Genomic DNA, 230,686 nt, shown 5'->3' on the forward strand with positions numbered 1-230,686 from the left:
TTTTTCATTAAGCTGCGAGATAAAGCAGTTATTGATTGGCAGTAAATGGCTAATGACGCGATGGATCTCGCTGTAGAACTCTTGGTTATCGATATTTGAGTTCGCCAAGTCTGCGATCTCAAACAGTGACTTTTGTAGACGTTCAGCGCGGCGCCTTTCATAGACTTCTTGCTTTAGTTTGTTATACGCGATGCTTAACTCTTTGGTGCGGGTGTTTATTGCTTGCTCTAACTGCTCTTGATTTTGCAGCTTTTGAATCACTCCAGAAATATGGTGGCTAATGAAGTTCATTAGCTCAATCTGTATCTCATTATAGAGGGTGTCACGGCTATAACTTTGAAAGACTAATACACCTATGGTGCTATCGACGCTTCTAATCGGAGTGCCTACCCATTGATGGAAATGGCTGCCCCGCGGCGTGATGGCTTTTGACTCGACAAGTTGGCGGTAGGTTTCATCATCACAGATCAATGTTTGATCTGTTTTGAGCACGTAGCCAGTTAGTCCACTGGACAAAGTGTCGGATAACTCTTCGTTGGGATAGCAGTCTCTAGGGTGTACGTCTTTCTCATCTTGAAAGAAAGGGATTTCAATCTTGCCTGTGGTCGAGTTGAGTGTGGCGATGAAAAAGTTATCTGCAGGGATCAGTTTTTTGATCGACTTATGCAGTGATAAATAGAATTCTTCAGGAGTGGTAACTCTTGCTGCAAAGTTAGAGATCTCTAGTAGCGCATTTTGAGTTATCTCTGCACGCTTGTATTTCAGCGCCAACTTTTTTAAACGAGTAATCCTTTTATTCAATCTCAATGTCACTTTTGACTGAGATGTTTCTTCCCTAAACATGTTGTTCCGCCAATCGCCACTTTAAATTTGGTTATGATTTGAGCTGATACATATTGATAACACGAAATAGAGGCATATCCAAGTCATTATTTTGACGCTTTTCTGGAAGCTTTGGTAGAAAACCGTACAAATTACTCAATTCTTGAGCAAACGAGCGGGAAATGGATAAAAAAAGCAAAACAAGTGTAGACGGCAGGGCGTTTTGAACCTACTATATGCCCCGCTAACAAGGCAAGGCACCCATAGCTCAGCTGGATAGAGCGCACCCCTCCGGAGGGTGAGGCCGAGGGTTCGAATCCTTCTGGGTGCACCAGAATGGAAACGGCGTCTTTGTTAGTAGGAAATATCAGTGGTGATTGTAGCTCAGTTGGTAGAGTCCCGGATTGTGATTCCGGTTGTCGTGGGTTCGAACCCCATCAGTCACCCCATTTTCCTCACAGAGTTTGATTCTCTTTAAACATCTAAGACTCGGTGATTAGCGCAGCCCGGTAGCGCATCTGGTTTGGGACCAGAGGGTCAGAGGTTCGAATCCTCTATCACCGACCATATATATAAATAGTGAGTTTACTCGGTATTTAGCAAGTTAAGTAAGATAAAAGATTTTCGGTGATTAGCGCAGCCCGGTAGCGCATCTGGTTTGGGACCAGAGGGTCAGAGGTTCGAATCCTCTATCACCGACCATTTTTACAAAAAAGCCTCTCGAGAAATCGAGAGGCTTTTTTGTTTTTTAAAAGGCCAAGAAAGGTACTAGATCCTAGGGCGCTTCGCTGTGAGGGCGGGCTAAAGCCCTGCTAGGAAGAGCAGAAGCAAAATAACGCTACCTTTGTCGTTTCTTCGCTTTCCATCTTAGCTTTCCCCGCTTTTCTCCTCTTTGCACTTCCTAGGACCTGCTTTTTCTAGCGCCTAGGGCCTTCTTTGCTTTTCCTATCCTAAAAATAAAAAAGGCCTCTGAGAGGCCTTTGTTTGTTTCAGCTTTAACTAATTCGTCTTAACTATCGACATTATTCAATTGCGGTAGGCGGGGAGATAAAGCCCATATACGCATTGGTCTTTAATGGTATGAAACGTTTTAGCTGTGCTTCTTCCTCTATGCCAGTAGCTATGATCTCGATATCTAAACCTTTGGCGACATTAATCAACGCTCGGCATAGCTCGCTGCTGTGAGCATCTTCATCGTAGTAAGCGAAGGATTGATCAAGCTTCACATAGCTCGGGCGTATGTTCTGCAAGTAGGCCATTGAGCCAAATTGGCGGCCAAAGTGGTCAATACCGAAGTGGGCACCGTTATCACGAATGATGGCACATATGGCCTGACAGGCTTCAGGGTTACTGTAAACAGCGGCTTCGGGAATATCAAAACAGATCCGCTCTCGTAGTGTTGAAGAACGTAGGAACTTATCGAGCCATTGATGGAACTCGATATCGCCAATACTCTGGAAAGTTAAGTTAATGGCGACAGGTTCGAAGTTTCTATCTAATAGTTTCTTATTATGAATAGTCTTAATTAGGCATTTATCTAGCAGGCTTCCTAAAGAGAGCAGTTCGACATAGGGCATGAACTGACCCGCATGCACCATCTTGCCGTCGATCTCCAACTGGCAATATAGCTCTCGCTGTAAAACAGACTCAGTTTGATTGAGCAAAATGGGTTGCCACTTAAACTTGAATTGACCGTCGGTAATTGCATGGCTTAGATGCTCGCGCCACTGCTCTCGAGTGAATAGCTGCTTCTCACTGGTCTCAAACCAATGGAAAACTTTATTCTCTTGCAGAGACTTCTGCAGGGCATTATCGGCTTGTGCCAAAATATCAGTGACTGTCATCTGACCGATACGCTCGGCAATACCAATCGCAAAGTGTTCGTTTGGCTTACAGCCTGCCTTGGAGATCTCTTGATTAATGGTACGGATCAGGGTTTGCAGGTATTTACTGGTCTGCTCATGCTCAGAACTGGTGATCAAGAAAGCAAATTCATATGCGGCAATACGGGCAATAACAGAGGTGGTTACACCATCTAAATGCTGCTTCATTTTATCCGATAGCAACTTGATGGTTTCATCGCGGACTTGGTAGCCATACTTGCTGTGTACTTCTTCTAGCCAGTCAAATTTTGCCATCATGAGTGCGCCACTCTTGGGCTCACTTAGCCAACTGTTTAACCGTCCCATCATGTATTGGCGGTTTGGTAGGCCAGAGACTTGGTCGACAAGGTTTTTCTTTCTCAGCTCGCCAACTTCTTCATCGAGTGAATTAAAGATCTGCTTGAGTTGATCGGACATGCTGTTGAAAGCCTGTACCACAGATTTTAACTCAATGGTCTTGGGCACTGTCATGTCGGGACCAAATTTGCGATTGGCGATCTCTGTGGCATGTTCTGCAATATCGTGCAGTGGTTTTAAAATCCAAGTTAAACCGACTCGGGCAAAAATAATGGCAATCAGAAATAGGATTGAAAAGACTATGATGGCATTGGTCATGGTACGCCAGAGTTCGTGATAGCCGAAACCTGGGTGAGCGGTGATCTCAAGGCGAGCGAGTTGGATCCAGCCTGAGGTGATGGTGCTCTCGCGTTTAATAGTTTTGAATAGCCCTAAGTCGATAAACCACTGGGGAACCCCTTCGATTTTCATCGGGTTTTCCCACACCTGTTGTTTGCCATCAACTAACCAGGTGAGTTTGACTTGCTGGTAGTAGCCACCCTCAAAAATCACATTGATCAGGGTTTCTGCACCTACAATATCACCCGCTTCTAAATCGGGGACCAACATAATACCGAGTGAGTGGCTGGTATTGTTGAGATCGGATTCCATTTGTTTAGTTAGGAAGCTTTGAGTTTCGGTAAATTGTACATAACCTAAACTCGCAACAACCAACAAGAACAGTACAAACAGTAGTGTGTATATCTGTCGAAACAGTGTCATCTTCTAACTACTCCAGTTTTATCTTGGGTTGGTTAAGGCGCTCAACACCCAAGCGATGTTGCAGGTCATTCCATTTAGCAAGTTTTGATGAAGAACCCGCTAGAACACCTCGTCCTTTTTCTTTGTTTAGCCATAACTGTCGACCATTAAAGCTGTAGACAGGCAACAGATCTTTTCTCTGTGTTGCAGGCTTAATTTGCTTATCAAGGTTATCTAAAACAAGAGGGATAGAAGAGGGTGTCTCATAGTAGGCGAGTACCATGTGATATTGATTTACGCTGGTAGCTTTAACCATGGTTATGCGTAATTTATCTTCAGACACACCGAGCTGAAGTAGGGTAAAGTATTTGGCGATTGAGAAATCCTCACAGTCACCACCACTGACCCCAATAAACTCCATGGGCGTTGCCCAATAATTCTTATTTCCCCAAAGCTTTATATCATCGACAAAATGGAAGAGGTTGAAAAAGTTATTCACCATCAATATTTTATCGTTATCTTGTAAGCCTTTAGCTTCATCTAAAATCTTAAACCAGGCTCTAATTCTTTTGCCTGCACGCTCGCCATATTGCGATTCAATCGTTTGGGTAATATGCTCAGCATCTAACTCTTGAACAGGTCCAGCATAAAGACTAGAGACAGACAGAGCCAATACCGTCAATTTTAATTGGCAGACTTTTCGTAATTTTTTTAATTGATAAAGCCTGCCAACCATGGTGCTCCAGAACGATTTCTATTTAACTTCTTCGTCTACCGTGTAGATGTGCCACTTCATATCCGCAGTGGTGTCGTCGCCAGTGAGTTCAGCGATGACTCGACGGTTTATCTTATGTGCTGATGCGGTATGAGTCGGATCGATAGGACGATCGAAGCTATAACCTACTGCACTGAGTCTACCTGAATCAATACCAAAACGTTCAGCAAGTAGAGAGCTGACTGCATTGGCACGATTTTGAGACAGGACTTGGTTATGTTGGTGTGATCCCGTTTTACTACAGTGGCCCTCAATAACCGCTTGGGTATTAGGGAACTTCTGCATAAAGCTTGCGATCACTTCTACCTGCGGATAATACTGAGGATCGATATAGTAAGAGTCATTAGCAAACAGGATCTTGAGCTCCTGACGCTCATTAATTGGCTTGATTTTACCGCAACCATAGTTATCGATAGTTGCTCCAAGCGCAGTTTCGTTACAGCGCTCTCTTGCTACAATCACACCATCATGATCGATATCGCTTAGATCGTTAACCTGTACCGTTGGCTCATCCATGGTGGCAATATCACGCATTGAGCAGCCACCTAAAATCGCGAGACTTAATAGAACTAGTATGATTTTCATTGTGGGACTCCTCCTTCGTAATCTCTCTCTCCATTCCAGACATCGGGTCTAGTCACGCGCAGTGAATCGAGCAGTTGCCCGGTGGCATTTAATACGCGGTATTGAGCGATAATTTCATCATACTCAGACTCTAAATAATCTTTTCTGGCTTCAAAAAGCTCATTTTCAGTATCGAGTAGATCCAGTAGGGTACGCTGACCTAAATTGAACTGCTGGCTATAGGCAACTTGGGTATCTTTAGCTGCAACAACATGGTCGCGAATGTACATTTTTTGCGGAGTGAGAAGCTCGTAGGCGTTCCAAGCTAAGTTGACGCCTTCAACAACCTGTCTGTGGGCACGTTGACGGATCTCTTTAGCTTCGCCAACTTTATAGGCGGCTTCTTTTTCACGAGCCAGATCGCGACCACCGGCAAATAGGTTGTACTTTAAGCGCACCATAGCAACTAGATCATTATTATGGCCACCAACATTATTACTCGCCAAAGCGGAATAACCATCTTCACCATCGAGGTTATTATTCCAGTTACCATCTAGCTCTAAGGTAACCTTTGGATAATAATTGGATTGCGCCGAGTCTTTCTCATTCTCGGCGGCGTAGATGTCGCTCGCGGCTGATTTAAGAATCGGATGGTTATCTTGGGCCATCATGACGCTACTGCTGAGATCGGCTGGAAGCATGTCTGCGTCAGGCACTGGCACTATCATGTCTTCTGGTTGTTGCTCAACGATGCGAACAAATTGAGATTTGGCATCGTAGAAGTTATTGCGTGCGGAGATTACATTGGCGTTAGCACGCGCTAAACGACCGGTAATTTGCGAAAGATCGGCAGTAGAGCCTAGGCCTGAGTCGGTACGCTGCTTAATTTGCTCGTAGATATCTTTATGACTTTGAAGATTCTTCTCTGCCAAGGTGAGAACCTGTTCACTGCGAATATAATTGATGTAAACTTTTGCAACATCTAGCGCCATATCTTCGGCGGCGGCAAATAATGCCCACTGTTCGGCGCTGGCTTCGAAGCTGTATCTGTCGACTTCGCTGCTAGTGTGGAAACCATCGAAAAGCATCTGTTTGATACTAAAACCCGCCTCACCACGTTCTAGTTCTATCACGCCATCATCATCAACGTCGCCTTGGCCAACACCATTAGGAGCACGTCGACGAGTCGATGGGCTGTTAGTCTGCTCCCAACCATAGCCAGCACTGATATCAACCGTTGGCATATAGCCCGCTACCGCTTGATTTACCTGCTCTTCACGAGCCTTAAAGCGGTTAAATGCAATCCGGATTTCGGGATTTGTATCCAGTGTGTGTGCTACAGCTTGCTCTAGCGTTTGGCTAGAAACTGTAGCTGGTATCATCAGCGCGCTAACGGCAAGTGCTAATGCACTGCGCTTTAGCTGCCGTACTGTGCTGCTATCCATGTATAACCCCTCCTGGTTGTTTTTTATATCGGGTTTAGCGCTCTCTAAGCGCCGTATCTTTAGCCCGCAATATCGGATTAAGTATGTACTCTAAAACGGACCTTTGCCCAGTAATCACATCCACCGAGGTAAGCATCCCCGGGATGATAGGCATTTGAGTTCCATCGTCTTTTGTTAGACTAGAAAACTCGGTTCTCACCTTTACTATGTAGAAGCTGTTGCCTTCTTCGTCTTGAGTTGTATCGGCACTAATGTGCTCAACCACGCCATTCAAGCCACCATAGCGAGTAAAGTCATAGGCTGTGACTTTTACTACGGCGGGTAATCCTGGGTGCAAGAAGGCGATATCTTTAGGGATAATCTTCGTCTCAATTAATAGCTTGTCTTCTGACGGTACGATTTCAATTATGTCGACACCAGGTTGAACTACGCCACCAAGAGTATTGATATGGATAGTTTTTACCGTGCCGTTCACAGGGGATACTATTTCAGCCTTACTGACCTTATCTTGAGCTCCGACTTGAGCTTCGTTCATGCGTGATAATTTAGTCTGCATTTCGTTAAGTTGAGCGCGGCTGTCTGCGGCATAAATCAATACCGACTCTCGGCGTTTTAGAATGGCCTCATCCATGGTGGACTTCACCTTTGGCCTGAGTAGGCGAAGTGAGGCCAGCTCTCCTTGAATATCGTTTACCACTCGTTGCAATTTGAGTAGCTCAACTTCGGGAACAATGCCTTTTTCTGCCAGTGGACGAGTCAATTCAAGCTCTCGAGATACTAGTTGGAAGCTCGTCGTTAGCGTTCTAATTTTGGAAGCGAGCTCTTGGATCTCTTGGTTACGCTGCTGGATCTGTCTTGCCTGGATCTCGAGTTGATTACTTAAGTTATCTAATCGACCGGTATATTCTTCACGTTGGCGATTCGTGAGTTTAGGGTCGCCCTCTTCGAGAGCTGCAGGAAATATTAATGGCTGAGGAGATATCTTGACTTGCTCGCGCCAGTCGTTAGTGATCCCTGAGATGGTAATGCTATTGAGCTCAGCTTGTAAGCGAACGACATTGGCGACTAGGCTGTTGACCTCTTGCTCTTGTTGAGCAAAGTCAGACTGAAAACGAGTTGCATCGATGCGAACTAGAGGTTGGCCTTTAGTCACAATCAAGCCTTCTTGGACGTACATCTCTTGTAAAATACCGCCATCTAAACTTTGAATAACTTGCACTTGTGATGAGGGGATGACCTTGCCCATTCCAGTGGTTACTTGGTCAAGCTCAGCAAAATACGCCCAAACTAAAAATGTCACTGCTAAGGCGGCAAGTGCCCAGATAATGAGTCTATGGCTGGTTGGGGCATCGGTCATCATTGCGCCGTAGACGTCATCGACCATCTCTAATTCATGCGTGGTTAAGTGTTTACTCATTTCTTAGCTGCTCCCGCTAATAAACCATCATTCAGCTTCTTGAGTACTTCAGCTTTCGGGCCATCGGCAACAATATGACCACGATCGAGGACGATGATACGATCGACAAGATTGAGTAAGTGCATCTTATGGGTGATGAGCAGCAGGGTTCGGTCTTTACTAACATTGTGCATAGCATGGATAAATTGCTTTTCTGCGCGCGCATCGAGACTCGCTGTCGGCTCATCCATTAACAATACAGGTGGATCATTCAAGGTTGCACGGGCAAGGGCAATGGTTTGTCGTTGGCCGCGGGAAAGCTCGCGGCCACCTTCGCCAACCTGCTGATCTAACCCTTCGGTTTCTAAATTGGTAAATAAGTTCACACCGGATAGTTGCACCGCACGGATCAGTTGATGCTCGGTAACTTGGCGAGTACCAAACAAAATATTGTCGCGTACCGTACCGTGAAACAGGGTGATATCTTGCGGCAGATAACCGAAGTTTCGCCTTAAATCACTTGGGTGGATCTGAGCCGAGTCGATACCATCGTAGGTTAAACTTCCTTTGGTGGGCTGAAATAGGCCAACCAAAAGTTTTGCTAGGGTGCTCTTACCTGAGCCATTGCGACCGATTATGGCTACTCGCTCACCGGGAGCGATGTTTAGTGACAGAGGGTGCAGTACGGGGCGCTCGGATCCTGGATAGTTAAAGCCAATATGATGGGCGGTGATCTGGCCTAATAAGCGTTGACGGCTAACGAGATGGCCCTTGTTTTCAAACTCATCTTCTTGAGTCATGAGCTCATCAAGCTGACGCAGGGCACTGGCAGTTTGGTTGCCACGTGTCATTAGGCCTGCAAGTTGCGCCATGGGGGAAATCGCGCGGCTAGAAAGAATAACCGCCGCAATGATGCCGCCCATGGATATTTCATTTTCTGATACGCGATAGACACCTAAAATCACCACAAAAATCACAGAGGTTTGCACCACAAACGTCGCCACATTGGTCACTGACGTGGTTATTTTTTTGCACTTCAGTTGCCAGTTAGCTGTATGACCAATCATCTGCTGCCAGCTTTTCTGGACAACGCCTTCAGCACCACTGGATTTTATTGATTCAATAGAGGCTAATGACTCAATCAAGTGGCCGTGTTTAAGGCCTGAGAATTTATTACTCTCGTCAATTGCAGCCTTAAGTTTTGGCTGCATGATTAGGGTGTAGCCGATAATAATAATGCTACCTAAGAAAGGTATAAGCGCGAGATCGCCAGCGACAAGATAGATAATCGTTAAGAAGAAGAGTGCAAACGGCAGATCAACTAAAGTTGTTATTGTCGCGGAGGTGAGGATATCGCGAATGCTGTCGAATTCACCGAGTTGCTTCGCCATGCCACCTACGCTAGGAGAACGTTTTTCTAGTGGAATGCCGATGGCCTTAGCGAAAAGTCGAGATGAGACAATGATGTCGACCTTCTTGCCTGCCACATCGATAAGGTAGCTTCGAAGCTGGCGCATTATTAAGTCGAAAATGTACGCAATGCCAGCACCAATTGCTAGCACCCATAGAGAGTCAAATGCTAGATTTGGTACGACTTTATCGTATACGTTCATGATAAAGAGTGGAGAAACCAAGGCAAACAAGTTCACCAGCACAGAAGCTATTAGGGCGTCGCGGTAGATGGGAGCCGAATCTTTAATGGTTTGCAGTAACCAGTGGGCTTTGCTTTCGTGAAGATGAACATCTAAGCCCATATCACCTCGGTATTCCTGTTTAACTAAGAACAGGTAGCCCACGTAGAGCGCTTCGAGCTCTTCTATCGAAAGGGTTTCTTCGCCGCCAGTTTCTGGTAGCTGGATTACCGCGCGATCTTTTTCTATGTCGAGCTCGCGCAGAATGCAGGCTTTTTTATCCTTTAAAAGTAAAATACAGGGGAGCAGAATCGGGGATATTTCGTTTAATCCCTTGCGTGACAACTTAGCCGCCAGTCCAGCACGACTAGCTGCTTGAGGTAGAAGCTCCGGAGTTAATACATGTCCCTGCATAGGCAAGCCTGCCGCCAGCGAGTCGCTGGAACATGGGCTACCGAAATGCTCGGTGAGTAACACTAAACTGTCTAGCAGAGGATCGACCATCACCCGTTGAGAGGCTGAAATCGTCCACTGCTCAGCATTCTTAGAATCTGAAGCAGACACTTTTGGGACTTATCCTTAAGATTTTATTATTATTTATTTAGTATCGATCATAGTGACCTGTTTTGCCACAGGTCATTATGTAGTCTCTTTTAGTTATGGCAGCATAGCAAACCCATTCAGATTTAATTGGTCATCCAATGGTTCAGGGGTATTCACTGCCTGAGTCACAGGAGCTCCTGATGATGTACTGACAATAAGTGGTCCCTCTCCGTTAGTACCCAATAAGCCGGATATAATGTCGGCTTCATTGCTACCGAATTGACCGATTAGATCGACACCATCGAGTACAATATGTTGGTCAAAACTGCCATTACCGTCTGTATCAATATTAATACTTGTTGAGCCATTTTCATCGGTAAAACTCAGATGTTGAGCTAGCTCATGAACTGTATCCCCTTGCAAAATATCGCTTAAATCTAGCTTATCTTCTGCCAAGTTAAAGTCGGTAATATGGTCTGTGGTGTCAGTGCCGTCCACTGAGTCGACAGTCCACTTGAAGGTGTCTTCCCCTAGACCACCAATCATGGTGTCGTTATCTAAGCCACCAATTAGGGTATCGTTACCACCTTGGCCAAACAGGATATCGTTACCTTCACCGCCCTCTAACGTATCGGCGCCGTCTTCGGCATTATTTGCGCCAAATAGGTGCGTATTATTAGATATGAAATCATGTATATCTTGTACCGTAACGTCAGTTGCTTGTTGGCTGGTTTCTTGTGCAACGAAGGCTTGTAGCGCGCTATAGCCTTGGCCATCGATACCATCAAATGAAACCAAGTCGCCAAAGATGATATCGTTACCTTCGCCAGCATTAACCGCGTCATCACCTTGAATAAGCTGTTGCTCTGAGCCTAGGATGACGCTGGCTAAATTGCCTACGCTAACTTTTGCCTTAACGACACCATCTGTGTCATAAGGGAGGATGTCATCCACATCGATGCTGGTTTTAATACCCACAGCTTCGACGTCAGAGATACCGGCTAACAGATCAAATGCGGCTTTAGGATTTCCCTCTTCATTGTGTTTACCGTCGGTGATGAAATACGTGAGGTTATTGCCAGCATTATTAGCCACTAAGCTGCTATTAAACCAGTCTACTGCTGCATCAAATGCATCAATATAATCGGTTTGCCCGCCACTTTTGATGTCGTTCCAGGCATCATTATCGCCCTCTATTAGGGCTTCAATATCCAGATCTTGAATGTTGACAGAGATACTTGTGATCGCCGATGTACTAAAGTCGATGACTGCAATATTAACCGTCCCCGAGTGTATGCCGGAGGTAGCAGCTTGTAGTGACTTAAAGACTTCAATTAATTGACTCTTTGCCGTATTAACTGTGTTACTCCCCATGCTGCCTGATGAGTCGAGGATAAAGGCGAAATTATAGTTCTCACCTTGAACGATCTGAATGCCTGTGGTGTCGCTGACAATGACATCATGGTCGTCAGTGCCTTGAAGGGTGTTATCGCCATCTGTTCCGCCCACAAAACCATAGTCTCGGGTCGGTATGACATCGAAATAGACTGTCGCGGTATCGGTTAAACCATCTTCATCTTGTACCGTATATTCGTAGCTAGCTGAACCGCTATAGCCAGTATCAGGGGTGAATACCACGTTACCGTCTACATCTAGCTCTACAGTGCCATTTTGGGCGTTACCAACGCTGATGATTGAGAGTAAATCACCATCAGGATCAGTATCGTTTGCAAGAATCGTGTCGGCAGTGAAGGTGAATGGAGTATCTTCAAGTACCACTACACCGTTAGCTATAATCTGATCTCCAAGCGGTGTGTAATCGCCAATTTGTTGATTGTCTTGATCGAACACCCCGAGCTCAATATTAAGCTCATAAGCTCCGCCTTGATCCCAGTAAATGACTTCAATTGAGTGAGCGCCGGGGTCAGTGATATCAAAATAGATGTGGCCGTCATCACCTGGGACACGAGTACTGGATGATTGGTTTCGAGATACTTCAGCGACGACGACACCATCGATGAGTACTGAATAACCATCATCGGCAGTGACTCTTAAGCCATAGGTTCCAGCATCTAATTGTACCGAACCTTGCATATGCAAGATGGCGTCAGAGCTGTTTCCAGGATCATTACTTAAACTTGCAGCATCATCACCTAGGAAGCTTTGTAGGCTTGTGCCTGTTCCTAGGTTGCCACCACCTTTGGCGTAGTTTAATGTCGTTGCGAAGAATGTTGCATCGGCTTCATTGTTATTAATGAAGTTTCTCACTTGTGAAACAGAGGATAGGTTTCCTCCATCAGTACTGTCGTTGTAGCTGTAATAATGGCTGTTTAATCCAGCACCAAAGTAATCATCGGTCGCAATTGGAGGTTCATTTACGTTAGTTAGCTCTATAGCCACAGTTGCTGTATCGGTTAATCCCGTAGAGTCCGTCACAATCACATCTAGAGAGAATGAACCTAAATCTGCATCGTCGATGTCTTGATTTAGGGTTATGTCACCAGAATTGGCATCGATAGTGAATACACCATTGGTAAGTGACCCCCCCTTAAAGCTATAGGTTAGGTTATCGTTTTTATCAGGATCGTCGGCAATGACAGTGCCAACAAGCGTGCCATTATTTGAATCTTCAGGTTTAAAGCCAAAGTCATAGGCATCTGTATTAGCTGCATCTCCTTTCACATCAGTGCCAGAGCGGAATTCTGGGGCTGAATCAACGGGAGTGACGTTGATAGTCAGTGTTGCTTCTGCTCCGGTATTAGTGGTGTAAGTGATAACAGGGACTTCACCGTTCCAGTGCTTATTCGGTGTGAAAGTATACTCACCGTCACTATCTAGGGTCAGCTTACCACCTTTGATATTTATAACGTTCTTACCTGCACTATGCTGTCCAGATTGGCCTGCAATTTTAAAGCTGGCTACTGTAAGTGAAGAGTCAATATAAGAATCATTGCTGAGAACATTGCCAAACGTCGCTATACCTTCTTCTGTTACTTTAAAGTCATTAATTGCAGTGGTTGTAGTATCAGGAGTGCCATTAAGATCGAGTGTTGCCGGGTCAGACACACTGCCGTCATTATCGATAACCTTATAATTAAAGCTTTCATCGACAGCACCTATTGCCGGGGTATAACTAATAGAGTCAACGACGAAACCATTATTATTATCGGTATAACTAAGCACTACGTATTGGAATGCAGTGTCTGTAGAAATGTTTAGTGTTTGAAGGGCACCACTATTTGAGTCGGAGGAGAAGACTCCACTAGCAACAAGGTTACCGTTTTCATCATATACAGACCATGCTAAGTCGCCTTGATTTGCATTTAATTCATTGACTCCAAACTGCATAGAGGTTGAACTTGTTTCTAACGATACAAGCAAAGATTCACTACCACCAATATCATCTTTACCATTTCCTGACACGCCAATTCCTGGCTTGGCTTGCCCGCCACTGGCACGAATGTTAATAAGGCCTTGAGCTGTAGAGTCGAGTGCTCCTAGATTTAAATTATCACCATTAAATAAGCGGTTATCGGTAAAGCCATAAAGATCAAAGACCTCTAAGATAGCATCGGCACCTTCAGACGCTTGGGCTGATGTATCTAAAGTCGACTCATAACTATAACTACCGTCAGAGTTTACGGTTAACTTGCCATATAAACCGTCAACAGTCGCACTGCCATTGACGAAGTCAACCCAAGAACCGTCTGCTCCCTGTATTTGATAAACAGTGGCAGGGTCGTTAGAGGTTTCGTCTACAATGATGTCATTATCAAGTAGGTCAACAGTCCCATGAGTCACGACATTAAGGCCAATTTCAAAGGTGCTGGAATCATCGTTCGCAACTGGAGATGTATCGTTAATATCTATCGTGAATGTTGAAAGAGTACCGTCAGCATTAGTGATGCTAAAGCTATCTTGATCCGATTCATTGTCACCATGGTCTCTAACTGGAGCGGTATAAACATAGCTACCATTAACAAGAGAAACAGAACCACCGAGAGCAGTGGTCCCTTCAAAACTTATGCCGTCTGGTAAGGTTAACACGTTACCAATAGTGCCTTCAGTTACTTGCCCTAAAGCTGTTTCTGTATCATGTCTAACAATCGCAAGATCTTGACTTGACTCAGATTGATTTCCAGCTTCGTCTGTTTGAGTGGCTGCTACCTTAATAACCTCGCCATCAGTTGGTGCTGTTTCAGTCCAACTAATAGTACCGTTAAGCGGATCGTAACTGAAGCCATCTACAGCAACACCATTAGTGTCTATGGCAATAATATCAATTCCATTTAGCGCCAAACTTAGGGTTAGCGTAGTAACGGACATTCCATTACTAATGGTTAGCTGCACAGTTCCATTAGATGAAAAGTCTGTTTTATCTATCTGTACTTGAACTTGCACATCGTTATCACCAATCTCTGACTCAGATAGCACCTCATTATCCGGATTATTATCGTCAATAATTTTAACGGTCGGGGCGTTAGGTGCAGCGGTATCTACGTCATAATCTTCAGTATCGGTCGCGGTGGCGCTGTTACCTGCTAAGTCGGTGCTGGTGACGCTGGCATCGATAGTTTGATCTGCGTCAGCGGCTAAGTCGCTGCCTTCAACCAAGATACTGAATTGACCTTGTGCATTAACAGAGCCCTTATACTCAACATTGTTGATAGTAAGGGTAACAATGTCGCCATCATTAAATTCACCAGTAACCACACCCGCAATGGCGATTTGCTCACCAGACTCTTGTGCATTGATGATGTCATCTGGGGTGATGTTCTCATCAAGGGTAATGGTCAAGTTGACCGGGGCGGTGGTATCTACGTCATAATCTTCAGTATCGGTTGCGGTGGCGCTGTTACCTGCTAAGTCGGTGCTGGTGACGCTGGCATCGATAGTTTGATCTGCGTCAGCGGCTAAGTCGCTGCCTTCAACCAAGATACTGAATTGACCTTGTGCATTAACAGAGCCCTTATACTCAACATTGTTGATAGTAAGGGTAACAATGTCGCCATCATTAAATTCACCAGTAACCACACCCGCAATGGCGATTTGCTCACCTGACTCTTGTGCGTTGATGATGTCATCTGGGGTGATGTTCTCATCAAGGGTAATGGCCAAGTTGACCGGGGCGGTGGTATCTACGTCATAATCTTCAGTATCGGTTGCGGTGGCGCTGTTACCTGCTAAGTCGGTGCTGGTGACGCTGGCATCGATAGTTTGATCTGCGTCAGCGGCTAAGTCGCTGCCTTCAACCAAGATACTGAATTGACCTTGTGCATTAACAGAGCCCTTATACTCAACATTGTTGATAGTAAGGGTAACAATGTCGCCATCATTAAATTCACCAGTAACCACACCCGCAATGGCGATTTGCTCACCTGACTCTTGTGCGTTGATGATGTCATCTGGGGTGATGTTCTCATCAAGGGTAATGGCCAAGTTGACCGGGGCGGTGGTATCTACGTCATAATCTTCAGTATCGGTTGCGGTGGCGCTGTTACCTGCTAAGTCGGTGCTGGTGACGCTGGCATCGATAGTTTGATCTGCGTCAGCGGCTAAGTCGCTGCCTTCAACCAAGATACTGAATTGACCTTGTGCATTAACAGAGCCCTTATACTCAACATTGTTGATAGTAAGGGTAACAATGTCGCCATCATTAAATTCACCAGTAACCACACCCGCAATGGCGATTTGCTCACCTGACTCTTGTGCGTTGATGATGTCATCTGGGGTGATGTTCTCATCAAGGGTAATGGTCAAGTTGACCGGGGCAGTGGTATCTACGTCATAATCTTCAGTATCGGTTGCGGTGGCGCTGTTACCTGCTAAGTCGGTGCTGGTGACGCTGGCATCGATAGTTTGATCTGCGTCAGCGGCTAAGTCGCTGCCTTCAACCAAGATACTGAATTGACCTTGTGCATTAACAGAGCCCTTATACTCAACATTGTTGATAGTAAGGGTAACAATGTCGCCATCATTAAATTCACCAGTAACCACACCCGCAATGGCGATTTGCTCACCTGACTCTTGTGCATTGATGATGTCATCTGGGGTGATGTTCTCATCAAGGGTAATGGTCAAGTTGACTGGGGCGGTGGTATCTACGTCATAATCTTCAGTATCGGTTGCGGTGGCGCTGTTACCTGCTAAGTCGGTGCTGGTGACGCTGGCATCGATAGTTTGATCTGCGTCAGCGGCTAAGTCGCTGCCTTCAACCAAGATACTGAATTGACCTTGTGCATTAACAGAGCCCTTATACTCAACATTGTTGATAGTAAGGGTAACAATGTCGCCATCATTAAATTCACCAGTAACCACACCCGCAATGGCGATTTGCTCACCAGACTCTTGTGCATTGATGATGTCATCTGGGGTGATGTTCTCATCAAGGGTAATGGTCAAGTTGACCGGGGCGGTGGTATCTACGTCATAATCTTCAGTATCGGTTGCGGTGGCGCTGTTACCTGCTAAGTCGGTGCTGGTGACGCTGGCATCGATAGTTTGATCTGCGTCAGCGGCTAAGTCGCTGCCTTCAACCAAGATACTGAATTGACCTTGTGCATTAACAGAGCCCTTATACTCAACATTGTTGATAGTAAGGGTAACAATGTCGCCATCATTAAATTCACCAGTAACCACACCCGCAATGGCGATTTGCTCACCTGACTCTTGTGCGTTGATGATGTCATCTGGGGTGATGTTCTCATCAAGGGTAATGGCCAAGTTGACCGGGGCGGTGGTATCTACGTCATAATCTTCAGTATCGGTTGCGGTGGCGCTGTTACCTGCTAAGTCGGTGCTGGTGACGCTGGCATCGATAGTTTGATCTGCGTCAGCGGCTAAGTCGCTGCCTTCAACCAAGATACTGAATTGACCTTGTGCATTAACAGAGCCCTTATACTCAACATTGTTGATAGTAAGGGTAACAATGTCGCCATCATTAAATTCACCAGTAACCACACCCGCAATGGCGATTTGCTCACCTGACTCTTGTGCGTTGATGATGTCATCTGGGGTGATGTTCTCATCAAGGGTAATGGTCAAGTTGACTGGGGCGGTGGTATCTACGTCATAATCTTCAGTATCGGTTGCGGTGGCGCTGTTACCTGCTAAGTCGGTGCTGGTGACGCTGGCATCGATAGTTTGATCTGCGTCAGCGGCTAAGTCGCTGCCTTCAACCAAGATACTGAATTGACCTTGTGCATTAACAGAGCCCTTATACTCAACATTGTTGATAGTAAGGGTAACAATGTCGCCATCATTAAATTCACCAGTAACCACACCCGCAATGGCGATTTGCTCACCTGACTCTTGTGCGTTGATGATGTCATCTGGGGTGATGTTCTCATCAAGGGTAATGGCCAAGTTGACCGGGGCGGTGGTATCTACGTCATAATCTTCAGTATCGGTTGCGGTGGCGCTGTTACCTGCTAAGTCGGTGCTGGTGACGCTGGCATCGATAGTTTGATCTGCGTCAGCGGCTAAGTCGCTGCCTTCAACCAAGATACTGAATTGACCTTGTGCATTAACAGAGCCCTTATACTCAACATTGTTGATAGTAAGGGTAACAATGTCGCCATCATTAAATTCACCAGTAACCACACCCGCAATGGCGATTTGCTCACCTGACTCTTGTGCGTTGATGATGTCATCTGGGGTGATGTTCTCATCAAGGGTAATGGTCAAGTTGACTGGGGCGGTGGTATCTACGTCATAATCTTCAGTATCGGTAGCGGTGGCGCTGTTACCTGCTAAGTCGGTGCTGGTGACGCTGGCATCGATAGTTTGATCTGCGTCAGCGGCTAAGTCGCTGCCTTCAACCAAGATACTGAATTGACCTTGTGCATTAACAGAGCCCTTATACTCAACATTGTTAATAGTAAGGGTAACAATGTCGCCATCATTAAATTCACCAGTAACCACACCCGCAATGGCGATTTGCTCACCTGACTCTTGTGCGTTGATGATGTCATCTGGGGTGATGTTCTCATCAAGGGTAATGGTCAAGTTGACTGGGGCGGTGGTATCTACGTCATAATCTTCAGTATCGGTAGCGGTGGCGCTGTTACCTGCTAAGTCGGTGCTGGTGACGCTGGCATCGATAGTTTGATCTGCGTCAGCGGCTAAGTCGCTGCCTTCAACCAAGATACTGAATTGACCTTGTGCATTAACAGAGCCCTTATACTCAACATTGTTAATAGTAAGGGTAACAATGTCGCCATCATTAAATTCACCAGTAACCACACCCGCAATGGCGATTTGCTCACCTGACTCTTGTGCGTTGATGATGTCATCTGGGGTGATGTTCTCATCAAGGGTAATGGTCAAGTTGACTGGGGCGGTGGTATCTACGTCATAATCTTCAGTATCGGTAGCGGTGGCGCTGTTACCTGCTAAGTCGGTGCTGGTGACGCTGGCATCGATAGTTTGATCTGCGTCAGCGGCTAAGTCGCTGCCTTCAACCAAGATACTGAATTGACCTTGTGCATTAACAGAGCCCTTATACTCAACATTGTTGATAGTAAGGGTAACAATGTCGCCATCATTAAATTCACCAGTAACCACACCCGCAATGGCGATTTGCTCACCTGACTCTTGTGCGTTGATGATGTCATCTGGGGTGATGTTCTCATCAAGGGTAATGGCCAAGTTGACCGGGGCGGTGGTATCTACGTCATAATCTTCAGTATCGGTTGCGGTGGCGCTGTTACCTGCTAAGTCGGTGCTGGTGACGCTGGCATCGATAGTTTGATCTGCGTCAGCGGCTAAGTCGCTGCCTTCAACCAAGATACTGAATTGACCTTGTGCATTAACAGAGCCCTTATACTCAACATTGTTGATAGTAAGGGTAACAATGTCGCCATCATTAAATTCACCAGTAACCACACCCGCAATGGCGATTTGCTCACCTGACTCTTGTGCGTTGATGATGTCATCTGGGGTGATGTTCTCATCAAGGGTAATGGTCAAGTTGACTGGGGCGGTGGTATCTACGTCATAATCTTCAGTATCGGTTGCGGTGGCGCTGTTACCTGCTAAGTCGGTGCTGGTGACGCTGGCATCGATAGTTTGATCTGCGTCAGCGGCTAAGTCGCTGCCTTCAACCAAGATACTGAATTGACCTTGTGCATTAACAGAGCCCTTATACTCAACATTGTTGATAGTAAGGGTAACAATGTCGCCATCATTAAATTCACCAGTAACCACACCCGCAATGGCGATTTGCTCACCTGACTCTTGTGCATTGATGATGTCATCTGGGGTGATGTTCTCATCAAGGGTAATGGTCAAGTTGACTGGGGCGGTGGTATCTACGTCATAATCTTCAGTATCGGTTGCGGTGGCGCTGTTACCTGCTAAGTCGGTGCTGGTGACGCTGGCATCGATAGTTTGATCTGCGTCAGCGGCTAAGTCGCTGCCTTCAACCAAGATACTGAATTGACCTTGTGCATTAACAGAGCCCTTATACTCAACATTGTTGATAGTAAGGGTAACAATGTCGCCATCATTAAATTCACCAGTAACCACACCCGCAATGGCGATTTGCTCACCTGACTCTTGTGCGTTGATGATGTCATCTGGGGTGATGTTCTCATCAAGGGTAATGGTCAAGTTGACTGGGGCGGTGGTATCTACGTCATAATCTTCAGTATCGGTAGCGGTGGCGCTGTTACCTGCTAAGTCGGTGCTGGTGACGCTGGCATCGATAGTTTGATCTGCGTCAGCGGCTAAGTCGCTGCCTTCAACCAAGATACTGAATTGACCTTGTGCATTAACAGAGCCCTTATACTCAACATTGTTAATAGTAAGGGTAACAATGTCGCCATCATTAAATTCACCAGTAACCACACCCGCAATGGCGATTTGCTCACCTGACTCTTGTGCGTTGATGATGTCATCTGGGGTGATGTTCTCATCAAGGGTAATGGTCAAGTTGACTGGGGCGGTGGTATCTACGTCATAATCTTCAGTATCGGTAGCGGTGGCGCTGTTACCTGCTAAGTCGGTGCTGGTGACGCTGGCATCGATAGTTTGATCTGCGTCAGCGGCTAAGTCGCTGCCTTCAACCAAGATACTGAATTGACCTTGTGCATTAACAGAGCCCTTATACTCAACATTGTTGATAGTAAGGGTAACAATGTCGCCATCATTAAATTCACCAGTAACCACACCCGCAATGGCGATTTGCTCACCTGACTCTTGTGCGTTGATGATGTCATCTGGGGTGATGTTCTCATCAAGGGTAATGGCCAAGTTGACCGGGGCAGTGGTATCTACGTCATAATCTTCAGTATCGGTTGCGGTGGCGCTGTTACCTGCTAAGTCGGTGCTGGTGACGCTGGCATCGATAGTTTGATCTGCGTCAGCGGCTAAGTCGCTGCCTTCAACCAAGATACTGAATTGACCTTGTGCATTAACAGAGCCCTTATACTCAACATTGTTGATAGTAAGGGTAACAATGTCGCCATCATTAAATTCACCAGTAACCACACCCGCAATGGCGATTTGCTCACCTGACTCTTGTGCATTGATGATGTCATCTGGGGTGATGTTCTCATCAAGGGTAATGGTCAAGTTGACTGGGGCGGTGGTATCTACGTCATAATCTTCAGTATCGGTTGCGGTGGCGCTGTTACCTGCTAAGTCGGTGCTGGTGACGCTGGCATCGATAGTTTGATCTGCGTCAGCGGCTAAGTCGCTGCCTTCAACCAAGATACTGAATTGACCTTGTGCATTAACAGAGCCCTTATACTCAACATTGTTGATAGTAAGGGTAACAATGTCGCCATCATTAAATTCACCAGTAACCACACCCGCAATGGCGATTTGCTCACCTGACTCTTGTGCGTTGATGATGTCATCTGGGGTGATGTTCTCATCAAGGGTAATGGCCAAGTTGACCGGGGCAGTGGTATCTACGTCATAATCTTCAGTATCGGTTGCGGTGGCGCTGTTACCTGCTAAGTCGGTGCTGGTGACGCTGGCATCGATAGTTTGATCTGCGTCAGCGGCTAAGTCGCTGCCTTCAACCAAGATACTGAATTGACCTTGTGCATTAACAGAGCCCTTATACTCAACATTGTTGATAGTAAGGGTAACAATGTCGCCATCATTAAATTCACCAGTAACCACACCCGCAATGGCGATTTGCTCACCTGACTCTTGTGCATTGATGATGTCATCTGGGGTGATGTTCTCATCAAGGGTAATGGTCAAGTTGACTGGGGCGGTGGTATCTACGTCATAATCTTCAGTATCGGTTGCGGTGGCGCTGTTACCTGCTAAGTCGGTGCTGGTGACGCTGGCATCGATAGTTTGATCTGCGTCAGCGGCTAAGTCGCTGCCTTCAACCAAGATACTGAATTGACCTTGTGCATTAACAGAGCCCTTATACTCAACATTGTTGATAGTAAGGGTAACAATGTCGCCATCATTAAATTCACCAGTAACCACACCCGCAATGGCGATTTGCTCACCTGACTCTTGTGCGTTGATGATGTCATCTGGGGTGATGTTCTCATCAAGGGTAATGGCCAAGTTGACCGGGGCGGTGGTATCTACGTCATAATCTTCAGTATCGGTTGCGGTGGCGCTGTTACCTGCTAAGTCGGTGCTGGTGACGCTGGCATCGATAGTTTGATCTGCGTCAGCGGCTAAGTCGCTGCCTTCAACCAAGATACTGAATTGACCTTGTGCATTAACAGAGCCCTTATACTCAACATTGTTGATAGTAAGGGTAACAATGTCGCCATCATTAAATTCACCAGTAACCACACCCGCAATGGCGATTTGCTCACCAGACTCTTGTGCGTTGATGATGTCATCTGGGGTGATGTTCTCATCAAGGGTAATGGTCAAGTTGACCGGGGCTGTCGTATCAACTGTTGCAGTATCACTGTCTTGGTTAGAGGCATTGCCTGCCGCATCTGTTTGGCTGGCGGTAACTGTTATTGTCTCACCATCAGCGGGCTTGGTTTCTAACAGATAGATAACGCCATTATCGTAGATGTAATCATGGGCAGGGCTACCGTCGGTGAATTGCAATTCACCATTCACAAGCTTAAGTTCAATGGTTTCTATACTGTCACCATTTGCGATACTAATGGTAACTAGGCCACCAGATTCGAACTCATCGCCATCAATGGTTATTGAAACCTCTACTCCATCATGTCCCCAGAGTTCAGCTTTAGAAAGTAACTCATCGTTGTTTACATCACTTTCAATGGTAACTATTGGTGCATCAACCACTGAAAAATCGACACTATAGCTTTCACTGTCCGTAGCTGTGTTACTGTTACCTGCGCTATCCGTTACTGTGATAGAGGCCGTGATATTTGTGCTATCAGCTACTGTTAATAGGCTGGCATCTATACTCGTGGCGAATCCAAGGACTCCGTCGCCTAGATCAATGACTAAAGCTGTAGTAAGAACGGTTCCATCTAAGCTTAATGTGACAGTGTCTCCAATTTGGACATCACCGTCTACTGTTCCACTTAGGGTTACAGAGTCAGCGGCTTCTTCACTATTAATGATATTGTCGTCGCCGATAATAATGGCTGATAGATCAATATTTACTGTAGGTAGGGTGATATCAACTGTTGCTGTATCACTATGTTCGCTGGATGTGTTACCTACAGCGTCAGCTTGAGTAGCTGTAACTGTGATAGATTCGTCATGATTTGGTCTGTATTCTGAAAAAGAAATAGTACCATTCTCATATTCAAAACCAATTGCTGGGCTGCCGTCGAGGAATTGCAATTCACCGTTAACTAACTGTAGTTCAATGCTTTCAGTGCTATCCCCGTTCTCAATTGTAATAGCAACAATACCGCCAACTTCAAATTTTCCGCCATCAATTTCTATCGATATCTTAATTTCGCCACGATCATGCCAGTCTGTTTGTGTGAGTTCAGCTCTAGAAAGAAGTTCATCATTATTAATATCGTTCAGAATAGTAACTATAGGTGCAGTTATAGTTGAAGTATCAACACTGTAGCTTTCACTGTCACTTGCAGTGCTGCTATTTCCTGCTGCATCAGTGGCGTTAACAGTGGCTGTAATCGTCGTTGTTTCACCATTTACTAAAATACTCGCATCGACAGCAGTATTAAATCCAAGTTCGCCATCGCCTAGATCAATGACTGTCGTGGTAATGATGGTATTGCCATCTAAGGTGAGAGTTATTGTGTCACCAACTTGGGCATTACCACCTACAGTCCCACTTAGGGTGACTGTACCACTGGCTTCATCACTATTTATAACGTTATCTGAGCCGATGACTATTTGATCGAGGTCGATACTCGCTTCTGCAAGAGTGTCAATAACTGCAGAGTCTGAACCGGGGGCGGAGGTGTTCCCGGCTTGATCTGTAACTGTGGCTGTGACAACGATTTCATTCCCTTCCCCTGGGGAAGGAAGAGTCAGATCTACCGAATTTGCATCAATATTATCTTGGGTGAGAGTAATATCGACACCATTAACAGTTAGTGTGTCTCCGGCAATAGCGCCTGTTGTGGTTAAGCCGATAGTGATATCTATAGTTGATGCTTCACCAAGTTCATCAAAGTTGATAAATGCATCATTATTTGCATCTGTAACTATCGTTACTTGCGGTGATCCGTCAATGGCTGGCGTTACTTCCAGCGTTAACGTTGCACTTTCACCCGTATTAGTTGTGTAGGTGATAACCGGGACTTCGCCATTCCAGTTATCATTTGGCGTGAATGTATAGCTACCATCAGTGTTGATAACCAGTTCGCCACCTTCGACTTTAACTATGCTTCCCGCAGGGTATTGTTGATCTTCGACCTCAAAAGAGCTGACTGTTAGCTCATCATCTAGATCTGAGTCATTATCTAGAACGTTGCCACTTGCTACAGAATCTTCATCAATCGTCTGAGTGTCATCTTGGACGATACTCATCAGATCGTAGTCTTCAGTCGTTGATGCCTCGCCACGCTCGCCATTATGACCAAAGCCATGAACAACAGCTTCAACCACAGTGTCAGCGTCTAGTAATAGTTCAGAGCCTTCCACAGTAATAGAGAAACTACCATCTTCGTTCATCAGAGTTTGGTAGTCAGTGCCGTTTATGCTGATGACTACAATGCCTATGGTTATTGCGGCATCGGCGTTAACTGTACCTGTAATGGTGACGTTTTGCTCGCCCTCATCAGTCGTAATGACGTTGTCACCGGTAATAGGGTCTAGATCGATACTGACATCCGCATTTGCTGGACTATCGTTATCGAAAATACGTAATGTACCTTGTGAGTCAGCTAGTTGTGCATTGGTTGGATCTGACAAATTGATAAGAGCAAACTCAGGGTTTGGGCTCTCTACAATAAGATCATCGACAATTGGCACGGTAATGAATGCTGTGGTTTGTCCTGGAAGGAAGGTAACAGTGCCTGAGACTTCGATAAAGTCTTCACCAAAGAATGCCGATAGCTCTTCACTAGAATAATTTACGGTAATAGTTTCGTCACTTGGCTCGCTCAAGCTTAGGGTAAATACCGCGTTTTCCATGCCTTCGACTGCGATAGCGTAGTCTATGTTAATCAGTGGCAGATCGCTGCCTGCGGCGTCATTATCAAAAATCGCGAACTCTAATAGCTCGTCATATACGTTCTCACCAGTGACTGTCGCTCTAAAGTACTCGGTTGGTTCAATTTGAGCGTCATCAAAAATAGGGACGCGGATCATCACGCTGTTATCGCCTGCCGATAATTCAAAGCCAAACACTGGGCGAGGAATGCTACCGCTATAGTCGATAGAGGTGACCGTCATTGCCTGCCAAGTTAAGCCACCATCATTTGAGTACTGAATTGGAACCGTATAATCATCGGCATATTCGGCAATCGGAACTCCTAATTGCTCGCTAAGAAGTTCACTGGTGAAAGTGATTTCTAATAGGGAGTCTTGTTCAAATACGAGTTCACTGTTTAGTGTGAATTGGTTAAAGCCATCAGCTTCAGAAACATCAGGAATATCAGCAGATAAATGCGACTTGAACTGATCTTGAGTCGATGAGGTCACTTCTCTAAATGCGGTCCAATCTTCAACGCGATAATCGAGCGTTAGGCCTTCGAGATCATATTGGTCTACACCGTCATTCAAGATAATGCTGTAGTTACCGTCTCCTAAATCCACTAAGGTTCCGATCTCTTCAAAGTCGGCACTCAAGCGCACATTTTTTACGATTAGGTTTTCGGTAATAACCTGGTGAGCGGTTGCGCCCTCAAGTAAGTCTTCTGCTGAAAAAGTAATACTTCCATCTAATTCGTTATAGTTATACGTGACTAGGCCGCCAGGTACTTCAAGCACGTCAACGGTTCGTTCGTCCGCTGCGTCAGGGGCTCGGTCACCAGCTAGCTCTTCAATGGTATCGGCTACGTGACCCATGGCTAAGCTTTCGAAAACGTTTTGCTCATCGGGAGAACGTTCTGAATCACGAGTAAACTCAATGCCAAGTTGTGCCAGCGCTTGAGATAACATCTCTTTACCAGCGGTGGCAATATTGAGCGGCTCGCCAGTCGTTGGATCGATGTAATTGCTTAGTGCTTCATGGATTGCAGTTGAGATATTGATGTTTGAACCATAGCTAGCATCAAGATTAACTAAGCTATTGGTTTGTAATATGCCGTCATCTGTACCATCACTAAGGTCGTTATCCAGCGCCTGTAGAAAAATAGCCATATTTTCTACGTAATTGAGGTTGCTATCGGCGAGTGAGGTGCCTGCTATATCTTGTAAAAATAAGATGGAGCCTTGAATCGCATCGGCACTAAAGTTCGCTATGGTGACATTACCTATGGTGAAGGTAATAGTATCGCCTTCACGGTAGCTAAATGAGCCATCTGAGCCTGAATCTCCAGTCAGTCCAGTGAGGCCTGATGATGTCGTGTAGGCTACGCCATTGACAAAGTTATCGGTGAGCTGGGCCGTTTGAATAGAGCTGTCTATATCTGTATTTGATTCAGGGTTATTTAGCGATAGGTTGGCAACTAACGGTGATGTAGTCTGTCCAGATGTATCGTGGCCAGCATTGGCTACGGTTTCCGCACCTCCACGAGCAATTGAAACGTGGCTTGAGCCACCTTCATTGCCTGCTTGGTTACCAGCTGCTGTATCTGGGCCGTCGGTAGGGTCTTCTCCAGAGGCTATTAACGCTTGGATTTCTTCGATTTCACTTAGGGCCTCATCTTCAGCTGATAGAGGCTCACTATTCGAGTCTGGTGTATTCGTTGAAGGGGCTGATGAGAGAGAGCTGCCATCATCCAATAAGATTTCGACATAGCTATCTTCCGCTATCGATATATTGGTTCCTGCAGGAATTGATTCACCTTCACTAAGCTGCTTAAGACTGCCGTTAATATTAGCGGTCACCATGCCATTTAGGTTTTGAATATGTCCAGCTTGTGTTGTGATGATCGATTTCATTGCCATGCTCCCTGCAAAAGACAAACCGTTGCAAATGCGAAATTAAAGTTACCCAATATTGCGTAATGTTATCGAAATGGTAAGTTCTGGTCAATTTATTGACACTTTATCTGTGTTTTTTTAAAAGAATAAAAATTGAGATGCTAGTAAAGGGGGGGAATAAATATGACAAAGACCACTAGATATAGTGGCCTTTGTTTAAGTACTTACTAATTAATAGCTGTGTTCGTACTTTTGACTGATATTAGGGTAGATTTAACCCATCATCAATTTGATCATAGGGCGGGATAAAAGGGCTCGTATTTGGATCGACAATTAACGCTTCATCAGTAATAAGCTCGGCAATGATAATGCTCGCATCTGCTGAGCCATAAATACTCGATAGATCGATACCGTCGAGAACGATCATCACGCTATCTGTGCCAACTCCAAGCCCATCGGCATCAACAGTGATAGTGGTGTTGCCTCCGCTGAAGCTAAAGAATAAGAAGTCTTCTAGGTTTCCACTCTCTTCACCGATTAACAGGTCCGATAGATCTAGAACATCAATATCAGGATTAAAGTTAAATACTGTATCAGTGCTGTTATCTGCGGTGTCAGACTCCCATACAAAGAAGTCTCGTTCACCGTCATCACTGCCGTTTAACTCACCTCCATCTAGGCTGTCGTTGCCTTGCCCACCAGATAAGTAATCCCTACCAACGCCTCCGTCTAGTAGGTCATCTCCTATACCACCTATGACAAAGTCGTTATCTTCACCGCCTTGGATATTATCATCACCAGAGCCGCCAATAAGTTCGTCATTACCCGATAGGCCTATTAAAATATCATTATCTTCTCTACCGAAAATGCGATCATCTAGATTCGCCCCCGTTAAGGAATCGGTATTGGTACTACCAAAAATAAGGTTGTTGATGTTATCTGTGCCTACAACCGTTATTGAGTCATCAGCTATTTGCTCATGGGTAAAGACGGCTTCGACAAATCTAGCCTGGAAATTACCGCCATTATTATCTAGGTATGTTATGCGCCAGATGTCATTTGCTACGACAGGGTTTGCAATAATGTAATCGGCTAAAGAGGTAGTGGTTGGGTCACCGTTACCGTCGAGTAGGTAGATGGCCGAGTAGTCGACTTCAGCCTTCATTAGGCCTGAGTCGGCATCATAGCTCCAGGTGATAATGCCATCTCCATCATTGTCGGGAATGACCTCGAAGATGGCACTGCCAATTGTTAGTCTCGCTGAGACCTCCATTTCTCGGGCAGCACCGGCATTGGTATTAGCACCTCGTTCGTTAATAGGAACCGGAACCGTTACAGGAGTTTGTTGAAAATCGGTAAATAAGAGTAATGAACCACTGGCTGGATCCGAATTGAGAGCATTAGCAAACAATTCTGTTATTACTAAATCTGCATCCTGAGGATTACCTGAGGTCAGAGGGCTCGAACCATCACCAATTTGCACAGTTTGATCTGCTAGCCCATTTGCAGGGACAGAATGAATGATGAACTCTCCATCGACAGAATCTATGCCAGAGTTGACTTGGAATGTGAAAGCAAGATCGACTTGATAGTCAACATCACCATTATCGCCAGGCACGTATAGCAAGGTTTCTAATTCTGAGGCACTTAGTATTGGCGGGGAATTAAAATCAATCAGTGACAGTGTGTTATCACCATCGGCCATATAATAAATGTTACCCAATTCTACGTCAGGGTCTAACCCTTGGGTTAACAGGGTTATTGCTAAGTTCGATATGGAGATTGAGTCATTGAAGTCGATATCAGTCGGCATAGCGATGAATAGAGGGTAGCCGCTTAAATAAGGATCCGTTATCTCATTGAGAGAAGCTGGAACCCATATTTCTTTTTCAAATTCACCTTCAATGCCATCGTTGACGCCGCTAATGGTGATTGTGACTTCTTCAGTGTCATAAGCCCCGTATGTGTCGGTAACAGTAACGTCAAAACTTAAGCTAATTGATTCCGTCGCTGCGAGAAACTGTATTAGGTCATTGGCAACACTGAAATCCCAGCTATCTTGATCTGCAGAAAAGCCATCCACAATTTGATCTATTTGATCTTGGGTTAGCACCAAGCTTAAATCACCACCGCTCCAAGCAATGTCTCCCTTGTAATCTGAGCTGACTAATGCAGTATCGCCAGTGTCTACGTCTGTAAAGCTGAGTGCTCCGCTATCACTGATTAACTGGTTAACGACATTAAGGTCCTCGGTTACTGCTCCGGATGTATCTGCCGTCAGCTCAGGAATATCGTTAGTGCCCTCTAAAGTAATGGTCACGTTTTGGTCGGCATAGGCGCCGTAGTTATCTGTCACGCGCACTGTGTAATTGAGAACAACAACTTGGCCTTCAAACAGACTGTCGGCTAAATCATTATCAAGGGCGTAGGTCCATAAGCCGTTACTATCAACAGAGAACTGCCCGTATTCGGTGTTTGGTGTACCTTGTACGCTCCAAGTTTCACCGTCATTGATGTCAACATCGTCGGCGTTGAACTGTCCAGAAACGCTATCGATACCCGCAACGGGAGTGTTACCTTCATCATTGATATCAACCACACCAGCTTCTTTCACTATGCCGGCGTCAGCGCCTTCTTCAAAAGACAGCACTGGAATATCGTTGGTCCCAGTGATGGTAATGGTCACGTCTTGGTCTGCATAGGCGCCGTAGTTATCGGTCACGCGCACCGTGTAATTGAGAACAACAACTTGGCCTTCAAACAGATTGTCGGCTAAATCATTATCAAGGGCGTAGGTCCATAAGCCGTTACTATCAACAGAGAACTGTCCATATTCGGTGTTTGGTGTACCTTGTACGCTCCAAGTTTCACCGTCATTGATGTCAACATCGTCGGCGTTGAACTGTCCTGAAACGCTATCGATACCCGCAACGGGAGTGTTACCTTCATCATTGATATCAACCACACCAGCTTCTTTCACTATGCCAGCGTCAGCGCCTTCTTCAAAAGACAGCACTGGAATATCGTTGGTACCAGTGATGGTAATGTTCACGTCTTGGTCTGCATAGGCGCCGTAGTTATCGGTCACGCGCACGGTGTAATTGAGAACCACAACTTGGCCTTCAAACAAGCTGTCGGCTAAATCATTATCAAGGGCGTAGGTCCATAAGCCGTTACTATCAACAGAGAACTGCCCATATTCGGTGTTTGGCGTACCTTGTACGCTCCAAGTTTCACCGTCATTGATGTCAACATCGTCGGCGTTGAACTGTCCTGAAACGCTATCGATGCCCGCAACGGGAGTGTTACCTTCATCATTGATATCAACCACACCAGCTTCTTTCACTATGCCGGCGTCAGCGCCTTCTTCAAATGACAGCACTGGAATATCGTTGGTCCCAGTGATGGTAATGTTCACGTCTTGGTCTGCATAGGCGCCGTAGTTATCGGTCACGCGCACGGTGTAATTGAGGATCACAACTTGGCCTTCAAACAAGCTGTCGGCTAAATCATTATCAAGGGCGTAGGTCCATAAGCCGTTACTATCAACAGAGAACTGCCCATATTCGGTGTTTGGCGTACCTTGTACACTCCAAGTTTCACCGTCATTGATGTCAACATCGTCGGCGTTGAACTGTCCTGAAACGCTATCGATGCCCGCAACGGAAGTGTTACCTTCATCATTGATATCAACCACACCAGCTTCTTTCACTATGCCGGCGTCAGCGCCTTCTTCAAATGACAGCACTGGAATATCGTTGGTCCCAGTGATGGTAATGGTCACGTCTTGGTCTGCATAGGCGCCGTAGTTATCTGTCACGCGCACGGTGTAATTGAGGATCACAACTTGGCCTTCAAACAAGCTGTCGGCTAAATCATTATCAAGGGCGTAGGTCCATAAGCCATTACTATCGACTGAGAACTGCCCGTATTCGGTGTTTGGCGTACCTTGTACACTCCAAGTTTCACCGTCATTGATGTCAACATCGTCTGCGTTGAACTGTCCTGAAACACTATCGATACCCGCAACCGGAGTGTTACCTTCATCATTGATATCAACTACACCAGCTTCTTTTACTATGCCGGCGTCAGCACCTTCCTCAAAAGACAGCACTGGAATATCGTTGGTCCCAGTGATGGTAATGGTCACGTCTTGGTCTGCATAGGCGCCGTAGTTATCGGTCACGCGCACGGTGTAATTGAGGATCACAACTTGGCCTTCAAACAAGCTGTCGGCTAAATCATTATCAAGGGCGTAGGTCCATAAGCCGTTACTATCAACAGAGAACTGCCCATATTCGGTGTTTGGTGTACCTTGTACGCTCCAAGTTTCACCGTCATTGATGTCAACATCGTCGGCGTTGAGCTGTCCTGAAACGCTATCGATGCCCGCAACGGCAGTGTTACCTTCATCATTGATATCAACCACACCGGCTTCTTTCACTATGCCAGCGTCAGCGCCTTCTTCAAATGAAAGCACGGGAATATCGTTGGTACCAGTGATGGTAATGTTCACGTCTTGGTCTGCATAGGCGCCGTAGTTATCGGTCACGCGCACGCTGTAGTTGAGGACTACAACTTGGCCTTCAAACAGACTGTTGGCTAAATCATTATCAAGGGCGTAGGTCCATAAGCCGTTACTATCAACTGAGAACTGCCCGTATTCGGTGTTTGGTGTACCTTGTACACTCCAAGTTTCACCGTCATTGATGTCAACATCGTCGGCGTTGAACTGTCCAGAAACGCTATCGATGCCCGCAACGGGAGTGTTACCTTCATCATTGATATCAACCACCCCTGCTTCTTTCACTATGCCAGTGTCTGCACCTTGGGCAAAAGACAGCACTGGAATATCGTTGGTACCAGTGATGGTTACAGTGAACATTTGAGTATCAGATAAGCCGAACTCATCAGTCACTGTTATGTTAAAGATTTCAGTTTCTGTATCGCCATAACCGAGACTGTTAGCGAATTCGTTATCCAAAGTGAATGACCACGCACCTGTAGACTCGTTGAGGGTAAAGATACCGTATGGAGTAACTGGGTCATCATTGAGTTGCCAAGTAAGTACGGCACCATTATCGACGTCATCGGCGGTTAGTGTACCGCTAGCTTGTGGAATACCATCTGTTGCTATATTGCCACCGACTAAAACACCTGCTTCGGTAACATTACCCAATGCATCTTCAAATGAACTAGTGATCTCTGGAGCATCATTTTCACCTGATATGGTGATAGTTAGCGCCTGTGTGACTGAATCACCATCACTATCCGTCAGTAGATAGTTAAATGATTCGATTAGCTGTTCACCGAGAGCGAGTGATTGAATCTCCGGTAATTGGTTATTTAATTGGTAGTGATAACTACCGTCAGCAGCAATGATTAATGAACCATAAATACCCGATATAGCAGTACTCTCAGCAACGTCATTGCTACTATTCTGGCTGTTAATTATTTGGGTTACTGCAGCTAAGTCGGCACCTAGAGTATCGTTTTGTAGTACATTCCCGCCTACACCATCAAGGTTGCTTTGACTGATCACATTGATGTCATCTAAGCCGCTGGGCGCGTCATCAACAATATTTGCGGTGACGACAGAGGTTGTGCTAACTCCCTGATTATCAGTTAGCTGTAATACAAATATTTCTGCGATCGTATCAGAGTTCGAATGATCTAGCGTTGAAGATAGGGTATAGCTATAGGTTAATATTGAGTCTATAGAGTCATAGGCGCTAATGAGTAAAACGCCATTTGGAGTCGTGATGACCACAGGGCCAACAAAGTTGCCCTGTTCAAATACGACGACTCCATTAATGCTAAGGTCTTGGATCCCAGCCTGAACATTAACAGATACGTTTTCAGCCTGGGATAATTGTGCTGCTTGAGGTTCCGAACCTTGCTCTAGATGTTTCTCAAATAGGGTGACAGCACGTGCAGAGACCTTAGGTAACGCAAACTCCGTTAAAAACACGGGTAATTCATCTATCCGTGGGAGTTCAATCTGTTCAAATCCTGCGGTGTCATGGCCTGCATTGGCAAGGGTTTCGTCACCTGTACGGCCAACGGCAACATAGCCACCACCTTCATTTCCAGCTTGAGCCGTTTCACCTGCCGCTGTATCGGGTAGGTTTTCGGTTGGATCTTCACCACTAAGGATCTGAGCCTGTAAGGCTGCTATTTCAGGAACCACGACTTCAGGATCGACTGCCGCTGCTAATGCTTCGCTCGACTGAGCATCATTGTCAGTAACGATAGGGTTAATGGCTAAGTCATCTTGTGTGGCGGCGGTGCCATCACTGTATTGCAAGGTGAAAGTGGTACCAGCAGAAACGGTAAAAGTCGCATTTTGTTTTAAGGTGTCACCAAGGCGAAGTTTTACATCATCTCCTTGGTTGTTTTTGGTATTGATATCGCCGGACAGCTCAACAATTGTGGCATCCTGCTTAAGCGTATAGGTATCCATCATTAAAGTGCTCTAACTCGCTCATCCATGAGTTAAGTAAAGGGGTAGCACTACTTCGTTAGTCATTATTTTTAGGTATGTGCAGTATGAATTTTGAATAGCTCTGAGCTGTTGTCAAATCGAGGGAAGTCAAGTTGATAGTGGTGATTTAATTAGTACTTTAGTTGTATCTTGTGAATATATATATTATCAGGTGCTTAGAATACTTTTAAATGATAGAGCTGTTTCGCTAAATAAAAAAAGGCCGCCAAAAAGACGACCTTTAGTTTAAAAAAGTATAAGTGCTAACCGAGTTTAGCCGCATTACGTCTGGATTGTAACGCTCTGTTAAGCTCACCCAAGTGCTCTTGGGCATCAGCGAGAGCATGCAAACTATTCTTGTCATCTTGTAGATAACAGGCCTTTTGCCACCAGATTTTAGCTTGGTGATAATCATGATTTTGCTGATACAGCTTAGCTAAGCATGTTTGATAGTCGACGTTATTTTCAAATTGAGTTTCTAAGGCAAGCAACTGCTTTTTAGCTTCAACATCTGCTGGTGTTAGCACTTCGGCTACAGCCTTAAAAATGGATGGCGAGGCAGAGGTTTTTACTTGCTTAAGTAACATCTTCACCGCTTCATCTTTTCGTTCAAAACGGCTCAATCCAATGGCATAGAGTGCAATATATTCAGCTTGTTTTCTTTCAGCTCGAGAGAGCCAGTGCCAGCACTTTTCTAGCTCTTGCTCGTTAGCTTTAGCGGCTTGAGTTAATAGCGCCAGATTGGTTTTTAACGACAAGGCTTGGAGTGCGTCATCGGCCAGGATTTGTTTTTTACTCACGATAGGTAGTAGTAACTTCAGCGCCTGCCAATCTTGTTGTGCCTGATAAAGCTCTATAGCTAGCTTGAGCACAGGTAACTTACTCTTACTGGTCGGATTAAGCTTATCTAACTCTTCTCTCGCGGCGATTAAGTCACCTTGTTGCAATAAATAACGAGTACGAGTGGTACCTACCGCTTTAGCGGCTAGCGGTTCTAGTTGCGCCTTAGCGAGATATTCATCACGGGCTTGGTGGTTATCTTGATGGTGCGCGGCTCGAGCTGCGGCGAGTAAGTTAAGCGCTGGGATCTCACCTTTCTCTGCACCTTTTGCCATGGCTTTTTCGGCAGCAAGCCAGTCTTCTTCCGCTAACGCTAGTGCGCCAAGAAGGGTGTGTTTTCTTGCTGCTTTTTTGCGCCATCTTTCAGGAAGGTAGCGGCTACTGAGTACCATGTTTAATAGCCAAACAACAACGAACTCAACTAACTGCAATAAGCTGTAAAAGATGATGAGTGCAATGACGGCAAAAAAGATACTAGTTTCAACCTGATAGTCGCCAATCGCTAGATAAAGGTAGCCTTTGCTGCCCACAAGAAAAGGACTGATGCACAGTCCTAATAAGATAATGACAAGATAGACGAGCGCTCTGACCATTACTGCGCCTCCTCTGTCATCAAGTTGCCGTAAGTGACTAACTGATTAAGTAAATTAGATGCTTCGAAGCGTTCAATACTGGTCGTTTGGATCTTCAGTGTCTCTAAAGCATCTAAGGTGGCAAGCGTATCAATGGTTAGTTGATCTTTCAGATCGAAGTATTGAAAAATCCATTTTCTCGCTAGCTTAATTGAGTTGCGGTAATTAACCTGATCTTGACGATACAATGCAAGCTGGGCTTGCAGCAGTTTATTGCGAGTATTCTCGACTAAATACCACTGTTGGTCGGGCTCAAGTAGGGGCGCTGCATCCGTGGTGCGTTTTCTAACAATAACGAAATCATCAATCAGTGCTTGCCAAGATTTTGCTAGATTTGATTGCCAATCATCGAGTGAGTTGCTGACTTCAGTATCGGCGAGCTCATCGGCTGAGAAGTGAGTCTCTGCTCGGTTTAAAGGTAGCTTTTCTAAACCATCAATGATGCTATCCAAGGTCAACACGGTACCTGATATATCTGTGTTTTTAACTGTAGCTACAGCGGCGATATCTTTTGATAGGGCCTTTCGTAGTGGCATCAAAGAGGGATCGCGCATCGACTTAATACGCTCATCGGCCGCTCTTAATAGGCTGGTCGCAGTACTTGGATCTTTCTCTAGCCAGAGTTTCTGTCCCGCCAGTCTTACTAAGTACTTAGCTTCTTCTGCGCGCCAGTGATTAGGGTTACGCTGGGCAATAATAGAAACACGCTCTTCAAGCTGTGTTTGCTGATCGAGTGTCTGAGCCAGAGTTAAGTCGACGCTAGACTTAAATTGGTTTTGCTGCTGCTCTAGAGAGGCAATACGCTGATTTGGTTCAACGAGAACCGTTTGTAGTTTTTGCTCTAGGGTTTGCTGTAGCTCAGCAGTCTCGGCTTGCTGTGCCTGCAGTTGTTGATAGAAGTAGTATCCGCCAGCCGTTGCTGCAAAAGTCAGTAACAGTAATAAGAATAGGGTAAAGATAATCCCCCAAGGCGCAGGCTTGCTTTGAGTAAGCTGTGTTTGCACAGTACTTCCATTAGAGCTAGTGCTTTCATTGGAGTGAGTGCTTTCATTAGGCAGACTTTGGGATTCTGACTGAGTGTCGATAACGGGCTGCGCCACAGTTTGCTCAGTTGTTGGCTCTGAAGCGCTGGCGTCAGTGTTCTTGGTTTCCATTAAACAGTCCTTGAAAGCTATGCAGCAGTAAAAGCGAGTATGAACTTACGTTAGCGGCGAACTAGTTTAAAGATAACGCTGCTAACATGGCATTGGTGTTAGCGGCTGTCGCATTGCTGACATGCAAAAGATTATAAGCCTTTGCCTTTTCATATACTCGGGGGCTAGGGACTATAATATGACAAGTTTGCAGCCAAGCAAATAGCTCTTTTGGTACTGTTTTAATGAGGTTATCGAGTATTTCGCCACTGGTAATGATAATAGTGTCTATACCAAAGCTTCGCCATTGCTGACAAAGGTTAGCGCTATCAAGCGCTGGGCAGCCGCGCTTATAGACTTCCCAATAGCTGAGCTGAGCATTTCGCTTGATTAGCTCTGTGGCTAGATCTTCCCGACCACCTTGACCTCTAACGATAATAATCTGTTTGCCAGTGACATCGGCTAATGAGGTCAGGGTAAGCAAGCCTTCAGTTTGTTGGCAATCTTCTGGTGCTCTTTGGGCATCAATACCGAGCTGTTTCAACGCGGCATGGGTGGCATCGCCAACGGCGAAGTATTGCGCTGAACTCGGCCATTGGTTATCGATTGCTTGGGAGGCAAAAGCAACGGCATTGGTGCTGATGAAAATGATAATGTCGGCTAGCTTAAGCTGCTTATCGATTTGATTAGCATCAAGATTAGAAGTGGGCTGAACGTTGAGTAGGGGCGTGATGAAGTAAGAGACGTTGCGCTGAGTCAACGCCTCTTTCATCAACTGATTGCGCCCTTCAGGGCGCGTCAGTAAGATTTTCATTGAGTGTTACGCGTTCGCGTAAACAGCGTCAAGAATCGTTTTAGCACCTTTGCTTAGCAGTTCTTCTGCTAGTGCAACGCCTAGCTTCTCTGCATCGGCAGTGCTGCCTGACGATGAAGCCGTGATGATTTGGCTACCATCTGGGTTACCTACTAAACCGCGTAGGCTTAATGTGTCACCGTCGATTTCAGCGTAAGCACCAATAGGTACCTGACAACCACCTTCAAGGCGAGTATTCATTGCACGCTCAGCGGTAACACGCATACGAGTTTCAGCGTGCTCAAGCGGTGCAAGCAGGGCTTTAACACGAGCGTCATCAGTACGACACTCAATACCTACAGCGCCTTGGCCGTTTGCTGGTAGTGATTGCTCTGCTGAGATGAAGCTTGCGATTCTTTCTTCTAGCTTAAGGCGTTTAAGACCTGCGGCAGCAAGGATAATTGCGTCATAGTTGCCAGCATCTAGTTTTGCTAGACGAGTCCCGACGTTACCACGCAGATCTTTGATAACTAGATCTGGACGCGCAGCGCGAATTTGGCACTGACGACGTAGGCTAGATGTACCGACTACTGCGCCTTGTGGCAAATCTTCAATTGTCTTATAGGTATTTGATACGAAAGCATCGCGCGGATCTTCACGCTCACAAATCACTTCAAGACCTAGACCTTCTGGGAAGTCTACTGGTACGTCTTTCATCGAGTGAACAGCGATATCTGCCAGGCCTTCTAACATGGCCACTTCGAGTTCTTTAACGAATAAGCCTTTACCGCCCACTTTAGCAAGTGGCGTGTCTAAGATGATGTCACCTTTAGTGCTCATTGGTAGCAATTCTACAGTGAGACCTTCATGGATTTTTTCCAGTTCAGCTTTCACAAATTCGGCTTGCCACATGGCAAGAGGGCTCTTACGTGTTGCGATACGGATCAGATTTTGAGACATGCTCGATATTCCATCTTAGAACTTATTTGCTTCAATGCTAACACTGCCCGATTACAGATGTAACGCTCTGCTTTTGATTCTTTGAAGTTCACCCTGTTCTAAATCACTAAAAAGTGTGATCTTGATCGCATTTACTTGCTGCTGATCGGTTTGCCATATACATTAGGGGGGAGTTATATATTTCTAAGGTTGAATAAATTGTTAGAAGATATTGATAAGCTTCAACATGCAGCCCAGCGATTAGACATTATCAGATATGCTAGAGCGATAGCCTTACTGTCGCCATTAAAGCGGCATCTTCTTCGGCTTATCCCTGCTTTCTTGCATTATCATGCCCCAAAACTACCTGGTTATAATGGCCCTCTTACCCCGAGTGGGATAGTGGATTATCACACCGACTCTGAAACCCTCGATGCCTGCGAAACCCTTGAAATAGATCTGTCTACGGAAGTCGTTAGCGATACCCCTTCAATTGAGGGGATTTACAGCATGGGCAGTACTTCCAGTTTTGGTCAAAATCCCCAGAGCGATATTGATGTTTGGGTGGTGCATAGCGAGCAACTGAGTAAGGATCAATGTGAGTTACTCGCCAATAAAGCCGTCTTACTGACCCAATGGTTTGCTCAATTTGATTTTGAGGTGAACTTCTATCTGGTTCATCCTGAACAGTTTATTCGCGATCAAGGCGAGCATGCCGATCGATATAATTGTATGGGACAAGAGCACAGTGGTAGCGCTCAGCATTGGTTATTACTCGAAGAGTTTTATCGCAGCCAGTTTCGCTTAGCAGGCAAACCGATAGGATGGTGGCCCAGTGCGGGCAAATCTTCCAACTTATTATCCTTAGGCGACGCTAATGCTTTGCCTGCGAGTGAGTATTTTGGCGCCTCGCTTTGGCAGCTCTATAAGGGCGTCGACAAGCCTCATAAGGCGCTGCTTAAGGTACTTCTTCTGGAAGCTTATGCCAGTGAATATCCCCATACACGTCTTGTGAGTGAGCGGATCTGGCAGCGCACCTTAGAAGGCGACTTCTCATCCAGCAATGACGCCTATTACCTGCTCTATGAATCGATAGAGACTTATCTTTTAGGGCGTGGCGAAGGGCGCAGGCTTGAGATTGCCCGCCGCTGTTTCTATCTAAAGTGTGGTGTAAAGCTGAGTCAGAGCGATCAAGCTGTCGACTGGCGATATTACAAGATGAAAAAGCTGGTGAATCATTGGAATTGGTCTGAAAGCTTACTGAAAACCTTAGACAACTGCGAAGATTGGCATTGTGGCCAGTTGCAATGGTTTAACGAGCAGCTCAATGAGTTGATGTTGGGTAGCTACCGAACTTTGCTGCAGTTTGCCTCGACTCATAGACTCAGTGAAAGTTTGCGGATCTCAGAGTTAGGCTTATTAACCCGCAAGCTGCATACCTACTTTAGTGAAGATGCTCACCAGATCATGCGGCTCAACTCGCTCTGGAGTCGCTCCATTTTAGAGCCGTACCTGTCGGTGATCTACAGTCAGCAAGATGAGCAATATTATCTGTACCGTTGCTCTCCTGAACCGAGAAACTTCCTCGAGCACAGTGCGGTGTTTCACTCTAAGAGTAAGGCCAAGCTCCTAGTGTGGGCTAGCCTCAATGGCGTTGCTAATGATAAAACTCGTTGGTATGAAGTGCGTCAGAGTAAGCGAAAGTGTATCTATTTAACTCATGCGGCGAATCGGCTCGATGGGCTTGTGGTACATGAGTCGACTAAGGTGTCTAAGATGGCACTTTATCAGCCTTGGCATTTTCGTAAGCTAGTATTTTTGCTTAATTTTAATAGCGATCCAACCGAGAGCTGGTCGGGGCAAGATATCATGGTCGACTATATGAACAGCAATGTGTTCTCTATCGGTCGGCGCCATCAGAATATGGTGGACTCTATCGATGTGATTAGCCTCAATAGTTGGGGAGAGTGGCATTGTCATCATTTTGAGGGCGAGAAGAGCATTTTGGATGCGCTGTCGTTTGTGACTCCCGGTATGAAGCGAGCCATTGCTGATGTCTCGGTGGAGGTGATTAGCTGCTCAAGCAAGCTGCGTTCGCAAACTGAGCACACGGTGCAAGATCTGTTATCTCGAGCGGTGCGCCTTAGTCGTCAGGCGCAAAGTTCAGCGACTTTTGGCTATGCCTTGCAGGTAGGTAAGCTGCGTTATGGGCTCTTCTTCAATAATCGAGGCATGCATTACGAGAATTTAAGTGATGCTAAATCTTTTTATCAGCAATTGTCGCAACGAAAACTACTCGAATTACCTCGTCCTAGCTTGGGTGATGAGCCCTTTGCTAAACTTCCCGCAGTGATCCAAGACTATGCCGCTAAGGGGGCGGTTCAGTATTTTCTGCGGCAGAGGAAGCAAGGTTTAGATGTGTTTATCTTAGATGAGATGAATGAGCTGAATCATTATGTGCAAGAGGGAACGGATGTAAATGCGCTAGTTAATCAGCTGAGTCATTACCATACATTTGAAGATCCACTGCTGACTAAAGATAACTTTAATTTGCCGCAATTTTTTAAACTCGATCGGGTAAAAGGCGTGTTAACTGCGGTACCGTTTGGTGTGACCTTAGAGGCCTCGGAAGTCGATTTTTAAACAGATGAGCTTCAAGTTTGAAAGACTGATGGTTTGCATAAAGCTGAATGAGGAGTTACCTCCCCATCCTAGCGGCAGCATAAGATTAAAGATCTAACTTTAAGCCGCTTTGTTTGTAGATAGACTCGACTAAGAATGGCATAAATTCATGACCATTTCGTTCATCCATCCACTTGCCGTCAACATAGGAAAAATGGAATCCACCAAATTGGGTTGCCAACCAAATTTCATGCAGCGGCTCTTGTTTATTGATGACGATCTTGGATGCGCCATCAAATTCTAACTGCAGCACATTGCCTGAACCATCAACATCGACATCTGCATCTTGTTCATCAATAAGCACTTCTATCGCGTTATCAATTGTTTGAAATATGTCATCAACCAATTGATGAAATTCGAAATCTGTCATCGCCATGCTAATTATTCCTCAGATTGAGTTAATGCATTCATATTACCAATCGCAACAGCGATTACCAATCACATTAATTTTGTGGTTAATCATATGCTAAATAATCTTACTCGAGTGATATGTGATGGAAAGGTCTATATTTCAATTGGTTATTTGTTCTGTTGGTGTGCATACCTAGTACAGCAAACATCAGGATTAGTTGATTTATTTTAGGTTAGCGCTGAGATCCAGCGTCTAGTAGTGATTTATGACAATTAACTGGGGCGACTTTGGCGCTATTGATGCAAGAAAGGCCTGATATAAATGCGTTATAGGCTTGACGCACAGCGGGCTTGTCTGCAAACATCAGGATTAAGAATTTTCGCCGATAGCAAGCCGTAGTGTTATTGCTCCAAGGGTTACCGATGTTGAAAAAAATGAGACTGTTTTTGCTAGTAGGGCTTGGTAGCCTAGTACTTTTAGGTTGTGGGCAAAAAAGTGCGTTATTTAGAGCGCCGCCGCAAGACGTTAATCAGCAGGCAGCTGACAAGCAGGTGTCTGACGCTAAGCATGAGCAAAGCGAACAGAACAAAAAGGACTAAAGACGTTGGATCATTTTTTATATCAGGCAGATGAACTCTACGCGGAGCAGTGTCAAGTTGCTGAGCTTGCAAAGCAGCACGGAACACCGCTTTATATCTATTCTCGTGCGACACTAGAGCGCCATTGGCGTGCATTTGATAATGCGGTGAGCGAGCATCCACATCTTATCTGCTATGCGGTGAAGGCTAACTCAAACATTGCAGTGCTAAACGTACTGGCACGTTTAGGCAGTGGCTTCGATATTGTCTCGGGCGGTGAGCTGTCTCGTGTGATTGAAGCCGGCGGCGATCCTACTAAAGTGGTTTTCTCTGGCGTGGGCAAAACTGTCAGTGAGATGGAGATGGCACTTAACCTAGGCATCTATTGCTTTAATGTTGAGTCGGCAGCTGAGCTTGAGCAGCTTAACCTTGTGGCCTTGCGCCTAGGTAAAGTGGCGCCGGTATCGCTACGCATAAACCCTGATGTAGACGCGGGTACTCATCCCTATATTTCGACTGGCCTGAAAGAGAATAAATTTGGTATCGCGATGGAAGAGGCGGAAGCTATCTTTGCTCGTGCTAACGAATTGCCGGGTCTTGCGGTAAAAGGCGTCGATTGTCATATTGGTTCTCAATTAACTGAGATTAAGCCTTTCTTAGATGCCATGGATCGCATGTTGGCGCTAATCGATCGTTTAGCAGAGCAAGGCATCGAGATTAAGCATTTCGATGTGGGCGGTGGACTCGGAGTGACTTACGATGACGAGCAACCACCTCAACCAGATGTATACGCAGCAGCGCTACTTGAGCGTCTTGGCGATCGCGATCTCAAGTTGATCTTTGAACCTGGCAGAGCGATTGCGGCGAATGCCGGGATTTTCGTCACCCAAGTGCTATATCTGAAAGAAAACAGCGATAAGCGTTTTGCTTTAGTCGACGGCGCAATGAATGACTTGATCCGTCCATCACTTTACAGCGCTTGGCAGAAGATCGTTCCGGTTATTGAACGTGCGGGTGAAAGCCACAGTTATGACGTTGTCGGCCCAGTTTGCGAAACGGGAGACTTCTTAGGTAAAGACCGTCAGCTTAACGTTCAGGAGGGCGACTACCTTGCGGTGCGTTCATCGGGCGCCTATGGCTTTACCATGGCGTCTAATTATAATTCACGTCCACGTGCTGCAGAGCTGATGGTGGATGGTGATAAAGCCTATGTCATTCGAGAGCGAGAAAAAGTCGCTCAATTATGGCAAGGCGAGCAGATCCTGCCGTAAACTAGAATAATACTAAGCCGCGGACGCAAGGCGTGCGCGGCAGATACTTTTTTAAGGATGTCCATCTTGATCCAATTCACTAAGATGCATGGGCTAGGCAATGACTTTATGGTCGTCGATGGGGTGACACAGAATGTGTTTTTCTCTCCCGATCAAATTAAGCGCTTGGCCGATCGGAATTTTGGCGTGGGCTTCGATCAGTTACTGCTGGTTGAGCCTCCCTACGATCCCGATTTAGATTTTCATTATCGCATCTTTAATGCTGACGGCAGTGAGGTTGAGCAGTGTGGCAATGGCGCACGCTGTTTCGCACGTTTTGTGCGTAATAAAGGCTTAACCCATAAGCATAAAATTCGCGTCAGCACCTCTTCGGGCAAGATAACCTTACGCCTTGAGCGTGATGGCAAGGTGACCGTTAATATGGGGATCCCAGCTCTAGAGCCAGGTAAGATCCCATTTACCGCTAAGAAGGTAGAGAAAACCTATTTGTTGATGGCATCCAGTGGCACCTATCTATGTGGCGCTGTTTCTATGGGCAATCCTCATTGCGTGATAGAGGTAGAAGATGTAGCCGCGACTGATGTCGATACTATTGGCGGCGAGCTGACTAACCACGAGCGTTTTCCGAAGGGCGTGAATGTCGGCTTTATGCAGGTGCTAAATTCTGGCCATATTAAGCTCAGAGTCTACGAGCGCGGCGCGGCAGAAACCTTAGCCTGTGGTACAGGAGCCTGTGCTGCAGTCGTTGTTGGGATCTTGCAGGGTAAACTGGATAGAAATGTGCAGGTAGACTTGCCAGGTGGCAGCCTAATGATCAACTGGGACGGTGAGGGTAAGCCGCTATGGATGACTGGGCCTGCTGAGCATGTTTATGATGGGCAGATTGCGCAATGATAGATAGCTCTAAGTCAAACCTACCCTTTGATGAGATTCTGATCCGTGAATACCTGCTGGATAACCCTGACTTCTTTAGTCGTTATCCAGAGCTATTGCTCGCGATGCGCATCCCCCACGCCGAGCGTGGTGCGGTGTCGTTGGTCGAGCGTCAGCAAGAGATGCTGCGTCAACGAGTGAATCAGCTGGAAGAAGAGATCACGGCACTTTTAGCTATGGCATCTCGCAATGAACAGATCTTCATGTTTAACAGTGCATTATCTATGGAACTGCTAAAATGTGAAGATATGGGCGAATTGCGGCAGGTGTTGTCTAATAGCTTAAAACAACAATTTCAGTTTAGTCATGTCAGGCTCATTACAGTACATGATATCGACAGTGAACTGTCGCAGATCTGGAGTAAGCGTCTCGACTCGGGCTACTATTTTGGTCGCCTAACCAATGAAGAGTCGAAGCGCCTGTTTGGCAGTGAAGTGGGCTCGGTAGCACTATCTCGCTTATCGAAAGAGTGTGGTCAGGTGATTTTTGCTATCGCTAGCCAAGATCCCATGCACTTTCATCCAGAGATGGACTACCTTCTTTTGTCACAACTCAAGCAGCTGCTCGATCATCAACTGACAAAAATCTAATAGCGAGGCTCTATGGCTGACGAAGCGTTATCGAGTAATGTGCGTTGGTTGACTGATTTTGAGCGCTACCTGCGCACCGAGCGTCAAGTCTCTGCTTATACGGTGCGTAATTATCTATTCGAGTTGAAACGCGTCGAGAAACTATTTAGCGAAACGGACTCTTGGCTGTCTCTGCAGCATGAGTCTTTGCAAGCTATGCTGGCCAAATTACACCGCAAAGGCCTCAGCCCGCGCTCACTGTCGCTGACACTTTCCTCCTTAAAACAGTTCTATGAGTTTTTGCTTAGAGAGCAACAGATTAAGGTTAATCCAGCTATTAGTCTGACTGCGCCTAAGCAGGGCAAGCCCCTGCCTAAGAATATGGATGTTGACTCTGTATCGCATCTGCTAGATCTCGATGGCGATGACCCTCTAAGTCTGCGTGATAAAGCGATTATGGAGCTGTTTTACTCTTCAGGACTGCGACTTGCAGAGCTTGCGGCGCTGAATGTCGGCGATATTCAATTCTCTCAAGCACAGGTCAAAGTCTTAGGTAAAGGCAGTAAAGAGCGAATAGTGCCTATCGGAAAATTAGCGTTAACGGCGATAAATCAATGGTTGGATATCAAACGCGATATTGCTTGTGAAGATGACGCCTTGTTTGTTACCGCCAAAGGTAAACGCTTAGCACACAGAAGTATTCAGGCGCGTCTTGCAAAATGGGGTCAAGAGCAGGCTATAGGCATAAAGGTACACCCGCATAAGCTACGTCACTCCTTTGCGACCCATATGCTCGAGTCCAGTGCCGATCTTCGCGCGGTGCAAGAGCTTTTGGGCCATGCCAATCTGTCTACCACTCAGGTATATACCAGCCTAGACTTCCAACATCTTGCCAAAGTCTATGACAATGCACATCCGCGAGCGAAGAAGCGAGGCGATAAAGCATGAAGATCTATATTCGACCACAAGCTTTTGAGGCCATTAGTTTCGACTTGGACGATACCTTATATGATAATCGGCCCATCATTCGAAGAGCAGAAGCCGAGATGCAGCAGTTTTTGCATCACGCTTATCCGAAATCGACAAAATGGCAATTCGATGACTGGCGTAAGCTAAAGCTTTCCTTGTTTAGACTGTATCCAGAGTTGCGTCATGACACCAGCTTAGCAAGACTGGTAATGCTGGAGCATGGCCTTAAAAAATTGGGTTATGACGAGAAATTAGCAAAGGCAGGTGCTAATGCAGGCCTTGAACACTTTGTGAAACATCGTAGTCATTTTAAGGTCTCCGATGAGGTGGTTGAGTTATTAACTCAGCTTAAACAGAAATATCGCTTAATCGGCATCACCAATGGCAACGTTGATCATCAAGGTATTGGCTTAGCCGAAGTATTTGAGTTTGTGCTGCACCCGGGACAAGGTTACAAGCAAAAGCCATCGAGCGATATGTTTGCGCTAGCGGCTAAGAAACTGGATTTGCCTCTAAGCAATATTCTTCATGTGGGCGACAGTGGCAAGAGTGACGTCGACGGGGCAAGACGAGCGGGTTGCCAATCTGTGTGGCTTAATCCGGGCTTTAGCGTGACAGAGAAGTCGAGCGCTAACGGACAACTACCCCATATTGAAATCGATTCGTTGCAGCAGTTAAGGCTGTTTATCTAATTCGTTGAGTCCATCGAATGTTGAACGCTTGTTATTTCCCTCTGTCTTGATATGCTCAGCTCTCTTAAAAGTTAAGAAGAACAGAGTTTTATAAGATAGGGATTATCATGAAAAAACTAATTATTGTGTTATCAGCTTTAATGCTCACCAGTGCTTGCTCAATTAAGCAGCGTGTTGATCCGGTTCATGTGAACAATAATGCTGAAGTTTGTATCCAGAAGAACCCTGATGTGAGGGATGGTTTTTTGCAGGAGATGGAGAAGATTCTTGCAGAGAAACAGATTAAATATCGTATTGTTGAACAGTTAGATGCTAGTCAACAATGTGAGTGGACAGCGACTTACACTGCAAACTGGCGCTGGGATCTAGCGTTATATATGGTTTACGCCGAGATTAAAGTCTTCCATGAAGGTCGTTTAGATGGTGAAGCTATCTATGATGCTCGAAGCGGTGGAGCAAATATGAATAAATTTATTGATGCGGAGCCTAAAATTCGTGAGCTAATCGAACAGCTTATACAGCAAAAGCAAGCATCAGTGCGCTGGTCGCCATTGCAGCAAACTGCAATTTAGTAACAAGGCTCACCTCGGTGAGCCTTTCTGTTCTAGCTGGTTTACTGGGGGCTTAGATTTACGCTGTTAGCGCGAGTGCCTTTGGGAACAAGATATTGTTCTCAAGGTAGATATGCTGTTTCAAGTCGGCTTCAAACTCCGCCAAACTGGCGTAACAAACGCGCCATGTGGTGCAGGCATGTGCAGGCGGCACTAAGCCATTTGTTAGCTCGCGGATCTTTTCAAAGATCTGTAATGCATCATCATGCTCATATTGCATGGCATTTATCGGGTTACCGATATGGCCGAAGCAATTTTGCATCTCAACTTGGTTGTGCAGCCCTAAAATTGCTGGGAACAGTATCCGTTCCTCTTTCATTAGATGCGGCATCAAGTCATCGACCAATGCGCGGATCCAACCTGCCAATGGTTTTATTTCATTGTGGTTTTCACCATGAGCTCGCACCATCTTTTCACTATATTCGATGAGTAGCGGCGCCTTTTCACGCACAAAGGTGTGGTGAGTCGATTCAATATAGTTGAGTAGATCGGGTAAAGGCAGTTGCTCTAAACCTTGTTGCTTATCGCCTTCAGTCTCAAATGCCATTAACGCCTCAAGCAGTGCTGCTTCATCGGCATCGAAACGTTTAATCGCCCGCTCTAATGTAATTCCACCGCCACAACAAAAGTCGATACCGTATTGGCTAAACAGGTGGGCAGTACGGAAATCGTTAGCGACTAATTCACCGACACGAGAGGCAAGCAGGCTTTCTTTGGATTGAGACACTTTTGATTGAGACATTGGCAACTCCAAGCTAGCGTAAATTAAATGCTATATTTTACATGCATATTATTTGCATCTTTGATTGTATTCAATGATTACTTGAGTAAAATACTCAGTTAATCACACTTTGAGGTGCAATTTAGCTCGATCTAGGTAGAGGTCTAAAGCCTAGCTTTGTTGGAATAGATGTGGCCTTATCGATGTTTTGGAACTTTTTTATACAGAAAACAGATTAAGATTTGCAAACGCATAGTGTTTTAATTTTGATTAATTTAAACTAGCCAGCATCAAAGTCATACGAGTGCGCAATAAAGTCAGTCATGTACGTTATTAAAAATAAAGGTAATGCTGCGGCCTAATGTCGAGCTTATCGTGTTTTTTCCGAGCAATATTTATCACCTCTCCTGCTAAGTTGGGGCGGATGTTATTGATCGCGATTTTAACGATGCAATCTGTGGTAGCTATGGCCGATGATTGCACTTTAGCCCATGACGACTGTGGTAGTGAAATTGCGTATGTGCTTGAGTATGACGCCGAGTCCGTTATTAGTGGATCACAGTGCGACGAGTCGATTACTGCAAGCCATGCTGAAGATGATTGTACTGAGTGCAGTAATAACTGCTGCTCATGTTGTATGACCTTGATGCACCCTGTCACCGCGCTAAAATCGATGACAGCAAGCCCTAATAGCCATACTTTTACTTTTAGTTCTACCTCTGTTGAATCCCCTTATTTCGCTTTCCTGCGCCCCCCTAAAGCCCTAATCGTTTAATCAAAAAGTTACTTTATTAGCAAGTTTTGCCTATGGCACTTGCTTAGGATCTGTCGTACTTATTTTGCAACTTTGCATCGAACAGATCTGAGATTTTTGTATTAAATCGAGGCTTATTCTCTGATGTTTTATAATACTTATTGCACGAAATCTGCCACAAAAATCGGCATACTTTGTGTTTGGCGAGGGCTCTATTGCACCTTGGCGCTCATCGCTCTGTTATGGGCGGGCTCACTTGCCGCGGCTACTGCTAACACTGCACCGGCTAATACCTTGTCGTTAACCACGGTTATTGAACGGGTACAACTGCAACACCCTTCACTGAAGGTTTTTCAGTTTAGACAACAAGCGCTCGATGGTGCGGCGCACACCCAAGCGCTAACTCCTGGTTATGAGATTGGATTTGATCTCGATAACGTTGCGGGCTCTGGTGAATTCCAAGGTATCGACAGTGCTGAGTTTAGTGTGTCTTTATCGTCGGTGATTGAACTGGGTGACAAACTTGATGCTCGCACTGGTGTTGTCAATGAGCAGCGTGCCGTACTGGATGCTGAGCAGAAAATTACCGCGTTAAATTTACTTGCAGAAGCAACGCGTCGCTATATCGATGTGTTAGCGGCGCAATCGCAACTGCAATTAGCGGTCGATGCATTACAGCTTGCCGAGGAAACCCAAGTAGTAGTGGCTAAGCGAGCAAAGGCTGGCGTGACGCCAGACGCCGAAGTTAAGCGCGCCCAAGCTGCGGTATTTAATGCCCGTCTCGTGGCAGAAACCCAATTACACCAGCTCGATTACGCCAAGCTTGCGCTAAGCATGATGTGGGGCGAGTCTCAGATTAGCTTTGATTCACTCGAAGGGGGCTTATTTGCCTTTACCGACGATGTGGCACTCGAGCCGTTATTTGAGAAAGTAAAATACAGCCCTGCTATCACAGCCTATTTGACTCAGGCACAACTTAAAGAGGCCGAGCTGCGTTTTGCCAAAACTCAGTCAAGTAGCGATATCAGTTGGTCTGTAGGCGTTAAACAACTACAGCAAACCAACGATATGGCATTGTCTGCGGGCTTTAGTATGCCGCTGTTTAATGGCGAACGTAATACTGGCACCGTGCTTTCGGCTCAGGCCGCAAAAGAGCAAGTACTTGTCAACCGAGAAGTGGCTCTTTTAGAGCTATATGGTCAACTGTACCGGGCTTATGCTAGCCGTAAACAAGCCATAGTGACGGTAAATCGACTACAGGCTAGTGTGATCCCGACCTTAACCTCAGCCCTTGAAGATACCAAGCAAGCTTACGAGCAGGGGCTTTACAGCTATCTTGATTACTTAACCGCCCGAGAGGAGCTGTTATTTGCACGCCGTGCGCTAATTGATGCTGCGGCCTCTGCACTGCGTTATGGCGTGGATATTGAGCAGCTTATTGCTGAGCCATTACCTGCTTCTCAACATACCTTCTTCAATGATTTTTCAAATGCAGCCAACTCTTCTGCGACTGCTGATTTCTCAAAGTCAGCTAATTTTTCTGACGCTGCAAAAGGACATACAAAATGAATCCTAGCTTATTAAATAAATTCTCCTTAGTTCACCTTGCTGTAGTAGCGGCGGTTGCATTGATGATTAGCGCCTCGGTTAACGCATCACCAGAGCACAGTCACGAAGATGCGCATCAAGTTGAGCAAGCAGCACATTCAGATAAGCACTCGGATGCGGCTCATAAGGATGAGCACATAGATGAACACGGTCATGCTGACTCTCATGACGGCGGGCATAAGAATGAGCATGAAGATGAACACGGTCATGATGACTCTCATAACGGCGGGCATAAGGAAGGTCATAACGACGTGCACGAAGATGAACACGGTCATGCTGGCTCTCATAACGATGGGCATAACGACGAGCATGGCGATGAGCATGCTGATGGTCACGTCGATGAGCATGGTGATGAACACGGTCATGACGAACATGAAGAGGGTAAGATTCATATCAGTGCCGAGCAAATCGTGGCGTCAGGCATAGTGACTCAGCAAGCCCAAGCAGGTGATATCAAGCAAACACTGACGGTATATGGCCGTACAGTGGTACCAGAGGCGGCAAGCAGTGAAGTGCGTGCCCGCTTTGCAGGCTTAATTACAGGCGTTAATTTTGCGGTTGGCGATCGCGTTGAAGCTGGCCAAGTTGTTGCTGAAGTGGAGTCAAATTCCAGCTTAAAGCGCTATGTCATCAAGGCGCCAATCTCAGGCTTGGTAGTGGGGCGTAGTGCTAATACTGGTGAAATGGCAGCTGACAATGTGCTACTACGCATTATGGATGACAGTAAGCTTTGGGCGCAGTATCAAATCTTTCCGGGTCAATTAAGCAAAGTCGCCGTGGGTCAAGCAGTAACCATAGGCTCTGAGCAACGACAAACCGCCTCAAGCATTAAGCATCTTCTCAATGCGCCAAACGGCGAGACCTATAAGTTAGCCCGTGCACCACTCGATAATACATCTGGTCAATGGGCGGTAGGCGCTTTGCTGTCTGGCAAGCTGACATTGAGCCAGCAAGCAGTGGATTTGGTGATAGATAACCGCGCGCTACAGGAGTCTGAAGGCCAACAAGTGGTGTTTATCCGTAATGGTGAAGGCTTTGAAAAGCGCGCAGTGACTCTTGGCCGCAGCGATAGCGAAATGAGCCAAGTGTTGTCGGGTCTTGAGGCGGGTGAAGAGTACGCAGTTGAAAATAGCTTTTTGCTGAAAGCCGACCTTGAGAAATCAAGCGCTGCACACGTTCACTAAAGGAGACGTCAATGATTGAATCAGTATTGCGTCTTGCGATAAATAGACGCTGGATGATGATGTTCCTTGCCATGCTGCTGGTTGCAGTGGGGCTATGGAGTTATCAGAAGTTACCTATCGATGCGGTGCCAGATATTACCAACGTACAGGTGCAAATTAGCACCCGCGCCGAGGGATATTCTCCGCAAGAAACCGAGCAAAGAATTACGTACCCGATTGAAAATGCCTTGATGGGGATCCCGCACCTAGCGAATACCCGCTCGTTGTCGCGTTATGGATTATCACAGGTCACAGTGGTGTTTGATGAAGGCACAGACTTATATTTTGCACGTAATCTTATCAGCGAGCGCTTAAACGGTATTAAAGGCAAGTTACCCGCCGAGATTGAGCCTGAGATGGGGCCTATATCAACCGGGCTTGGTGAGATCTACATGTACACCATCGAAGCGCTGCCTGATGCGAAGCAAGCCGATGGAAGTGATTTTGATGCGACTGCGCTAAGAGAGATCCAAGATTGGATCATTAAACCTCAGCTAGCTCAAGTGCCAGGTGTTACTGAAATTAACACCATCGGAGGGTACGACAAGGAGTACCACATTACGCCACTGCCAGCCAATATGCTGCAATACGGCGTGTCATTTGTGGATATTAAGCTGGCACTACAAAGCAGCAATAGTAATCGTGGAGCGGGCTATATCGAGCGAGACGGCCAGCAACTTACGGTGCGCTCTGCTGCCCAGCTTAAGACCATTAGCGACATTGAAAACGTTGTCGTTAAGCATATCGATAGCGCGCCAATCTTAATCGCCGATGTGGCTCAGGTGGCAATTGGTAAGGCACTACGTACTGGCGCCGCGACTCGTGATGGCAAAGAAACGGTACTAGGCAGTGCCATGATGCTGGTGGGTGAAAACTCACGTCAGGTGTCACTCGCCGTAGCCGCCAAGCTTGAAGATGTTAAAGCATCGCTACCCGATGGTATTAAGGTTGAAGCTGTGTACGATCGCACCACCTTGGTAGACAAAGCGGTATACACGGTGCAGAAGAACCTAGTTGAAGGCGCGCTGCTAGTCATAGTGGTGCTGTTTATTTTACTGGGTAACGCTAGAGCGGCATTGATCACCGCTGCGGTAATTCCGCTGGCGATGTTAGCAACCATGACTGGTATGGTGCAGGCCGGTGTTTCGGCTAACCTAATGAGTCTTGGCGCATTAGATTTTGGTTTGATAGTCGATGGCGCGGTAATTATTGTTGAAAATGCCATTCGCAGGCTTGGTCAGGCTCAAGTACAAAATGGCGGTCATGTGCTACCACGTAAGCAGCGCTTGCAACTAGTGTTTGAGGCCACCAATGAGGTGATCCGCCCGAGTTTGTTTGGCGTGTTGATTATTACCGTTGTGTACATTCCGCTGTTTAGCCTTACAGGCGTTGAAGGCAAGATGTTCCACCCCATGGCGGCAACGGTTGTGATGGCTCTGCTAGCGGCGTTAGTGTTGTCGTTAACTTTGGTTCCCGCTGCGGTTGCCCTGTTTATGACAGGCAAAATTAGCGATAAAGAAAGCCGAGTGATTACCGCGACTAAGTCACTGTACAAGCCGTTATTAATCGGTGCGATGAAGTTACGTTGGTTGGTACTTAGTGCGGCAGTAGCCTTGGTTGGCTTCTCTATTTGGCTGGCAACGACTCTTGGATCTGAGTTTATTCCTCAGCTCAATGAAGAGGATATCTTGTTGCAAGCTATCCGTATTCCGGGTACAGGGCTAGAGCAATCGGTGGACATGCAGGTCTTACTAGAAGATCGCATCAAACACTTCCCACAGGTGTTAAATGTATTTTCTAAGATAGGTACCCCAGAGGTGGCGAACGATCCTATGCCACCGAATATTGCCGACACCTTCATTATGCTTAAGCCGCGAAATGAATGGCCTAATCCTAAGATGAGCCATGACGCGCTTGCGGCCGATATCGTTGCTGCGGTTTCTGGCCAGCCGGGTAATAACTTTGAGTTAACCCAACCTATTGAGATGCGTTTTAATGAATTGATCTCGGGGGTGCGTGCAGACTTAGGTATTAAGGTCGTGGGTGATGACTTAGATCAGTTATTAGCTTCGGCCAATGCTATTCGTGAAGTGCTAGAGAAAATTGATGGCGCAGCCGATCTACAAGTTGAGCAAGTAACTGGTTTACCTATGCTATCTATTCAGCCAGATCGTATGGCTTTAGCCCGTTACGGTTTAACGGTTAGCGAACTACAGGACTTTGTGGCAACGGCTATAGGCGGCGAAGAGGCAGGGCTTATCTTTGAAGGCGATCGTCGCTTCAAGATGGTTGTACGTTTACCTGAAGCTATCCGTAAAGATGTCGAACACTTACAAGAGCTGCCAATTGTGCTGCCATCAGGTGAATATGTGCCTTTGTCTGAGGTGGCGAGGCTAGATATTGCACCATCACCAAACCAGATCAGTCGTGAAAACGGTAAACGTCGCATTGTGGTGACTGCCAACGTGCGCGGCCGCGACTTGGGTACCTTTGTTAGTGAAGTTAAACAGCAAGTTGCTGAGCAAGTTGATATTCCTGCAGGCTATTGGCTGGAGTATGGCGGCACCTTTGAGCAACTTGAATCCGCGAGTCAGCGTTTATCTATTGTGGTTCCGTTAACGCTAGCGCTCATTTTAGGCTTGTTGGTGATGGCCTTTAGTTCGGTAAAGGATGCGCTAATTATCTTTACCGGAATACCTCTAGCACTAACTGGCGGGGTGATTTCACTATGGATGCGGGATATGCCGTTGTCGATTTCGGCAGGTGTCGGCTTTATTGCGCTTTCTGGTGTGGCAGTGCTGAATGGCTTAGTGCTACTGAGCTTTATCCGTCAGTTATACCAAGAGAAAGGTGAGCTGATGGCAGCGATTATCGATGGCGCTTTGATTCGACTACGTCCGGTATTGATGACAGCGTTAGTGGCAGGGCTTGGTTTTGTGCCAATGGCGCTTAATATCGGCACTGGCGCAGAGGTGCAGCGCCCAATTGCGACAGTAGTGATTGGCGGTATTATCTCATCGACGATATTAACCCTGTTTGTCTTGCCTATTTTGTATCGTATGGCGCATCAGCGCGATGAGAACAGAAAGAGTAAGCAGGCTAATGTTGAGAGTGCAGCTACTACATAAAAGGCTGTAGGCGGCTCCATTGCTTAACTATCGTTTAACATAGTTGGATAAACAAAAGCCCTGCATTTGCAGGGCTTTTTCTATTTTATAAAAGCAGAATCTAAGTCTAAAGCTAATTCTGGAGCAGAGCCTTAGATTTAGCGCTAAAAGCTTATTTGCTTTGCGTCATGATCCAGTGGCTTAGCAAACGTACGCCATGGCCTGTACCGCCAGCTGGGGTAACGCCTACATCTTTAGCTGCAAGAGCACTGCCTGCAATATCAAGGTGCGCCCACTTAGTGTCGCCAGTGAACTGCTGTAGGAAAACGGCGGCTGTTGTCGCCCCAGGGCCACCGAAGCCTGCGTTTTTCAAATCGGCAATTGGGCTTTTAAGCAAATCTTCATAGGCAAGCGGTAAGCGCCATAGCTTTTCATCCACGGCTTGACCAGAGAAGGTCAGCTCATCGACTAAAGTGTCGTCTTCACTAAACACTGCCGTGTAGCGTTTACCTAATGCACGTACCTTAGAGCCTGTTAGCGTGGCAACATCAACCATGACTTGTGGCTGATAGAATTCGCGGGCATACCACATGCCATCGGCTAAGATCAGGCGGCCTTCAGCGTCGGTATTGAGCACTTCAACACTTAAGCCTTCGGCTGTCATCAGTACATCACCTGGAGCCAGTGCGGTTTCAGATACCATGTTCGCAGCCATTGGCATTACAGCCACTAAGTTTACATCGGCTTTTTGTAGTGCCATGGCCTTTACTGCACCAAGTACTGCGGCAGCACCTGCCATATCCGACTTCATACGTGAGATAGAGTCGCCAGATGCTTTAATGTTGTAGCCGCCAGAATCGAAGGTAATGCCTTTACCGACTAAAGCGATAGGCGCATCATCATTGCCTTCCCAGTGGGCGACTATAAGGCGAGAGCCTTCTTTGGAGCCACGGCCAACTGCGTGCAATGCGCCCATGCCTAACTTGGCTATTTTCTTTGGCTCAAGCACGGTAATTTTAACGCCCAGTTTTTTCAGTTCTTTTGCTGCATTAGCAAAATCGACTGGGGTCATCTCGGTCGGTGTTTCAGAGGTTAAGTCACGGGCGAGAAATACCCCTTGCTCAATGGCTGCTAGCTGAGTGTATAGCCTGTCAGCTGCTTTTGAGTCACTCACGTGTACCCTGTAGTTCTTCTCAGCGGGCTTTTTCTCTGAAAAGTACTTATCAAACTTGTAAGCGCGCAGGTTGATGCCATGTGCAAGCTCTGCAGCAAAGCTAGCGTTGCTGCTGGCATCACTAATGCCATCGGTTAGCAGTTGAATATTCTTTACTTCAATGCCGTTGAAATGAGCGGTGATTTCAGCGCCAAGCTTATTCACTTCACCAGGGGTTAGCTTTTCTTTATCACCAACGCCAATAACCACTAGGCGTTTAGCGTCTATGCCTGTAGGCATTAAAATTTCAACTAGCTGTTTTTTCTCGCCAGTAAACTCTTGTAGTGCTAATGCACTGCTAATTTGTTGCTTTGATTGTTTGTCTAACTTGCTTAAGGCGCTTGATGTTTCTTCGCCAGCTTGAAAGACCACTAAAGTGTCGATGTTGTTAGATTGATTTTCGACAAAATCAAACGTTTCCGCTTGCGCCGAATAGCTGGTTAACAGGCCTAGGCTTAATGCACTGCTTAGTAGGGTTTTCTTTGTTAGCATACTGTCCTCTATCGGGATTTAGTTCTGCGATCAGGTTTTGCCAAACATGTCGCAGCTTCTTTTTGTTGTATATGTCGTTATTGTTTTTTAGCCGCACTGTATAGGGTTATTCACAGTGGGCTGTGCAATTTATCACTTTTTGAATTAACAACTAAGCTAAAACTTGTTAGGAATTGTCACATGTTTTTCGAGTCTACAAGGTGAAAATTAGCCGAAGCTGAAAATAGCCATGCTGCTGAGAATTGTTTCGATTATTTTTACTAATTGATTGTAATGAGAATGGGGGAAGTAAGGGCGGGGTACATATGAGGGTACATATAAAGCAAAACGGGCTTTCCATTGCTGGAAAGCCCGTTTTAATACAACACGTTAAGACGTTAGTCTTAGTTCATGCCGTATTTCTTTAATTTCTTGCGTAGTGTACCACGGTTGATACCTAGCATGTTGGCAGCGCGAGTTTGGTTGCCACGAGTGTGTTGCATGATGATATCTAGCAGAGGTGCTTCAACTTCGCTTAACACCATTTCATATACTTCTTCAGCTTCTTGCCCGTCCATCTGAGCGAAAAAGTTAGTGACAGCACGCTTTACCGCATCACGTAGTAGTTGTGGCTTGATTGCACCACTTGCGGTTTCGATTTTGCCAACAGTAAGTGGGTGAACTTCAGTGTGAGTAGTCTGATCAAACATTCGTATTCTGCTCTTTATTAATATGCAACAAATTCATCAAAATAGCGTTCCACCATGGAACATTGTTCTTCAACGGTTTCGAGTCGATTAAACTCGGCTCTAAAAGGCCGTTGATTTTCTTGGTCTAAGTACCAGCCAACATGCTTTCTTGCGAAGCGGATGCCCTTATAATCACCATACAAGTTGTACAGTAGTTTCAGGTGTTCAAGCATAACTTGACGCTTTTCATCCATCTCTACGGGCGCTAGCTTATTACCTGTATCCAGGTAATGTTGGATTTCCCTAAATATCCAAGGTCGTCCTTGAGCTCCTCGTCCAATCATCAGGGCATCCACACCAGTATAATCCAGCACAAAACGTGCTTTCTCTGGGGTTAAAATGTCTCCATTGGCGACAACGGGTATCGAGATCTGTTTTTTAATCGCTTTAATTGTGTCGTACTCGGCGTTGCCTTTGTACATGCACTGCCTAGTTCGGCCGTGAACGGCCAATGAGGCAATACCGCAATCTTCTGCGATCTGGGCGATATGAACACCATTCCTGTGCTCTGGAGCCCATCCCGTTCGAATTTTTAGCGTCACAGGAACATCAACCGCTGCTACCACGGCACGTAGAATCGCTTCTACTTGAACTGGGTCTTGCAACAAAGCCGATCCTGCGAGCTTCTTATTCACTTTTTTTGCTGGACAGCCCATATTGATATCAATGATCTGTGCCCCTTGTTGTACGTTCACAACAGCGGCATTAGCCATTAACTCTGGATCTGCTCCGGCAATCTGAACCGAACGTATTCCGTCTTCACCTGCGTGTGTCATACGCAAGCGGCTTTTATCGGTATCCCAAACATCAGGATTCGATGAAAGCATCTCCGACACGGCTAAGGCTGCGCCATAACGTAAGCAGAGATTTCTAAAGGGTTGGTCAGTGACACCTGCCATTGGCGCCACGATCAACTGATTTTTCAGGCGATAGGGTCCAATCTGCATTTATCAAAACACCTTGCTCGTCAAAGGGGCGCTATAGTACGCCTTTTTCAAGCCTGTGAAAAGGTCAATAAATGACCTGAGGGCAACTTTTTTGCTTGACTTTTGCCTAGCGAGAAGTCAGTCGCGGCGCGGAAAGCGCCGCGGGTTACTGCTATTTGCGTATACCTGTCAAGCGGCTCCAGTCGTCTTTGTGAGCAGGCTCGTCCATATTGAACCACTCGCTATAGAAGGCTGAGATTTCTTCAGCTTGCTCTTGTAGCAAGCCAGAAAGTGCTAATAGTCCACCAGGTTTAACTTTTTCAGCAATTAGAGGGGCAAGTTCACGCAATGGGCCTGCTAAGATGTTGGCGACTAGAATATCTGCCAGCAGATCTGCTGGTTGATCTTCAGGAAGATATAGCGCCAGCTTATCTTCAACACCGTTACGCTCAGCATTGGCTTTTGAGGCTTCAATCGCTTGATAATCGATATCGATACCGGTTACGCGCTCTGCGCCAAGCTTCAGTGCTGCTACGGCTAAAATGCCTGAGCCACAACCAAAGTCGATCACATCTTTGTTGCTGTAATCTAAGCCGTCTAACCACTCTAAACAAAGTGCGGTAGTTGGGTGAGTACCGGTACCAAAAGCTAAGCCTGGATCTAAGATGACGTTAACTGCGGTTGGGTCTGGGATTTCACGCCAACTTGGGCAGATCCAAAGACGATCGCCAAACTTGATTGGGTGGAAGTTATCCATCCATTCACGTTCCCAGTCCTTGTCTTCAACCTGCTCAACCTTATGACTGAAGTTATCGCCAAGACAAGGAAGTAGTTTTAAACGCTCAACCACAGGAGTAAGGTCGAAGTTGGCTTCAAACAGTGCGACTATCACTGTGTGGCTCCACAATGGGGTTTCGCCCAATGTCGGTTCGTAAATTGGGTTGTCTTTACCGTCTTCGAAGGTAATAGAGAGTGACCCTTCTTCCATTAGTTGATCGCTTATAGCGTCAGCATTAGGACCGTCAGTGTCAATTCTAAGTTGGATCCAAGGCATGAGAATTCTCGTTATCTAGATATATGGGGCTATTGTAAACCATGGCAGGTTTGAGTGTGAACGTTAGATCTGAAATCAACGAATTAATCTTCAATTGCAGGTGGTTATTGTGGCTTTAGCCTTAGTTATCGCTTCTTAGTTAACATGATTGTTCTGTTTTAAATGTACCTCCAAGATGTTGAATTATATTGGTTAAGTGGTATTACCAGTGTTCTTCTGTGTGTGTATTATTTGTGATCTTGATCTAATAGCTGGATTAAAAAGGGTGAGTTCCTTCACGAAAAAAATCTCTGTATCAATTTGCTGACAAAGTTCTTGTTAGAGTGTAAATCCCACTATTAGGCATAAGATAAACAAGACAAGAATAATGTTAGCATCCTACGTAAACGGTACTGGACACCCTGCATCGGCAAAAGCAGATAAAATACAAAGCATTACAGGAGTAATGATGGGCTGTTTCTTATTGGCTCACCTACACTTTGAATCGAGTATTTTGCTTGGAAAAGACGCTTTCTATACGGTCGTGCAATTTTTAGAGGGCGGTATGTTTAGCTCTACTGGGCATGGCTTTCCGATTGTGACTAAAGTCTTCTCGGTGTTTATGTTAGCGGTTGTGATGCTACATGCGGCAGTTGCCCTACGTCGTTTCCCTGCGCAGCTTGGCCAATGGCGTGCCTTAAGGCGTCATATGGCGGTTATCAATCACAAAGACAGCCAAGCTTGGTTTTGGCAGTTGGTCACCGGCTTCGTGCTGTTTTTCTTAGTGCCTGTTCACTTGTTTACCATGATAGCTAATCCTGAAATTGGTCCTAACTTATCGGCTGAGCGTGTTTATCACCAAAACGCTTGGTTGTTGTACGCTCTATTACTACCAGCCGTGGTAATCCACGCCATGATAGGCCTATATCGCGTCGCTGTTAAATGGGGATTCACCGAAAAGCGTACGGGTTTACGTAAGCTTGCCAAGGTATTGATCATTTATCTGATAGTTATCGGACTACTGAGCCTTGGATCTTATATGTTAATTGGTAGTGAGCTTACTCTGCCTGTTGAGGCGTATCGACCAAGTTAAGCCTTGGCTTGAGTATAAGAATTGCAAGCGAAATAACTTAATTAATATTCACTAAACTAATCGCGTATTTGTTGATCTATCTCACGGTTAAATGCCTGTTACTGGGTGACATTGTAACTAAACAGTAACAAGTTAGGCATTAACCAAAGATAGGGCAGCGAATGAATAAAATAACAGATCGCGGTAATTGGAGTGGTTGGTTGGATCTGAGCCAGAGTATCTCTGGCGCAGTATTGGCAATATTTTTATGGACACACCTAATATTGGTCTCCTCTATCTTGCTGGGGGAAGAGGCAATGACTTGGGTTGCCAAGACCATGGAGCTGAGTTTCTTGAGTGCCGATGGTCATGGTTACCCTTGGGTCGTGTCGATTATTGCGCTGTTAATTGCTGCAATAGTGTTGATACATGTATTGGTGGCCATCCATAAGTTGCCGCTTAGTTTACGTCAGCAGAAGGCGTTAAAGCTGCAGCTTATCTCGATTAATCACGGTGATACAAGATTATGGGTATGGCAGGCGGCCACTGGGGTGGTGATCTTATTATTACTGCCCGTACATTTGTGGTTAATAGGAGCTGCGCCTGAAACCATTGGCCCCCATGGCAGTGCCGACAGAATTTGGCAGCAGGGAGTATGGTTGCTGTATCTGCCATTGTTACTCTGCGTTGAGCTCCATGCCGCGATTGGTGTATACCGTCTAGCGGTGAAATGGGGCGCGGTGAGAGAGCTTAATACCCGCAAAAGACTTAAAAAAATAAAGACTATCATCAGCGTGGTTTTCATTGTTATAGGCTTGGCGTCCTTATTGGCGTTCCTCCCCTATGCCAATGGGTAGCTGCTGGTGAGAACAAGAACATAAACTGACTCTGCACCCTACGTTAAGGAGCACGTGTGAAACTGATATATACCGATTCGTTAGTGATCGGCGCTGGACTTGCTGGATTACGAGTGGCTATCGCGTCTAAAGAGCGTGGGCTAGATACTGTTGTATTATCATTGATCCCAGCGAAACGCTCGCATTCAGCGGCAGCGCAGGGGGGCATGCAAGCAAGTTTGGGCAATACCGTTAAAGGTATGGGAGATGACGAAGATGTGCATTTCCAAGATACCGTAAAAGGATCTGACTGGGGATGCGATCAAGATGTGGCACGTATGTTTGCCCACTGTGCCCCTAAAGCCGTGCGAGAATTGGCAAACTGGGGTGTACCTTGGACGCGCATAACCAAAGGTCCGCGTCAGGTGGTGGTTAATGCTGAAAAGGTGACCATTGAAGAAGCAGAAGAGGCGCATGGTTTAATTAACGCCCGTGACTTTGGGGGCACCAAAAAATGGCGCACTTGTTACACCGCTGACGGCACAGGCCACTCGCTACTTTATGCGGTAGATAACAAGGCTATTTCAATGGACATTCCAGTCCATGAGCGTATGGAGGCGTTATCGCTTATTCATGATGGCAAGCGTTGTCATGGTGTGGTTGCTCGCTGCCTAATTACTGGCGAGCTAATCGCTTACGTTGCAAAGTCGACCACGATTGCAACTGGTGGCTATGGTCGTATTTATGAAGTATCGACTAACGCCATTATTTGTGAAGGTGTAGGCCAGGCGCTAGCACTTGAAACCGGTGTTGCCAAGCTAGGTAACATGGAAGCGGTGCAGTTCCATCCTACGGCTATTGTGCCTGTCGGTATTTTGACTACTGAAGGTTGTCGTGGTGACGGCGGTTTATTGCGTGATAAAGATGGCCATCGCTTTATGCCAGATTACGAGCCAGAGAAGAAAGAGCTGGCATCACGTGACGTAGTATCGCGCCGCATGACAGAACACATGCGCAAAGGTAAGGGCGTAGACAGTCCTTATGGGCCGCACTTATGGCTGGATATTACTTTGCTTGGTCGTAAACACGTAGAAACCAACCTACGTGAAGTAAAAGAGATCTGTGAGAACTTTCTTGGCATCGACCCAGCTAAAGACTGGATCCCAGTAAGACCGACTCAGCACTATTCTATGGGCGGTATTCGTACCGACGCTACGGGCCAAAGCCCACAGCTAAAAGGTTTATTCAGTGTCGGCGAAGCGGCTTGTTGGGATATGCATGGCTTTAACCGCTTAGGTGGTAACTCACTCGCTGAGACAGTAGTTGGCGGTATGATTATCGGTAAGTATGTCGCCGATTTTTGTGAACAAAACACCCTTGAAATCGATACCAGCTTAGTTGAGTCCTTTGTAGGTAAACTACAAAGCGAGATTGACGAGCTTATTGATGGTGAAGGCACCGAAAATCCATTTGAGCTTAAGCAGCAGATGCAGCAGATCATGATGGATTACGTGGGGATTTTCCGTAATGGTCCTGAGCTTGAAAAAGCGGTTAGCGAGCTACAAGACTTACTTAAGCGTGCAAATGCATTAGGACTTAAGTGCAAGAAGCGGCATGCTAACCCTGAGCTTGTTGAAGCACTGCGTGTGAAGCGTATGCTTAAAGTGGCACTGACGGTTGCAGCTGGCGCTGCAGCACGTACAGAGAGCCGCGGGGCGCACGCTCGTGAAGACTTCCCACAGCGTAACGACAAAGACTGGCTAAACCGCACATTATCAAGCTGGCCGGATGCTAATAGCCTGTCACCTCAACTTGAGTATGAACAGCTAGATGTGATGAAGATGGAGTTGCCACCAGGTTACCGTGGTTACGGTATCGATAATGCCATTGCGCATCCAGATACCGAAAAACGTGAGCAAGAAATTGCAGAGATTATTAGTCAGCTTGGTCCTGATGCAGACAGGCATCAACAACAAGCAGCAGTCATGCCGTTTGACGTACCTGACTCATTAAAACCAAAGAACGAACGTTTGAGTGACACATTAGCGCACTCGAGCACAGGAGAGATCGCTAAATGAGCCAACAAATGGCTAAGGGCCGTACCTTAACTTTCAGTATTTTTAGATTTGACCCACAAGTGCCGGGTGATAAACCTAAAATGGTTGAGTACCAGATCGAAGAAGCCCCCGGTATGACGGTCTTTATTGCACTCAATCAGTTGCGTGAGTTACAAGATCCATCGTTGCAGTTCGATTTCGTTTGTCGTGCAGGTATTTGCGGTAGCTGCGCCATGGTGATTAACGGTATGCCAACTTTGGCCTGCCGTACGCTAACCAGTAAATTTACTGATGGTAAAATCAAGTTAATGCCACTACCTGGCTTTGAGCTGATTGGCGATTTATCGGTAAATACTGGTAAGTTTATGCGTGAAATCGCTGAACGCTTGAAGCTGTGGTTACACCCAAAAGTGGGTGATGATGATATTCATCGTCTTGAGGCGCCAATGTCACCTGAGGAGGCGGCTAAACTTTATGAGTTAGAGCGCTGCGTCGAGTGTGGTGTATGTGTTTCAGCTTGTGCCACCAAGCAGATGCGTGACACCTTTGTGGGGGCCGTAGGCCTAATGAAGATTGCCCGTTTTGAGTTAGATAGTCGTGACGCGCGTAATGCTGAAGACTTCTACCACGTGATAGGTAATCAAGACGGCGTATTTGGCTGTATGACGCTGCTAGGCTGCCAAGATAACTGCCCTAAAGATTTACCGCATATGCAGCAGATTGCTTATTTACGCCGTAAGATGGCGGTAACGCTAGTCTGAGTTGCAACGCATTAGTTAAAGTGACGATTTAAAGAGCCTGCATTGCGCAGGCTTTTTTGTGGGTGACGTTTAGTCTCTGTTTATCTACAATTTGATTTAAATAAATGCATATTTATAAATGGAATATTGATAATGCAGCTTAACGATCTGAAACTGTTTATCAGGGTTGCGGACTGCGGTAGTTTGACTGCGGCTGCGGTTGAATTAGACATTTCAACTGCGGTGGCGAGCGCAGGCCTGAAGCGGCTAGAAAAAGAGTTAGCTACGACCTTATTCATTCGCAGCACTCGCAGCCTAAGGTTAACCGATGCCGGCGAGCGCTATCTTATCCACTGCCGTCGAGCCTTAGCCGACCTAGAGCTAGGCCATAGAGCGATAGAAAGCAGTCAGGCGAGTATTTCAGGGCTGCTTAGCTTAGCGGTTCCTTCAGATATTGGCCGTAACGTTTTACTCCCTTGGTTAGATGAGTTCCTCGTTGAATATTCAGAGCTTAAGCTGCGCCTACATATTGGCGATAATCTGTCGGATTTTTATCATGACAAGATAGATGTGGCATTGCGCTCAGGTGTTCCTAAAGACTCTTCGCTGGTGGCCTTTAAAATCTGTCATTCACGCCGGGTGCTTTGTGCTTCGCCTGACTATATTCGACAGTTTGGTGAACCGAGCGCTTTAGATCAATTACCGCAACATAATTGCTTATTCTTTATGCTGGATGAGCGCACTCATGATCAGTGGGTCTTCAATAAAGATGGTCTGCAACATAAGGTGAGAGTGACGGCTAATCGTACCTGCAATGATGCCGATATAGCTCGGCGTTGGGCGGTTGCAGGTCAAGGGGTGGTATTTAAGTCTTGGTTAGATCTGACCGACGATATCGAGTCTGGGCGATTAGTGCCTTTACTCAATGAATATCAAGGTGAAGAGGCCGACTTATATTTAGTTTGCCCAGGGCGGGAGCATGTGACGCCTGTGATCCTGTTGCTGCGAGATATGTTACGTGAGCGCTGTAAACAACGTTTAGCGCGGGTGAGTCACTTGATGGAGTGATCAAATAGCAGACACAAAAAAACCGCACGAGTGCGGTTTTTTTATCAATGACGCCTAAGTTAGCTCTTAGCGCGCTTCATCGCAGTGAAGAACTCATCGTTTGTCTTGGTCATTGCCAACTTGTCGATAAGGAATTCCATACCTGTCACTTCATCCATCGGATTAAGGATCTTACGTAGGATCCACATCTTCTGTAGTTCATCCGGTGTAGTCAGCTTCTCTTCACGACGGGTACCAGAGCGGTTAAAGTCGATTGCAGGGAACACTCGCTTCTCAGCGGCTTTACGAGAAAGGTGTAGTTCTTGGTTACCAGTACCTTTAAATTCTTCGTAAATCACTTCGTCCATCTTAGAGCCTGTATCAACAAGCGCAGTAGCGATAATGGTTAAGCTACCACCATGTTCGATGTTACGAGCTGCACCGAAGAAACGCTTTGGACGGTGTAGTGCGTTAGCGTCAACACCACCTGTAAGCACCTTGCCAGATGAAGGAATAACAGTGTTGTATGCACGAGCAAGACGAGTAATAGAATCAAGTAAGATTACGACGTCTTTCTTATGCTCTACTAAACGTTTAGCCTTTTCAATTACCATTTCTGCAACTTGTACGTGACGGCTTGCTGGCTCGTCGAAAGTTGAAGCAATAACTTCACCTTTTACCATACGTTGCATCTCGGTAACTTCTTCAGGACGTTCGTCGATAAGTAGTACCATCAACACCACTTCTGGATTGTTGTAGGTGATACTTTGCGCCATAGTTTGAAGCAATAAGGTTTTACCCGCTTTTGGTGGCGCAACGATAAGACCACGTTGACCTTTACCAATTGGTGAGCATAAATCCAGAATACGTGAAGTGATGTCTTCAGTTGAACCATTACCACGTTCCATACGCATACGTTCTTCTGCATGTAGAGGTGTTAAGTTTTCAAATAGGATCTTGTTGCGAGAGTTTTCAGGCTTGTCGAAGTTAACTTCGGTCACTTTTAGAAGGGCAAAATAACGCTCGCCTTCTTTTGGTGGTCGGATTTTACCGAAAATCGTGTCACCAGTGCGCATGTTAAAGCGTCGAATTTGGCTAGGTGAAACGTAGATATCATCTGGGCCCGCTAAGTATGAACCATCAGAGCTACGAAGGAAGCCGAAGCCATCTTGTAAGATCTCTAAAACGCCACCACCGAAAATATCTTCACCGCTTTTAGCGTGGGCCTTAAGGATAGAGAAAATAATGTCTTGCTTACGAGCACGAGCCATATTTTCTAGCTTCATGTCTTGAGCAAGCTGGACTAAATCTGAAATCGAGGTGTCTTTTAATTCTGATAAATTCATCGTGGTGGGTCTTGTTTTGTACGTGGCAATGCCATCTACGATCAAAGGTTTTGTAGCTTATTGAATATCGATCGGATAGCGAGAAGTGGGTTAATTAGAATGTTTCTGGTTATTAAAGTAGCACTAACCGGGCGGGGCGTCTAGAAGTTTAGCTTAACCCGACACATTTTCTTATTGAAGCTGTGTCGGGAGTCACTTATATACCGTCGGATCTGCGATTAAACGGTAATTTGGTGATTAAAGCTGAGCGTCGATAAACTCTTTAAGCTGAGTCTTTGATAGTGCGCCAACTTTAGTCGCAGCAAGCTCACCGGCTTTAAAAAGCAATAGAGTCGGGATGCCACGAACGCCGTATTTAGCTGGTGATACGTTGTTTTGGTCAACATTAAGCTTAGCGATTTTGATCTTACCTTCGTACTCTTCAGCTACGTCGTCTAAGATTGGGGCAATCATCTTACATGGACCACACCACTCAGCCCAGAAATCAACAAGAACTGGCAGTTCTGAGTTAATTACGTCATTTTCAAAGCTGTCATCGCTTAGGTATACAATCTTGTCGCTCATGTTGTTCTCCAGTTTGGTTGCCATTGCTGGTTTGTTAATGGCTTAACCTGTATATTGGGTCGGTAAAATAACTTTTCAAGCTAAAAGTTATGCAAATATTAATGTCGGCATTCTTTAGTACAAAAAACGATTTAGACAAGACGCTGATTTACAGGCATAGTTAGCCTACGTCAACGACGTTTAACGCCTAGATGCGTTTAAAATTGTCCTAAGAGAACGGTAAATACACGCTTAGATTTCATCGCATCAGCTAAAATAGAGGGAATAATGATTCCGTCACAGATGCTAAAAATATCGTGCTAAACGTTTCTCAGAGTGTGCATCAATTTTCCGTGATAAAATTCTATCGCTATTTCAAACGATCGAGTTTTTTATTGCAACCTTTTACAGGTAAGCCTGCGCTATGAGCGAAACACATTTATCTACACAAAAGTTTGCTGACTTCCCTTTACATAAAGAAGTACATCAAGCACTTAACGAAGCTGGATTCGAGTTTTGCACCCCAATCCAAGCTTTGTCGTTACCGATTTTATTAGAAAAAAAAGATATAGCGGGTCAGGCACAAACAGGTACGGGTAAAACTCTGGCCTTTCTAGTCGCCACTTTTAACCACCTTCTGTCTACGCCAATCCCAGCCGAACGCCAACTAAATCAACCTCGCGCAATTATTATGGCGCCGACTCGAGAGTTGGCGATTCAAATTGCTAAAGATGCGAATCTACTGGCTAAGCATACTGGTCTTAAAGTCGGTATCGTTTACGGCGGTGAAGGCTACGAAGTTCAACGCAAAGTATTAGATAAAGGCGTTGATATATTGATTGGTACCACAGGCCGCATTATTGATTATGTGCGTCAAGGTGTGATCAATGTTAGTTGTATTCAAGCAGTGGTACTTGATGAAGCGGATCGCATGTTCGATTTAGGCTTTATTAAGGACATCCGTTTCTTGTTTAGACGTATGCCTGATGCTAAATCACGCTTGAATATGCTGTTCTCTGCAACGCTTTCAATGAAAGTGCAAGAACTTGCTTATGACCACATGAATGAGCCTGAAAAAGTTGAGATCGCGCCAAACGAGAAAACATCAAAGAATATTAAAGAGGAAATCTTCTATCCATCGATGGAGGAGAAGATGCCTTTGCTATTGTCTTTGCTTGAAGAAGACTGGCCAGAAAAAGCCATCGTGTTTTCTAATACCAAACACAGCTGTGAGAAAGTATGGTCATGGCTTGAAGGTGATGGCCATCGCGCAGGCCTGCTAACGGGTGATGTGCCGCAGAAGAAACGTTTACGTATTCTTGAGCAATTTACTAAAGGCGACATCGATATCTTAGTTGCGACCGACGTTGCGGCGCGTGGCTTACATATCTCTGATGTGTCACATGTTTATAACTATGACCTGCCAGATGATTGTGAGGACTACGTGCACCGTATCGGTCGTACTGGTCGTGCGGGTCAAAAAGGGGTATCAGTCAGCTTTGCTTGTGAAGAGTACGCGTTGAACCTGCCTGCTATCGAGTCGTATATTCAGCACTCAATTCCAGTGACATCTTATGACAGCGATGCACTACTTGATGATATTCCACCACCGGTGAGAATTCATCGTAAGCCTAGTACCCATACGCGAAATACTCGTGATCGTAGTTCTGGTCGTCCACAGGGTGGGCAGCGCAATGGACCTCGACGTCATGACAAAACGCGTAGACATTCGTAGGCGATAAAGCTTAATGAAACCACCTCTTTATGCTGCCATTACGTTAGGCTCAAATAGTTTTAATATGCTGGTCGCGAAAACCGTTGCTCAGCAGCCTAAAGTTATTGCCAAGTACAAACGTAAGGTCCGCTTAGCCGAAGGGATCCAGGCCGATGGTTCCCTGAGTGAAGAGGTGCTATTACGTGGTTTAGATTGTCTAACCATGTTCGCAGAGATGCTCCGCAAAGAAGGTATTTCTGCTAATAATGTAGCTGTGATTGCCACGGCTACATTGAGAAATATTTCTAACTCTGATGACTTTTGTCGGCGAGCCTTCCCCATTCTAGGTCACCCTATCGAGATTATTTCTGGCATGCGAGAGGCCGAGCTTATCTATCTGGGTATGGTCGCGACCACTGCAGGTGAGGGGCGTCGCCTTGTCATCGATATTGGTGGAGCTAGCACCGAGTTTATTATTGGCGATGGTACAAAGGTATTACTGAAGACCAGTTTACCTATGGGCTGTGTCACTTTTAATGAATCTTTTTTTAGTAATTTCCCATTCCAACAATTAGATTTTGATGACGCTAAAGCCAAGGTAAAAGCAGTACTTGGTGAGCAACTTTCAGAGCTTAAATCATTAGGTTGGCACTGTGTTGTTGGCGCATCGGGAAGTGTTCAGTCGGTAGTCGAACTCCTCAATCATCGTAACCTTTCAGCGGTTGTTACCTTAGATGTTTTACTGGATTTAAAGCAGGAAATTTTAGCGCAAAATAGTGTGTCTATGCAGGCTATCCCTGGTTTAAATCATGAAAGAGCTCCCACATTTACAGCTGGTATTTCAATTCTGCTGGCCCTGTTTGAATTACTTGAAATAGAAAAACTTCACCTTTCAGGTGGCGCATTACGTGAAGGGGTTTTACAAACCTTAGCCTGTAATATTTAGATCCATTTCTTGTTCTCACTATTTTTAGTTACCCTCCTCAGAAAATAAGTCGTACAACTTCGCTTCTTTATTCTAAATGTATTGGTATTTTACCCTTAGCTACAAGTTTGCTGTCCAACAGTGATAATCATTCTACGACTCTGTATTAGCCAAACTGTTTATAGAATACATTGCATGTGTTCAGTCTAAGCTGGAGCCTCACGCCCAAACCTAGTTAATCTTTTTGAAGTTTCTCCCACATATCAATATGGCTTGATTAAAACGAATTAAGTCTAAATCTAACAACAGAGTGAATAAGTCAGCTTGTTGAGTACTCATGTCGACTTAATAAGTGTAGAGAGTAGGTAGCCCCCCCCATTAGAGCCGATTGAATGTGATTTATTGGATAATGATCATTAATAAGTTTTACACGCTGCAATTGTTAATTTTGTTAACAATTCCGACAGCTTATTCTTGTGTTATCTAGGCTTTATGCTTTGTGAAACCCTAAAACCCCTTATTTGCCTGATGCTTTTTGAATAAAGTACATTGTATAAAGTATTCGTTTAATGTTACGATTTTGTTGCGCTTGGTTGTTTTGACAAGAAAATCACGAATAACACTTTTGGCTAGGCGCTACTCAGGAATGTTTAAGGGAGAATAAATTATGTCTGGAAGTAACGCATTAAAGCGATATAGACCTCAAAAGACTTTGGCGGCTCTAGCAGTCGGTTCGGTTCTATTTTTATCCGCACCTGCAGCGATGGCTGCCGATGGTTTAGGTGTGATGCAAGGTCATATTACTACTGAGTCTGGTTCGAACCTCAGTAATGCAAAAGTGATCATCAAGCATGAGTCAAAAGGAATTGTGAGAGAAACGACAACTGGTGCCAATGGTAGCTTCTCTCTCAAAGGGCTACCAATTGGTAAATATACCGTGTCCATTTCTAAAGATGGTTACTATAAAGTCAGCGAGCAGCACATTGCAGTTACTATAGGTAATGCATTGACTTTCGATGTTGCTCTCGATTTAGAAGATTCTGGTGTAGAGCGAATTGCAGTTAGTGGTGCAAGAATTAGCCGTGTAGATACCTCTAGTACTACAACGTCACAAGTTATCTCTATGAGTGAACTTAACCAATTACCAGTTGAGTTAGATTCAACTGCAATTGCCTTGCTAACCCCTGGCTCTGTAGCTGGTGATGATGGTTTTGGTGGCGTTGCTATTGGCGGCTCATCAGTTGCTGAAAACGGTTATTACCTAAACGGATTGAATATTACTGATTTGCGTAAAGGCATGGGAGACATCGATCTTCCTTGGGAAGCTATTGCACAAACTGAAGTACAAACGGGTGGTGTGTCTGCAGAATATGGCCGCTTTATCGGTGGTGTTGTAAGTTTAGTGTCTAAGTCGGGTGATAATGAGTGGAAGTTTGGGGCAAAAGCTGAAATTGCTCCGGATTCATTAGCTGAGCCGACGTTACGAATGAAAGATGACGGCACTATTGAAGAAGCTAAAGAAGGCTATTGGCAAGAAACTGAATATAATATTTGGGCTTCAGGAGCATTGATTGAAGACAAACTATTCTTCTATGGCTTGTGGAATCCATTTGAAGAAGATGTCACTGCATATGATGAGAATCAGATAAGTGATAAAGAGTGGAAAACTAACCGTTGGTTCACCAAAGTGGATTGGTTTATCCACGAAGATCATTCTATCGGTGTAATGGCCTTTAGTAATGAAGGTGATTATGAAAAGACAGAATTCCAACGAGCAGATGATGGTGGCCGTGGTGATGAAATTGGTCTAACGGAAACAACCTATGGCGGAATTGGTTGGAACGCTCTATATACAGGTTATCTAACAGACGATATCACTTTATCTGCAATGTATGGTGAGATCACTCAATCTACTAAAGATAACTCAGGTACGTTAGATCAATCTACCTACTGGGATCTTCGTTCTGGAACTTGGGAGCGTTTAGGTGATTGGGTCGGCTATGGCTCTTCAGAAACAGAAGACAAGCGAATTACTTACCGTATCGATTTAGACTGGGTAATTGGCGATCATACATTACGAGCTGGCTATGACTATGAGCGTCTAGAAATTGCTGATATTTATACACCTCATGGTGAGGGCTGGTATGAGTATTTTGCTGCGGGCGCAGATAATGCCTACGGTCTGGCAGAAGGTACTGAATATGCGGATTTACGTATTTGGGGCAAAAATAGTGAGACTGAAAACGTTCATACTGCATTATATGTCTCAGATACTTGGGCTGTGACAGATACTGTAACTATTAATGCAGGTGTTCGATATAGCGAGTTTAGCAACACAACGGGCTCTGGTGACAAGTATGTCGATCTTGACGGTCAGTTCGCACCTCGCTTAGGTGCAACATGGGATGTATTAGGTGATGGGGCTAGTAAACTATATGCTTCTTATGGTCGTTATTTCCAGCCAGTGTCTCCAAATACAAATCTACGTATGGCGTCAGCTGCTTATGATTCCCATATTGTTAGTCACCTTGACGGTGTTAATGCAGATGGCTCTCCAATATTAGGAGATGAAATTAGCCGTCGAGTTGTTGCTGACGGATCAGTACCTGATGCTGATCAGCTGTTTAACAATAAAGCAGGTTCAATGTATTCCGATGAATTTGCAATTGGTTATCAGCAGCAGGTAAGTGATGATTGGGCTGTTGGTATTCGTGGTGTTTATCGCGATCTTAAGCAATCGATTGAAGATGTATCGTTTAACTACGGTATGAACCAATGGATTTTAGATAACTATGATGCAAATACGTGGCATGCCGGGAATGGTGAAACAAGTGCTGAAGATTACTTTGTTGGTGGCTGGTTCCCAACCCTAACGAATCCAGGGATAGGAACAGAGATCTATTATGATGTTGATGGTGACGGAGTTAAAGAAACTGTCAATGTTAATGCGGATCAGATGGGATTCCCGGAAGCTGAACGTACTTATAAGGCAATTGAGCTGAACTTCAGCGGTAATGTAACAGAAGACTTTACACTAAATGGTTCTTATACCTGGTCCAAGAGTGAAGGTAATACTGAAGGTTTAGTTCGTTCGGATAACGAGCAGGCCGATCCAGGTTGGACTACGTCATTCGATTATCCTGAACTAATGGATAACGGTGATGGATACTTACCAAATGATCGTCGTCATAACTTTAAACTATACGGTGTTTATAACATTACTGATGATTTCAGTGTTGGTTTTAACTCATACCTACAATCAGGTCGACCAATTAACGCCTTTGGAATACATCCAGAAGATCAAGGCTACTGCGTGCAGGCTGTAGCAATCGATGGAACTTGTTATGGTCGAGATTGGTATGGAGCTTCATCCTTCTATGCTGACGGCGAAGCAGCACCACGTGGCAGCATGGGGCGTACTGACTGGATATATAACATTGATCTAAACATGTCATACACTATGGACTTTAATGAAGCTGGTCGCCTGAACTTCAAGTTGAATGTATATAATCTATTCAACTTCGATGGAGTTAAAGGTGTTGATGAGCAGTACGAGTTTGATAGTGGTGCGAAGAACCTTCGTTATGGCTACCCAGATAGTTTCCAGACTCCACGTTATGTTAGAGCATCTGTTCGTTATGACTTCTAATTTATAAGTTAGTCGCAAATACAAAAAGGCCGCAAATGCGGCTTTTTTTATTTTCATGTCTTGTCCTGAAATGTGTTTACACATTTAGGACTTTATAATGACTACACCAATACCAGCCCGCGTTAAGCGAACACAGCGAGATTATTCGTTAGGCTTTAAATTACAAGTTGTAGCTGCCGTAGAAAAAGGCGATATGACTTATAAACAAGCTCAAACAACCTATGGCATCCAAGGTCGCTCCACGGTACTTACTTGGCTTAGAAAGCACGGTAAGATGGACTGGACTCAACCAGTGAGAATGACTATGCCAAAAACAACTAAAGCTAAAGAAACCCCAGCTCAAAAGATTAAGCGCCTTGAAAAAGAGCTGGAAGATGAGCACTTACGTAATCTATTACTCAATGAAGCCGTTGATATTATTGATGCAGAATATGGAGCTGGCCTTAGAAAAAAGTACTTAGCCAGGGAGCGAGAAGTCTTCAAAAACAGAAAGTAACGAGCTTAAATCGCGCTTGTAAGCTTCTGGGTATAACAAGACAAGCTATCTATCAAAGAGAACGAAGAGCGAATTGTAGAGCAATGGAGTTAGCCCCTGTAAGAGCGATGATACTAGATATCCGTCGGTTTATGCCTCGGATTGGTGGCAAGAAACTCTACTTTTTACTTAAACCTAAGTTCATCGAGAAAGGGATTAAACTTGGGCGCGATAACTTCTTTAGTTACTTGAAAAGTGAAGGCTTGTTAGTCAAACCTAAGCGTAATTATACCAAGACGACTAACAGTAAACATTGGATGAAGAAACATCCAAATTTACTGAAAGAGTTAGTGCCAACAGCACCTGAAGAGGTGTTTGTTAGTGATATAACATATGTGCAATCAGAGCAAGGCATACATTATCTATCATTGGTAACTGACGCGTTCAGTCGTAAAATAATGGGATATGAATTAAGTAATGAAATGAAAGCTACAGACGTAGTCAAAGCGTTAGAAATGACGATAAGTAATCGGCAGTATCAACATCGAGCAGTGCATCACTCAGACAGAGGGTTACAGTATTGCTCTGCCGTTTATCAGTTAGCGTTGCAAAGAAGTGACATCCGCGCATCAATGACCGATGGATATGACTGCTACCAAAACGCACTAGCAGAACGTATAAATGGGATATTAAAGCAAGAGTTTCTATTATCTCCTTGCTGCAACCTTAATGAGTTAAAGCAACTCGTTGAGGAGTCAATTTTTATATACAATGAGCTGAGACCGCACTTAAGCTTGGGTATGAAAACACCTAATCAAGTGCATAAAAAAGACCAGCAGCAGAAGCTACTGGTCTAGTAAAAACCGTCAACCTATTTCAGGACGGGACATCATCCATTAATTACCGACAGTGAAAGCTGGGATCCTTTCTTTACATGCACCAGTGTTCTATAACTAAGAAAAGTGTTTTTTTATGCTTAGAAATATTTAGACACCTTTTATGCGTATTGCATTTTTAGTTAATAAATTGAGTACCAGTAATATTTATCTATGAAATAGCTTTTTTGAATATGAGTCTACACGCCACGCTCTCAGCGATTTATTAACAGCCTCCCTGAACCAACCCCATCTAAATCACGAGTGTTCAACTTGTCTTGTTGAATAAATACTCTTTTTATTGAAATAAAGTCAAAGCTGTCGCGGAAATGATATATTGCATACAAAATAAAGTGTGTGATACATATGTTGCCGCTTTGTTTTGTTGTTGTGGTTTGTTTGGTTTTGAATACGCCTCTTTAAGCAATAGCACTAATAAAAATTATATTCTTGGGAGATGGAAGATGAAGTTTAATAAAGTTGCTAAATTTATTAGCTTGGCGTGTGGTGGTGTAATGGCCCTCTCTGCGCCAGTCTATGCCGCGGAAACAGAGGAAGATAGTGTAGAGCGTATTGAGGTTACCGGTTCGCGTCTAAAGCGTGTTGATATGGAAGGTGCAACACCTGTAACAACGATTACTGCTGAAGATATGGCTGTCGCTGGTTTCTCTACAGTAGGTGATGCGTTACGTTCATCGACATTGAACTCATTCGGTTCATATGGTGGCACGGCAAACAATAGCTGGTCTTCACAAGCAACAATTCAGCTTAAAGGCGCAAGTGCGAGTGACACCTTAGTTTTGCTAGACGGTCAGCGTATGGCTAAATCACCTGTTCTTGGTGGTGCTGCAGCAAACATTAATACAATCCCAACGTCAGCTATTGAGCGTATCGAAATTCTATCTGATGGGGCATCAGCTATTTATGGTACTGATGCGGTAGCGGGTGTTGTAAACGTTATTTTGAAGAAAAGCTTCGAAGGTATCGAATTTAAAGCGCGTGCAGAAGAAACTGAAGCTGAAGGCGGTGATAACCACTCTTTCTCATTCACCGGTGGTTTAAATTCAGAAAATGGTAATCTTGTATTTACCATGGAGCACTACAAGAAAGATAAAATCTTGATGAGTGATCGCCCCTACACAGCTGCGCACGTGAGAGATGGCGAAGATCCAACTGATTTCCGTAGCTGGGTAGGCTTAAGTCAGACTGGTCGTACATTAGATATGGGACCAAATGGTGGTTGGGCATATCAAGCACCTTTTTCTAATACTGATCGTACATGTGCTGATGTTTATGGAGATAACTTCATAGGACCATTGTCTGACAGCAAGTATGCTGGTGAGACAGCATGTGCATACAACTATACCAATGCTGCTGCACTCGATGTTGATCGTGAAAGAACCAACACCTTGATCAACTATGGCTACGATATTACTGACGATATTAAGCTTACTGCTCGTGCTTACTGGGCTGCAAATAAAACCATTGACCAATCAGCACCCGTGCCTGGTTATATCTATTTTCCAGATGCAATGCCAGCTTATACAACAGCTGAAGGTTTAGATTTAGTTGCAACACCAGAAGATGCACGCATGCTATATCGTTATGATACAGCGGGTAACCGTGTGCGCGAAAACCATGACAACATGTATGACATTTTGATTGGTTTAGAAGGCACTACCGAATACGTAGATTGGGATTTTGCGGCAACTTATAACCGCTACGATAACTTCGTATGGGGTACCGGTTACGAATTAAAAGGAGCGTCAACAGATCTAGTCGGAGCATGGGATGATGCGACCAATTCGTTTGTCGGTTGGGATCCGCGTGATCCAAATTCTGTAGCGCCAAGTGGCGGTATGGCTAACTTCGATATGCGTCAAACAGCCTCTTATGCTGAGTTGAGTGGTGGTGCTGGTTTTGATCTGTTTGAACTGGATTCTGGTACTGCAGCAATGTACGTTGGTGCATCATACCGTGAAGAGTCGTTAGACTCTAAAGTAGATGCATTATCTGAAGCCGGTTTGATAAAAGGTGCAAGTGGTGGTTCTGGTGGTGAAGGCGAACGTGATATTAAAGCAATTTTTGCTGAGATGACCATTCCTCTACTTGATAACCTAGAGCTAAACTTAGCTGCACGTTACGATGATTACTCTGACTTTGGTGATACGTTTAACCCTCAGGTTTCTATCCGATATAACCTGTTTGAACCATTATTGCTTCGTGCATCTTGGGGAACTGGTTTTAAAGCACCAAGCTTATCGCAGTTAAACCAGACACCAAGTGAAGGTTGGAACGACATAACGAACTATATGCAATGTTATGAGGAAACGGGTGTTGTTGATGGTTGTACGATTGAAAATAGCATTCCAGTTTATGTTGATAAGAATGAAAACTTAGGTCCTGAAGAGTCTGAAAGCTATAACCTAGGTATGGTTTGGGATATCACAGATAACATCAACATGACTGTTGACTACTGGGTGCTTGATACTGACAACCTAATAGGTCAGATTGGCAATGATGAGCTAGTCTATACGCAAGCTAAACTCTGGGAAGCGGCCGACGCAATGGGCGTTGCACGTCCAGATATTTCAGTGGTTTACCCAGGGACTAGCATCTCTCAGAACAGTTCAGGTAAGCTAACAGAGATGGACAATGTGCTGCAAAACTTTGGTACTGCTGAGCGTGAAGGTATTGATACCAATATTGCTGCAACATTCGAAACTGGAGTGGGAGAGTTTAAACTTGGTCTCGCTTGGTCTCACTATATTAAGTATACCGATAGTGCGCCAATCGGTGGTGAACTAGTGGTATCTCGTAACTGGGCGGGTTCATCAGGAACACCTGATGATCGTGTAAGCTTTAGCACTAATTACATTTTTGCCGATGACCATAGCTTGTTCTATAAAGCTGATTACATTGATGGTCAAACAACGTATGACATCAATGATGATGGTTCAAAGTATGAGATAGATTCATTGATATATCATACTATTACATACTCATACATGATGCCTTGGAACAACTCTATCAGTATCGGTGTAAACAACCTAACTGATGAAGAGCCTGCATTTGAGCAAAATGGTGATTACAGTTCGAGCTTATATGACATTATGGGTCGCAGCTACTGGGTTTCATTCTCTCAAAGTTTCTAAGCTATGATTGATAAGTTTTAGTTGACCTACGAAAAAAGGCACTCAATGAGTGCCTTTTCTTTTTATATGACAGCTGACTACTTTAAAATGCCTAGTAAATCAGCTTCTAAAGACACTTCGGGTTTTTCAACAATACGTCCTATCTCTTTACCATCTTGCTCAACAATAAAGGTTGGGATACGACTGAACTCGTAATTAGCGGCTAAACCTTGTGGATCTTGTTTTTCTCTATCAACGCCTATATAAGTCACTTTAATGTTTGGATTATTAATTTCTTCGATAATACGAATGAACCTTGGGGTTTCGCGGTGACAGTCTGAGCACCATGTACCTATGATGACTATGACCTCTGTCGGCGTATCTATTTTTTGAAGCTGGCTAATCACAGACGCATCAGCGCTATAATTTGTATACTCATCGGTAAACCAGTCAAATTCATTAAGCTCTTGATGTGTTACTGCACCAGTTAAAATCACTTCTTGTTTCTCCTCAGAGCAAGTTGCTAGAAAGCCATCTTGTTTATCTTCAAATGCGCAGCCGCTACTCGCCATACTTTGACTACTGAAAAATAACAATGTGGTTGCGAGTAATGCTTTAACGTTGTTGTGCATGATAATACCTCAGCCAAGAAGAATAGGTTTTAGTTTATTCAAACACGTCCTAACAAATGGTTGAAGCTAACAATCGCCGCATTGTTATAGGGATCACTCTAAATCCAATAAATGCATCTTTAATGTAGGATTTAATGCTAAAGCCTTAAGAGTAAGTTAAGCCAGGCTGATTTAAAGCTTAATATAAAGGAAAGCCTATGACATGTACTCTACTTGTTGGGGGAGCGTAAGTTGAGCCTAGTGGAGAGAAGTGCCTCCTTCTATATAGCAGAGTTACGGGCTTACATTAATAACGTTATGCGCAGTAGTCTTGTAAGACATTTGACTATATAGCTATGTTTCTCATAGAGGACTAGCGACATATACTGATATAGAACTATGTGACTTGCTGTAAATAGGTAGTAGCATTGATATGTCGCTCTATTGCGATCTACTTTGAAGTGAAAAATGTGGAAGCTGTAGAAAATGAAGAGAGGCACTTAATCGAATGAATGATAATTTGAAAATTGTTTAGAATTCTTTGTGCATCTGCAAAATACTGTACTAGACTCATTATCCCAGCGCACAAATAGTGACCGCAAACGACGGTTTTGTGGATAACTCTGGGGGTATTTAGTGGGTATGGTGTGCTTATTTTATCTTTTTGAAAAAACGTCGTTTTTCTTTCAAAAAGCGCTTGCGCTCAGATCAAAACCCCCTATAATGCGCATCCACTGACACGGCACAGCAGGCCAATGGCTCTTAGCAAAAGCTAGGTAGCAAGGGACTTGCAGCGGTGTTAGAGAGATTAACTTCTACGGAAATTAACCTCAGGTGATAATCGCTTTAAGAGCTTCGGGTTTTGACTTCTGGTTAAGAAATCATCGCTTGAAAAACTTCTTAAAATAAGCGCTTGACGCCGACACTGGAGAGTGTAGAATACGCCTCCTCAAGCCAACGACCTAGCGTCTTAGGCTGCTAACTGAGAGATTCGTTCTCAATAGGATTAGCACCGCTCTTTAACAATATGACAAGCAAATCTGTGTGGACACTCACAGAGATTAAGTTATTCGAAATTGTCTCTCACGAGGCAATCAAAAATTGACTTAATGAATGAGTGTTCATAGCAATATGTAATACAGAATTCGTTGAGCCGCTGATTTAGCCTTACTTGTAAGGTGGAAGAAGCAAAAAAACTTTAATTGAAGAGTTTGATCATGGCTCAGATTGAACGCTGGCGGCAGGCCTAACACATGCAAGTCGAGCGGTAACACAAGGGAGCTTGCTCCTGAGGTGACGAGCGGCGGACGGGTGAGTAATGCCTAGGTATCTGCCCAGTCGAGGGGGATAACAGTTGGAAACGACTGCTAATACCGCATACGCCCTACGGGGGAAAGGAGGGGACCTTCGGGCCTTCCGCGATTGGATGAACCTAGGTGGGATTAGCTAGTTGGTGAGGTAATGGCTCACCAAGGCGACGATCCCTAGCTGGTCTGAGAGGATGATCAGCCACACTGGAACTGAGACACGGTCCAGACTCCTACGGGAGGCAGCAGTGGGGAATATTGCACAATGGGCGAAAGCCTGATGCAGCCATGCCGCGTGTGTGAAGAAGGCCTTCGGGTTGTAAAGCACTTTCAGCGAGGAGGAAAGCTCAAGCGTTAATAGCGTTTGGGTGTGACGTTACTCGCAGAAGAAGCACCGGCTAACTTCGTGCCAGCAGCCGCGGTAATACGAGGGGTGCAAGCGTTAATCGGAATTACTGGGCGTAAAGCGTACGCAGGCGGTTTGTTAAGCAAGATGTGAAAGCCCCGGGCTCAACCTGGGAACTGCATTTTGAACTGGCAAACTAGAGTCTTGTAGAGGGGGGTAGAATTTCAGGTGTAGCGGTGAAATGCGTAGAGATCTGAAGGAATACCGGTGGCGAAGGCGGCCTCCTGGACAAAGACTGACGCTCAGGTACGAAAGCGTGGGGAGCAAACAGGATTAGATACCCTGGTAGTCCACGCCGTAAACGATGTCTACTCGGAGTTTGGTGTCTTGAACACTGGGCTCTCAAGCTAACGCATTAAGTAGACCGCCTGGGGAGTACGGCCGCAAGGTTAAAACTCAAATGAATTGACGGGGGCCCGCACAAGCGGTGGAGCATGTGGTTTAATTCGATGCAACGCGAAGAACCTTACCTACTCTTGACATCCAGAGAATTCGCTAGAGATAGCTTAGTGCCTTCGGGAACTCTGAGACAGGTGCTGCATGGCTGTCGTCAGCTCGTGTTGTGAAATGTTGGGTTAAGTCCCGCAACGAGCGCAACCCTTATCCTTATTTGCCAGCACGTAATGGTGGGAACTTTAGGGAGACTGCCGGTGATAAACCGGAGGAAGGTGGGGACGACGTCAAGTCATCATGGCCCTTACGAGTAGGGCTACACACGTGCTACAATGGTCGGTACAGAGGGTTGCGAAGCCGCGAGGTGGAGCTAATCTCACAAAGCCGGTCGTAGTCCGGATCGGAGTCTGCAACTCGACTCCGTGAAGTCGGAATCGCTAGTAATCGTAGATCAGAATGCTACGGTGAATACGTTCCCGGGCCTTGTACACACCGCCCGTCACACCATGGGAGTGGGCTGCACCAGAAGTAGATAGCTTAACCTTCGGGAGGGCGTTTACCACGGTGTGGTTCATGACTGGGGTGAAGTCGTAACAAGGTAGCCCTAGGGGAACCTGGGGCTGGATCACCTCCTTACCTATACGACTAACTTAATAGTTGTTGAGTGTTCACACAGATTGCTTGTTTGTCTCTACTTTGTAGGGATGAGCGACGAAATATCCTACTTCACGTAGTTGATATCGTTCTTTAAAAATTTGGAAAGCTGATAGTAATAATCGAAAGATTATTGCGAAATTAAAAAATTGAGTTCTATAAACACTTAACATTAAGTGTCTTAGCTCGTTGTTTAACATTAACTTGTTGGATGATGAGATAAAAATTCTAATTTTGGCGAAAGTAGAAACCATTAGTTACGATACGGCTGTTGTGAGCTTACCCGCTCAGAACAACGGATATATCTCATAGAGACTTATTTGGGTTGTATGGTTAAGTGACTAAGCGTATATGGTGGATGCCTTGGCAGTCAGAGGCGATGAAGGACGTAGTAACTTGCGAAAAGCGTTGGCGAGCTAGTAACAAGCATTTGAGCTAACGATGTCCGAATGGGGAAACCCACATGCATAAGCATGTATCACTACATGAATACATAGTGTAGTGAGGCGAACCCGGGGAACTGAAACATCTAAGTACCCGGAGGAAAAGAAATCAACCGAGATTCCCCTAGTAGCGGCGAGCGAACGGGGATTAGCCCTTAAGCGTAGAGGGTGTTAGTGGAATGTGTTGGAAAGCACAGCGGCACAGGGTGATAGCCCCGTACATGAAAACTAACTTTACGTGAAAACGAGTAGGACGGGACACGTGACATCCTGTTTGAACATGGGGGGACCATCCTCCAAGGCTAAATACTCCTGACTGACCGATAGTGAACCAGTACCGTGAGGGAAAGGCGAAAAGAACCCCTGTGAGGGGAGTGAAATAGAACCTGAAACCGTATACGTACAAGCAGTGGGAGCGGTTCTTGAGACCGTGACTGCGTACCTTTTGTATAATGGGTCAGCGACTTACATTTTGTAGCAAGGTTAAGCGAATAGCGGAGCCGTAGGGAAACCGAGTGTTAACTGCGCGTTTAGTTGCAAGGTGTAGACCCGAAACCGAGTGATCTAGCCATGGGCAGGTTGAAGATTGAGTAACATCAATTGGAGGACCGAACACACGTATGTTGAAAAATGCGGTGATGACTTGTGGCTGGGGGTGAAAGGCCAATCAAACTCGGAGATATCTGGTTCTCCTCGAAAGCTATTTAGGTAGCGCCTCGTACGAATACCATTGGGGGTAGAGCACTGTTAAGGCTAGGGGGTCATCCCGACTTACCAACCCTTTGCAAACTCCGAATACCAATGAGTACTATACGGGAGACACACGGCGGGTGCTAACGTCCGTCGTGAAAAGGGAAACAACCCAGACCATCAGCTAAGGTCCCAAAGTTATTGCTAAGTGGGAAACGATGTGGGAAGGCTTAGACAGCTAGGATGTTGGCTTAGAAGCAGCCATCATTTAAAGAAAGCGTAATAGCTCACTAGTCGAGTCGGCCTGCGCGGAAGATTTAACGGGGCTAAGCAATACACCGAAGCTATGGGTACTAGTGTTTACACTGGTGCGGTAGAGGAGCGTTCTGTAAGCCGTTGAAGGTGAAGGGGTAACCCACACTGGAGGTATCAGAAGTGCGAATGCTGACATGAGTAACGATAAAGGGGGTGAAAAACCCCCTCGCCGAAAGACCAAGGGTTCCTGTCCAACGTTAATCGGGGCAGGGTGAGTCGACCCCTAAGGCGAGGCCGAAAGGCGTAGTCGATGGGAAACGGGTTAATATTCCCGTACTTCTGCTAACTGCGATGGAGAGACGGAGAAGGCTAGGCTAGCGCGGCGTTGGTTGTCCGCGTTTAAGGTTGTAGGCTGTACACTTAGGCAAATCCGGGTGTACTTAAGGCTGAGAGCTGATGACGAGGTCCTAAGGGACTGAAGTAGTTGATGCCATGCTTCCAGGAAAATCTTCTAAGCTTCAGGTTAGCAGGAATCGTACCCCAAACCGACACAGGTGGTCGGGTAGAGAATACTAAGGCGCTTGAGAGAACTCGGCTGAAGGAACTAGGCAAAATGGTACCGTAACTTCGGGAGAAGGTACGCTCCTAGCGGTGATGAGACTTGCTCTCTAAGCTGCCGGGAGTCGCAGATACCAGGTGGCTGCAACTGTTTATCAAAAACACAGTACTGTGCAAACTCGCAAGAGGAAGTATACGGTATGACGCCTGCCCGGTGCCGGAAGGTTAATTGATTGGGTTATCTTCGGAGAAGCTCATGATCGAAGCCCCGGTAAACGGCGGCCGTAACTATAACGGTCCTAAGGTAGCGAAATTCCTTGTCGGGTAAGTTCCGACCTGCACGAATGGCGTAATGATGGCCACGCTGTCTCCAGCCGAGACTCAGTGAAGTTGAAATTGCGGTGAAGATGCCGTATACCCGCGGCTAGACGGAAAGACCCCGTGAACCTTTACTATAGCTTGGCACTGAACATTGAACCTACATGTGTAGGATAGGTGGGAGACTTTGAAGCTTCGTCGCTAGATGGAGTGGAGTCAATCTTGAAATACCACCCTTGTAGTTTTGATGTTCTAACCGCGGCCCCTGAATCGGGGTTCGGGACAGTGCCTGGTGGGTAGTTTGACTGGGGCGGTCTCCTCCCAAAGAGTAACGGAGGAGCACGAAGGTTGGCTAAGTACGGTCGGACATCGTACGGTTAGTGCAATGGCATAAGCCAGCTTAACTGCGAGACATACACGTCGAGCAGGTACGAAAGTAGGTCATAGTGATCCGGTGGTTCTGTATGGAAGGGCCATCGCTCAACGGATAAAAGGTACTCCGGGGATAACAGGCTGATACCGCCCAAGAGTTCATATCGACGGCGGTGTTTGGCACCTCGATGTCGGCTCATCACATCCTGGGGCTGAAGTCGGTCCCAAGGGTATGGCTGTTCGCCATTTAAAGTGGTACGCGAGCTGGGTTCAGAACGTCGTGAGACAGTTCGGTCCCTATCTGCCGTGGGCGTTGGATGATTGAAGGAAGCTGCTCCTAGTACGAGAGGACCGGAGTGGACGAACCGCTGGTGTTCGGGTTGTTATGCCAATAGCATTGCCCGGTAGCTACGTTCGGAATCGATAACCGCTGAAAGCATCTAAGCGGGAAGCGAGTCCTAAGATGAGTCATCCCTAGGAATTTAATTCCTCTAAAGAGCCGTTCGAGACTAGGACGTTGATAGGCAAGGTGTGTAAGCGTTGTGAGGCGTTGAGCTAACTTGTACTAATGACTCGTGAGGCTTAACCATACAACCCTGATGGGTTTTATGAGTTAACTATGTTTCTTATAGAAACCAGAATTAGAAAACACTTAATGTAGTGTGAACCCAATTTATTAAGACTTGCATAGCGAGTCCAGCTTTCTAAATTTACCAAATTTGTCTGGAAACCATAGAGTTGTGGCACCACCTGAATCCATTCCGAACTCAGAAGTGAAACGCAATATCGCCGATGGTAGTGTGGGGTCTCCCCATGTGAGAGTAGGTCATTTCCAGGCGCTAAATTAAGTAGAGAAGCCACCTTGTTAAGGTGGCTTTTTTGCGTTTGGAGCTTTTTAAAATAGCACTATATTGCTTATAACTGCTTCTTATCCTTTAAGGTGGCTCATCCACTTAAGTAGGCATAAATGCCTACTCCCGACGTCATCCCGCCGCTAAGCGGGTTCTCCAGCTTCGTAACAAGTTACTCGCGCTGCAAAGCCCTTGAATGCGTTGCATCCAGAGCAGGACTTCTTCGCCCCCATGTGAGAGTAGGTCATTTCCAGGCACCTATTTATTCTCGAAAGAGAAGCGATAAAGCCCGTTGCTAACGCAACGGGCTTTTTTCGTTTTTGTCTGGGCTCATTATTGTAAGAATTGACCACTCGCACATGGGGAAATAGAAAGCCCGGGCGTAGTGAGGCTCAATACCCATGTGGAGTAGGGCAAATATCGCGCTAGCGATGTGCTAATGGCCTAAAATAGTTCCGGACATTTTCTGCATTCACCATATATGGACCCATCCGGTTTGCAAGGTATTTAATATCGACTTTGAGAAGAGTTCATTGCACCCATATATTCGGCCTGTTATTGAGGTACTCCTCTGGCCCTGATGGATATTTGCTTCTACTTTCCTTATCATCCTTACGGCTTCTTTAGAGCCTGTGGCGAAGCAAGGTTTTAAGCAGAACAGTCTGACTGTCTCATCATCAAATCAATTATCTTGGCAACTTGGTGGTTAGCAAAACTTATGATTATCTCGTTAAGTTGACGCGTTAATGATTAATTTATACTGTGATACGGTATTCATCTTCTCTTGCTGCTATAACCCACGCTATTCGTGCAAGCTTATTAGCTACGGCAACACAAGCTCTGTTAAAGCCACGCCTTTCTGCAAGTGCGCTAGCCCAGCAACTAAATCTGTCAGTTTTATTAGAACTATGCTGTAAGACAGTTCTTGCCCCGTGGATAAATAGCGTTCTCAAATAAGCGTTTCCTCGCTTACTAATACCAAGCAAATTATTTTTCCCGCCACTACTATGCTGTTTGGGTACTAGACCGCACCATGCTGAAAAATGTCTCCCATTGGTAAAATCTTTACCTTGCCCAACAGCTGCATAAAATGCTGTGGCAGTCACAGGGCCAATGCCTGGTACGCTTTCTAAGCGCTGGCATACTTGGTTACTTTTCACCTCTTGTTGAACTTGGGCATCACAGTTTTTAAGTCGCTTCTCAATGTCATTAAACTCTTCATATAGTTGATAAAAAACACTTCGGCCTTTGACTGTTAATTCGTTATCGGCATTTTCTAGAATATCTGGTAGCTTTGTCCTAAAAGACGCTTTTCCTTTTGTGATGACAATGCCGTACTCAGCGAGCATACCTCTCACTTGATTTATCAGTGCAGTAGATTGTTTGTTTAGTCTTTCTCTCATTCGATGCAGCATCTGAATATCTTGCTGCTCTACTGGCTTAGGCTCTACAAAGCGCATGTTGGGGCGTTGTGCTGCTTCAGCTATCGCAAGTGCATCGTTATAGTCATTCTTATTTCCTTGTCTGTAGGGAACGACATACTGGGGTGCTATTAACTTAACTTGATGGCCAACTTTCTCGAACTCCCTAGCCCAATAGTTTGCACCGCCACAGGCTTCCATCACAACAAGGCAAGGTTCTATTTGAGCAAGAAAAAGCACTAACTCTTTGCGCTTAATTATCTTCTTTTTGACAAGCTTTCCGGCTTTATTAACGCCAACAAAATGAAAAACGGACTTTGCGATATCAAGACCAATTGTAGTAATGTTCATAGTGGACCCGTCCTCTTTCTGATGAGTTTAAGCAACTACATCGTGGCCCATTGTGAGGCCGATTAAAAGTGGATGGGTCCATTCCATTATCCATGTGGTTCAGCGCGAAGCTTTAGCGTAGCTGGCCATGACAGGCGCCATTTTTATTTCACTTTTGTAAAAGTGAAAACAAAGCAGTGGTCTCGAAAGAGATGCGAGAAAGGCCGTTGATAGTGCAGCGGGCTTGCGGGGGGGGGGGGGGGACCAAATTGCTTCAGGCTATTAACGGAGATTTCTATATCTATATAGGGGGGCGCTAAAAAATATCCCAGAGCATTTGAGTGGAAATCAGTATTTGGAAGGTAAGGAGTTTTAGCTTTGGTGACTATAGAGCAAAAAGAGCCACTTTTGTGGCTCATAGATGTTTGTAGGAATAAAATTTAGCTGAGAATTTTTTCTAAGATGGCTTTATTAGCTTCCGGAAATTCAAAGTCAGTTAGTTTTTCGATTTCGACCCATTGTACTGGCTGTCCTTCTAAGCCCTCAGCCTCGCCAGTAAAATGTGTTACCCAGTGGATATCTAAGAAGACTTGTTTGTCACCATAATCATGGTGAATTTCCATCAGAGGCTCGGTGCTAACAACATCTAAGTTAACTTCTTCCTTTAGCTCTCGTATAAGGGCTTGTGAGGTGGTTTCTTGTTTTTCGACCTTACCACCCGGGAATTCCCATTTTCCGCCTTGGTGAAGATGTTCTGGGCGTTTCGCTAACAAAATTCGTTTATGTGGGTCTTGGATCACTCCGACAGCAACATGAATTTGTTTGCTCATCGGTTTTTATCATCTTCGAATGGATTGTTGTCTAGGAAAAAGTCGGCATCATCGTAGCCTAATTGATCTAATAACTCTGGAGCGAATTCAGGTTTAACTGGAATTGCATTTTTCTCAGACGCCCAGTCACCAAGGTCAATAAGCTTACAGCGTTCACTGCAAAAAGGTTTGAACTCAGCTTCAGCATTCCAAGTAACAGGTGTTTGGCAGGTTGGGCATTTTACGGTTAAAGACATAGAGAACCTTGTCAGTTAAGAGGCTGACGCTTGATAGTGTATTAGTAGATTTTAAAGTGTTAGGCGCAGGTTGCCAACTCGAATTCGATAGTTTGATCTGAGTGTTTTTGTTGGTCAAACTTTACAAAGTGAATAGCGTAGCGGTTCCTATTGCCACTAATGGTTGGGTAACAACCTTGCTCTGCGGCGAGCTTGACCCGTATTAGAGATAAAGGCTGCTTACTACAGCCTTGGTAAAAGCCACCACAAGCCTGCTGCAATTGGTACTCAGTTGTCTGCCTTGTTAAGTCCAGTAGCAAAATTACAGGTGAAAGTATACTTGCAAAGTGGCTTACCCAATCTTGATATTCACATTGACGGTCTTCCCAAGGTTTTGCTAGCCAGTAATGTAGTTGCGGTAAGTCAAAGTTACAACTTGCGCCTGGCATATTGAATCTTTGCCGAAGTGCAGACAAGAAGCGATCTTTTTGTAGTTCATGGCCTGGTCGTTGGGAGGCTTGTAATATCTCTCTGCAAGTACTTAACTTTGATATATATCGTTCAACTTGCTCATCATTAATAGAAGGTAGTGATTGCCATTTCGATAAGGCAAACAGTTGTCTATCTAAGTCTTTGAGGATTTCACCACGGTAATCGCAGCGTTCGGTTAGCTCGCATAAAGAGAATAAGGGGTAAAAACAGCGATGTTGGTGATCTTGATCTAGGTTGGCCTGCAGCTGCTGCGCTAAATATTCTAGGCGCAGGTAGCTACGAGTTTTTTCGTTCAAAGGCTGTTCATAGATCAATTCAGTCATGGCGTTATTCAAGAATTACTGGCTAATTTTAAATAAAAGTTATGTAGTGCGAGTACCTTGCACTTTAACGCCGATATCTCTCCTTGATTGTCTATGACATCATCAGCTTTTGACAGTTTCTCGGCTCTAGAAGCCTGACTGCCTATTATATTTTTTACTTGTTCTGCAGTAACCGCATCTCTGCTTATGGTTCTTTGTTGCTGCAGTTTAGGTGAAATATCCACCACAAGTGTTCGATCTACTAACCTATCTAACCCGTTCTCAAATAGCAAGGGCACGACCATAATTACGTAATCTGTTTGAGCATCTTTGCATTGTTGCAGCATAGATTCTCTGATCATTGGGTGTAATAGGTTATTTAACCAGACTCGTTCAGAATCATCAGAAAAAATTTTATCTCTAAGCTTTGAGCGATCTAGGTTGCCGTCTGCTAAAAGTGTGTCAGCACCGAAGTGCTCAACAATTTTAATAAGTCCTGTAGAACCCTTTGCTACAACATCACGGGCGATGATATCGGCATCGACGAGCGAAATGCCGAGTTCAGCAAAGAGATTGGCGACGGTAGTTTTGCCACTTCCTATACCGCCTGTTAGCCCAACTATAAAATCAGCCATAGTTTTTACCTCATAGCCATTATAAAGTGGACAGATACCAGTTGGTAATGCTCTCGCCCCAGATCATGGCTATCCAGCCTGCAGCAGCGATGTAAGGTCCAAATGGAATTGGGTTGCCATGGTTTAATTTCTTGAACACAATAAGTGCTATACCCACTACTGCGCCTACGAGCGATGAAAGTAAGATAACAAGAGGCAGTACTTGCCAGCCGAACCAGGCGCCAAATACGGCTAGTAACTTAAAGTCGCCATAGCCCATACCATCCTTGCCAGTAAGCAGTTTAAACAGCCAGAACACGCACCATAAACTTAGGTAACCGGCTGCGGCGCCAATTAAGGCATCGGATGTTGTTGCAAAGGTGCCGCCTAAGTTAATGATCAGCCCCAGCCATAACAGGGGCAAGGTAATTTGGTCGGGTAATAGCATCTCGTCTAGATCTATGCCTGTTAAGGCGATAAGACAAAAAGTCAGTAAAGCGGTTAGAGCAAACTCTAAAGTTGGGCCAAAATGCCAGGCTAAGAAAGCGACTAAGCCGGCAGTGATAAACTCGACAATAGGGTAGCGAGCCGAAATCGGGTTACTACATGCTGCGCACTTGCCTCTTAGCATCAACCAGCCAAGCATTGGCAGGTTATGAATAGCCTTGATATTGGTTTTACATTTAGGGCAGGCAGAACCGGGAACGACTAGGTTGTATTTTATAGGAAACGCATCAATTGGCGCTTCAAGTTGCTGTTTATTACTATCGAACACCTGCTTTTTGTATTCACTCAGGTAGTGATTACACTCTTGCTGCCATTCACGTTTCATCATCACCGGCATACGGTGGATCACCACGTTTAAAAAGCTACCGATAACAGCAGCAAACACAAAGCTTAACGCGATAAAAAGCCAAGGATTCTGGCTAAAAACAGAAATTAGTTCAGTCATTATTTTTCTTAAATTTGAATTTTATACTGGAATTAACCGCCTACAACTTTACCCATCTGGAAGATGGGTAAGTACATGGCGACAATTAGACCACCAACCACGGTGCCGATAACCACCATCATAATCGGTTCTATCAGACTTGATAAGCCATCTACGGCATCATCCACCTGCATCTCATAAATGTTTGCCACTTTATTGAGCATATTATCGAGTGAGCCCGACTCTTCGCCGATCATCACCATCTGGATCAGCATATCGGGAAACAGTCCCGTGGTGCGCATGGCTACATTCATCTGCATTCCCGACATCACTTCGGTGCGGATTTTAAATATGGCCTTACGATACACTGCGTTACCCGATGCGCCCGCTGCGGACTCTAGGCCATCGATTAAGGGAACACCAGCGGCAAAGGTAGTTGCTAATGTGCGAGCGAAGCGGGCCATGGCACCTTTATGCAGAATGGGGCCAATGGCGGGGATTTTTAAAACAAAGGTGTCAACCTGATCTCTAAAGTGTTGCGAGCCTAGATGCGCTTTCTTAAAGGCAAAGATAGCTAGACCAATAGCAAGTACAAAAAAATACCAAGAGTGTTCAAGCCCCCTTGAAATTTTCAATACGAATTGGGTAAAAGGTGGAAGCTCAGCGCCAAAGCCTTTAAAAATCTCTTCAAACTGCGGCACGACGAACAGTAATAAAAGAGAGGTAACCAAGATAGCAACGATAACAACGGCTGCTGGGTAGAACATCGCCTTCTTAATTTTCGACTTTAGAGCTTCTGATTTTTCTCTATAGGTCGCTATACGATCAAATACGGTATCGAGGGATCCTGAGTGTTCGCCTGCTGCAACAAGATCCACATAGAGATCATCGAAATATTGTCTGTGAGGTCTGAGCGCATCAGATAATGGAATACCAGATTGAATCTCGGCAAGAATAGTTGCTAACAGTTCTCGCATCTTGGCTTTTTCATGACCACGGCCAAGCAGCTCTATTGTGGTGACTAGAGGCACGCCTGCCGCAAGCATGGTCGCTATCTGACGAGTGACCATGGCTATATCCATGGGTTTAATTTTGGCGTCCCCTAGTTTAAACAGGGGAGCAGATTGTTTTTTTACTGACTTAGGGTTTACCCCTTGGCTCTTTAATTGAGCGCGTATTTCTGCGCTAGAGACGCCCCTGAGTTCACCAGAAGTTTTTGTGCCATCTCGATTGGTGCCTTTCCACTCGAAGGTGAGGACTTTTGATTGGTTTTTCGTTTTCTTGGCGCGAGTCTTTTTAGGTTTAATTGTTGCCGTCGCCATAACGTATCCTTTTGATATTTAGGTGCAGTAGTTAAAGTTGGGGATATTAAAAGCTAGTGACGCGGTTTATTTCTGCAATACTGGTGACGCCTTGGATGACTTTTAGCAGGCCTGAATCTCGTAAGTCGCGCATGCCTTGAAGTTTGGCTTGCTTAAGGATTTGCAGTGAATTACCGCCTTCCATAATAGTGCGAGCAATTTCATCCGACATCTTCATTACCTCATAGATACCGACTCGGCCTTTATAACCGCCGGAGCATAGGTCACAACCCACGGGTTTGTGGGGGATAATGCCTGCATCGACTTGTTGCTGGTTAAAGCCGAGCTTTAATAACTCTTCTGCTGGGATCGCTTCAGGCGCTTTACAGGTTGGGCAGAGGCGCCTCGATAGCCGCTGAGCGATAATCAGGTTGACCGAGCTAGCGATGTTGTAACCGGGGACGCCCATGTTGATTAAGCGGGTGAGTGTTTCTGCAGCGGAGTTAGTATGCAAAGTCGAAAGAACCAAGTGCCCGGTTTGCGCCGCTTTAATGGCAATTTCAGCAGTTTCCAAATCTCGAATTTCACCGACCATGACCACATCGGGGTCTTGTCGCAGGAATGAACGTAGCGCTGATGCGAAGGTTAGACCTGCCTTAAGATTGATATGAACCTGGTTGACCCCTTCGAGATTAATCTCAACCGGATCTTCGGCGGTAGAGATATTACGCTCTTCGGTGTTAAGAATATTAAGGCCAGTATAAAGCGATACCGTTTTACCCGAGCCTGTAGGGCCTGTTACCAAGATCATCCCTTGCGGTTTTTGCAGCATCTCTTCATACAGTAATCTTTGGTCATCTTCATAGCCGAGTTTTTCGATGCCAAGCTGAGCGGATGATGAGTCCAAGATACGCATTACAATCTTCTCGCCCCAGATGGTAGGCAAGGTGCTGACACGAAAGTCGATAGATTTGGTGCGCGATAGCTTCATCTTGATACGACCATCTTGCGGCACTCGGCGTTCGGCAATATCAAGTTTTGACATCACCTTTAAGCGGGCAGAGATGCGACCGGAAAGATTTACTGGTGGCTCGGAGACCTCATGTAAAATACCGTCGATGCGAAAACGGATGCGGTAACGCTTTTCATAGGGCTCAAAATGCAGATCTGATGCGCCTTTGCGAATGGCATCGGTGAGGATTTTATTGATATAGATAACGATCGGCGCGTCGTCTTTACCACTGTTTTCTTCCTCATCACGTTTGTCTGTATCTGTAACTTCTATACCTGCCAAGGCTTCTTCGTCTATCGCACTTAAGTCTAGGCCGCTAATATCGTCTTCGAGAATAGAGTCTATAGCTTTACTGAGCTTATCGTCCTCGACTAGAATCGCTTCTGCATGCAAACCGGCACTAAACTGAAAGTCTTCTAAAGCTGCTATGTTTGTAGGGTCGGATGTGGCGATATAGAGACGATTACCGCGCTTAAAAAGTGGCAAGCATTTGTGCTTCTCTATCAGTTTCTTATTGAGGAATTCTTCGGGGATGGAGCCTATCTCGAACTCGTTTAAGTCTAATAGCGGTGTGCCGTATTCTTCGTAGCATAACTCTGCGATTTCACGAGCGCTAATCAAGTTATCCTTTACTAAAGTAGCCACAAGCCCCTGACGGAGCTTGCGACTTTTAGACACGGCTTCACTTAGCTGCTTTTCATTAAGCAAACCTTTGCGAATAAAGAGGGTCGATAACCCTAAGTGAAGGCCGGTTGTTGGCATTGAATATTAGTATACAGCTACTGAATGTAACCTTTTATACTGATGGTGCTACATATAGACCCGCTGCTTTTTCACAAAGCTCTAAATCATCAGCAGTTGCACCAGTTGCTTTGGTCATTACATAAGACACTGACCCCGTAGCAGCAAATGTCGCAGTCAAAATACACTTAGCTTCTGTCCACACTAGAACTGTTTCTGCATCTTGCGCTACATCAGCTGCAAGAGTGGTGAACTTTGCATTAGCATTTACTTCAGCCTTAATTTCATCACAACCGATACCAGTTTGAATACAAGTTGGGATTTTTTGGGCGAAGGTTGAAACGCCTTTCATCGCGCCGCTACCTTGGGCTGAGGTCACATAATCTTTATACGCAGGCAATGCTACTGCTGCTAAGATACCGATAATCGCAACTACGATCATCAATTCAATTAGGGTGAAGCCCTTAGCGTTATTCATGTTTGATTTCATCATGCTTTTCATGTCTATCTCCATTAGAAAGCTGTTATATCAGTAAGCTAGTGCTTCAACCTTGCTTGATGCTCCTGCGCTAGCACGTCGCAATTTCCTATGCTAATGGTCACGACTAGGGAGGAATACTATTACTTAAGAGTATCTACCATAGTGATTTAGTGACGCTTAGCGCGACTTAAGGTATCCGTGTCTATCTTAAAAATAAAAAGTAAATTTAAAGGTCTGCTGTCGTTATTGTTAACTAAATTGCTAACTAACTTTGCTAACTAATATGGTTAGCTAAATTAGCCTACTCATGTTTGATTAATAAATATTCTAATCAATATCGTTAAAACCAAATTTAAAGTTAAAGCCAGAGTTAAATTAAAAGCTATATCAATAACGAGTTAACCAAGCTGGCAATCTCGCCTAAGTGCAAGTTAGTATAAAGTTAACGAAAATGGAATAGTAGTTTGCCATAAAGTGGTCGTTTAATTGCTAATTTTTCTAAAAAATAAGTAATTGTGGGTAGTTTGGTTATAGTGGTTATTTGGCTGTGCTGTAAATATTGACACTTATTGTTGAGGTGTCATTTTTTTGGTGGTGAGTTTTTGCTCTAATATTTTATTGATTGGGCTCTAATGTCAGCAAAAAAAAGGCTAAGCATTTCGCTTAGCCTTTCTTGTTTTAGCCTTTGTCTCGTCCTGAGATAAGTCCCGTCCTGAGATAAGTTGACACTTTGGACTCTTATTTGGGCTAGACAAATGATGCTAATATGGCTTATGTGTTACTTAAGTCTTAACGATAGATCCAGTGCGCGCACATGCTTAGTTAATGCACCTACTGAAATATAATCGACACCTGTTTTTGCGAAGTTGGCGATAGTATCTAAGGTTACGTCGCCAGAGACTTCAAGTTTCACACCTTGTCCTCTCGCCTTATAGCTGTTGTTGAGCTCAACGGCTTCTATCATCATGGTGACATCGAAATTATCTAACATAACAATATCAGACTGCGCGTCGAGGGCCTGCTTTAGCTCATCAATACTCTCAACTTCTACTTCTACTGGTTTGTCTGCATTGAGTTCTCTGGCTGCTTGAATCGCTTTAGCTATGCTGCCGCAGGCCATGATGTGATTTTCTTTGATCAGAAATGCATCGAATAAACCTATGCGATGGTTTTGTCCACCACCACAAGTGACCGCATACTTCTGTGCGGTGCGCAGGCCTGGAATCGTTTTACGGGTATCGAGCAGGCGGGTATGTGTGCCGGCAAGTTTATCCACGTAATGTTTGGTCAGCGTTGCAACACCAGATAGAGTCTGGATGAAGTTCATAGCCGTGCGCTCACCCGTTAGGATGGCTCTTGCTGGCCCTTCTAGCTCACAAAGGAGTTGGTTGGGCAGCACTAAGTCGCCATCATCAACATGCCAATGCAGTGCGACTTCACCACCTAGCTGGTTAAACACTTGTTCAGCCCAGGCTTTTCCACAAAATACACCTTCTTCTCGAGTGATTAAGCTGGCTTGTGCAGTTTTATCCGCTGGAATAAGTAGTGCTGTGATGTCTGTGTCGGCTCTTTGGGCAGAAGTGAGTTTAGAATTGGGATCTTGGTGACCTAAATCTTCATCTAATGCGGCTTTGACTGAGAGACGAATATCATTTTCAAGCATGGTGGCTATCCTTACTGACTTATAACTTATCTATAACTGGGTTATAACTGTTGTATACATGGGGCACGCTTTAATAGAGGTTTTAATCTTAACATAAGTCTTTAGGGGGGGAGCTAGCATTATCATTGCTTATACTCTGTAAATCGCCGTATTTAGAGGGTGATAAATCTCAAAAGCGCGACTATATTCATAGGGTTAAAACTGTTAAAGTGAATAATAATATTTGCTTTAGGATCATTGTTTTGTCGCTGACTTTAGTCGATGGTTGGGTGGCGCAGGCGAGATGCTGCCAGTCACCACATTTTAATGCTAGGCCGCTTCATGAAGTGAGCTTGCTGGTGATCCACAATATTAGCCTGCCAGCAGGCTGTTTCGGTCAGCCTTATATTGATCAGTTATTTCAAGGTTGCCTCGATATTGAAGCCGATACTAGCTTTAAAGATTTACAAGGCTTAGAAGTGTCGGCGCACTTTCTAATAAGGCGCGACGGTGAGTTGGTGCAGTATGTCTCTTGTGATGATAGAGCTTGGCATGCCGGGGTATCTGAGTTTGAGGGCCGTAGCAATTGTAATGACTTTGCCCTTGGTATTGAGCTTGAAGGCACTGATGCTCTCGCTTATTCGGAGGAGCAGTATCTAAGGCTTATTGAGTTAACTAGGAGCCTAATGGTTCATTATCCAGATATAACACTTGCAAGAATTACTGGGCATAGTGATATCGCACCGGGACGCAAAACCGATCCGGGTAATGGCTTTGATTGGCAGCGTTATAAAGCTGCATTGTAAATAGAATGCGAGTTCGGCGGGAGCTAGGGTCGAAATGAGCAGATTAACCATTTAAAGGTGAAAATTATGGCTTTGTTTGCGTTATTAGTCGCAATTTTAGTTGAGAGATTACGACTTTTGCCTAATTCTTGGCAGTTTGATGCCTTGTTATCAAAATATAACAGGTCGCTTATCAGTGAACAGCAGCCATCATTTTTGATAATGACATTAGCGATTCTACTGCCCGCAGTTCTTGTCTATATCTTGTCTTGGCTAGTGTCTGGCGTGTTATGGGGAGCTGTCAGTGTGGCGCTATGGGTGTCGATTGCCGTGCTTTGCTTTAGCCATAATGTACAAAGAACGGCCTTCAAGCGTTATATACAAGCGGCTTGCCGTGGTGACTCACAAGCCTGCTTTAATTATGCCAATGAGTTGGATTCTAGCCTCTGTTTAGAGTCAGTTAATGAGAAGGAACTGGGCGAAAAAGTAGGCCAAAGTGTCGCGTGGATCAATTATCGCTATTACGGTGCGATTGCACTTTATCTTATTATCCTAGGGCCTGTAGGCACAGTGCTTTATTGCACGGTACGTTTTTATAGTGAACAGAGCCGTAAGCATGATTCTGCTCTGCCTTTAGTTGATAACCTACTATTCGTACTTGATTGGATCCCAAGTCGAGTATTTTCATTTGGTTACGTGTTAAGTGGCCATTTCAGACAAGCCATTTCAGCCTGGTTGTCACATGCATTGAATCCTCAATCTTCGGCTCGTGACACGATTACTCAAGTCGCAGTTGCAGCAGAAACATTGCCCGAGTCATCATCGGCACCCATTTGTTTACAGTCGACTATCGCACTGCTGCAGTTGAGCAAGCGTAATTTTATCCTACTGATTACCGTACTTTCGTTGATGACAATATTTGGAGTGGTGAGTTAGTAGGCAGTCAGTCTGTTTTTGAAATAAAATAAAGGCTGTTTTTTAGCCCGTTACACAAGCGTGATTAGACCAAAAACCGTACGGAACATTCACAATGAATGCATCGTACGGTTTCTTTTATCATTATTCATTTACCCAAAAATCTCTCCATGTTTAATTGCTTATAATAATTATTATCAATGCGCAGCTTATTAAAAATTGGCACATTGGTCAGACCCCATTTTGGTGAAAATCAGCTATGCTCACACATCGCGCATAGATTTGATGTAGATCACTAACTGGACATCCAAAGTGTGATTTGATAAAGTGCGCTCAGTCAATTAAATTGGTAAGACCAATTTACAATAGGAGCTGAGGCCCACATGGCTTATAGCAAAATAAACCAGCCAAAAATATCCGATGTCATTATGGGACAGTTGGAGCAGATGATTCTGGAAGGCAGTATTCAACCAGGACAAAAGCTACCACCTGAACGTGAACTGGCATTGCAATTTGAAGTTTCGCGCCCTTCTTTACGTGAAGCGATTCAAAAATTAGAAGCAAAGGGCTTGTTGATGCGTCGTCAAGGCGGCGGAACCTATGTAAAAGAGCAACTCTGGCAAAGTCTTGCCGACCCAATTGTTGAACTCATGCATTCAGATTCAGAAAGTCAGTACGACTTACTGGAGTTTCGTCATGCCACTGAAGGCATGATGGCGTATTTTGCAGCGCTTCGTGGTAACGACGCCGATATGCAAAATATTAAGCGTACGATTCTGGAAGTTGAGTCAGCTAATTTAATTGAAGATCAAGCTAATGCGATTGTGCGTTTTTACCGCGCAGTTGCCGAAGCGTCACACAATGTGGCTATGCTTCACCTTGTATTAAGTTTATCTCCAGTGCTGCATAAAAACGTGGCACAAAACTTAGAGCTTTTAAGCCGACGCGAAGAAGCCTCTACAACGGCTAATGATCACAGACGAGCGCTGCTTGCTGCAATTATTCGCCGCGACCCAGAAGCTGCACGCGAAGCCTCCAATGAACACTTAAGTTACATTGAAGAGGTGATGCTGTCAGTAAGGGAAGAAGACAGCCGATTGCAGCGTAGCCTGCGTCGTTTAAAGAGTGGTGTATAGGCTAACCCTTAAACGAGTTACCCCTGTTGCCAAACAATATTTCAAAATTTAAATACACTAATCACTGCAGTAGTGACTTAGGTATTACGTATAGGAAAGGACTGCAACATGTCTGAACATATGCTAAATGACATCGATCCACTAGAAACTAATGAGTGGTTGTCTGCTCTAGAATCAGTTGTACGCGAAGAAGGCGTTGAGCGCGCTCAATACCTACTTGAGCAAGTACTTGATAAGGCTCGTCTAGACGGTGTCGATATGGCAACGGGGATTACGACCAACTATATCAACACCATTCCTACGAGCCAAGAGCCAGCATATCCTGGTAATACAACTATTGAGCGCCGTATTCGTTCAATTATTCGTTGGAACGCAATCATGATCGTCCTACGTGCATCTAAGAAAGACTTAGATCTCGGTGGTCATATGGCGTCTTACCAATCTGCTGCATCATTTTATGAAATGTGTTTTAACCATTTCTTCCGTGCACCAAACGAAGTAGATGGTGGTGATTTAGTTTACTATCAGGGTCATATATCTCCAGGTATCTACTCGCGCGCATTTCTTGAAGGTCGTTTAACTGCCGATCAGTTAGATAACTTCCGTCAAGAAGTTGATGGTAAAGGTATTCCTTCATACCCACATCCAAAGTTAATGCCTGAGTTCTGGCAGTTCCCGACTGTATCTATGGGTCTAGGCCCAATGTCTGCTATTTACCAAGCCCGTTTCCTTAAGTACCTAGATGGCCGTGGTCTAAAAGATACCTCTGCACAGCGAGTATACGCCTTCTTAGGTGACGGTGAGATGGATGAGCCAGAATCTCGCGGTGCTATCTCTTTCGCATCACGTGAAAAGCTAGATAACCTATGTTTCTTGATTAACTGTAACCTACAGCGTCTTGATGGCCCAGTTATGGGTAACGGTAAGATCATTCAAGAGCTTGAAGGTCTATTTAGAGGCGCTGGCTGGAACGTAGTTAAAGTGATCTGGGGCAATAACTGGGATGCACTGATTGCCAAAGATACTACTGGTAAGCTGCTACAGCTTATGAACGAAACCATTGACGGTGACTACCAGACATTTAAGTCCAAAGATGGCGCTTATGTACGTGAGCACTTCTTTGGTAAGTACCCAGAAACAGCTGCACTTGTATCTGATATGACAGATGCAGAGATCTTCGCGCTTAAGCGCGGTGGTCATGAGCCTTCTAAATTGTTTGCAGCATTTAAAAATGCGCAAGAAACTAAAGGCAAGCCAACAGTTATCTTAGCTAAAACTGTAAAAGGTTATGGCATGGGCGATGCTGCTGAAGGCAAGAACATCGCTCACGGCGTGAAGAAGATGGATATGACCCATGTACTTCAGTTGCGTAACCGTCTTGGTCTTGGCGACTTGCTTAGCGATGAAAAAGTGTCAGAGTTGCCTTACCTAACGCTTGAAGAAGGTTCTGAAGAGTACAAGTATTTGCACGCTCGTCGTGATGCGCTACATGGTTATACACCACAGCGTCTACCTAACTTTACTCAGCCACTTGAACTACCAGTTGTTGAAGAGTTCAGTTCTTTGCTTGTTGAGCAAAAGCGTGAAATCTCAACCACTATGGCATTTGTTCGTACCCTGAACATCCTGCTTAAGAACAAAGGCATTGGTAAGAACATCGTTCCTATTATTGCTGACGAAGCACGTACTTTCGGTATGGAAGGTCTGTTCCGTCAAATTGGTATTTACAACCCGCATGGTCAGGAATACACGCCTGAAGATCGCAGTGTTGTGTCGTACTATAAAGAAGCGACTTCTGGTCAAGTATTGCAGGAAGGTATCAACGAGTTAGGTGCTATGTCTTCATGGGTTGCTGCGGCAACGTCATACAGCACTAACGATCTACCTATGATCCCGTTCTACATCTACTACTCTATGTTTGGTTTCCAACGTGTTGGCGACATGGCATGGATGGCGGGTGATCAGCAAGCACGTGGTTTCCTATTAGGTGCTACTGCTGGTCGTACAACGCTAAACGGTGAAGGTCTGCAGCACGAAGATGGCCACAGCCATGTTCAAGCTAACACGATTCCAAACTGTATCTCTTACGACCCAACATTCGCGTACGAGCTAGCGGTTATCATGCAAGACGGTATCCGTCGTATGTATGGCGAGCAAGAGAACGTGTTCTATTACTTGACGCTAATGAATGAAAACTACGCAATGCCTGCAATGCCAGAAGGCAGCGAAGAAGGTATCCGTAAGGGTATTTATAAGCTTGAGTCGTACAAAGGTAGCAACAAGGTTCAGTTAATGAGCTCTGGTACTATCATGAACGAAGTGCGTAAAGCTGCGCAAATTCTAAGTGAAGAGTACGACGTTGCATCAGATGTTTACTCTGTGACTTCATTCAACGAGCTAACTCGTGAAGGTCAAGATGTTGAGCGTTTCAACATGCTGCACCCAGAAGCAGAGCAAAAGACTGCGTACATTACTCAAGTAATGGGCACTGAACCTGCAATTGCTGCAACCGATTACATGAAGAACTATGCTGAACAAGTTCGTGCATTTATGCCTTCTGAATCATTCAAAGTGCTAGGTACAGACGGTTTTGGTCGTTCAGACAGCCGTGAAAATCTACGTCGTCACTTTGAAGTAAATGCTGGTTACGTTGTAGTAGCTGCACTAAACGAACTCGCAAAACGTGGCGATATTGAAAAGTCAGTGGTTGCAGCAGCAATTACTAAATTCAACATCGACGCTGACAAGACAAACCCGCTATACGCGTAAGAGGCAATACAAAATGACAATCGAAATTAATGTACCAGATATCGGTGCGGATGAGGTTGAAGTAACAGAGATCCTTGTTAGCGTAGGCGACAAGGTTGAAGAAGAGCAATCGCTTATCTCTGTTGAAGGCGATAAAGCTGCGATGGAAGTTCCGGCTTCTGCAGCGGGTATTGTTAAAGAAATTAAAGTAGTAGTAGGTGATAAAGTGTCTACCGATTCATTGATTATGATCTTTGAATCTGAAGGCGCAGCGTCTGCTCCAGCAGCTGTCGAGGCTGCACCTGTTGCGGCTCCTGCTGCACCAGCTGCGGCAGCTGCGGCAGAGCTAAAAGAAGTTCACGTCCCAGATATTGGTGACGACGAAGTTGAAGTGACTGAAATTTTAGTGACTGTTGGCGACAGCATCACTGAAGAGCAATCGCTAATGAGCGTTGAAGGTGACAAAGCTTCTATGGAAGTACCTGCACCATTCGCTGGTGTGCTGAAAGAGATAAAAGTGAACCTTGGTGACAAGGTTTCTACAGGTAGCCTAGTGATGGTATTTGAAGTAGCTGGTTCTGCAGCGGCTCAAGCACCTGCTGCGGCAGCCGTTGCTGCTCAAGTAGCATCTGCGCCATCAGTGCAAGATGTCAACGTACCAGATATTGGCGGTGATGAAGTTGAAGTGACTGAAATCATGGTTAAAGTTGGCGACACTGTTACCGAAGAGCAATCACTTATCAGCGTTGAAGGTGATAAGGCTGCGATGGAAGTGCCTGCACCGTTTGCTGGTAAAGTGTTAGACATTAAAGTGGCTCAAGGCGATAAAGTATCGACAGGCTCTTTGATTATGACTTTTGAAGTTGCAGGTAGCGCACCTGTTGCTGCACCTGCACAAGTTGCAGCGCCAACAGTTGCTCCTACTGCGAGCCAAGCACCAGCAGCGAAAGAAGATTTTGTAGAGAATCATGCATACGCTCATGCTTCACCGGTTATCCGCCGTATGGCACGTGAACTAGGCGTTAACCTAGCTAACGTTAAGGGTACAGGTCGTAAGAACCGTATCATTAAAGAAGATGTTCAAAACTACATCAAAGCGGTGATTAAGCAAGTTGAGTCAGGCGCAGTTAAAACAGCCGCTGCTGGTGGCGAGCTAAACCTACTTGCATGGCCAAAAGTGGACTTCAGCAAGTTTGGTGAAACAGAAGTTAAACCGTTATCACGTATTCAGAAGATTTCTGGTGCTAATCTACACCGTAACTGGGTGAAGATCCCGCATGTTACCCAGTGGGATGACGCAGATATCACTGAACTAGAAGCTTTCCGTAAGGCGCAAAATGCTGCCGAAGCGAAGAAAGACTCTGGCATGAAGATTACGCCGCTTGTGTTCATCATGAAGGCTGTTGCTAAAGCGCTAGAAGCGTTCCCAACCTTTAACTCTTCACTGTCAGAAGACGGCGAAAGCTTAATTTTGAAGAAGTACGTTAACGTAGGTATTGCAGTAGATACACCAAACGGTTTAGTTGTTCCTGTGTTTAAAGACGTGAACAAGAAAGGCATTCATGAGCTTTCTGATGAGCTGAAAGAGATCTCTAAGAAAGCCCGTGGTGGTAAGTTAACTGCTGCAGATATGCAAGGCGGTTGCTTCACTATCTCTAGCTTAGGTGGCATCGGCGGTACGGCATTTACGCCAATCGTTAACGCACCAGAAGTGGCTATTCTTGGTGTGTCTAAGTCAGACATGAAGCCTGTTTGGAATGGTAAAGAGTTTGAGCCGCGCTTAATGTTGCCGCTATCACTGTCTTATGATCATCGAGTGATTGATGGTGCCGATGGTGCGCGCTTTATCACGTACTTGAATAACTGCTTGTCAGACATTCGTACCTTAGTGCTATAAACAAATAGGCTGCTTGATTCAAGCAGCCTATTTTCTAGGTCGCTTATCTGAGTCGCTGACCTAATTCGCTGAATTGGCACTATTAGTAATCATCAGTAAGATTAAGCGTTTCTAGGATTGTGATCAGCATCAAACAAAGGTTAAAATGCGGCCACCTTACAAGATTTGGCCACAGTTTATCGTTGAGTCGGTATTTATCGTTAAGTCGGTGCCACCAACGACATAAAAAGAATAGAGGAAAACATGAGTAACGAAATTAAAACTCAGGTAGTTGTACTAGGCGCTGGCCCTGCTGGCTACTCCGCTGCATTCCGTGCTGCAGATTTAGGTCTAGAGACTGTTATCGTTGAACGTTTCAGCACATTAGGCGGCGTATGTCTTAACGTCGGTTGTATCCCTTCTAAAGCTTTGCTTCATGTTTCTAAAGTGATCGAAGAAGCTAAAGCGGTTTCGAACCACGGTGTTGTTTTTGGTGAGCCACAGATTGATCTTGATAAGCTACGTGAATACAAGCAATCGGTAATTGGCCAGTTAACTAACGGTTTAGGCGGCATGTCTAAGATGCGTAAAGTTAACGTAGTTAACGGTCTTGGTAAGTTCACAGGCCCTAACACGCTAGAAGTACAAGGTGAAGATGGCGTTAAAGTTGTTCATTTTGAACAAGCGATTATTGCTGCGGGTTCGCGCCCAATTCAATTGCCATTTATTCCTCATGAAGATCCACGTGTATGGGATTCAACTGATGCGCTAGAGCTTAAAGAAGTTCCAGGCAAGCTACTTGTTATGGGCGGCGGCATCATCGGCCTAGAAATGGGTACTGTGTACTCTTCACTAGGTAGTGAGATTGACGTAGTTGAGATGTTCGACCAAGTTATCCCTGCTGCTGACAAAGACGTTGTTCGCGTTTACACCAAGAAGATCAAGAAGAAGTTCAACTTGATGCTTGAAACCAAGGTGACAGCCGTTGAAGCCAAAGAAGATGGCATCTACGTGACGATGGAAGGCAAGAAAGCACCTGCTGAGCCTGTTCGTTATGACGCAGTATTGGTTGCTATCGGCCGTGTTCCAAACGGTAAAGGTCTAGACGCAGAGAAAGCAGGCGTTAATGTTGATGAGCGTGGCTTTATCAATGTTGATAAGCAGATGCGTACTAACGTACCAAACATCTACGCTATCGGTGACATCGTTGGTCAACCAATGTTGGCACACAAAGGTGTGCATGAAGGTCACGTTGCTGCAGAAGTGATTTCTGGTCTTAAGCATTACTTCGACCCTAAAGTTATCCCATCAATTGCGTACACAGACCCAGAAGTCGCTTGGGTTGGTCTAACTGAGAAAGAAGCTAAAGAGCAAGGTGTTGCTTACGAAACTGCGACTTTCCCATGGGCTGCAAGTGGCCGTGCAATTGCATCAGATTGTGCTGACGGCATGACTAAGCTTATTTTCGACAAAGAGACTCACCGTGTAATTGGTGGTGCTATTGTTGGTGTTAATGGTGGCGAGCTTCTAGGTGAAATTGGCCTAGCAATTGAAATGGGTTGTGATGCTGAAGATTTAGCGTTAACTATCCATGCTCACCCAACTCTACATGAGTCTGTAGGCCTAGCGGCTGAGATTTATGAAGGTTCAATTACTGATTTGCCAAACCCAAAGGCAAAGAAGAAAAAGTAAGCATTTACTAATGTTTTAAAAGAGCGCTCATTTGAGCGCTTTTTTTATATCTAATAACTCAGAATAGTCGGTTTTAAGTGAACAATAGGTGAATCCATGTTGACTAAGTGCTACATTCTGGTTAATTCGAAAAGCCTCTAAGCAGATGAGAATAATAATCAAAAAAATTTGGCTTAGCTTCATTCTATTATCGTTAACTTGCGCTGTGCCAGCCTTGGCCAGCGGCGTAGTTCAGCGGGTGTTTACAGCAAGCGATGGTCTGATTAATGGCACAGTGTTTGATATAGGTTTCGATGAACATGGTTTTACCTGGTTAGCGACGGGGGAGGGCTTATATCGAGTCAGCAGCAATAAAGTTCGTCGCATCGACAAGGTTGGCTTAAACTCCAAAATCAACGATAGCCTACTTTACCTCTCGGTTCCTCTTAGCAAACAGCACATCCTCGTCAGCGGCAAGTACCAAGCCTATCTTTATGATATTTACGCTAATCGATTTGTCGGCTTTGGCAGTCCTGAATTATTTCCAGAGTACCGTGGTAGCGGCATCGTATCGCAAATACAAGATAGCAACGGTGATCGAATCCTTTTGACCTATGACGGTGAGCTGCTTAGATTTAACTATCAAAGCATGTCACTTAAGCGAATTAAGTTCCTGCCCAATAACCCCGATCACCCTTGGTGGAGAATGTTGTCTCTGTCTGAGAATCGCCTGCTTGTCGGTCAAGAAAAGCATTTAGAGGTTCGTGATCTTAATGGTGTGAGATTAGACGTTTTACCCTGGAAAAAAGAGTGGGGCATGATAAAAAATGTCATCAAGCATTCTAATGGGCGCGTCTGGATCAGTTCGAGTAAGGGGCTATTTGAACTTGACCAACAAAATCTGTCGATACATAAAGTAAAGCAACTCGAGCACTATATCACCAATATAGCCGAAGATAAGCAAGGCTATCTCTGGCTCTCGACTCGAGCAGGATTATTACGATGGTTCCCGGATGCCAAAAAAGGCATGCTCTACGGTAACGAATTAAAACAAAAGTCCAACATAGACTACACCTATGACATTGCTGTCGATAAGACTGGGTTGATTTGGGTCGGCGGTAGCGGTGATGGGGTCGCAATCTTAGCGACCGAAGCAGATTTTATTATTGATAAATATACCAAACTGTCTCCTTACAAGCTTAAAGATGAGGTGATTTGGACCATCTATGCTGGCGCTAACCATATTTGGCTCGGAACCGATGCTGGCTTGATGCTAGTCGATAAGCATACTCAGAAATCCTACGTTATTAACCCCCAAGGGGTGAATCTAAATGACAGCATCTTTAAAATTGATCCGTTAGACAAAGATCATCTGTTGTTGTCGACGACCAATGGTTTATCTGTGGTGAATAGAAATACTTTCCATAGCCAAAGCTTTGCGACTTGGTCTGGAGGCCGCAGTTCACTTGAATATAAAATGGTTTACAACACTTACTTTGATACCGTCATTGAAGGGCGGATCTGGTTTGCAACGAGCAGCGGACTCTTTTATTGGGAAAAGGGATTTCTCGAGCCCAAACTAATCCGCTTAGGTAGTGCTCTCAATAGTAATCTAGCGCTTGAAATAGCTTCGGTTACTCGAGACAGTGATCAGCGATTATGGCTAGGTGGCTCTCGTATTTTTGGCTACTTAGACTCTCAGGATACCTTCCATCCAGTATTCGAACCCTTAAGCTTTGCATCACACGGTGAGTCGAATATTCGATTTATTAAAGAGGTTAACCCTGGGGAGCTTTGGCTTGGTTTGGAGACGCAAGGGTTACTTTCATTCGATGTTCATTCTGGTGCGATTAAAAGTGTGACCGATGGTTGGGACGTTCGTTGTGATGCGGTCTACTTTATCGATAATATTGGTCATTACCGTGTCGTTGGGTGTCCTCGCTCGTTGTTGAGGGAGAATATGCTTGATGGTGAGCTCATAGTGATTTCACCACGGGATGGCTGGTTAAGTGATGAGTTAAATGAAGGGGCTTATTTTGTCTCTGAAGAGGGCCTATATTTAGGTACCCCAGATGGAGCCATGTTAGTCGATGTCGATTTATTAGAAAATAGAATCTCAGATGATTCCATGATGCTTGAATCGATAGAGATCTACTTTGAAGATCGCACTGAACTGAATTTGATGCCGAAAAATGACTATCATATTTTACCCGGCGCCCAGCTAATCAGTTTTCAATTAGCTCGCCATGACTACCTCAACCAGACACCTATGCAGATTAAGTATCGTTTACGTAGAGGCGGGCTAGATGATCAGGCAAACTATATTTTTCTCGATGGAAAATCTCAACTCAATATCTCCGGTTTAGCGTCCGGCTCCTATGTGCTGGATATTCTTAGCATGAACAATGAAGTTTGGTCTGAGAAGCCATTCTCATACCGTTTTTACGTCGAGAAGTATTGGTGGCAGACTTCTTGGTTTAAAGGCGGTATTTTGCTTTGTCTATTGCTAACAGGACTGGGCATTATTTTTTACCGACAGCGCCAAGTCATGGCATTTAAAGGGGTTAATTCGGCGCTAATCGACAGTGAGAATCGGCTCAAGCAAGCACTAAAAGGCAGTAACTCAGAGCTATGGGAGTGGCAGCGTGAGAGCGACCTATTTCGTCTAGAAAATACGGGCGGAGTATTAGCTGCTGGACAGTCACAAGTATACTTTAGGTTAGATCAGTTCCCCATCCACAAAGAAGATGTCGGCGAAGTCATGGCTGCATGGGAAGATATGTTGCAGGAGCGCACCGACCGATTTGAAGTCGAGTATCGATACTGGCGCACCAATGGCACTATGGGCTGGGTTCGTGTGTCGGGCCGACCAGTTGAAAGGAGTGATGTTTCTGGGTCTATCGAGCGGATTGCTGGGATTTATAGTGATATCACCGAGCAGCGAAAACTAAAAGATGATGTTTATCTGTTAGCACAAGCATTTGAAAATACATCAGAAGCCGTGCTTATTTTTGATAGCGACGAGACGATTCAAGTGAGTAATAAGGCCGCTCAGAATATTATTGGATTAGATTCTGAAAGCTTGATTGGCTTGTCTTTTTCACAGGTTCTACAGGGGGAAGAGAAAAGTGCCAGTATAGCTAACCTACTGCAGCAGGGATTGAGCTGGGCTGGAGAGTGTTTTGTTGATGCGGGTGGTTGCCAAAGGTGTGCGGTTTGGCTGAATGTCTCCTCTATTTTGAATTCAAGCGGTAATGCTAGCCGTTATGTGGTGGTTTTTTCCGATATAACTGAGCGTAAACGTACGGAGGCTGAACTGCGCCGCTTAGCCAATTTCGATATATTAACGGGCTTACCTAACCGCTCCTTGTTCTCTAGCAAACTCGCTCAGTCGGTGTATCAAGCAGAAAAAGAGGGCGGGAACTTAGCCCTGCTCTTTTTGGATTTAGACAGGTTCAAACATGTGAACGACTCATATGGCCATAGTATGGGAGATGCTCTGTTAGTCGAAGCTTCTAATCGTTTACAGTCTCTGGTTGCTGATGAAAATGTCTTGTGCCGTTTTGGTGGTGATGAGTTTGTTATTTTGCTGCGTGATACTCCTACAATTGATACCGTGAATTATTTATGTGAGCAGTTACTGGCGAGTATAGAGAAGCCTTTTGTGCTCTACGGGCGGGAGTTCTTTATCTCAACTAGTATCGGTGTGAGTCTATGGCCGGAAGATGCGAAACAGCCAGAGGTGTTGATTAAAAATGCCGACTTAGCCATGTATCACGCTAAGGAAGAGGGCAAGGGCCATTTCAAATATTATTCCGAAGAGCGCAATGCTGAAGCGCTTTATCATTTAGCATTAGAAGCCGATCTACGTAAGGCGATAGAGCGAAACGAGCTCGAGTTACACTTTCAACCTCAAATAGATATTTTGCAAAATGATAAACTCGTCGGTGTAGAAGCGCTATTGCGCTGGAACCATCCTAAAGAGGGTTTTATTCGCACTGATATCTTTATTAAGGTGGCGGAGGCGTGTGGTCTGATTGTTGAAATCGATCGCTGGGTCATGGGTGAGGCTTGTCGACGTGGTGCGATTTGGTCTCAGAAATTAGCAGAACCGATTAAGGTTTCGGTCAACATCTCTGCACTGCACTTTCGCCTCCCAGACTTTATTAGCGGTGTTCAGCAGATCATGGCTGAGACGGAGATGCCACACTCAGCACTCTCATTAGAGATCACTGAAGGGGTGTTGATGAAAGAGCTTGAGGTGGCCAAGCAACATCTGAAAGCGCTTAAAGAACTAGGGATAGATGTGGCGATCGATGATTTCGGTACCGGTTACTCGTCACTGGCTTATTTAAGACATTTTGAGGTCAACACCCTTAAAATTGATCGCTCTTTCCTTATCGATATCGCAACCAATAAGGCCGATCAAGCGATAGCGAGCAGTATCATCGAGCTGGCAAGAAACTTGAAGTTAGATGTTGTTGCCGAGGGGGTAGAAACCCATGAGCAGCTTGAGCATGTTTTCAGTCGAGGTTGCTATGTTATCCAAGGGTACTACTTTGCCAAACCTATGCCACTGGCAGAGATTGAAACTTATATGGGCTTAAATCAGAACTTAAATAACAGCTTAACCTTAGAGGCTTAGCCTCAAAGTAGACTATTGACCGCGCTATTTCTTGCGCATCGTCACTAAATAAAATACGTTAAGACATTAGTAGAAGAGTTAAATAAGTCATTATGATTAATAGAATTATTATTCTTTGTCTAGCACTGGCTAGTTCGCAAGTTTCGTTCGCAGAAGAGCGGCCTAAAATCGGCTTAGTCTTGAGTGGTGGCGGTGCCAAAGGTGCGGCCCATATCGGCGTGCTTAAGGTGCTGGAAGAGAAAAACATCCCCATCGACTATATTGCTGGAACCAGTATCGGTGCCTATGTGGGCGGCATGTACGCATTAGGCTATAGTGCGGCAGAGATTGAAGCCATCATGATGAAGACCGATTGGAGTAAAGGTTATTCAGACACCATCCCTAGGGAGTCATTAAGCTACCGAGACAAAGAGACCCGCGATCAGTTTAATATTCCGATAAATATTGGCTATAGCGACGAGCAAGTTAAAACGCCAGCTGGCTTGTTACGCGGGCAAACTATGTCGCAGCTGCTACGTAGTTCAACGGATTTGGTGCATCAGTTCGGTGATTTTGATGATCTTTCTATTCCATATCGAGCTGTAGCAACAGACTTAGTGACCAGTGAACCTGTGGTGCTGAGTTCAGGTAGTGTGGTTGCTGCAATGCAGGCCTCAGCGTCAGTGCCTGGCGCCCTGCAACCGGCAGTTATCGATGGCAAGTTGCTGGTGGACGGCGGGATTGCCAACAATATGCCTGTCGATGTAGTTAAGGCGATGGGGGCCGACATTGTTATCGCGGTCGATATCGGTTCCCCCTTGGTGAGTAAAGATGAGCTTAATAGCACTATAGCGGTGTTGAATCAATTATCTACAATTCTTACCAATGCTAGCTCCGAGAGGCAGAAAGCCCTACTCAGTGATCATGATATCTTGATCCGTCCTAACATTGGCGAGTTAAGCACCACAGATTTTAGCATTATGCCTATCGCGTTGCCGCTAGGAGAAATTGCGGCACGAGAGCAGAGCGATAAACTTGAGCAATACAGTGATGGTAGCGAAGATTACAAACAGTATTTGGCTCACAAAAGAAATAAGAGTAAGCAATGGCTAGCAGAGATAGATAGGCCGTTGATCAAAGTGATTTACAACAATGACTCAAAGGTTAGTGAGAAATTATTAGCGGACAATCTTGATCTGGATGTTGGTGACCATGTCACAGTCGAAGACTTAGAGGCTGGCCTAGATAGAATTTATGCATTGGATAAGTTTGAACGTGTCGATGCAGAGTTTACCGATACCGATGAGGGACGAGTATTAACCGTTACTACCAAGGCTAAGTCCTGGGGGCCGAATTACTTTCAGCTGGGCTTTAGTTGGGAAGATGATTTTAGCCTAGACTCTGTCATCTCTCTCGATATGGCTTATACCATGACTGAGCTTACCGAGAATGGGGGAGAGTGGCGTAATGAGTTGTCACTCGGTTTTGATAAACTATTAGCATCTGAGTTTTATCAGCCGTTAGCAAAAGATCAGTCCTATTTCAGCCGTGCTAGGGTCGAGTATGAACTTAAAGATTGGAGCTTCTTTGAAAATAATAACCGGGTGTTAGAGCTGAAACAAACGGCATACCGTACCGAAGTCGGTATCGGTGCTAACTACACCCAAAACGGCATGGTCGAAATCGGTATGCTGGGGGAAAGAGGCGATCTTGAGAACGATGTTTGGGGATTGGGCAAGGTGGATTACACCGGTTATGGAGGCTACTTCAAGTTTGCCTATGATGACCTAAATAGCATCAACTTCCCGACTTCGGGTAATCGATTTACCTTTAATGTGTATATGAGAAAAGAGAGTTATGATTTAGATGGTGTCGGAGATACTTCTGATTTCTCAATGCAGTATGAAGCCGATTGGCGCGGAGCCGTTGGTGTGGGTAATCATGCCTTTGTGGGTATAGCCTCGCTGGCAACCGTTGATAAAGACGGCGCGTTTACCGTTAACGTCTCTGAGCTTGGTGGATTCTTAAATCTTTCTGGTTATCATAAAAATGCGCTTTATGGTTCCCATAAAATATTTGGTGCCTTTGTCTATCAGTATGACTTAGGTCGTGATGTACTGGGAATGACCGAATATCCGCTCTATTTAGGCACCAGTATTGAGGCGGGTAATGTGTGGAATCAAAAAGACAATGTGTCACTCGATGACTTAATCTATGCGGGAAGCTTGTACTTAGGTATTGATACCAGCGTTGGCCCCGCAGCGTTTGGTTTTGGTGCATCCGACGATGGTGAGAAAACCGTATTCCTGTTTATTGGTAAGAACTGGTAGAGCTTAGGTGAGTGCGGTTATGTAATGCTGATGCTTTGACCAAAGAGCCGATTAGACAAAAGCCCATCGATTGATGGGCTTTTTGCTTTTATGGTCGTAAGTACATTAAATACTCAGGTAAATCTTCTAGGCTATTGAGTTGCTTATGGGCTACGACCCACTTACTAAGGTCGGCTTGTTGTGGGTCAGGGATCGCAGCTGTTTGCATGTTAGCTGCACGGGCGGCGATTAATCCATTAAATGAATCTTCAATGGCTAAACAATAGATAGGATCAATATTAAGCGCCTGAGCACAATTTAAATAGACTTCGGGGTGGGGTTTTCCATAGGTTAAATGCTCAGCCGATTTGATTGCTTGAAAATATGTGGCTATCTCTAACTTGTTTAAAACGGCATTAATAATATCGCTCGAAGAGGAGGTGGCTAGACCGACTTTTAGCCCTCGTTCTCTACAAGCATTAAGCGCTGATAATACGCCCTTCATCGGTTCACCGTTGGCTGCAATATGGCTAACAACCTGATCGACAATGGCTTGAGCCGTTTGTTGGTTATCATAGTTTTTCCACGGAAAGCGCGCATACCAATAATCAACAACCTGATCGATTCTGAGTCCCGTAGTTAGAAGCATATCTTGCATAGATATGTTTAAACCTAACTCGCTCAGCACCCTATACTCGGCTATTTGCCAAACTGGCTCCGAGTCGATCAATACGCCGTCCATGTCGAAAATAACGGCTTTTAGCTCTGGTGTACTCATAAGTATCCAATTATGTTCATTATAACTTTGGTGAATATTAGCGGTTTATATGGTCGTTTTTACGAATAATACGACAATGATAGTACTAAAACTTACCGGATTTTACCTTATTAGTAATCGATATACTCCAGATTTAAACCTGGGTAAATCTATGATTTATATAATTTAGATCAAGTTTTTACACTATGGTCTAGTTTTCTTTTTAAGCGATTAGATTTACTGTATAACTCGAGATGTCGATTGGGTGTTGTTTTACTTTTGCTGAAGTGTGATCGGATTCATACTTTTGTAAAGCTGTAGTATAATAGCGCTCGAATGAAGGGTCGAGCCTGCCGAGCTGTCAGTTTCAATTTGAAGACGAGCAGTTTCGCTGTTATATCAATCTTAGATTGGTATTGAACGCCAAACAAAGAGGAATATTGCCGTGCTAGAAGCATATCGTAAACACGTCGCAGAACGTGCTTCAGAGGGCGTAGTCCCTAAGCCATTAGATGCCCAACAAGTGGCACAGCTAGTCGAGTTGGTAAAGAATCCACCTGCAGGTGAAGAAGCGTTTATTCTTGATCTGCTTGAAAACCGTATCCCACCAGGTGTTGATGAAGCCGCGTACGTTAAAGCAGGCTTTTTAGATGCAGTAGCCAAAGGCGAAGTATCATCTTCTATCTTATCGTCAGAGCGCGCTATCGAGCTGCTTGGCACTATGCAGGGTGGCTACAACATTGAGCCATTGATTGCTCAACTAGATAACGACGCACAAGCGCCACTTGCAGTAAAAGCATTGTCTCATACACTGCTTATGTTCGATGCGTATCATGACGTTGTTGAAAAAATGCAAGCGGGTAACGAGTTCGCTAAACAAGTAGTTCACTCTTGGGCTGATGCCGAGTGGTTCCTATCTCGTCCAAAACTTGCAGAGAAAATCTCGCTAACCGTATTTAAAGTATCGGGTGAGACTAACACTGATGACCTGTCTCCAGCACCAGATGCATGGTCACGTCCAGATATTCCATTGCACGCACTTGCCATGCTTAAGAATGCCCGTGAAGGTATTGTTCCTGATGAAGCTGGCGAAGTCGGTCCAATCAAAGAGATTGAGTCGCTAAAAACCAAAGGTTTCCCACTGGTTTACGTCGGTGACGTTGTCGGTACCGGTTCTTCACGTAAGTCTGCAACTAACTCTGTTTTATGGTTCATGGGCGATGATATCCCGAATGTACCAAACAAGCGTGCGGGTGGTTTCTGTTTGGGTGGCAAAATCGCACCCATCTTCTTTAATACTATGGAAGATGCGGGCGCACTACCAATTGAACTAGATGTTAGCAAGATGGAGATGGGCGATGTTATCGACATCTATCCATATCAAGGCATCGTTAAGCGTCATGATACTGATGAAGTTATTTCACAGTTCTCATTGAAGACTGCAGTGCTAATGGATGAGGTGCGCGCTGGTGGTCGTATTCCACTTATCATCGGTCGTGGTCTAACAGATCGCGCGCGTGAAACGCTAAACCTTGAAGCATCAACTGAGTTTGTTCGCCCACAAGATGTGGCTGACACGGGTAAGGGTTATACCCTTGCACAAAAGATGGTCGGTAAGGCATGTGGCGTGACGGGTATTCGTCCAGGCCAATATTGTGAACCTAAGATGACCTCTGTGGGTTCACAAGATACTACAGGCCCAATGACTCGTGATGAGCTAAAAGATTTAGCGTGTCTTGGTTTCAGTGCAGACTTAACCATGCAGTCTTTCTGTCACACGGCGGCTTATCCAAAGCCTGTTGACGTAAACACTCACCATACGCTGCCTGATTTCATCATGAACCGTGGCGGTGTTGCTCTGCGTCCTGGTGATGGTGTTATTCACTCTTGGTTAAACCGTATGTTACTACCTGATACCGTCGGTACCGGTGGTGATTCACATACGCGTTTCCCAATTGGTATTTCATTCCCCGCAGGTTCTGGTCTTGTGGCATTCGCTGCTGCAACGGGCGTGATGCCACTGGATATGCCTGAATCAATTTTGGTGCGCTTTAAAGGTGAAATGCAACCGGGTATCACGTTACGTGACTTGGTACATGCAATCCCACTTAAAGCGATAGAGATGGGTCTGTTAACGGTTGAGAAAAAAGGCAAGATCAATGCTTTCTCTGGCCGTGTACTAGAAATTGAAGGTCTGGAGCAGCTTAAAGTTGAGCAGGCATTCGAGCTTTCAGATGCATCTGCTGAGCGCAGTGCGGCAGGTTGTACGATTAAGCTAGACAAAGAGCCAATCATCGAATACCTAAACTCAAACATCGTCATGCTTAAGTGGATGATTAGCGAGGGTTATGGTGATCGTCGTACTATCGAGCGCCGTATCACAGCAATGCAAGAGTGGTTAGCGAATCCTGAGCTTATGGAAGCGGATGGCGATGCAGAATACGCAGAAGTTATCGAGATCGATCTAGCTGATATCAAAGAACCCATTCTTTGTGCGCCGAACGATCCTGATGATGCGATTCTACTTTCATCTGTGGTTAATACTAAGATTGACGAAGTTTTCGTTGGTTCTTGTATGACTAACATTGGTCACTTCCGTGCAACGGGTAAGATGCTAGATAAATTTGCATCGACATTACCGACACGCTTGTGGATTGCGCCACCGACTAAGATGGATCGCGATCAACTAACAGAAGAAGGCTACTACGCTATCTTCGGCCGTGTGGGTGCACGTATCGAGATCCCAGGTTGTTCACTGTGTATGGGTAACCAGGCACGTGTTGCAGAAGGTGCAACGGTAGTATCGACTTCTACTCGTAACTTCCCGAACCGTCTAGGTACAGGTGCTAACGTATACTTGGCATCGGCAGAGCTTGCGGCGGTTGCAGCACTTCTAGGTCGTTTACCATCGCCTGATGAGTATCAGACATACGCTAAAGAGTTAGATGCAACTGCAGCTGACACTTATCGCTACCTAAACTTCGATCAGATTGCCTCGTATACGGCAAAAGCCGACGAAGTGATCTTCCAATCGGCGGTTTAAGCCAGATTGATATACTGAAGTTGATGCTCTGAAATTGGAGCATTAAAAAGGCCAGCTAAATTAGCTGGCCTTTTTGTTAATTCATTTTTAAGCTCCGCTAGAACCTAGAACCTAGAACCTAGAACCTAGAACCTAGAACCTAAGCTAGAAGCATGCTTGCTTCTTGTTACTTTCCTCGCAGCGTAGCGTCCTAGCTTTAAGAGTGCTTACTATGCAGAACTTCTAGCAGCTTATCTTCCAGTTCGAAGCGTGTTTCCATTGCATGGCCTAGAGATGATAAATCTTTATCCAAGTGGAATAACACCTGCTCATCTTCGGCTTCAGTATATTTGTCATTGAAGTCTAAGGCGGTATCTGTGGTCTCACTGATCTGCGGTACCAGTTTCTGAGCGAGTTCTTGGCTTGTGCTGCCATTCTTTTCGCAGGCAGTTACCACTTGGTTATAGATCTCAAAATGACCTTCAGATACATAATCCATTAATTGATCGCAAAACTGTTTTACTGAGTCAAAGGCGGGGAGCGACTTGTCAGTTTCCTCATACGGCGGAATCCCGGCAATCTGGCAATAGTTAATAAGTAGGTTGCGCCGATTATTTAACCATTGATCTATAAGAGTATTTGAGCCGCCCCATTTTTGTTCGGCTTTCTCTAACTGTCTTAGCATGATCTTCCCCGTTAAGAATCCATCTCTGTACTTCTAATGTAGGGGAAAAATGTAGTTTTGATCAACCATTTTTGGCCGATTTATGAGGAAATACTAAATAGACATACCAGAGAAAGAATTGTGAACAAACTGCTATAAAATAAAATGCCCAGCGATAGAAAGCTATCGCTGGGCGAGTAAAGTTTGTAGCGGGCTCGATGCGACGAGCTTCTTGATTGTTCTTGCTAGCGCAGACTTTTTATACCAAAGCTAACAACGAGGTGCAACTTTTTTCTGTCATATTGCGAACCATACAGCTTAGGTTAAGCTAGGTTGTGAAGCTATTTCACGTTTTTAGTGAAAGCTGTGAACTGTGCTCAGGAGCCTGGAATTCTTGTAGTGAAACAAGCCAATAATGTTAACTATCTCCGAGTTGGCGGAATTAGTCGCGTTACTTGTCACATTATTTTACCTATGGAGGTTACTTTATTAACGTAAATGCTAAACTACTGCCCCAAGCGGATATCACTATAAGTTTAGGAATCAAGCCAAATGGCAGAATTAAAGAATGATCGTTATTTACGTGCGTTATTAAAACAGCCTGTCGATAGAACTCCTGTCTGGATGATGCGTCAAGCTGGCCGTTATCTTCCAGAATATAAAGCAACCCGCGCAGAAGCTGGCGACTTCATGTCTCTTTGTAAGAACCAAGACTTAGCTTGTGAAGTGACTCTTCAACCTCTACGTCGCTACGATTTAGATGCAGCAATCCTGTTCTCTGATATTTTAACTGTTCCTGATGCGATGGGCTTAGGTCTGTACTTTGAAGCTGGTGAAGGTCCACGTTTCGAACGTCCAACCGATACCATCGATTCAATTAAAAAGCTTTGCATTCCAGATCCAGAAGATGAACTTGGTTATGTAATGCGTGCAGTAAGCACTATTCGTCGTGAACTTAAAGGTGAAGTGCCACTAATCGGTTTCTCAGGTTCACCTTGGACACTCGCGACTTACATGGTTGAAGGTGGTTCAAGCAAGGCATTCGAAAAGATTAAGAAGATGGCTTACGAAGAGCCAGCTACTCTGCACATGCTGCTAGATAAGCTAGCTGACTCTGTCACTTTGTACCTAAATGCTCAAGTTGCAAACGGTGCTCAGTCACTAATGATTTTCGATTCATGGGGTGGTGCACTTTCTCACCACGCATACCGTGAATTCTCACTACGTTACATGCAAAAAATCGTTGATGGCCTAACTCGCCATGCAGACGGTCGCCAAGTACCAGTGACTCTGTTCACTAAAGGTGGCGGACTATGGCTTGAGTCTATGGCTGAAACAGGTTGTGATGCACTAGGTCTAGACTGGACTGTTGATATCGGTGACGCACGTCGCCGTGTAGGTCATAAAGTTGCTCTACAAGGTAACATGGACCCATCGGTACTTTACGGTACACCAGAGCGTATTCACCAAGAAGTGGATCAAATCCTTGCTTCTTATGGAGAAGGCACTGGCCATGTATTTAACTTGGGTCATGGTATTCACCAGCACGTTGATCCAGAGCGCGCTGGCTCGTTTATCAACTCAGTTCATGAGTTATCGCCTCAGTATCACAAGTAATCGAATCGCTTATATAGCGAAATGATTTACCATCGATTGGTATAAATAAGGGCTCAGTTTACTGGGCCTTTATTGTTTCCGCCTTTAATTTTATTTCCAGTCTAGCACTCAGCATTAAGGGCTGGCTGATGTTTCATACCAATCAGTATAAGAAGTTGATCTACTCAGAGCGTTTTTTGGCAAACTAATTCAAGGCGAATAACTGAAAGAATGGTTGCTCCCTTGTAAAGTTGTTCAACGCAGAAGTAGGCAGCCAAAAACGCTCCAGAATGGCGAGTTTTAGCTGCTCTGATAATGCGTTAACGAGCTTAACCGTAGAATAACTATGCTCTGCACTCGTTGCCTTGTCTCAGTGCCGCTAAACTCTCGCTGAGCGACCAAATCTTTATACTGATTGGTATCATTTTAAGCAAAATTGTTCGTCTACTTGATGATTATTTTCAATAAAAGATGAGATTCAATATCGATTATGAGTTTGTTGATGTTTTTATCAACGACCGTTACACATACAGGTGTTAACTGCGGTGGAAATGGGGTAATTTGCTCACACAAACCAAGTCGTAGCCAGAGTGACTGGCGGGTTTTGAATTAGAGAAGTTGTCCTCAGATGCAAATTGGCAAGAAAGCTGTCTTAGTGATATTTGGGATCTGTATCCCCCTCCTAGCCGTAGCCTGCTTAGCAGGAATGACCTGGTTACATAGCGAAGTTGACGCTATACGTAGTTATGTCATAGAGAAAGAACTAGAGAGCATCCAGTCTCAAGTAAACCGAGACCTCGAACGTTTTCAGCTTCAGCTTGATAATTTTTCAATCAATTATCAAATAGAAACTCCCACCGATTTATTACCAGAGGCCGCATTATTTGGCAGTACTCATGTGCTGCAACTTAAGGATGGTCAACTCGAGCCAATTGATAAACAACAGCCGATAATTCCGCAGCTGCCCATGGAGCTGCTTGCAAGTGAGCAGGCACAGGCTGGGGTATATTTTGACAAGGTCCAAGCCTTAGGTTATCTCATTAGTATTTCAGCTAAGGATGCCGAATCTGAACGCTTAGTGAGCATTAGTCGACTCACTGATGATTATCTCGCGACGTTAGGTTTTGTCGATTTTGCCACTCAGATAAAAATTGAAGCTGGAAGCGCCAAGCCTGGATTAGTTTTGGCGGACAATACTGTCATTGCGCAATTAGCTATTCCAGCGCTTGTTCATCAACAACCAGTACACCTCTCTATTGCCTTCTCTAATCAATTCTTCTCACGTATGGCATGGCAGTACAGCTTACTGACGTTAGGGGGATTAAGCTTAGTCATAGCTTTACAGTTAATGCTATTTATCTGGCTCAGGAATGCGGTGTTTAAGCCTTTGAATTACCTCTCTGAGCAGGTGGGGGGCTTAGGTCTTGACTTAAAAGGCCGTGCTTACATTAACGGAGCGGGTATTCACGGAACAGGCAAAAACGAGTTTGGCCAAGTCACTGAGAGTATTAACCAGTTACTCGATAGTCTCTATCGACAAGAGAGTCAGTCTCAAGTCACTTTGGAGTTTATTGCTGAAGCGGTGATCTTGACTGACATTCATTGTGAAGTGAGTTATATCAACCCCTATGCCGAACGTCTGTTGCAGCTGAGTAATGCACAGGCACAAGGTAAGAGGATTCATGAATTATTACCTGGTAATCAAAGCTTAAGTGATAAAGTTAACGCCTTTATGCAAAGCCCATCGCTTAGTATTGATTCTATATTCTTACGTCTGAATTGCGACTCTCCCAAGTTATTGAGTGCCAGCTTAGCTCACTTTTCTAATCATTCTGGAGAGATCATTGGGGCTGTGCTGGTATTAAAAGACACGACTCAAGAAGCCTTGCTAAAGCGTCAATTGCAGCGCCAGAGTTATTTAGACCCAGTTACCGGTCTACTAAACCGGACAACGTTTGAAGAGCGATTTATGGGGTATGCTCAATCGTCCCAATCCTTAGCGGTAGTCTATCTAGATCTAGAGCAGTTCAAACTCATCAATGACTCCAGTGGCCACGCTATAGGCAACAAGATGCTTAAAAAAGTGGCCAGAGTGATTGAGTCTTGCTTATCGGATAATATGCTATTGGGGCGCATAGGGGGCGATGAGTTTGGTTTGATCGTTAGAGATAGCTCAGCCCTAGCCGTAGCCAAGTTAATTAAGAAGATCATTGCCGGTGTGGGTTGCCAAACCGTAACGCATAACGACACCTGCTATCGTGTTGGTGTAAGCGTTGGGGTAGCATTGTCACGCGTTAATAAAGACACAGATCTGCTCGGGCTACTCAAGGATGCAGATATCGCCTGTCTTGCTGCCAAGCGCAAGGGCTGTAATCAGGTGCACTTCTATGATGGTCGCGATATCGATTTAAGTTATCAACGTAACGCGCCTAAGTGGGCTGTTAGAATCGTGCAGGCGATTGAGCACAATGAGCTTATTCTCTACTATCAAAAGATAAAGTGTCTTTCATCCCATAGCCATAGGCAGCGCCTTGAGATATTGCTAAGGATCCAAGAGCCTGGTGGTCGAATTTTGCCTCCTGCACAATTTATTGCTGCGGCGGAGAGTTTCAAACTTATTGTCGATGTAGATAAAGAGGTCATTAGAAAGACCTTTCTGTGGTTGTCATTAAATGAGGGACTGTGGGATGACCATTGCCTATCGATTAATTTATCGGGTAGCAGTCTTGGCGCTGAAGGTATGGTCGACTTTATCTTGAGTCAACAAAAGCGCTTTGGCGTACCCAGTAGTTGTATCTGCTTTGAGATCACCGAAACCAGTGCCATTCAAAATCGTAGTCGTGCGATGAAGATGCTATTAGACTTGCGAAAGCGTGGCTTTGCGTTTGCACTGGATGATTTTGGTAGCGGTTTTGCCTCCTACGGCTACCTTAAAGAGATGCCTGTCGATTACGTTAAGATTGATGGCTGCTTCGTTAAAAACTTAGCCAGCAATGCCAAAGATTACGCTATCGTAAAGTCGGTTAACGATGTCTGCCGTGTAATGGGCATTGAGACTGTGGCTGAATTTGTCGAAAACCAAGAGATCATAGATAAGCTCGAGGTGATTGGTATTAACTATGCTCAGGGTTACGGTATTGGCAGACCACAGCCTTTAGACTCCTATCAAGGAATCTTAGCTCCAGAGAAACAGATGGCCTAACTCTCGTCGCTCTAGTGGCTCTCATGAGGAGGCATTTGCGATCTTGATTGTGATGTGTGAGCTTTAGAGGCTAAACATAGTAACGATCTAAGGTAGTTAGGCCATTTATGCAAAGCTTTAAAGATAAAGTCATTATCATTACCGGCGCATCCGAAGGAATAGGGCGCGCCTTAGCACTGGCACTTGCGCCGCATGGATGCAAGTTAGTGATCAGCGCTCGTAACCTTGAGCGACTGAATTCTTTAGCAAAAGAGTTGGCTGAACTTGGTACTGCTCCTTTGGTTCATGTTGCCGATGTCTCTAAGCAAACTGAGTGTGCAGGCTTAATTTTGGCCTGTGTGAGCCATTTTGGAAAGTTAGATATCTTAGTCAACAACGCGGGCATGACCATGTGGTCGCGTTTCGATAAACTTGAAGACTTAAGTGTTTTATCGCAGATCATGCAAGTGAACTATCTTGGTCCTGCCTATCTCACTCATGCCGCTATTCCCTACCTTAAACAAACCCAAGGTCAAATCGTTGCAGTTGCCTCGCTAACGGGCATGACTGGCGTACCGACTCGCTCTGGCTATGCAGCTTCTAAGCACGCTGTCATTGGCTTGTTTGACTCGCTGCGTATTGAACTGAGTAATGACAATGTCGCGGTAACCGTGATTTGTCCCGACTTTGTGGTAACTCAGACTCATAAGCGTGCATTAGATGCCCAAGGTAAGCCTCTAGGGGAGACGCCCATGCAGGAAAATAAAATTATGACGGCAGAAGCATGCGCTCAGATGATGCTGCCCGCTATCGCAAACAGAAAGCGCTTACTCATTACTTCATTTAGAGGGCGGATAGGCCGTTTCTTTAAAATTATCGCCCCGGAGCTGATTGATAAAATAGCACGAAGGGCGATTGCGTCAGGGCGTTAACCTATACTGATTGGCATAAGTGCTCGGACAGTCTACTTATTAAGATGCTTTACGATAGTTTCAGCTGCTTCGGCTTTGGTGGCTTTTTCTGCCGAGGGCTCAATATGCGCTGTGGCATTATGGCCAGTCATGTCTTCGGCGATGTGTAACCAGTCTGGGTGCCAGTAAAAAGATGAACCAGCTAGTGTGTCCCAGTTATGCACGCCTGATGCTTCACCTTGATAGATAAGATCGCTTACTGAATATTTCATAGTTAATCCCTGATATAAAGTTTAAATATTTGAAATTTGTTAGCGCATATCACTCACTTCTATATGTATGAGCTCAATTGCTGGTATGCCTAGGATGCGCTTTCAAATCACGTTTTTTTGCTACTTAGATCACAAAAACATTGATTGATGTTAGCAGAGGCTAATGTGATAGGCGTGGTGCTGAGCATAGGATAATGGTTTTTAGGGCCAGAATATGAAAAGGTGAATACAAAAAAGCCCTGAGTTAACAGGGCTTAAATTTGTATTGGCTTATAAGAGATTAGCCTTCGCCGTTTTCGCGAGCAATTGCACGGTAGGGGATGTCGGTGCGGCTAAGTCGTAACCGTAGTTATCCCAGTGCTTTATGCTATTTAGCCATCCCTATTCTCACGAGCAATCGCTCTGTAACCGATGTCGGTTCAGTTAAGTTATTACTGTCGCCATCCCAGTTGTACTGGCCTATGAGGCAATATATCGCTGACATAAAAAAGCCCTGAATTAACAGGGCTTTTAAGCTAGAACTAAGTTTGTTTAGCCTTCGCCGTTTTCGCGAGCAATTGCGCGGTATGCGGTATGCGATATCGGTTCGGTTAAGTTATAACAGCCGTCATCCCAATTGCTTTTAGTGGATTAGTCTTCGTTATTCTCACGAGCTATAGCACGGTAAGCAATGTCTGTTCTAAAGTACACGTCATCCCAGTGAATTGCATCAACTAGGTTATAAGCCGCTTGCTGCGCTTCAGTCACTGTATTGCCCAGTGCGGTAGCACATAACACGCGGCCGCCATTAGTCACAACGTGACCATCTTGCATGCTAGTGCCAGCATGGAATACTTTAGCGTCGTTGTTACCAAGAGATAGACCGTCAATCACATCGTGTTTGCGGTATGCATCTGGGTATCCGCCAGCGGCAAGTACCACACCTACGGCTGCGCGAGAATCAAATTCAGCTGTGACTTGATCCAGTTCACCACGAGTCGATGCTAGGCAAAGCTCAACCAGATCAGATTTAAGACGCATCATAATTGGCTGAGTTTCTGGGTCGCCAAAGCGGCAGTTGTACTCAAGTACTTTAGCGCTGCCATCCGGTGAAATCATCAAGCCTGCATATAAGAAGCCTGTGTATACATTGCCTTCTGCAGCCATGCCATCAACTGTTGGGCGAATAACATGCTCAATAGTCCAGTCATGAACGGCTTGAGTAACAACAGGCGCTGGCGAGTATGCGCCCATGCCGCCAGTGTTTGGACCATGATCGCCATTATCACGGGCTTTATGGTCTTGGCTGGTGGCCATTGCAAGAATGTTCTTACCATCGACCATTACGATAAAGCTGGCTTCTTCACCTTTAAGGAACTCTTCGATAACCACGCGAGAACCCGCCTCACCAAACTTGTTACCAGCCAGCATATCTTCAATAGCTGCATTGGCTTCAGTTAGGTCTGCTGCGATGATAACGCCTTTACCAGCGGCAAGGCCATCGGCCTTGATCACGATAGGGAAACCAGTCAGGCCAGTCACTTGTTTAACGTAAGCTTTGGCTGGCTTTATCTCGGTAAAGTTTGAGTAAGCCGCAGTTGGAATGTTATGACGTGCTAGGAAGTCTTTAGTAAAGGCTTTAGACGATTCTAGCTGCGCTGCACCTTTAGTTGGGCCAAAGATAGGCAGGCCGGCTTCATTAAAGGCGTCAACTACACCCAATGCTAGTGGTACTTCAGGGCCAACAATGGTGATAGCGACTTTTTGCTCTTCGGCAAATGCCACTAACGCCGAAATCTCTTCAACGTTAATCGCCACGTTTTCAAGCTTTGGCTCTAATGCTGTACCAGCGTTACCTGGGGCAACAAATACAGTTTCAACTTGCGCCGATTGCGCGGCCTTCCATGCCAATGCATGTTCGCGACCGCCGCCACCTATAATCAATACTTTCATATCTTTACCTTTTATAGCTGCGCCTTTCTTCCTATCTCTGCATCAAGCATGCTCACGTATTGGCATACGTTGCGCGTGCTTTCTTTGACCTAGAAAGAATAGCTTGCTCTAAACGTTAAATATCAATTTTGTTAATGCGCGAATAAAGTCCTTTATTGCTTAATTCGCGCAAACCAATTAATGACGGAAGTGACGCATACCGGTAAATACCATTGCCATGCCGTGCTCATCAGCTGCTGCGATGATCTCTTCATCGCGGATAGAGCCGCCAGGCTGGATGATACAGCTAATGCCTGCTTCTGCTGCAGCATCGATACCATCACGGAATGGGAAGAACGCATCTGATGCCATTACTGAGTTTTGTACTTCTAGGCCTTCGTCTGCGGCTTTAATACCTGCAACCTTAGCGCTGTAAACTCGGCTCATTTGGCCTGCACCTACACCGATTGTCATGCTGTTCTTGGCGTAAACAATGGCGTTTGATTTAACAAACTTAGCCACTTTCCAGCAGAACATTAGATCTTTCATCTCTTCAGCCGTTGGTTGGCGCTTAGAAACAACCTTAACGTCATCAAGACCAACCATGCCTTGGTCGCGATCTTGTAGTAATAGGCCGCCGTTTACACGCTTGTAATCTAGGCTGGTGGTTTTTGCTGCCCACTCACCACACTCAAGCAAGCGTACGTTTGCTTTAGCAGCAATAACGTCACGGGCTGCTTGGCTAACTTTAGGGGCTATGATCACCTCAACAAACTGGCGCTCAACAATCGCGCTAGCAGTTGCTGCATCTAGCTCGCCGTTAAAGGCGATGATGCCACCGAAAGCCGACGTTGGGTCAGTTTGGAATGCACGGTTATAAGCTTCAAGTAGGTTTTCACCAATAGCCACACCACATGGATTAGCATGCTTAACAATCACACAAGCTGGCTCGTCGAACTCTTTTACGCACTCAAGTGCAGAGTCGGTATCGGCGATGTTATTGTATGACAGTGCCTTACCTTGCAGTTGAACGGCGGTGGCAACAGAGGCTTCATCAAGATTTGTATCAACATAGAAAGCGGCTGTTTGGTGGCTATTTTCGCCATAGCGCAAGTCTTGCTTCTTAACTAGCTGAGTGTTGTAAGTGCGTGGGAACTTAGAATCTTCATGGCACTCGTCATTGCTGTGTGCAGGTACTTTAGTGCCGAAGTAGTTAGCAATCATGCCATCGTATGCGGCAGTGTGCTCAAACGCTGCAATCGCTAGATCAAAGCGAGTCTCAAGGGTAGTGCTAGCTTCGTTTGATTGCATTTCTGCAATAACGCGGCCGTAATCTTTCGCGTTAACGATGATAGTAGTGTCTTTATGGTTTTTAGCGGTAGATCGCACCATAGTAGGGCCGCCGATATCGATGTTCTCGATAGCGTCAGCAAGCGTGCAACCTTCTTGAGCAACGGTAGCAGCAAACGGATACAAGTTAACTGCAACCAAGTCGATAGGCTTGATGTTGTTTTGTTCCATTACGATTTCGTCGATACCGCGACGCGCTAAAATACCGCCATGCACTTTAGGGTGCAGGGTTTTAACGCGGCCATCCATGATCTCTGGGTGACCAGTATAATCTGATACTTCAATGACAGGCACGCCATTATCAGCCAGCAGGCGTGCGGTGCCACCAGTAGAAAGTAGCTCAACACCTTGAGCATGCAGCGCTTGTGCAAACTCTAGGATTCCGGTTTTATCTGAAACGCTTAACAGCGCGCGACGAATAGGTCTGGCATTATTCATTGTAGGTACAGGGTCCAGTAGTTATTTTTAAGGATCTTTCGGAAAACAGAACAGTATTGCTCGCTCTATAGCGGCCTACACTGCTTTCCAAAAGTCCCTCAAGTTACTCTCCCGTCACGGCGCGCGTATTTTACCGTAATTTTGAGGTTGGCGGTGTTTTTTTCTGCGCGATTTCACAATACGTTCAGCAGAACAAGCTTTCTTGTTTATTTAAGCGCAGAATAACTCTTGACCTTGGATACAACTCCAAGGTTTATACTCTCGTTATTACAGTAATAAAACCTGTTGGTTTATTGTTTTATCACTGGCTAATATTTGAGTTTGAAACTGAATATTTGATTGATTTGGAGCTAGGCATGTATCGAATTGGTGAGCTTGCACTGCAGTGTGAGGTTAAAGCTGACACTCTAAGGTTTTACGAAAAGCACGGCTTGTTGTCGCCGTCATCACGCACCGATTCAGGGTATCGCATTTATACCGAAGCGGATGCCGAGCGCTTGCGCTTTATTTTGCGCGCCAAGGCGGTGGGCTTTACTTTAGCGGAAATCACCGAACTTCTGTCTATCGAACTCGATAAGTCCAATTGGGCTTGCGCCGATGTAAAAGGCATGGTCGATGATAAATTGGCGAATGTTGAAGCTAAAATCGCCGAGCTAAACCATTTTCAATTATCTCTGCAGCGCTTGTCGCAAGCTTGCTGTGGCGGCCCTGAAAGTGCGGAGCATTGCTCGATTCTTGAAGCGTTGGAATCGAATACTGACAATATCCGCTGTGAAAATGACAAGCATGGTCACGATAAAAAGCTGTTCACTAAAGGCTGCACGACTAAATCAAATGCTAAACCGACAAACAAATCGAAAGTTAAATCGAATACTTAAAAATACACGTGAGAAGTCGTTATGTTATTAGAAAACTTTATTGAGCTGTTTCTAGAGTCAGCCCCTTGGCTTTTACTAGGCCTAGTATTAGCAGGCATGTTGAAAATGTTCGTGCCCATGGCTTGGATGCAAAAGCAGCTGGGTGGCCACGGCTTTAAAACCACGGTTAAGGCTGCGGTACTAGGTGCGCCATTACCACTGTGTTCTTGCGGCGTGATCCCTGCTGCGGTGGGTTTACGTCGCAGCGGTGCATCGAAAGCGGCAACCACCTCATTCTTGGTGTCTACCCCAGAAACCGGTGTCGACTCGGTAACTGTCTCATATGTGTTACTCGGTCCATTTATGGCGATAGTGAGACCAATAGCCGCAGTTGTCAGTGCGATTGTGGCAGGTCTGTTAGTTGGGCGAGATGACGATGACGGAAAACCTGTTGCTAGTGAGCAAGCTAAACAAGCTGACTTAAAATCTGAACCTATCGCATCTTGCTGCAGCAGTAAAAAGGCTGACGCAAAGGTTGAGCCTAAGGCTGAAAAGTCATCGTGTTGCTCAAGCAAAAAGGCTGCTGAAGTCAGCATGAAGCCTGCTGCTGAAGTCAGCATGAAGCCTGCTGCTGACTCGAGTGTGATGGTGATGAATACGGCAGAGGCTGTAAAGCCTGCATCTTCTAGCTGCTGTTCGAGTAAGCAAGCACCCGTTATTGCGCCAGTGGCTGTAGAGAAGTCATCGTGCTGTAGCAGTAAAAAAATCGAGTCTTCAAAAAACAGCCATGCTGATGCTGAAGCTGAAAGTTGCTGCGAGTCTACTAGAGATGTAGCTACAGAGCTAAAAGGTACCTCTGTGATTAGTCGCATAGGTAAAGGCCTGCACTACGCGGCGACCGATCTTGTGCGTGATACTACCGTTTGGTTGTTGATCGGCCTGTTCTTCGCTGCATTGGTACAAACCTACGTGCCAGCTGATTTTATGGCGAAGTGGGGCGACGGCATTCTCGCTATGCTAGTCATGGTGTTGATCTCTGTGCCTATGTATATCTGCGCCACGGCATCAACGCCAATAGCGGCAGGCTTACTATTAGCGGGTGTATCACCGGGCGCCGTATTAGTGTTTATGTTGGCAGGCCCTGCGACTAACATCGCAACCTTAGGTGTGGTAACCAAAGAGCTAGGTAAGCGTGCGCTTTATGGCTACTTAGGTGGCGTATTAGGTGTGGCACTCGTATCGGGCGTATTAGTTAACTATCTTGTCGATACTTTTGGTTTTGTGGTGATGCCACAAATTGGTGAGCAGCATGAGCTCTTGCCAGCAGGCATCGTTTACACATCTGGTGTGGTGCTTGCGATATTAATGGCTAAAGTCTTCTTAGATAAGTTACCTAAAAATTGGTGGCGTCGAGACTGTTGCTCATAAACAACCTTTGCAGGGAATTGTTTGGTAAGGTAAAGGCACTCATTGGAGTGCCTTTTTGTTTTTAGGGCTAAAATGAGATGAGTAAACGCGATGGAGCTAATCGGTAATAGCCAGCTATATTGTTAAGCACATCGCTAACTACGCCAACAAAAGGAGTTGTCATGATCAAAATTCTAGTCACATTATTTCTCGTTCTAGCAATGAGTGCCTGTTCAGAACCCTCTCATCTAGGCAGTGACGGTAACTACGTCGCAGGTGTGCATTACCGTGAATTAGCGACCCCGATCCCAGCTAGTGGTGATGATATCTCGGTGACAGAGTTTTTCTGGTATGGCTGCCCACATTGTGAGCTGTTTGAAAAGCCACTACACAAATGGCAGCAAACCATGGCTGATGGAGTCGTGCTTGTGCAGTCACCTGCAGTATGGAATGAGGCGATGAAGCTGCATGCCAAGGTATTCTTTATCGTGCAGCAGATGCCAGACAAGCAAAAGATCCATGCGGCTCTGTTTAATGAGATTGTTGGACTGCGTGAGATAACCGATCTGGATGAGCAGCAGGCTAAGCTTAGTGATTTTTTAGCGGGCTATGGCCTAAGCGAGCAAGCGTTTAACGACAAGCTTAATTCGGCCGATATTATTTCCAAGCTTAAGCAGGCGATGCTACTCATGTCGTCGGCAGGGATCCAAGGCACGCCAACCATCTTAGTTAATGGTCGCTATATTATTCTCAATGAGTCGGCAAACTCAGCAGAACAAGTGATGGATATTGCCAGTTACTTGGTTGAGCTTGAAAGGCAAAATTTGTTAGCCATGTAGACTCACATAACATTGGTTGTAAGCGTCATGCCTAGTGAAAAAGCCGTAGTGATATTCGATGGTGCTTGCAACCTGTGTGATGGCGCTGTGTGTGTTATTACAAGGCATGATCCAAATAGCGTATTTGAGCTGGTAGCGTTGCAATCTATGCAAGGGCGAGCACTTCTGAGCCAATTTAAATTAACGGATGTGGCAATGGACAGCGTGATCTTGATAAAGCAGGGGCAGTACTATCTGCGCAGTGACGCGATAATTGAAATTGCAAAATCACTGAGCGGCGCACCACGCCTAGTAAAGTACGTCGCTTTCTTTCCAAGGGTTTTGCGTAACGCTACTTATAATTTTATTGCCAAACATCGTTATCGTCTATTTGGGCAAAAAGCGATTTGTCAGCTGCCTAAAAAGTAATTGCCTCAAGCTATCTCATAAAAAGCTTTGCTTAAGCCTCTCCTCTTAATCGCTTCTACACGATTACACGTACTAGCCCAGATTCTTACCCCGTCTCTTATATTACACCATCTGTACTGCAAACTTAGCGTGATGACTTGTTGAAAATAATCGCACGAGACTGCACCAAAATGGGACAAAACCGCTTTATCGATAAATCAGAGCTAAATTGCAGTAACGGCAAATTCAGCTCTTTTTAGGCGTAAAACAATAATGCCGCATGCTTTGTAGGGTTTTGGTTGTGCCATATTGTCTAAAACTAAACTTAAAGCGTAGGGAATTGGTGTTGCGTTACGCTGGAGTTAATTCCTTTTATAGCCGCTTTATCCTTTGCTGTAGGTACTTTCATGCTCTTTTTGAGTAATGATTTGCCTCTAGTTGATTCATCTATTTAACATCTTAAACTTGTTGCTTGTGAGACATAATGTCTTTTTTGTGTTGGTCATAAAGTCCATTGCTGTGACTTTGCGGAGTTTTGGGGTTTTACTCTAAGCTTGACCGCTGCGCTTGTACTTATTGGTTTTTAATTCTTTTATTGTGGTGCTTTCATTGTGTTTGTTCTGTTGTGGTTTTTGTGTGATATTGATCGTGTGTTATAAATTGTTCGTATAGCTGACTTTGGGGATAATCACTTCGCGTTCATGAGTCAGTGTTTGGGGCAGAGCGGTGAGGCATAAATGCTTATCTCTTAATCAATTAACTCAATCCAGAACTTTATTAACGAAAACCAAAACTACAGCGCCGAGATGAGAAAGTCGGCTCTAAGTAGAAAATACTAATTGTGTGAGGGTTATATGGACAGACGACAGTTTTTTAAACTGTGTGCCTGCGGAGCGACCACATCGGCAATATCAGCGTTGGGATTAATGCCCGGCACTGCGATGGCTGCGCCTCGTGAGTATAAGTTGTTGAAAGCAAAAGAAACCCGCAATAACTGCTGTTATTGCTCTGTGGGTTGTGGCTTGTTGATGTACAGCTATGGCAGCAACGGTAAAAACGCTGAAAAAGCGATTTTCCACATTGAAGGCGACGCTGACCATCCGGTTAACCGCGGCGCATTATGCCCTAAAGGTGCGGGCCTAGTGGACTATGTAAATAGCCCTAACCGTAACCATTTCCCTGAAGTGCGTGAGCCAGGCTCTAACGAGTGGAAACGTATCAGCTGGAATGAGGCATTTAGCCGTATCGCGCGCTTGATGAAAGATGACCGCGATGAAAACTTCATTGAAAAAAATAGTGATGGCACCACAGTAAACCGTTGGTTGAGTACCGGCATGATGACTTCATCTGCACAGCCAAACGAAGGTGGTTTTATTACTCACAAGTTTGCTCGTTCTCTTGGCCTAGTGGCCATCGATACTATTGCGCGTAACTGACACTCCCCAACGGTAGCAAGTCTTGCTCCAACATTTGGGCGCGGTGCCATGACCAACCACTGGATCGATATTAAGAACGCAAGTGTCGTGGTGATCATGGGCGGTAATGCCGCTGAAGCACATCCTGTCGGTTTCGGTTGGGTAACGGAAGCTATGGAACACAATAACGCCAAATTGGTGGTTGTGGATCCACGCTTTAACCGCAGTGCAGCATTAGCTGACTGCTATGCACCACTTCGTAGTGGTACTGATATCGCATTCCTTTTAGGTCTAAGTCGATACCTCATTGAGACTAAACAAGTTAACTACGAGTATGTTAAAGCGTATACCAACGCAAGTTACATCATTCGTGAAGATTTCGAATTCAATGAAGGCCTATTTAGTGGTTTTGATGAGAAGAGTCGTACTTACGACAAGGATTCTTGGTACTACGAATTAGATGAAGATGGTTATGCCAAAGTCGATGAAACTTATGAGCACCCACGTTGTGTGTGGAACTTATTAAAGAATCACGTTGACCGTTACGACTTTGAAACCGTAAGCAATATTACCGGTACACCAGTTGAAGATTATGAAAAAGTTTGTGCGTTAATTGGTAGCACACACGTTCATGATAAAGCGGCGACCTTTATGTATGCATTGGGCTGGACCCACCACACTAAAGGCGCACAGAACATTCGTTCTATGGCATTAGTGCAGTTGCTACTGGGTAATATCGGCGTATTGGGTGGTGGTGTTAACGCACTGCGTGGTCACTCAAACGTACAGGGCGCAACCGACATGGGTCTGTTATGTCAGAACCTGCCTGGTTACTTAAAGCTACCAAATGACAACGATACCGATTTAGCGACATACCTAGATAACTATACGCCTAAGCCGTTGCGTCCAGGCCAAACTAACTATTGGTCTAATTATCCTAAGTTCTTTATCTCACAGATGAAGAGTTTCTGGGGCGAGAACGCGACAGCGGCGAATAACTTTGGTTATGACTGGTTACCTAAGTGGGATTTACAGTACGACTACACCAAGCACATCGACATGATGTACAAGGGCCAAGTTAACGGTTACTTCGTGCAAGGGGTTAACGCAATTAACTCTATGCCAAACCGTAACAAGACCTTAGCGGCGTTATGTAAGCTCAAATACTTGGTCGTAATGGATCCGCTAGCGACAGAGACTTCTGTATTCTGGCAAAAAGCCGGTGAGTTTAACGACGTGCAGCCAAGCGAAATTCAAACGCAAGTTTTCCGCTTACCTACGACGTTATTTGCTGAAGAGGAAGGCTGTATCGTTAACTCGGGTCGCTGGATGCAGTGGCACTGGAAGGGCGCTAATCCACCTGGTGAGTCAAAGCCTGATGCTGAAATTTTATCTGGCATCTTAATGAAGCTGCGTGAGCTGTATAAAGCGGAAGGCGGCGTGCTACCAGAGCCGATTGAAGCGGTTAACTGGGCAGGCTATCACAATCCACACTTCCCACACGGCGAAGAAGTGGCAAAAGAGCTTAACGGTATCGATCTTAAAACCGGTAAGCAGCTTGATAGCTTTAGTCAGTTAAAAGACGACGGTAGTACCTCATGTGGTTGCTGGATCTACTCAGGTTCCTGGACCGAAGCCGGCAACATGATGGCGCGTCGTGATAACTCTGATACGTCAGGCAAAGGTATCACCCCAGGTTGGGCATTCTCGTGGCCACAAAACCGCCGCGTACTATACAACCGCGCATCCTGTGATGTTAACGGTAAGCCTTGGGATCCAAAGCGCATGATCGTTGAGTGGAACCACGGCAAGTGGCACGGCATCGACGTGGGTGACTTCAATATGACGTTACCGCCAAAAGAGTCGGCGCATCCGTTCATTATGCAGCCTGAAGGTGTGGGTCGTTTCTTCTCACTTAAGATGCTAGCTGAAGGGCCATTCCCTGAGCATTACGAGCCAATGGAGACGCCAATCGGCACTAACCCATTGCACCCGAAGGTGATCAGTAACCCTGCGGTACGTTTGCTAGAGGGTGTTGAAGAGACATTGGGTTCACATACGGAATTTCCATATGTGTGTACCACTTACTCCTTAACCGAACACTTTAACTTCTGGACGATTCACTGTCGTTTAGCGGCGATTTCGATGCCTGAAACTTTCGTTGAGTTAGACGAAATTCTCGCAGCGAAGAAAGGCATTGCTAATGGCGATTGGGTCAAGGTGAGCTCTAAGCGCGGTAGCTTGATGACCAAAGCTTTGGTGACTAAGCGTCTGCAGCCACTTAAGGTGCATGGCCAGATGGTGCATACCGTTGGCCTGCCGCGTCATGGTGGCTATAACGGTCTAACTCGTAGAAGTTCTAGTTGTAACGTACTGACCACAGAAGTGGGCGATGCAAATACACAGGTGCCTGAATTTAAAGCATTCCTTGTGGATATTGCTAAGGCTGAGGGAGTTTAATCATGTCTGCTCAAGATATCATTTTAAGCTCTGGCACATCAGAGCTCACTCCTGCAGCGCAGGTACGCCGTAAGTTAAGTAAGGTGGCCAAGTTATTCGACGCCACTAAGTGTAACGGCTGTAAGGCTTGCCAGGTGTCTTGTTCTGAATGGAACGATCTGCGTGCGCCAGTGGGGAGCTTCCAAGGTTCTTACCAGAACCCAATGGACCTGTCTTCAGAGTGTTGGACACTGATGAAGTATCAGGAAGTGGAAGAGAACAATAAACTAAATTGGCGTTTCGCCCACAGCGCATGTATGCACTGTGACGATCCTGCCTGTTTAACCGCTTGTTCGACCAAAGGCGCCATCGTGCAACGCGCAAACGGCGTGGTGGATTTTGATTCTGATAAGTGTACTGGTTGTGGCTACTGCGTTTCGGCTTGTCCGTTCGATGTACCAAGACTCGACCCTATCGATCAAAAGGCTTACAAGTGCACCATGTGTTCAGACCGTATCCAAGTGGGCCAAGAGCCTGCCTGTGTGAAGTCTTGTATTACTGGCGCACTGAAGTACGGCACCCGTGAAGACATGCTGTTTATTGCAGACTTACGGATTAAAGAGCTGCGTAAGCGCGGCTATGTTAATGCCGGTCTATACAACCCAGAAGGTGTGGGCGGTACAGGCATGATTATGATTTTGCATGACATTAATCAGCCACAAAACTACGGCCTACCAGCCGATCCGAAAACGAGTGTGCCAATTAAGTTATGGCAAGACGTGGTTAAGCCATTGGGTGCTGCAGGTATCATCGCAACAGTTGCTGTTGCGTGTCTACACCGCATCACTGTGGGGCGTAACCTTGTTGAAGAGGACGAACCTGCACAGTTCGACCACACTCACTCAGATAAGTCAGATAAGGAGTAACGCTCATGCATAAGCAGAATATGATTTTGCGCCATAAGTTGTTCGACCGCATCTGTCACTGGTTTGTGGTTGCAACGGGTTTGGTGACATTCCTAACCGGCTTTGCTTTCTTCTTCCCATCATTTCAATGGTTGGGGTCGATTGCAGGTACGCCGCAAATGGCGCGCTTTGTTCACCCTATTGCCGGCTTGATGATGTGTCTGCCGTTAATGGTGATGTTGGTGCGTTATTACCACCATAACAAGTGGGAAAAGAATGACCTGACATGGATGTTAGCTATCAAGGACGTGATGTTCGAGAACGAGGACAAAATCCCCGCCATCGGCCATTACAACCCGGGTCAAAAAGTGCTGTTCCGCACCTTCGTGGTGACCTCAATCGCATTGACGATTACTGGCATCATGATGTGGCAGCCTTACTTTGCCCCTTATTTTGAAGCAAGCGCCATTCAGTGGGCCATTTTGATCCACGCAATCTGTGCTGTGATCATGTTGATCTTCGTGATTGTGCACTTTTGGATGGCAACGTGGGTAGAAGGATCGGTTGCTGGCATGTTGTACGGCTATGTGTCGCGGGCTTGGTGCAAGAAGCATCACCCTAACATGCTAAACGATCCTGAATTAAAGACTAATAAGCAGGAAAAACACTAATTATGAGCACAGCAATACTCGACGCTGAAAAGATCCCCGGCCAGTCACTGGATATTAAAACCGTGATCGCAGCTGACCCAAAAGCCGTTTATCAATTTAGAGCGAAGCGACTCGCTGAGCTAGCCGAAGAGTCTGGATTAACAGAATACTTTGGCTTACTCGAGCAGTTAGTTGGCGCACAAGAAAAGGTAGCGGCACTGTATGGTGAGGCGGCAAAGAGCTGCTTTGGCCCAAAGCCAAAGTTAGATCTAAACCAAAGCCAGCCGATGGCGCAGCAGCACTTTGAATGGGGCAACTATTGGCAGTCGGTATTGCTGGAGCTGATTAGTGAGCTTATGCCTAAAGTCAGTACTGACTTACATGGGGTGCTAAAGGAGCTAGCCAAGGCTGAAGCCGATGTGTTGCAAGGCTATGCCCGGTCGATGCTGGATGGACACTTTGCACAAGTGCCTGCGAAGTACAGCCTGTTTATCTGGGCGGCGCTGTCAGTGTACTGGTCACATTGGGCGGTTGATGTTGCCGAGCAATTGGCTGATGAAGGCGAGACACATAAACGCTTATGCCCAGTTTGTGGCAGTCACCCTGTGGGTAGCGTGATCAAAGAAGAGCCTCGTGCTGGACTGAGATACCTGCATTGTAGCCTGTGTGAAACACAGTGGCATGAAGTGCGCGCTGAGTGTACATCATGCGGCGAAAGCAAGGGCGTGTTCTTGTGGGCTGAAACCGAAACTAATGCCGCTATTCGTGTTGAAAGCTGCGACACCTGTCAGGGTTATACCAAGATGTTCTTTACCGACATCAACCCAAGACTGGAAGTGGCAGCAGACGATTTGGCGACCTTAGTGATGGACAGCCATTTGGTTGAGCAGGGATACAGCGCAACCACGGTGAACCCATTGCTGCTCGCTCATGAACAAGAAGTGGAGCCTCAGCTTGATGAAGAGCCTCAGCCTAAAGTCGGTGATATCCACTAGCCTGCTGTAATAAACTGGCTGTAAGCCGCTTTTAAGCTAATTAGTAAGCAAGAGCCGCATCTCGGTGCGGCTCTTTTATTAACCCAAATCTTTAAAATCATTGAACTAACTAGACGAAGACCTATGACTCAAGCTATCAATTCCACTCAAGCCCTTTACCGTTGTTTACCTGCAATGGACAGCTTGCTGCTGATACCTCAAGTGATAAGTTTTATCGACCAGCAAGGCAAGCCCTGGATTAAATCGTTACTGGCGCAAATGCTTCAAGATGCACGCCAACATATTGCCGAGCAGCAAAGCTTGCCAAGCTGGTGCTTAGATTTAAGCAATATCATTACCGAGTTAGCCCGCCGTATTGCCAAAGCCCAGCGCCCAAGCATGACCCCAGTAATTAACCTTACCGGCACCATATTGCATACCAATCTTGGTCGCTCGCAGATGTGTGAGGCCGCTATCGATGCTGTTACCCAAGTGATGCGCAGCCCAGTGCCACTTGAGTTTGATATGGGCCAAGGTAAACGCGGTCACCGCGATAGCGCAATCTCTGCATTGATTCATGAGCTAACTGGCGCTGACACTTGTTGCATCGTCAATAACAACGCCGCCGCCGTTTTGCTAATGCTTGCTGCCACCGCTGCGGGTAAAGAGGTGATTGTGTCTCGCGGTGAGCTGGTGGAAATTGGCGGCGCGTTTCGTATTCCCGACATTATGGCGCAGGCGGGTTGCAAGCTGGTGGAAGTCGGCTGCACCAACCGAACTCACCTTAAAGATTACGCCGCGGCGATAACTGAAGACACCGCTGCGATTATGAAGGTGCACACCAGTAATTATCATATTAGTGGTTTTACTAAGGTCACCGAAGAAGCTGAATTAGCTGCCTTGTGTAAAGAACGCGGCATCGCACTGATTTCCGATCTGGGCAGTGGTGCGCTGACGGATCTGTCGCGCTTTGGTTTGTCAAAAGAGCCGATGCCACAGCAGATGCTTAAAGATGGCGTCAACCTAGTGAGCTTTTCAGGTGATAAATTGCTCGGCGGGCCGCAAGCAGGCTTAGTGGTGGGTGATGCCGAGCTAATTGCTAAGCTGCAAGCGCACCCGCTAAAGCGCGCACTGCGCTGTGACAAGATGACCTTGGCAGCGCTCGAAGCCACGCTTATGCAGTATCGTAATCCCACAAGTCTCGATACTCAATTGCCTATTTTTAGAAAACTCTCCCGTCCATTAGCAGAGCTTGAAACGCTGGCGCAGCAACTCACTACGGTATGTAGCCCGGTACAAACACAGTTTAATGTGACAATAAAACCTTGCCAAACTCAGGTGGGCAGTGGCTCACAGCCAGATGTGTTGCTGGACTCTATCGCGCTGTGCTTCTCTGTAAATGCCAATGCCGTCAAAGAGCACAACTCGCTAAGTGTGTTGCAACTAGATAAGTTTTTTAAAGCCGCAAGTTTGCCGATTATTGGCCGCATTACAGCTAACCAGCTTTGGCTCGATCTGCGTGGTACTGACAACGATACCCAGCTTATCGAAGTCCTGACAAAAACCTTAATCGAGTTTGAGCAAGCTCATATCAACACGCTTTCCGTATTACCAAGAGTAGAGGCTCAGTCATGATTGTTGTTACTTCAGGCCATGTGGACCACGGTAAAACCAGCCTGATTCAAGCGCTAACTGGCACCGATGCCGACCGCTTACCGGAAGAAAAACAGCGTGGCATGACCATAGAGCTTGGCTACGCCTTTATGGATTTATCAGATGGTGAGCGCCTAGCTTTTGTCGATGTGCCGGGCCACAGCAAATTTATTAATACCATGCTGGCTGGGGTGAGCTGCGCCAAACATGCGCTATTGATCATCGCTTGTGATGATGGCGTGATGCCGCAAACTTATGAGCATTTAGCCATCTTGCAGCTGCTTAATCTTGAACACTTAATCGTGGTGCTAACCAAGCAAGACAAGGTCGATGCCACCAGAGTCGATGAAGTTAAAGAGCAAGTGAGTGAGCTATTGGCGCAGCACCAAAGACAAAGCCCAATCTTTGTGGTGTCGGCGCAATCTGGTTTTGGTATCGACGCGCTTAAGCTTGCTATCACTGAGCTTGCCGAGTCACAGATAACAGCGTTAAGCGAGACCGGCGAGCAAGCCAGCTTTCGTATGGCAATCGACAGAGCTTTTAGCGTAAAAGGTGCAGGTCTTGTGGTAACTGGTACTGTGATTAGTGGTCAAGTCAGCCAAGGGCAAAGCTTGTATCTATCAGGCCAGCGTAAACCAGTAAAAGTCAGAACCCTTCACAGTCAAGGACGGGTAAGTAATAGCGCGCATCATTGTCAGCGGGTGGCGCTCAATATTACTGGAGTCGACCAACATCGCGGCGCAGAGCGCGGAGATTGGTTAACTGCGCTAGCGCCAGCGGCCGAAGCGCCGAACGTGATTTGTGGCGTATTTGAATCTTGCCTGCCGTTTAAGCATTGGCAAAATGTGCAAGTGCATTTAGGTAATCGCCATACCACGGCGCGCTTAGGCTTACTGCAAAACCTTGAAGATGGCACGGCCTTGGTTGAGCTGCAATGCGAGCAGCCCCTTCATAGTGTGGAGCAAGACAGAATCATCGTGCGTGACAGCGCCGCTAAAAGCACATTAGGTGCGCTGCGGGTATTAGACATTAACCCGCCAACTCGAGCAAAGCGCAGTGTTGAGCGCTTAGCTTACCTAGAAAACCTTAAACAGTGCGACTCACTAACGGCCAGTTTGCAAGTTCAAATAAACCATCACTGCGTTCCAAAGTCCGCTTTCATGTGGGCTAATCAGCTAACAGAGCAAACCGCTTGTTTGGCGGACAAACAGGTGATCAGCCTCGATGGTTATTTGTTATCCAGCATATTACAAGAGCAGATTGAAGCGCAGTTGCTGGCACTCATCGCCGATTATCATCAGCAGTCGCCAGAGCTGTTAGGGTTGAGTATTAATCGATTGCAGCGTATGACTCACAACCAATATCCATTGCCTGTGCTACTTAAACTTACCGATGGTCTCAGAGAGCAAAAACTACTGCAAAGTACCCGTGGCTTATTGCATCTGCCACGGCATAACTTGGCGCTGTCAGACGCTGAGCTACAGCTGTGGTCACAGATAAAGCAGCAGATGCTTAGTGCTAACGGGCCATTATGGTCATCAGACTTAGCATCAACGCTAAACCTTGAGTTGACTACAGTGCGGGCGCTATGCCGTAAGCTTATCCAGCTGGGGTATCTGTCGGCGATTATTAAAGACAGATTTATGCTCACCGAAAGCCTGTATTTCTACGCCGATGTCATTCGTAATCAAATCAATGTGAGTGGTGAAATCAAGACCGCCGATTTTAATTCAATCATTAAGCTTGGCCGCAAAGCCAGTATTCAGTTGTTAGAATTTTATGACCGCAGTGGATTAACGTGGCGCAAGAAGAAAGACAATTCGAGAGTGATTAGAGATGGCAGCATTTTTATAGCAAGTGATTTGGCGGAAGAACATAGGAGTTGAACCTACCCGGGACTGCTGGCAGCCCCACCTGGATTTGAAATCCAGACGTTTCACCGGAAACGACGTTCTTCCTTATCACTTGCGGCGAATAATAGGTAATTGCATTTGGCTAAACAATAGCGATTAGCAGCAAACTTTATTAAGTGTGAATCCCAGTTACATTTATCGATATTAACCTCGTCAAGTGGGACATTATTTACCAGATAAAAATAATGCAGTGATGACGGAGCCGATGTTTCTAAAATGATATTAATTAAATTATATGTTTACTAAGTGTGACTCCTATTAACCTTTATCCATTTTTCGATATTGAATCGTTGAGTGGGACATTATTTACCATAAGAAATGGAACAAAGATATGACGGAACTTGTGTGTGGCTTAAATAATATTACTGAGCAGACTTCAGTCACGTGTTTTCGTAATGATAGAGAGCAAGCATTAATAGAAACTGTGGCGAAAGAGGTAAGAGTCGCGCTGATCTATAATGGCATTTCTCATGTGGTAATGATGGCCTGCCCAACGGCATTAAAAGAGTTTGCTATTGGCTTTAGCTTGTCAGAATCGATTATTGAAAGTGTACGCGATATCCGTTCTATTGAGATTGAAACTATTGCCACAGGAGTGTTGGTACATATTGAGGTTTCTCAGCGTTGCTTTATGCAGTTAAAGGAGCATCGCCGCAGCCTAGCAGGGCGCACGGGCTGTGGTCTTTGTGGCGTAGAACAGATAGAGCAAACGGTTAAACCGATTGTAAAAGTCACAGACACTGCAAAATTTGATCTAAACAGCTTGAAGTTAGCCTTATCTAATCTACATAAGCATCAAAATGCATTTAATTTGACCGGAGCGACACATGCTGCTGCCATGTTGTCGGCAGAAGGTGATATTATGTGCTGCTTCGAAGATGTGGGACGTCACGTCGCGTTAGATAAATTAATTGGTCATATCAGTATCGATAATCAGACTCGTCATTCAGCCTTGTTATTAACCAGTCGAGCCAGTTTTGAAATGGTACAAAAAGCGGCCATTGCAAATATTAGTATTATATTTGCAATTTCTTCAGCAACTTCGTTAGCGATTGATATCGCAAACAGATCGAATATTACCTTGGTTGGGTTTTGTCGCGAAAATAGGGTGACAATCTATACCCATCCTGAAAGGTTGTATTTATGTAATAAAACACTAAGTAATGTTGAAAATAACAACTTAGCTGTAATGTAATCAAGCTTGTCATTTAAGCTTTAATGTTAGTTGGTAATTTTAAATATGTGGTTAACGTTTAAAAATCAGTTTTTTATTAAATTCTGGTCGCCTTTTGCTGCCGTGATAGCGGCGGGAATTTTGTCGACCTATTTTTTTGGTCTTACCGGTTCACTTTGGGCGGTAACTGGCGAATTTACTCGCTGGGGTGGCCATGTATTACAGTGGTTCGGTGCAGAGCCTGAGTCATGGCAGTATTTTAAAATCATTGGCCTTAATGGCACGCCGCTAGATCGCGTTGGCGGAGTGATGATTATTGGTATGTTCGGTGGTTGTATGGCAGCGGTACTGTGGGCTAACAATCTTAAACTACGTATGCCAAGCTCTAAGAAGCGTATCGCGCAGGCGCTGATTGGCGGCATGATTGCAGGCTTTGGAGCACGCCTAGCGATGGGCTGTAATTTGGCGGCCTTCTTTACCGGTATTCCGCAGTTTACCCTGCATGCGTGGATCTTTGCTTTTGCGGCTGCCGCAGGTACTTATATCGGCGCTAAGATCACCTTGATGCCATTTTTCCGCTCAAGTGCCACACTGAAAGCGGGTGGCTTGAAGAAAATCGTTAAGCCAAATCCTAATCAGGTACAGAATCGTTTTCGCCTAGGCTGGCTAGTGTTTGCCGCTATGATAGGGCTATCACTGTATATCATGCAGAGTTCGACTAAGCTCGGCATCGCCATGTTAATGGGTATGATGTTTGGCTTGCTGATTGAGCGGGCGCAGATCTGTTTTACCTCGGCATTTAGAGATATGTGGATCACTGGCCGAACCCATATGGCCAAGGCAATTATCTTGGGCATGGCGGTCAGCGTGATTGGTATTTATAGCTATGTGCAGCTAGGCATGACGCCGAAAACCCTTTGGGCTGGCCCAAATGCGGTGATTGGTGGCTTGCTATTTGGCATAGGTATTGTGATTGCTGGTGGTTGTGAAACCGGTTGGATGTACCGTGCGTTAGAAGGCCAAGTGCACTTTTGGTGGGTGGGTCTTGGTAATATCATTGGCGCGACTATTCTAGCCTATTACTGGGATGTTGTTGCCGAGCCATTGGCTACCAGCTGGGATAAGATAAACCTACTGGATGTGTTTGGGCCATTAGGTGGACTTGGCGTCACCTATCTATTGCTGGGCTTATCGTTTGTGCTGATCTTAATGTGGGAGCACCACTTTTTTAAAAAGCAGAAAAGCCAGCAACAAGCGGCGGCAGCAAAGCTTGCTGAGTTAAAAGCTGAGTTAAAGCTAGCTCCTGCGGCAATAGCAACGTCAGCAACACAAGCTTAAAAAACCAGCTTACAAAATAGTGAATTGATTCATTTGTTTTATATTTGGCTCAAGCCACTTGAGCCTGTTTTGCTGAGGAGCATTAAATGCCAGCATCTATCGTACCAGATTACAATTTAGAGATTTACGGTGAGCCTTGTCCTTACCCCGCAGTTGCCACACTTGAGGCGATGCAATCACTGAAAGCGGGTGAAGTATTGGAAGTGATTACCGACTGCTCGCAGTCGATTAATAACATACCTAATGATGCAAAGAACCACGGTTACGAGGTTTTAGATATTAGCCAGCAGGGCGTTATGCTGCGTTATTTGCTTAAGAAGTAGTTGAAAAATAGTTAAACAGCTCTGCCACGAGTGGCTTGGATAATCGATTAATAACATTATTATTTCAAGCGACGCAAAGAACCACGGTTACGAGGTTTTAGATATTAGCCAGCAGGGCGTTATGCTGCTTTATTTGCTTAAGAAATAAAAGCTAAGCGACGCCACTAATATCAAGAGCAGCACGGCTATGAGGTTTTGGATATTAGCCAGCAAGGCGTGATGTTACGTTATCTCTTGAAGAAATAGTTGAGTAAGTGATTTGCGACATTGTCAGGTTTACATCTAGTGACTCGATAAATCGCTTAACAGGTAATAAAAAAGGCACTCGATGAGTGCCTTTCTTTTATGCTTTTTACATCACTCGCTATAAGCGAATGATCGTCAAACTAGAACTAGTCTGGCAGCTCAGCGTTGTGGTAAACGTTCTGAACGTCATCACAATCTTCCAGAGCTGCAAGGAATTTCTCGAATTGCTCAACTTCTTCAGCATCGGTAATCGCTGTCATTGTCTGTGGTACGAAAGTAATCTCTTCCATAACATAGTCAGTATCTTCTGGCAGTTCTGCCGCTAATGCAGTTTTAACTTTGAAGAACTCTGTGTGCGGGGCGTAAACACTGATCATGCCATCTTCTAGCTCAACGTCTGATACATCAACGTCAGCCATCATTAGCATTTCAAGGATTGCATCTTCGTCATCGCCAGCGAATACGAATACCGCTTGGTGATCAAACATGTGGCCTACAGTACCTGGGCCGCCTAGCTTGGCATCATTTTTAACGAATGCTTGACGAACTTCAGTGAAAGTACGCTTAACGTTATCAGTTAAACAGTCGGCAATTACCATGCAACCGCCAGGACCAAAACCTTCATAGCGTGCTGTTTCGTAGTCTTCACCACCGCCGCCACGGGCCTTTTCAATTGCTCGTTCAATAACGTGTGCTGGCACTTGGTCTTTCTTTGCCTTGGCGATCATGGTGCGAAGTGCAAGGTTGCCTTCTGGGTCGAAACCACCGTTCTTGGCACAAACGTACAACTCTTTCCCGTAACGAGAATAAATTCTAGTTTTTTGCCCAGCCGTTTTCGCCATGGATTCTTTTTTATTTTGGTATGCTCTACCCATCTTGATCTTTCTCACTAAGCCTAAAAAATTGCCAGCAATGTTAGCAGCTTTATCGAAATAAATCAGGTACAGGCCTTTAAAAATGCTAATCGCAGCGATTAATTTTGTTTATAGCTGTAACTAATGGCCTTAATCCTTGTAGCGGGAACCTTTAGCGAGCGGTTTGTCCTTGAAACAGAAAAGAATCAAGCAGTGCATCGATGGTTTTTTTGATAAGAAGTGGCGGGGTGCGGCCAAAGTCATGCAGTGCATAAACATTATTTAGTGGGCATTGGTGCGTCGGTAATAACTCAACGAGTAATGGCTCTTGCTCAAACACAAAGTCGGGTAATAACGCGATACCTAAGCCAGCTTTAGCCAAGGAAAGCACCGCAGATGAGGTGTCTGCATAACGATTAGCGTTGAAGTTTAAGCTTAACTCGTTCGGTGCTTTTGCATTGCCTTTTGAACTGGCTTTTGATTGTAGCGAGTGCTGGATACTTTGCCCTTGCCAAGAGTTGGCTATGTAATCCAGTGAAACCCAATCCTCCGCTTTTATCAATCTTGTATTTTGTTTGATAAAGACTGGGCTGGCACAAAGCACGTCCCTAAATTGTCCCACTTTGCGCTGTATTAAACTACTGGATGCCAATTTACCTACACGCACCGCGAGATCAATATCTTGCCCAAGCAGATCGATACGGCGATCTTGCATTTGAATATGTGGTCTTATCATAGGGTTATTAGTGCAAAGGCTGGCAATAGCTGGCGCTATGATGCTATCAACCAAGGCGTGGGGGGAACTTATCTTAATAGGCCCTGCCAACTTATCAGCCGCTTCTCTTGCCTGTTGCCAGGCGAGGGCGGATATATCGCCAAGTTCACGGCAGCGCTGATAAAAGTCTTTACCTGCCGGAGTGAGTTGCTGCCTGCGGGTGGTTCTATGCAGCAGCTGTACACCCACAGCGAGTTCTAAAGACTTAAGGTGATGACTGACAACAGACTTAGACAGATCGAGTTTATCTGCAGCAGCACTGATAGAGCCACTATCGACTATCTGTTTAAATATCGCCATATGCCTTAGATGGTCCATGTTTTTACCTTGTTGAGCTTAGCTCGTGGTTAAAATGTTTAAACCATTGTCCTATTAATTGGAACAGTGATTGCTGCTTTACCTAGGTTATCAATGCTAATTATCGCTGTAAACTGATTGCATAGTTTGAAATTAAATCTATTTAAAGTGGAGTGGATCAGATGTCACAGCAATTAATTGAAGCGGTAAAACGTGCCAGCGAAACGTGGAAGAAAGGTTTTAATACACAAGATGCCGCGCTTTGCGCCGCCCAATATGAAGCTAATGCGCCAATGTTAGCTCGACCTTTTGGTGAGTTTGTTGGCACCGAAGCTATCCAAGCCTTTTGGCAGAACCTCATGGATCAAGGCTATAGCGATGTTGAATACACTAGCCCAGAGTTTAAAGTGCTAGATGACAAGTCTGTATTACTGACCACTGCATGGAAAATGAATAAAGCCCATGGCGTGGTACATAAAGAGATATGGGTACTGCAAGATGATGGCACGGCTAAACTGGCTGATGACGAATTTGAGGTATTAGGCTAGTTGTTAGAGCTATTATAGATTTTCAATTGAAAGTTTATGAGTGTGAGCCTAGTTAACTCTTTTATTAGGTTTGCACTTAGCATCTGAAATCATGGGTTATTGTTGTCTATGATTTTAATTATATTTATTTTTACCGTATGACACCTGCTTAATTTATTATTAATTGGTGTTTTTTCTATTTCTTCGCTTTAGCTTTTTCTGTCTAGTCTTTAACTTACTACCCATTGTTTTTCCATTGATTTTTATGTGTTGAATAGCCATCTGGTTAACTTAATTAAATATTAAAAGTTAAATGTATTGTGTTTGCTTGTTTATTAAATTTAAGTCTCATATCAATAAAGTTAATTGTTGGGGAATTAATCACATAAATAAACACCTACTACTTATAAGGTATTTAAGGGGGAGTAAAAGGTCACGACTTAATTATAGTTATGGAGTGATGATGAGAAAATTTAATAAATGCAAAGCGGCGCTTATTGTCGCCGCGGCTTTCGGTCTAGCAGCCTGTAGCGACGGTAAAGATGGTAGTGACGGTGAAGATGGCACCAGCCCATTACCGCCGATAGTCGAAGCTACAGAGATCACCAATGTTGAAGTGCTAAGTCATACTCTTGAAGAGGGCGCAGTGCGCTTTGAGTTTGAAGTGACTAACGAAGAAGGCTTGCTGGTTAGCGGTCTTGAAAAAGTGAATGCAGAAGTTGCAGAGTTAACTGATAAAGGTATTGCTCGTAGTCGCCCAGAATTTGAGGGCACCATTGCCGGTGGTAGTGCATCAGAGGAGACCGATGGTGCTAGCCTGACCATGACTGCAGATGGTCGTTATGAATTTCTAGCACCAATGCCAGCAGTTAATGCAGGTACTGAAGGTATAATCCGACTGGCCGTTGGTGGCGGTGAGAAGATCGCTAAATCAAACTACATTCTAGTCGACAAGTCAGAGGGCCTTCATACGACCTCTACGGCAACCTGCCATACTTGTCATGTCGACTACGCCGCATCGAACTTAAAACATCCAAGCTATACCGCAATTAATACCGATGGTGAAACCGATCTGGTCGCAGGTTGTATGGTCTGCCACGGAAACGTGGTGCGCGATGACGGCGGATACGCGCGTAATTCAATGCAGAAGATTGGTCATATCAATCATCAGAAATTTGAAAAGGATTTCGAGCCAGCTAACTGTTACAGCTGTCATGCTGAGCCTATCACTAAGGTAAACAGTATGAGTACTTGTACTGACTGTCATGATGCCGCAGGTGTAGGTTCTGCTGCGGTTGCAATGACCTACAGCACATTCGATGAGTCAGATGATGTGCGCTTGTTCCATAAGAAGGTGGGTGAGCGAGCCGATATTAGAGCGCAGCATTACACAACCACTTCTGCGCCTTACACAAACAGCAGTTTGGAGTGGGATGACCATGAAACCACAGGTGGTTGGTGTACCGATATCGCACTGTTTAATACCGATGCGGAAACCCCTGTTCAGCTCAATATTGCCCAGTTATATGCCGCAGGCACGTTAACTTATGCCGGAGCGTATATTCACGCATACCATAATGATTCCATTGTGGGTCGCCCAAGCCCACGAGATTCAGGTGGTGTCACAAATAGTCAGTACGTTGAAAAGTCAGATGGCTCTAGAGCCGTGTGTTATGTGCGCCTTGATGGCATCGATACCGGCTTCGCTAATGCCGGCTTTACTGCTAGCTCAAGGGTGACTTTCAAGCAGCAAGATGATGATGGCGGCTATGACGGTGTCTCACTCACTAGTTACTCTGATGTTGTCGATAGCAACGAGGAAAAACTTCAAGAGTATGAGCGCCGTCATAGTGTCACTTTAGATAGCTGTACCACTTGTCACAACAACGAAACCAACTATCACAAGAATGGTAGCTACAATGATGGTGGTCTAGATTGTGTGGCTTGCCATAACAATGGTCAAGATCGTGCAGGCCAGCGAGTGGTAGGCCTAGATGCTTTCGCAACTGACAGCTTCCGCATTAATGCGGGCTACACCATTGCTGCAATCAGTGGTGGTGAACAAGTTGGTTGGAAGGCCAATAGTGCGCCAGGCTTTGGTCCTTTAGTGCATGCCCAGCATTGGGGGCTGCAATCTGTTATTGGCTCGGAGATGAGTCGAGATAATGAGATTGCGGTAACCAATTCTGCGGCCAAGCTGAACGCCGATAACTGTGTCTCTTGTCATGCCGATGGCATCGATCTTAACGCGGTGCCGAATCAATACATGCTATCTAGAGCCTTCAACGGTGGAGATGCTGGAGAGTCAGGTGTTGCCTCAAGTCCTATTACCGCTAACTGTTTTGCTTGTCATAACAACGACCAAGCGCTTAACCATATGATTTCAAACGGTGGAGAGCTTAACCTTGAAGTTGATAAGACAAGTGATTGGTTTACTCAACCAACCTCTGAGTCTTGTGCGACTTGTCATGCAGAAGGGCGCTCGTACGGGATCGAGAAGTATCACGTATTTGACCGTAAAGAATAAAAAGTAACGGCTAGCTTCTCCCTGCAAACAGCTAGCCCACTACTTTTTTGGGGCTCTTTTATAGAGCCCTTTTTTTAATGGTTTAGCCTACTAACCTATAAGCAAACGCTTATCACGAGTCCTTGGTTCGCTAGATGATTTCCACGCTGAGCCATTGCTCAGAACCATTCTTCTGTTATAGATATTTCAGTTTTTGTTTCTGCTTTTATTAAACTTAAATGCTAGACTGCGCTTCTACTAAGTTGTTTTTGGAGAGCATTTCTAATGCTTTGGAAATCTTTGTCTTTTTCTGAGCTTTCATTGAACGAGCTATATGATCTACTCAAGCTCAGGGTCGATGTTTTTGTTGTTGAGCAAAACTGTCCTTATCCGGAGCTTGATGATAAAGACCGCCAGAGCCAAACTCAGCACCTTCTTGGACTTAATGAACAAGGCGTAATCCAAGCTTATGCTAGGGTATTGGCCCCCGGGGTGAGTTACCCAGATGCGAGTATTGGCCGAGTGATTGTTGCAGAGGCGGCGCGAGGGGCTGGAGTGGCTCATACCTTGATGCAAAAAGCGATAGCCATATCAACCAAGAAGTGGCCAGAGCATAATATCCAGCTGGGAGGCCAAGAGCATTTAAAAAGCTTCTATCAGCAATTGGGTTTTGAGCCAGTATCAGAAATGTATCTTGAAGATGGGATCCCACATGTGGATATGTTGCTAACTTTAGATAAATAATTTTAGCAAAAGACTGGTTGAAAATATAAAGCGCACCTAAGTGCGCTTTTTTAATGTGTTTTACCCACCCTAAATAACGTTTACTCTAAGCTCTAAGCTTCACTTCAGGTTTATAGTCGACATCACCGTTTCTACTGATCACTGCAAGTGTTTTATTCTGCATAATAAACGCTAGGGGGCCGTTAGACAGGTGGCGTACGAACAATAATCGAAAGCCAAATTTATGCAGATCATATAGGGCAATTTTTTGCTCGGCGCTCATTGCGTCCCAGTGAGCATCATGATTGAGTGGGGTCTTGCGCTTCTCTTTAGATTTTAATGCAATGAGCATGCTTTTCTCTCTATAGGTAGCGTGTCTGTGCCAGTGAGGTTTAAGTATACAACAGCTCACTAATATAACTGGTTTTTCATTAAAAAATGCTAACTGAGTCCAATAAATGTTTATTTTTAGTGATAAAAATGTTCAACTTTTTTTGGTGCGTCCTACTAATGTATTAAGGAATGAGTTGTGCTCAACTATATTGAACCTGTGTTTCGTCCTCCATCTGAGTGGAAGTCTCTGATCCTTCAAGTGACCAATGGTTGTAGCTGGAACCAATGCAGCTTTTGCGACATGTATACTCAGCCGCAGAAACGTTTTAGGGCTCAGAAGGCGGATAAGATAGAGCAAGATCTTATCTCGGTAGCTAACTCGCAAGCCCATATTAGCCGAGTCTTCTTAGCCGATGGCGACGCCATGACGCTGCCCTTTGCGCGCCTTGAAGCGATCTGCTTATTGATTAAAAAATACCTACCCAATGTGACTCGCATTAGTAGTTACTGCTTGCCACGCAATATCAATAATAAGACGCCTGAGCAGCTACAACGATTAAGAGAGCTTGGATTGAGCCTGCTGTATATCGGCTGCGAGAGCGGTGATGACGAGGTGCTTGAGCGGATTAAAAAAGGCGAGACATTTGACTCCTCTTTGGCGGCGCTGCAAAAAATCAAAGCGGCGGGGATTAAAGCCTCGGTGATGATCTTAAATGGTTTAGCTGGGGTTGAGTTATCAAAACAACATGCCGAAAACTCAGCCAAGTTGATGAATGCAGCGCAGCCTGAATATCTGTCGACGCTAGTCGTGACTTTACCGCTGGGCACTGAGCGAATGGATGAGGCTTTTGGCGGGCATTTTCAGCTGCCGAATCAGGCTCAGCTGTTCGAAGAGATGCATATTCTTCTAAGTAAGCTAGAGCTTGAGAAAACCGTATTTCGCTCGGATCACGCCTCTAATTACTTAGTGCTCAAAGGTGTGCTAGGTAAAGACAAGCAAGCATTGCTGGCAGAAGTAGAGGCTGCAATGAACACGCCTGAGCAAATTCAGTTACGGCAAGAGTGGCAAAGAGGGCTTTAAATTGAGCCTGTTGACTCAGGAGTTGCCGCTTTGCAGCTGTAGTTGGCTGACAATATCCAAGCATTGATCTTTAAACCATTGGATCAATGGATCTTTGTGCACTCTTGCGTGCCAATAAAGGGTACTGTCTAGCTGGGGGAGCTCGGTGAGTACGACTCCCTTTAATTGTGAACGCCACTTCTCGGAATTGAGTACACGTTGGGGCAAAAAGCCTACGTGTTTTCCGCTGAGTAACCCCTGCAGCAAGACTAGAAACGAGCCTGTCGCAAAGGTGATCTTGCGTTGCAATTGATTCTGCAATGCTAACTGGGTGATTTCCTGCTCGACTAGGTTTGAAGCTGAATATTCGGCAGTATCATAAGCGAAAATCTGCGCCAGCGTTGGCTGTGCAATTTTTGCTAAGGGATGCGTTAAGCTATAGGCGGCGCAGTAATTATCTGTGCTGATATGGCGGCCATGAATATTTGCGGGTGGTGTGTCAGTTCCCGCAGCGGCAATATCAATTTCGCCTGACTCGAGTAAAGAAAATACATCTCTAGGCTTGTGCACAAACTCAAGTTCTACATTGGGCGCAAAAGTGAGGATCTTGTCTAGCATAATAGGGATCATGCTCTGGGTGAGGTCATCCATAAATGCAATGCGGATCACCCCGTGACTTTCCATCGGATCGAAAGCGGTCTGCGAGATCAGTCGATCGCTCATCTGCAGCCACTCTGTGAGTGAGCCATATAATCTCAATGCCTTGCTAGTCGCACGAATGCCTTGGCCCTGTTTTACAAAAAGGGGGTCATCGAACATAGTGCGCAACTTCTTCAAGTTTTGGCTCATGGCAGGCTGGGATATGTCTAGCCTGTCTGCACTCTTAGATACGCTCTGTTCCTCAATTAGAATAGCTAGGCTCAGCAATAAGTTGAGGTCGCACTGTTGAATAATTTTTAAGTCAGTTGGATTCATAGGACTTGTTTTAAAGGAAAGTGTTTGTGAAAAAGCGTGACCAATTGACGTCTAAACCACTGCTGTAGTTCAGGGGCTCTTTGGTGACGATCCCAACAGATTTTAAGCTCGAGATTGATTGGCGAGCCGAGCCAGTCGAACTCCTTTGTCTCATGTTCAGGTAAAATGTCCATGGCGAAGTGGGGCAGCAAGGTAACGGTATTATTGGTTTGCAGTGCATATAGCAGGGTACTTAAAGAGTTGCTCGTTAAGGCGTATGCCGCATCGAGTGCATCTAAGTGTTCTAGCGCTTCAATCGAATGCAGTTGGTTATGCTCTTGAAATTGATAGCGTAAGAGCTTTATCGCATCCTTATTCGCGTGAAGGTTTTGCTTGTTAGTCGCTCTGTGAGTGACCATCTGCCAAGGTGCAAGGCCTATGGGTTCACTAACAATCGGGCTTGGTACATTGTCGTAGAAGCCGATAACCACATCAGCTTGTCCTCGCCTGAGAAGCTGAAAACCATTGGCGTTTTGCGAGATGTATTCTAGCTCTATGCCGGGGGCTTTCTCACTCATCAGCTCTATTAATGGTGCGATAATTAGCTGTGCGGTGACATCGTTCATGATAAAACGTATACGACCTTGGGCAGTCTTGGGGCTGAAGTGTTCGGCTTCTAAGATTCGAGCTGTTTTATCTAGCAGAGGCGTTAACTCTAATGCAATGGCTTGAGCCTTATTGGTTAAGGTCATGCCATTATTGCTTTTGAGCAGCAGTGGATCGTTAAACATTAGGCGCAAGCGTTTTAGCATCTGGCTCATGGCTGATTGAGACTGGCCGAGTTGCTTAGCTGCATTGGAAACATGAGCCTCATTGAGTAGTACTGCGAGTGCTAATAGTAGGTTTAAATCGCAATTTTTAAGTCGTGCAAGATTGAGCTGAGTGAGCATTACCTAATCCTCTTCAAGAACTTGACTATAAACGATAGAAATCAGCTTGAATAGGCTATGTTTACATGAATCAATGTGAAGTGAGTGAAGCCATCCTTGGCTTGGCCTATCCCTGTTTTTGCCCAACGTTAGGGCAACTTGTCCTGTATCTTTCCTTAGTGTTAGTGGGGTCTGACCGTCCTAGCCAAAGCCACTCTCACCCCCTTAAATCGGTAAGACTTATGGGATCCTAGCGTATCGTTTCGCAATCCTAGCGAGGTCGGGTCCATATCGACGATACTCAATTTTTAGCTGTCTATTAAGAAGCTTGTACTTTTTCTTGGCTTGTTAAGGTTACGATTACACGGCGCTCTAGTGCGCGGTCTTTACGTAAATTAGCGTGAGCATCCTGCTCGCCAACGGCTTGAGTGTCGATCTTCTTCACTTCTACACCGTGAGAAACTAAGTAGGCTTCTACGTGCTGTACACGTTTTTCAGATAGCTTAAGGTTATATTGGCTATCACCTTGGTTATCTGATTGACCGTTAAGTAAGATCACATCTTGATCTTTACTCTTTGAAAGCTTGATAACTTGGTCTAGCTTGGCCTTGGCTGTGCTATTAAGCTCTGAAGAATCAAACCCAAATAGTACGGCTACACTGCTCTTTTCGGTGTGAATTTCATACTTAGGCTCAGGCTTTGGCTCTGGACGAGGCATAGGTTTAGTCTGCTTCTCAATCACGGCAGGTAGTACAACTGCTGTTGTTGTCGCAGCCTTCACTCCGAAGCGATAAGTCAGCTGTAGACCCACTGTCTGTGCGTCCATGTTTGCCGTGTTCCATGCTGTTTCATCGATTTTGGCAAAACGACGGTACTTAGCAGAAATCGCCAAAGAATCTGTGATGTTGTAACCCACACCTGCACCAAAGTAAGGGGCTGTATCCATCGCGCTAACATACTTATCGGCACTCATCTGGTGTGCTAGGTGATATTGATAAGCACCAGCTTCACCAGTTAAGAACCATTTTTCTGATAGCGGTAAAGTACCCACAACACCCAGAGTAAAGCCGTCAACGTCTATTTTCTGGCTACCGTCTAAACCACCCCACATGTGAGTATCATCGGTAGCACCCAGATCTTGCCAGCCAGCTTCGAAGGCTAAATATTTGTTTAGTTGATAACCTACTAGGGCATTCCAAGCTAAATCGCTGCCGTCGCCTAGGTGGCTAGCGGCGTCAACTGACTCATAGTTGCTTTGGCCTGCACCTGCACCTATGTACCAAGTGTTATCAACATCGGCTGCATTGGCGTAACCGCAAGTACCTATTAATGCGAGTGCAATTAGTGTCTTGTTCATCATGTTATCTCCGTTGAGTTTTAATTAGTCTCTCATTTCAATGGAGCGCATTTTGAGGGATTAGCTAAATTAGAGCGATAGAGTAAATACAATAATGATTATTTGATTTACTTATGCTCAATGTTTATTTTTGCCCTGAAAAGCGACAAAACGCGAGGTTGCAGGCTTTTGATATAAGTGATTTGGATGATGAATAAAATGAATACTTAGCGGATATAGGGCACCGCTAAGTATCGATCAGGTTAGTGCTCTTGGATATGGATCTGTTTTACCGGGCAAGGGATCTCGATATTCGCCTGTTTTAATGCTTTAAATAGTTCGGCATTAGTTTGGTACTTGTCTTGAAAGTAAGTGTCGGTAGACACCCAGTAACGAATGCCTATTTCAATACCTATACTATTAAAGTCATTGATACCGACTTGGGCTTTATCGCCTTCAAAGACTCTAGGGCTATCGGCTAGTACTTTAGCTAACATGCCTACCACTTCGTCAGTATTAGACTGATAACTGATATTAAACTTGGTTTCGACCAGTTTATTGGCAAAAGAGTTATGTAAGATCTCGCCGACAATATGCTTATTGGGGATGTTGATCTCCTCTCCCTCTTCGTTAGTCAGCACCGTCATACCGAGGTGGATATTTTTAACTAATCCGCCAACTCCTTTTATCTCGATGGTGTTACCCACAATAAAAGGTCGAGTGACAATAATGGTAATGCCAGCCGCGTAGTTAGCTAACATGCCCTGTAATGCCAAACCTGCACCTAGAGAGGCTGCACCTATTGCTGCGACCATAGGGGTGACACTGATCCCCAACTTGCCTAAGGCAATAATACCTACCATCACAATAACTAAGATGCGCACGAAGTTGCTGGTAAAGTTACTGAGGGTGATATCTATCTCGTGCTTTTCAAAAATACGCGTGACAAGGTTAGCCGCTTTGGCTGCTAGCCATAGACCAATCAGGAAGATAATGATGGCACCTAGAATACTAAAGCTATATTGCACCAGAAATTCGGTGATGGCGGTGTAAGCGTTTTGCAGTTGTGCGATCTCTTGGTCTAGGCCTTGCTCATTCATGGATCTATCCTCTATGACAACCTTTATCAATTAGCTTACTGAAAATAAACAGTTTTGTAACTCAGTTTTTGCGCAGTTGTGAGCTGCTATGAGGACATTTTTGACACTGAGCGACTTAGCGTGAAGAGGATCAAGCTTTGTTGCTAAGTTTACTGTTGCTCTTTAGAGAATAGGTTACTCTTTCTGCTAATTCTAATTTGCCGAGTCCTGTTATGAGAGCACTTATCTTCGTTTTATCTAGTATGTTAGCCACGTCAGCGTGGGCGAATACCTATCAAGTTGGCGATCAAATCCTTGATATCAAGTTGCAAGATCAACACGAAGCACAATACCAAGTTGATAGCACTACAACTCGGGTTTTATTTAGCAGCAGCATGGATGGCGGAACCGTTATTCAAGAGACTTTAGAAGCCGATCCTGAATTAGTTAAAGATTCAACTTTGATTTATGTGGCTGACATTAGTGGTATGCCGTCGTTGATTGCTCGTTTTGTTGCCTTACCTCAGTTTAAAAAGTTTCCATACAGAGTGGCACTGGACAACGAAGGTGAACAGACTAAGCCGTTACCTGCTCAAAAAGATCAGGCGACGCTAATTGAGCTCAATAATAATCAGATCACTAACATCAGCTACTATGAGACTGCCGATGCTCTGTTAGCAGAGTTGAAATAGTAGAGATTTAATAAAACTTAAAAAGGGCGCTTAGCGCCCTTTTTGCTTCTTGATGCTATGTTGAACAGTTTTAAGCAGAACGCCCCTTCAAAATATCGTAGATCTCTTCTTTTAAATGCAGCTTCTGTACTTTTAGTTCATGCACCTCTGAGGTGTAGTCGCTAGCGATGTTTTTCTCCAGGTTTTTTATCTCCTCATCAAGTTGGTTATGCTTGTTAAACTTCTTCTGAAAGTGTGTGTCAGATGTCTTTAGCTGGCTGATAAGTTCACGGTATTCTGGAAACATGCAGGCGTCCTTCTTGCTGGTTTTATTGCGGATTGTTCATTTGCTTCAGTTCTAAACTAACGCGATTTACTATGGCTAAATGTGATATCGATCAAATAGTGAGCGATTAGATTTGTAAGCTAGAACAGTGTGATTCTTATGCTGTCATCACTCCCCAAAAAGTCCTCAGATGAGCAGCTCTTAAGCGCGATATGTTAAGGCATCTAGCGAGTCAAAATATATAACTAAGCTATTGCTAATGTTAGTGTTATTTCATGTAAGTAACAGCTTCAAGCCTTGATTCTAACTTGTATCTATAGCTCTCTATTTGTCTGGCGCAATGCTGGCTAGCTGCTATATTCTAGCTCAGAGTGCTGATTGATTTAGTAACTAGATTACGACAAATCATTTACTCTTGGCGGGAAAAGTGTGATCGGCTTAACCTTTTTAGCAGCGAGACTAAGTTAAAGTCGTTTTAATTCGATTTATAAATTCAAAAATGAAAGGGGTTTTCACGATGTCTGATGTATTTCATTTAGGCTTAACTAAAGAGATGTTAGATGGTGCCAGCTTAGCGATTGTGCCAGGGGATCCAGAGCGTGTTAAACGTATCGCCGAGTTGATGGAGAATGCGACATTTTTAGCGAGTCATCGTGAATATACCAGTTATTTAGCCTATATAGATGGCAAACCTGTGGTCGTATGTTCAACCGGGATCGGCGGTCCATCGACCTCAATTGCCGTTGAAGAGTTAGCGCAGCTTGGTGTACGTACCTTCCTACGTGTGGGTACCACAGGCGCGATTCAGCCACATGTGAATGTGGGTGATGTGATCGTAACGCAAGCTTCTGTTCGCTTAGACGGTGCTAGCCTGCATTTTGCGCCGATGGAGTATCCTGCGGTAGCAAACTTTGAGTGTACAACCGCTATGGTCGCAGCGAGTCGTGAAGCGGGTCTTGAGCCTCATATTGGTATTACCGCGTCATCAGATACCTTCTACCCAGGTCAAGAGCGTTACGACACGGTTTCGGGTCGTATTACGCGTCAGTTCAAGGGCTCTATGCAAGAGTGGCAAGATCTTGGTGTGCTGAACTATGAGATGGAATCTTCGACGCTATTTACCATGTGTGCGTCACAGGGGTGGCGTGCGGCATGTGTTGCAGGGGTTATTGTTAACCGTACTCAGCAAGAGATCCCTGATGAAGCGACAATGAAGAAAACTGAAGTCAGTGCGGTATCGATTGTGGTTGCAGCAGCTAAGAAGCTACTAGCATAACCAATTTCACTTGAGTTCTGTTCAATAAAAAAAGGCGCTATAAGCGCCTTTTTCATTGGAATCGAAACCGATTCTAGAAATGGTATTTAGCGATCACCGAATAGGTGTTTTGGTCCATACCATCTACGCCATATTTGTTTTTCCAGTAATCGTATTCGATACCAACAAATAGCTTATTCTTCTGCTGGTCGCCTAGCACGACAGCACCTAAGTCATACTTAAGCTGTGGGTTGAAGTGGAAGTTAGTCTCATAACTCGCTTCATCTGTGGCAAATACCCAGTCAATGTAACCATCGAATACGATATTTGAATTGCCAACTGGGAAGTCCATTCTAAATGATGGTGTTAACTGCCAGCCGTCACTGATGTTGTCACTGCCCATCGCGTGTCTACGGTAAGTGTTTAGCTGGAAGTAGCTAAAGTATGGGATCTTAATATCCATACCGACACCGTATAGGAAACTCTCGACTGGGCCTTCACCTTCTTCTAAAGCCAGTGCTAGCGATAGATCGGTAACTGGGCCAAAACCTACGGTTTTACCTAATATTTTACCTGCACTGAAGCGAGTTGAGATTTCGCCATAGGTGCTATTGTCTTTACCGCCGTTTGAGCCATTGAAATAAGTCACGTCCTGAAACGCAAACCAGTCGCCATATTTCCAATCACCAGCGGTTTCAAAGGTAACTGCTGTTTGTTTATCTGAAGGTGCTAAATCGTAATTTTCACCATATAAGCCAGTGACACTCACATCCCACCAGTTAACCATATTATCTGCCATTGCAGTCGGGCTGACTAGCAAAGCTAAACATAGTAATTTTTTGTTCATCGTAAAACCTTTTATTTTTATGAGACCTCTAGGTACAGTAAATTGGAATTATACCTATAGGCATTTAATCGTTATTTTGCTGGCGGGGAATATAGGCGCAAAGTGAATAATGTTCAAAGGATTTGTGGGGATTTTTAAGTTTGGCATAGGGTTTGGCTTGTAAGTCATTGATTACTGGTTTTTTAACTGAGATTTTTACTTTGACTATTGTCTTTAAAAGAGAACTGTAGCGGTGAAAAATTGAAACCCATTAGATTGATGGCTGCTTGCCTAGTGGAGTTTTGTCGCCTGTGCTACAGTCGTTGTTGGATATTCGATGACATATTATGTCGCACAAAAGATGTTCAGCTGATATAGTCACCACAGACTCTTTCATTTCAGGGGGAAATATGGAGTTTTCAAATCCAATCATAATTTGGGCATGTATCGGAGTTATTCTCGTACTCGCTGAGATCATTCTACCGGGTGGTATTGTGATTCTTTTAGGCGCGGCATGCTTAGTGGTCGCAAGTGCCTTGGCTATAGGTTTAGTCGAAGGAATAGTACAAAGCTTAACGCTTTGGTTTATCTCATCTATGGTGCTATTGCTGACCTTTCGTCAAGTCACTCAGAAGTTAATTGGCGGTGACGCTCATATCGGCAACACTGATGAAGAGTTGGATATTTACGATCAGCTCGCCATCGTCAAACAAACCATAGGTCCGGCGCAGCAGATGGGACGGGTTGAATTTCAAGGCTGTGAATGGTCCGCATTAGGGGATGGTAGCGAGATTGCTGCTGGCTCCCAAGTTAGGGTTATCTGCAGAGATAATATTGCGTTAGTGGTTGAGCCTATTAAGGCTGAAGACGAGCACTACGTCGAAAAGTAATTAGTTAACGTCAGGAAGGAATCTCTCTATGTTCGCATTTACACTCTTTGTTTTATTTGTCTTTTTTATCCTCTATAAATTGTTGCTCATTGTGCCTATGCGCGAGGTCAACGTGATTGAGCGCTTAGGTAAGTTTCGCACAGTGCTACAGCCCGGTTTTCACTTTCTGATCCCGTTTTTCGATCGGGTCGCCTATAAGCATGAGATCCGTGAGCAGGTACTCGATGTGCCACCACAAAGCTGTATCTCAAAAGATAACACTCAGCTAGAGGTCGATGGTTTAGTTTACCTCAAGGTGATGGACGGTAAGCTTGCCAGTTATGGTATTGAAGACTATCGACGCGCGGCGGTAAACCTAGCGCAAACTACCATGCGTTCAGAGATAGGTAAATTAAGCCTAAGTCAGACATTTTCGGAGCGAGACAGCCTGAATGAGTCGATAGTACGAGAGATCGATAAGGCATCGGATCCTTGGGGGATCAAGGTGTTGCGTTACGAGATCAAGAACATCACGCCCTCACGTAAAGTCATTCACACCCTAGAGAAGCAGATGGAAGCGGAGCGAAGCAAGCGCGCCGAGATCACCCTAGCGAATGCAGAAAAGGCGGCGATGATTAATTTGTCTGAAGGTGAGCGCCAAGAAGCGATTAATCTATCGGAAGGTGAGAAACAGCGCCGTATTAACGAGGCTAAGGGTACGGCACAAGAGATTGCTATCATCGCCCGGGCTAAGGCTGAAGGCATGGAGCTTGTTTCTGCCGCGCTTGCCAAAGAGGGCGGCCATGAAGCGATGAATATGCAGCTTAAAGAGCAGTTTATTACTCAGGTTGGCAAGATATTGGCTGAGGCCGATGTGTCAGTGGTGCCGGCTGAATTGGCTAAAATTGAAGGATTCTTTGAAGGCATGGAGCAGGTTACTCACGCTGTGTCTGCCAACTCAGTGAAGGGAGCACGCTAATGATGATTTCTGGAATTGATACCGATCTAATTGTAATGGGCATTTGGGGCCTTATCTTTGCTATTTTCGTGGTTAAGCTGTTTCAATCGATTCGATTAGTACCGACAAAATCGGCTTATATCGTGGAGCGCTTAGGTAAATATCACTCAACCTTAGATGCAGGCTTTCACGCCTTAGTGCCATTCGTCGATAAAGTGGCTTATATACACGATCTAAAAGAGGAGACGATTGATGTGCCTCCTCAAGAGTGCTTCTCATGTGATGAGGTCAATGTCGAAGTCGATGGGGTCATCTACATCTCAGTAATAGACCCTGTTAAGGCGAGCTACGGCGTGACTGACTATCGTTATGCGGCAATCCAGTTAGCACAAACAACCACCCGTAGTGTAATCGGTACCCTAGATCTAGATCGCACCTTCGAGGAGCGTGATGTGATTAGCGCCAAAGTGGTCGAAGTGCTGGATCAAGCGGGCGCCATGTGGGGCATTCGTGTTCACCGTTATGAGATTAAGAATATCACTCCGCCAGAAACGGTAAAAAATGCCATGGAGATGCAGGTCAACGCCGAGCGTGAACGCCGTGCTTTACTGGCAAAGAGTGAAGGTGATAAGCAGAGTAAGATTAACCGCTCAGAAGGTATTAAAGCGGAAACCATTAATCACTCCGAAGGTGAAATGCAGCGCCGTATTAACGAGGCTGAGGGTAAGGGCGAGGAGATCTTAACCATTGCACGAGCCACGGCTGAATCGATTGAGCGTATGGCTACCGTGATTGCGGCGCCAGGCGGCAAGAATGTGGTGCGTATGCAACTCGGCGCGCAGTACCTTAAGCAGCTTGATGGAGTCAGTACTGGTCAGAGTAAGGTGATTCTGCCCGGCAACATGATGGACTTCGATCACTGGATGAATAGCATTGGTCTAGAAGAAGATAAAGACTAGTCGATTCTGTTTATAACCTAAAATATCTATGCTAGATCCTATACTGGGGTCTAGCATTTTTATTTCAGGTAGTGATTTGATTTTATTCTGATTAACTTAAGAGAGATTTTATGGCATTCGATGATAAGTTTAGGCTCAGCAGTCACGCCGTGATCTTAAAACAGGGTGTCAGTGAACCGAGTGTCTTATTGTTAAAGGCTAACTACGGCGAATGTGCTTGGGGCTTACCTGGCGGGGCATTGGACCCAGGCGAGACGATTCATGAAGCGCTGCTACGTGAATGCCAAGAAGAGTTAGGTGTTCGGGTGCAGGTTAAGTGTCTTACCGGCGTTTACTACCATCAAGTATATGACTCACAGGCATTTATTTTCTTGTGTGAACTCGATGACCCTTACAACATATGCCTAAGTGAAGAGCATAGCGAATACCAATACACTCCAGTTTCAAAGTTATCTGAAATACAACATCAGAGAGTGGAAGATTGCCTTGGCTATGATGGCATCGTTGTAAGTCGTAAGTTCTGATGGCACTTGCTGTAATTCACTTCCCTGAGACCAGCTTATTGCTCAGTAAATTACATTGCGAATATCAACATTTACTCTCGACACTTTCAAAACTATCTAAGGTACAAAAACAGAGGGTGGAAGACTGCCTTAACTATGATGGTGTGGTTGTAAGCCGTAAGTTCTGATGGGCTTTATGGCGCTTGCATTCATAAATTTCTCTGAAACCGCTTCTTTCTCTGCTAAAAAAGAGCGTTGCGAATATCAACATTTACTCTCGACACTTTCAAAACTATCTAAGGTACAAAAACAGAGGGTGAAAGACTGTCTTAGCTATGATGGTATCGTTGTAAGCCTACATAGCTGTCAGTGGGATCGGCAACTCTTGAGTCGCTAAGTTTTCGTGGAGCTCTTTGTAGTGAGTACCTATTTTGAGCAACTCAGTTAGAGGTACCGCCTTACTGATTAGAAAGCCTTGAGCATAATCACACATCATAAAGCTAAGCTCATCTAATTGCTCTTGAGTCTCGACCCCTTCGGCAATGACTCTGATCCCCAAAGCGTGAGCCATCTCGATAGTAGCGATGATCAGCTCGTTACTCTTACCGTCTTTGTTCATATCACTAATGAAGCTGCGATCAATCTTGAGGATCTGGAACGGATAGGTTCTTAAGTAGCTTAGTGAGGAGTAACCAGTACCAAAATCATCCATTGAGATACAAAAACCCGCATTGCTTAGTTGCTTAAGGGCATCCAAAGTATAGGCGTGGCCACTCAGCAGTACACCTTCGGTAATTTCAAGTTCTAGATCATCGGGGCGCATGCCAAATTTGTAAACTTGATCTGTAATGAGCTGGACCAGATTTGGATTTCTAAACTGTCTTGGTGAAAGGTTAATGGCGACTCGAAACTTGTCATTAAACAACTTCTGCCAGGTGCGTGCAGCCTCTAGCGCGCATTTAAGAATAAACTCTCCCATTGGCTCAATCACTCCTGTTTGCTCGGCAATAGGAATGAACTCGGCAGGTGATACGTTCCCTAGGGTTGGATTATTCCAACGTAGCAGGGCTTCGGCCCCCATGATACTGCCATCTCGGATATCGAGTTGAATTTGAAAGTGAGCTTGTAGCTCTCCCCGTTCTAAGGCTCCGTGGATCTGCTCTTCAATCGCAAGGCGGCGTGATACCTCTTTATTCATCGCATGGGTGAAGTAGGAGTAGGTATTTCGGCCAATACTTTTGGTGTGATACATGGCCGAGTCGGCATTTCGTAACAGCTCTGATGATGTTTCGCCGTCATTAGGGTAGATGGCGATACCAATACTGGCGGTAAGCACTAGCTGCCGATTATCGATATAGAAAGGCTTTCTAAAGCCGCCAATGAGATTCTCGGCTAGGGGTTGGGCGTCGCTAGCGCTCGATAGACCATCCAGCAATATGATAAATTCATCGCCTCCTAAACGGCCAACGGTATCTTCGGATCGGGTGGCATTCAGCAAGCGCTTTGATGCACTGATCAGTAGTTGGTCACCTGCTTCATGGCCTAAGGAATCATTAATCTTCTTAAAGTCATCTAAATCGAGAAAGATAACTGCAATCATCTGACCGCTTCTCTCACTAGCTTCGACTAATTGTTCGAGTCGTTTTAGCGCTAAAAATCTGTTAGGTAGCTCAGTTAAGGTATCGTAGTGGGCTTGATGGCGAATAAGTGCTTCCGCTTCGAGACGCTCACTATTGTCATAAAAAGAGATCACCGCACCGTTTCTGTTGTGCTGTAGTACTAGAGGTTGTGATTTGTAATCAACAGGGAAGCTACTGCCGTCGGCTCGCCAAAAAATATCCTCTTTAACCTCTCCATTACTGAGTGGAAGCGTTGCTTCTGTGCAAGAGTGGTTTTGATAGATCAGCTCGTGCATATTGAAGTTCAGTAGTTGCTCTGGGCTGGTGTATCCGAGTAATTGAGCACATATCGGGTTGGCAAAAATGCACTTTCCTTTATCGTCGATGGCATAAATGGCAACCGCTGCCGACTCTAAAACAGCCTTAAGCAGTGGATCATTTGTCTGCATTTCCTCTTGGTTTTTCTCTTGGTTCTGCTCCTGAACAGTTTTGAACTGCTTGTGTTTACTGCATTGTTCTCGCTTTTCTTTTAATTGCTTTAATGAGTGGAACTTAGCGATATTAGAGCGAGCGTTAGCGGATTGTCCAATGTCAGTCGAGCTCTCGTCATCTAGCTCTTGTATCTGGGAGGGCTGGTGATAAAAATGCAGCCAAAGCGTGCCGAGGAGTGCGACATTAGCCAATAAGAGTAAGGGGATAATGATCTGGATTTCAGGGGATTGTGATGGAGAGCTAAATATCCAAAGCATACCCAGTGCAACGGTTAAAATCGTCATAAGAAGGCAAAGGAGCCATGGATTTTTTGAAATTTTTTTGCTGATTTGCATGCATCACATCCAGAGTTTGATAATGAAACTTTATCTCTTTTGGCTAAACGAAGTCGGCTTAAGCGAGTTCATGAGAGTAAGCTGATTGCGATCTGAAGGAGAAACCCCAAAGGCTATGTGGGCAAGCTGAGCTGGAGGGAGTTTGCTGGGCTAATGCTGGCAGGGCTAATGTTTTCTGAGCTAACGTTTGCAGAGCTATTGAAGAATTCATATTTAGTCCTTTATAAAGTTCAGAAATCAAATCCGTTGATCACATTGGTATTAAGTATAGGACTTAAATCAACAAATGGTAAATAAGCTTAAGTGTAACAAAACGTCAGTTTGAGCCTTAAAAAGTTTTCATAGATAAATCAGATGCTAATCAATGTGATCTTATTTAGAATTGTGCTCATTAGTGCAATTAATTGAGTAAAAGAGTTAACTATGACAATTGAAAGAATTGAAACTGCCGCTCGCATGAGCCGTATCGTTAAGCATAATGGCACCATCTATCTATGTGGTCAGGTAGCTAAAGATGCCGAGCAAGATATTACCGAGCAAACCCGCACTATGCTTGAAAAGGTCGACACTCTACTCGAGCAAGCGGGCAGCGATAGAGAGCACATCTTATCGGCAACTATTTACATTAAAGATATGCAGTACTTTGCTGAAATGAACGCAGTTTGGGATGCATGGGTTCCTGAAGGTTTCGCACCCGCTCGCGCATGTGTTGAAGCAAAGATGGCTCGCGATGCATTATTAGTTGAAATTTCTGTGGTGGCTGCCGAGAAAGCATAAGTTTATACCAATCAGTATATGAAGAGTTCAATCGCCGAAGTGACTCCTCGCTTCGGCGATTCCATTTCTTAACGATTTCCCCCTGCTAGTTTCGCTTATTCTATCCCCGAGAACCTCGCTTCTGTTATACTGCCCGCCTGATTTTTTGGAGGCAATAATGGACGTATCTTCTTTACTAGACGGCCTAAACGACAAGCAGCGAGAAGCTGTTGGTGCACCGCAATCCAGCATGTTGGTATTGGCGGGTGCGGGTAGTGGCAAAACGCGGGTGCTCACCCACAGAATTGCCTGGTTGATGCAGGTTGAACAGCAAAGCCCTTATGCAATTTTAGCGGTAACCTTTACCAATAAAGCGGCAAAAGAGATGCGTGAGCGTGTTGAAAAAGTTGCTGGTGGCAATATGAGCCGCATGTGGATCGGTACTTTCCACGGCTTAGCCCACCGCTTGCTGCGTACCCATTATAAAGATGCCAATCTGCCTGAGAGCTTCCAGATCTTAGATTCAGACGATCAACTGCGTCTGATCAAACGTATTCTAAAAAGCCTTAACTTGGACGAGAAGCAGTATCCGCCAAGACAAGCTCAAGGCTACATCAATGGTAAGAAAGACTTAGGTCTACGCCCGTCGCATATCGATGCGGGCGGCTTCCCGATTGAGCAAAATTTACTGAAGATCTATCAGATCTATCAAGATTCATGCGATCGCGCAGGTTTAGTCGATTTTGCGGAAATCTTACTCAGAGCCCATGAGCTTTGGCTCAACAAGCCGCATATTCTGGATCATTACCAAGACAGGTTTAAGCATATTCTGGTAGACGAGTTCCAAGACACTAACGCCATTCAATACGCATGGATCCGTGTACTTGCGGGTTCTACTGCCAATGTGATGATAGTCGGTGATGACGACCAGTCTATCTACGGCTGGCGCGGCGCTCAGGTGGAGAACTTGCATAAGTTCTTGGCCGACTTCCCAGCGGCGCAAACTATTCGTTTGGAACAGAACTATCGTTCGAGCGGTAATATTCTAAATGCCTCGAACGAGCTGATTGCCAATAACCCAGATCGTATGGGTAAAAAACTTTGGACCGACGACAAAGACGGTGAGCCAATTGGCCTTTACTGTGCCTTTAACGAAATGGATGAGGCGCGCTTTATCGTTGGCCGCATTACCGATTGGCAAGATGAGGGGGGCAAGTTAGAAGATTGCGCCATTCTTTATCGTTCCAACGCTCAGTCCCGCGTACTGGAAGAAGCCTTATTGCATAAAGGCATCGCTTATCGTATCTATGGCGGCCTGCGCTTCTTCGAACGCCAAGAGATTAAAGACGCCATGGGTTACCTGCGACTTATCAATAACAAGAATGATGATGCTGCCTTTGAGCGTGTGGTGAATACCCCAACTCGTGGTATTGGCGATCGCACTCTAGATATCATTCGTACCACTGCACGCCAGCAAGAGATGACCCTGTGGGAAGCGAGTCTTCGCTTACTGGAGGAGAAGGTCCTTAACGGCCGTGCCGCCAATGCCGTACGGGGTTTTATGGACTTGATTGTCGCCATGAGAATGGACACCGACGAGCAATCTTTGCACCGTATGACAGACCATGTGATCCAAACATCGGGTCTAAAGGCGATGTATGAGGCCGAGAAGAGTGAAAAGGCCCGTGCACGTGTAGAGAACTTAGAAGAATTAGTTACAGCTGCTCGCAGCTTTGTGATGCCTGAAGAGATCGAAGACATGGGCGAGCTCAATGCCTTCCTGTCTCACGCAGCGCTAGAAGCGGGTGAAGGCCAGGCTGATGAGTTTACCGATGCGGTGCAGTTAATGACACTACACTCGGCAAAGGGTCTTGAGTTCCCAATGGTGTTTATGGCGGGTGTCGAAGAAGGCTTGTTCCCGAGCCAGATGGCTATCGATGAAGGTGACCGTCTCGATGAGGAGCGCCGTCTCTGTTATGTGGGTATGACCCGTGCCATGCAGAAGCTGTATATCACCTACGCCGAGTCGAGACGCATTTATGGCCGTGAAAGCTTCGCGAGACCTTCACGTTTTGTAAAGGAAATTCCTGAGCAATATGTGCAGGAGATTCGTATGCGTACTCAGGTTTCAGCGCCAGCAGTCAGCAGTCGCTTTAGTAAGCAAGATAATGCCTTCAATGATTCAGGCTTTAAGATTGGTCAGCGTGTGATGCACCCTAAATTTGGTGAGGGCACTGTGACCAATTATGAAGGAAGTGGTGCACAGGCGCGGATTCAGGTTAACTTTTTCGATGTTGGTAGTAAGTGGTTAGTCATCGCTTACGCGCGCTTGGAATCGTTATAATCGTGATGGTTGAATAAGGCTGAGCTTAGACTCAGCCTTATTTTTAGCCGAAAAAAAACACGCTGTTCTTATTTATCTCGATACTGGTTGAATACTGTTACAGCTCAGTCATAATGCGGTTACAAAATTAAAGGCCGAAGACGTTGTAGGAGAGCCTAATCATGAATTTAAGGGATAAACTAGACGTTTATATGCGACTCGCGCGTATGGACCGTCCCATTGGTACTTTGTTGTTATTATGGCCCTGTTTAATGGCCTTAACTTTTGCTGCGGGTGGCTTACCCGATCTAAAGGTGTTTATTATTTTTGTGATTGGCGTATTTTCGATGCGGGCTTGCGGCTGCATTATTAACGACTATGCCGATAGAAAGCTCGACGCCCATGTTGAGCGTACCAAAGGTAGGCCGTTAGCCAGCGGCGAAGTCAGTAGCAAAGAAGCCTTACTACTATTTGTTGTTATGGCACTGTTTTCCTTTGGCTTAGTGTTAATGCTAAACCCACTCGTGGTGCAGCTATCCGTTATCGGTATCATTCTTACCATCATCTATCCCTTTACTAAACGCTATACCAATATGCCGCAGATGTTTCTCGGCACGGTATGGAGCTGGTCCATTCCCATGGCTTATGCCGCGCAAACGGGAACGGTTCCGGTCGAGGCCTGGTGGTTATTTGCGGCTAACTGGTGCTGGACGGTGGCATACGACACCATGTATGCCATGGTGGATCGCGATGACGATTTAAAGGTGGGGATCAAGTCGACGGCGATTCTATTTGGGCGCTATGACAGACAGATTATAGGTCTATTCCAGCTTGCGGCACTGAGCTGCTTTATTATTGCTGGCATGGTTGCTGATCGCGGCGCTATTTATGCTGTCGGTATCTTGGCCTTTATCGGTTTTGGCCTGTACCAACAAAAGCTAATCAATGGACGCGAACGGGCACCATGTTTTACCGCTTTTCTCAATAATAACTGGGCAGGCATGGTGTTATTTACCGCGCTGATGCTGGATTATTTAGTGTTAGGTTAGCCCCTCGCTTACTTAGCCCTTAAAAAGCGCCTCTAGCATGAGGCGCTTTTTTTATGCTTAACATTCATCGATATTTAAATCTTGCTGTGCTCAATCCAACTTTCGTATACGACCTTGCTGAAGATCCCTGACTATAATTATTATCGGCACAGCTTTAAAGGTTCACAGAAGTGACATTTAGGTTAGCTATGCTCAACTAAAGGCAATAGCGAATTGTCATTGGTTATAAGCGACAAATGGATTTGATAGATACGGAGGGAGGGATGTCAGCTTGGATTACCGCTTATGAAGCGGGGCAGTGGGCGCATTATGAATTAGGATTACTCCTTATTGCGGCGTCTGTTTTGCTTATTTGGTTACTGGTTTGCCACTTCAAGGCACAAGGTTTTCTGCGCTGGAGTTTGGCAGTTTTTAGCTGCGTTACTTTGGTCGGCTTGTGCTTAACCAGTCGAGTGGACGCCCTACAAATTAGCTCATTGCTAACCAAGGGCAAAAATATTGAAGTGCTGGATGGCATTTACCGCTATGGCGAGTATCGCTTTCCTCACCATAGCGCCCATGGCATAGATTTTCGTGAAATTTATATCGGCCAGCGTATGTTAAAGCTCTATCATGGAGGGTACTTAGCCCATAGTCGCTGCTATCGTGACTTCTATAACGGCAATCGATTTAGTGGCAATACCGAGCTGCGTCTATACATACATTGGTATGAGCACGAGCTAGTGTATAAGCGTACAAAGGTGGTGATCAAAACCCCCTGCATCCTAAAAATCGAGCAACGACTCAGCAGCTAACTTGCATTTTATACTTGTACTGCGAGTTTGCATTTTGGCTTGCCATGCAGACGACTGCGATTTTAGTTAGAACTTCTCTGTAGTGATTGGTGATTTAGGTGTTAACTGCTGTGAACTCTTTAACTTCTTGCTGTCGGCAGTATCTATCGAACTCTGAAGCATCCTCCCTTGCTTAGTGTTAAACAGCCAATCCATGCCATGAATCGCCGTGGTCGCAAAAGCTGTGGCGTGGTGAGCCTCATCGATAATCAATAGCTTGCTGCTAAATGCTGGGCTGCTGATCTCAAGGTTGTTTAGTAATGCCTTAAAGTGCTGTGCATCGGCCACCATATTGTACTGAGAATCTCCGTCTTCACCATTATGCTCAAGGGCGCCAATACCAATAAAGACATTGGCATCTATCTTGTTAAGTGAGGCGATATTCTTTGCAAATTGAGTCAGAAACCAGCGTTCATGCCACCAAAAAGATGGGCTGCCTATCAGGTAATTAGTAAACAGATCTGGCTGTTTTAATAGAATATAAGCGCCAAATAGGCCACCTAAAGAGTTACCAACATAGGTTCGTTGAGCGGGATCCGTGCGGTAATTCTGCTCTATATAGGGGATGATTTTGCTCTTAAAAAAGTGTAAATGTCTATCTGCCCCGCCAGTGACTTTTTCCCAACTCGCGTCTACCGTAGGGGTGTAGTCCCTGACTCGGCTATGATCGCTTCTCAGGCCAAGCTCCCATGAGATCCCGACGATAATCGCAGGCGTCATTTGCTTTGAATTCATAGGAAAGCGGGTTACGCCAGACATGATCTGAAAGGTATACATGGCATCGGTAAGATAAATCACCGGATAATTAATGTCTTTGTTTGCAGAAGATTTGTAACCTTTTGGCAGCTTGACATAGAGCCGATAGGTGCGTGCTTCATCGTTAATTTGCACTGTATGACTACGGGGAATGCTAAAAGGTGTGGTTAAGTGTGCAGTTGCTTCGATAACGGGTTTATTTGCCATACACCTAGTAGGAAAAAAGCTTGCTAACAGTATGGTGCAAAGCATGAGTCTAAGTAATGGGGCATTGCAGTTTAGGGATGACATTGTCGTCTCTACTTATCCATAAGTTGTGGCAATAGCTTAACCTTTTCTTCGGGGGAAATCTCTTACATTTAGCGCAACAAATAACCATTTTCGATGGCTGAGTTTATCGCTGGCGATAAATGGAAGTGGCTAAATATTATCCATGGCGCTTGTTTTGTGGCAATGGAGTCACTATATCTGTTATTACAAAGATTTAACAAGTCTCAAGGAGCTGAGAATGCGTCGTAGCGTTAAATATCGATTACTGTTTTTGCTGAGTGCTATTATGATTTATTGCGCCGGTTTTCAGTGGTTACCAGAGTCAATGGAGGCTGGAAATGCACTAGGACTAACTATTGCCGCGACTATTGGCTACTTTGTCTTACTGCCAGCCATTTATGCTTACAGCATTATCCACGTGGGTCAGCAAAAGTGGTGGAAGATGATCGTTATTTTAAGCCTAAGTAGTTTGATGGCTAGGCTAAGTTTCCCCGCAGAACTCGCGAGTTACTTTGAGTTTATTGCTTGGTTACGCTACCCGATTATTGCCGTGCTTTTGGTCATTGAATTGTATTTGATGGTCAGTATTGTAAAAGGCCTTTGGCAGGCGCGTTCTTTAAAGGGCGACCCTCGTCTGCATATTATCGATAAGTACCGAGGTGAGGATGAAAAGAAGCAAACCTTAGCATTAGTTTTAGCATCTGAGCCAGCGAGCTGGTATTACGCAATTCCTTGGTTTTCTCGTAACCATAGCAATATTTTAGCAAATATTAACCTGTATTCGGCCAAGCTGTGGCATTGGTTTTTACTCATAACTGCAGCGCTCTGCGTATCGGCGTTAAGCTATATTGTTATTGCAAGTTGGAGTGAGTTGGTCGCCCTTATTGTATCTAGCATCCTTGCCTATAGCTTGGTGGCAGTGACGGCTAATTACCGGATCTCACGTCATTTCTCGGTTTATATCCAAGACAATAAGTTAGTACTTAATAACTCTATGTGGGGCTTCTTGGCGGTAAAACTCGATGATATTGAATCGATAAAACAAGGGAAGTGGGCTAAGACCTTAGCCAATAAAGGTAATAGCACTCAATCGGACATGCTCATTTTTGGTCGTGGAAAAACTGCCAATATATTGCTGACATTTAAGCAGCCACAAACTTATTTTGGTGCGTTAGGTCAGTTACCCGAAAAGGTTGAAAAGATATATCTAGTGGTGGATACACCCAAGGAGTTACAGCAGCACTTACACCCTTTATTGAGTGCACAGGCATTTAGTACTGAGGAGTTAAGTAAAGAAGCGTCATCCGATGATTCAGAAAAAGAGCGCCTAAATAAAGCCAGTTAGAAGGTGTAGTAAGCAGAGCCCTTGGCTCTGCTTACTTCTTCTTAAAAGCGGACGCTAATAAGTAGGGACAAAAGCTTATGCTTTAACTAACTTTTCTAGATCCGCAGGGCGGTAGTAAACGGATTTTAATACCTTACCTTGGCGAACTATTTTACCTGCCATATCGACGTCTTTAGCGCACTTGGCGATGATGAAGTCGCCCTTGGTGCTGCCAACAATCTCAACACCCTGCTTGGCATAGAAAGCTATGGTCTCTTCAAGCTCTTGCTCGTTACGGCAAACCTTGCTCATATTGCTCGAGTGCACTTCATCCCAACAAGTGACAAAGTCGATTTCACGATTCTTGGCAACGTGCAGTAGTAGATCGATCACGTAGCTTATCTCGAGTCTATCTGTTACCTGAGTCGCGCCTAGGTGCACCAAGCGCCCCATCAACACATACACCGAATCGACGATAGCATCGGCTTGTTCTACACGACTGTCAGCTTCTGCCAGCTCGGTGAGCTCCTCAATTGCAAGCGATGTGTGCAGCGTATCGGCTTTATCATCTAGCGTGCTGATATCCTCGTTCGGCAGGTCGAAAGTCATGCGGAACTCTCGAATATCACGATATAGGTGATCGTATAGTGGCTGATCCAAAGCGGATAGTTTCATCGGTAATATGCCTTTGCTGCTGAATAAGATTAACAGCCGCCATACTAAAGAAATGATGCGCTAAATGAAAGTCACTCAGTCAGGAGGATTTTGGTATTCATTGGCAGTTTTCCCATAGAGAGTGCAAATAAAGAATCGATTTATTAACGCCTTAATTGAGCTTATTGGCAAGGTGGCTGATGATCTGATCTTGGATCTGTTTGATTAAGTTTTGGCTATGTTGATGGTCAATATCGAGTGCCTGCCAGCCATCGGTTGCCATGATCGACAATTGAGAGATGTTGATGCTACCCGTTAGATCAAGATCACCTGCGAGCTTAACTATTCCTACGCTGGTATTGAGCCGACTAATACTAAAACTGGCCATGATCTACCCTGTTGCAATTGCCTGTTGTCAACATAGGGGCATATCGAATAACTTGCAACAAAGTTTGCCGGGTTGTTGTATTTTTGTGCGGGTGGATGTCTTGGTATGAATTTTTATCATCAGTCGTGTCTTCTGTGGGAAATGCGGCTTAAGTGCATGTTTAATCACTATTCCCCATTTGCTTGAATAGCTAGGCTGTTTTGTTGCGCAAGAATAGCTATTTCCTTAGGCAAGCTCAGCTTGGGCGCTAGACGCTATTGTTAACTTTATGTAAGGATGAGGTTTCCACCTAAGGATCTTGATTTATTTTTCAGCGTGAAAATCGATTTAATTTTAAAGATTTAATTCTAGAAGTTCTATTTTAGAAAGAGTGCTTAGGTCATAAGAATAATAAAAAGGATGCTACATGAGCTCAAACAATGATCTTCAACAGTCTGAACCAGTGACTATGGAGCCTCTGCAAGATAGCAAACATACCACCCCAACATTACTTGATGCACTTCTACCTATTATCGCTTTAGTGATAATGCTCACAGCTGCCGTCTACCTATTCTCATCCGACAGCTCTTATGGGGCAAACCAGATAGCCTTGATTATGGCTGGCTGTATCGGGTTATTGATAGGTTGGAAGAATGGTTATAGCTGGGCGGAAATGGAGCAAGGCATCGTCCGCAGTATCGGTGTCGCCACCGGGGCAATACTCATTCTATTTACCGTTGGTTCCCTCATTGGCAGCTGGATCCTTGCTGGCACGGTCCCGACCATGATCTATTACGGCATGTTGGTGCTAAATCCTGAATATTTTTATGCGGCTTGTTGTTTGTTATGTGCGGTTGTCGCCATCAGTATCGGTAGCTCATGGACGGTCGCAGGTACGTTAGGTATCGCCTTGGTCGGCGTGGCGTCAGCCATGGGACTCAGTGTCGAAATCACCGCTGGTGCCATCATTAGTGGTGCGTACTTTGGCGATAAGATGTCTCCTATGTCAGACACCACAAATTTAGCGCCAGCCGTTGCAGGAACCGATATTTTTAGCCATATCCGACATATGGTTTGGACCACAGTGCCAAGTATCATCATTGCCATGATCTGTTTTCTATTGTTAGGTTTTAATAATCAGGCAGTTATAGACAACAATAACTTTGAGCAGACCTTATCCCTAATTCAGACGCAGTTTAATCCTGGAGTTCACCTGCTGTTACCACTGTTAGTCGTGTTTATCTTAGCCTGGAAAAAAATCCCCGCCTTTCCAACAGTCATCATAGGCACTATAGCTGGAGCTATCTGCGCGGTGCTGTTTCAGTTTGATAACGTCGTGAATTTTGCAGGTGATGACAGCCTAAGCCCAGTGGTTGCTTTGGTAAAAGGGGTCTGGGTGGCAATGTTTAATGGCTATACGGCGAGCACGGGTGACGAGGTGCTGGATAACCTACTGAGCCGCGGCGGCATGAGTAGCATGATCAATACCGTGTGGTTGATCCTATGCGCGATGACCTTCGGTGGCATCATGGAAGTGACAGGCCTGCTTAAGCGCATTTTGCAAAGTGTTTTAGGCTTAGTGAAATCTAGCGGCAGCTTGATTATAACCACGCTAGCAAGTTGTATTGGCGCCAACCTTATCACCGCCGATCAGTTTATCGCTATCGTGCTTCCGGGGAGAATGCTTAAGGTGGAGTACACCAAACGCGGCTTAGCACCGGTTAATTTGAGTCGTGCTCTTGAGGATTCAGCCACCATTACCAGTCCGCTTATTCCGTGGAATACCTGTGGCGCCTACATGGCGAGTACTCTAGGCGTTGCGACGGTGGCATATCTTCCATACGCATTTTTCAATTTAGTTTGTCCGCTGATCAGCGCCGCCTATGCTAAATATGACTTTAAAGTTGAGCGTTTACCTCAAGCAGAAGTACCACAAACCGAGCAGGCGGTAGCTTAAGCTGGCACATTACTTTGGTAGAAGGTAAGGCAAAAAAAAGCCTTGTCGGCTAGGAATCGACAAGGCACTTGGCGTAGCTATTAATCGAATTATTAATAAGCCAAATCTCACCATGGAGAGGGTGAAAGTCATAACCCATCGAAATGGGCGTTTAGCAAGGAAAGCAAGGTTAAAATCATTTCAGAACCTAGAACCTAGAACCTAGAACCTAGAACCTAGAACCTAGAACCTAGAACCTAGGCTTAACGCTTCGCGACTAATGTTAATTACTAACGCTTCGCGGCTATTGTTAACTTCTAACGCTTCGCGTACTTCGCCGTTAGCTTTTCAAGGTACGGTTGCACTTCTTTGTCGCCCCAATCTAGGTAACCACGTAGGAAGCCCACTAGGTTGCCAGAACCGTCAAACACATAAGTTGCAGGCACCACATCGGCTGGCATAATTTGGTCGATGGTTTTCTTCGGGTCTAGCCAAGTCTGGTAGTGACCAAGCTCATGGCGCTCTAAGAAGGCTTGTACCTTGTCACTCTCTTCATCGATAGAGATAGGCACTACGACCAAGTCGTTATTCTTGTTAACTTGACGGATATTCTCCATCTGCGGAATTTCTTTGATACATGGCGCACACCAAGTAGCCCATAGGTTGACCAGTACCAATTTGCCTTTATATTGCTTGAGGCTAATTTGCTTGCCTTTGGTATCGGTAAACATCACTTCAGGCACTGAGCGCGCCGATTGCATCTCGATAAAGCGCGACATAATCAGTGGTTTTTCAATGGCTTTGCCTGTGTTGTACACCTTGGTTGATGCAACTTGAGCTTGGGCTGGCATAAGTAGAGATGAGAGAACCAATAAGCCGCTCAGTAAATGTGTTTTATTCATAGGTATTAGCCTTAATATCTTGATGTTTACGTTGTTCACGGATCCAAATCACCGCGAAAGCAATAATGCCAAATAGAAGAAGCAATGGTCCAAACCAAAGCAGGGCGGTAGCGGCCGAAAAGCTAGGTTGATATCTGATTTTCTCGCCATAGCGTTGTACTAAAAAATCGATGATCTCAGCTTTGGATTCACCCTGATCTAGCATCAAAAATATCTGTCCCTTAAGCTCGCTGGCGATAGGCGCACCTGAGTCAAACAGATTCTGATTGACCGACATAGGGCAGCGTAGCTCATGGGCGATTTCAAATCCTAAATCGCGGATCTGGTCTGGGGTGTAATGGATTTTGTCGCTGGCCGCCTGCGCGGAAAGGCTTAGGCACAGCAAGATGGCAAAGGCTGCCAATAAGCGCATTAGCGTCGACGTGTACGAGTTGCTCATGCTAGCTCCTTGGCGCTGTATGTATTTGCGTATTGCGTCGTCGCGACAGATGAATCAACAGCAGTGCGTTGCTGACGCAAGCTATAAAGCCCTGACATCGCGGCAATAAAACCACCTAGCATCATCATTAGGCCACCAATCCAAATCCAGCAAGCAAGCGGCTTATGGCTAATACGTACTAGGTATTCGGTTTCACTCAGTTGCTGGCCGCTCGATACATACAGATCCCGCACTAAATTACGCATGATGCCCGCTTGAGTCGTCTCCATGGCGTTAGTCTTAAAGGTTTGTCTTTGCGGGGTGATATAGCCAATAAACTTATCATCCACATCGGTCACGCGAATATTAGCCTGAATCGCGGTGTAGCTGCTTGATTCAACATCGACAGTATCTTCATAGACGAAGGTGTAGCCAGCCACGACCTTGCCTTGACCCGGCCCCATTCTGAGTAACTCCTCCGTTTCAAAGTTGGATACGGCTGTAGCGCCGATAATTGTGACAGCCACACCAAGGTGAGCGATCAACATGGCCGACTTGTTAGCGATAACGGCTAATCCTTGCTGGCGTAGGTTAAACATTAAGTAGCCAAGAGTTAGTAATATCCAGCTAGCTGAAGTAGCACCCATCCATACCCAAGGGTTGAAACCACCACGGGTTTGTAGTGCAACCAATACGCCAATGCTTGCCGCTGCGGCGAATAGGCCTGCAAGAAGGTATAAACGATGACTAGATTGCTGACATTTAATCAAAGGTGCGGCGCCCATCAATAGTACGGCAACAAAGGTCAGTGGCACGAAGATGCTGTTAAAGTAGGGCGCGCCAACCGATAGGGTTCCTAGATTCAATAGTTCGAATAACAGTGGATAGAAGGTACCGAGTAGCACAGAGATAGCGGCCACGATTAAGACGATGTTGCCGAGCAACATCACGCTATCTCGTGAGACGAGGGCAAAGTCAGATTTAGACTTAATCAAATGAGCCTTTAAGGCAAACAGGGTTAAGGCGCCACACACAAAAACACCCAATAGGAATAGAATCGACATGCCGCGAGTAGGGTCTGAAGCAAAGGCGTGTACAGACTGCACGATTCCAGATCGCACTAAGAAGGTGCCTAATAAGCTCAATGAGAATGCCAGTAAACACAGCAATAGGGTAGTGATCTTAAAACTGCTACGCTGCTGACTCAGAACAACGCTATGTAATAGCGCGGTTGCCACAAGCCAGGGAATAAACGAGGCGTTTTCCACCGGATCCCAGAACCACCATCCTCCCCAACCAAGTTCGTTATAAGCCCACCAAGAACCAAAGGCATTGCCGCCAGTTAAAAATACCCAAGCCATAAGTACCCAAGGGCGCAGGTAGCCAGCATGTTGTTGAGTAAACTTGCCACCAAGTAGCGCTGCAATCGCGGCGGCAAAAGTGACTGTCAGGCCAACATAGCCGAGGAATAGCATGGGTGGATGAAAGATCAAGCCTATGTCTTGTAAAATCGGGTTAAGGTCGCGCCCCTCGATTGGGAAGTTGGGGAGCAAGCGGGCAAAAGGGTTTGAAGTGAACAGCATAAACAGGTTAAAGCCTGCAATCACAAACGCCAGTATGGCGATCATGCGGCCGATAAATAGTGGGTCTTGATAGCGCGACGAGAATACAATCAAGCAGCCCCAAATTGCGATAGACACTACCCAAAACAGCATCGAGCCTTCATGGCTACCCCAAACCGCAGCCACCTTATATAGGATCGCTAGCTGAGTATTAGAGTGGTTGGCTACATAAGCCACCGAGAAGTCATCGAGTAAAAACGAAACAAGTAAACATAATATAGAAGCGCTAATGGTCACCGTCATTAATGCGGTTAATGTTTTTACATAACTAAATAAGTAATGGTTTTTAGTATATGACGCATAGAGCGGAATAAACGCAAGTAACACCGCCGTGACTGTGCTAATGATAAGGAAAATAAGTCCTAGCTCTGGGATCATCTTATTAACTTCTCTATTCGTTTACGTTTATAAGTTCAAAAAGCCTGTATGAAAACTATTCTTTATAATTTAGCTTTTTACTATTGTTGATATTGAACTTAGCTACTTATTTAAATTGTTTAGACTACTGTTTATTAACCAGCGGTCAATTTAGATGCTTTAGCAACGACTGTTCTACGTTATTGAACTCAAGGGTAGGGTATATTAGCTAAGTGTTTTGTGACCTCTCTATCCTTTATCGAACCCGGTATCCTTTCTGATATTTTTTCACGTCTAAATGGATTTTTTTTAGGTCTTTTTAGATATCAAAAAATGCTATTACAAGTGAAAAACGCACTTGGTATTCGTGTGCAAGTTGTTGTATTTAAATTGTTTTCAGCGATTTTTTACTATCTGTGATTTTCAAGCTCTCATTTCTTGCGGTAGCGCGTATTTTTTGCAAAAAAGATATGGAAAATAGCTGCAACTCGATTGTTTAGTTGTTCAGCTTAACAAGAGAGTGCCTAAGTTGAATGATGATGAAAATACTATAACTAGGTTATAACTAGGAGTGATGATGAAAAGTTGGAAACTTAAAGCAGTCGCGAGTGTACTGTTTTGTTTCGGCGCAATAGGTAACGCTAGTGCTGCTGGTGATAAGTACAATAGCATCCCAGAAATGGGTGCATCTGCTAAGAATGCAATTGCAAACTATGCTGGTACAGAAGAAAGAACAGGTGTTAAATCGCTACACGATTATATTGTTCAAGAAGATGAGTTGTTTGATTTCTTATTTCAAAACCATCCAATGTTCAAATATCAAGAAGAAGGTAACTTAATTGGTGATTACCATATTAGTGACCGTGGTGAAGAATATTTAGATACTGGCGGAAGCCAGGCATACAGTAAGCGTGTAGGTCGTCCAAGTGCAGTTCAGTACCGTCTAGGTGCTAAATCAACGTTGGATTTCCCAAACAATTTCGTAGGTCCAGAGAAGTGTGGTGAGTGTCACGCGACTCAGTTTGAGAAATGGCAACGTTCGCGCCACGCAAACGTAGTGCGTTTCCCAAGCGAAATTACCGATAAAGAAGTACCAAATGGCGATTTGAATGCAAAGCTATACGGTAGTGATGCATCAATGCTTCCAGACGGTATTCGTGCTAACGACGTGTACGCCATTATTGGTACACCACGTACTAAGTACGGTTTCCTAGATTCATGGTTGGTTCGTGGTACTTACCACGTTCGTGACGGTTTGTTATCTGAAGGTACAGGCAAGATGGTTGCCGGTGCTAACCAGTTCTCTCGTGGTTGGGCTGAATGGCTAACTCCAGAGATGGCGAAGAAGATTAACAAAGCAATTCCAGAGTTCCCAGTAACGCTAGAAGAGTTTGGCGCTACAGGTTCTCACCAGTGGGGTATGACTTCATACGGTGCTAAGTACGAGAAAGAGATGCTTTTCCAACCTGGTAGCTCTTACTGTGAAATGTGCCACACGTATAAGTTTGACTTCCAAAACAAGCAAGAGTTCTTCGATGCACTTGGCGACGCTAAGAAGCTACAAGAGCACACTATCTCTAAGGGTATCTCTTGTGAAGAGTGTCATGGCGCGGGCGGTCACTTAGATGGCGGTACTGGCGGCATGCAGTCTAACTGTGAACGTTGTCACCAGCGTTTCTTCTTCGTTGATGCACTAGCTGATACAGAGCAAGCGCAAGAGAAGATGGAATACGCATTTGGCGTATACATGAAGTCTGCTTGTCCATCTTGTGGTACTGAAGGTTCACAAATGTTTGCTTCTTCTCATTACGAGAAAGGTATGCGTTGTACAACTTGTCACGATCCACACGAAGTGACTGATGGCGACTTCCTATCAGGTTTCTCTAAGCCAATGCTGAAGAAAGACTGTGTTGATTGTCACGAAGCGCAAGCGATGATCGCTGACAACACAGACACACACAGCAACCAAACGTGTCAAAGCTGTCACATGCCTAACATGGGTAGCTGTGAAAACTTCGCTGCGATTCAGTTCCCTGATAGCGCAGGTTTCGACGCGGTACGTCGTTCACACATGTGGAAGATTGATATCGACCCAGAGCGTAAGACATTGAACCCTCCTGAAGGTCAACCACGTGATTCAGGCGTGAAAGGCTGGACTGTGGCTAAGAACGAAGAAGGTCATAACTACTTAGACTTAATGTGGACTTGTGCTCGTACAGCGATTTCTGACAAAGACGTAGTGGATAACAAGGGTTGTCACAGCCCATTCCAGTCTGAGCTAGAAACTGGCCTACATTACGACGACCAGCTAGAGATCTACGGCGAAGTGATGAAGATGCAAACGCCTGTTAAAGACGTTTACGCCAAAGTTGAACAAGCTCTTGAGCGCATCGATACGCTACTAGAAGTGACTAAGCTGTCTACTGCAGACAAGACTGAAGTGCTAATGCTAGCTGAGAAAGCGCAAGAAACTATCGACCTAATCAAGAAAGATGGTTCATGGGGTGTTCATGGCTTCCGTTACAGCCAGAAGCGTCTAGACGCAGCCCTAACTTATGTTACCCAAGCTCAGAACATTCTAGACGGTGTTGGTTACAGCGCTAAAAAGATGTAATTGAGTTAATACCGACCTCAACCTAGGTGCGCTTAGGTTGAGGTAACTAAGAGAGAAACTATGAATAGAGTACTGGGAAGTGTCGTTTTCACCGTCTTGTTATCAATGCTATCGGCGGGCAGTTATGCCGGTGGCGGTCAGGAGATGGCCCCTGCTAAATATTATGATGAACCGCTTAATACGATCACCATGATAGAAGCAGAAACCTTAGTGGGCAAAGAGGGAGTTTACTTCTTCGACGTCAATACATTGGAGTTATGGGCAGAAGGATTCATTCCAGGCGCTGTTTATTTCAACGTAAAAAATTGGAAAGACTTACTGCCAAAAAACAAAGACGCACAGTTGGTTCTCTACTGTGCAAACCGTCTTTGTAATGCCAGTGAAATTGCTGCTCGACACGTGATGAAATTGGGTTATACCAATGTTCGTCAAATGCCAGATGGAATTTACGGCTGGCGTTTATCGAATCGAGTAACAGAAAAGCCATAACGGATTATGTTTATTTATTTTTAGTGAGATTGATTGTATGAAAAAGCTTAAAAAAAGTGTCTTGGCCGTTGTGTCTTGTCTAACCCTATCAGTATCAGCGTCGTGTTTTGCTAATAGCGACCTCACCACTGACGTTGAAAAGGAGTCGTACAGTATAGGTGCGTCATTTGGTCACCATATCTCTAGTCAGGTATATGGCCAAACTCAGCTCGGCGCAGAAGTCGATATGGGGCAAGTTGTAAACGGTTTACTCGATGCGTTACAAGACGAAACAAAAATGTCTAAAGAGGAAATCGTGACTTACCTTAATCAGCGCGCAGAGACGTTAAATGCGGCTAAGCAGGTCAAGTTAGATGCACTCACTGCTAAGAATCTAGCAGCGGGTGAAGCTTTCATGGCTGAAAATGCTAAAAACAGTGGCGTTAAACAGACCGAGTCAGGACTGCAGTATGAAGTGATCACCCTAGGTGAAGGCACAATGCCGCAAGGCAACGATGTTGTTACCGTTCACTACAAGGGCACCTTGATTGATGGCACTGAGTTTGACAGCACTTATGACCGTGACGAACCAAACCGTTTCTCTTTAGTTACCGTTATTGAAGGCTGGCAAGAAGCTCTTGCACTAATGCCTCAAGGGTCAAAATTTAAGTTAACGATTCCACCTGCACTCGCTTACGGTGACCGTGTTGTTGGCATGATTCAGCCTCACTCTACTTTGGTATTTGAAGTTGAATTAGTCAAAGTTGAAGCGCCTGGTGAAGGTGCTCACGGCATGGGACTAAGTGGCATGGGTATGGGTGGCATGATGGGCGGCTCTATGGGCGCCAATCCACACAATTAAATTTAATATTAATTATTGATATAGAGCCAAGATGAATACATTGCTACTCAGTATTTCAGCTATCTTATTTTGTTCGTTTGCATTGCTTGTTTGCCATCACTTTAGATATGGCAGGGGCATTCAAGATCTAGAAAATGAGATTGGAGATTGTTTTGGCTCTAATTATTACGTTACCAAAAGTGACGCTAATTCAAACAATAATTACCCCTTTGGATTCATAGGACTATTTCTAATCAGCGTTACTGTTTTCCTATATTTGACGTTAGGCCGATATCAAGACTTAGACTCAGCCATGGCTGACTACAACATTGATTATCTGCTTGTCGCCGATATCAACAAGGGACAGAAGCTTGCCGAAGAGAACCCTGCAGATCCACTAGTGTTATTAAGCTTAGCCCAGTCGTATATCGATGGTGGCTTATACAATGATGCACTCGAAACCTTAGACAAGTTGCTGATAATTAACAGCGATAACAGCGAGGCCTTAGGGTTAAAAGCGACGTCCATGTACTACCGAGATGATCGCGTAATCAACATGGATACCTCTTTAGTGATCGCGAGGGCGCTAGCTCAACATCACGAAGAGTTTAATACCCGCTTACTCATTGCCAATGATGCTTACCTCAATGGTGACTATCAGAAGGCAATCGATAACTGGAATATCGTGTTAACCAATAAGGTGCAAGTGTTTAATCGTGACGCTATTAATTTCGCAATTGAAAAGTCGAAGAACAAATTAACGCAAGTTGATGCCGATGTTGCTCATTAACGCTTAAGTAAACGCCAGACAGAATATTAAATTAAAAAAATAAAGTGTCGGTTTTAAACCGATAATCGGAGGATGCTGTGAGTGAAAATCTAGAGAGACGGAGGTTCCTTAAATGTCTAGGAGCCAGCTCTTTGATATTGGCACCGCTAGGGTGTAGCTCGGTCAAAGACAAGGAAGATACCAACAAGCCGCACTATGTAATGGTTTTCGACCAAAACAAATGTGTTGGTTGCGGTGAGTGTAAGGATGCTTGTAATAAAGCTAACCACTTACCAGAAGGTAAATCTCGCCTATTAATGGAAGAGCAATCAAGCGCCGTCGAGGGTCAACCTTGTCCACACTGTGGTAAAACCGGTGACTGTGGTTGTCAGCGTAAGTTTGTGCGTGTTTCATGTCAGCAATGTAAGAATGCTCCTTGCGTAACAGTTTGCCCAACAGGCGCTGCACATCGTGATGAGAAGACCGGCATTGTGACTATGGATGCGGCGAAATGTGCTGGTTGTAAGTACTGTATCGGTGCTTGCCCATATGACGCACGTTTCATCAATAAAGAAACTGACGTCGCCGATAACTGTGACTTCTGCCTAAACAGCAAACTTGCCATCGGCGAGTTACCTGCTTGTGTGCAGCAGTGCCGTTACGACGCGCTGATCTTTGGTGATGCAAATGATCCAACTTCATACGTGAGTAAGCTATTGGCAGTGAAGGACTCGGTACGTATTAAGCCGGGCTTCGGTACTGAGCCTAGCCTGCGTTACATCCCTATTGTGAAGCTAGGAGTATAGTCATGGACGGTAATATTGAATTTACAATGGGCCTGTCACAAGGCATCGCTTGGCCTTGGCCGATTGCGGTTTACCTGTTCTTTGCTGGTATCTCTGGTGGTGCATTAGCGGTTGCGCTGTTCATTCGTTTCTACAAAAAACAAACTGAAAACACCCCTTTCTTAAAGGCGGCGTCTTTAGTTTCTTTAGTGACGATTGCACTGGGTATGTTGTGTCTAGTTATCGACTTGACTAACCCGCTGTTCTTCTGGCGAATCTTGGTGTTCTACAACCTAAACTCTGTAATGTCTGTGGGTGTTCTTGTCCTAAATGCATACATTCCTTTGGTAGCGTTGGTGACACTGTTCGCGTTTGAAGAAGAGATTAAGGCATGTAAGCCACTGCATTTCTTGTTGCCTGTTATCGACAAGTTACGCGTTATTCGTGCGCCATCTGAAAAGCTAGTACTGGTACTTGCTATGTCAGTGTGTGCCTATACCGGCTTCTTGATCTCAGCCTTGATCCGTTTCCCAATTATCAATACCTCAGTATTGCCTGCGCTATTTGTTGCGTCAGGTCTTTCTGCCGGTGCTGCCGCTGCAAAAATGGTTGCAGTATCAGTATTTAAAGAAGACCTACACAGCAAAGACATGCACACATTACATGCCATTGAGTGGCCAGTAATGGCTGCCGAAGCTCTGTTCTTATTCATGATCATCATGTCTCTAGCAACAGGTAATGCAGGCGCACAAAGTGCATTCGCAGCTTTCCATAGCGGCGTATGGGCAAATGTGTTCTGGATTGGTGTAGTGGGTACCGGTTTTGTTGGTCCACTACTGCTTAACTTCGCCACAGGTAAAGCCTTCAGCCATTCGGCTAAAGCGTTTTTCATGTCAGGCATGTGTGCGGTTGTTGGCATGATGTGCCTGCGTTTATTCATCATTTACGCAGGCCAGTTAAATGCCATCTAGTGAGGTTTTTTGCAGTAGCGCTAACGCCCCTACGTTAGCTCTACTGTCGATTAATCTGACGTTAAATAAGTAGAGAGTCAGCGGCTCCTCACTCCCCAGACCGGTTGAGCATTAGCTTAGCGCGGGAGTGAGTGACCAAAGGCTCAATACAAATAATGTTAGCCGCAATGAGCTGAGGAAGTCGAAGCATAAGGTCTTTGAGCGCTTTCCCTATGGGCGCTTAGTGATGTATTCGCCTTTGCTCCTAAGCCATTAATTAGGCTAACTGTGAGTAAGCTAGCCCTTCGAATGTCGTCCCTGCAAGGCCGTCGAAGGGCTAGCCTGAAAGCAAGATGGATCCTGGAGATAAAATGAAAAAGCTAATCTGTTTGTTATTCCTAATACCTTTGCTCAGCGCTTGCGGCGACAGTAGCGCCGATACCAAGCAATACACGGCCGAGGCCATTAATGAGCATGACCGTTGCCACTTGTGCGGCATGATGATCACCAAGTATCCAGGCCCTAAAGGCCAAGTTCATCTTAAAGGGCAAACTGTCGTACCTAAATTCTGCTCGACTCGCGATATGTTTAACTTCGCGCTGCAAGCAGAAAACAAGCGTCAGATTGAAGCGTTATTTGTCCACGATGTTGCAGCGACAGACTGGGAGCAGCCAAAAGACGCAGCCTTCACCGAGGCAACTCAAGCATGGTACGTCTACGGCACCATTAAAAAGGCCGTAATGGGACCTGCGGTGGCCAGTTTTAAGAACCAAGAAGATGCAGTTAAGTTTGCCCAAGAGTTTGGCGGCGCCGTTCTACCTTATGAAAAGATTGATATCGCCCTGTTAGCTGGTGAGTAATGGCTCATTGCCATTACGAATAAATTAAGTCCGGTAAGTGATTGCCTGTGATGATGACTTACCAATCTAATGAATCTATTTATGAAAAATGCCACCTCTGCTCAAGTGCTACCACTATTATGCAAGGCAGCAAAACAAGTCTGCCTTAGCGCTTGTCTCTCTCTACTCTTAAGCCCTGTTAGTCTAGCGGCTACTTATTCGGTGGCGAGCGCTGCAAGCCTCAAGCAACAGCTGCTAGACGCCATCGCCGGTGACACCATAGTGTTAAGCGCTGGCGAATATAGTGGTCATTTTGAGATCCATCAGGCCATCACCTTAACAGGTGAGAAGGGCGCAATTATTGATGCAGAGGGCCGTGGTAGTGCTATCACGATCTTTAGCTCAGATGTGACCATCTCAAATTTACAAATTCAGCACTGGGGCGGCGATCTTTATGAGCTCGACTCAGGCATCTTACTGCAAGACAAAGCTAACCGAGTACGTATCGAGTCCAGCCAGTTTAAAGGTGACGGCTTTGGGATCTACTCTGAAAATGCCAGCCATATTACAGTGGCGAACAATATTATCTCAGGTAACCCCGCACTTTATAAGCTCGACAGAGGCGACGGTGTATACCTCAAAGGGGTCGATGCCCCTGTGGTGCATGGTAACCAAATCTCCCATGTGAGAGACGGCGTTTATCTCGAAACCAGCACCAACAGCCTAGTGTTCGATAACCGCTTCCACTCTGCACAATACGGTATTCACTACATGTACACCAAGCATGACGAGGCCTATGGTAATCGGGTGGATAGCGTCGATGGTGGCTACGCCATCATGAGCTCTGAGTCTGTTAATCTGCATCAAAATCAGGCATCTAACACTATCGACTTTGGCGTGCTGCTCAACATCAGTAACCACTGCATCGTCAGTAATAACCGCTTATCTCAGGCCCATAACCCCCAAGGTACCGCCGAGCTGGGTAACGAAGGTAAAGGCATCTTTATTTACGGTGCTCGCGACAATGAAGTGAGCCATAACTTGTTCTCAACCAGTGATATCGGCATCTACATGGCCATGGGCGGCGAGAAGAATAAGGTTTACGGCAATCAGTTTGTTAATAACAAGACTCAGGTGAAATACGTCGGCGACTCGCTGCTTGAGTGGAGCCATCAAGGACGAGGCAATTACTGGAGTGGCCATATGGGCTGGGACAGTAATCACGACGGTATTGCCGATAAGGCATACAGACCGAACGATCATCTCGATAAACTTTTCTGGCTCTATCCTGAGGCGCGCTTCTTAATGAATAGCCCTGTGGTGGCACTGCTGCGCTGGGTGCAAGGTCAGTTTGAGTTTGGCCCGGCAACGGGGATTGTCGATAGCTTTCCTCTACTGGGTATGAGCAATGTCGATAGGGGGCCATTTTGATGAAAGTGGCGATGAACGCTGCAACCCAAGTGCACGGGGTTAATCATAAAAGCAGGGCTGAGAATACAATGTCACAACTCGCAATACAGCTAACCGATGTTAGCCTTAGATATAACGATTTTATCGCACTAGATAGCGTCAGCTTTGAGGTCGAAGCAGGCCATACGCTGGCGCTACTTGGTCACAACGGTGCGGGTAAGTCTAGCCTGATTAAAATCATTCTTGGGCTGATCCCACCGACCTCAGGAACCGTGACTATTCTGGGCCAAAGCGCCCAGGAGAGTCAGGCTCATAACTGTGTACGCCTCGGTTACCTGCCTGAGGATGCCAGCTTCTATGACAAGTTAACAGGCTGTGAGGTACTCAGTTATTTTGCCGCGCTAAAAGGTATCAGCCAGCGCCGAGTCGAGACGTTGATCGAAGAGTTTGGCCTCGAATACGCCCAGCATCGCCAGCTAAAAACCTACTCAAAAGGCATGAAACAACGTCTCGGAGTCGCGCAGGCGATTTTGGCAGAGCCTAAAATTTTGCTGCTCGATGAGCCGACCGTCGGACTCGATCCACAGGCATCGCAGTTCCTATATGGCAAGATTAATCAACTTAAACAGGCAGGCTGCGCCGTGGTGATCTCGACTCACGAGCTATCTCTGGTGGAGTCTCATCTGGATCGGGCGTTGATTATGGCCAAAGGTAAGCGGGTCGCATTAGGCACCAGCAGTGAACTGAGTCGCGGCAGTACATTAAAAACCAGTATCAAGTTTACTGAGCTCAGCGAAAGAGTTAAGTCTAACGCCTTTCTCCAGCAATTTTACTGCGATGATTTACTGCAATTTAGTGCCGCTCAAAAGCCAGAAATAGTGCAGCACCTCGTTTCTCAGTGCCAAATTTTTGATTTCGAAATCAAAGAGCCAAGGCTCGAAGACATTTATCACGATTTAATGGGGCAGGCCTTAGGCTCCCCTGTAGGGCAGTCATAGAATGTATATGAATAGACTTAAATCTCCGATTTTGATTATTGCCTATAAAGAGATCTGCGACAGCTCACGCAATCGGTGGTTAACCTTTATGGGCAGTATATTTCTACTGCTTTCCTTAAGTGTCAGCTTCGCCGGTAGTGCAGTGACGGGCAGCCTATATTTGCCCGAGCTTAATAGCCTGATGAGTAGTCTTGCGACCATCTCTGTATTTATCATTCCGTTAGCGGCCATCTTGCTCTGTTACGATAGCTTCGTGGGTGAAGAGGAAGCGGGCACCTTGTTGTTATTACTGTCTTATCCATTGACGCGGTCGCAGATTATTTTTGGTAAGTTGCTTGGTCACATCACAGTGATGCTAGTGGCAACCGGTTTTGCATTTGGACTGACAGCAGCCCTATTGTTGCTTGTTGGAGAGCAGTACCATAGCGGCGAATTAGTGGCGGCGTTTGCACAGTTTGTGCTGAGCAGTAATTTGCTAGCATTGACCTTTATTTTGTTGAGTTACATTGTCAGCCTTAAATGCACCGAAAAAGCCAAGGCTATCGGCTGTTTACTGCTGCTGTGGTTTCTGTTTGTACTGATCTATGACTTGCTACTGTTAACTTTATTAGTGTCAGACTTCGCTTTTGTTAATCAGTTCCTGATTAACATTCTCATCGCCATGAGCCCGACTGATCTCTACCGCGCGATTAATCTCGTCGCGATTGAGGGAGAGGGGGCGAGTGGTAGTCTGGCTATGATAGCGACCACAGATTGGGGACTGCCGGGAATGTACGGATTATTTATGTTGTGGATCGGCTCCTTGACGCTGATCTCGCATCGTATATTTAAGCGTAAACCGCTGTAAGGGGGCGATTAAAATCAGCTTGATAAGTTGGAAAATAGATACCTATAAATAGGCAATATTATTAATGGCTAAATTTGTGAACACTGACGATGATTGGCCGCTCAATAGCGGCCGTTTTGAGTCGAAAATCACATTCTTCTTAAATACTTAGCTGTAGAATTTGCAGTCTATATATCAATTGCAGACAGTAAGTAGTAGAGGCCCATTGTGTTAAAAATCACTCCTTATTTAGAGTTAGATACAGAAGCTAACCAGTTAGTCGATCATGTGAGTGGTAAAAAGGTTAGTCTGACCTTCTCTGAGTCTGCAGTACTACATCGCCTTTTGCTTTCTGCAAACCCCGTTTGTTCAAAAGAAGAGTTACTCAGCGCGGGTTGGCCAGACCGCGTGGTTGCCGTGACATCTTTAACCCAATGTATAAGTACCCTGCGTAAAAAGCTTGATGGCTATCGTGAGGTGCAGCTAAAGACGATTGCTCGTCGCGGTTATCAGCTACATATTTCGACTCAATCCCATGTGAAAATGTTGGCAGTAAATGACGCCGAATCGATGCGCGCCGCGATTGTCGATGTGTCCTTGTTAGTCAAGATTTCAGGCATTGTTATTGCTTTACTACTACTGATACTTGCTTGGTATTTCAGTGATTACCATAAGATTAAGCAAAACCTATCCCGCTGGAGTGCCGACGAGCAATTTGAGCTGAAGGTTGGCGGCCTAAAGGGCGATACCCAGCTGTTGTATAAAGATAATGCCCCCCATTTACATCCGTTTATGTGGGAAAAACACCTTGAGCCAGACGATAACTTTATGACCTGTCATAAAGGTTTTAATGCATTCGCAGCCACCGATGGTGACAATTATTCAATGGCAATATGCCCAGGTACCGATGCTAAGCAATGTGCTGGTAAAGGCTTAATTAACATTACTTCGGTTGATTCAGAGCCAGCGTCTCTCAATATGCCTGAATTTGTTGAGCTGTCGACCGCGATGGAGCAACGCATCCGTTACAATCGAGTGATGCTACCTGAAAGTACCGATACTAGTGGTGCTTTCTTAGAGCATAACTATCAAGCAGATGTGTATTTTCCGGTTAAAGGTGAGCTGCTTATTCGCGCCGATATCAATATGTCGCTGATCTATGACTCAGCAGATACTGGCGAGTTTTACTCATCGACCTGCATTACCGACCAAGACTGTTTGACTACGCCGATTAAGTACAAGGTACGTGGTAAGTTTAAGCAGTATTCAGGCAAGATAGATGAGCTAAATGTGGATGTGTTCCAGGTTAAAGTCGAACAAAAAGACTTAATTAAACCGGAGACATTGAATGACTCAGCGGTGCGTTTTTATCGCGATTTACGTAAGCGTGATATTAAAGATGAAGAGTTGTATTTTATTCGAGTTCACCAGGATCATAAGACTGCGGTTTGGACCATTCCGCTGTTTGGCCAAGTTACGGCTTGGTACCATTATGAGAGATTCGATATTTAGATCGATATCTGGGCTCATATCGAGCTGAGCTGGTTGGTTAGACTGCGTCTAACGATTAGCATCATGGGACTGCGTCCCACTTTGGAAGCCCACGGTTATGTGGGCTTTTTTGTGCCCGTAGCGTGGGCACGTTGCTTTGTGGTTTGAGCTATTAAGGCTGTGCCTGACTCGTGTTTTTCAGAGAAAGACAATCAAGCTGCGCTTGACCTTTAAGTTAGACTGCGTCTAACAATCAACGTCGTGGCGCTTCGCCCACACCCGAGTCAAGGGGGAAAGCGCTTGTCCCCCTTAACAAACCCTCAGCGCCCCAGACGAAGTTACATGCATTAGATACGGGCCTCATACTTATTCGAAATAGTCTAACGCTTCCGATGGGGCATCCTGCCCCGCGAAAGCTACGCCCACATCCATGTGGGCATCACGACTATTTCTTCAACGCACTTCGGCAACTTCGATGGGGAATGGGTGTTTTCTGTAGCGGCACGTGGAATTTTAATAACTTAAGAATACGTAAATGGTGGTTTGAATTACTGTTGAGCAATTTTTTATGCGTTAAGTACATTATTAGAGATTATAGTGCTTTGATATATTGACGCTTTTAGTTACTATGAATTGGAATAGCCTAACGTTAGAGGGGGTTTTATGTTAGCCCAATTTTTGAAATGCCTCGTTCTGCGGGATGTTTGATAAGGTCAAACATCAACGAACAAGTTGAGGTTATTCTTAGAGAGTTTAGTGACGCTTTTAAGCGGTAATTGGGTCAGGCTCGATTATGCCGTGAGGCTAAACTGAAGTAGTATTAGTTGTTTGTATCATAAGATCGAGTCTAGGACAGCAAACAGTTGGTAAGGCTAACTGGTTGAGTGACCCGCAGGCTGATACTACACCTCTCACCCTTATCATAGACCCCATCGTTAATGTCTTTTTAAAGGGAAATAAAATCCCCTCATTTTTAAATGCACTATTGAATCAATTTGATAAGAAGTGTGAATTAGTCAAACTAACAGGTACCCTAATATTCCAGTTGGAATTACCGAGCTCTTGTTTAACAGAAAGTCGGATCCAGAGTAAGATATGTGAAAATACGGACAAAAGTTATTTCTCTTGCCCGAAATTTGTGTGGTTATAAACTCAACTTTATTAGTCAGGATTGCTAATAGCTAAATCGAATGATCTTGCAATAGGTATTCCCTTGGTTGACAGTTCTATTATCTTTGAGCGATATTTGCCAACTTCTAGGTTAGGCGGAAAACGTTCTTTATTGGCTTTCCAATATTCAAGCATAAGTGCTTTGGCGGCATTTGGTGATTTACTTTGTTGATCAAATACCGACTTTAACTCTTCTTGCGAAAAGCCTTGTTGAGAAAGATTGTTAGGGTTGTAGTCTCCTTCAGGGTCAAGTGTATGACTAAGCCCTTTATAGGCCTTTTTTTCACCATTTATATTCTTTATCAGATAGTTTGGAGAATGTCCTTCCCCTTTAATTCCGAAATAGACAGAGTCCTGCTCGTTTAGATCAGAGTTTTCTATAACTCTCCACAGGTAGTCTAGTTGTTCAATTGTTTTTAGTGTTTCTAATGTCCAAATTATACCGCTCATTAGTTTGCCTTATATTGATAAAAGGTAGCTGCATTGTGGTATTAAATGATTTTTATTTAATAGGTACATAACGTGAAGCAGTTTTAAAAACCCCACCTCGCAATACTGTCACAGAGTTTTTTTCAAGCTCGTACCCCAACTCTTTCATTACCTGTTTAGTCATACTACCTGCTAACTGTTTGAATCTGTCAAAAGTTGCTTTGTCAGCCGATTCAACACGAAAAAATTCAAATTTTTCTCGTAAATAAGGTGATAAAGGCTCAAGTGCAGGCTTTCGCAAAAATGTTGCTGTTTCCATTCGTATTTGATTTTCTGGGGAACATAAAAAGTCCCAAAGAAGTTCAGCCTCAAAAGTTTTTGCTAGCTGAGTAAGAGCTGGTGAGGGGGTATAGTGAATGTCTAAGTTATTCATTTAAGGTCTCTTATTTTATGGTTGCCGTAACGTTGTATATATATTAGGTTTCTTTTGGTGGTGCAGTCAATAAGTATTTCAAAAAAAAGAAAGGTTTCATATGAGAAAGGTTACTTTTGGGTATAGCATAACCATAAGAGCCTAGCCAAATAAAAGCAAACCATAGACACCCATGATAAATGGCATGTTTTGTAGCCTCTTACTAAGCTTTCGTTATTGCTGAAGTAGGAGGTGGTTATGCTTCTCCTTGTAAGCCTATCCCGGAAGTACACTCATTAGTTTGGAACTTTCTACTTAACAAGAAGCCCCTATTACCATTGCTGCAGCCGTGTAGTGCGGCGGGCTTTCTTGTGTGGTGATGATAAATACATAGGCAAGAGCTATGACCATAGCTGTGGATGGGGTGAGGAACAAATACTGAAGTTAACGGAGGTATTTGTGGTTGATGTCGCAGCCTGTTCGGTGACGAGTGATCATCAGCATGTGACACTTACTATTGCCCTTGAAATAGTTAATATCTGGCCAGACTGGAAATCTATTCGCGCGAAGGTAGCTAAAACATCAGGGAAGTCAGACTACATCAGCACACAGCAACGAGTGAATGCAGCTCTTAAGGAGGTGCAGCCCGCCAGGCAGTAGCTTTAATGGGCAGTGAAAAACAGTATCAACCAAAAGGTATTTATCTTTCAGTTCAATTTATTCTAGTTGGCCATTAAATTTCTAGGCTGAGATGGTGCGATGGCCAACGGTGATTTTCCAACTATATTATACGTTTGATTTGGTAAACGCGGCCTTCACGATTGTAAAGCCGACTAAGCCTAAAATCGCACCTGTTACTTTATCAATGTAATAAGCCAGCTTAGAAAATTTACTCCTGACTTTATCGCCAGACAAAAAAATTACAATTGCTGAATCCCAAATAAACACTATGGAAGTCATCCAAATTCCCAGCATGATTTTAAATGTAAGGCTTACGTCTTTAGTTAACACAACCGTAAATAAGCTTAAATAAAATAGAATATTTTTTGGGTTTAAAATTGCAGACATAAAACCAATAATAAACTCCTTGAATAAAGTGGTCTCATTATGAGCCCCCCGATTTACTTGAGAAGACAAACCAGCGTAATCGCTTTTTTTTGCACGTAAGGCTTGAATTGCTAAATATATTAAAAACAACCCTCCTGCAATTTTTAGCCCTACCATAATATATACAGAACTCGCTAATAATGAACCCACGCCAATTAAGCATAATGCTATATATAATGCATTAGCAATTGATATGCCCAGTGCGACTCCTATGGCTTTTTTGCTTTCATTTTTAACGGCACTCTTTACAAGGATAACAAAATCAGGCCCTGGGCTAATTAATGCTAAAAAATGAGCAAAGGCAACAGTAGCAAAAATTCCTATCAAGCTTATGTCCATCTAAAGTGACTCCATAAAAATAAAACACAAAAATTACAATAAAATATAACAGTGTATTAGCGCTAACTTCGATAATACTCTGCGGGGATTTGCGGTATCTCGTCTGGGTGGGAAGTTATTTATTTGCAATGATATTAGCAAGTTACCACTAAGATGGTTTTCGAGCAATATGCATTATGGATGGGAGCCATGATAATTTAGATAATCGAGATTACCTTCCGTCGTTAAGCGGCAGAAATTGCTGTTAAATTCCATAGTTTCAAACTATTAGTAGTGGTTAGTGGTTAGTGGTTAGTGGTTAGTGGTTAAAGCCTAACCATAGACAGCCATGATAAATGGCATGTTTTGTTGCCCTCTCACTAAGCTTTAGTTATTACTGAAGTAGGAGGTCTTATGCTTCTCCTTGTAAGCCAATCCCAGAAGTACGCTAATTAGTCTTGAACCCTCTATTTAACAAGAAGTCCCTATTACCATTGTTGTAGCCGTGTTGTTCGTCGGGCTTTCTTGTGTGGTGATGACAAATACACAGGTAAGAACTATGACCATCGCCGTGGTTGGGTAGAGTCGCAATTACTGAAGTTAACAGAGGTATTTGCCATTGATGTAGCAGCCTATGCACTCTTGGTGACAGAGAGGGAGTAACCATCTGCATGTAGTGCTTTATATCGACTTAGAAACAGTTAATCACTGGTCTGATAAAGAGGTGGTCGAACAGTGGCATTAATTTCTCACTGCAAGATTACCTAACACTTGTAGATGAAACAGGCCGAATCATTCGTGATGATAAACGAGGAGTCATTTCTCCTAGCGCAGAAAAGATATTGAATAGACTCAATATTCCAAGCGATAACTGGCTTAAGATCACCACCGAATTTGGTAAACTGTTTCATGGCCCTGTTGGTAATTTAGAGGAACTTACGGATTACTGCGAACACTTAGATAAGCGACGACGGCACTTCGCTAATAGTTGCCAATATTTACAAGTTGGCTAAGAATTTCTAAACAAATCACTCGCTTTACCGTTCTACTTCGGTTGTTTTTCCACGCTCGCTTTTTAGCTTATTTACTCACGCTGCCTGAATTTCATCCGGTTAATCACTAGATTTCTTGCTCGCCATCAAATAATGCTTCATCTCATATTTTTAGTTCGAGAAAGACTCCGTTATAACGGTTATATTGTTGATTATTAATGGGTGGCTTTTATTAGTTTTTGTTTATTAGTTTGCTGCAGAAAACATCTGAATCCCCATCGGAGTTGCCGAAGTACATTGGAATCAATCGCGTGATGCCGACAGGGATGTCGGCATAGCTTTCGCGGGGCAGGATGTCCCATCGGAAGCGTTAGCGATTTATCCATAAGTATGAGGATCAACAACTTCGTCGGGGCGGCTAGGGTGAAGCTGTAGTCCCCCTTTTGCCCGAGTGTGAGCTGGAAGCTCACGACTTTGAGCAGGCGTAGCCTGATGCATTACCAATGTGGGGCGAAGCGCCACGACTTTAGTTGTTAGACGAAGTCTAACTGGAAGAAATAATTAATGATTAACCAAGAATATTACGTTTGGACTGAAGACTGTCAGTTTGGCTTACTCGATGCGGCCAATGAGTTTACAGAAACGGTTCAAAATAAAAGAGAGTTGCTGTCAGTAGATGAGGCTTTAGCGTACAAGATGACGACTCAAGGTGACAGTGAAGGGTTCGCGGATGTGTACTGCTCACCTAAGTATCTGCTGAGTGAAAAACTGTACGCTTTACTGCGTCCATTTGACTTAGAGTATGTGCAATTTATTCCTGCAAATATTGACCAGAAAGCTGAAAAATTTTACCTGTTAAAAGTCATCAATTTCATTTCACTCATTGATGAGAAAAAATCAAAAGTGACCATAAAAAGGGGCAACATAAAAAATGTTGATAGGTTTTTATTATCAAGCGAGCTGGCTAATATCAATCTAACAGATAGATTGATATTTAAAGTTGGTCATAGCCCGGTAACTGTGGTGCACAAATCAATAGTCGATTCCTTAAACACGCAGAATCTCCAAGGCGTGCATTTTATTCCTGTTACTGCTTGGAGTGCTTGGTTGGCGACCAAATAGCTTAATGATAGACACCTATGTTAAATGCCTATGTTAAATGGTAGAGAACATAAACATTTTTAGCTCTTAAAGTATCAGCCGTAGGCTGATTTATTGTAGGAAAGTATGACCAAATATTTAATTACTTTTTCAGTAATGTTTTCCATATTTGCATGTAGTAGTGATACCACTAGATTAAACCAAGCGCATATCCTTACATTGGATGATGTGAGGTTTGATAAAAATACAAATACGATAGTTCATTACACCGCTGATTATAAAGATATTGTTATCCCAAGTGATTTTAATGGTGTACCAGTAACCTTTATTGAAGATAGAGCGTTTGCTAAAAATGCCCTCACCAGTATAACTCTCCCTGACTCGGTTACGGATATAGGAGAAGAGGCCTTTGCTGAGAACGCTTTAGTCAATGTCACCATTCCTGACTCGGTTACACGCATCGGAAATTGGGCGTTTGCTAAAAATGCCTTGATGAACGTTACCATTCCTCACTCTGTTACGCATATTGGAGATTGGGCGTTTATTAATAATGCCCTAACCAGCGTCACAGTGCCTAATTCCGTTACATATATAGGATTTAGGGCATTTAAAAATAATGAGCTTGCAAGCGTTAGCATTCCTAACTCAGTTACCTATATGGGAAAGGAGTCGTTTAGTAACAATGCCCTGACAAGCATCACTATTCCAAGTTCCGTTAACTCTATCGCAGATGATGCGTTTGCTAATAATGCCCTAGTGAGCGTCACTATTCCTGATTCCGTTAACGCTATCGGAGATGATGCGTTTGCTAGCAACGCCCTGACGAGCGTCGTCATTCCTAATTCCGTTACCTTTATAGGAAAGCGTGCGTTTAGTCACAATGCCCTGACGAGCGTCACTATTTCTGCTTCCGTTAGCTCTATAGGAAGTGGCGTGTTTTCTGACAATGCACTGACGAGCATCACCATTCCCAACTCGGTTACGTCTATAGGGTTTGCCGCGTTTTCTCACAATGCTCTAACGAATGTCATCATCCCTGATTCCGTTACCTCTATTGGAAACAAGGCTTTTTTTTACAATGCACTGACGAGTATCACCATTCCTGATTCCGTTACTTCTATAGGGTATGCAGCATTTTTTAAGAATGCCCTGACGAATATCACCATTCCCAGTTCTGTGACCTCTATAGGATATACAGCGTTTGCTAACAATGCCCTGACGAGCATTACCATCCCCGATTCCGTTACCGTTATCGAAGATGAGACATTTATTAATAATGCTTTGACGAGCGTTACCATTCCAAGTTCGGTAACCTCTATAGGAATTGCAGCGTTTGCAAACAATACCCTGAGAAGCGTCACCATTCCTGATTCCGTTAACTCTATCGGAGATGATGCGTTTGGTAACAATACCCTGACGTGCGCAACCATTCCTAATTCCGTTACCTCCATCGGAAGCAGGGCGTTTGATTGGAATGTTGCAATAATAAGGAAATAACCGCCCCCCAATCGTAGACAGCTGGTAAGCCCCTAGAGCACCTATTTCCCCATCGGAGTTGCCGAAGTACATTGGAAACTCTTTATAAACCAGAGTCAGGTGATGCCGACATGGATGTCGGCGTAGCTTTCGCGGGGTTGGCCGTTACTTGGCCTACATGTCATCACGGCTTTGTTCGACCGATAGCTCGCACTTTAGGTGTAGCCTCATGACGCTTTATCAAGCGTCGCTTGATTGCTTAAAACAAAGTTTGTAGACCTAGGCTAACGTCAAGGCGAAAGCTGATCTGTGACACCACCGCATATCCTATTACTTCGATTCGCATTTTCCTGTTCTGCACAGTACTCTTCTCTCCCGCTATCTATTTGTTTTCTTATTTGATTCCACCGCCAAGGATGCCATATGGCCCAGTTTGATAAGTATGTTTCTATCGTTGTCGATCCTCGCTCTCCTGAGAGTATTAGCAGTGCATTAGCTGAGTATCGTCAGCACATAGAGAAGGGTTCGGCGTTTCGCTTAACCATGAACCTGTTGCTCAATGTGCAGTTTGTTAAGTCTGGTGGGGTTGCACTGACTATCGAAGATGCTGGCGATAACCGCACTTTGGTAGAGCAGGCCATTAATGCCTGTCGCGATGAACAGAAGTTAAGCTATATCAGCGAACCTGTGCTGTTTGGCGCTGCATTGAACTTCCCTGAGTTGATGCCTGCGGTGGTTGAAACTGTCGAAGCCTTGGTGGCGTTCTCTCGTAGCCGCAACGATTCTAACGATCTCTGGATAGATGACTGCAATGCCTTTGGTATCGAAGCTCTGTATATGCTGATAGAAAGCGATGCTTCTTATAGCCCAATGCTTGCTCGCTTCCTTGTGCCTTACTGGGATACCCAGACCATGACCGCACCGCTGTGCTTGCTTAGCAATTTAGTTAGCAAGCATGGCTGGAGCCGTGATTTGATCAAGGCTTATGTCTGGTGTGATGGGGCTGAGGTGCGCCGTTATTTTTTTGAAGGAGAGGATTATGATGCGCGACAGCCAGACTTGTTAGCGCATTTCGAGTCTCATCCTGACGATTACAGTTACTTTAAAAGTGAGCTACTAGCACGACTGCAAACTAGCCCCATATTGGTGTTTGCTGACGAATCGAACTCTTTGACTCAGATGTTGTTTGAGTACTACGGCACCATGGGCGCTTGGCCTGTGGGATGTGAGCGCTGGGATCTGCAAGAGCAGGTAGAATCCTCACAAGAAGAGTGGCAAGACAGGGTAAAGCAGCAGCTTATTTGCGGCGCTAAAGTTGAAGACGAAATCATCGCCTTAGCGGCAATACTCACTGAAACTCACAACGAATCAGACTTTTTTGCTTTGGCAGAAGCTCAGTTAAATGGACTTGATAACGTTTATCAAGCTTGGATGGAGCCAGCTGAAGTTGAAGCTGAGCAAGAATCCGAGGAGGAGAGTGACGTCGAGTCAGAGCCTGAAGTTGAACCTAGACACTGGGATGAAAAAGCCGGCCGCTCCTTCTTCAGCTGTCTCAATCCAAGACTCGAACTGTTGACTCAAAACCGCCTTGAACGCCTGAGTGATGAGCTTGGTTATCGCGATGGTCAAGAGATTGTAGAAGCCTTGCCTTATATGCCTGTGCATCTAGGAGGGAGTGCCTATCTTGCACAGCGTCTGCTCCAGCAGCCAAGTTTTGCGGAGCGTGATGCGATTGAGCAATGGCTTGAGCAACACTTGAGTAAGCTGCTCACTGATTTTGTCCTCAAGTATTGCGATGTAGCAGAAGCTGATACTGAAGCACTGCGCCAGTGGCTGACGTATGTTGAAAAGCCAGGTGTCGAGGTGGAGGTTACTCAACAGAGCGACGCAAAAATGATCGAGCTAGTGCGTGCTGGCATGGCAAAAGATGGAGGTAAGTCTGGGCCTGATATTAGCGCGAAACAGGCGGCTTATTGGACCTTGTTTAGCTATGATGGTGGTCAACGCTACATGTTAACCAGCTTGTTATTACAAAGTGCGAGTAAGTTAAATCAGTCTGCAGAAACAAATCAGTTTGAGCCATCGAGTCAGATTGTGCAGCTGGCTAAAAGGCATTGGCAACTCTGGCTATCGATTGCGCCTCAACGTGTGATAAATCGCATCGTTAAATTTAAGGCCGATTACCCACTTTATGCGGCGATTAATGACCAAGATGCTGAGACTGCTTTATTCGATCTGTTACAGCAACACGGCGTATCTGACGCCACGCTGGAAGCCTTCACATTGATGACAGATCAGCAGGTGGCCGATTACCGCCCTGCGGACTCAAGGTTTGCCCGCCGCTACGCTGACAAAGTTGCGCAATATGCAGCATTAGATAGTGCTGATACCAGCATGATAGGGCGTCAGCAACTTAAGCAATTTGAGACGCTATTACGAGAGCTTGAGTATTGCCGTGAAGATCAGGTTTTGGAGTTTTTCCAGCATCTTAAGGCGGTGAATCCAAGTATTGCATTGCCGATAATGCCGATGTTTGAAGTGGCTCTACTCAATACCTTAAAAGAAGATTTTGAGGACGATACTGCGCAAGCTGTGCATGACAAACTGATGGCTTACCTTGCCAGCGGTGAAGGCTTAGAGGCCTTGAGTCCACAGGCGCTGAAACTAGCAAAACTCCAAGGCTGGAATCCCTATCCAATGTATCGAGGTAAGCTTGGTCCTGCTGACTTTATCTGGTTGCTACCAAATGAAATGGCAGAGCGTCTGGCACTGTTTTTAGCGCAGTTAGGTAAGCGTGGCTTGCATTGGTTGGGGCGAAGCTCGGTAGAAAATGCCTATGTGGCAAGCCAGATCCAAAGTGGTGACATAGCAATGGCGGAGCGTTGGAGCCACCCTGAGGTGGGTAATGAGCGTCACCGAGACAGTGATATTGGCGATGCGCTCGATGTGGCTAAACAGAGCTGGGCACTAAATTGGCTCGATAGAGCCGGCGTACCAGCATCATCTTTGGTGTATTTTGCTGTGCATGAGGGCTACGAGCAGCAAGCATTTGTATGCAGGTTAGCGGCGGAAAATCGCTTGCCGGATATGCAGGACTGGCTAACGTCGAATGAGCGGGTGCAACTACTTGAAATGCTGCAAGGTGAAGAGTCACTGTCTGAGGCCTGCACCCAGAGTTTTTTACAGGACTGCTCCAGCGCAGTGAAGCAACTGGCTGGTAAGTTGTTTGGTAACAGAGCTTAACGACTGACACTGCAAGGTGGCTTTATTGCGATAAAGTAGCGATAAAGTCACCCACCCGTAATCCCTTTAATAACCTAAACCTCAGCTGTAACTTGCCGCACAAAACTTAGCCATCCTTCTCTCTTTCCTAAATTAGCTCGCCGATTTTGGGTTTCATTTTGTTGACCACTAGTGATGTGATCTAGATCGCATAAAGTCACGCGCGGTTAACTTTTGTTGACTATGCCTGCCAGCTCTATATTACTTTAGTAACCCTTAAAGTTGATTTTGATAATTTTGACGCTATTAAATAGCTATCATTATTAACGCGGAGTGAGTTATTCGTCACGTAATCACTTGTAATTTAGAGCGTTGCAGCAGTTCTTATCTAATCTTGGCTTGTTTAGATCAATAAAATCCACTGTTGGGCTTAGGTCACATTTTTTAACTTAGCAATCGGTAAAATGCTCGGCGAAGTAAACAAAACTTAACTGAAATCTGTTTTCTTCCTGCTGTTCAGCAATAGAAAAATAACGCTAGTGAACAAGATTGGAAGGCTCGCGACAGATTCACCGCTCCTGATTCCTGAGCTGTTGCAATCGGCACAGGCAAGGACACTAAAGGTAAAATTAAATGAATATCACCAACAAAGATGTGGTTTTAGGCTGGACTGCTGCTATTGCAGTTGCCGTGATCTGGGGCGTAACGGGGGTAGTGTCTAAGCCATTATCTATGGCTGTGGATCCTATGACATTAGTATTTTTCCGCTACGTCACTGCAGTGATTGGCTTATCAATTATTTTCTTCTTTACCTCTCGCAGTAAAAGCCTAAGCAAAGATCTTGGTGGATCACTGAAAATCGATAAGAAAGATATCGTCAAAATTGCTCTTTGCGGCATTATTGGCCAAGGTGCCTTCTCACTGTTTAACTTTCTGTCTCTGTCGCACATAGGTGCAACTGAAAACGGCGTGATTCAAGGCATGCAGCCATTTGCTACCGTATTCTTCGGCATGCTGTTTATGAATTTCCGCATGAACAAAATGCAGTGGGGGGCTTTTATCGCTTCGGCTTTATGTATCTACGCCATGAGTGTGGGCCCAACTAACAGCATCGAAGGCGGCACACCATTATTAGGTTATGTCTTTGTAACTTGCTCTATGTTGTCACTTGCATGGACAGCGCACCTACGTGCTAGCTTGGCAGACAAATATGGTTCTGTTGTGTCTATGCTGTATCAGTATATCTCTGTTGCAGTAACAGGTTTCTTTGTGGTGATGGCAATGGGTCTAGACTTAAGCCAAATCTTCATCATCCTTGATAGCCCGCTATTACTTGGCCTGCTGATTTTCTTAGGCACTGGTATCTCTGGTGGTAGCTACTTAATTCAGTTGTACTCTTTCAAACGTATCGGTGTTGAAAAAGCCACTATGGCACTAAACCTAATGCCACTCGTCGGTTACGTGGTAGCGGTACTGACACTGGGCGAGCAGATGGAACTGAGCAAAACGATTATCGTATCTCTGATTGTGGTTGCTCTGTACATGTTCACTAAATGCGAGACAAAGCCGGAAGCTAAAGCTGAAGTTGGCAGTGACATTGATAAAGATTCGCAGACATTGAAGACGCAAAAAGCCTAACGCTAAACTCCAACCTATTATCACCCTCAATCCCCCGCAGGCTCACCACCACGGGGGATTTTTTATTGGTAAAGGCTCTGATTAAGAATGCGTTACGGGTTAATTTAATGGATGAGATGCTAATAGCGGGCAAGGTTGATGCGAGTGAGCCTTTTAAGTTTGATATATTGAAACAGCTGATTATTGTCAGTCGAGGCACACATGTTATGCCAGCTAATTATTTACTCAGTCCAGGCAAAGGGCATAAGGTCACGTTAAGTTGTATTCCATTATTGGAACATGTTTGAGTCAATTTAATTGGGGAGTTGTGCTGCAAGTTGATCCCCACCGGATCATGTTAGCGCTACGTACCATCAGTGACAGTAGGCGCTGAGCGTATGAGTGTAAAAAAATAGCTTTTATTTGCCGTAGCATGATAGAAGCGGCTTATAGAATATTGATATGAATCATTAATCTTGGAGTAACACTCCAATTGAATGTTATTTACTCAAACTGACGAGTTTATTGACTTACTCGATGTTTTGCCATGGCCCGATGATTGTTCAACTTTGCGAAGTGAGAAAATTAAGCCCTTTCTTCGAAGTAGTAGTGATCAAGGGCTTCGGTTAACCGTGTAGCAGCGCTTCAATTCATTTCCTTCGTTAGCAGCAAGATGTCGTCTTTGATTATTTTTGAAAAAACACCTGATTGATTTCGTCTTTTTCTCGCAGTATTCGTCTTACTTAGCAAAGCCATTAACAGGCTCTTTGCCGAGCCGTAGAAACTTAATATGCAACTATTCTCTCTTGTTTCAATGACTGTCGATGGACAGCGGATCCTGATAAGCCCACAAGATGCTAATTTAGTAGAAGTGGCAGCTAAGCTGAAGATCAATATTCCAGCTCCTTGCCTTAAAAGTAAGCGTAAAAATGGTTGCTGCAAAGCCTGTTTAGTCGAGGTAGACGGAAAGAAAGCTTACGCCTGCACAACAAAACCGCTAGCGAACATGAACGTCACCGTACGCACTAGAGAGTTAGATAGTATTCGCAAGGCCTCGTTAAAGGCGTATAGGACTCAGGTGCGAACCGGGGCGGCAGCTGCGTGCCAGTGTTCAGGTTAATGCTAGTGAGCTGCTAAGGCTCGCGCGTAACAATCATCTTAAGGTGTAATGCTTGTTCTTGTAGGGCTATAGCGCTACAACAACGGCTGAAGGTTAATAGAGTGACATTTTAGCCTTTATGCTCTGATGCAGATGGTTATAGTTATATTGTTGTTCACTATTTTTCAGAGGTGCTAATGAAACTTGAAAATATTTGGTCTGCTTATCGACGTCAATTGGAAGCATTCTTACACTCCAAAGTGTCCAATGCTGCTGATGTTGAAGATTTACTGCAGGAGATATTAATTAAAACCCACACTGGCCTTGATAGTCTGCAAAAAGGGGAGAGTATTCAAGCCTGGTTGTTTCAGATCGCCAATCGAACCACTATTGATTTTTATAGAAAAAAAGCGCGTCTTAAAGAGTTAGATCCAGAAGAGTTATGGTATCAAGAGAAGCAGCAAGATATTAAGGCAGAGCTAATCCCCTGTATCGAACCGTTTCTAACGGCGCTGCCTGATGATATGGCATCGTTACTGCGTGCTATCGACTTAGAGGGGAAGTCTCAAAAGGCATACGCGCAGGAGAAAGGGATCAACTACACCACCCTTAAATCTAAAGTGCAAAAGAGCCGAGCAACACTAAGGGGGCTGTTTGAGGGGTGTTGTCATTACAGTTTAGATCCACAGGGTAACCTTATCGACTTTGAACAAAAATCTGCGTCATGCAAAAAATGCTAAATAACTTCGTCCTTTCTATGCCTGCATCGTCTTATAGGTAAATTCATTAACGATATAGGTTTAAAAATGTTGAAAATAGTAAGTTATGTCATATGTCCATTCGTGCAACGCATTACTGGTCTACTCGAGGCTAAGGGAGTGTCTTATCAAATTGAATACATTAGCCTTAAGGATAAGCCACAATGGTTTCTCGATATTGCACCTAACGGTCAAGTTCCTGTTCTGATCACAGAAGATAACATTGCACTGTCAGAGTCAGATGCGATCGCTGAATACCTAGATGATGAATATCCTTTGCTAAGACCTGAAGTTAATAAATCTGCTTGCCGTGCAAGACAGAGAGCCTGGGTGTATCAAGCAAGCAAACTTTATCTTAAACAATGTAGTCATATGCAAAGTCCTACTCAGCAAGTCTTTGAGGAGCGACAAGAATACCTGCAAAATCAGTTTGCCAAGGTTGAGTCTTTTCTTAAAGACCACACCGATAGCCAATATTTCTGTGCCAACGTGATAGGTAACATCGATATTGCTTGGCTGCCTTTGTTTCACCGGGCGGCATTAGTGCAAAAGCACACTGGAATGAGATTATTTGAAAACTTTCCTCTGCTTCAGACATGGGCCGATAATATCATGGCGACAGGCCTTGCTGAGAAAACGGTTCATGACAGTTTTGAAGCGCGTTTTGTTAATTTCTACCTAAGTGATAAGACATATCTTGGTAGCGGAAACAAACGCAACAACCAGAGCTGCAATACTTCATCGACTTCTTGTTGTGCTTAATCTCACTTATTAAGAAAGGCTGAGAAGGCTATGGGACCAAAATTTGGCCCCATAGCTTGGGTATTGACGCTGACTGTACCGTTATCTTCTATCCGCTACTGTTAGGCTATGACGACATAAGGGAACAAGGAAAGGTCGTTTTTAGTCTAGTCTAACCTTATCTTTCATTGCACTCTGGTACTGTCTCAATACTCATTTCTTCTAGGCTATATCTAGCCAAACCATCCCTAGGAGCAGTCCCTTAAACACCGTTAAAAGGTCTTTAGCCGCCTATTGGTCATTAGGCCAGCTCGTTATTTACTATTTTGTTGTAACGTATCGGCTTACACCTAGCTCCTTATGTTTGTAAATGAGCAAGCCCTTATCTCTGCTGAGTTTGCGCGATTACGCTAACTGCTCTCGTTTGGTTTTTCATCGTTCTTTTGTAACTTTTTTGCGATTTAAAAAACGTAAAGTTGTGATTTTTATATCTAAAAAGATCTCTTGATAACTATTTAACTCGTTGTTTTCTTATGTAAATATCGTTTTTATATCTAATTGCTTCTAATGGATTTTTAACTGTGCTGTAGCGCAGGTTTTTACTGTTTTTTATGTGGAAAATAGCCCTTGCTCAGTTGTTTAGCTCAATCGGTGAACGGTTAGTTTCAAAAATGTGGGCTTAAAAAAAAAGCCTGCAATAAACAGTAAAAATAAAATAATGATAAGTAGGAGTGAATGATGAGACGGTGGAAACACAAGGTAGCATTAAGCGTGCTGTTTTGTTTTGGTGCCATTGCCAATGCGAACGCTGCTGGAAAATACGACAGTATCCCTCAGATGGGTAAAACTGCTAAAGAGTCGATAGCTAATTATCAAGGAACGCAACAGATAAACGGCGTGAAAACGCTGCAAGACTATATTGTTCAAGAAGATGAGTTATTTGATTACCTATTCGAAAATCACCCAATGTTTAAATATCAACAATCGGGTAACTTGATTGGTGATTACCATATCAGTGACCGTGGTGAAGAGTATTTAGATACGGGCCATAGCCCTGCATATAGTAAAAGTGTTGGTAAGCCACGAGCGGTACAATATCGTTTAGGTGCCAAATCAATTCTAGATTATCCAAACAATTTCGTTGGTCCTGAGAAGTGTGCCGAATGTCATGCGACTCAATACGAGAAATGGCAGCGCTCGCGTCATGCTAAAACAATTCGTTTCCCTGGCGAACACCCAGAAGTGGATAACGATATTGAAAAAACCATGTACAACACCAAAGATACCTCAATCTTACCCGACGGTATTACCCCAGACATGATCTATGCAACTGTTGGTACGCCTCGTACTAAATACGGTTTCATCGATGCATGGCTCGTGCGTGGTACTTACCATATCAGAGACGGTTTATTACGCGACGGCACTGGTAAAATGGTTGCTGGTGCAAACCAGTTCTCTCGTGGTTGGGCTGAATGGCTAACCCCTGAGATGTCTAAGAAAATTAACGATGTTATCCCTGATTTCCCAATTACCCTTGAAGGTTTTGGTGGTTCAGGTTCGCACCAGCAAGGCATGAGCTCTTATGGTGCTAAGTATGAAAAAGAGATGTTGTTCCAACCAGCAAGTTCTTACTGTGAAGTTTGTCATACGTTCAAGTTTGACTTCCAAAGCAAGCAAGAGTTCTTCGATGCCTTAGGCGATCCTAAGAAGCTTCAAGAGCACACTATCTCTCGTGGTATCGCTTGTGAAGAGTGTCATGGCGCAGGTGGTCACTTAGATGGTGGTACTGGCGGCATGCAGTCTAACTGTGAACGTTGTCACCAGCGTTTCCAGTATGACCCAACGTTAATGGATACTCCTGAAGCACAAGAGAAGGGTGAATACGCCTTTGGTGTGAAGATGAAGTCTCTATGTCCATCATGTGGTACTGAAGGTTCACAGATGTATAACTCTGTGCACTACGAGAAGGGCATGCGTTGTACTACATGTCACGATCCACACGAAGTGACGGATGGTTCTTGGCAGTCTGGTTTCACTACACCAAAGCTGAAGAAAGACTGTAAAGATTGTCACGAAGCACAAACGTTGATTGCTGAAAATTCAGATACTCACAACCAGCAAACATGTCAAAGCTGTCACATGCCTAACATGGGTAGCTGTGAAAACTTCAAGGCATTGCAGTTCCCTGACCAAGCAGGCTTCGACGCAGTACGTAAGTCTCATATGTGGAAGATTGAAGTCGACCCTACTCTGAAGACGTTGAACCCACCTGAAGGTGAGTCTCGTGCCGGTGGCCCAAGCGGTGTTAAAGGTTGGACAGTGGCTAAGAACGAAGAAGGTCGCAACTACTTAGACTTGATGTGGTCTTGTGCTCGTACCTCTATCTCTGACCACGATGTGGTTGAGAACAAAGGTTGTCACAGCCAGTTCCAGTCTGAACTAGAAAAAGGCCTACATTACGAAGATCAGTTAGAGATCTACGGTGAAGTTCAGAAGATGCAAACGCCTGTTAAGGAAGTCTTCACAAAGGTTGAGCAAGCACTTGTACGCATCGACCAGCTATTAGAAGTGACTAAGTTGTCTACTGAAGACAAGACTCAAGTACTAATGCTAGCTGAGAAAGCGCAAGAGACTGTTGATCTAATCAAGAAAGATGGTTCTTGGGGGGTTCATGGCTTCCGTTACAGCCAGAAGCGTCTAGATGCTGCACTAACGTATGTTACGCAAGCGCAAAACATTCTAGATGGAACAGGTTACGCAGCTAAGTAAGCCGCCTAACTTAATCGCCTCGGCCGCCATTGCAGTGCAATGACTGCCGAGGCAATAGAGAGAAAAATGATGAAAAAAGCACTTGGTCAAATCTTAGTAACTCTTTCCTTACTCGCAAGCTCTGCCAGCTGTTTGGCTGGTAGTGGTTCAGATATGGGACCTGCTCATCGTTATGAGCACCAACTTAACACTATCAGCATGATGGAAGCTGGGACTTTAGTGGGTAAGGAAGGCGTCTACTTCTTTGATGTGAATACGCTGGAGCTATGGGCTGAAGGTTACATTCCAGGTGCGATTTACTTCAACGTTAAAGATTGGAAGAAGTTACTGCCGGCGAACAAAGATGCGCTGATGGTGTTCTATTGCGCCAACCGTTTGTGTAACGCCAGTGAAGTCGCGGCTCATTCGGTGATGAAAATGGGTTATACCAACGTCAAACAAATGCCTGATGGTATTTACGGATGGCGCTTGGCAAACCGTGTAACGGAAAGACCATAACAGCTGGATGTTGGGTATAAAAATTACGTAAAACTAATTTATTCAAAGAGATAACCATTATGAAAATATTTACAAAAACTACCCTAGCTGTTGTGACAAGTTTCACTCTATTTATGTCAGCCAACTCAATGGCCGCAACCGAGCTGACTTCTGATGTGCAAAAAGAGTCTTACAGTATCGGTGCTTCTTTAGGTAAATACATCTCGGGCCAAATTTATAGCCAAACTGAGTTGGGTGCTGAAGTCGATGTAGACCTTGTCATTGAAGGTGTGGTGGATGCTCTTAAAAATAACTCACAGTTTTCAGATGAAGAAATTCTCACCTATTTAAATCAGCGTGCAGAGCAGTTAAATACAGCTCGCGAAGCTGCAGAGGCCAAAATTGCCTTAGCAAACCTTACAGCGGGTAATAAGTATTTAGCAGAAAACGAAAAGAAAGATGGCGTTATGGTCACCGAGTCTGGTCTGCAGTATGAAGTGATTAGCGAAGGGAAAGGCCGTAAGCCAAACCCACAAGATGTGGTAACTGTGCACTATAAAGGTTTCCTTATCGACGGCACAGAGTTTGATGACTCACACAAGCGCAATGAGCCAAATCGCTTTGCATTAATGAGCGTGATTGAAGGCTGGCAAGAAGGCATTCCGTTGATGAAAGAAGGTTCAACTTACAAGTTTGCCATTCCTGCAGCGCTGGCCTACGGCGAAAAGCAAGTCGGTATTATTCCGCCAAGCTCTACTCTAGTTTTTGAAGTTGAGCTAGTTAAAGTTGAAGCTCCTGGCCAAAACTCACACGGCATGGGCCTTAGTGGTATGGGCATGGGCGGTATGATGGGCGGCGGTCACTAATCGCTGCTGCTAGCAAATTAATTTAGCTAGTGTTTATTAAGTTTTAAGTTGTTGTTTTAGTAAGTTTCGTTTGTAGAGAGTCACTATGAATAGTTTAGCTATCGGCATTGCTGTCACCTTATGTGCAGTTATCACCCTAATTTGGCGTCATCATCACTCTAGTCAAAAGCATGGTGTAACCCTGATAGTTAAGCCTTTCGATGATGGAATTGATGAGCACTCTGTCAACATTAAGGTACCTACGGTGCTATCTGTAGTGCTCTTTACAACGACACTATTAATTTACGTACAATTAGGCCATTTCAATGGTTGGAATAAAGGAGTAGTCGACACAAATATTGATTACCTGATCACCGCAGAAATCAATAGAAATGCAAAAAAAGTCAATGAACAACCTAATAATGAAATTGCATTATTAAATTTGGCTCAATCCTATGTGGATGGCGGCCTGTATAGCGAATCGGTTCAAACCTTCGATACCTTACTCAAGCTCACGGGCGATGATGCCAACATTATTGGCATGAAAGCTAATGCCATGTATTACCGCGACAACAGAGAGATGAGTTTAGACATTGACTTAGTTATCGCCAGAGCCTTAGCACTCGACGAATACGAACCGCAATCTCGTTTATTACTTGCTACCCACGCTTACCTTAGCGGCGAGTTTGAAAAGGCCATCGAGCAATGGCAGAAACTACTCGAAAGCAAACAGCCAAACGTTAACCGAGCTGCAATTAATAATGCAATTTTAAGAGCCGAGCAAAAAATAGCTAATCGTTCAGTGGCTGCATCTGAGTAAAGTCACGTAAAACCTAATAAGTATAAATATATCAGCAAAATAGCTGATAGCTGGAGGATGCTGTGAGTGAAAATATAGAGAGACGGAGGTTCCTTAAATGCTTAGGAGCCAGCTCTTTGATAATAGCGCCCTTAGGGTGTAGCTCTGTCAAAGAGGGAGAGTCAGATGCAAACAAGCCCCATTATGCGATGGTGTTTGATCAAAATAAATGTACCGGCTGTGGCGACTGTAAAGAGGCCTGTAATCTAGCTAACAACCTTCCTGAAGGTAAGTCGAGACTGCTGATGGAGCAGCACTCAGGCGGGCTAGAAGGTCAGCCTTGTCCACACTGTGGCAAAACAACGGAATGTGGCTGTGAGCGTAAGTTTGTCCGCGTGTCATGCCAACAATGTAAGAATGCTCCTTGTGTTACCGTTTGTCCTACAGGCGCGGCACACCGAGATGAGAAAACTGGCATTGTTACTATGGATGCGGCTAAATGTGCCGGTTGTAAGTACTGTATTGCGGCTTGTCCATACGATGCGCGTTTTATTAATAAAGAGACCGATGTCGCCGACAACTGTGATTTCTGCTTAAACAGCAAGCTTGCCATTGGTGAGTTACCAGCTTGTGTGCAGAAATGCCGTTATGATGCACTGATTTTTGGTGATATTAACGATCCGACATCCTATATCAGTAAGTTATTGCGAGTTAAAGACTCTGTGCGTATTAAGCCAGGGTTTGGTACTGAGCCAAGCTTACGTTACATACCTATTGTGAAGCTAGGAGTATAGATATGGACGGCAATATTGAGTTTACAATGGGCTTGTCTCAAGGCCTTGCTTGGCCTTGGCCAATTGCTGTGTACTTGTTCTTTGCGGGGATCTCCGGTGGTGCGCTAGCCACTGCGTTATTCATACGTTTCTACAAGAAGCAGACAACGAATACGCCATTTTATAAAGCGGCTGCATTGATCGCATTTGTGACCATCAGCTTAGGTATGTTATGTCTGGTATTAGACTTGACCAATCCGCTGTTCTTCTGGCGAATTCTGGTTTACTACAACCTTAATTCAGTGATGTCTATCGGTGTTATCGCACTGTCTGTGTATATTCCGTTAGTCGCACTAATTTGCTTATATGCCTTTGAAGAAGAGATCCGTTCGGTACCTGCGCTTAAAGTGTTAGTACCTGTGATTGAAAAGCTACAAGGTATTCGTCGCCCATGTGAAATCGCTGTACTAGTACTTGCTTTAGCTGTGTGTGCTTACACCGGTTTCCTTATTTCGGCGTTGATTCGTTTTCCTATCATCAATACCTCTGTACTGCCTGCGTTATTTATTGCATCAGGTATGTCTGCGGGTGCTGCTGCTGCAAAAATGCTTGCGGTATCGATGTTTAAAGAAGACTTACATAGCCAAGATATGAAACTACTGCACGGTGCAGAGTGGCCAATCATGTTCGCTGAAATACTATTCATCTTCATGATTGTGACATCTTTAATGACGGGTAACGCTGGAGCACAGAGTGCGTTTGAAGCGTTCCATACTGGTCAGTGGGCTGCAGTGTTCTGGTTTGGTGTAGTGGGTCTAGGTTTTGGTGGTCCATTACTGCTTAACTTCGCTACAGGTAAGGCATTTAGCCATTCTGCTAAGGCGTTCTACCTATCGGGTGTGTGTGCTATAACCGGCATGATGTGTCTGCGTATGTTTATCTTATATGCAGGCCAAATCTTTGCTATCTAGCCCTGAGGCAAGTTAGTAAAGTTGGTGAGTTGTTCGCTCCTAATACGCCGTCCCTGCAAGGTACGTATTAGGAGTCGAACTCCACGCTGAACAACTAAGCTCACGTCTTGCCACATTGTAATAAAAGCAAGGTTGTGAGTGCTCATCTTCGATAATCCAAGTTGGATCCACTATGAAAAAACTGCTGCTCATTCTGTTATTGGTCCCCTTTATGTTTGCCTGTAGCCAAGGAGACACTGCTTCGCAGCCGACACAAGCCGAGGCGATTCATGAGCATGATCGTTGCCACCTGTGTGGCATGATGATTACTAAGTACCCAGGTCCTAAAGCGCAGTTGAGGCTGAAAGGTGAAACCATAGTGCCCAAGTTCTGCTCGACAAGAGATATGTTTAATTTTGCGCTACAGCCAGAGAATAAGCGTCAGATCACCCACTTAAAAGTACATGATATGTCGGTGACTGATTGGGAAAGCCCTGACGATAGTGCCTTTGTCGATGCCGAGTCTGCCTGGTATGTCTATGGCACCAGTAGAAAGGCGGTGATGGGGCCAGCTGTCGCTTCATTTGCGTCCAAAGAAGGGGCTACACAGTTTGCCACTGAATTTGGCGGTGCGGTGCTTACCTATGAGCAGATCACCATTGGACTGTTAGCGGGTGAGTAAAAAGTAAGATGGTGTGTCTTTTCACATTAGTGGCTTTGCGAGGTGGTATTAAGTGATGAATATATCACTGTTAAGTTTGCTAGGGCTGAACCGCTGTTCTGCCATGGTTCGCCTCATTATACTAACGGCGGGCTTCGGCTATTGTATCAGCAGCTACGCCACAAACCTTTCTGTATCTAATACTCAAGAACTCAAACTCGCACTGACTCAAGCTCAAGCGGGTGATCGGATCATTCTTGAATCGGGGCGCTATCAAGGGCCTGTGCAAATCCATCAATCCATAACGTTAACCAGTCTAGGAACTAGCATCATCGAAGCCAGTGGCGTAGGTAGTGCTATTCAGGTGTTTGCTGAAAATGTGGAGATCTCCGGACTCAGCATTGAAAACTGGGGTAATGATCATTATGAGCGTGATGCTGGGATATTGGTCGAGCCGGGCAGTGATAACGTTAAGATCCACAACAATCACTTACGTGGGGACGGCTTCGGTATTCGCGCCGATGAACTCAATAATATCCAGATCAATGATAACGTTATCGTGGGTAACATCACTCTGTACACCTTGGATCGTGGTGATGGTATTCATCTGCAAGACGTAATTGGCTCACAGATCAGGGGCAATACTATCTCTGGAGTTCGTGACGGGGTGTATTTGGAGTCGAGTAGCCAAAGCAAAGTTTACGATAACCACCTGTTCGACCAGCAGTACGGCATTCATTACATGTATACGGCAGATGACGAAGCCTTCAATAACCAGAGTTATCGGGTCGATGGTGGCTATGCCTTGATGGATTCAAAGCGTATTTATCTGCACCGTAATCAGGTATGGGATGCGATCGATTTTGGCATCTTACTCAATATGACTAAAGACTCGCTGGTGGAGTCCAATCGCGTCGAACAGATAGTTAACCGTAGCGAAAATAAAGTACAGGGCCAGGAGGGCAAGGGCATTTTTGTCTACGGCGCCCGTGACAACACCATTGTTAAAAATCATTTCGCTCACTGTGATATTGGCCTGTATATGGCGATGGGCGGTGAGGGCAACCGAGTCTATGAGAACCAGTTTATCGATAACTACAGTCAGGTGAAATATGTCGGTGACGCGCAGCTCGAGTGGAGTCATCAAGGCCGAGGTAACCACTGGAGTGGTTATCTTGGTTGGGATCACAACTCTGATGGTATAGGCAATACGGCTTACCGCCCTAATGATAATATCGATAAGTTATTTTGGCTCTATCCAGAAGCTAACTTCTTGATGGATAGCCCGATTGTAGTGGTACTACGCTGGGTGCAGCGCCAGTTTGAAGTGACAGAGCCTAGTGGCATAGTCGATAGTTTTCCATTGCTGAATGTTAATCCTGCTTTTGCTGATTAAGCCCATTTTTCGTAGCCCATCAGGGTTGCCAATACTAATAACTAATAACTAATTGCTAATTATTGAGTGTTGAATGTTAATTGTTCGGAGAGTCAATGAATTCAAGTTTAGCGGTATCGGCCAGCCATATACGGCATCAGTTTGCCGACTTTCTTGCACTTAATGATGTTAGTTTCGAAGTTCAGCGCGGTCAGACTATGGCGCTGCTTGGTCATAATGGCGCAGGCAAATCGACCCTAATTAAGATTTTACTGGGCTTACTTAAACCCAGTGACGGGGAGGTCATCGTTCTCGGGCAGCAGCTGCAGCATTCTGGCCAGCGAGCCGACCTAAAAATAGGTTACCTGCCGGAGAATGTCAGTTTCTACGACAAGCTTACGGGTAAAGAGATTTTAAGTTACTTTGCGGCGCTCAAAGGGGTGAGCAAAGCCAGAGTCAGTCAACTGATTGAAGAGTTTGGTCTGGAATATGCTCAAGACCGAGTGCTGAAAACTTATTCCAAAGGAATGAAGCAACGCCTTGGCTTTGCGCAGGCGATTTTATCTGAGCCTGAGTTATTACTACTCGATGAGCCCACGGTAGGTCTAGATCCTGTGGCATCGCAGTTCCTCTATGGCAAAATTGCCGAGCTTAAGCTGCAGGGCTGTGGCGTGATTGTATGTACCCATGAGTTGTCGCTTATTGAGAATAACATCGATATCGCGCTAATTTTGGCTAAGGGGGAGAGTCTAGCTAAGGGGAGCCTGAGCGAGCTTAGGAAAAATAGCGGCCTAAAAACTCGGCTGACAGCACCAAACTTAGCGACCTGGGTAGCGCAGCAGCCGAGGCTGGCAGCATATTACGCCGATGATGCTTTGCAATTGGATATAGAGTCTAAGTCAGAGATGTTACAGCTATTAATGTCTGAGTGCCAAGCTTTTGATTTCAGTCTTAAAGAGCCTGCTCTGGCTGAGATCTATCATTTTTACATGGGTCAATGCGCGCAACTTGAAGTGGTGAGTTAATATGATGTCTCAATCTGTGGTAATGGTTATTGCCCAAAAAGAGATCAAAGATAGTCTGCGCAATCGCTGGGTTATTTTTATCTCAATGATATTTTTGATTCTGGCATTGAGTGTCACTTTTGCTGGTAGCGCCGTAGCCGGACACCTCGCCATCCCCGAGCTCGACATCTTGATGTCGAGTCTGTCTACAGTCTCGGTCTTTATCATCCCCTTAGCGGCCATGCTAGTGAGCTACGATGCCTTTGTCGGGGAAGATGAGTCTGGTACGCTACTGTTGCTGCTGTCGTACCCTATCAGTCGATTGCAGATCTTAATGGGCAAATTACTAGGGCATAGCTTGATTCTGGGCAGCACGATATGTTTTGCCTTTGGGATAACGGGGTTGTTACTCATGCTGTTTGGTGATGGGGATAATGTTCAGGCCACCTTCAGTCTATTCTCGCAATTTATATTTAGCAGTATTTTGTTAGCCATTACCTTTATTTTATTGGGCTATATCGTCAGTTTAACGTCCTCTGAAAAAGCTAAGGCCGTGGGCAGTATTTTATTTGTTTGGTTCCTATTTGTATTGATTTACGATTTGATCTTACTGACGATATTGGTAGCGGATCTCAGCTTTATAAATCAGTATATTATCAATATTCTAATCGCACTGAACCCAACGGATCTCTATCGAGCAATTAATCTTATTGCTAGCGACTCAGGCAGTCTAGGAATGCTTTCTTCATCGACTTGGGGAGTGCTTACTCTTTATGGGGGAATGTTGGTTTGGGTTTCAGGATTATTGATTCTTGCCAGTCAGATATTTAAAAATCGAGCTCTGTAATACATCCAATAGTCAATATTAAGATACCAAGCAGAGGCTTTTTAGATTGATTTAAAAGGTATTTTAAATAAGGCATTAACGAGAGGCTGCTAAATTTAGGATTTCCATATATAAAAATGTAAGATATGTGAGCGATAACATCTAGATCTCAAAGTGCTGATTTGATATCTGGGGGAAATCACGTTTTTAATGTTTGATTCTAGTAAACTGACATTAATTTACGTTAATAACTGAGTTGCAGTTAATTGATTCATAGGGGATTAATGTGCATAAAGTTACTCCTTATCTGGAGTTGGATGAAGAGGCTAAGCAATTAGTCGATCATGCGAATAATAAAACCATTACGCTGACGGTGTCGGAGTCGGCAGTTTTACATCAACTGATCCTTTCCATTAGCTCGGTGTGCACTAAAGAAGATTTGTTGGCCGCTGGCTGGCCCGAGCGTGTTGTTGCCGCAACCTCGCTAACACAGTGTGTTAGCACTCTAAGAAAGAAGTTAGAACCTTATCCAGAGGTGGTGCTGCGTACTATCGCTGGACGTGGTTATCAGCTTAACGTATCTACACGCTCTCATATTAAAATGTTGGCGGTTAATGATGCCGAATCTGTACGTGCAGCACTGGTTGATGTGTCTTTGTTGGTAAAACTAAGCGGCATAGTCATTTTGATCTTAATTGCTCTATCCATGTGGTATTTTAGTGATTATCACGGTGTGGTAAAAGCAAAGAATAGCTGGGATGCAACTAAGAAAGTACCTCTAAATATTGGTGGCACTGAGCAAGATGTTCAGCTTATCCATAAAGATAATGTCGCCCATCTGCACCCGTCAATGTGGCAAAAGCACCTGGCACCCGAGTCTAATCATCTGGACGGCATGAGCAAGTTTAACGGCTATGCGCTAACCGATGGTAATTACTATTCGATGGCTGTATGCCCTGATGCTGATCAGAATAAGTGTTTGGGTAAAGGCCTAATCAACATCACAGCGATTGATTTAACGCCAGCGGGTTTGAATATGCAAACCTTTACTGAGTTGACTCATAAGATGGAGAAACGTATTCGCTATAACCGGGTGATTATCCCTCATGACGAGCCCGGTACCAGTGGTTTTGTTGAGCATCATTATCATGCTGATGTGTATTACCCTGTGCAAGGGAATATGTTGGTACGCTCGGATATCAGTTTGTCGCTGATCTATAAAGGTGAGAACGTAGGTAAGTTTTATTCAGCAGCTTGCGTGACTGACGAAGAGTGCGAGACCACACCAATAAAGTACAAGATTAAAGGTGATTTTACTCAGTATCGCGAAAAAATTAATGACTTGGATGTGGATGTGTTTCACGTAAAAGTCACTCAAAAAGATCTCATTAATCCTGAACATGTCAGCCCGTCGGCAATGCATTTTTATCGTGAGATCCGTAAGCACGAGATCATCGATAGCGACCTGTATTTTTATCGTATCTATAAAGATTCTGAAACTGCCGTTTGGATCGTACCAATCTTAGGTAACCTTGTGGCTTGGTATGAGTATGACAAGGTGAAGCTTTAAGTTTAAAAGCAGGTACTAGGTCTAAAAGCAGGTACTAGGTCCTAGGAAAAGTAGGGTCTAGGAACAAGCTGAGACGGGTAAAGGCCGGTAAAGCTAAGACGGAAAAAGCCGGTTAAAGCAAAAGCTAAGAAGCGGCAAAGACGGTGTTTTTTGGCTTTTGCTCTTCCTAGCAGGGCGTAGCCCGCCCTCGCAGCGAAGCGCCCTAGGATCTAGGTCCTTCGTTTTTGCCTTTTCTTTTGGCACTAATACTGATCTATAGAGCACAGCTCTACATTGTTATCCCCCCATTTTTATTCACGACTCCCGACCGATCGCATAGATTTTTGTTAGATCCTTCACAGATCTCATTGCTGCACCATGCAATATCGAAACGTTTCGATTACTCTCGTCAAATCTTATCGAAACGTTTCGATCGTTGTTTTACGGCTGAGTGTGCTTTACGCGAGAAATCACTCTGCTCAGAGACATGACATTAATTAGGCCTATAGATGAACAAGCACGCTTTACTCAATGCAGATATGAATTACCTTGCAGCAACATTGGGGCATACCGATGAAGTGACTATTTGTGATGCCGGTTTGCCTATTCCTGCGCAAGTTAAGCGCATCGATCTGGCTCTGACCCATGGCGTACCAAGCTTTATCGCCACGGTAAAAGTTTGGCTAGCGACGTCGCAAATCGAAGGCATTGTATTAGCGCAAGAGTTTGCCGATGTTAGCCCTGAGTGCCATCAAGCACTCCTAGCCGAGATTGAGGCTGAGCAGCAAGCAACTGGCCGAACATTTAGTGTTGAATACATTAGCCATGAAGCGTTTAAACAGCGCACGGGGCATAGCCGCGCGGTGATCCGCACCGGTGAATGTACCCCTTATGCCAATGTGATCTTTAAAACCGGTGTTGTATTTTAAGCTTAGCGGAATCATGTTATGACCCAAGCCATATTGCAGTTACAAGCCATTGAAAAGTCTTTCCCTGGGGTTAAAGCCCTAGATAAAGCCTGCTTAAATGTTTACCCGGGCCAAGTGATGGCGCTGATGGGGGAGAACGGTGCTGGTAAGTCGACCCTGATGAAAGTGCTAACCGGGATCTACTCATTAGATGCTGGCAGCATTCGCTATCAAGGTGAAAGCCGAACTTTCAACGGCCCCCGCGATTCACAAGCCGCAGGCATAAGCATTATCCACCAAGAGCTCAATCTGCTACCTGAGCTGACCATAGCCGAAAACATCTTTCTCGGACGTGAGATAACCTCGCGGTTTGGACGTATCTTATGGGATGAGATCAACGCTCAGGCGACGGCATTACTTACACGTTTGGGCATTTCACACTCTCCGCAAACACTTGTTGGCAGCCTAAGTTTGGGCGAGCAGCAGATGGTGGAGATAGCTAAAGCCATCTCGTTCGACTCGAAAGTTATCATCATGGATGAGCCGACCGATGCGCTTACCGATGTAGAGACGCAAGCGCTGTTTAAGGTGATTAACGAACTGCGCGACCAAGGCTGCGGCATCGTTTATATCTCGCACCGTATGCAAGAGATCTTTACCATTTGTGACGCGGTGACTGTGCTGCGTGACGGTGGCTTTATCGACGAATCTGCTATCGCAGAGATCACTGAAGATCAGCTGATTGAGCGTATGGTAGGCCGCAAACTGGCAGACCAATATCCACGTATCGCTATCACCCACCAAGGTTGCCGCTTAGCGGTTAACAATCTATCTGGCCTTGGCGTTGAAAACGTCAGCTTTGAGCTCAATCGAGGCGAGATCTTAGGTTTCTCAGGCCTGATGGGCGCTGGTCGCACCGAGCTGATGAAGCTCATCTTTGGTGCGGCGGCAAAAACTCAGGGTGAAGTGAGTCTTAACGGTGAGCTTACCGCGATTAATAGCCCGCAACAGGCATTAGCTGCAGGCATTGCCTACATCTCTGAAGACCGCAAGGGTGACGGCTTACTGCTGGACTTGTCGGTGAAAGAAAACATGTCTATCTGTGCGCTATCAAAACTCAGTCGTGGCGTACAGTTACGCCATCAAGATGAAATTGCCGAGGTCGATCAGTTTATTGGCGCGTTTAATATCAAGACCCCAAATCGAGATGCGCGCATTGGTAACTTATCGGGTGGTAATCAGCAGAAGGTAGCGATTGCTAAAGGGTTAATGATTGCGCCGCAGGTACTGATTTTAGATGAGCCGACCCGTGGCGTAGATGTTGGCGCGAAAAAAGAGATCTACGATCTTATCAATCGATTCAAAGCCGACGGTATGAGCATCATTTTAGTGTCATCGGATATGCCTGAGCTGTTAGGTATGTCAGACCGTATTTTAGTTATGCATCAGGGCCAGATCAGTGGCGAATTTGATGCAAGCCAAGCAGATCAAGAAGCGATTCTTGCCTGCGCCGTGGGTAAAACTTCCAACAAGGATATTGCATGAGTCAGTCAATTACAGCGCAGCCATTTTATAAGCGCATCAATAAAGCGTGGTTGATTGAGAACAAGTCTCTCATCGCCTTGTTTAGTCTTATTTTTGTGGTGTCGTTACTGAGCCCAAACTTTTTAACCGTCGATAACTTACTCAATATTCTGCGTCAGACTTCAATCAACGCAATTATTGCCGTGGGTATGACTATCGTTATCCTGACCGCTGGTATCGACCTAAGCGTCGGCTCGGTTTTGGCGTTAAGTGGCGCAATCGTGGCGACCCTCATCGGCATGGATGTGCCTGTGGTTGTGGCTCTACCGGTAGCGTTAATTGCCGGCGCGGCGTTAGGTGCTATCAGCGGTATTATCGTGGCCAAGGGCAAGGTGCAGGCCTTTATTGCAACGCTTGTTACCATGACGCTGCTTCGCGGCGTAACTATGGTGTACACCAACGGTCGCCCTGTACCGACAGGCTTTAGTGACACCGCAGACAGCTTTACCTGGTTAGGTACCGGCTATGTGCTAGGCATTCCTGTGCCAGTGTGGTTGATGGCAATGGTGTTTACTGGTGCCTGGTATCTACTAAACCATACCCGTTTTGGCCGCTATATTTACGCTGTGGGTGGTAATGAGTCGGCGGCGCGTTTATCGGGTATTGCGGTTGATAAAGTTAAGATTGCAGCTTACGCCATTTGTGGCTCTATGGCTGCATTGGCGGGCATTATCGTCACGGCGCGCCTGTCTTCGGCGCAGCCAACAGCTGGTATGGGCTACGAGCTAGATGCGATTGCGGCGGTAGTGTTAGGTGGCACCAGCTTAATGGGTGGCAAGGGGCGTATCATGGGCACTTTAATTGGCGCACTGATTATTGGCTTCTTGAATAACGCCTTAAACCTGCTCGATGTGTCGTCTTATTATCAGATGATTGCCAAAGCTAGCGTGATCTTGCTTGCGGTACTTATCGACACTAAACAAAAAGCCTAGACTCTTTATCGGCAGAGCTTAGCTAACACTCTAACTAGAGTGATATGAGTTCTGCCTTTGCATTTACTGTATTGAAAAGGTTTACCATGAAGCGACTTGCCCATCACAAAGTGTCAGTTCTCTTGTCTGCAGCCTTGCTGTCGGTTAGCACGTCTTTCAGCGCCAGCGCGCAAGATGCGATAGCTATCGTGCTATCGACGATGAACAACCCGTTTTTTGTCACCATGAAAGATGGCGCCGAGGCTAAAGCGGCAGAGCTTGGCTACAAGCTAATAGCGCTGGACTCGCAAAACGATCCCAGCAAAGAGCTGGCAAATGTTGAAGATCTCACCATGCGCGGCGTTAAGGCGATTTTGATTAATCCAACCGATGCATTAGCGGTAACCAATGCGATTCGCACCGCTAATCGTGCCAACATTCCGGTACTGACATTAGATAGAACCGCAGCACATGGCGATATCGTCAGCCATATTGCATCCGACAATATCGCTGGTGGAGAACTTGCTGGGGAGTTTATTGCACAGCAACTAGGCAAGAACGCTAAAGTTATTCAGCTTGAGGGCATAGCCGGTACATCGGCCGCCCGTGAGCGCGGTGAAGGTTTTAGTAACGCAGTGACGGCCAATAACTTTGAGTTGTTATCTAGCCAGCCTGCGGATTTTGACCGCTCAAAAGGCTTAAACGTGATGGAAAATATGCTGGCAGCCAATGGCGATGTGCAGGCGGTATTTGCCCAGAATGATGAGATGGCGTTAGGCGCACTGCGCGCAATTGAGGCGGCGGGTAAAGATATTCTGGTGATTGGCTTTGATGGCACCGATGAAGGTATTGCGGCGGTTAGACGTCAGCAACTGTCGGCAACGGTTGCTCAGCAACCTGAGCTATTAGGTGCGACGGCGATTATGACAGCAGATAGAATTTTAAAAGGCCAAGTCGTTGAAAAATCTATCCCTGTTGCGTTAAAAATCATTACTCAAACACAGTAATCTTACTGATAATTTGTCAAACTAGTATGCACGTCAATTGAATTGTCATCATTGGCGTATTTTCCCTCTGAGCCCAACATCATTGCGAGTTCGGTTATTGCTACAGAGGTCATCAAGGAAAATGAAAATGTCTCAGTTAATCGTTTTAGGCAGTGTGAATGCCGACCATGTTCTTCAAGTGCCTTCTTTCCCACGTCCAGGCGAAACCCTGCATGGCCATAACTACCAAGTGATCCCTGGTGGTAAAGGGGCTAATCAAGCGGTAGCTGCTGCTCGCCTTGGTGGCGATATTGGTTTTATCGCTTGCGTAGGTGATGATAGCTTTGGTCAAAATATTCGCCAGACTTTTACAAATGATGGCATGGATATTTCAGCAGTACACATGATTGAGAATACCCCAACGGGTATTGCGATGATCCAGGTGAGTGATTGCGGTGAAAACAGCATCTGTATCGCCGCTGAGGCAAATAATGCATTAACAGCTGAGATTGTTGAGCAGCATTCGGCAATGATTGAGCAAGCCGAATATCTATTGATGCAACTAGAAACACCATTAGCGGGCATTGAACTGGCGGCGAGCATTGCTAAAGTGCATGGCACTCAGGTGGTATTAAACCCAGCGCCTGCGCGTAGCCTACCTGATGCACTCTTGGCTATGGTTGATATCATTACCCCTAACGAGACTGAAGCCGAAGTGCTAACAGGCGTAGCCGTGACTGATGCCGATAGCGCAGCTAAAGCCGCTCAAGTGCTGCACGACAAAGGCATAGCGACAGTGATGATCACTCTAGGCGCAAAAGGTGTGTACTTAAGTGAGCAAGACACGGGTAAAATTATCCCAGGATTTAAGGTAAAAGCCACCGATACCACTGCTGCAGGGGACACCTTTAACGGCGCATTTGTGACTGGATTACTCGAAGGTAAAGCTATCGAAAATGCAATCGTGTTTGCCCATGGCGCAGCGGCTATTTCGGTAACCCGTTTTGGTGCACAAACCTCAATTCCATCACGAGATGAAGTTGAGCAGTTTATTGCGGCGCAGTAACTTATCAAGTGACTCTTTTTTTGAAGCTTTCAAATAAAGAGTCATCAATTAAATCGGCATGAAATCGTCATTTATAACGAAAGTAATAGCGAAAGTAATAGCGTAATTCAGATAGGAAGTGAACCTCATGGCCACCATGAAAGATGTCGCCAAACTTGCCAGCGTATCCACATCGACAGTGAGTCATGTGATGAATGGTACTCGCTTTGTAAGTGATGATATTGCTAAGCGCGTGCAAGATGCCGCGCAGCAGTTAAATTATCATGGCCCTTCAGCGGTGGCTCGTAGCCTTAAACAGAATTGCACTAAAACCATCGGCATGTTGGTAACCACCTCGACCAACCCATTCTATGCTGAGGTGGTGCGCAGTGTTGAGCAAGCCTGTTATCAGCAAGGCTATAACCTTATTTTGTGTAATACCGAGGGTGATGCCCAACGCTTAAAGCGCTCATTAACTACCTTGATTGAGCGACGCGTCGACGGTTTAATTATGATGTGCGCCATGTTAGAAGGTGACGATGCGCTGATCTATCGCCGCTTAGGTGGCTTACCTGTCGTGGTGATGGATTGGGGCCAAGTTGACTTTCCTTGCGACAAGATTCAGGGCCACTCGCGCCAAGGTGGCATACTGGCGACGCAATACCTGATTGATAACGGCCATACGCAAATCGGCTGTATTACCGGCCCGCGTAATCGCCAACAGGCTGACTTGCGTTACCAAGGTTTTGTCGATGCCATGGCGGCGGCTAATTTACCGATAAATCCGGATTGGGTCATTGAAGGTAACTTTGAAACCGAAGGCGGCAAGGCGGCGTTTGCTAAGCTGCAAGTCGCGGGCAAATTACCGAGTGCGCTATTTGTGTGTAACGACATGATGGCTATTGGCGTACTGCATGAAGCACAGCGCAGCGGCGTGCAGATCCCTGAGCAGTTATCGGTAATTGGTTACGACAACATTCAGCTGGCTAAGTTTATGACTCCGGCGCTAACCAGTATTCATCAGTCTAAAGCGCGCTTAGGCGCAGCAGCGGTCAATGCCTTGATTGCACGCCTGCATGATCCAAGCCTGCCTCCGCAGTTTATGGATATTGAGCCACGAGTGACCGAACGCGCCAGTGTGAAAAAAAGCTAAAAGGGCGAATAAAAAAGGCGAATGAATCAGCTTGGTAATAGTGAGCCACTCGCCTTTAATAACTGATTTATAAAATCAGTTTATACAGAAAGCTTACTTAATAAACGCGAACGCATCACCGTAGAGGTGATCTTCTTCTACGCCCATGGTGCGGAACAACTCTCGTGCTGCACCAACCATATCGAAACGTCCTGCGATATAGATGTCATAGCCTTTTAGGCTAGTAAAATCATCTTTGATCTGCTCAAGCAAGTTAGCTTCTTTACCTTTCCAATCATCAGTCGCTTCTTCGATAACCGGGATAAAGTTTAGCCATGGGTGAGCGTCATGCCATTCGCGAGCGATGGTTTCATAGTACATGGCATCTTGGTTGCGGCAACCCCAGTACAGTGTCGTTTCAATCTCTTGGCCTAAAGCAATCTTCTGCTCAATAATACTCTTGATGTATGAAAAACCGGTACCGCCAGCAATCAGCAGGCGAGGGCGCACGCTTTCAACGCGTAGATGAGCATCACCACCGGGTACTTCAATTTCAATGCTGCTACCTGTGGCTAAGCATTGCTTTAAACGCTCTACCACTTGCATAGGATAGCTCTCGCTAACAGCTGCACCGATATGTAGCTCAATATGCTCTGCATCGGGCGCGGATGCGATAGAGAATGGGCGCTTATCTTTCTCGCCCATAACGACGCAAAGATATTGGCCCGCTTTAAAGTTAAAAGCGATGCTAGGCTTTAAAATAACCTGAAATACGGCGTTATTAAATGGCGCTACTTTTTCAATCGTACAGCTAATGGTATTCATCTTTATTCCTTGATGAGCTTCTCTTTGGAAGCTTATTCAGTCTAAATTTATCTGCCTGCTAACCTGCAGCAGGCAACATAAACCCTCGCTAATTTTTGGCAAGGTAAAATTATAGGGTCGGTGCGTCATCAATGCCTAGGTCATCCCAAATAGCATCGACTTTTTGCTTCACAGCTTCATCCATCACGATAGGGGTACCCCATTCACGATCGGTTTCGCCTTCCCATTTGTTAGTGGCATCCATACCCATTTTAGAGCCAAGACCTGCAACCGGTGAGGCAAAGTCGAGATAATCGATTGGGGTGTTTTCGATCATGACAGTGTCACGCTTAGGATCCATACGGGTGGTAATAGCCCAAATCACATCGTTCCAGTCGCGACAATTTACATCCTCGTCGACCACCACAATAAACTTGGTGTACATAAACTGACGTAGGAAAGACCATGCGCCCATCATCACCCGCTTGGCATGTCCTGGATATTGCTTACGGATAGAGATCACCGCCATACGGTACGAGCAGCCTTCAGGCGGCAGGTAAAAGTCAATAATCTCAGGGTATTGCTTACGCAGAATTGGTACAAAAACTTCATTCAGTGCCACACCTAGCATGGCTGGCTCATCTGGTGGACGGCCGGTGTAGGTGCTGTGGTAGATGGCATCTTTTCTGTGGGTGATGTGCGTCACCGTAAACACAGGGAAAGAGTCTGTTTCGTTGTAGTAACCTGTGTGATCGCCGTACGGGCCTTCTTCAGCCATCTCGTCAGGATCGATATAACCTTCTAAGATGATTTCGCTGGTGGCGGGTACTTCTAAGTCACAGCTTAACGCTTTACAGACTTCGGTGCGTTCACCGCGCAGCAGGCCAGCAAAGGCATACTCGCTCATGGCATCCGGCACTGGCGTTACCGCGCCTAAAATGGTCACCGGATCGGCGCCTAATGCCACGACTACTGGATAACGTTCACCTGGGTGCTTCTCTTTGAAATCTTTAAAATCTAGTGCGCCGCCGCGATGGTCAAGCCAGCGCATAATTAACTTGTCTCTACCGAGTAATTGCTGGCGGTAAATACCCAAGTTTTGGCGTTTTTGGCGTGGGCCCTTGGTGATGGTTAATCCCCAAGTGACAAGCGGCGCCACATCGCCTGGCCAGCAGTGCTGAATAGGCAATTTAGTTAAGTCGACCTCGTCACCGGTTTTAACCACTTGTTGGCAAGGTGGGTTACGCACTGTCTTTGGCGGCATGTTTAAGGCTTGCTTAAACATAGGGATTTTTGAGATAGCGTCTTTAAAACCGCGAGGAGGCTCAGGCTCTTTTAAAAAAGCCAGCAGCTCACCCACATCGCGTAGCGCGAGGGGATCTTCTTTACCTAATGCCATCGCCACCCGTTTTGGGGTACCAAAAAGGTTAGCAAGCACAGGCATGTCGTTGCCGACAGGATTTTCGAATAACAGAGCTGGACCTTTGGCGCGTAGTACACGATCGGCAATCTCTGTCATTTCCAAATGAGGATCGACGGGATGACTAATACGCTTAAGCTCACCATTGGTTTCTAAGTGGTCTATAAAGCTGCGTAAATCCTTAAAACTCATAGGGGAATTCTCATCGCTATAAACTGTGATATGGCGCGCACTATAGCACCATTCCAACGTGCGTTAAACGCTTGTTCATCAAAGCGTGGCATAGCAATTATTCAGTGAATACTGAACTTCCGTTGGTTAGTGGATGACGGGTTGTGCCAACATTGGCGAAAGAGCTTATTAAGCGTAAGATTAACTAATCGGCTACAACTGATTTATCGAGGACGATGACATGAATACAGCTAAGTGGAGTCTGAGCTTCCTTTTAGGTTTCGGCGTATTAGTTTTCGGCGTCTCAAATGCTGGCGCAGCGGTGACATCGCCAAGTGAGCTTGCCAGTCGAGAGCACAGATATCTCTTTGCCAACTCGTCGGTAATCAATAACGTGAGTGTAGGTGTTGGCTGGAGCAATTACGATTATCGTGATCCTTGGCGCTGGAACGTAGGTGTTTCTAACAATTGGTACTCTTATCCCTATCGTGGTCGCTATTACCGACCTGGCTGGCGTCCTGGTTATAGCTGGGGAGTGGGTTCTCGTTGGGGGTATCCTAATCGTTATAGCAGCCGTTATGTTTATCCTTATCGCTATGATAGAGCTGAATATAAGCCTCGCAAACCTAAACTGATTGCGCCGCCTGAGCGGGTGACGACGAGTGTGAGCTATTCAACCGGGCTTACTCACTTGCCAGAAAATGCACGTGTTATTCAAAGATATGGCCGCACCATCTACGAATGGCAGGGAGTTGAGTATGTGTTTGACTGGGACTCTAAGACCTACCAACAGATACCAAGCAAAAGGTAAAATAACCACTAGAGCACCATTTTATTCAGGTGGTGAAACTTGCTATCCTGAACACAGAAAAACAGCGAATACATGGAAGGATACTGAATGAGCTGGATGGAATTTATCGTAGCCTTGCTGGACAAACTTATTTGGCCTGCGGTGTTGGTGTTTGGCGTTATCACCTTAAAACGGCCAATATCTAAGTTGATCCCCTTGGCTAAAAAGTTAAAGTTTAGGGAATTTGAAGTCGAGTTCGGTCAAGGCCTTAAAGCTGTGACAGAGCAGGCGCAAGGCGTGTTTCCTGAGTTAAAAACCGATAAGAAAAGCATGTTGATTGCATCGGCAAATAGCCTGCCTAACTCTGCGATTTTAGAAGCTTGGGAGCAAGTAGACTTAGCGGCTGAACAACTAATTAAATCTCACTGCGACAACATCACTTTAGATAAAAATACCCGCTATAAACATATCGAGAATATTTTGATCAGCGAAGCCTTGATCAATACTAAGCAAGGCAAGCTATTTAGCGAGCTGCGCCAGTTACGTAACAAAGTCGCTCATGCGGTGGGATATGAGGTGGGTAAGGCTGAATCGATTCAATATATAGAGCTGTGTTTTAAGTTGATAGAGCACCTAAACAGATTAACGCCTTCGATGCTGCATGCTTGTGAAACACAAATTGAACAAGCAGTTAGTTAATAGGTTTCATTAGCGCTTGTCTAAATGAAACTGTTACTGACTGCTCGGGTGTCAGCTATGTGTTCCTGTTCGTTAACTCTTGGCTCTTAGGTACATATCGTAGCGCATAATTCTAAAGCCTCTTTCTTCGAATCGCTTATTAAACTTCATGCCGAGCTTTGATAACACATTGATTGACCCCTGGTTTTCTTCGACGACATCGCCAACGATATAGTCTAAATCCATATTGGTTTTGGCGTACTCAATACAGGCCAAGTTGGCCTCGGTTGCATAGCCTTTTCCCCAATATTCTGGTGAGAATCGATAGCCTATATCGGTTTCATTGATGTGGTGATCATTTTTAAAGCCACAAAAGCCAATCACCTCATTGCTATCTTTTAAGACTACCGCCCAACGAGCGTAACCAAACTGTAAGTATTCGTTGAGCCAAATATCGCGAATAATACGCTCAGCATCGGCTAGTGACTGTATTACCCCCGCGTCGCCTGTGTAGCGGTTAACTCTTTCGTCTGCGTTGAAGTCATAGACGGCTTGGATATCGTCGAGATTAAACTCTCTAATTATTAATCGTGGCGTCTCGGTAATGATTTTGCTCATGGGCTTTCCTTGTCTACTCTCGTTTTCGCTATTACCAAACGACTTTAGTAATTGTGTTTTCAGTCTCACCTATGATGGTTTTGACTACCTTGTTGTTGGCATCTAATAAGATCAACCTTGGAATACCTGCATTGGCAAATTGTGCATAGATCTGCCTATCGGTATCGGCTACTAAGGGGAAGTTAAGCTCATATTCGGTGGCAAATTTATCCAAGGCGGAATTGCTCTCTTCGCGGCCAATGCCGATGATGTCTACATTCGGGCTCAGGTGTAGATCTGAGCCCGCGAGGTGCTTCATGGTTCGCTGTGAGTCGGAGCACCAAGTGGCGAATAAGATCAGCAGTTTATTATTTTTTGACTCGCTGAGATCCAGCGTGTTGCCTTGAGTATCGACAAAGCGAGAAACTGGTACGCTATCGCCAGTTTTTACATAAGTAAGGTATTCAACTTGGCTAGGTGCGGTGGCGCAGCCGTTAATGGTTAATAGTAATAGGCTGGTAAAAAGGAGTTTAAGAGCTCTTAATGTGCTAAGGGCTTTTATTCCGCTAAGGGCTTTTATCTTGGCAAAGGCTTTCTTGGTGCTAAAGGCTTTCATCGTGCATCCATTCTCATTACATTGTCTTTAAAGTAACAGAGGTTTAACAGAATGTATAAGCCTTGCTTGCAACTGCATGTATCTCGAACCTCTGACTGTGTTTAATATAGGGCTAATACAGGGAGGAATGCTTGGCATCGGCTTTTAACAATAAATATAACAGGGTTGTTGACAGTTGAACTAGGACAACATATCGTGGTGCTCTACACATTGTTCTGTTTATTAAGTTGTTGATTAACAGAGTCTATCAAGGAATATTACGTGTTATTAACACCAAAAGAAACATATTACTATCGATAGCCACAATGGCGTAGATAGAGGTTATTTTCATTCCCCCTCATGTTTTAAATCACTCCATTGTGGCAATTCCATCTTCTTTCGGAAGTAGGCCACCATCAAAGCCTGTTCCGAACTCAAACTCATATATTTGGAACACCATAAATGAACAAAAGTAAAACCTTCGGCAGTATGCTAATCATTGCTGGTACAACCATTGGTGCTGGAATGCTGGCATTGCCTCTGGCTGCATCGGGTCTTGGCTTTGGTATGGCTAGCATCATCATGCTACTGATTTGGTCACTAATGACCTATACCGCGCTGCTTATGATTGAAGTACATCAACATGCTCCTATCGATGCGACCTTGCATACCTTGGCGCATAAGCTACTGGGCCGAAAAGGGCAGCTTATTGCCAGCTTTTCGATGATGTTTCTATTCTACGCACTATGTGCCGCCTACATCGCAGGGGGAGGTGAGCAGATCCACAGTAAATTAACTAGCTGGTTTGGACTGGAACTGCCAATGCAGGCTGGAGCAATCATTTTTACCCTATTGATAGGCACTGTGGTGGCCATCGGTACTCGCTCGGTGGATCTGATCAACCGCAGCCTGTTTTCACTTAAGCTGATTGCGTTAGTGGTGATGCTGTTTCTGCTATTACCCCATGTGTCGGTAGAAAACCTTGTCGAACTGCCTGTTCATCAAGGTTTAGTATTCGCGTCACTGCCGGTTATCTTCACCTCTTTTGGTTTTCATGGCTCTATTCCATCGGTTGTACGCTATTTAGGTAAAGATACTAAGGCGTTACGTTGGATTATTGTTGTGGGCTCTGCATTGCCATTGATGGTATACCTGTTATGGATGCTAGCTAGCCATGGCGTATTGCCTCAGGAAGACTTAATGGGCAGCCAAAGCTTGAATGGCTTTATCGCTTCTCTGAGTAGAATGCTAGATAACCCAATGATTGCTAACGCGGTATCTATCTTTGCCGACTTAGCCTTAGCGACTTCTTTCCTTGGGGTGAGCCTAGGTCTATTCGACTTCATCTCAGATCTACTTAAACGCAGCACCAAGGCTAGCCATAGGGTGCAGGTTGGCTTAGTGACCTTCTTACCTCCGCTAGGCTTTGCTCTGTTCTATCCTCAGGGGTTTATCACCGCATTAGGTTACGCAGCTTTTGCCTTGGTTATTCTGGCTGTTTTTCTGCCAGTCGCTATGGTTACGGCTCAGCGTAAGCAAGTCGGTTTAGAAGGATACAGAGTCAAAGGCGGAAAGGTAGCCTTAGTTGCGGCTGGATTAGCTGGAGTGTTGATCATTAGTGTGCAACTGATGCAGATGTTTAATCTACTACCTTCGGTTGGTTGATAGGCTGCAGACTAAGAAGTGCTGTTATTTTGATTCGCAATTGACTGAAAAATAGCTGAATAAGCATTATTTTGCATTGTTGGCTGGTTTTTTAGGCACTCGAGTCAAGTTAGGCTTTACATTGAAGTCGACTATCCCTATTATCAGCGGCGTTCGGAGGGATGGCAGAGTGGTCGAATGCACCGGTCTTGAAAACCGGCATGGGTTTATAGCCCATCTAGGGTTCAAATCCCTATCCCTCCGCCACATTCAAGATGAAGGGCTACTCGAAAGAGTAGCCCTTTTTCGTATCTGTAACCAAATGGGTTTATAGTGCAGATACGTAGGGTTCAAGCCTCCAGCCCTCGGCGCCACATTTAGAAAAGCCCGCTATTTATAGCGGGCTTTTTGCTATCTGCGATTTATAAAGAGGAATCCTAGGGTTCCTGTTTGCTTGAGTTAGTTCAGAGCCAGCTACCCCTTTGCCACATTCAGATGAGGCCCTAGCAGAAATGCTAGGGGCTTTTTCGTATCTGTAACCTAATGGGTTTATAGCGCATATATGTAGGGTTCCTATTATCCATAACCAGCTATCCCTCCGCCACATTTAGAGAAAGGGCTTCCACTCTGGTAATAGAGAGCGGAAGCCCTTCTTCGTATGGTTAAATTAAAAGGCCGAACCCTAGGGTTCCTGTTTGCTTGAGTTAGTTCAGAGCCAGCTATCTCTCCGCCACATTCAAGATGAAGCCCCTAGCAGAAATGCTAGGGGCTTTTTCGTATCTGTACCTAATGGGTTTATAGCGCATATATGTAGGGTTCCTATTATCCATAACCAGCTATCCCTTCGCCCATTTAGAGAAAGGGCTTCCACTCTGGTAATAGAGAGCGGAAGCCCTTCTTCGTATGGTTAAATTAAAAGGCCGAACCCTAGGGTTCCTGTTTGCTTGAGTTAGTTCAGAGCCTGCTATCCCTCCGCCATATTCAGATGAGGCCCAGCAGAAATGCTGGGGCCTTTTCGTATCTACGATCTAATGGATTTATAGCGCATATATGTAGGGTTTCTATTATCCAGAGCCAGCTATCCCTCCGCCACATTTAGGAGAAAGGGCTTCCAGTCTGGTAATAAAGAGCGGAAGCCCTTCTTCGTATGGTTAAATTAAAAGGCCGAACCCTAGGGTTCCAGTTTGCTTGAGTTAGTTCAGAGTCAGCTATCCATTCGGCAGATTTAGAGAAAGGCTTTCCACTTGTTATTAAAGGGCAGAAAGCCATCTAGATTACGTATGATTAAATCGAGCCTGAATATGAAGCCTCACCTAGACTATATTTACAGCTGATTTTAGTAAGAACGGCTCGCTGCGCTGAGTTTTTGTGCAAACTCGCCATTTGAGTGAAATTAGGCTTTACATTGGCGTCGAGTATCCCTATTATCAGCGGCGTTCGGAGGGATGGCAGAGTGGTCGAATGCACCGGTCTTGAAAACCGGCATGGGTTTATAGCCCATCTAGGGTTCAAATCCCTATCCCTCCGCCACATTTAGAGAAAGGGCTTCCAGTAATGGAAGCCCTTTTTCGTATGTTCAAATAAAAGCTGAACCCTTGGGTTCCTATTGTTTAGAACCGGCTATCTCATCTGCCTGTATTTATAGCGGGCTTTTTGCTATCTGCAATTTATAAAGAAGAACCCTAGGGTTCCTGTTTGCTTGAGTTAGTTCAGAGCCTGCTATCCCTCCGCCATATTCAGATGAGGCCCCAGCAGAAATGCAGGGGCTTTTTCGTATCTGTAACCTAATGGGTTTATAGCGCATATATGTAGGGTTCAAGTCTCTACCTCTACGCCACATTCAGAGAGAGGGCGAATGAATAGGAGTACTGTGAGTATTGTTAGCTTCATTTAAAGTACCCTTGTGTTTACAAGTCTGCTGGCGCATTTACGGTGAATGTTTGAATGAATGAGTATTTTCGGTGAGATTAGTATTAGTCACACTACTATTTATTACTACCGCTATAGCCGAGGTATCCCTGATGCTGCGCCAACTAAGGGCCTTCAAGCAAAACTACCTTTATAATTGCTAAGGTCACTTTTGCGGGGGAGATTAAAGTGCGTGAATTATTGATTTCTTATTTTTATGGCTTTTTTATTAAGAATTTCTAGGTGTTCAGGGACAATGTTCGAATTTCTTGAGGCAACACACAGGTTCAGTAAAGTATTGTATTCATTAACCATCATTTACTGATATAAAACATTTCACAAAATAAACTGCAGGTGCGCACAGCGCAATCCAAGCAGTAGTAATCTTAATTTATACCCTGGAGCACCAAAATGAGCGCAGAGATGACTCTTGATAGTTTTCTTTCTACCGTTGCCGTCCGTAATCCTGACCAACCTGAATTTTTGCAGGCAGTAAAAGAAGTACTTACTTCTATCTGGCCTTTTGTTGCTGCACACCCTGAGTATTTAGATGCTGGTATTCTTGAACGTCTTGTTGAGCCTGAGCGCTTAATTCAGTTCCGTGTTTCATGGGTCGATGACCTAGGAAAAGTCCAGGTTAACCGCGCTTTCCGTATTCAGCACAATTCTGCAATTGGTCCTTTCAAGGGCGGTATGCGTTTCCATCCTTCAGTTAACCAGTCGGTTCTGAAGTTCTTGGCCTTTGAGCAAACGTTCAAAAACGCACTAACCACATTGCCTATGGGCGGCGGTAAAGGTGGTAGCGACTTCGACCCTAAGGGGAAAAGTGATGGCGAAGTGATGCGTTTCTGTCAGGCATTAATGTTCGAGCTGCATCGCCACCTAGGCGCCGATACGGATGTTCCAGCTGGTGATATTGGTGTTGGTGCCCGTGAAGTGGGCTATATGACAGGCATGATGAAGAAGCTGACAAACAGCGCTGAGTGTGTCTTTACAGGTAAAGGCTTGTCTTTCGGTGGTAGTTTGATCCGCCCAGAGGCGACTGGTTACGGTCTGCTGTACTTCGTCGAAGCAATGCTTAAGGCTAAAGGTGAAACTTTAGAAGGCAAAATCGTTACTGTATCAGGATCGGGTAACGTAGCTCAGTACGCTATCGAAAAAGCTATGGAGATGGGCGGTAAGGTCATTACTGCATCAGATTCTAGCGGCGTTGTATTCGATTCTGAAGGTTTTACTCCAGAGAAACTCGCCAAGCTTATGGAAGTTAAAAACGATCGTCGTGGCCGCGTTGCAGATTACGCCTATGAGATGGGGCTTGAGTATGTGACTGGTGGTACACCTTGGCAGTTTGCTGCAGAAGTAGCTTTGCCTTGTGCGACTCAGAACGAACTGGATGCCGAGCATGCCAAAATGCTAATCACTAATGGCGTACAGATTGTTGCTGAAGGTGCCAATATGCCAAGCACCGCTGACGCAATTGCCCTGATGCATGAGGCGAAGGTATTGTTTGCACCGGGTAAGGCTGCCAACGCCGGTGGTGTTGCGACCTCTGGCCTAGAAATGAGTCAAAACTCATTGCGCTTGAGTTGGAGTCGAGAAGAGGTGGACATGCGTCTGCGCGAAATCATGTACTCTATCCATGCAACCTGTGAGCAGTATGGCCGTGAAGACACGCACATCAACTATGAGCTGGGCGCAAACGTAGCAGGCTTTGTAAAAGTAGCTGAGGCCATGAAGGCACAAGGCGTTTACTAATATAGATAGTGTGTTTTTAAAAGGGCCTTATGGCCCTTTTTACTTTTGATTCAAACAAGCTATTTTTTATGTGTGCTTATATATGATAACTGAGCGAGATCTTATAGCTATTACATATAAAGGCATTCAGCGTGAAGTAAAAGCCCTGTAAGCAATAGCAGAATATAATAGGGCGACACAGAGATTCGCCAAACTTATGAGTTTTACAGATGAATGAAGTAAATGGTTGTTATCTGCTAGTGCATTCCACAACTACGCTGTACTAACTTTAAAAAGAAGATAACCATTTCTATATCAAAGCAGCTGGATTGAGCTTAATGCCTATAGTTAGTGCCTAAAACTGGTAGCAAAAGAGATGAACATCAATGCCAGCTATGTTTGAAGCTTTAATATAGAGGAGGCTAATTGCCCGCACACCCACCTGGACGTGTGTTTTCTGCTGAATTAAACCGCATGATGGCTTGTTAATGTTCGTTTGGTTGACTTATTTAAATTTTATTGAAAAAGCCTCTTGCGCTCTTTTCGAATCTCCCTATAATGCGACCCCACTGACACGGTGAAGCAGGCAACTAGCCAAGCTAGCAGCGTTAGAGAGTTAAAACTCCACGGAGATTTGATTCAGGTGACAACCGCTTTAAGAGCTTCGGGTAACGACTTCTGATTAAGAAATCGCCACTTGAAAAACTTCTTAAAATAAGCGCTTGACGCCGACACTGGAGAGTGTAGAATACGCCTCCTCAAGCCAACGACCTAGCGTCTTAGGCTGCTAACTGAGAGACTCGTTCTCAATAGGATTAGCACCGCTCTTTAACAATATGACAAGCAAATCTGTGTGGACACTCACAGAGATTAAGTTATTCGAAATTGTCTCTCACGAGACAATCAAAAATTGACTTAATGAATGAGTGTTCATAGCAATATGTAATACAGAATTCGTTGAGCCGCTGATTTAGCCTTACTTGTAAGGTGGAAGAAGCAAAAAAAACTTTAATTGAAGAGTTTGATCATGGCTCAGATTGAACGCTGGCGGCAGGCCTAACACATGCAAGTCGAGCGGTAACACAAGGGAGCTTGCTCCTGAGGTGACGAGCGGCGGACGGGTGAGTAATGCCTAGGTATCTGCCCAGTCGAGGGGGATAACAGTTGGAAACGACTGCTAATACCGCATACGCCCTACGGGGGAAAGGAGGGGACCTTCGGGCCTTCCGCGATTGGATGAACCTAGGTGGGATTAGCTAGTTGGTGAGGTAATGGCTCACCAAGGCGACGATCCCTAGCTGGTCTGAGAGGATGATCAGCCACACTGGAACTGAGACACGGTCCAGACTCCTACGGGAGGCAGCAGTGGGGAATATTGCACAATGGGCGAAAGCCTGATGCAGCCATGCCGCGTGTGTGAAGAAGGCCTTCGGGTTGTAAAGCACTTTCAGCGAGGAGGAAAGCTCAAGCGTTAATAGCGTTTGGGTGTGACGTTACTCGCAGAAGAAGCACCGGCTAACTTCGTGCCAGC

General features: G+C 45.1%; 164 protein-coding genes, 7 tRNA genes, 4 rRNA genes and 2 pseudogenes (2 of these 177 running past the window's edge). 115 read left to right on the top strand and 62 right to left on the bottom strand.

Annotation, left to right across the window (positions count from 1 at the left end; translation table 11 throughout):
* Window positions 1–843, bottom strand: partial view of a bifunctional diguanylate cyclase/phosphodiesterase gene (locus SPEA_RS01935; protein WP_012153630.1) — the start only. 1,779 nt of this gene lie to the left of the window's left edge; the window shows 843 of its 2,622 coding nt (coding positions 1–843); the start codon lies at window positions 841–843; the stop codon falls past the left edge of the window.
* A gap of 236 nt (window positions 844–1,079) precedes the next feature.
* Between SPEA_RS01935 and SPEA_RS01940 the strand changes: the two genes are divergently transcribed.
* From SPEA_RS01940 to SPEA_RS01955, 4 genes are all read left to right on the top strand, one after another.
* Window positions 1,080–1,156: transfer RNA gene (locus SPEA_RS01940), tRNA-Arg, on the top strand.
* 39 nt (window positions 1,157–1,195) lie between these two features.
* A tRNA-His gene (locus SPEA_RS01945) sits at window positions 1,196–1,271 on the top strand.
* Between the two features lie 41 nt (window positions 1,272–1,312).
* A tRNA-Pro gene (locus SPEA_RS01950) sits at window positions 1,313–1,389 on the top strand.
* A gap of 58 nt (window positions 1,390–1,447) precedes the next feature.
* Window positions 1,448–1,524, top strand: a tRNA-Pro gene (locus tag SPEA_RS01955).
* Between the two features lie 320 nt (window positions 1,525–1,844).
* Here the strand turns inward: SPEA_RS01955 and SPEA_RS01960 are convergent.
* The 12 genes from SPEA_RS01960 to hemC all read right to left on the bottom strand — a co-directional run bounded on the left by SPEA_RS01960 (window position 1,845) and on the right by hemC (window position 37,364).
* On the bottom strand, window positions 1,845–3,764 hold the full coding sequence (locus tag SPEA_RS01960) for a bifunctional diguanylate cyclase/phosphodiesterase (protein WP_012153631.1): 1,920 nt from the start codon (window positions 3,762–3,764) through the stop codon (window positions 1,845–1,847).
* A 7-nt stretch (window positions 3,765–3,771) separates the two neighbouring features.
* Complete coding sequence (locus SPEA_RS01965) at window positions 3,772–4,479, bottom strand: transglutaminase-like cysteine peptidase (protein WP_012153632.1); 708 nt, start codon at window positions 4,477–4,479, stop codon at window positions 3,772–3,774.
* Between the two features lie 18 nt (window positions 4,480–4,497).
* Window positions 4,498–5,103, bottom strand: a complete 606-nt coding sequence (locus SPEA_RS01970; protein ID WP_012153633.1) for an OmpA family protein — start codon at window positions 5,101–5,103, stop codon at window positions 4,498–4,500.
* Entirely contained in the window at window positions 5,100–6,527 is a 1,428-nt protein-coding gene (locus tag SPEA_RS01975; protein WP_012153634.1) for a TolC family outer membrane protein, read from the bottom strand. Before SPEA_RS01975 ends, SPEA_RS01970 begins: the two co-directional genes overlap by 4 nt.
* Window positions 6,528–6,561: 34 nt before the next feature.
* Window positions 6,562–7,944 carry an HlyD family type I secretion periplasmic adaptor subunit gene (locus tag SPEA_RS01980; protein ID WP_012153635.1) on the bottom strand — a complete coding sequence of 461 codons (1,383 nt, stop codon included), beginning with the start codon at window positions 7,942–7,944 and terminating at the stop codon, window positions 6,562–6,564.
* Window positions 7,941–10,058 carry a type I secretion system permease/ATPase gene (locus SPEA_RS01985; RefSeq protein WP_086024343.1) on the bottom strand — a complete coding sequence of 706 codons (2,118 nt, stop codon included), beginning with the start codon at window positions 10,056–10,058 and terminating at the stop codon, window positions 7,941–7,943. The genes SPEA_RS01980 and SPEA_RS01985 overlap by 4 nt, the downstream gene beginning before the upstream one ends.
* A 153-nt stretch (window positions 10,059–10,211) precedes the next feature.
* A complete protein-coding gene (locus SPEA_RS23010) occupies window positions 10,212–26,540 on the bottom strand; it encodes an Ig-like domain-containing protein (protein WP_041410778.1) in 16,329 nt (5,442 codons plus the stop codon).
* 244 nt (window positions 26,541–26,784) lie between these two features.
* A complete protein-coding gene (locus tag SPEA_RS01995) occupies window positions 26,785–32,988 on the bottom strand; it encodes a retention module-containing protein (RefSeq protein ID WP_012153638.1) in 6,204 nt (2,067 codons plus the stop codon).
* Between the two features lie 281 nt (window positions 32,989–33,269).
* Window positions 33,270–34,439, bottom strand: a complete 1,170-nt coding sequence (locus SPEA_RS02000; protein ID WP_012153639.1) for a heme biosynthesis HemY N-terminal domain-containing protein — start codon at window positions 34,437–34,439, stop codon at window positions 33,270–33,272.
* Window positions 34,439–35,632, bottom strand: coding sequence for a uroporphyrinogen-III C-methyltransferase (locus SPEA_RS02005; RefSeq protein ID WP_012153640.1), 1,194 nt, complete (start codon window positions 35,630–35,632; stop codon window positions 34,439–34,441). The genes SPEA_RS02000 and SPEA_RS02005 overlap by 1 nt, the downstream gene beginning before the upstream one ends.
* 61 nt (window positions 35,633–35,693) lie before the next feature.
* A complete protein-coding gene (locus SPEA_RS02010) occupies window positions 35,694–36,425 on the bottom strand; it encodes a uroporphyrinogen-III synthase (RefSeq protein ID WP_012153641.1) in 732 nt (243 codons plus the stop codon).
* A gap of 6 nt (window positions 36,426–36,431) precedes the next feature.
* Window positions 36,432–37,364 carry a hydroxymethylbilane synthase gene (hemC, locus tag SPEA_RS02015; RefSeq protein ID WP_012153642.1) on the bottom strand — a complete coding sequence of 311 codons (933 nt, stop codon included), beginning with the start codon at window positions 37,362–37,364 and terminating at the stop codon, window positions 36,432–36,434.
* A gap of 198 nt (window positions 37,365–37,562) precedes the next feature.
* Here hemC and SPEA_RS02020 point away from each other — a divergent pair, with 198 nt between their 5' ends.
* Complete coding sequence (locus SPEA_RS02020; protein ID WP_012153643.1) at window positions 37,563–39,986, top strand: class I adenylate cyclase; 2,424 nt, start codon at window positions 37,563–37,565, stop codon at window positions 39,984–39,986.
* An 85-nt stretch (window positions 39,987–40,071) separates the two neighbouring features.
* Here the strand turns inward: SPEA_RS02020 and cyaY are convergent, their stop codons facing one another.
* The gene (gene cyaY / locus SPEA_RS02025) at window positions 40,072–40,401 is read right to left on the bottom strand and encodes an iron donor protein CyaY (protein WP_012153644.1); all 330 of its coding nucleotides are present in this window, start codon (window positions 40,399–40,401) and stop codon (window positions 40,072–40,074) included.
* Between the two features lie 398 nt (window positions 40,402–40,799).
* Between cyaY and SPEA_RS23230 the strand changes: the two genes are divergently transcribed.
* The 7 genes from SPEA_RS23230 (at window position 40,800) to SPEA_RS02055 (ending at window position 45,961) form a co-directional block, all read left to right on the top strand.
* Window positions 40,800–40,976 (top strand): hypothetical protein, encoded by a 177-nt coding sequence (locus SPEA_RS23230; RefSeq protein WP_190272091.1) that lies wholly within the window; start codon window positions 40,800–40,802, stop codon window positions 40,974–40,976.
* 5 nt (window positions 40,977–40,981) lie between these two features.
* Entirely contained in the window at window positions 40,982–42,226 is a 1,245-nt protein-coding gene (gene lysA / locus SPEA_RS02030) for a diaminopimelate decarboxylase (protein ID WP_012153646.1), read from the top strand.
* Between the two features lie 66 nt (window positions 42,227–42,292).
* Window positions 42,293–43,120, top strand: a complete 828-nt coding sequence (gene dapF / locus SPEA_RS02035) for a diaminopimelate epimerase (RefSeq protein WP_041411229.1) — start codon at window positions 42,293–42,295, stop codon at window positions 43,118–43,120.
* The gene (locus tag SPEA_RS02040; protein WP_012153648.1) at window positions 43,117–43,749 is read left to right on the top strand and encodes a DUF484 family protein; all 633 of its coding nucleotides are present in this window, start codon (window positions 43,117–43,119) and stop codon (window positions 43,747–43,749) included. Before dapF ends, SPEA_RS02040 begins: the two co-directional genes overlap by 4 nt.
* A 12-nt stretch (window positions 43,750–43,761) precedes the next feature.
* On the top strand, window positions 43,762–44,676 hold the full coding sequence (gene xerC / locus SPEA_RS02045) for a tyrosine recombinase XerC (protein WP_012153649.1): 915 nt from the start codon (window positions 43,762–43,764) through the stop codon (window positions 44,674–44,676).
* Complete coding sequence (locus SPEA_RS02050; protein WP_012153650.1) at window positions 44,673–45,389, top strand: HAD-IA family hydrolase; 717 nt, start codon at window positions 44,673–44,675, stop codon at window positions 45,387–45,389. Before xerC ends, SPEA_RS02050 begins: the two co-directional genes overlap by 4 nt.
* A 107-nt stretch (window positions 45,390–45,496) precedes the next feature.
* On the top strand, window positions 45,497–45,961 hold the full coding sequence (locus tag SPEA_RS02055) for an Sbal_3080 family lipoprotein (protein ID WP_012153651.1): 465 nt from the start codon (window positions 45,497–45,499) through the stop codon (window positions 45,959–45,961).
* 58 nt (window positions 45,962–46,019) lie between these two features.
* On the opposite strand, the gene ric is transcribed toward SPEA_RS02055, so the two are convergent.
* Window positions 46,020–46,742, bottom strand: a complete 723-nt coding sequence (ric, locus tag SPEA_RS02060) for an iron-sulfur cluster repair di-iron protein (RefSeq protein WP_012153652.1) — start codon at window positions 46,740–46,742, stop codon at window positions 46,020–46,022.
* 403 nt (window positions 46,743–47,145) lie between these two features.
* Between ric and SPEA_RS02065 the strand changes: the two genes are divergently transcribed.
* From SPEA_RS02065 to SPEA_RS02080, 4 genes are all read left to right on the top strand, one after another.
* Window positions 47,146–47,496, top strand: coding sequence for a hypothetical protein (locus tag SPEA_RS02065; RefSeq protein WP_223296554.1), 351 nt, complete (start codon window positions 47,146–47,148; stop codon window positions 47,494–47,496).
* A 201-nt stretch (window positions 47,497–47,697) separates the two neighbouring features.
* Complete coding sequence (locus tag SPEA_RS02070) at window positions 47,698–49,044, top strand: TolC family protein (protein ID WP_223296555.1); 1,347 nt, start codon at window positions 47,698–47,700, stop codon at window positions 49,042–49,044.
* Entirely contained in the window at window positions 49,041–50,267 is a 1,227-nt protein-coding gene (locus SPEA_RS02075; RefSeq protein WP_012153655.1) for an efflux RND transporter periplasmic adaptor subunit, read from the top strand. The genes SPEA_RS02070 and SPEA_RS02075 overlap by 4 nt, the downstream gene beginning before the upstream one ends.
* Before the next feature lie 11 nt (window positions 50,268–50,278).
* Complete coding sequence (locus tag SPEA_RS02080) at window positions 50,279–53,434, top strand: efflux RND transporter permease subunit (protein ID WP_012153656.1); 3,156 nt, start codon at window positions 50,279–50,281, stop codon at window positions 53,432–53,434.
* A gap of 151 nt (window positions 53,435–53,585) precedes the next feature.
* Here SPEA_RS02080 and SPEA_RS02085 read toward each other — a convergent pair whose 3' ends face one another.
* The 4 genes from SPEA_RS02085 to prmA all read right to left on the bottom strand — a co-directional run bounded on the left by SPEA_RS02085 (window position 53,586) and on the right by prmA (window position 57,826).
* The gene (locus SPEA_RS02085; protein WP_012153657.1) at window positions 53,586–55,118 is read right to left on the bottom strand and encodes a leucyl aminopeptidase; all 1,533 of its coding nucleotides are present in this window, start codon (window positions 55,116–55,118) and stop codon (window positions 53,586–53,588) included.
* A 383-nt stretch (window positions 55,119–55,501) separates the two neighbouring features.
* Window positions 55,502–55,807, bottom strand: a complete 306-nt coding sequence (fis, locus tag SPEA_RS02090; RefSeq protein ID WP_012153658.1) for a DNA-binding transcriptional regulator Fis — start codon at window positions 55,805–55,807, stop codon at window positions 55,502–55,504.
* 17 nt (window positions 55,808–55,824) lie between these two features.
* Window positions 55,825–56,793, bottom strand: a complete 969-nt coding sequence (dusB, locus tag SPEA_RS02095) for a tRNA dihydrouridine synthase DusB (RefSeq protein ID WP_012153659.1) — start codon at window positions 56,791–56,793, stop codon at window positions 55,825–55,827.
* Between the two features lie 151 nt (window positions 56,794–56,944).
* Window positions 56,945–57,826, bottom strand: a complete 882-nt coding sequence (prmA, locus tag SPEA_RS02100) for a 50S ribosomal protein L11 methyltransferase (protein WP_012153660.1) — start codon at window positions 57,824–57,826, stop codon at window positions 56,945–56,947.
* 349 nt (window positions 57,827–58,175) lie between these two features.
* Here prmA and SPEA_RS02105 point away from each other — a divergent pair, with 349 nt between their 5' ends.
* The 5 genes from SPEA_RS02105 to SPEA_RS02125 all read left to right on the top strand — a co-directional run bounded on the left by SPEA_RS02105 (window position 58,176) and on the right by SPEA_RS02125 (window position 63,578).
* The gene (locus SPEA_RS02105) at window positions 58,176–58,898 is read left to right on the top strand and encodes a fumarate reductase cytochrome b subunit (RefSeq protein ID WP_263053346.1); all 723 of its coding nucleotides are present in this window, start codon (window positions 58,176–58,178) and stop codon (window positions 58,896–58,898) included.
* Window positions 58,899–59,059: 161 nt separating this feature from the next.
* Window positions 59,060–59,734: a fumarate reductase cytochrome b subunit gene (locus SPEA_RS02110; RefSeq protein WP_012153662.1), complete on the top strand. Its 675-nt coding sequence runs from the start codon at window positions 59,060–59,062 to the stop codon at window positions 59,732–59,734.
* A gap of 56 nt (window positions 59,735–59,790) precedes the next feature.
* On the top strand, window positions 59,791–61,791 hold the full coding sequence (locus SPEA_RS02115; RefSeq protein WP_012153663.1) for a fumarate reductase flavoprotein subunit: 2,001 nt from the start codon (window positions 59,791–59,793) through the stop codon (window positions 61,789–61,791).
* Between the two features lie 8 nt (window positions 61,792–61,799).
* Window positions 61,800–62,531, top strand: a complete 732-nt coding sequence (locus SPEA_RS02120; RefSeq protein WP_041411231.1) for a fumarate reductase iron-sulfur subunit — start codon at window positions 61,800–61,802, stop codon at window positions 62,529–62,531.
* Between the two features lie 132 nt (window positions 62,532–62,663).
* The gene (locus SPEA_RS02125; protein ID WP_012153665.1) at window positions 62,664–63,578 is read left to right on the top strand and encodes a LysR family transcriptional regulator; all 915 of its coding nucleotides are present in this window, start codon (window positions 62,664–62,666) and stop codon (window positions 63,576–63,578) included.
* Window positions 63,579–63,637: 59 nt separating this feature from the next.
* On the opposite strand, the gene rho is transcribed toward SPEA_RS02125, so the two are convergent.
* Entirely contained in the window at window positions 63,638–64,903 is a 1,266-nt protein-coding gene (gene rho / locus SPEA_RS02130) for a transcription termination factor Rho (protein WP_012153666.1), read from the bottom strand.
* 237 nt (window positions 64,904–65,140) lie between these two features.
* On the bottom strand, window positions 65,141–65,467 hold the full coding sequence (trxA, locus tag SPEA_RS02135; protein ID WP_012153667.1) for a thioredoxin TrxA: 327 nt from the start codon (window positions 65,465–65,467) through the stop codon (window positions 65,141–65,143).
* A gap of 403 nt (window positions 65,468–65,870) precedes the next feature.
* Between trxA and rhlB the strand changes: the two genes are divergently transcribed.
* The 5 genes from rhlB (at window position 65,871) to SPEA_RS02165 (ending at window position 76,239) form a co-directional block, all read left to right on the top strand.
* Window positions 65,871–67,181, top strand: a complete 1,311-nt coding sequence (gene rhlB, locus SPEA_RS02140; protein WP_012153668.1) for an ATP-dependent RNA helicase RhlB — start codon at window positions 65,871–65,873, stop codon at window positions 67,179–67,181.
* A gap of 13 nt (window positions 67,182–67,194) precedes the next feature.
* A complete protein-coding gene (locus tag SPEA_RS02145; RefSeq protein WP_012153669.1) occupies window positions 67,195–68,106 on the top strand; it encodes a Ppx/GppA phosphatase family protein in 912 nt (303 codons plus the stop codon).
* Window positions 68,107–68,752: 646 nt separating this feature from the next.
* A complete protein-coding gene (locus SPEA_RS02150) occupies window positions 68,753–71,734 on the top strand; it encodes a TonB-dependent receptor (RefSeq protein WP_012153670.1) in 2,982 nt (993 codons plus the stop codon).
* A 97-nt stretch (window positions 71,735–71,831) separates the two neighbouring features.
* Window positions 71,832–73,066, top strand: a protein-coding gene (locus tag SPEA_RS22575; protein WP_086024287.1) for an IS3-like element ISSpe1 family transposase whose coding sequence is annotated in 2 segments (ribosomal slippage) — window positions 71,832–72,189 and window positions 72,189–73,066 — 1,236 coding nt in all. Because the reading frame shifts where the segments join, the coding sequence is not laid out codon by codon here.
* Between the two features lie 482 nt (window positions 73,067–73,548).
* Window positions 73,549–76,239, top strand: coding sequence for a TonB-dependent receptor (locus SPEA_RS02165; protein ID WP_012153671.1), 2,691 nt, complete (start codon window positions 73,549–73,551; stop codon window positions 76,237–76,239).
* Between the two features lie 77 nt (window positions 76,240–76,316).
* On the opposite strand, the gene SPEA_RS02170 is transcribed toward SPEA_RS02165, so the two are convergent.
* The gene (locus tag SPEA_RS02170; RefSeq protein WP_012153672.1) at window positions 76,317–76,850 is read right to left on the bottom strand and encodes a thioredoxin family protein; all 534 of its coding nucleotides are present in this window, start codon (window positions 76,848–76,850) and stop codon (window positions 76,317–76,319) included.
* 1,178 nt (window positions 76,851–78,028) lie between these two features.
* Here SPEA_RS02170 and SPEA_RS02175 point away from each other — a divergent pair.
* The 3 genes from SPEA_RS02175 (at window position 78,029) to rrf (ending at window position 83,063) form a co-directional block, all read left to right on the top strand.
* Window positions 78,029–79,571, top strand: a 16S ribosomal RNA gene (locus SPEA_RS02175).
* A gap of 349 nt (window positions 79,572–79,920) precedes the next feature.
* Window positions 79,921–82,815: ribosomal RNA gene (locus SPEA_RS02180) — 23S ribosomal RNA — on the top strand.
* 132 nt (window positions 82,816–82,947) lie between these two features.
* Window positions 82,948–83,063, top strand: a 5S ribosomal RNA gene (rrf, locus tag SPEA_RS02185).
* The 16S, 23S and 5S rRNA genes sit together here, the layout of an rRNA operon.
* A gap of 768 nt (window positions 83,064–83,831) precedes the next feature.
* On the opposite strand, the gene SPEA_RS02190 is transcribed toward rrf, so the two are convergent.
* The 10 genes from SPEA_RS02190 to nadC all read right to left on the bottom strand — a co-directional run bounded on the left by SPEA_RS02190 (window position 83,832) and on the right by nadC (window position 93,409).
* Complete coding sequence (locus SPEA_RS02190; protein ID WP_012153491.1) at window positions 83,832–84,848, bottom strand: IS110-like element ISSpe2 family transposase; 1,017 nt, start codon at window positions 84,846–84,848, stop codon at window positions 83,832–83,834.
* A gap of 419 nt (window positions 84,849–85,267) precedes the next feature.
* On the bottom strand, window positions 85,268–85,657 hold the full coding sequence (mutT, locus tag SPEA_RS02195) for an 8-oxo-dGTP diphosphatase MutT (RefSeq protein ID WP_012153673.1): 390 nt from the start codon (window positions 85,655–85,657) through the stop codon (window positions 85,268–85,270).
* Window positions 85,654–85,893 carry a DNA gyrase inhibitor YacG gene (yacG, locus tag SPEA_RS02200; protein WP_012153674.1) on the bottom strand — a complete coding sequence of 80 codons (240 nt, stop codon included), beginning with the start codon at window positions 85,891–85,893 and terminating at the stop codon, window positions 85,654–85,656. Before yacG ends, mutT begins: the two co-directional genes overlap by 4 nt.
* Before the next feature lie 59 nt (window positions 85,894–85,952).
* Window positions 85,953–86,687 (bottom strand): cell division protein ZapD, encoded by a 735-nt coding sequence (gene zapD, locus SPEA_RS02205; protein WP_012153675.1) that lies wholly within the window; start codon window positions 86,685–86,687, stop codon window positions 85,953–85,955.
* Window positions 86,688–86,695: 8 nt separating this feature from the next.
* Window positions 86,696–87,301 (bottom strand): dephospho-CoA kinase, encoded by a 606-nt coding sequence (coaE, locus tag SPEA_RS02210; RefSeq protein WP_012153676.1) that lies wholly within the window; start codon window positions 87,299–87,301, stop codon window positions 86,696–86,698.
* Window positions 87,302–87,320: 19 nt separating this feature from the next.
* Window positions 87,321–88,232, bottom strand: a complete 912-nt coding sequence (locus tag SPEA_RS02215) for a prepilin peptidase (protein ID WP_012153677.1) — start codon at window positions 88,230–88,232, stop codon at window positions 87,321–87,323.
* A gap of 32 nt (window positions 88,233–88,264) precedes the next feature.
* Window positions 88,265–89,533 (bottom strand): type II secretion system F family protein, encoded by a 1,269-nt coding sequence (locus SPEA_RS02220; protein ID WP_012153678.1) that lies wholly within the window; start codon window positions 89,531–89,533, stop codon window positions 88,265–88,267.
* A 46-nt stretch (window positions 89,534–89,579) separates the two neighbouring features.
* Complete coding sequence (gene pilB, locus SPEA_RS02225) at window positions 89,580–91,286, bottom strand: type IV-A pilus assembly ATPase PilB (protein WP_012153679.1); 1,707 nt, start codon at window positions 91,284–91,286, stop codon at window positions 89,580–89,582.
* Between the two features lie 34 nt (window positions 91,287–91,320).
* Window positions 91,321–91,767 carry a prepilin-type N-terminal cleavage/methylation domain-containing protein gene (locus tag SPEA_RS23470; protein WP_012153680.1) on the bottom strand — a complete coding sequence of 149 codons (447 nt, stop codon included), beginning with the start codon at window positions 91,765–91,767 and terminating at the stop codon, window positions 91,321–91,323.
* A 757-nt stretch (window positions 91,768–92,524) separates the two neighbouring features.
* Window positions 92,525–93,409 carry a carboxylating nicotinate-nucleotide diphosphorylase gene (nadC, locus tag SPEA_RS02235; RefSeq protein WP_012153681.1) on the bottom strand — a complete coding sequence of 295 codons (885 nt, stop codon included), beginning with the start codon at window positions 93,407–93,409 and terminating at the stop codon, window positions 92,525–92,527.
* Window positions 93,410–93,651: 242 nt separating this feature from the next.
* Here nadC and ampD point away from each other — a divergent pair, with 242 nt between their 5' ends.
* The 8 genes from ampD (at window position 93,652) to SPEA_RS02275 (ending at window position 109,473) form a co-directional block, all read left to right on the top strand.
* A complete protein-coding gene (gene ampD, locus SPEA_RS02240) occupies window positions 93,652–94,194 on the top strand; it encodes a 1,6-anhydro-N-acetylmuramyl-L-alanine amidase AmpD (RefSeq protein ID WP_012153682.1) in 543 nt (180 codons plus the stop codon).
* 66 nt (window positions 94,195–94,260) lie between these two features.
* Window positions 94,261–95,109 (top strand): beta-lactamase regulator AmpE, encoded by an 849-nt coding sequence (ampE, locus tag SPEA_RS02245; protein WP_012153683.1) that lies wholly within the window; start codon window positions 94,261–94,263, stop codon window positions 95,107–95,109.
* Window positions 95,110–95,471: 362 nt separating this feature from the next.
* A complete protein-coding gene (gene pdhR, locus SPEA_RS02250; protein WP_012153684.1) occupies window positions 95,472–96,224 on the top strand; it encodes a pyruvate dehydrogenase complex transcriptional repressor PdhR in 753 nt (250 codons plus the stop codon).
* 108 nt (window positions 96,225–96,332) lie between these two features.
* Window positions 96,333–98,993, top strand: a complete 2,661-nt coding sequence (gene aceE, locus SPEA_RS02255) for a pyruvate dehydrogenase (acetyl-transferring), homodimeric type (protein ID WP_012153685.1) — start codon at window positions 96,333–96,335, stop codon at window positions 98,991–98,993.
* Window positions 98,994–99,006: 13 nt separating this feature from the next.
* The gene (aceF, locus tag SPEA_RS02260) at window positions 99,007–100,869 is read left to right on the top strand and encodes a pyruvate dehydrogenase complex dihydrolipoyllysine-residue acetyltransferase (protein ID WP_012153686.1); all 1,863 of its coding nucleotides are present in this window, start codon (window positions 99,007–99,009) and stop codon (window positions 100,867–100,869) included.
* Window positions 100,870–101,112: 243 nt separating this feature from the next.
* Window positions 101,113–102,540, top strand: a complete 1,428-nt coding sequence (lpdA, locus tag SPEA_RS02265; protein ID WP_012153687.1) for a dihydrolipoyl dehydrogenase — start codon at window positions 101,113–101,115, stop codon at window positions 102,538–102,540.
* A 145-nt stretch (window positions 102,541–102,685) separates the two neighbouring features.
* A complete protein-coding gene (locus SPEA_RS02270; protein WP_012153688.1) occupies window positions 102,686–107,164 on the top strand; it encodes an EAL domain-containing protein in 4,479 nt (1,492 codons plus the stop codon).
* A gap of 92 nt (window positions 107,165–107,256) precedes the next feature.
* Complete coding sequence (locus SPEA_RS02275; protein WP_012153689.1) at window positions 107,257–109,473, top strand: patatin-like phospholipase family protein; 2,217 nt, start codon at window positions 107,257–107,259, stop codon at window positions 109,471–109,473.
* Between the two features lie 88 nt (window positions 109,474–109,561).
* Here SPEA_RS02275 and hxpB read toward each other — a convergent pair whose 3' ends face one another.
* Window positions 109,562–110,230, bottom strand: coding sequence for a hexitol phosphatase HxpB (gene hxpB, locus SPEA_RS02280; protein WP_012153690.1), 669 nt, complete (start codon window positions 110,228–110,230; stop codon window positions 109,562–109,564).
* A 424-nt stretch (window positions 110,231–110,654) separates the two neighbouring features.
* Between hxpB and acnB the strand changes: the two genes are divergently transcribed.
* Complete coding sequence (gene acnB / locus SPEA_RS02285) at window positions 110,655–113,252, top strand: bifunctional aconitate hydratase 2/2-methylisocitrate dehydratase (RefSeq protein ID WP_012153691.1); 2,598 nt, start codon at window positions 110,655–110,657, stop codon at window positions 113,250–113,252.
* A 196-nt stretch (window positions 113,253–113,448) separates the two neighbouring features.
* Here acnB and SPEA_RS02290 read toward each other — a convergent pair whose 3' ends face one another.
* A complete protein-coding gene (locus tag SPEA_RS02290) occupies window positions 113,449–113,916 on the bottom strand; it encodes an Rsd/AlgQ family anti-sigma factor (protein WP_012153692.1) in 468 nt (155 codons plus the stop codon).
* 531 nt (window positions 113,917–114,447) lie between these two features.
* On the opposite strand from SPEA_RS02290, the gene hemE reads away from it, so the two are divergent.
* From hemE to SPEA_RS02305, 3 genes are all read left to right on the top strand, one after another.
* On the top strand, window positions 114,448–115,512 hold the full coding sequence (hemE, locus tag SPEA_RS02295) for a uroporphyrinogen decarboxylase (RefSeq protein ID WP_012153693.1): 1,065 nt from the start codon (window positions 114,448–114,450) through the stop codon (window positions 115,510–115,512).
* Window positions 115,513–116,119: 607 nt separating this feature from the next.
* Entirely contained in the window at window positions 116,120–118,693 is a 2,574-nt protein-coding gene (locus tag SPEA_RS02300; protein ID WP_012153694.1) for a putative bifunctional diguanylate cyclase/phosphodiesterase, read from the top strand.
* A gap of 107 nt (window positions 118,694–118,800) precedes the next feature.
* Window positions 118,801–119,604 (top strand): SDR family oxidoreductase, encoded by an 804-nt coding sequence (locus tag SPEA_RS02305; protein WP_012153695.1) that lies wholly within the window; start codon window positions 118,801–118,803, stop codon window positions 119,602–119,604.
* Between the two features lie 32 nt (window positions 119,605–119,636).
* On the opposite strand, the gene SPEA_RS02310 is transcribed toward SPEA_RS02305, so the two are convergent.
* The 3 genes from SPEA_RS02310 to purH form a co-directional block, all read right to left on the bottom strand.
* Window positions 119,637–119,855: a hypothetical protein gene (locus tag SPEA_RS02310; RefSeq protein ID WP_012153696.1), complete on the bottom strand. Its 219-nt coding sequence runs from the start codon at window positions 119,853–119,855 to the stop codon at window positions 119,637–119,639.
* Between the two features lie 630 nt (window positions 119,856–120,485).
* Window positions 120,486–121,787, bottom strand: coding sequence for a phosphoribosylamine--glycine ligase (purD, locus tag SPEA_RS02315; protein WP_012153697.1), 1,302 nt, complete (start codon window positions 121,785–121,787; stop codon window positions 120,486–120,488).
* A 177-nt stretch (window positions 121,788–121,964) separates the two neighbouring features.
* Window positions 121,965–123,554, bottom strand: coding sequence for a bifunctional phosphoribosylaminoimidazolecarboxamide formyltransferase/IMP cyclohydrolase (gene purH, locus SPEA_RS02320; protein ID WP_012153698.1), 1,590 nt, complete (start codon window positions 123,552–123,554; stop codon window positions 121,965–121,967).
* Between the two features lie 356 nt (window positions 123,555–123,910).
* On the opposite strand from purH, the gene zntR reads away from it, so the two are divergent.
* The 10 genes from zntR to selB all read left to right on the top strand — a co-directional run bounded on the left by zntR (window position 123,911) and on the right by selB (window position 136,966).
* Window positions 123,911–124,432, top strand: coding sequence for a Zn(2+)-responsive transcriptional regulator (gene zntR / locus SPEA_RS02325; RefSeq protein WP_012153699.1), 522 nt, complete (start codon window positions 123,911–123,913; stop codon window positions 124,430–124,432).
* Window positions 124,433–124,453: 21 nt separating this feature from the next.
* Window positions 124,454–125,839, top strand: coding sequence for an SO_0444 family Cu/Zn efflux transporter (locus tag SPEA_RS02330; RefSeq protein WP_012153700.1), 1,386 nt, complete (start codon window positions 124,454–124,456; stop codon window positions 125,837–125,839).
* 161 nt (window positions 125,840–126,000) lie between these two features.
* Window positions 126,001–126,657, top strand: a complete 657-nt coding sequence (locus tag SPEA_RS02335; protein ID WP_012153701.1) for a thiol:disulfide interchange protein DsbA/DsbL — start codon at window positions 126,001–126,003, stop codon at window positions 126,655–126,657.
* Between the two features lie 27 nt (window positions 126,658–126,684).
* Window positions 126,685–127,065: a thiol-disulfide oxidoreductase DCC family protein gene (locus tag SPEA_RS02340; protein ID WP_041410783.1), complete on the top strand. Its 381-nt coding sequence runs from the start codon at window positions 126,685–126,687 to the stop codon at window positions 127,063–127,065.
* A gap of 833 nt (window positions 127,066–127,898) precedes the next feature.
* Window positions 127,899–130,919: a formate dehydrogenase-N subunit alpha gene (gene fdnG / locus SPEA_RS02350; protein WP_150102197.1), complete on the top strand. Its 3,021-nt coding sequence runs from the start codon at window positions 127,899–127,901 to the stop codon at window positions 130,917–130,919.
* Window positions 130,920–130,921: 2 nt separating this feature from the next.
* Window positions 130,922–131,824 carry a formate dehydrogenase subunit beta gene (gene fdxH, locus SPEA_RS02355; protein ID WP_012153705.1) on the top strand — a complete coding sequence of 301 codons (903 nt, stop codon included), beginning with the start codon at window positions 130,922–130,924 and terminating at the stop codon, window positions 131,822–131,824.
* A gap of 5 nt (window positions 131,825–131,829) precedes the next feature.
* Window positions 131,830–132,474, top strand: a complete 645-nt coding sequence (locus tag SPEA_RS02360) for a formate dehydrogenase subunit gamma (RefSeq protein ID WP_012153706.1) — start codon at window positions 131,830–131,832, stop codon at window positions 132,472–132,474.
* 2 nt (window positions 132,475–132,476) lie between these two features.
* The gene (fdhE, locus tag SPEA_RS02365; protein ID WP_012153707.1) at window positions 132,477–133,448 is read left to right on the top strand and encodes a formate dehydrogenase accessory protein FdhE; all 972 of its coding nucleotides are present in this window, start codon (window positions 132,477–132,479) and stop codon (window positions 133,446–133,448) included.
* 123 nt (window positions 133,449–133,571) lie between these two features.
* Entirely contained in the window at window positions 133,572–135,062 is a 1,491-nt protein-coding gene (gene selA / locus SPEA_RS02370) for an L-seryl-tRNA(Sec) selenium transferase (RefSeq protein ID WP_012153708.1), read from the top strand.
* Window positions 135,059–136,966: a selenocysteine-specific translation elongation factor gene (selB, locus tag SPEA_RS02375; RefSeq protein ID WP_012153709.1), complete on the top strand. Its 1,908-nt coding sequence runs from the start codon at window positions 135,059–135,061 to the stop codon at window positions 136,964–136,966. Before selA ends, selB begins: the two co-directional genes overlap by 4 nt.
* Here the strand turns inward: selB and SPEA_RS23020 are convergent.
* A tRNA-Sec gene (locus tag SPEA_RS23020) sits at window positions 136,944–137,038 on the bottom strand. The genes selB and SPEA_RS23020 overlap by 23 nt on opposite strands.
* 286 nt (window positions 137,039–137,324) lie before the next feature.
* Here SPEA_RS23020 and fdhD point away from each other — a divergent pair.
* From fdhD to yedF, 3 genes are all read left to right on the top strand, one after another.
* Window positions 137,325–138,188 (top strand): formate dehydrogenase accessory sulfurtransferase FdhD, encoded by an 864-nt coding sequence (fdhD, locus tag SPEA_RS02380; protein ID WP_012153710.1) that lies wholly within the window; start codon window positions 137,325–137,327, stop codon window positions 138,186–138,188.
* A gap of 45 nt (window positions 138,189–138,233) precedes the next feature.
* A complete protein-coding gene (gene yedE, locus SPEA_RS02385) occupies window positions 138,234–139,505 on the top strand; it encodes a selenium metabolism membrane protein YedE/FdhT (protein ID WP_012153711.1) in 1,272 nt (423 codons plus the stop codon).
* An 86-nt stretch (window positions 139,506–139,591) separates the two neighbouring features.
* Window positions 139,592–139,828, top strand: coding sequence for a sulfurtransferase-like selenium metabolism protein YedF (yedF, locus tag SPEA_RS02390; protein ID WP_012153712.1), 237 nt, complete (start codon window positions 139,592–139,594; stop codon window positions 139,826–139,828).
* Window positions 139,829–140,220: 392 nt separating this feature from the next.
* On the opposite strand, the gene SPEA_RS02395 is transcribed toward yedF, so the two are convergent.
* Both SPEA_RS02395 and SPEA_RS02400 read right to left on the bottom strand, forming a co-directional pair.
* On the bottom strand, window positions 140,221–140,949 hold the full coding sequence (locus tag SPEA_RS02395; protein WP_012153713.1) for a YebC/PmpR family DNA-binding transcriptional regulator: 729 nt from the start codon (window positions 140,947–140,949) through the stop codon (window positions 140,221–140,223).
* Between the two features lie 151 nt (window positions 140,950–141,100).
* Window positions 141,101–142,021: a LysR family transcriptional regulator gene (locus SPEA_RS02400; RefSeq protein WP_012153714.1), complete on the bottom strand. Its 921-nt coding sequence runs from the start codon at window positions 142,019–142,021 to the stop codon at window positions 141,101–141,103.
* Between the two features lie 161 nt (window positions 142,022–142,182).
* Between SPEA_RS02400 and SPEA_RS02405 the strand changes: the two genes are divergently transcribed.
* The 3 genes from SPEA_RS02405 (at window position 142,183) to SPEA_RS02415 (ending at window position 145,777) form a co-directional block, all read left to right on the top strand.
* Complete coding sequence (locus tag SPEA_RS02405) at window positions 142,183–142,548, top strand: Cif family virulence factor (protein ID WP_012153715.1); 366 nt, start codon at window positions 142,183–142,185, stop codon at window positions 142,546–142,548.
* 442 nt (window positions 142,549–142,990) lie between these two features.
* Complete coding sequence (locus SPEA_RS02410; RefSeq protein ID WP_012153716.1) at window positions 142,991–145,054, top strand: multiheme c-type cytochrome; 2,064 nt, start codon at window positions 142,991–142,993, stop codon at window positions 145,052–145,054.
* A 264-nt stretch (window positions 145,055–145,318) separates the two neighbouring features.
* Entirely contained in the window at window positions 145,319–145,777 is a 459-nt protein-coding gene (locus SPEA_RS02415) for a GNAT family N-acetyltransferase (RefSeq protein WP_012153717.1), read from the top strand.
* A gap of 85 nt (window positions 145,778–145,862) precedes the next feature.
* Here the strand turns inward: SPEA_RS02415 and SPEA_RS02420 are convergent, their stop codons facing one another.
* The gene (locus SPEA_RS02420; protein WP_012153718.1) at window positions 145,863–146,108 is read right to left on the bottom strand and encodes a hypothetical protein; all 246 of its coding nucleotides are present in this window, start codon (window positions 146,106–146,108) and stop codon (window positions 145,863–145,865) included.
* Between the two features lie 177 nt (window positions 146,109–146,285).
* Here SPEA_RS02420 and SPEA_RS02425 point away from each other — a divergent pair, with 177 nt between their 5' ends.
* Complete coding sequence (locus SPEA_RS02425) at window positions 146,286–147,170, top strand: radical SAM protein (RefSeq protein WP_012153719.1); 885 nt, start codon at window positions 146,286–146,288, stop codon at window positions 147,168–147,170.
* Window positions 147,171–147,185: 15 nt separating this feature from the next.
* Here SPEA_RS02425 and SPEA_RS02430 read toward each other — a convergent pair whose 3' ends face one another.
* The 4 genes from SPEA_RS02430 to SPEA_RS02445 all read right to left on the bottom strand — a co-directional run bounded on the left by SPEA_RS02430 (window position 147,186) and on the right by SPEA_RS02445 (window position 151,468).
* On the bottom strand, window positions 147,186–148,124 hold the full coding sequence (locus SPEA_RS02430; protein ID WP_012153720.1) for a LysR family transcriptional regulator: 939 nt from the start codon (window positions 148,122–148,124) through the stop codon (window positions 147,186–147,188).
* Window positions 148,121–149,053: a LysR family transcriptional regulator gene (locus SPEA_RS02435; RefSeq protein ID WP_012153721.1), complete on the bottom strand. Its 933-nt coding sequence runs from the start codon at window positions 149,051–149,053 to the stop codon at window positions 148,121–148,123. Before SPEA_RS02435 ends, SPEA_RS02430 begins: the two co-directional genes overlap by 4 nt.
* A gap of 298 nt (window positions 149,054–149,351) precedes the next feature.
* The gene (locus SPEA_RS02440; RefSeq protein ID WP_012153722.1) at window positions 149,352–150,392 is read right to left on the bottom strand and encodes an outer membrane beta-barrel protein; all 1,041 of its coding nucleotides are present in this window, start codon (window positions 150,390–150,392) and stop codon (window positions 149,352–149,354) included.
* Between the two features lie 239 nt (window positions 150,393–150,631).
* Window positions 150,632–151,468 (bottom strand): mechanosensitive ion channel family protein, encoded by an 837-nt coding sequence (locus SPEA_RS02445; RefSeq protein ID WP_012153723.1) that lies wholly within the window; start codon window positions 151,466–151,468, stop codon window positions 150,632–150,634.
* 212 nt (window positions 151,469–151,680) lie between these two features.
* Between SPEA_RS02445 and SPEA_RS02450 the strand changes: the two genes are divergently transcribed.
* Window positions 151,681–152,139: a hypothetical protein gene (locus SPEA_RS02450; RefSeq protein ID WP_012153724.1), complete on the top strand. Its 459-nt coding sequence runs from the start codon at window positions 151,681–151,683 to the stop codon at window positions 152,137–152,139.
* Between the two features lie 70 nt (window positions 152,140–152,209).
* Here the strand turns inward: SPEA_RS02450 and SPEA_RS02455 are convergent, their stop codons facing one another.
* Window positions 152,210–152,425 (bottom strand): HP1242/YdcH family protein, encoded by a 216-nt coding sequence (locus SPEA_RS02455; protein WP_012153725.1) that lies wholly within the window; start codon window positions 152,423–152,425, stop codon window positions 152,210–152,212.
* A gap of 496 nt (window positions 152,426–152,921) precedes the next feature.
* Between SPEA_RS02455 and udp the strand changes: the two genes are divergently transcribed.
* Window positions 152,922–153,680: a uridine phosphorylase gene (udp, locus tag SPEA_RS02460; protein WP_012153726.1), complete on the top strand. Its 759-nt coding sequence runs from the start codon at window positions 152,922–152,924 to the stop codon at window positions 153,678–153,680.
* 73 nt (window positions 153,681–153,753) lie between these two features.
* On the opposite strand, the gene SPEA_RS02465 is transcribed toward udp, so the two are convergent.
* Entirely contained in the window at window positions 153,754–154,506 is a 753-nt protein-coding gene (locus SPEA_RS02465; protein WP_012153727.1) for an outer membrane protein OmpK, read from the bottom strand.
* 389 nt (window positions 154,507–154,895) lie between these two features.
* Here SPEA_RS02465 and SPEA_RS02470 point away from each other — a divergent pair, with 389 nt between their 5' ends.
* The 4 genes from SPEA_RS02470 (at window position 154,896) to SPEA_RS02485 (ending at window position 157,795) form a co-directional block, all read left to right on the top strand.
* On the top strand, window positions 154,896–155,375 hold the full coding sequence (locus tag SPEA_RS02470; RefSeq protein ID WP_012153728.1) for an NfeD family protein: 480 nt from the start codon (window positions 154,896–154,898) through the stop codon (window positions 155,373–155,375).
* Between the two features lie 28 nt (window positions 155,376–155,403).
* A complete protein-coding gene (locus SPEA_RS02475) occupies window positions 155,404–156,333 on the top strand; it encodes an SPFH domain-containing protein (RefSeq protein WP_012153729.1) in 930 nt (309 codons plus the stop codon).
* 2 nt (window positions 156,334–156,335) lie between these two features.
* Window positions 156,336–157,271: an SPFH domain-containing protein gene (locus tag SPEA_RS02480; RefSeq protein WP_041411236.1), complete on the top strand. Its 936-nt coding sequence runs from the start codon at window positions 156,336–156,338 to the stop codon at window positions 157,269–157,271.
* Window positions 157,272–157,381: 110 nt separating this feature from the next.
* Window positions 157,382–157,795: an NUDIX hydrolase gene (locus SPEA_RS02485; RefSeq protein ID WP_012153731.1), complete on the top strand. Its 414-nt coding sequence runs from the start codon at window positions 157,382–157,384 to the stop codon at window positions 157,793–157,795.
* A 334-nt stretch (window positions 157,796–158,129) separates the two neighbouring features.
* Here the strand turns inward: SPEA_RS02485 and SPEA_RS02490 are convergent, their stop codons facing one another.
* Window positions 158,130–160,169 carry a sensor domain-containing protein gene (locus SPEA_RS02490; RefSeq protein ID WP_223296556.1) on the bottom strand — a complete coding sequence of 680 codons (2,040 nt, stop codon included), beginning with the start codon at window positions 160,167–160,169 and terminating at the stop codon, window positions 158,130–158,132.
* Window positions 160,170–160,278: 109 nt separating this feature from the next.
* A complete protein-coding gene (locus SPEA_RS23235; protein WP_190272092.1) occupies window positions 160,279–160,431 on the bottom strand; it encodes a hypothetical protein in 153 nt (50 codons plus the stop codon).
* Between the two features lie 212 nt (window positions 160,432–160,643).
* On the opposite strand from SPEA_RS23235, the gene SPEA_RS02500 reads away from it, so the two are divergent.
* The 4 genes from SPEA_RS02500 to SPEA_RS02515 all read left to right on the top strand — a co-directional run bounded on the left by SPEA_RS02500 (window position 160,644) and on the right by SPEA_RS02515 (window position 165,142).
* Window positions 160,644–160,997 (top strand): RidA family protein, encoded by a 354-nt coding sequence (locus SPEA_RS02500; protein WP_012153733.1) that lies wholly within the window; start codon window positions 160,644–160,646, stop codon window positions 160,995–160,997.
* 157 nt (window positions 160,998–161,154) lie between these two features.
* The gene (uvrD, locus tag SPEA_RS02505; protein WP_012153734.1) at window positions 161,155–163,320 is read left to right on the top strand and encodes a DNA helicase II; all 2,166 of its coding nucleotides are present in this window, start codon (window positions 161,155–161,157) and stop codon (window positions 163,318–163,320) included.
* Between the two features lie 161 nt (window positions 163,321–163,481).
* A complete protein-coding gene (gene ubiA / locus SPEA_RS02510; protein ID WP_012153735.1) occupies window positions 163,482–164,348 on the top strand; it encodes a 4-hydroxybenzoate octaprenyltransferase in 867 nt (288 codons plus the stop codon).
* A gap of 263 nt (window positions 164,349–164,611) precedes the next feature.
* A complete protein-coding gene (locus SPEA_RS02515; protein WP_012153736.1) occupies window positions 164,612–165,142 on the top strand; it encodes a hypothetical protein in 531 nt (176 codons plus the stop codon).
* Between the two features lie 66 nt (window positions 165,143–165,208).
* Here SPEA_RS02515 and SPEA_RS02520 read toward each other — a convergent pair whose 3' ends face one another.
* Window positions 165,209–166,144, bottom strand: a complete 936-nt coding sequence (locus SPEA_RS02520) for an alpha/beta hydrolase (protein ID WP_223296557.1) — start codon at window positions 166,142–166,144, stop codon at window positions 165,209–165,211.
* Window positions 166,145–166,445: 301 nt separating this feature from the next.
* Between SPEA_RS02520 and SPEA_RS02525 the strand changes: the two genes are divergently transcribed.
* Entirely contained in the window at window positions 166,446–167,552 is a 1,107-nt protein-coding gene (locus tag SPEA_RS02525; RefSeq protein ID WP_012153738.1) for a hypothetical protein, read from the top strand.
* A gap of 75 nt (window positions 167,553–167,627) precedes the next feature.
* Here the strand turns inward: SPEA_RS02525 and SPEA_RS02530 are convergent, their stop codons facing one another.
* Both SPEA_RS02530 and SPEA_RS02535 read right to left on the bottom strand, forming a co-directional pair.
* Window positions 167,628–168,206: a nucleoside triphosphate pyrophosphohydrolase family protein gene (locus SPEA_RS02530; protein WP_012153739.1), complete on the bottom strand. Its 579-nt coding sequence runs from the start codon at window positions 168,204–168,206 to the stop codon at window positions 167,628–167,630.
* 151 nt (window positions 168,207–168,357) lie between these two features.
* The gene (locus SPEA_RS02535; RefSeq protein ID WP_012153740.1) at window positions 168,358–168,573 is read right to left on the bottom strand and encodes a hypothetical protein; all 216 of its coding nucleotides are present in this window, start codon (window positions 168,571–168,573) and stop codon (window positions 168,358–168,360) included.
* Between the two features lie 406 nt (window positions 168,574–168,979).
* Between SPEA_RS02535 and nhaC the strand changes: the two genes are divergently transcribed.
* Window positions 168,980–170,509: a Na+/H+ antiporter NhaC gene (nhaC, locus tag SPEA_RS02540; protein WP_012153741.1), complete on the top strand. Its 1,530-nt coding sequence runs from the start codon at window positions 168,980–168,982 to the stop codon at window positions 170,507–170,509.
* Between the two features lie 296 nt (window positions 170,510–170,805).
* Here the strand turns inward: nhaC and SPEA_RS02545 are convergent, their stop codons facing one another.
* The 3 genes from SPEA_RS02545 to SPEA_RS02555 are packed head-to-tail and all read right to left on the bottom strand — an operon-like array spanning window position 170,806 to window position 173,808.
* Window positions 170,806–171,390, bottom strand: a complete 585-nt coding sequence (locus SPEA_RS02545) for a TlpA family protein disulfide reductase (protein ID WP_041410787.1) — start codon at window positions 171,388–171,390, stop codon at window positions 170,806–170,808.
* The gene (locus SPEA_RS02550) at window positions 171,383–171,829 is read right to left on the bottom strand and encodes a cytochrome c-type biogenesis protein (protein ID WP_012153743.1); all 447 of its coding nucleotides are present in this window, start codon (window positions 171,827–171,829) and stop codon (window positions 171,383–171,385) included. The genes SPEA_RS02545 and SPEA_RS02550 overlap by 8 nt, the downstream gene beginning before the upstream one ends.
* A complete protein-coding gene (locus tag SPEA_RS02555) occupies window positions 171,826–173,808 on the bottom strand; it encodes a heme lyase CcmF/NrfE family subunit (RefSeq protein WP_012153744.1) in 1,983 nt (660 codons plus the stop codon). Before SPEA_RS02555 ends, SPEA_RS02550 begins: the two co-directional genes overlap by 4 nt.
* Window positions 173,809–174,364: 556 nt before the next feature.
* Here SPEA_RS02555 and SPEA_RS02560 point away from each other — a divergent pair.
* From SPEA_RS02560 to SPEA_RS02610, 11 genes are all read left to right on the top strand, one after another.
* Window positions 174,365–176,401 carry a multiheme c-type cytochrome gene (locus tag SPEA_RS02560; RefSeq protein ID WP_012153745.1) on the top strand — a complete coding sequence of 679 codons (2,037 nt, stop codon included), beginning with the start codon at window positions 174,365–174,367 and terminating at the stop codon, window positions 176,399–176,401.
* A gap of 60 nt (window positions 176,402–176,461) precedes the next feature.
* Window positions 176,462–176,890 (top strand): rhodanese-like domain-containing protein, encoded by a 429-nt coding sequence (locus SPEA_RS02565; RefSeq protein ID WP_012153746.1) that lies wholly within the window; start codon window positions 176,462–176,464, stop codon window positions 176,888–176,890.
* A 37-nt stretch (window positions 176,891–176,927) separates the two neighbouring features.
* On the top strand, window positions 176,928–177,731 hold the full coding sequence (locus SPEA_RS02570) for an FKBP-type peptidyl-prolyl cis-trans isomerase (protein ID WP_012153747.1): 804 nt from the start codon (window positions 176,928–176,930) through the stop codon (window positions 177,729–177,731).
* A 31-nt stretch (window positions 177,732–177,762) separates the two neighbouring features.
* Window positions 177,763–178,500: a tetratricopeptide repeat protein gene (locus SPEA_RS02575; protein WP_012153748.1), complete on the top strand. Its 738-nt coding sequence runs from the start codon at window positions 177,763–177,765 to the stop codon at window positions 178,498–178,500.
* Between the two features lie 77 nt (window positions 178,501–178,577).
* Complete coding sequence (locus SPEA_RS02580; protein ID WP_012153749.1) at window positions 178,578–179,285, top strand: 4Fe-4S dicluster domain-containing protein; 708 nt, start codon at window positions 178,578–178,580, stop codon at window positions 179,283–179,285.
* Window positions 179,286–179,287: 2 nt separating this feature from the next.
* Window positions 179,288–180,235 (top strand): NrfD/PsrC family molybdoenzyme membrane anchor subunit, encoded by a 948-nt coding sequence (nrfD, locus tag SPEA_RS02585; RefSeq protein WP_012153750.1) that lies wholly within the window; start codon window positions 179,288–179,290, stop codon window positions 180,233–180,235.
* Between the two features lie 350 nt (window positions 180,236–180,585).
* Window positions 180,586–181,074: a nitrous oxide reductase accessory protein NosL gene (locus SPEA_RS02590; protein ID WP_012153751.1), complete on the top strand. Its 489-nt coding sequence runs from the start codon at window positions 180,586–180,588 to the stop codon at window positions 181,072–181,074.
* An 81-nt stretch (window positions 181,075–181,155) separates the two neighbouring features.
* Window positions 181,156–182,484: a nitrous oxide reductase family maturation protein NosD gene (nosD, locus tag SPEA_RS02595; RefSeq protein ID WP_223296558.1), complete on the top strand. Its 1,329-nt coding sequence runs from the start codon at window positions 181,156–181,158 to the stop codon at window positions 182,482–182,484.
* 68 nt (window positions 182,485–182,552) lie between these two features.
* On the top strand, window positions 182,553–183,461 hold the full coding sequence (locus SPEA_RS02600) for an ABC transporter ATP-binding protein (RefSeq protein WP_041411242.1): 909 nt from the start codon (window positions 182,553–182,555) through the stop codon (window positions 183,459–183,461).
* A gap of 1 nt (window position 183,462) precedes the next feature.
* Entirely contained in the window at window positions 183,463–184,308 is an 846-nt protein-coding gene (locus tag SPEA_RS02605; protein ID WP_012153754.1) for an ABC transporter permease, read from the top strand.
* 207 nt (window positions 184,309–184,515) lie between these two features.
* Window positions 184,516–185,799, top strand: coding sequence for a winged helix-turn-helix domain-containing protein (locus SPEA_RS02610; protein ID WP_012153755.1), 1,284 nt, complete (start codon window positions 184,516–184,518; stop codon window positions 185,797–185,799).
* A gap of 1,140 nt (window positions 185,800–186,939) precedes the next feature.
* On the opposite strand, the gene SPEA_RS02615 is transcribed toward SPEA_RS02610, so the two are convergent.
* Window positions 186,940–187,398, bottom strand: coding sequence for a hypothetical protein (locus SPEA_RS02615; RefSeq protein WP_012153756.1), 459 nt, complete (start codon window positions 187,396–187,398; stop codon window positions 186,940–186,942).
* 52 nt (window positions 187,399–187,450) lie between these two features.
* Window positions 187,451–187,810: a hypothetical protein gene (locus tag SPEA_RS02620; RefSeq protein WP_041410789.1), complete on the bottom strand. Its 360-nt coding sequence runs from the start codon at window positions 187,808–187,810 to the stop codon at window positions 187,451–187,453.
* Window positions 187,811–188,104: 294 nt separating this feature from the next.
* On the opposite strand from SPEA_RS02620, the pseudogene SPEA_RS23545 reads away from it, so the two are divergent.
* Window positions 188,105–188,338 (top strand): annotated as a pseudogene (locus tag SPEA_RS23545) (hypothetical protein); the annotation flags it as partial.
* A 237-nt stretch (window positions 188,339–188,575) separates the two neighbouring features.
* On the opposite strand, the gene SPEA_RS02630 reads toward SPEA_RS23545, so the two are convergent.
* Window positions 188,576–189,235, bottom strand: a complete 660-nt coding sequence (locus SPEA_RS02630) for a LysE family translocator (protein ID WP_012153759.1) — start codon at window positions 189,233–189,235, stop codon at window positions 188,576–188,578.
* Window positions 189,236–189,739: 504 nt separating this feature from the next.
* Here SPEA_RS02630 and SPEA_RS22590 point away from each other — a divergent pair.
* From SPEA_RS22590 to SPEA_RS02755, 26 genes and pseudogenes are all read left to right on the top strand, one after another.
* A pseudogene (locus SPEA_RS22590) lies at window positions 189,740–190,227 on the top strand (hypothetical protein).
* Between the two features lie 543 nt (window positions 190,228–190,770).
* Window positions 190,771–191,328, top strand: coding sequence for an imm11 family protein (locus SPEA_RS02635; protein WP_012153762.1), 558 nt, complete (start codon window positions 190,771–190,773; stop codon window positions 191,326–191,328).
* 105 nt (window positions 191,329–191,433) lie between these two features.
* Window positions 191,434–192,804 (top strand): leucine-rich repeat domain-containing protein, encoded by a 1,371-nt coding sequence (locus tag SPEA_RS02640; RefSeq protein WP_012153763.1) that lies wholly within the window; start codon window positions 191,434–191,436, stop codon window positions 192,802–192,804.
* Between the two features lie 402 nt (window positions 192,805–193,206).
* A complete protein-coding gene (locus SPEA_RS02645) occupies window positions 193,207–196,026 on the top strand; it encodes a hypothetical protein (RefSeq protein WP_012153764.1) in 2,820 nt (939 codons plus the stop codon).
* A gap of 612 nt (window positions 196,027–196,638) precedes the next feature.
* Entirely contained in the window at window positions 196,639–197,643 is a 1,005-nt protein-coding gene (locus tag SPEA_RS02650) for a DMT family transporter (protein ID WP_012153765.1), read from the top strand.
* Between the two features lie 107 nt (window positions 197,644–197,750).
* On the top strand, window positions 197,751–197,930 hold the full coding sequence (locus SPEA_RS02655) for a hypothetical protein (RefSeq protein ID WP_041410790.1): 180 nt from the start codon (window positions 197,751–197,753) through the stop codon (window positions 197,928–197,930).
* Window positions 197,931–198,412: 482 nt separating this feature from the next.
* A complete protein-coding gene (locus SPEA_RS02660) occupies window positions 198,413–198,742 on the top strand; it encodes a 2Fe-2S iron-sulfur cluster-binding protein (RefSeq protein ID WP_012153766.1) in 330 nt (109 codons plus the stop codon).
* 176 nt (window positions 198,743–198,918) lie between these two features.
* Window positions 198,919–199,461: an RNA polymerase sigma factor SigZ gene (sigZ, locus tag SPEA_RS02665; protein WP_012153767.1), complete on the top strand. Its 543-nt coding sequence runs from the start codon at window positions 198,919–198,921 to the stop codon at window positions 199,459–199,461.
* Between the two features lie 66 nt (window positions 199,462–199,527).
* Window positions 199,528–200,241, top strand: coding sequence for a glutathione S-transferase family protein (locus SPEA_RS02670; protein ID WP_012153768.1), 714 nt, complete (start codon window positions 199,528–199,530; stop codon window positions 200,239–200,241).
* 717 nt (window positions 200,242–200,958) lie between these two features.
* A complete protein-coding gene (locus SPEA_RS02675) occupies window positions 200,959–202,989 on the top strand; it encodes a cytochrome c3 family protein (protein WP_012153769.1) in 2,031 nt (676 codons plus the stop codon).
* Between the two features lie 69 nt (window positions 202,990–203,058).
* Window positions 203,059–203,487 carry a rhodanese-like domain-containing protein gene (locus SPEA_RS02680; RefSeq protein WP_041411245.1) on the top strand — a complete coding sequence of 143 codons (429 nt, stop codon included), beginning with the start codon at window positions 203,059–203,061 and terminating at the stop codon, window positions 203,485–203,487.
* A 59-nt stretch (window positions 203,488–203,546) separates the two neighbouring features.
* Window positions 203,547–204,332 (top strand): FKBP-type peptidyl-prolyl cis-trans isomerase, encoded by a 786-nt coding sequence (locus SPEA_RS02685; RefSeq protein WP_012153771.1) that lies wholly within the window; start codon window positions 203,547–203,549, stop codon window positions 204,330–204,332.
* An 85-nt stretch (window positions 204,333–204,417) separates the two neighbouring features.
* Window positions 204,418–205,131 carry a tetratricopeptide repeat protein gene (locus tag SPEA_RS02690; RefSeq protein WP_012153772.1) on the top strand — a complete coding sequence of 238 codons (714 nt, stop codon included), beginning with the start codon at window positions 204,418–204,420 and terminating at the stop codon, window positions 205,129–205,131.
* A 62-nt stretch (window positions 205,132–205,193) separates the two neighbouring features.
* Window positions 205,194–205,904 carry a 4Fe-4S dicluster domain-containing protein gene (locus SPEA_RS02695; protein ID WP_012153773.1) on the top strand — a complete coding sequence of 237 codons (711 nt, stop codon included), beginning with the start codon at window positions 205,194–205,196 and terminating at the stop codon, window positions 205,902–205,904.
* A 2-nt stretch (window positions 205,905–205,906) separates the two neighbouring features.
* A complete protein-coding gene (nrfD, locus tag SPEA_RS02700) occupies window positions 205,907–206,854 on the top strand; it encodes an NrfD/PsrC family molybdoenzyme membrane anchor subunit (RefSeq protein WP_012153774.1) in 948 nt (315 codons plus the stop codon).
* Window positions 206,855–207,026: 172 nt separating this feature from the next.
* On the top strand, window positions 207,027–207,515 hold the full coding sequence (locus SPEA_RS02705) for a nitrous oxide reductase accessory protein NosL (protein ID WP_012153775.1): 489 nt from the start codon (window positions 207,027–207,029) through the stop codon (window positions 207,513–207,515).
* Between the two features lie 55 nt (window positions 207,516–207,570).
* On the top strand, window positions 207,571–208,890 hold the full coding sequence (nosD, locus tag SPEA_RS02710) for a nitrous oxide reductase family maturation protein NosD (RefSeq protein WP_012153776.1): 1,320 nt from the start codon (window positions 207,571–207,573) through the stop codon (window positions 208,888–208,890).
* A gap of 95 nt (window positions 208,891–208,985) precedes the next feature.
* Entirely contained in the window at window positions 208,986–209,894 is a 909-nt protein-coding gene (locus tag SPEA_RS02715; RefSeq protein WP_012153777.1) for an ABC transporter ATP-binding protein, read from the top strand.
* Window position 209,895: 1 nt separating this feature from the next.
* Complete coding sequence (locus SPEA_RS02720) at window positions 209,896–210,720, top strand: ABC transporter permease (RefSeq protein WP_012153778.1); 825 nt, start codon at window positions 209,896–209,898, stop codon at window positions 210,718–210,720.
* A gap of 265 nt (window positions 210,721–210,985) precedes the next feature.
* Window positions 210,986–212,269 carry a winged helix-turn-helix domain-containing protein gene (locus tag SPEA_RS02725; protein ID WP_012153779.1) on the top strand — a complete coding sequence of 428 codons (1,284 nt, stop codon included), beginning with the start codon at window positions 210,986–210,988 and terminating at the stop codon, window positions 212,267–212,269.
* Between the two features lie 488 nt (window positions 212,270–212,757).
* Window positions 212,758–213,177: a D-ribose pyranase gene (rbsD, locus tag SPEA_RS02730; RefSeq protein ID WP_012153780.1), complete on the top strand. Its 420-nt coding sequence runs from the start codon at window positions 212,758–212,760 to the stop codon at window positions 213,175–213,177.
* Between the two features lie 18 nt (window positions 213,178–213,195).
* Window positions 213,196–214,701: a ribose ABC transporter ATP-binding protein RbsA gene (gene rbsA, locus SPEA_RS02735; RefSeq protein ID WP_012153781.1), complete on the top strand. Its 1,506-nt coding sequence runs from the start codon at window positions 213,196–213,198 to the stop codon at window positions 214,699–214,701.
* Window positions 214,698–215,672: a ribose ABC transporter permease gene (gene rbsC / locus SPEA_RS02740; protein ID WP_012153782.1), complete on the top strand. Its 975-nt coding sequence runs from the start codon at window positions 214,698–214,700 to the stop codon at window positions 215,670–215,672. Before rbsA ends, rbsC begins: the two co-directional genes overlap by 4 nt.
* Window positions 215,673–215,758: 86 nt before the next feature.
* Window positions 215,759–216,658 carry a ribose ABC transporter substrate-binding protein RbsB gene (gene rbsB, locus SPEA_RS02745; protein ID WP_012153783.1) on the top strand — a complete coding sequence of 300 codons (900 nt, stop codon included), beginning with the start codon at window positions 215,759–215,761 and terminating at the stop codon, window positions 216,656–216,658.
* Between the two features lie 127 nt (window positions 216,659–216,785).
* Window positions 216,786–217,703 carry a ribokinase gene (gene rbsK, locus SPEA_RS02750; protein ID WP_041410794.1) on the top strand — a complete coding sequence of 306 codons (918 nt, stop codon included), beginning with the start codon at window positions 216,786–216,788 and terminating at the stop codon, window positions 217,701–217,703.
* A gap of 127 nt (window positions 217,704–217,830) precedes the next feature.
* The gene (locus tag SPEA_RS02755; protein WP_012153785.1) at window positions 217,831–218,835 is read left to right on the top strand and encodes a substrate-binding domain-containing protein; all 1,005 of its coding nucleotides are present in this window, start codon (window positions 217,831–217,833) and stop codon (window positions 218,833–218,835) included.
* 93 nt (window positions 218,836–218,928) lie between these two features.
* Here SPEA_RS02755 and fre read toward each other — a convergent pair whose 3' ends face one another.
* Entirely contained in the window at window positions 218,929–219,639 is a 711-nt protein-coding gene (gene fre / locus SPEA_RS02760; protein ID WP_012153786.1) for an NAD(P)H-flavin reductase, read from the bottom strand.
* Between the two features lie 109 nt (window positions 219,640–219,748).
* A complete protein-coding gene (gene ubiD / locus SPEA_RS02765) occupies window positions 219,749–221,230 on the bottom strand; it encodes a 4-hydroxy-3-polyprenylbenzoate decarboxylase (RefSeq protein ID WP_012153787.1) in 1,482 nt (493 codons plus the stop codon).
* 220 nt (window positions 221,231–221,450) lie between these two features.
* Here ubiD and SPEA_RS02770 point away from each other — a divergent pair, with 220 nt between their 5' ends.
* Window positions 221,451–222,020, top strand: coding sequence for a hypothetical protein (locus SPEA_RS02770; RefSeq protein WP_012153788.1), 570 nt, complete (start codon window positions 221,451–221,453; stop codon window positions 222,018–222,020).
* Between the two features lie 87 nt (window positions 222,021–222,107).
* Entirely contained in the window at window positions 222,108–222,698 is a 591-nt protein-coding gene (locus tag SPEA_RS02775) for a TM1812 family CRISPR-associated protein (protein WP_012153789.1), read from the top strand.
* A 72-nt stretch (window positions 222,699–222,770) separates the two neighbouring features.
* Here SPEA_RS02775 and SPEA_RS02780 read toward each other — a convergent pair whose 3' ends face one another.
* Both SPEA_RS02780 and SPEA_RS02785 read right to left on the bottom strand, forming a co-directional pair.
* A complete protein-coding gene (locus SPEA_RS02780) occupies window positions 222,771–223,295 on the bottom strand; it encodes a GNAT family N-acetyltransferase (RefSeq protein ID WP_012153790.1) in 525 nt (174 codons plus the stop codon).
* A 31-nt stretch (window positions 223,296–223,326) separates the two neighbouring features.
* Window positions 223,327–223,890 carry a TlpA family protein disulfide reductase gene (locus SPEA_RS02785; RefSeq protein ID WP_012153791.1) on the bottom strand — a complete coding sequence of 188 codons (564 nt, stop codon included), beginning with the start codon at window positions 223,888–223,890 and terminating at the stop codon, window positions 223,327–223,329.
* Between the two features lie 441 nt (window positions 223,891–224,331).
* Here SPEA_RS02785 and tyrP point away from each other — a divergent pair, with 441 nt between their 5' ends.
* From tyrP to SPEA_RS02810, 5 genes are all read left to right on the top strand, one after another.
* Window positions 224,332–225,534, top strand: coding sequence for a tyrosine transporter TyrP (tyrP, locus tag SPEA_RS02790; RefSeq protein ID WP_012153792.1), 1,203 nt, complete (start codon window positions 224,332–224,334; stop codon window positions 225,532–225,534).
* Between the two features lie 155 nt (window positions 225,535–225,689).
* Window positions 225,690–225,780, top strand: a tRNA-Ser gene (locus SPEA_RS02795).
* Between the two features lie 1,172 nt (window positions 225,781–226,952).
* Window positions 226,953–227,043 (top strand) — tRNA-Ser (locus SPEA_RS02800).
* 789 nt (window positions 227,044–227,832) lie between these two features.
* On the top strand, window positions 227,833–229,176 hold the full coding sequence (gene gdhA, locus SPEA_RS02805; RefSeq protein ID WP_012153793.1) for an NADP-specific glutamate dehydrogenase: 1,344 nt from the start codon (window positions 227,833–227,835) through the stop codon (window positions 229,174–229,176).
* Between the two features lie 988 nt (window positions 229,177–230,164).
* Window positions 230,165–230,686 (top strand): 16S ribosomal RNA (locus tag SPEA_RS02810) (it continues 1,021 nt past the right edge of the window).

Source organism: Shewanella pealeana ATCC 700345, from assembly GCF_000018285.1.
Taxonomy (GTDB): domain Bacteria; phylum Pseudomonadota; class Gammaproteobacteria; order Enterobacterales; family Shewanellaceae; genus Shewanella; species Shewanella pealeana.

What these genes read in the sequence shown, in the direction of transcription:
- SPEA_RS01960 (WP_012153631.1), bottom strand. Translation starts at nt 3,764, where the DNA reads ATGACACTGTTTCGACAGATATACACACTACTGTTTGTACTGTTCTTG.
- SPEA_RS01965 (WP_012153632.1), bottom strand. Translation starts at nt 4,479, where the DNA reads ATGGTTGGCAGGCTTTATCAATTAAAAAAATTACGAAAAGTCTGCCAA.
- SPEA_RS01970 (WP_012153633.1), bottom strand. Translation starts at nt 5,103, where the DNA reads ATGAAAATCATACTAGTTCTATTAAGTCTCGCGATTTTAGGTGGCTGC.
- SPEA_RS01975 (WP_012153634.1), bottom strand. Translation starts at nt 6,527, where the DNA reads ATGGATAGCAGCACAGTACGGCAGCTAAAGCGCAGTGCATTAGCACTT.
- SPEA_RS01980 (WP_012153635.1), bottom strand. Translation starts at nt 7,944, where the DNA reads ATGAGTAAACACTTAACCACGCATGAATTAGAGATGGTCGATGACGTC.
- SPEA_RS01985 (WP_086024343.1), bottom strand. Translation starts at nt 10,058, where the DNA reads ATGGTCGATCCTCTGCTAGACAGTTTAGTGTTACTCACCGAGCATTTC.
- SPEA_RS23010 (WP_041410778.1), bottom strand. Translation starts at nt 26,540, where the DNA reads ATGAAATCGATCATCACAACACAAGCTGGACATATTCAAAACCTAAAT.
- SPEA_RS01995 (WP_012153638.1), bottom strand. Translation starts at nt 32,988, where the DNA reads ATGATGGATACCTATACGCTTAAGCAGGATGCCACAATTGTTGAGCTG.
- SPEA_RS02000 (WP_012153639.1), bottom strand. Translation starts at nt 34,439, where the DNA reads ATGGTCAGAGCGCTCGTCTATCTTGTCATTATCTTATTAGGACTGTGC.
- SPEA_RS02005 (WP_012153640.1), bottom strand. Translation starts at nt 35,632, where the DNA reads ATGGAAACCAAGAACACTGACGCCAGCGCTTCAGAGCCAACAACTGAG.
- SPEA_RS02010 (WP_012153641.1), bottom strand. Translation starts at nt 36,425, where the DNA reads ATGAAAATCTTACTGACGCGCCCTGAAGGGCGCAATCAGTTGATGAAA.
- hemC (WP_012153642.1), bottom strand. Translation starts at nt 37,364, where the DNA reads ATGTCTCAAAATCTGATCCGTATCGCAACACGTAAGAGCCCTCTTGCC.
- cyaY (WP_012153644.1), bottom strand. Translation starts at nt 40,401, where the DNA reads ATGGCGATGACAGATTTCGAATTTCATCAATTGGTTGATGACATATTT.
- SPEA_RS23230 (WP_190272091.1), top strand. Translation starts at nt 40,800, where the DNA reads ATGTTGAAAAAAATGAGACTGTTTTTGCTAGTAGGGCTTGGTAGCCTA.
- SPEA_RS02040 (WP_012153648.1), top strand. Translation starts at nt 43,117, where the DNA reads ATGATAGATAGCTCTAAGTCAAACCTACCCTTTGATGAGATTCTGATC.
- xerC (WP_012153649.1), top strand. Translation starts at nt 43,762, where the DNA reads ATGGCTGACGAAGCGTTATCGAGTAATGTGCGTTGGTTGACTGATTTT.
- SPEA_RS02050 (WP_012153650.1), top strand. Translation starts at nt 44,673, where the DNA reads ATGAAGATCTATATTCGACCACAAGCTTTTGAGGCCATTAGTTTCGAC.
- SPEA_RS02055 (WP_012153651.1), top strand. Translation starts at nt 45,497, where the DNA reads ATGAAAAAACTAATTATTGTGTTATCAGCTTTAATGCTCACCAGTGCT.
- ric (WP_012153652.1), bottom strand. Translation starts at nt 46,742, where the DNA reads ATGTCTCAATCAAAAGTGTCTCAATCCAAAGAAAGCCTGCTTGCCTCT.
- SPEA_RS02065 (WP_223296554.1), top strand. Translation starts at nt 47,146, where the DNA reads ATGTTATTGATCGCGATTTTAACGATGCAATCTGTGGTAGCTATGGCC.
- SPEA_RS02075 (WP_012153655.1), top strand. Translation starts at nt 49,041, where the DNA reads ATGAATCCTAGCTTATTAAATAAATTCTCCTTAGTTCACCTTGCTGTA.
- SPEA_RS02080 (WP_012153656.1), top strand. Translation starts at nt 50,279, where the DNA reads ATGATTGAATCAGTATTGCGTCTTGCGATAAATAGACGCTGGATGATG.
- SPEA_RS02085 (WP_012153657.1), bottom strand. Translation starts at nt 55,118, where the DNA reads ATGCTAACAAAGAAAACCCTACTAAGCAGTGCATTAAGCCTAGGCCTG.
- fis (WP_012153658.1), bottom strand. Translation starts at nt 55,807, where the DNA reads ATGTTTGATCAGACTACTCACACTGAAGTTCACCCACTTACTGTTGGC.
- dusB (WP_012153659.1), bottom strand. Translation starts at nt 56,793, where the DNA reads ATGCAGATTGGACCCTATCGCCTGAAAAATCAGTTGATCGTGGCGCCA.
- prmA (WP_012153660.1), bottom strand. Translation starts at nt 57,826, where the DNA reads ATGCCTTGGATCCAACTTAGAATTGACACTGACGGTCCTAATGCTGAC.
- SPEA_RS02110 (WP_012153662.1), top strand. Translation starts at nt 59,060, where the DNA reads ATGAATAAAATAACAGATCGCGGTAATTGGAGTGGTTGGTTGGATCTG.
- SPEA_RS02120 (WP_041411231.1), top strand. Translation starts at nt 61,800, where the DNA reads ATGGCTAAGGGCCGTACCTTAACTTTCAGTATTTTTAGATTTGACCCA.
- SPEA_RS02125 (WP_012153665.1), top strand. Translation starts at nt 62,664, where the DNA reads ATGCAGCTTAACGATCTGAAACTGTTTATCAGGGTTGCGGACTGCGGT.
- rho (WP_012153666.1), bottom strand. Translation starts at nt 64,903, where the DNA reads ATGAATTTATCAGAATTAAAAGACACCTCGATTTCAGATTTAGTCCAG.
- trxA (WP_012153667.1), bottom strand. Translation starts at nt 65,467, where the DNA reads ATGAGCGACAAGATTGTATACCTAAGCGATGACAGCTTTGAAAATGAC.
- rhlB (WP_012153668.1), top strand. Translation starts at nt 65,871, where the DNA reads ATGAGCGAAACACATTTATCTACACAAAAGTTTGCTGACTTCCCTTTA.
- SPEA_RS02145 (WP_012153669.1), top strand. Translation starts at nt 67,195, where the DNA reads ATGAAACCACCTCTTTATGCTGCCATTACGTTAGGCTCAAATAGTTTT.
- SPEA_RS02150 (WP_012153670.1), top strand. Translation starts at nt 68,753, where the DNA reads ATGTCTGGAAGTAACGCATTAAAGCGATATAGACCTCAAAAGACTTTG.
- SPEA_RS02165 (WP_012153671.1), top strand. Translation starts at nt 73,549, where the DNA reads ATGAAGTTTAATAAAGTTGCTAAATTTATTAGCTTGGCGTGTGGTGGT.
- SPEA_RS02170 (WP_012153672.1), bottom strand. Translation starts at nt 76,850, where the DNA reads ATGCACAACAACGTTAAAGCATTACTCGCAACCACATTGTTATTTTTC.
- SPEA_RS02190 (WP_012153491.1), bottom strand. Translation starts at nt 84,848, where the DNA reads ATGAACATTACTACAATTGGTCTTGATATCGCAAAGTCCGTTTTTCAT.
- mutT (WP_012153673.1), bottom strand. Translation starts at nt 85,657, where the DNA reads ATGAGCAAACAAATTCATGTTGCTGTCGGAGTGATCCAAGACCCACAT.
- yacG (WP_012153674.1), bottom strand. Translation starts at nt 85,893, where the DNA reads ATGTCTTTAACCGTAAAATGCCCAACCTGCCAAACACCTGTTACTTGG.
- zapD (WP_012153675.1), bottom strand. Translation starts at nt 86,687, where the DNA reads ATGACTGAATTGATCTATGAACAGCCTTTGAACGAAAAAACTCGTAGC.
- coaE (WP_012153676.1), bottom strand. Translation starts at nt 87,301, where the DNA reads ATGGCTGATTTTATAGTTGGGCTAACAGGCGGTATAGGAAGTGGCAAA.
- SPEA_RS02215 (WP_012153677.1), bottom strand. Translation starts at nt 88,232, where the DNA reads ATGACTGAACTAATTTCTGTTTTTAGCCAGAATCCTTGGCTTTTTATC.
- SPEA_RS02220 (WP_012153678.1), bottom strand. Translation starts at nt 89,533, where the DNA reads ATGGCGACGGCAACAATTAAACCTAAAAAGACTCGCGCCAAGAAAACG.
- pilB (WP_012153679.1), bottom strand. Translation starts at nt 91,286, where the DNA reads ATGCCAACAACCGGCCTTCACTTAGGGTTATCGACCCTCTTTATTCGC.
- SPEA_RS23470 (WP_012153680.1), bottom strand. Translation starts at nt 91,767, where the DNA reads ATGAAAAGCATGATGAAATCAAACATGAATAACGCTAAGGGCTTCACC.
- nadC (WP_012153681.1), bottom strand. Translation starts at nt 93,409, where the DNA reads ATGCTTGAAAATGATATTCGTCTCTCAGTCAAAGCCGCATTAGATGAA.
- ampE (WP_012153683.1), top strand. Translation starts at nt 94,261, where the DNA reads ATGGCTTTGTTTGCGTTATTAGTCGCAATTTTAGTTGAGAGATTACGA.
- pdhR (WP_012153684.1), top strand. Translation starts at nt 95,472, where the DNA reads ATGGCTTATAGCAAAATAAACCAGCCAAAAATATCCGATGTCATTATG.
- aceE (WP_012153685.1), top strand. Translation starts at nt 96,333, where the DNA reads ATGTCTGAACATATGCTAAATGACATCGATCCACTAGAAACTAATGAG.
- aceF (WP_012153686.1), top strand. Translation starts at nt 99,007, where the DNA reads ATGACAATCGAAATTAATGTACCAGATATCGGTGCGGATGAGGTTGAA.
- lpdA (WP_012153687.1), top strand. Translation starts at nt 101,113, where the DNA reads ATGAGTAACGAAATTAAAACTCAGGTAGTTGTACTAGGCGCTGGCCCT.
- SPEA_RS02270 (WP_012153688.1), top strand. Translation starts at nt 102,686, where the DNA reads ATGAGAATAATAATCAAAAAAATTTGGCTTAGCTTCATTCTATTATCG.
- SPEA_RS02275 (WP_012153689.1), top strand. Translation starts at nt 107,257, where the DNA reads ATGATTAATAGAATTATTATTCTTTGTCTAGCACTGGCTAGTTCGCAA.
- hxpB (WP_012153690.1), bottom strand. Translation starts at nt 110,230, where the DNA reads ATGAGTACACCAGAGCTAAAAGCCGTTATTTTCGACATGGACGGCGTA.
- SPEA_RS02290 (WP_012153692.1), bottom strand. Translation starts at nt 113,916, where the DNA reads ATGCTAAGACAGTTAGAGAAAGCCGAACAAAAATGGGGCGGCTCAAAT.
- hemE (WP_012153693.1), top strand. Translation starts at nt 114,448, where the DNA reads ATGGCAGAATTAAAGAATGATCGTTATTTACGTGCGTTATTAAAACAG.
- SPEA_RS02300 (WP_012153694.1), top strand. Translation starts at nt 116,120, where the DNA reads ATGCAAATTGGCAAGAAAGCTGTCTTAGTGATATTTGGGATCTGTATC.
- SPEA_RS02305 (WP_012153695.1), top strand. Translation starts at nt 118,801, where the DNA reads ATGCAAAGCTTTAAAGATAAAGTCATTATCATTACCGGCGCATCCGAA.
- SPEA_RS02310 (WP_012153696.1), bottom strand. Translation starts at nt 119,855, where the DNA reads ATGAAATATTCAGTAAGCGATCTTATCTATCAAGGTGAAGCATCAGGC.
- purD (WP_012153697.1), bottom strand. Translation starts at nt 121,787, where the DNA reads ATGAAAGTATTGATTATAGGTGGCGGCGGTCGCGAACATGCATTGGCA.
- purH (WP_012153698.1), bottom strand. Translation starts at nt 123,554, where the DNA reads ATGAATAATGCCAGACCTATTCGTCGCGCGCTGTTAAGCGTTTCAGAT.
- zntR (WP_012153699.1), top strand. Translation starts at nt 123,911, where the DNA reads ATGTATCGAATTGGTGAGCTTGCACTGCAGTGTGAGGTTAAAGCTGAC.
- SPEA_RS02330 (WP_012153700.1), top strand. Translation starts at nt 124,454, where the DNA reads ATGTTATTAGAAAACTTTATTGAGCTGTTTCTAGAGTCAGCCCCTTGG.
- SPEA_RS02335 (WP_012153701.1), top strand. Translation starts at nt 126,001, where the DNA reads ATGATCAAAATTCTAGTCACATTATTTCTCGTTCTAGCAATGAGTGCC.
- SPEA_RS02340 (WP_041410783.1), top strand. Translation starts at nt 126,685, where the DNA reads ATGCCTAGTGAAAAAGCCGTAGTGATATTCGATGGTGCTTGCAACCTG.
- fdxH (WP_012153705.1), top strand. Translation starts at nt 130,922, where the DNA reads ATGTCTGCTCAAGATATCATTTTAAGCTCTGGCACATCAGAGCTCACT.
- SPEA_RS02360 (WP_012153706.1), top strand. Translation starts at nt 131,830, where the DNA reads ATGCATAAGCAGAATATGATTTTGCGCCATAAGTTGTTCGACCGCATC.
- fdhE (WP_012153707.1), top strand. Translation starts at nt 132,477, where the DNA reads ATGAGCACAGCAATACTCGACGCTGAAAAGATCCCCGGCCAGTCACTG.
- selA (WP_012153708.1), top strand. Translation starts at nt 133,572, where the DNA reads ATGACTCAAGCTATCAATTCCACTCAAGCCCTTTACCGTTGTTTACCT.
- selB (WP_012153709.1), top strand. Translation starts at nt 135,059, where the DNA reads ATGATTGTTGTTACTTCAGGCCATGTGGACCACGGTAAAACCAGCCTG.
- fdhD (WP_012153710.1), top strand. Translation starts at nt 137,325, where the DNA reads ATGACGGAACTTGTGTGTGGCTTAAATAATATTACTGAGCAGACTTCA.
- yedE (WP_012153711.1), top strand. Translation starts at nt 138,234, where the DNA reads ATGTGGTTAACGTTTAAAAATCAGTTTTTTATTAAATTCTGGTCGCCT.
- yedF (WP_012153712.1), top strand. Translation starts at nt 139,592, where the DNA reads ATGCCAGCATCTATCGTACCAGATTACAATTTAGAGATTTACGGTGAG.
- SPEA_RS02395 (WP_012153713.1), bottom strand. Translation starts at nt 140,949, where the DNA reads ATGGGTAGAGCATACCAAAATAAAAAAGAATCCATGGCGAAAACGGCT.
- SPEA_RS02400 (WP_012153714.1), bottom strand. Translation starts at nt 142,021, where the DNA reads ATGGACCATCTAAGGCATATGGCGATATTTAAACAGATAGTCGATAGT.
- SPEA_RS02405 (WP_012153715.1), top strand. Translation starts at nt 142,183, where the DNA reads ATGTCACAGCAATTAATTGAAGCGGTAAAACGTGCCAGCGAAACGTGG.
- SPEA_RS02410 (WP_012153716.1), top strand. Translation starts at nt 142,991, where the DNA reads ATGAGAAAATTTAATAAATGCAAAGCGGCGCTTATTGTCGCCGCGGCT.
- SPEA_RS02415 (WP_012153717.1), top strand. Translation starts at nt 145,319, where the DNA reads ATGCTTTGGAAATCTTTGTCTTTTTCTGAGCTTTCATTGAACGAGCTA.
- SPEA_RS02420 (WP_012153718.1), bottom strand. Translation starts at nt 146,108, where the DNA reads ATGCTCATTGCATTAAAATCTAAAGAGAAGCGCAAGACCCCACTCAAT.
- SPEA_RS02430 (WP_012153720.1), bottom strand. Translation starts at nt 148,124, where the DNA reads ATGAATCCAACTGACTTAAAAATTATTCAACAGTGCGACCTCAACTTA.
- SPEA_RS02435 (WP_012153721.1), bottom strand. Translation starts at nt 149,053, where the DNA reads ATGCTCACTCAGCTCAATCTTGCACGACTTAAAAATTGCGATTTAAAC.
- SPEA_RS02440 (WP_012153722.1), bottom strand. Translation starts at nt 150,392, where the DNA reads ATGATGAACAAGACACTAATTGCACTCGCATTAATAGGTACTTGCGGT.
- SPEA_RS02445 (WP_012153723.1), bottom strand. Translation starts at nt 151,468, where the DNA reads ATGAATGAGCAAGGCCTAGACCAAGAGATCGCACAACTGCAAAACGCT.
- SPEA_RS02450 (WP_012153724.1), top strand. Translation starts at nt 151,681, where the DNA reads ATGAGAGCACTTATCTTCGTTTTATCTAGTATGTTAGCCACGTCAGCG.
- SPEA_RS02455 (WP_012153725.1), bottom strand. Translation starts at nt 152,425, where the DNA reads ATGTTTCCAGAATACCGTGAACTTATCAGCCAGCTAAAGACATCTGAC.
- udp (WP_012153726.1), top strand. Translation starts at nt 152,922, where the DNA reads ATGTCTGATGTATTTCATTTAGGCTTAACTAAAGAGATGTTAGATGGT.
- SPEA_RS02465 (WP_012153727.1), bottom strand. Translation starts at nt 154,506, where the DNA reads ATGAACAAAAAATTACTATGTTTAGCTTTGCTAGTCAGCCCGACTGCA.
- SPEA_RS02470 (WP_012153728.1), top strand. Translation starts at nt 154,896, where the DNA reads ATGGAGTTTTCAAATCCAATCATAATTTGGGCATGTATCGGAGTTATT.
- SPEA_RS02475 (WP_012153729.1), top strand. Translation starts at nt 155,404, where the DNA reads ATGTTCGCATTTACACTCTTTGTTTTATTTGTCTTTTTTATCCTCTAT.
- SPEA_RS02480 (WP_041411236.1), top strand. Translation starts at nt 156,336, where the DNA reads ATGATTTCTGGAATTGATACCGATCTAATTGTAATGGGCATTTGGGGC.
- SPEA_RS02485 (WP_012153731.1), top strand. Translation starts at nt 157,382, where the DNA reads ATGGCATTCGATGATAAGTTTAGGCTCAGCAGTCACGCCGTGATCTTA.
- SPEA_RS02490 (WP_223296556.1), bottom strand. Translation starts at nt 160,169, where the DNA reads ATGACGATTTTAACCGTTGCACTGGGTATGCTTTGGATATTTAGCTCT.
- SPEA_RS23235 (WP_190272092.1), bottom strand. Translation starts at nt 160,431, where the DNA reads ATGAATTCTTCAATAGCTCTGCAAACGTTAGCTCAGAAAACATTAGCC.
- SPEA_RS02500 (WP_012153733.1), top strand. Translation starts at nt 160,644, where the DNA reads ATGACAATTGAAAGAATTGAAACTGCCGCTCGCATGAGCCGTATCGTT.
- uvrD (WP_012153734.1), top strand. Translation starts at nt 161,155, where the DNA reads ATGGACGTATCTTCTTTACTAGACGGCCTAAACGACAAGCAGCGAGAA.
- ubiA (WP_012153735.1), top strand. Translation starts at nt 163,482, where the DNA reads ATGAATTTAAGGGATAAACTAGACGTTTATATGCGACTCGCGCGTATG.
- SPEA_RS02515 (WP_012153736.1), top strand. Translation starts at nt 164,612, where the DNA reads ATGTCAGCTTGGATTACCGCTTATGAAGCGGGGCAGTGGGCGCATTAT.
- SPEA_RS02520 (WP_223296557.1), bottom strand. Translation starts at nt 166,144, where the DNA reads ATGGCAAATAAACCCGTTATCGAAGCAACTGCACACTTAACCACACCT.
- SPEA_RS02525 (WP_012153738.1), top strand. Translation starts at nt 166,446, where the DNA reads ATGCGTCGTAGCGTTAAATATCGATTACTGTTTTTGCTGAGTGCTATT.
- SPEA_RS02530 (WP_012153739.1), bottom strand. Translation starts at nt 168,206, where the DNA reads ATGAAACTATCCGCTTTGGATCAGCCACTATACGATCACCTATATCGT.
- SPEA_RS02535 (WP_012153740.1), bottom strand. Translation starts at nt 168,573, where the DNA reads ATGGCCAGTTTTAGTATTAGTCGGCTCAATACCAGCGTAGGAATAGTT.
- nhaC (WP_012153741.1), top strand. Translation starts at nt 168,980, where the DNA reads ATGAGCTCAAACAATGATCTTCAACAGTCTGAACCAGTGACTATGGAG.
- SPEA_RS02545 (WP_041410787.1), bottom strand. Translation starts at nt 171,390, where the DNA reads ATGAATAAAACACATTTACTGAGCGGCTTATTGGTTCTCTCATCTCTA.
- SPEA_RS02550 (WP_012153743.1), bottom strand. Translation starts at nt 171,829, where the DNA reads ATGAGCAACTCGTACACGTCGACGCTAATGCGCTTATTGGCAGCCTTT.
- SPEA_RS02555 (WP_012153744.1), bottom strand. Translation starts at nt 173,808, where the DNA reads ATGATCCCAGAGCTAGGACTTATTTTCCTTATCATTAGCACAGTCACG.
- SPEA_RS02560 (WP_012153745.1), top strand. Translation starts at nt 174,365, where the DNA reads ATGAAAAGTTGGAAACTTAAAGCAGTCGCGAGTGTACTGTTTTGTTTC.
- SPEA_RS02565 (WP_012153746.1), top strand. Translation starts at nt 176,462, where the DNA reads ATGAATAGAGTACTGGGAAGTGTCGTTTTCACCGTCTTGTTATCAATG.
- SPEA_RS02570 (WP_012153747.1), top strand. Translation starts at nt 176,928, where the DNA reads ATGAAAAAGCTTAAAAAAAGTGTCTTGGCCGTTGTGTCTTGTCTAACC.
- SPEA_RS02575 (WP_012153748.1), top strand. Translation starts at nt 177,763, where the DNA reads ATGAATACATTGCTACTCAGTATTTCAGCTATCTTATTTTGTTCGTTT.
- nrfD (WP_012153750.1), top strand. Translation starts at nt 179,288, where the DNA reads ATGGACGGTAATATTGAATTTACAATGGGCCTGTCACAAGGCATCGCT.
- SPEA_RS02590 (WP_012153751.1), top strand. Translation starts at nt 180,586, where the DNA reads ATGAAAAAGCTAATCTGTTTGTTATTCCTAATACCTTTGCTCAGCGCT.
- nosD (WP_223296558.1), top strand. Translation starts at nt 181,156, where the DNA reads ATGAAAAATGCCACCTCTGCTCAAGTGCTACCACTATTATGCAAGGCA.
- SPEA_RS02600 (WP_041411242.1), top strand. Translation starts at nt 182,553, where the DNA reads ATGTCACAACTCGCAATACAGCTAACCGATGTTAGCCTTAGATATAAC.
- SPEA_RS02605 (WP_012153754.1), top strand. Translation starts at nt 183,463, where the DNA reads ATGTATATGAATAGACTTAAATCTCCGATTTTGATTATTGCCTATAAA.
- SPEA_RS02615 (WP_012153756.1), bottom strand. Translation starts at nt 187,398, where the DNA reads ATGAGCGGTATAATTTGGACATTAGAAACACTAAAAACAATTGAACAA.
- SPEA_RS02620 (WP_041410789.1), bottom strand. Translation starts at nt 187,810, where the DNA reads ATGAATAACTTAGACATTCACTATACCCCCTCACCAGCTCTTACTCAG.
- SPEA_RS02630 (WP_012153759.1), bottom strand. Translation starts at nt 189,235, where the DNA reads ATGGACATAAGCTTGATAGGAATTTTTGCTACTGTTGCCTTTGCTCAT.
- SPEA_RS02635 (WP_012153762.1), top strand. Translation starts at nt 190,771, where the DNA reads ATGATTAACCAAGAATATTACGTTTGGACTGAAGACTGTCAGTTTGGC.
- SPEA_RS02640 (WP_012153763.1), top strand. Translation starts at nt 191,434, where the DNA reads ATGACCAAATATTTAATTACTTTTTCAGTAATGTTTTCCATATTTGCA.
- SPEA_RS02645 (WP_012153764.1), top strand. Translation starts at nt 193,207, where the DNA reads ATGGCCCAGTTTGATAAGTATGTTTCTATCGTTGTCGATCCTCGCTCT.
- SPEA_RS02650 (WP_012153765.1), top strand. Translation starts at nt 196,639, where the DNA reads ATGAATATCACCAACAAAGATGTGGTTTTAGGCTGGACTGCTGCTATT.
- SPEA_RS02655 (WP_041410790.1), top strand. Translation starts at nt 197,751, where the DNA reads ATGGATGAGATGCTAATAGCGGGCAAGGTTGATGCGAGTGAGCCTTTT.
- SPEA_RS02660 (WP_012153766.1), top strand. Translation starts at nt 198,413, where the DNA reads ATGCAACTATTCTCTCTTGTTTCAATGACTGTCGATGGACAGCGGATC.
- sigZ (WP_012153767.1), top strand. Translation starts at nt 198,919, where the DNA reads ATGAAACTTGAAAATATTTGGTCTGCTTATCGACGTCAATTGGAAGCA.
- SPEA_RS02670 (WP_012153768.1), top strand. Translation starts at nt 199,528, where the DNA reads ATGTTGAAAATAGTAAGTTATGTCATATGTCCATTCGTGCAACGCATT.
- SPEA_RS02675 (WP_012153769.1), top strand. Translation starts at nt 200,959, where the DNA reads ATGAGACGGTGGAAACACAAGGTAGCATTAAGCGTGCTGTTTTGTTTT.
- SPEA_RS02680 (WP_041411245.1), top strand. Translation starts at nt 203,059, where the DNA reads ATGAAAAAAGCACTTGGTCAAATCTTAGTAACTCTTTCCTTACTCGCA.
- SPEA_RS02685 (WP_012153771.1), top strand. Translation starts at nt 203,547, where the DNA reads ATGAAAATATTTACAAAAACTACCCTAGCTGTTGTGACAAGTTTCACT.
- SPEA_RS02690 (WP_012153772.1), top strand. Translation starts at nt 204,418, where the DNA reads ATGAATAGTTTAGCTATCGGCATTGCTGTCACCTTATGTGCAGTTATC.
- nrfD (WP_012153774.1), top strand. Translation starts at nt 205,907, where the DNA reads ATGGACGGCAATATTGAGTTTACAATGGGCTTGTCTCAAGGCCTTGCT.
- SPEA_RS02705 (WP_012153775.1), top strand. Translation starts at nt 207,027, where the DNA reads ATGAAAAAACTGCTGCTCATTCTGTTATTGGTCCCCTTTATGTTTGCC.
- nosD (WP_012153776.1), top strand. Translation starts at nt 207,571, where the DNA reads ATGAATATATCACTGTTAAGTTTGCTAGGGCTGAACCGCTGTTCTGCC.
- SPEA_RS02715 (WP_012153777.1), top strand. Translation starts at nt 208,986, where the DNA reads ATGAATTCAAGTTTAGCGGTATCGGCCAGCCATATACGGCATCAGTTT.
- SPEA_RS02720 (WP_012153778.1), top strand. Translation starts at nt 209,896, where the DNA reads ATGATGTCTCAATCTGTGGTAATGGTTATTGCCCAAAAAGAGATCAAA.
- rbsD (WP_012153780.1), top strand. Translation starts at nt 212,758, where the DNA reads ATGAACAAGCACGCTTTACTCAATGCAGATATGAATTACCTTGCAGCA.
- rbsA (WP_012153781.1), top strand. Translation starts at nt 213,196, where the DNA reads ATGACCCAAGCCATATTGCAGTTACAAGCCATTGAAAAGTCTTTCCCT.
- rbsC (WP_012153782.1), top strand. Translation starts at nt 214,698, where the DNA reads ATGAGTCAGTCAATTACAGCGCAGCCATTTTATAAGCGCATCAATAAA.
- rbsB (WP_012153783.1), top strand. Translation starts at nt 215,759, where the DNA reads ATGAAGCGACTTGCCCATCACAAAGTGTCAGTTCTCTTGTCTGCAGCC.
- rbsK (WP_041410794.1), top strand. Translation starts at nt 216,786, where the DNA reads ATGTCTCAGTTAATCGTTTTAGGCAGTGTGAATGCCGACCATGTTCTT.
- SPEA_RS02755 (WP_012153785.1), top strand. Translation starts at nt 217,831, where the DNA reads ATGGCCACCATGAAAGATGTCGCCAAACTTGCCAGCGTATCCACATCG.
- fre (WP_012153786.1), bottom strand. Translation starts at nt 219,639, where the DNA reads ATGAATACCATTAGCTGTACGATTGAAAAAGTAGCGCCATTTAATAAC.
- ubiD (WP_012153787.1), bottom strand. Translation starts at nt 221,230, where the DNA reads ATGAGTTTTAAGGATTTACGCAGCTTTATAGACCACTTAGAAACCAAT.
- SPEA_RS02770 (WP_012153788.1), top strand. Translation starts at nt 221,451, where the DNA reads ATGAATACAGCTAAGTGGAGTCTGAGCTTCCTTTTAGGTTTCGGCGTA.
- SPEA_RS02775 (WP_012153789.1), top strand. Translation starts at nt 222,108, where the DNA reads ATGAGCTGGATGGAATTTATCGTAGCCTTGCTGGACAAACTTATTTGG.
- SPEA_RS02780 (WP_012153790.1), bottom strand. Translation starts at nt 223,295, where the DNA reads ATGAGCAAAATCATTACCGAGACGCCACGATTAATAATTAGAGAGTTT.
- SPEA_RS02785 (WP_012153791.1), bottom strand. Translation starts at nt 223,890, where the DNA reads ATGAAAGCCTTTAGCACCAAGAAAGCCTTTGCCAAGATAAAAGCCCTT.
- tyrP (WP_012153792.1), top strand. Translation starts at nt 224,332, where the DNA reads ATGAACAAAAGTAAAACCTTCGGCAGTATGCTAATCATTGCTGGTACA.
- gdhA (WP_012153793.1), top strand. Translation starts at nt 227,833, where the DNA reads ATGAGCGCAGAGATGACTCTTGATAGTTTTCTTTCTACCGTTGCCGTC.